We start from the raw sequence: 185,544 nt of genomic DNA on the forward strand, positions 1-185,544 counted from the left end.
GAACATAATTGTGCTGCTAAAGTTTTATTGTGAGCCAATACTAAAGTTGGTTTCTTTACTTTTTCTATTATATTGGCCATAGTAAAAGTTTTTCCTGACCCAGTTACTCCCAAAAGGGTTTGAAACTTATTACCCTTTTGTATTCCTTTAACTAAACTTTCTATAGCTTGTGGTTGGTCTCCAGTAGGCTTAAATTTAGAGTGTATTTTAAACTCTCCCATAACTAATCCTCACCATCTTTATTTTTATTTTTAATTTTATCTAATACTTGTGAAAAAGTATTCTCTGTGTACTTAACTATATATTTGTTCTTAGGTATATACTTTGGTACAAATACTATTCCAAGCCTATTCTTTCTGTGAACGCCTCCATATACAACTTCTTTAATTATTCCATTTGCTCTTTTTATTTTCAGAATAATATCTCCCGAAGTTTTAGTTATCATATCTATTATATCTTCTTCTGTATCTATTTCCTTATCATTTATTCCAATTAATGAATCCCCACTTTTAATATTCATAGAAGCTGCTGGAGAATTAGGTGCTACATATAAAACCTTTATGCCATCTGTGCTTACATATTTAGGCTTTCCTTGAGCTTCTCTATATTTTTGCAAATAAATCATAAATTCATGTGCTAATGGTGCAAATATTATAACTATAATCTTGTAGGTAGTATTTATATGTGCTAACTGCGCCAAACCAAATAATGCTAAACCATATAAAATTACAAAAAATCCTGAATTTAAAGCTTTGTCTTTCTTACTTTTAGTAAATGTTATACTATCATACCCCAACACCCCATAAAATGGCAAAAGTATAAATATAGATTTCTTTAAAATTTCCATAGGTATAGTACTATTTATAATTGGCCACCAATTAGGCATTGGAGTTGTAGAGGTTATGTCCACTAAAGATTTATCTTTAAGAATTATAAATAAAGCTACAGGTAATATCCACTGCCTTTTCATTACAAATCCACCTATTATACTATTTTGTCGTTTTGTAAAAACTGGCACACTTCCTCGACTACCATCTACCATTATAAGTAAACCTTCTACAAAATGCAGAATAGCTATCATAGTCATTAGTGAAGCTATATCAAATTTAAATATTTCTAGTTCTTTTGTCCCGTATGAAGCTGCAATCATAGTATTAAGAACACTCAATATTCCTAATATTGCTCCTGAATATGAAAAACATATAAACCTTCTATTAAAAATCATTAAAAATATAGAAATTAAAAAGAGAATTTCTATTGCAGAATTTTGATAAAAAGCTACTCCTAAATAAGACATAAGTATACTTGCTAAAATTCCTCCAAAAATTCCTATTACTATTTGAGATATTGTTAATTCAAAAGGGGAGTTTATTTGCTCCCCGATAATCATTTTTTGCATACTTGATGTTTTTTTATTTTGTCTATATAAAACTATACTTAAGACTATTAAAAAAAGCGCTGAATAAGAATCTATCAATGCAAAAGATAGAGCCTTAAGTGTATAAATTAATATATCCATAGTTTATTAATTTCCTCTCTTTATTTTTTCTGTAGTATCTCTAAGGCCTTATTAAATTGAGGGTCTGTTTCTCTTTTATAAGGCTTCTTTAGCAATTCTTCTGGATATTTAACTTCCACATCAGGTTTTATTCCGATTTTATGTATGTTTTCTCCATTAGGAGTATAGTATTTGGATATTGTAACCTTTAATGCTGTTCCTTCCCCTGTATCTATTAAAGTCTGAACTACTCCTTTACCAAAAGTTTTTTCTCCGACTAAAGTACCTGCTTTATAATCCCTTATAGCTCCAGAAAAAATCTCAGAAGCACTAGCGGAACCTTCATTAGTCAATACTACCAATGGTAATCCTATATAATTTCCACCTTTAGACTTATATTTTTTTTCTGATTTATACTTATCTATTGTTGAAACTATAACCTTTCCTTTTGGTATAAAATTTGAAACCATATCTACACATTCATCTAGAAGACCTCCAGGATTTCCTCTTAAATCAATAATCAAGGACTGCATTCCTTTACCTTTAAGTCTTTCCAATTCCTTTTTTAAATTTTTACCTCCATTTTCATCAAACATAGCAATTTGAATTAATCCTATGTTATTATTTAACATTTCACCTTTAATTGTTACAAGATTTATCTTAGATCTTTTTAACGTCACATCAAAATTTCCTTTTCCTTCTCTGTATAATGTTAAAGTTACATTTGTGCCTTCTGGACCTTTCATCATGGCTACTGCTTTATCTAATTCTTTCCCACTAACTGCTTTTCCATCTACCTTTTCTATTTCATCTTTAGGTAATATTCCAGCCTTTTTAGCTGGCGAATCTTCAAATATATCTACTATTAATATTTTCTTTTCTTTTGCCTGTACTTGTAATCCTACTCCACTATAATTTCCTTCTGTTTGAGCATTAAATTCCTGAAATTCCTGTTTATCCATAAAAGTTGTATAAGGATCATTTAGAGCTGCTGTCATACCTTTTATAGCTCCTTCTTCTAAGGCAGCATTGTCTATTTTACCATCATACTTAGCTTCAAGTATTTCCTTTATACCAAATAATTTAGAAAACTCCAAAACTCTATTATAATCATCCCTGCTAATAATAACTTTTCCATTAGGTATAGATAAGGATATAAAACTGCTTCCTACAAAAGTTATAATGTTTGTTATCAACACTACAGCTATCGTCCACCCTATCCACTTTTTCTTATTCATTTTATTTCACTCCTTTGTATCACAGCCACTTTAAGTTAAATATTTTTATAATGTATCTATTTAAGCCTCTCTATATATATTTATATAAATCATAAATAATTATAACATTAAAAAAAATAAATTTGCAAAATATTTATATCATAGGTATTTACTTATAAACTTAACTTTATAAAACACCCTGCTTATATAAGCAGGGTGTCATTTCCAGTATAACTTTTATGTGTGTATTTAAACTGCAAGAAATTTTCTTATAGACAATATACTTCCTATTGAACCTATTAACATTCCCATTAATAAAAACTGCCATGATATAGTTGTAAGAACATAACTAGGGTGTATAAACTTAACTAAGAATAAAGTTGCTGAAGCCTTTGTATAAACAATGCTATATCCATAATATAATAATATACATCCCACAATTGATCCTACAAGACCTATTATCATTCCTTCAATTATAAAAGGCCATCTAATAAACCAATCTGTTGCTCCTATATACTTCATTATTCCTATTTCTTTTCTTCTTGAATAAACTGTTATTTTTATAGTATTTCCTATAAGAAATAAAGAAACCCCTATAAGTATTGCAAACAATGCCATTCCTATCCACTTTATGGTCTTTGTTATAGTTATAATCTTATCTACAATTTTTCTTCCTTCTTGTATTGCATATATGCCTTTCATTCCTTTTACAGAATCAACAACCTTTGAAACCATTTCTGGATCTTTAACCTTCACTATGTATGCATTTGGAAGAGGATTTTCCTTCTCTAATCCTTCAACTAACGCCTTATTATTCTCACCTATGTCTTCTTTAAACTTTTCCATAGCTTCTTTTTTACTTTCATATCTTAAATCACTTATTTCACTCATTCCACTTAGTTTAGATTTTAGAGCCTTTTCATCTCCTATTGTTATATCATTATTTAAAAATATCTTTACCTCTACCTTTGATTCCACATCTTTTATTACTTGTTTAACATCTAGAGCTGCAAGTAGAAAAACTCCTAGTATAAATAATGTAGCTGCAACAGTAGCAGCAGATGCTAAACTTATAGTTCTATTTCTTTTTATACTCTTTAAAGAATCTATCACAAAATATTTAAATGTACTAATCCTCATATCCGTATGCACCTCTCTGTTCATCTCTTACCACAACACCTTTTTCTAGTGCTATAACTCTTTTTCTCATACTATCAACTATATCTTTTGCGTGAGTCGCCATAAGAATTGTAGTTCCTCCATGATTAATATCATTAAGTATGTCCATTATTTCCATAGCAGTATCAGGATCAAGATTTCCTGTAGGCTCGTCCGCAATAAGTAATGCTGGATTGTTAACTATAGCTCTTGCTAATGATACTCTTTGTTGCTCTCCACCTGATAGTTCGTGTGGAAAAGCTTTATATTTTGTTGATAATCCAACCATAGAAAGAACCATAGGAACTTTTTTTCTTATTTCTCTCATAGGCGCTTCTATAGCTCTCATAGCAAATGCTACATTTTCATATACATTTAGATTTGCAATAAGTCTAAAATCTTGAAAAACAACTCCTATCTTTCTTCTGTAATATGGTATATCTTTTCTTTTTAATTCAGTTATGTTTACACCATTTACTATTATACTTCCATTAGTTGGATCAACCTCTTTTAATAAGGATTTTATAAATGTGGATTTTCCTGCTCCACTTGGTCCTACTAAAAAAACAAATTCTCCTTTTTCAATAGTCAAGTTTATATTTGATAGGGCGAATATATTATGATTATATATCTTACTTACATTTTTAAACTCAATCATGAAAATCTCTCCTCTTATTTTTACAAATTTAAAAGTTACTATTGCTATTATAACATAATAAATAATTTTTTTTACAATTAAATTATATTAAATTATTATTAACTTAGTTATTAATTGTAACTTACTATAATAAAATGTAGAAAAGCAAAAAACTGTCGAATAATTAATTCCGACAGTAACAACATACTATTCTTCTCCAACCATATCCTTAAAGCCTTCTCCTAAAACTTCATGTACATCTCCTACGGTAATAAAAGCTTTATTATCTATTTCTTTTATATATTCTTTTAGTTTTATAAATTCCCTTCTACTTAAAACCGTATACAGAACATAAGTATTCTTTCCCGTATATCCTCCTATGCCTTTGAGTATAGTACATCCTCTCTCTAATTCTTCAATTATAAATTTACTTATAACATCATTTTTTTCACTTATTACCATTATTTGTTTACATATATTTAATCCTTCTATGACCATATCTATTACAAATCCATTAAGTAAAACACTTAATAATGAATACATTCCTATTTCAATACCGAAGGAAATAGCTGAAAAAAGAGTAATTATAAAATCTACAGCTAAAAGTGATTTTCCTATTGGTACATCAATAAATTTACTTCCTATTTTAGCAAGTATATCTGTTCCTCCTGTAGATGCATTTTGATTAAAAACTATTCCCATTCCTATTCCAGATATAATAATTCCAAATATTGAGGCCAAAAAAAGATCATAGGTCAATGGAGCATTTAAAGTAACTGCTCTGTCTAAAAACCATATCATTATAGATAAACTCATACTAGCATATATGGTTTTCCCTCCAAATTTACTTCCTATGAAAATAAAAGCTATAATGAATAATACTATATTCATTATCAAGGATAAAAAACCTATACTTAAGAATGGCAAAAAATTATTAAGTATTATAGCTATTCCTATTACTCCTCCTGCTGCTATCTTATTTGGCGCTAAAAAAAATTTTGTAGCTAAAGCCACCATAAGTGCTCCTAATGTAATGAAAAAATATTCTTTAAATTTTTTCATAAAAACACCTTACTCTCATATAAAATTATCTAGTAAAAAACCATATTATATCTTGACATACTATTGAAAAAATTAAAATAAATAAAGAGATAAAAAATATAGCAAAAGTTAGGTTTAACTTTTGAAAATAACTTTTCCAATTTTCTTCATAATTTAAAGGTCTCATAGAATTCTCATTCATAAAGGATATAGCTGCTATAAATAATCCAAAAAAAGATATATACTGAGCTATTCTGCTTCCCCACGTCATTATATATATTATGTTAGCTCCTTTAACTATTAATCCTATTAGTCCTCCTATTAAAAAAGCTCCTAAAAAAATATAAATAGAGAACTTTATACAATATAGTATATCCTTTAAATACTTTTTCATAGCATTCCTCACTTTATTAATATAATAAATTGCCTTAGAAGTAAAATAACCTCTAAAGCAATTTTTTTAAAATTATTTTAAATTTAATCCTTTTCTAACAGCTTTAACTATGTCTTCTGCTGTTAAACCATAAGCTTTCAATAATTCTTCTGGTTTTCCGCTTTCTCCAAATGTATCTTTTATTCCAACTCTCACTACTGGTACTGGATGATTCTCACTAACTACTTCACACACAGCAGATCCAAGTCCTCCAATAATGCTATGCTCTTCTGCAGTAATAATAACACCTGTTTCTCTAGCAGCTTTTACTATTGCCTCTTCATCTATAGGTTTAATTGTATGTATATTTAATACTCTAACTTTTATTCCTTCTTCTGCAAGTATATTATAAGCTTCAAGAGCTGCATCTACCATTATGCCTGTAGCAATTATAGTAGCATCTTTTCCATCTCTATATTTTACCGCTTTTCCTATTTTAAAGTCATAGTCTCCAAAATCATTTATTACTGGAACTCCTGATCTTCCTAGTCTTACATAACATGGTCCATTATATTCAGCTACAGCTTTTATAGCCTTCTCTGTTTCTATAGAATCAGAAGGAGATATAACCACCATATTTGGAACACTTCTCATCAATGATATATCTTCTACAGATTGATGTGATGCCCCATCTTCTCCTACTGTTATACCTGCATGAGTAGCACATATTTTTACATTTAAATTAGGGTAACAAATAGAATTTCTAATTTGCTCATAAGCTCTTCCAGTAGCAAATATAGCGAAAGTACTGACAAAAGGAATTTTATCACAGGTTGATATTCCTGCCGCTACTGTCATCATATTCCCTTCTGCTATTCCCATATTAATGAATCTTTCAGGGCATACCTTCTTAAAATCTGCTGTTTTTGTTGACTTAGATAAATCTGCATCTAAAACTACTATTTTAGAATTATTTGTTCCTAATTCAGCTAATGTTTTTCCATAAGCTTCTCTTGTAGCTATTTTATTTGACATTATTCTTCCCCTCCTATTTCTTTTAATGCCTGTTCACATTGTTCTATATTAGGAGCAGTACCATGCCATCCTGCCTGATTCTCCATAAATGATACACCTTTTCCCTTTACAGTTTTACAAACAATAACTGTTGGTTTATCTTCAACTTTTTTAGCTTCTTCTATAGCATTTATAATTTCTTCAAAATTATGTCCATCTATTAATAAAACCTTCCATCCAAAAGCTTTAAACTTATCAGTTACTGGTTCTGGAGACATAACTTCTGTACATGGACCATCTATTTGTAATCCATTATTATCTACAAAAGCAGTTAAATTTCCTAGTTTATAATGAGCCGCTGCCATAGCTGCTTCCCATACCTGTCCTTCCTCCAACTCTCCATCTCCAAGTAAAGAATATACTCTATAATCCTTTTTATCAATTTTCCCAGCTATAGCCATACCTACAGCTGCTGAAATACCTTGACCTAAAGAACCTGTTGACATATCTACTCCTGGTACTTCATTCATATTAGGATGTCCTTGTAATATAGAGCCAAACTTTCTAAGATTTTTTAATTCATCTATATTAAAAAATCCTTTTCTAGCTAAAACGCTATATAATACTGGTGCTGCATGACCTTTAGAAAGAACAAATCTATCTCTATTTAAATCCTTATGGTTGCTAGAATTTAAATTCATTTCATGAAAATATAAACTCACTAATATTTCCACTGATGATAATGATCCACCTGGATGTCCAGAATGTGATTCTGTAAGCATAGTTACTATGTCTTTTCTGACTTGTTTCGCTATGCCTTTAAGTTCTTCTATAGTTTTGTTCATGTTTTTAACCTCCCGTTAAATTTAAAAATTTATATTTTATTAATTCAATATCATAATACACAAAAGTAAGGGCTTAAACGCCCTTACTGTCTTAATCCTATGCTTATTAAAAGTGATTCATCTACTTTCTTCATATCTGAGTTTGTCATATGACCTATTTTTTCTTTTAGTCTTCTTTTATCTAAAGTTCTTATTTGTTCAAGCAAAACCACAGAATCCTTATTTAATCCATACTCTTCAGAAGAAATTTCTACATGAGTAGGTAGTTTCGCTTTATTTATCTGAGACGTAATTGCTGCTACAATAACAGTTGGACTATATTTATTGCCTACATCATTTTGTATTATTATAACAGGCCTTATCCCTCCCTGCTCTGAACCAACTACAGGGCTTAAATCAGCATAGAATATATCTCCTCTTTTCACTATTGTTGTCATCGGACCAATCACTCTCCGGAAGCTTCGCTTCATATTCTTTTAATTCTCTAATGTCACTTGCAAAGCCCATCTCTGCAAACTCTAAATTTATTTTAGCCATTTCTAGATACCCTTTTTTCATTTGTTCCATTTCTTTTAATTTTTTTTTCTCCTCAATATATAGTATTATAACTTCACGAATAAATTCACTTCTTTTTTTAGAATCTTCTTTAAGTGCTTTATTAAATTCATTATTTAGTGTTTCTGAGAGGTTTACTACTAATCTCTTTGAACCTGACATTGAAATTTAATACCTCCTATTAACCTATGCAAAAGATATGTACAGAACAATTATAATCCTATTTTTACAACAATGTCAAAGGAATTTTAGTATTTTATTTATTTTAACACCTAGTAATTTTATACATAATTTCTTATCTTAATTACTTCTCCGTTTTTTATATAAACTCTAGGTACTCTTTTGCTTATCATACAAGTTATTTCATAATTAATAGTTCCCAATAGCTCTGCAATTTCATCAGCAGTTAATTTTAAATCATTATATTCTCCCATTAAAATAACTTCATCTCCAACTTCAACTTTTCCTATATCCGTTACATCTATCATACATTGATCCATACATATTTTACCTACTACTGGTGCAAACTTACCATTAACTATTACCTTAGCTTTATTAAATAAGGATCTTGTATATCCATCTGCATAGCCCACAGGTAAAGTTCCAATAATACTATTCCTTTCTGTTTCAAAAGCCCTTCCATAACTTACATATTGATTCTTACTCATTTCTTTTAAATGGACTATATTTGTTTTTAATGTCATAACAGGCTTCAATTGAATTTTACCCTTTAAAACCTTATTAGATGGATAATATCCATAAAGAATTATCCCTGGCCTAACCCCTTCTAAATGAGTTTCTGGTAAATCAATAATCGCTGCACTATTAGCAATATGTCTAATATTAATATTTATCTCTTTTTCCTTTAACTTTTCATAAAACCAATTAAATTTATTAAATTGGGTATTAGTATAGCTTTTATCCTCATCATCCGCAGTAGAAAAATGGGAAAATAAGCCCTCAATCATTATATTTGGCAATTTACTTATTTTATATACCTCATTTACACTTTTTTCATCTGGTAAAAATCCTATTCTCCCCATGCCTGTATCTAAAGCTATATGTATCTTAGCAACCTTCCCCTTTTGTAATGCCATATTAGATATTTTTTCTGCTAATTCATAATTATAAACAGTCTGTTCTATATCATTCTTTAAAATACTATCTACCAAAGAGTCAGGAGTAAACCCTAAGACCATAATAGGACAAGTTATTCCTCCTCTTCTAAGTTCAACTGCTTCACTTACTACCGCTACTGCTAATCGTGTAGCTCCGTTCTCTAATAAAGTAGGAGCTATATCTAAAGCCCCATGTCCATATGCATCTGCTTTTACAACTCCTATTATTTCTCTACTTTTAGACGACTTTTTTATTTGCTGCATGTTATACGCTAAACTATCTAAATCTATTTCCGCCCAAACTGGTCTTAAATGTCTAAACAAGATTTATTCCACCCTTCTAATTTTCATTAAAAAATTCAGTATTTATTTCCGCATTAGGATTAAATTCTTTATATACAACTCTTACTTTTTCTTTATTATTCCTATCAAATATTTGAAGTTTCTCTGGCAAGTTATCCTTACTATTAATATACATTTTTCCTTTATGCAAATTTCTATTTAATCCTGGTATTATAAGTTCTACTACAGTATATTCTATTCCATCTACATTCTTTGTAGAAATTTTCATCTCTTCATTAGTATACATCAAACGAATATATTCTCCTACCATACTAATTTTAAATATAGCATCAAAATCTTCATCTAAAGTATATTTAGCACCGGATTTTAAATCACCTACATATATTTTGTCATTTTTATATATCAGTCTTCTATTCTCGTCTATGTCCACTCTTCCCCCTATTTTTCTATCATAATATTGCTTGCAATTATACTCTAAACTTTGTCTATCATTTTCTAAAGTTACAATGCAATTACAACTGTAGCTTTTAAGATTTTTTATAAACTCTATATTTTTTTCACTTTTGTCTTCTTTAAATTTACATGAAACTAAGATAATAGAAAAAACAAAAAAAATAACAGGAAATATTAATAATTTTTTTCTCATATAGTCCCCCTATAAGAAATGAATTGTTTATATTATTAATACTATTCCTATTATTAATTTAATATTCTGATATAGTTCACTATAAAATTATAAATTTTGAATTTCCTTTATTGCTATAGGTAATTTATCTAAAATATGAGTTGCATTAACACAAAACATATTATTTGATAATTTTTCTCCACAATATCCATGTATAAAAGCTCCAATAGCTGCAGCCATCATAGGTTCATAACCCTGAGCTATAAAAGAAGTTATTATTCCTGTTAAACAGTCTCCCATTCCCCCAGAAGCCATAGCACTATTTCCTGTTGGGTTAATTATTAGTTTATCTCCATTAGTTATTATTGTATTATACCCCTTTAAAAGCACTATAACTTTATATTTTTTAGCAAATTCTTTTGCAACTTTTATCCTATTCTTTTTTATGTATTCAATAGACATATTTGTTAATCTTGCCATCTCTCCCAAATGAGGAGTTAATACTACTTCACTTTTTTTATTATTTAAAATATCAGTTTTATTTTTTAATACATTAATAGCATCTGCATCCATTACTATAGGACAATTAGAATTTTCTATAGTTTTCTTAACAATATTAAAAGTTACTTCATTATCTCCTAATCCTGGGCCTATAGCAATAGAATTACTTTTATAAAGAAGCTGTTTAAATTTATCCTTATCATCAAAAGAAATACTCATAGCCTCTACAAGTTTATAGCTTAAAGTATCATAAACATCTTTATTAGTACATAGTGTAACAAGTCCTGCTCCTGTTCTTACTGCTGCTTCTGTGGCTATATATGCTGCTCCTGTATAACCTTTAGATCCAGCTATGATTAATGCTCTACCATAATCCCCTTTATGAGAATATTTTTCTCTAGTAAATGTATACTTTTTAATCATATTCTTATCCATAATAAATTCATTTTCATGAAATTTATTAATAACTTCTTCTGGTATTCCTATATCTTCTACTATTATATCTCCTGTCACCTTATCAGTTCCATAGCTCAAAAATCCTTTTTTATATAATGCAAGACATACTGTTTTATTTGCCCTAATACAATTACCCAATATTTCTCCATTATTACTATTTAGCCCTGAAGGAATATCTATTGCTAAAGTGTATCTACTATTTTCATTAATAACTGATATTACAGAATCATATATACCTTCAATTTTTCTACTTAATCCAGTACCAAATATTGCATCTATTGTAATATCACTTTTTTGTATAACTTCTCTTAATTCATTTATATCTTCTACATTGTTTATAAAATTTATATTTACTCCAATATTTTTCAATATAGAATAGTTCGTATTACAATCTTGGCTCATGCCCTGTTCTCCGCCTACTAAAAATATCTCTATATCTTTTTTCATAGCTATCAAATGTCTAGCAACAGCAAATCCATCTCCTCCATTATTTCCCTTGCCACAAACTATTGTAAAAGAATTAACCCTGTCTAAATCTAAATTCTTTAAAATTTTAATAGCAGCATTCTCCATCAAAATAATTCCTGGAATTTTAAGGTAATTTATGCAAAAGTTATCTACACTTTTAACTATTTCAGCAGTAGCAATTTTCATATTATTACACCTCCATCAATGCATAAGCAATAGCATTTTCCCTATTATGAGATATACTTATGTGAATTTTATAATTACAATAATTCTTTAATAACTCTCTCGCCTTACCATTTACATATACTACAGGCTTCCCCAAATCATCTCTTAATACTTCTATGTCCTTAATACTAAAATTTCTAAAACCTGTTCCAAAAGCTTTAACTATAGCCTCTTTTGCTGCAAATCCTCCTGCTATAGTTTCTCCTTTAAAATTTTTACTTTTAAAATACTCTAGCTCTTTATCAGTAAATATTCTATTTAAAAAATTAGGATTCCTCCTTATAACATTATTAATTCTTTCTATTTCTACTATATCTGTGCCTACTCCAAAAATCAAAGATACACCTCCTTGTATAATGCAAAAATAGAGGTTTTCACCTCTATTTTAGTATAAAATAATTTTTAATTTGTTGCTATATTCATTAGTTCTTTATCAAAATCTATAATATATTCGTCTATATATTCTCCTAGTACATCTATTAAATGAATTGGTGATACAGCATTTTCATGTAAAAGTTTTAACAACTTATGTACTTTATGTCTTTGTGGACTTATACATTTTACATAATCTCTCTCAATATTTATTATATTCTCGTCAATAATATCTTGTCTTTCAATCTCTATACCGTAGGATTGGACTTCAGTTGATTCTCCATTATAATCTAAAACTACTTTATCTTTAAGAATCCTATAATAATAATTATACTCAACTTCTCCTTCTTTACTGCATCTAATTAAATTTTCTACAACTACCATATTCTTAATCCCCCCACACACTTATCTTTAATATTATATTAACACCTATTTTAAAAAAAAGCTGTCAATTCATGATAAAGGGATTTAAAACTTATCTCTCTAATATGACATTAACTTCATTAAATATTAATATTCATTATACATATATTACTGTTATGGGAATATATGTTATCAAAATAGCAGCTAACTGTCGAATGTTTGACCAATTTGACTATATTTTATATACTATACTTAAAAAATGTTGGAAATATTATACATAATATAGTTATTAAAAATGCTGATATTATTGCACCTATTGTTGTGCATAACAAAGATTTCTTAAAATCTAACCCTAAAAAAGCTGCAACAGCACTTCCTGTCCATAGTCCTGTAGTTGGTAATGGTATTGCTACAAATGTAATCAATCCTATTTCTTTATACTTTTCAATTTTTCCAGTATTTTTTCTTATTTTATTTTCTATTAAATTATTAATAGAATCAAATATTTTATACTTTTTCATCCATTTAAATATAGAGTTAAAAAGCAACAATATAAATGGAACTGGTAGCAAACTTCCTAAAAAACTTACAAGAAAAATCAAAGCTGGATTCATATTATAATACAGTATTCCTAAAGGTATTGCTCCTCTTTGTTCAAGAACTGGTACTGCTGACATAATAAAAACCTTAAATAAATTCATAGTATTTCTCCTTTTAAAATCATAATATTATATATTTACATTAAATACATTATAATGAGTATTTATATTCTTTTTCAATATATAATTCATTTTTCTTTATAATAAAGTAATAAAGCTGGAGTTTTTAAAATTAACTCCAGCTTTATTTATATACTTAAAATATATTATGCTCCCTTTGCAAAATTTTCTTTTGAAACTGATTTAACTTTAGGTATTCCCAACATTATAGCTATTATAGCGCATAATCCCATTAAATAAGGGTAATATAGATATTTCATAATTAAAAATGGAGATATCTTAGTAAGCCCTGAAGCTGCTAATAGTTGAGCTCCATAAGGTATTATTCCTTGACAAAAACATGAAAAAGTATCTAATAAACTAGCTGTTTTCTGTGGTTCTATACCATATTCTTCTGATATATCTTTAGCTATAGGTCCTGTCATAACAATAGCAATAGTATTATTAGCTGTACATATATCAACTAAAGATACTAATAAAGCTATTCCAAACTCTGCTCCTCTTCTTCCTTTTACTCTATTAGTAATAAAGCTTAATAAAAAATCTATTCCTCCATTAAACTTTATCAATTCTACTGTACCTCCAATAATTAATGATATAATAACTAATTCAGACATGCCATTAATGCCCTTAGCTATTGATTGTAAAAATCCTATAAAACTGAAGGCTCCACTAGTAATCCCTATTATCCCTGAAAATACTGTTCCTCCTACTAACACCAATAAAACATTTACTCCTAAAAGTGCAGCGATAAGTACAGATAAATAAGGAAGAACTTTTAAAAAGCTATAAGTATATTGTGCTGATAAGTTAATATGATTACCTGAAGTAATTATGGCAAATATAATAGCTGTTACAATTGCTGCTGGTAATACTATAAAAAAGTTTGTTTTAAATTTATCTTTCAAATCACATCCTTGAGTTCTAGTAGCAGCAATAGTAGTATCTGATATCATAGAAAGATTGTCTCCAAACATAGCTCCTCCAACTGCTGCACCTATAACTAAAGCTAATGTGATACCGGTTTTTTCTGAAATACCAATAGCCATTGGTGCTAATGCTACTATAGTTCCCATAGATGTTCCAATAGAAATAGAAATAAAGCACGCTATAATAAATATTCCTGATATTAATATATTACTTGGTAAAATAGATAATCCTAAATTCACAGTGGATTCAACTGCTCCCATGTCTTTTGCTACTTGTGCAAAAGCTCCTGCTAATATAAATATTATACACATCAATATAATATTTGGCTCTCCTGCTCCTTTGCAAAATATATCTAATTTTCTTGATATTTTTTCTTTTCTATTCATTAACAATGCAAAAATAGCGGCAATAAGAAAAGGTACACTAACAGGCATAGCATAAAAATCTTTTGAAATAAGTGCTATTAATACATATAATGTTATAAAAACTAATAAAGGTAATAATGCTACTGCCCTTCCTTTTGACTTCGTATCTTTCATTAATTTTCCTCCTAATAATATAAATCATTACAAATAAAAAAACCTCTTGTAGATAGATACAAGAAGTATAACTTCTCCTCTTATCTATCAGGTTTGTTCACCTGCTGGATTTAGCACCATAAAAGCTATTTAGCTCTTGGGTTGCCGGGTTTCTTTGGGCCAGTCCCTCCACCACTCTGGATAAGAAGCTTTTTATTTAATTTTAAAGTAATTTTATCATAGGGTACATACTAAGTCAATATTTTAGTATAATCCTTTAATGCTTAATTTTTTACATTTCAAGTTGATTTTACAAGTTTCATAATATATAATATATTAATAATTACTATTTTTTAATAATAAACTGCGGGGTGTTAATATGAGTAAAAAATGGAAATGCCTAATTTGTGGTGTATCTTTTGATGGAGACAACCCTCCTGGAATTTGCCCTGTGTGTGGCGCTCCAGCTGATCAATTTGTTGAAGTATTAGAAGATACAATTACACAAAAAGATACTGTTGACCATAACTTCTTAATAATAGGTAATGGTGCTGCGGGCTTCTATGCAGCAGATGCTATAAGAATGAGAAATAAAGATTGTAATATTAAAATTATTTCTTCTGAAAGCTATACAAGTTATTATAGACCTTCTTTATCAGATTATTTAAGCAATGATAATTTAGATGATAATTTCTACCTTGCAAAAAAAGAATGGTATGAGGATAACAATATAGACCTTTTATTAAACACTACAGTAAAAGACATAGACCCATCAAATAAAAGTATAACTCTAAGTAATAATTCTACTCTAGTATACGATAAACTCATAATAGCAAATGGTAGTCATAACTTTATTCCCCTTATACCCGGAAATAATAAAAAAGGAATTTTTTCTTTAAAAGATTTAAAAGATGCTAACAACATTAAAGGATATATAAAAAAATGTAAAAATGCAGTAGTCATTGGTGGAGGCCTTTTAGGCTTAGAAGCAGCTGGTGAACTAAAAAAATTAGGTTTAAATGTAACTGTCGTTGAATTTTTTAAAAGACTTCTTCCACGTCAGTTAGATGAAAAAGGTGCTAAAATACTTAAAGAGTGTGTAGATAACTCAGGAGTAAATGCAATTCTTGATGATTCTTTAAGTGAAATAATTGGTGATAGCCATATAAAAAGCATAAAGTTAAAAAGTGGTAATATTATAGATACAGATATCCTACTATTTTCTGTAGGAATACGTGCAAATAAAGAATTAGCAGATCAATGTGGAATTAAAACAGATAAAGCTATAGTTGTAAATGAAAAAATGGAAACTAACATAAAGGATATTTACGCTTGTGGAGATGTAGCAGAGTTTAATGGTAGAAATTATGGCAACTGGTCTGCTGCCGTCAAAATGGGAAAAATAGCCGGTGCTAATGCTGTTGGAGAAAATGAAGTATTTAAAGATTTTACATCTGCTATTATCTTTAATTCTATGGGAGCTAAGATGTTTTCTTGTGGTGATTATGGCAATTCTGATGAGCAACTATGTTATGAAAACTCCGAAAAAGGCTTCTATAAAAAACTATTTTTTAAAAATAACATGCTAATTGGAGCTATGATGTTAGGTTCTATATCTACATCAGGAAAAACAATTGAAGCTATAAAAAATAATTATACTAAGGATCAAGTCCTTAGAGAAAATTTAATCTACTAAATTGATACAAAGGGATACTAGCTAGCTATTATCCCTTTTGTTTTTTATTATCTATATTTTTATCAAAAGCTATAACAGCATTTATTTCTCCACCAGTTATTATTATAATAGAAGTTAAATATAACCAAGTTAAGAGTACAATTACTGCCCCAATACTTCCATATACTCTTGAATAATTACCAAAATTATTAACATAAAAAGCAAATCCAAAAGATGTTATAAGCCATCCAAATGTTGCAAATATGGCCCCTGGCATTACTTCTCTCCATCTTAGTTTTCTACTAGGTACTAAATTATAAATTAAAGCAAAAATAAATATCATAGAAAAAATAATTATTATATACCTTACCAAATCCCATATAATATTAAACATATTACTAAAACCAAGATTCTTAGCTAAAATGGAACCAATTATTTGTCCAAAAACAAGTAATAGTATAGTTATAATTATTAAAAATCCTAATCCTAAAGTACTAAGTATTGAAATAAATACTACTTCAATAAATGATCTTTTTTCTTTTTCATCATACGCCTTATTTATGCCCTTTATTACACCTCTAAATCCACTAGATGCAGTCCATAAAGTAAATATAATACCAAAAGATAATAAATTAGTATTTCTTGTCTCTAGCACTTCTATTACAGTATTATATACTAACTGATAAGCACTTTTAGGTAATATATTGCTCATCTCCATTAACACAAAATCCGTGTCTATTGAGCTGAATCCTATTAAAGTCATTACAAATATAAGAAATGGGAAAAATGATAAAAGTAAGCTATAGGATAACTGTGAGGCTAAAGCGGGTATTTCATCATCTATTATCCTCTTTATTAAATATCTTATATTTATTATTTTTTTCAAAGTTTTCACTCCTAGTATAAACTAAAAATTCTAGTTTATTAAGTTAGATTCTTTATCTTATCATAGCTAATATTATTAAAACTATCTATTATAAAAGTGGCCTGGGAAAGATCTTGATTGCCTGAATTCATATTTCTATATCCAACAGATTTCATTCCTGCCCTTTTCGCTGCCATAATTCCATTATATGAGTCTTCTACTACTAAACATTCATCCGGTACAATTTTAATCTTTTCAGCTGCATATAAAAATATATCCGGATCAGGCTTACTATTAGCAACATAATCTCCTGTAACAATATAGGAAAAATATTCTCTTATATTAAATCTCTTTACTACCAGCTCTATTATATCTATAGGGGATGAAGATGCTACAGCTAACTTAACTCCATTTTTATATAAATCTTTTATTAAATCTACAATACCTTCTATTGGCTCTATATCTACATTGTCAGACAAAAATTGTAAGTATTTTCTTCTATCTCTTTTTACTAACTCTTCCACACCATCATATAAATTATGATTTTTCTTTATTTTTTCCCACATATAAAAGGACGTTGTCCCTACATACGTATTGTGTTCATGTGAACTTATTTCTATGCCTAGCTCTTTAAATAACTCTTGCTCTAATTTAAAATGAATTGGTTCACTATCTATCATTACTCCATCCATATCAAAAATAACTCCCTTTATCATACTTCCTCCTAATTGCCTATATTTTGATTATTCAGTTAATACTTTCAATATAAGTCTATCATAGCATTGTTTACCTGTAAACTTAACTTTGTAATGAAAAATAATCATACCAAATTTATTATTAATAAATTTGGTATGATTATAAATAGCTTACTTATATATGGTTGTTGTTTCACTGCTACTAGAAAAACTATTTACTATTATCTTTGGTACTGTAATGCCTATCATAACTATGAGAATCAAAATAAGTACAAAATTATAGAATTTTTTTAAAATCATAAAACCACCCTCTGCTATATCCAATCATAATAAATCTCTTTATTGAATATTATACATAATAAAGTTTGATTTTGCTTTAAAAATATCTTAATAAATTCTTAACTTTCTATAATTATTAAATTACAATATATATATATATATATATATATTAACATATTATATAAAACTATTAAATATGGAGGAAGATATGAATATTGCAATAATAGATGGTCAAGGTGCGGGCATAGGACAAACAGTAATAAAAAAAATTCGAAAAATACTAGGAACACATATTAACATTATAGCTCTTGGTACCAATATAGCGGCTACTAATAATATGATTAAAGCTGGTGCAGACTGTGGCATTACAGGAAAAGAAGATATTTGTTTTTTCCTAAAAACAAATAAAGTACATTGCCTTATAGGTCCTATAGGTATAATTTGTAACGGTGGAATAAATGGAGAAATAGATTTTAATATATCCAAAATTATATTTGAAATGCACTGTACAAAATACCTAATTCCCTTACAAAAACACGGTATATACATACCAGGAACTCGTAATCTTCAAATAAAAGAATTTATTGAAGAAATTATATATGATATAAAAAATGAGGTGTTAGGCTAAATGCCCAGCACCTTCATACTTTCACACCTGATATATAGTACATATTTTCGTTATCTATCATTTTTTCTATTGTAACGTATTTCTCCATTATTCTAGCCGTTACTTCTACTGATGGCAATTTATCTTCCTTAACTATTTCATTTCTACTATGAACTTTATTTATTTTTTCTTTACTATCAGAATGGGCAATTATTATTTTCCCACCTTTATTCAATAGCTTCCTTAAATGCCTTAAAGTAGCTTCTTTATCTTTAAAATGTGGATAAACTGAATATAAAAATATATAATCGAAATTTTTATCATTGTACCTATTAATATCCTTTATTATAAATTCCACTTTTTCTCCTTTATATTTGCTCTTTGCAACTTCTATCATGTTTTCTGAAATATCCACTGCAGTAATTTTCATAGGACTTGTTTTTAATAAATATTTTATCAGCACTCCAGTGCCTGTACCTACATCTAGTATATTTGAATTCTCTTTTACTTCAGATAAATTTAATATTTTTTCTAACTTTTCTTCATCATGTTTACACATATTATCCCACTGAAAAGCTAGTTTATTAAAAAAATCTCTATTGTCCATTTATACTTACCACCTTATTATTTCTTTCCAATATTTTTACTATTATTGGTATTATTACGAGCTGGATTAAAATTCCCCATATAGGCTTAACAAAAGCATTTATCATAAATATTTTTAGTATAAACATCTTTCCTCCAAAGGTTAAAAACATATAATTAGCAAATCCAGATATAAATCTTCCTATAATCATTGATAATACTAAAGAAGTATAGATATTATAATTTTTCTTTCTAAATGTATACCCTGCTATCCATCCATATGCAGCTAACTCGAAGGCCATAGAAATTGCCGTTGGATATATAGGTGGCATACCTGTGAGAACTGAATTCATTATTGGAGTAATAAATCCTATTATTAATCCACACCTTTCTCCTGAAATAAATCCACATAATAAAACTGGAATATGCATTGGTAAAAGAATATTACCTGCTATACCTGTAAGATGAAAAATATAAGGTATAATTAGACCCAATGCTAAAAATAGACTAGCTTTTACTAAATCTTTTGTATTAACTGCCATAAGAACCCCTCCTTAAAATTTAATAAAAAAATATAAAAAGGTAGAGTATAATACTCTACCTTCGTGGCATCAAATATATTAACTTAAAATTGTATATTTTAAAATTGAGTTTTCGTAACTCATAATATTATTATACCACATTTGTAATAAATTTCAAATAACATTTCTCTTTATTGATAGATGTTATCCATTATGGTAATATTAAAATAAAAATCTAAAAGGGGGCATATTATATGGAGATATTAAAGAAAAAAGGGAATATTGAAAAATTCAACGAGGATAAGTTAAAAACTAGTATTTTAAATGCAGCTAGAGATTCAGATAACCCATTGAATGAATCCGATATTAATTCTATTTCAAAAGACATAGTAGATACACTTAAAAAACTTAATAAAAATTATACTTCAAGTTATGAAATATTTGGAATAACAGTAAACTCTTTAAAAAAAAATGGTTTTAAAAATATTGCTAAACAATATGCCAATCACTCTATTGATGTTTAACATAATGACCCTTCCATCTTCTATAAATTAGAAGGTGGAAGGGTTAAATTAATACCAATATTTATTTTATTTTTCAATTAAATCTTCAATTTTAACTTCTTTCTGCTGTAATCCATTTTTCATCATAAAATCTTGTGTCTTTTTAAGTTCTTCTATATCCTTCTCATTTATAGTACTATCAAAATCATACCAAGAATACATCTGTTTTGTCTCTTCCGGTGTTAATCCAACTTCTTTAGCTGTTATATCCATAGCTTGGTCAAAATTATTTTTTATATAATCAATTGTTTCATTATGAACCTTTTTAAACCTTTTAACTATTTCTAGATTATCCTTTAAAAATTTTTCACTTACAGCAGTTACTATAGTTCCTTCTACTATGCCTTCCCCATTAGCTACAATTTTTGCTCCTGATTTTACGGCTTTTAATGCTGCTGGCCCTGCTAAAAGGGCTGCATCTACACTTTTGTTATTAAGTGCTGCTAATGCTTCTGGTATGCCCATATTTACAAACTCTATGTTTTCCTGTTTTAGTCCATTTTTTTCTAAGGCTCCTACTAAAAGTTGATGAAGCACTGTTCCTTTAGGTCCTGCTATTTTTTTACCCTTAAGGTCTTTAGGATTCTTTATATTATCATTTTTTGTTATTATCATAAAAGCTTTAGGTGCTCTACTATATACATTAATTATCTTCAAATCTACACCATTAGATGCCGCTAAAATAGCAGAAGTTCCTCCAAGAGCATGTAAAAACTGTAGTTCTCCCGCAGCAAGAGCTTGAGTCTGCTGCGGCCCTGCAGTTATTTCATGCCATTTTATATCCATATTGTCTTTCTCAAATTCTTTGTCAAAATTTTTATTGTTTTTTTCAATTATAGACGGTACATTTAAAGGAGCCTTTACATAAGTTACATTTATAGTTTTATTACTTTTCTCCTCAGCTTTATTTTCTTTGCTACTACACCCTGTTAACATACTTCCTGCTATAACTCCAGTTAATACTAAAGCTAATAATTTTTTTACTTTTATCATTTCAATCCCTCCAGTTTATAAAATAATGTATATAATTTAATTAATATTCATGTTCACAAAGAGCCTTTAAAATATCCTCCTTTATTTTCATTAACTTATGTAAAGTTAAATCTCTTGGATAATTTTCCTCTATATTACAATCTCTTATTACCTTCCCTTTATCTAAAATTATAATTCTGTGTCCTAGTAAAATTGCTTCATCTATATTATGAGTTACAAAGACTATTCCTTTTTTAGTCTCTTCATATAAATTTATAATCTCTTTTTGCAAATTATATCTTGTAAAATAATCTAGCGCTGCAAAAGGCTCGTCCATTAACATTATGTCTGGCTCATATGCAAGCGCACGAGCTATTGAAACTCTATGAGCCATACCACCTGAAAGCTGATTTGGATAAGCTTCTGAGAAATTTTCCAATTTCATAAGTTTCAAAAACTTATCTTCTATTTCTTTGTGTCTTTTACTTAAATAAAATGTTATATTCTCTCTTACCGTAAGCCAAGGCATAAGTCTACTTTCTTGAAATACCATTCCTATTTTAGGTTTAAATTCAGTTTCATCTTTATAAAATAATATGCTTCCTGAAGTGGTTTTTTCTAGTCCTCCTAATAATCTTAAAAGAGTTGTTTTCCCACATCCACTTTTTCCAAGAATTATAGTTATTCTATCACTTTCTATATTTAGGTTGATATTTTTTAGCACTCTATGTTTTTTGCTATTTACTGTGTAATCTTTATTTAAATTACTTATACTATAGCCCTTCATTATCATCTACCTCTAGCTTCCAAACATTAATTTTCCTCACTAAAAATGAGAATATATAATCCATTAAACTTCCTAATATTCCTATAGATAGAATACCTACAATTACTACATCTGACCTTGAAAGTTGTTGTCCATCTAAAATAAGATATCCTAGCCCCGAAGATGCTGCTACCATTTCTGCTCCTATTATAGCCCTCCAGCTATATCCTATACCAAGCCTCATTCCAACTAATATATTAGGAATGGATGATGGTATTATTATTTTAAAAAATATATCTCTTTTAGATAAATTAAAAATCTTTCCTACTTCTATTAATTTCTTGTCACAACTCTCAACACCCTTTATGGTATTTAAAAATACAGGGAAAAATGAAGCTAATACTATTATTATTATTTTCGATTTTTCCCCTATGCCGAACCATAAAATAAGCATAGGAACTAATGCTAAAGGTGGAGTATGCCTTATAAACTCTAGTAAAGGCTTAAAATAGGCATATATACTTTTATTTACTCCAAATAAAATTCCAAGAGGAATTGCTAAAATAAAAGTTATAAAAAAACCTGATAAAATCCTTATTAAGCTTTGCTCTATATGCTTAAATAGAATTCCTGAAGTCATAAGCGTAAGGGTACTTTGAAAAACAGATTTTGGCGAAGGAAGTATATAACTACTCCAACAATTATTTATACTACCAATACACCATATAGCAAATATTATTATTATAATAATATATCCCTTTAGTTTATACCCCATCTCCTGCATTGCATCCCCCTTCACACAATAGCATTTCTACAAGATCAATGTTTTCATTATTTTTTATTGTATTTTCAAATGCTCCCAATACCTGTTCTTTTCCACTTACTTCTAAAACCTTTAAATTTAAGTCTCTAAAAAATCCAAGAGGAATAGGAGATTTATCACATTTTTCTTCCTTTTTTATGTTTAATTCATCACATATATCATTCCATGTTTTAAATAAAACTTCTACTTTTCCCTCACTTTTGAATATAAAATTTCCCATATCCTTTAATGAACTACAAGGTGTAGTTATTAAAAGTCTATTATTCTTATCATTTTTTATGTATAAGTCATATAAAACCCTAGCACTATGAATTAATATTGGTTCTATTTCAGGTATATAGAAATTAATATTTTTTATTCTTTCTTCTATATATTCAATAGCCGCTGGACACCTTGTATCCATTACTATTTTATCTTCCTTTATACATACATTTTTAAATTTGCTTCTTACAATCTCAACTTGGCTAGGAGGCTCTACAACTATATAACCTTTATTTCCTAACTCTTCTATTAAATTCTCAATTGTATAAAAATACATAGCGTTAACTACAGGATTTATCCAAATATAATTCATTATTATTCCAACTTTCTAATGTTTTTAATGTTAACCATATAAAAAATATTAAAGTAATTTAATACATAGCTTTATCTAATACATTATAAGATGCTCCCTTAATAATTCTACTACTTTAATATTCTGTTACCTAATCTTTCGAAAAATTCTCTCATTAAATTTCAAATATTATTTTATTAGCATACAATTAATAGTTCCTTGTGATAATGAATATCATTTTCAATATATGAATTATATTATAACAATTATATTATCTTAAGTCAAAAGCTTAATTGTTTAAATGAAACTTATTTAAAAGAAAATAATCCACTATACACTTAGTGGATTATTAACCATAGATATTAGAGTACTTAAATTCAACTGTATATTTATCATTTTCAAAAGTTAAAATTGCCATGCTAATGGGTAGACTAAATCTTCTAGGTCCTGCCCCACCTGGATTTATATATAATATATTACCTTTTTCTATTTCATAAGCTTTATGTGAATGTCCAAATATAACTATATCTATTCCCGCAGCCTCTGGATCAATGTCCATTGTATTAATATCATGTATAACATATATATATTTACCTTCAAACTCTATAATATCTGAAAAAGGTAACTTCTCTTTTAACTTTCCTTTATCACAGTTTCCTCTTACAATAACTAGCTTGGAACACAATTTATTTAATTCTTCTATTATCTTTTCATTATCAACGTCCCCTGCATGAATTATCATATCAACCTTTTTTAACTCTTCAATAAATTCATCTCTTAAAAAACCATGTGTATCTGAAATAACACCTATCTTCTTTATCATTATATTTTCACCTTTAGTATATATTTTCATATTATATATATTAAATAAAATAATTCATATTGTCTATAACATTTTATAAAGATTTAAACTTAAAGTTAACAAATTGTTCACAATTTTATTTGCAATTTTTCATTTCATATATTTTGCGAAATGACACAATTCCTTACATTTTCTAATAATATACTTTTCCTTATGTATAATTATGTACACTTATGAATAAATAAATTTCTTATTAATAAACCTTTACATTAAAGAATTGTCTTTTAAAATTCTTTATGTAAAGGTTATCATTTTTTTAACTATTTCTACAATAGAATAATAATATTCAAAATATGTTTGTCTCGAATAACCTCCTTTTGTGACATTAGATATGGTTTTGCTTGTTTTTGATAATATTTAAATTTAAGTAATATAATGGTTAAAAACCTGCATTGACACAGTAATTTACCATTGATATAATTGACAAAAATTAAGCTAAAAAGTTATCAAATTTAGAAAATACCGGTATTAATTAAATATTCTATAATTTGATCTCACAAATACATAAACTTTTTAATCTTAATTAGAAGATCATAATATAAAAAACATAAATGAAAGGGGCTTATTATTATGAATTATAGTGTAATTGGGGCTTTCACTATTATTTTAATTGTATTGACATCTGGCGAAATTATTTCAATGAAAACTAAGGCATTTGTTCCTTCAGTTTTTGTGTCTGCAGTATTATTTTTAATTGGATTTTGGACTTTTATGCCAAAAGATATTATTGCTAAGGGTTCATTTGCAACTCCTATAGTATATGTATCAATGTATCTATTGTTAGTACACATGGGTACATTGATGAGTCTAAAAGAGTTACTATCTCAATGGCGAACAGTTCTAATGGCTCTTGCTGGAATTCTTGGTATATGCATAATGACTTTAACCATAGGTAAGATATTATTTGGATGGCAGACTGTTGTGGCTGCTACTCCTCCTCTTACTGGTGGAGTTGTAGCATCAATATTAATGTCTAAAGCTGCTGCAGATAAAGGGTTAACATCTATTGCTGTACTTGCTACCTGTATGTATATAATGCAAGGCTTCATTGGATACCCAATTTCAGCCTTCTGCTTAAAAAAAGAAGCAAAACGTGTATTAGGAATTTATAAGAATAGTGGTAAAGAAGCTAATTTAACTAAATCTGAAATTGCATGTGAACTTGCTGAACCAAAAAAGAAGTTTCTTCCTCCACTGCCACAAGAGTATCAAACTCCTTATGTAATCTTATTAAAATTGGGATTTGTTGGTTGGATAGCCTCTAAAATTAGTCCAATTGTACATATTAATGATTTTGTACTTTGCTTAATTTTAGGTGTTATTTCCTGTGAAATTGGATTCTTAGAAGAAAAAGCATTAAATAAAGCTAATTCCTTTGGATTTCTTATGACTGTACTTATGGCATTTATATTTGCTAACCTTTCTCAAGCTACACCATCTATGTTAAAACAAATAGCTCTTCCACTATTCGGAATTATTATTTTGGGTGTGACTGGCATGTATATTATTTGCTTAATATTGGGAAATACACTAGGATTTTCAAAGGAAATGGCATTCGCTTGTACACTTACTGCATTATATGGATTCCCGGCAGACTATATTTTAACTCATGAAGCGATTAAATCTGTATGTGAAACAAAAGAAGAAAGAGAGTATGTACTTGATGACATGCTTCCCAAGATGCTTGTAGCTGGTTTTACCACTGTTACAATAGCATCAGTTATTATAGCCGGTTTCTTCGTAAAATTATTATAGCTTATATATTAAATTAAATCACATAGATAAAAATATTTTAGGGGGCAAAACATATGACAATAAGAGAAATATCTAAAAAGTATAAACAAAATGTTATTGATTTAAGGAGAACTTTTCATAAATATCCTGAGGCTAGTTTAAATGAATATAATACAAGCGAACTTATAAAAAAAGAATTACATAAACTTGGTATTCAATATAAAACCGCTGCTAATACAGGGATTATTGCTGAAATTAAAGGTAAAAATTCTGAACAAACCGTAGCTTTAAGAGCTGACATAGACGCATTATCTGTTACTGAATTGAATGAATGTGACTTCAAGTCTCAAAATGAAGGCCTTATGCATGCTTGTGGACATGACTGTCATATATCAATGTTATTAGGTGCTGCTATGATTTTAAATGATATAAAAGATACACTTAATGGTACAGTAAGATTAATATTCCAACCTGCTGAAGAAGTTGCTAAAGGTGCAAAAATGATGATAGAAGCTGGAGCTCTTGAAGGAGTAGATGGAATATTTGGTATGCATGTATGGAGCGATATAGAATGTGGCTCAGTATGTGTGCAAGAAGGGCCATTAATGGCGTCTGCTGACTTATTTAGCATTAAAGTAAAGGGAAAAGGTGGACATGGTTCTGCACCTCATCAAGGTATAGATGCAGTTTTAGCTTCTTCCGCAATAGTTATGAATCTACAAACTATAGTCAGTAGAGAATTAAATCCTCTACAGCCTACAGTTGTAAGTGTTGGTTCTCTTAACGCTGGCTCAAGATTTAATGTTATTGCAAGTGAAGGTACCCTAACCGGTACTACAAGATGCTTTAGCCCTGAAATAAGAGATAAATTTCCTAAAATTCTTGAAAGAGTAGCCAAAGATACAGCTGCTACATTTAGAGCAGAAGCAGAACTTCAATATTCATATGGAACTCCTACAGTAATTAATAATAAAGAATGCTCTAAATTAGCAGAAAAATCTTTAGAGAAAATTGGTTCAAAACCTGTAATTATCGAAAAAATTATGGGGGCAGAAGATTTTGCAGAGTACTTAAATAAAGTTCCAGGTGTACTAGCTTTAGTTGGCGTAAGAAATGAAGCTAAAAATGCATGTTATCCACAGCATCATCCTCATTATACTATAGATGAAGAAGCTCTAGAAATTGGTTCTGCTCTTTATGCACAATATGCACAAGATTTTTTAAATAAATAAGTTTAAAAATTTAATACTTCAATTATTACTCATATATGTTACTTAATAAAGTTTAAAAAATATCCTGTAAGATAACATACAGTCTCTTTTTCTGTGTCTATCTTACAGGATATAGTTTAAAAGTAATTTTTAGAATAAACCAGCTCTTTTTCTTGCATAATTTATTTATATTAACAAACAAATGAATATATAAAAATTATATTAAAAATCCAAATTTCATCCAAGGTTCAATATAGTCTAATAAAAATATCTCCTCATCTACTATTTTTCCTACTACATTAGTTTTTCCTGTATTCTTCATATCTTTAAGTGCAATTTGCAATTCTCCTGCATATCTTTTATAAAGTGATGATTCAATTAATATGTCTCCTTTTTTTATATCTACAATGTTAAATGGCTCAAACTTATGTTCTTTATACTTTACTCTGCTTTCAGTTGACCTTATAACATAGTCAGATACATCTCCTCTATTTAAATGTGATTCATCAAGGACTATTTTTCTTTCAAGCTCAGGAATATTTTTTTCAAGCTGTACTTTAAATTCTAGCTTATTTTTATTAAGCTTGCTTAAAGTTTTTAATTCTTCTTCTGATGCAAACTGATTTGCAATAATAACATCATCTATCAATCCTGTAGCAAATAAATGTTTTGCTTGTACATCTATAGATAAATCTCTATGCATTTCTAAAGTGCAAAGTCCTTCTTCTACAGGCCAAGGTCCAAACTTAGCTTCTTTAGAATTTACAAAGGCTGCTGTTCTTATTCCTAAACTTTTAAACTTCTTACTACATTTTATAAAGTGGTCATAACTTAGTCCTGTATATATATGAGGATAAAAATTATGACATGCCAATATATTTTCTGTATTAGGCTTATAAGATAAAATATTATCTATATATTTTGTTCCACTGCTCATATTTAATTCTATTTTTATATTATACTTATTAAATGACATTATAGATTCTTCAAGTCCACTAAATCCTAAATCTAGTCTTAATCCATAGAGTCCCATTTCTTTAAAAATAGATAAATTATTATAAGATATGTTCATTCTTTTAAATACTAATGGATCTACATCTGCTATTACATACATACCCTTTTCATTAGCAAAACTAACTATATCTTTAAAATTATTCACTATATCTTGCAAGTCTTCCCCTTCTGAAGATATTAAGCAGGTAAATATTCTCTTAAATCCATATTTAGATGCAGTTGATATATATTTTTTAATGTCTTCTTTATTAGAATTTGATGGATATATAGATATTCCTAAGTTTTTCATGAAATCACCTCTCTATAAATCTGAAGCCAAGAAATCTGTTTATAATCTTGTATAAACTTCTATTAGTTCGTTAGCTATATCCTTTAATGTCATAGTTGTCATTAAATGATCCTGAGCATGTATTAATAGCAATGACACTTCTTTCTTTTCACCTCTTGCTTCTTCTTGTATCAATGTTGTCTGTTGTTTATGAGCGAATCCTAACTGTTTATTTGCATCTTCAATAAGCTCTCTAGCTTTATCAAAATCACCATTTTTTGCACATTGTATTGCTTCCATTGCAGAACTTCTTGCTTCACCACTATAAGTTATAATATTGAGTATAATTTCTTCCATAATAAAATCGCTCCCCTTTTCCTACTAAATTTAAGTTAATATATAATTACTCTAGTTTTGTGAAATATTTTGATTTGCTCCAACCTCATATTGTTTTTCTATTTTCTCACTAGCTATAATGAAAGGAATGTACATTGCTATTCCTACTATCAAGTTAAATATACATAAAAGTGCTCCTCTTATTGAACCTGTGGCTACAAATCCACCCATTATTGGAGGCGTTGTCCAAGGTAACAAAGCTATTGTTCTAGGAACTAATCCTGTATAAATTGCAAAATAACTTATCACTGTTAACACTAAAGGTATCAATATAAATGGAATCAGTAGCATAGGATTTAAAACTATAGGTAATCCAAATAAAACTGGTTCATTTATATTAAACCAAGATGGAACTATTCCCAAATTAGCAATTGTTCTCATTTGCTTTCTTTTTGATACTATATATATAGCAGTAAGTAAACATAAACATGTTCCTGCTCCTCCTTGATATACAAAAGCATCAAAGAAAGATTTTGTTACTATATGTGGTATTTGCTCACCTACTTTACCTGCTTGAAATGCTTCTATATTCTCTTTTATAAGAGGAACATAAATTGACTGCATTATCGGTTCCATAATATTTGTACCATGTAATCCGAAAAACCATAATAAATGTACTAAAAATACTACAATTATAGCTGAACCAAAACTATCTGCTAATCCCATAAGTGGTTTTTGTATTACATCAAATATAAGCTGATGTAGATCTGTAACTCCTATGGTCACAAGTAAACATCTAAACAGTGAAAATATAACTAAAACAATCATTCCTGGTAGTAACGCTGCAAAAGATTTAGAAACTGCTGGTGGAACTCCATCAGGCATCTTTATAACAAGTTTTGGATTAGCTGCAAGCCTTACAAATATTTCAGTAGATACAATGGCTACAAATATAGCTACGAATAATCCACTAGTTCCCAAAAACGCAAATGGAAGGTTTCCATCTTTTGATGGTGCAAAGAGCATTCCTAAACAAGCAAAGGCTACTAATCCTGACTGCAATGCATCTGAATCGTAACTTTTAGCTAAATTATATGCTATTGAAAATACTATTAATAATGACATTAGGGCAAAAGTTCCATTCCATATATTTCCGCCTAGACTCTTCCAACTTTCTCCGCCAAAAATTCCTGCCATAAGTTTCTGATACCCTTTAGCTGGGAAGGCATTAATTAAAACCGCTAATGAACCTGCAATAACTAATGGCATTATTGAACAAAAGCCATCACGTACTGCTACTAAATGTCTTTGTGATCCTATTCTACCTGCCACAGGTACAAAATGCTTTTCCAAAAACTCGATTATTTTTTTCATAATATCCTCCTTCTTTAATTATTATCTTTCATTAAATTTAAAGCATATTTTAAAACATTTTCTCCATTCATAGTCCCATAATCCATACTATTTATTACTTCTACTTTTATTCCTTTCGGTTCTGCCTGAGATTTTATTTTATTAAGTAAATACCTAACCTGTGGTCCCAACAATATAACCTCTGCATCTTCCATGTTGTTCTTTAACTCTACTTCTGGAACAGCCTTTATTTTTACATTTGTTTGCATCTTTATAGCCGCTGCATTCATTTTTGTAACTAATAGACTTGTAGACATTCCAGCAGAACATACTAATAAAATGTTTTTCATAAAAATTCCCCCTTAACCCTATTTTTAAATTATATTAATTAAAACTGCATACATAATTTATATTGAGCAATTTACATGCCAATATTATCCACGTGAAATGCAGTTAAATAATAAAAAAGTGTGTAATTTCCTTTACACACTTTTACACTGTTTAATATAATTACACACTTACACTGTTTTCCATAAACATCTTAAGTATATATACCTCTTCATCTTTACATATGGATATATTATAATTTTTTTCTAATTGTCTAAGAGTTTGCTTTATAATAATAAATTCATTATTATACTTATTAATATAATTATCTGCATTATGAAAAACAATTTGTTTACCGCCATTTTTAACCCTATCTATCATAAAGCTTATGTGAAGTAATATTCCTATTTTTACGTCATTTTGAAGTCTTATGTTCAATTTATTTTCTACATCTTCAATTAATATTCTGATCATATCTATCAAATCTTCAATACTATCTATATTTATATGGGCTTTAAGTGACTTCTTTATTTTATTATATTGCTCTTCTTCTTTTATTAGGTTTTTTAACTTATCTACTCCAGTTCCACCTAAAATTTCAGATGCAGATATAAACGGTACATTTTTAATAAATATATTAATTGTACCTACAACAGCAATTATATTATATTTTCTATTTAAATTTTCAACATGTGATAAAAAATCATTTTTATCTAATATATTAAGAGATATTAGATCTACTTTTGAATTTTCTTCTAAAGAATCTCTTATTATATCCTTTAATTTTTCTGAAGCACCCTCTCCCGTAAAACATGCAGTTATTATTAAAAACTTTTTATAATGGCTATCACTTATATTAACTTGGATTGCATATCTATCTAAGTTCTTACATGAACTATAAATAGATTGCAAATCACTTCCTATTATGGATTTTCTACATGCTTCTATTACTATAGGAGTACTAGTCATATCTATAGTTCTTACATCAATTCCTGTTTCTTCATATATCATATTCTCAAAATTGGTAAGTGAACCCATGTCCACTAACATTAAAACACCCTTGTTTCTGTTCATATCTATAACTTTTTTCTTTGCTATTTCATACATATCTTCTACTTTCATATTCAAGGGCATATCCAATGCTTGGGCACATTCTTCTCCTAATAACTGATTTGCTACTTGTACCATACTGCTAGCAGTAGATTTACCATGCATTATCACTAATATCCCTACCACTTCTTTAAACTTCATATCATCTTCATATTGATTAGGTATTAAAAACATAGTTAAATATCCAATTTCGTCCAAAGGCGTTTCTATATTAAAATGATTATCTATAATTCTTGCTATCTCAATAGCTACCATGAATTCATCAGCATATTGAGCTCTAATAAAATTTAATTTAGGATGATATATGTTATTTCCTTGCTGTATTCTCTCAATACTTTTCTGTAAATGAAGAGCTAATCCTAAATATATTTTTTCATTAAACTGTCTATTAAGTTTTTTCCCTGCCATAGATAATATTTTTTCTACTACGTCTACTACTTCCAAATCTACCACTTTACTTATTTCTTCTCTATAAAAACTTTCAGATAAATCATTCATATATTTCTTAAAATGTCTTTCTATATCTATATTTAATATATCATTGATTTCCTTTTCCCCCATACCTTCATTTTTTAATGCAATCAATTTCTTTTCAATTGAATCATAAAAATAGTTCTCTTCACTATATTCCTCTGTTTCATCTAAAACTTCACTGTTTATTGCATTTTCATTGTTAGAAAATACTAAAATATCGCCTTTATTCTTCAGTAAAGTATTTATTTCATCCCTATAACTTTGTATTTTCATAAAACCCTTCTTTGTATTTTTAGGTAAATCATTTTGTTCAATAAAAATACAATCTAAATTTTTAGTTTTAAAATCAAGAAAAGCCTTTGCACATGACAATTGAATATCACTTTTAAGTTGTCCTATATTATTGGGACAATCATATAATAAAAAAGATGCTAATGCATTTTTATCCATATATATATTTTTAGATAGTCTTTTAGATTCTATGGTAATGAATTCCCCTAAAAGATAATATTTTTCTTTTAAGGTTCTTTCTTTTAGAGGAGGTAGTTTTATTATCATAGGTATTCTACGAGTAAATGTTCTTAACAGATAAGATTGAGGATCTTCTGTAGTAGCTGCTATAATTTGCACTTGTGCTTTTGTAACTCTATCAGTATCTCCTAATACCCTAAAAAAGCCTTTGTCTATATAGGTAAATAACATTTCTTGCCCTTGCGGAGATAGTCTATGAATCTCATCTAAAAACAACATTCCTCCATGAGCCTTCTTTAATAATCCCTCCCTATCTGAATCTGCACCAGTATACGCTCCCTTTTTTACTCCAAAAATTTGTGCTACAACAAGTTGAGGGTTATCTGCATAATCCGCACAATTAAATCTTATAAATGGAGCATCTTTAGAAATTACACTAGACTCCTTAGCAAATTGATACATAAGCTCTGCAAACATAGACTTCCCTACGCCTGTCTCTCCTAGGATAAGAGCATGTAATCCTCTTGGCGGATATAGAATAGCTGCTTTAGCTTGTTGTATAGGTATCCTTAAGCTTAATTGTGCTCCTATCATTTTATCTAAACTATTATATTCATCTATATTATGTTTATCTGCATTTTTTTCACATATATTTTTAAATTCCATAGAATAGTATAACACTGGCCTTCCATTACTTTTTTCTATTTTTCCATTCTTATGAAGTTTATTTAAATACCTGCTTACATTAGATCTATCTATTTTTAAATAATTGCTTAAATCTGTAGCTGATATATATCTTCCATTATCTTTTTCTAGTTTTATTAATGCTTCATATACCTCATCAATTTTTCTCATTTAAATCCCTCTTTATTATAATTATGTTTCTACCTATATTTTAACATACAATACTTTATTTTACTTTTAAATATAAAAAGTCTAAAATATTCTTAATCATATAAGGAATATTTTAGACTTTTATAATTACCATTTAATTATTTTTGTTAATGTCCCTTTTGTTTTTCTTTTTTCTTTTGCTTTTTTAATTGAAATTTTTTTATCTTTTCTTCTTCCTTCATTTTTTTAGACTTCTTTTTTCTCTCTATTTTATTTTCTTCTTGCTGAAGTTTTATAGCAATTTGAGCTTTTGTCCCTATGCCATTATTTTTCACTTCATTTTTAATTTTTCTTTGAAGTCTTTTAGGACTTATCTTCTTTTTAACGTTACTTTCTGATAAAATTAAGTTACTAAATACTATCTTTCTAAAATTTTTAATTATAAAATCATATATTTCATAATCTTTTGGCTCAGATCCAAAAACTACTCTTGAGACTTCATATCTGTCTTCATAGACTCTTTCAAATATCCCTATCCAAAAAGGGTCCTCAAATAGAACTGTAAGCTTAATACTTGTACTCATATAATAATTCCTCCTGATTAAAAAACTACTTATGTAAAAAGGACAACCCCAGGAGGGCAGGTTACTGCTAACTATTTTTTATAGTTAGGTTCGGACTACCAACCGAACTGTGTTTTTATTCACATATAATTAATTAAATAACTCTATTCTTCATCATAAGCTTCTAAAGCAATCGGAAGTGATGAAGTAACTATGTTTCCTGCTGCGGGAAGCCCCACAAGTATAGCACTTATTATTTCATTTCTAGTTGCTCCTTTTGCTTTTGCTTGTTTTACATGGAAGGCAATACCACCTTCTAATCTTATGGCTGCAAGTACAGCAATATATGCAAGTTCCTCTGTCTTTTTATCTAGGGCACTTGCCTTATCTAGCTTCTGAACTGTTTCCATCCATGCTTTTGCATGTTCTGGTGCTTCATTTATAAAAGTTTCAAAGGCATTACTAACTGATGGCTTATTCATATTTATACATCTCCTTTATTTGTATTTTTAAAATTTTCTTCAATAAGTTCTTCTACCCATAATATTTCAGTATTAATCAATTCTATTGGTCTTTGAAAAAGTGCCCTTATATAAGGTCTTTTATAAGCTGTAGGATGTTGATTATATCTTTTAATCACATGTTCTCGTCTTTTTATTAGGTTTCCTTTATGTTCTACCAATGCTTTTAAAAGCTCTTCTTCGGATAATATATAAGAAAAAGCCATGCCTACATCAAATTGACTAGAATCAAAACTTACTTCACTTAACATTTTCATAATATTCTTCTTAAGCAATTCCTTTGTTTCATTTTTTATAGAATATACTTTTCTTCTTGGTGATCCATATTCTTTTTCATATCTTGAATTTACTAAATCTTTTTTTTCTAACTTATTAAGAGAATTATATATAGAAGAAAAACCTATATTTGTCCATTCTCTCATATGCCTTTGCTCTATTATAAGCTCCATTTCATACCCATAATAATCCTTATCATAAAGTAAAGATAGAATGATAACTTCAATTTGTGTCATGTTTTTCCTCCTCGCTATTCTATATATAGAATAGCATTATATATAGTATTTGTAAATACATTAAATACCCTGTTATGATTTTTCATAATTTTTAACAAGATTACATGCTTAAAAGTTGCTTTCCTGAATCTAAATCTACTTTGTCTATAAATCTTTTATTTAATAATTATCTTTGTATATTCCTCCTTTAAAATCCCCATATGCACAGTATCATGCCAACTTCCTTTCCTAAATAAACTTTCACGAGATTTTCCCTCACATTGAAATCCCATTTTTTCATACAATTTAATGGCTTTTTTATTAAAAGAAAATACTTTAAGATATATCCTATGTAAGTTCATTTCAAGGAATCCATAATCCAGTAATAATCTCATAGCTTCAGTAGCGTATCCTTTTCCCCAGTAATCTTTTTCTCCAATATCGATTATGCATTCACCATTACGATTTTTATAATCAATATTTATTAGTGAAATAATTCCTATTGGTCTTTCTGTTTTATATTCAAGGATTATATAACTTTTAGAAGAGTTAGAACCTAATATAACTTGATTTACGAATTCTTCTGTTTCCTCCATATTATATAAATCTAAGAATGGATTAGTAGATGTCATAACTTCAGTATCATTTCTCCATTTATTATAAAGTATTGAGTCATCTGAAGTTATTTTTCTAAGCTTAATTTTTGAAGATTTAAATAACATAGTATTCACCTCTTTACACAATTATTTATTTTCTATAGGACAAAGCATTTCTTTCAATGAAAAAATTAAAGTTATCAATTGGTCATGAACACTTGTTACTTCTGCACCTAATTGGAACGTATCCAGCATTAAACCATTCAAAGAAGATATAAAATAACGTGCTATAGACTCTGGAAGTATGCTAGGATGAAATTCTCCTTTATCTATTCCTTTTTGAATAAAAGTATTTATAAATTTTACAGTTATTTGATAACGTTCTTTTATATAGGGAAAATTATTTTTATCTTTTGTGTAATTTGATGAAAGATAAAATTGCGCTCTTGCAAGCAATAAGGAATCATTAATTGTCTCTATACTTTTTTGTTGACTTTTTATCCATTTAGTCAATTGAATCCATATTGACAATTGATCATCTAGTTTAAAGAAATGTAATATTTCCTGATCATCAAATTTTAATACTTCTATAAAAGCGTGCTCAATATTATTAAAATAGTCATAAAGTGCACCTCTTGATACTCCAGCTTCGTCCATAATATCCTGCATTGTAGCATGCATGTATCCCTTCTTAATAAACACTTTTCTTGCTGCTTGCAATAATTGAACTTTTTTCTCCTCTTTATACTCTTTACTTACCTTTGGTGACATAACAACATCCCTCTTCTTTTTATATACTTTTGCTAAACATAAAATCTTAAAATACATTCAGCTAAAATTTTTTATTAACATTATATATTATTATAACGACATAAATGTCGTTTTTCAATATTAAAAAATAAAGAGGCTATCTCAAAATAAATTATTATACAAAAATATTTTAAAATAGCCCCATATATTATAAATAATTAAGTTTTTAAATAAAATTTAGCTATAAGACAGAGATGGGATTTCTCATATTGCATTTTTATGCATTGTAAGACGCTCCTTTATAGGTTATTCTACTGCGAAGTTCTTCTGTACATTTTTCCCTAGTTTTTCACCAGAACTAGATTCTAGATCTCCACCTATTAAAATAGTATATGATTCTCCTTTAATAAATCCATGTTCAGTACTAATTGTTATCTTTTTACTTAACGCATCATACTTAATAACAGTGTCTAAGATATTTCCTTTAGAATCCAATATAGTAATATTTTTAAGATTATTTTCATCATCTTTTACACCCTTAGTTAATTTTATTTCCCAATCTTTTTTAGTCTCATTTATCTTTTTTTCTTCAAGTTTCTTATTAGTATATTTATTCTTTATTTCTGAAACTTGATTCTGTTGCAATTCCTTCACCCTATTAATAGATACTGTAACATCATTAACTAATTTAGAATATCTTTCATTAATATTTGCTGATTCACTACTATCTTTATCAAGTTTTTCCATTTGTTTTCTTACAGTATCTAATTTATTTAGTAATGAATTTAATTTGCCATAAAAACTATTATATCTTCCATTATCTTCCCTTTTGTATTCATCATTAAATTCTTTATCTAAATTTTCATCCAATTCTTCATCTTCTGCTTCTTCTATATCTTGTGCCTGTTGTTCATTTTCTACTTCATCTTGCTCTGTTTTTTCATCTTCTATCGCTTGCTCATCTTCTGTTACTTGTTCACCTTCTGTTGCCTGCTCACCTTCTACTATTTGTTGTCCTTCTACTGGCTGCTCATTTTCTATTACTTGTTCACTTTCTACTTCATGTCCATCTTCTGTTATTTGTACATTTTCATTAATAGAAGTAAGACCTTCATTTGGTTTGCTTTTCTCACTAACATCATCTTTCTGTTCCAAATTTACAGCAGTGTCAGTAGTAGAGCTATCAACTCCTACGTTACTATCATTATTTTCACTAGTATCTTGCTGAACTTCTATATTAAAATATTTGTCTATTTCCTTATTAACTTTGTTTAAAGAATTTTCAATATCATTCAATCTCTTATTTAGTGTTTCAATATGCTTTAAATTATTTTTCTGCTTCTCATTTTTTTTGCTCTTATTATCCTTTTTAATCTTGTCATTGTCTCTGTTTTTAATCTTATTGCTATCCTTCTTTTCTTTGCTTTTAATAACGGTTTCCGATTTATTATACTTTTCTAATGGCTTTGCTGCTAACACCTGTGAAGAAGAAAAAATTAGTGAAAAAACAGCAATAGTTGTCATTAATCTTGTTCTTTTTTTCATTTTAACACCTCTTTTATTTTATTTTTTTGTAAAATTAAATATTTAATAAAATAATCGCATTTTTCTACTAAATATTTATACCTTTACATGATAATTTTTCTATGAATTATTCATAAAATTGGATATAAAAAATCCACATTGTTTTTATTTATTATAAACAATGTGGATAAATTCTACTTTAATATATAATTTTCTCTTTATATTAAACAAAATCTATTCTTCTACAACTGTATTAATATATTCTTTTAAACTATCTGGTTTATTAATTATAATATTTTTATTTTCATAACTTATAATTCCCTCATCTTGAAACTTATTTAAACATCTAGTAACTGTTATTCTAGAACATCCAATATTATTAGCTAGCTCCTGATGAGTATATATCATATTTACACTTGTTCTTCCTTTTGAATCGGGCTCTGCACAAGCTGACAATCTAAGTAAGGCATCTGCAATTTTTCCTGTTGAGTCATTAAATATATTGTTTGTAAGCTGAAGCATTACTATTCTAAATTTTCTTGTTATACTGTGAATAAAGTGTCTATAAACCTTTGGATTCTTACTTAATTCTATTTCTAAAATCTCTCTATTGATTATAGATACCTGTGAATTTTCTTTAGCTATTGTAACTATATAATCTGTTCCTCCAGAAAAATATGTCATTTCCCCTAAAATTTCGCCGGGTCTTATTAAGTACAGTAGTTTTTCATTACCCTTTAAGCTAATTATACTCTGGCTTATTACTCCTTCTACAACTATTCCAACATTGTTTTCTATGTCCATATCTATTATTTCATTTTTATTATATTTTTGAATTTTACCTATTTTGCTAAGTTCATTTAAGAAGTAATTTCTCATAACTGATTGTCTGTTGTTATCAAAAAAACTCTCGTACATAATATCCCCTCACTAATAATTCTAAATAATAATTTATTAATAACAATATTACCAAATAAAATTATTTAATTCTAGTTTATACGAAAAAACTGAACCTAAAATACTTTAGGTTCAGCCTAAATTACTTATCTTCCTCTTCTTTATATGCTCTCCAGCTTCCATCAGAAAGATACAATTCATTTTTTAATTCCTGTTCTTCTTTACAATTATACATATATGTGAAAGCAATTTCCTTAGAATTATTCTCTAAAATTTCTACTTCAATTGTTACTCTGTTATACTCATTACTAGGATTTCCTTCTCCATAGTAATTTTCTAAGTCATCTAAATCTTTAACGTTATTTTCCCAATCTGCAACTTCAATTAATTCCCCATATACAAAATCGCTTCCTTTTATCATAGCTGGATAACCTTTATTAACTAAATGATAAAGTTTACCCTTTACCCTTGCAGGTTGTCTTTTTAACACCTTCCCTACAAGATATTTATCATAGTTAAAAAAATTCTCCATTAAGCTTCCATAAACAAAAACTTTTTTTGTCATATAATCACCACCTAGCATATTCTGCCCAATGTAATGTTTAGATCTTCTTTGTTCTCTACCGCTGCTTTTATTGCAAAAGTTAATCCTTTCGCAACTTTATCAAGATCCATAAATGGTGTATTAGGTTTTGTTATAACTTGTTCTGCAATATAAGGAACATGAATAAATCCACCTTTTATATTTGGATGTTTTTTATTTATTAAATAAAGTAATCCATACATTATGTGATTACAAACAAAAGTTCCTGCTGTATTAGACAAAGATGCTGGAATGTTGTTATTCTTCAGTTCTGATACCATTGCCTTTACAGGCAGATTTGAAAAATAAGCACTTTCTCCATCTTCAAAAATTTTTGTATCAACAGGTTGGTTTCCTTCATTATCTGCAATACGAGCATCATCAACATTTATAGCAACTCTTTCAACTGTTATATCAAATCTCCCACCTGCTTGCCCAACACAAATAACTATATCAGGTTTATGAATAGTAATTAATTTTTCAACTTCTTCAATTGATTTTCTAAATACTGTTGGTATTTGCACTTTTATAATTTCGGCACCTGATATTTTATCATCAACCTTTTTAACCGCTTCAAAGGATGGATTTACTTTTTCTCCTCCAAAGGGATCAAATCCTGTTATTAATACTCTCATTTAATTCACCTCCAAAAATACAACTAAAAAAAATTAAATTCCTTTAGTTTTAAAAAGCCCAAAAATACATTAAGACAATATGAATAATAAGTAATACTATTGCCACTGGAGCTTGATACTTAATAAGTCCATTCTTTCTATCTTCTATTTCAAGTATAGCTGTTGGAACTATATTGAAATTTGCAGCCATAGGAGTTAACAGCGTTCCACAAAATCCTGCAGTAAGTGCAAGAGCTGAAGCTATAGCTGGATTTGCACCTTGAGCAAATACAAATGGTACTCCAATACCTGCAGTGATAACTGCAAATGCTGCAAATCCATTACCCATAATCATAGTAAATACTGCCATTCCTACACAATATGCAATAACTCCAAGAAGTATATTTCCCTGTGGAATAACTGTCTTTATTCCATTAGCGATTACATCTCCAACTCCAGCTACTGCAAAAACAGACCCAAGTGCTGCAAGAAGCTGTGGAAGAATACTTACAGGACCTACGATTTCAAGAAGTCTTCTACCATCTTCAGCCATTTCACTACTTTTTCCTTTAGTAATTACAAGAGCAAGTATTAAGGCTACTACAACTGAAATTCCTAAAGCTACTAGTGAACCAATCTGCTTTGTCCAAAATTGTGCTACAATAAAAGCAACTATTGCAAGTGCTAATGCAGGTATAAATATGCTATTTCCTATTGAACTAGCCATTTTTTCTTTAAATTCCTTAGATGATTCACTAAAAGTATTGTACTTTACAAGCTTAAGTGCTGAAAATATAGCCATTATTAAAACAAGGTATCCTATTACTGTATCATCTATAAATATATTTTTATTACCCCATATAAGTCCAATCCTACTAAATGTAAAGGTAAATCCTAAAATACCCCAAAACAGTGCAGTAGGAAGCTTTGAAGGGTGGTTCTTATCCTTTATAGTTATATATACTGAAAAAAAGCAAACCATACCAATTAAAACATACATTATTTCTGTTAATGAATCTTTTAACATAACTTCACCCTCCTAACCTATTGTTTATCATCTTGAGATTTTAATTGTGATTTATATTTTTTATCAAATTTCTTATCATAGTATAAGAATTGTATAGATCCTATAACCATTATAATTAATGCAATAGGCAATGAAGCTTTAGCAATATCAACTGCTTCAACTATATAGCCTTGTTCCTTCATAACACCAACGATTAAAAGAACTCCACCAGATGCAACAAAGAAATTCTGACCAAAGAAATTACCATAATTCTCAACAGCTCCTTCAAGTCCTTTTACTGTTTCAACATCTTCTTTGTCCATTTTTCCATATCTATTTTTTCCGGCACCCATGGCCATTGGTAATATAAGTGGTCTTATAAACTGAACATGTCCTCCTATTCTTATACCAAACATTGCTGCAACTGTTCTTATTACTAAATATAATGATGTCAATCTTCCTACCGTTGCAGACTTAAGCTTACTAATCAAATAAGCAGCTCTTTCACGAAGACCATATCTCTCTAGAAGTCCTATAACAGGTAGAGAAATAATAAATATTGACATATATCTATTTTCTACAAATGCTTTTCCAAGTGTTGTCATAACATCATTAAATGACATTCCAGATACAAGCCCCGTTGCAATTCCCGCCAAAACAACAACTGCAATAGTATCTAGCTTAATAATAAACCCTATTAAAATAATTAAAATACCAATTAACTTTATCACTTTACCACGCCTCCCTTTATATTTTTTTATAATATGATACCAAAATACAAGAATTTTTTTTGTGTTCTACGCTACAAAAACAGATGTTTTTTTTCAATATTATAAATATTTTTTGTTTTGCATGTTAAATAAACTCTATTTTTAAAAAAATTAACAATATTATTTTTTCAATTCGTTTCTCCTTTAATTCTTCTATCTTAAATACTAAGTTTTCATATTGAAGATCTTGTTCTTCGGCACTTCTTTGTATACGCCAAGAAGGTTTATTATAAATCCACCTATTGTATCATAGTCATCACTTTCAATATTTACATGAAAATGTTCATTGAAAGCATACCATATATATATATTTTTTTTACTATTATGCTTAAAACAACAAATACAGGAATTCCAACAAAAGCACCTAGAATACCAAATAGTATTACCCTTATAATTACTATTAAAATTACCGCTACCCCGCCAAAAACTATAAATGTAACTAAAATTGAAATGAATATTAGCATAGTTAAAATTATTATTACGCTTTTATTTATTTTTGTATTATTGAATTTTCTTATTATCGGTCTTAGAACATAGTATAAGAATAATGATATAATCACGAATATAAGGTTGTGCATTTATTAGTATTCAGACGAATTGTCGTTGCATATTTTCATTTATTCCTCCTTATTTTTCTCTTTTTTGAATGACTTTTCTTGTATTTGAACAAGTTTTTGGTGGAAACCAACTATGAGGATTGGGAATCAACTTTATTATTTTGGAATTGTATAATACAAATAAACTCCACCTAAAACCTCCACTACTCTCAAACCCTTTTCCCATCAGTATTTCAGCCCTTTTTTTATCCATTTTTCAATTTCAAAATTACAATAAAGTTCACCGAAAAACAGGCTCTTTCTTGAGCCTTTTTCGTTGAATGTTGGCTCTAAATATTACAATAAAGTTGACCGAAAAGATAGCGTTAAGGATCAAGAATTAAGGGTTAAGATTGGGGCTTTTTCTGTTCTGCATTTCAATAAAATCAATCAATAAAGGAAATCAATACATGGCTCAACTCCTTTGTTTCCAATGGTTTTATCAATACTCTTTTCAATATTTTCTTCTCAATATTTTTTCATTTTCTTTGCTGCACAATAAAAAAATCATGGATGATTCAGCGTGAAAAACTGATATCTATCCATGATTTTTAGGTCTACTTTTTTTGTTCTAGGTGGACTTTATTGTCATTAGGTTAACTTTTTTTGGAGTGTACATAGATAGTTCTAAGCAATAAGTAATAAGAAAAAAGAGTTATTTATATTTAATGCTTTTAATTATTTATTGATGATAGCATAATAATTCTTGCTATATATATTTTTGCTTCATATAGTTAAAATCAACTTATCTAGTTCATTAATATAATTACAAAATTCTGCATAAATACCATTGATTTCAGATATATGGAATCTAATTTCTTTTTCTTCTTTCTCACCCTTTTCTTTGCCTTTTCCACCGTTTCTATTGCTTCGTTTAAGATTATGATACATAACCTTATCATTTTCGATTTCTAAATCTCCCATCCCATAGTGGGTTTCTTCAGTTCTTATATCATGCACTAATTGATACCAATATCTCGATTTTAAAATATAACTTCTTAAAATCTTATTTTTGTACATTGGGCGTTTTTTTTCATCAGGATTTTCTTCATATTTATCGACATCCTTTAAAATATCATTAAAACCATCTGGAAGTTCAACCCCTCTATATATATCCTTGTACACCTGTCTTAGTACCTGTGAAAGATAATCCATGCAAGAATAAATATTTTCACAACAATCTTGCAAACTACATATTAGCCTATTTTCATCATCTGGCTCTATGGTTGGTAAAGATTCAATTATTTTTTTATACATTTCATTAATAATTGTTATATGTCCTGTAATATTATTAACTTTTCTAATAATACTTCTATAACTTCTATATGCATAAGGATTAAGAATATCTTTTTCAAGTAGTGAACCGTTTATTACTCCTATTTGACTACTCATATTTAAAAAGTTCCTCAACGATACTATTTAAGGTATTATTAAGAGTGGATAGCATAATTTTACTATCCGATATAAAGTTAGGCTTATAGTTTTTATCTCTTTTCCAAACTTTGTTATATTCTTGAATAGCTCCCTTATGCCCTGCTAATTTATTCCTTGAATTATAAATGATTTTTAATATTTCATCTAATTTTTCTGCTTGACTAACATTTAATTCAGTAAGAAATACTTTTAGTTGCATTCTACTTTTAAGAAGGTTATTATCTTCATCAAGTAATTTATCTCGAGGAATAATTTGCTGAATTAATCTTGTATTTATACTCTCTACTGTAATCTTGCATAAATGCATTAAATAAGTTTGATACATTGTAGTTGAGTTATTTGTAGGTATTGAAAATGCACTTTTAATTTGCAAATCTGCTTCGCTTAATTCATTAAAGATTTTATCGTTATATTTATTAATGAATACCTCATTTAATTCATTTATTAGTTCAAATAACTTTTTTTCAGGAGTTATACTATCTGTAAATTCCGCCATCATCTGTCTCTGAAAGAATTTCTTTTCTACTCCACCTTGAGGTTTCACATTATAAAGTCTCCAGTGCTTCTGTTCATTGTATGGTATTCTCCCTAAATCACCTAGCCAAGCGACTACTTTATTATCCTTATTAATAGTAAACGGAATCGACCATTCATCCAAAAAAACTAAAATTCCATCACCAATTTTATAGTTAGACGGGTCATTAGTATACTTATCTAAAACTTTCCTTTCAAAGTAAATAGGAGTAAGAAAATGAGGTGCATGTGGATTTGCTCCAAAATAATTTGCTAATTTATCTTCCTCACATGTATATTCTAATTCATCTCCAGTTTCATCATCAATTTCAATAATATAATCTTGATACTTTTTGATTTGAGTGAAATCTAAATAATCTCTATGCTTAGGTTTGTTATATCCTTTTATAATTACTTTACCTAAAATTGAACTCATTCCATTGTATTGATGATAATCATACTTGTTTCTTACAATAATAAAGTTAGCATTATCCTGTACAATAGATTTTGTTTCATGTTTTAATTGTGAATCTGTTTCAAAAAACCTCCTATGATCAAAACAAACAATGCAACATTGATTATAGGCACTTAAAAAATCCTTCAAATATGTTTGTAAAACTAATATTTTATTGTTTTGAACTTTGATTTTTATATCATCTGTAATCGGATCTACATAATTTTCTCCATCTCTAACCAGATTATAATACCAAATCAATTTAGGATTAATTTCAACTACTTTCCTATACTTATTATTAAATGTTCTGTATGCTACTAAATATTCAATTTTTTCTTTTTTGTCACCTTGAACAAAATAAATATTCTCTTCATTATTGCTATATACTTTTTCAAAATATGATTTACCAAAAGTGTTAGGGCTAAAACCCCATTCGTAATCCCCTAAATACTTTTTGATATACTCTTCATCATTATCAATTAAAGCACTAAAACCAAAAATATCACTTTCTAGTTCATTCTTAGCACCCTCTTCTTCATAGATAGGTATCCAGTCATCATTTTGTATATTTAAATATTTTGACTCATAATCTTCAAACATCTCTAAATCTGCCATAAATAAATCCCTTCTTATTTTTAAATTTGTAAATTAAATCTATTACTCTTTAGTCAATATAAAAGATCTAAATCCATAATACTATACTAAAGGAATAAATCCATACCTTCCCACTGAAGGGTTCTTACTGAAATGATGATGTGTTATTTTTTTTGCTACATCATCTGAAGGTACTACATTATCCAAAATGATTATCTGTAATCCCTGATTGAAACTACTTAAATAATCATAGAATGAATACTTAACTTTTTCAATAATGGCGTCATCCTCTTGGCTATCTGAATCCTTTTCTTTATATGTAGTTAAAGGTGAGTCTAACACTACTAATCTAGGATGAGGTAGTCCTGTTGTTATACAATACTCCATTACGGCTAGAACAAATGCTGAATTAAGTATTGCACAATATCCTTTACCAAAACTTGATTTAGGCTTGTCATTTAAAACTATATCCATGCTATCCTTATCAAACTCTATATTTATACTTTCTTCAAATTTCCACTCACATAAAATATTTTCAATTAAATCTACAAACTTCTCATATATACTATCGCTTATATTGCCAACAACTGGATTATTTGTTATTGTCTCATTTAGACTTTCTATTAACTGCTGCTTCGTTTTCTCTAACTCATTAAGTCTCTCAATACTATATTCTTTTTTCTGTTGTTGGTCTCTTGATTCTAATAACTGATCTAAGTTTGATATATTTATTGAAATAATTGGGTTAAGTTCATTTTGCATGGTATTATCAACTAGAGTAATCTTTTGTTCTATGTCATTTATCTCTTTTTCAAGGCTAGGGATTTTTACTGTTATATCATCAATAGTTGATAATAAATCTTGTAATTGAATTACTACTTTCCCCTTTTCTACCTCTAATGCAGTTTTGAGTTCATCATTATTGATTTCTGGATCTATTATTTCATTATCCCATTTTGAATTACATATTGGGCATCTTATATCAATTAACTGATTCAAGTAGTATTCTGCTTCGTCAATAAAATCTAACCTCTGTAAATCAGACTCATAGTTTTTCCTTAACAATTCAAATCTTTTTTTCAATTGTACTGATAAAATCCTGTCGTTTTTGTTCTTCTGTAAACTCTCCCATAAATCTTTTCTTTGAATTTCTAGTTGCTCAAGTTGACTACTTTTTTCTTTAATTTCTTCCTGTAGGTTAATAATACTATCCTGTATATCTCCATTACTTATCTTTGTATCTTCTAACTCTTGAATTTGACTTCTTATATTTATGATAAGTCCATCAATCAAATCTATCTTTGCTTCAACTTTGACTTTATTGCTATCATTATCTTTATTGTCCTCACATACTGAATCATCTAATCCAGTCATCACAGTCTTGAACACGGATTCATCCCTTGTCTTTTTAACTCTTTTCCCATCTGTATAAATTGGAGATAATGAAGAAATAATATGTTTTTCACTTAACATAGTCAAATGAACAAAGTCCCTAAATGTAAAACTTTCAGTATACCCTTTGGTTTTATTTTTAATTACATTTCTATAATCAGCACCACACATCTCTAATAAAATTGAAGAAATATTCTCCGCATCATCTTTGTCATGCTTCTGTTTAATAGATTCAGGTTCGATTTCATTCACTCTATCAATGCCACAATCATACAAGTACATCTTTTTATCAATTAAACTTCGTTTTAATGTTACTTCTTTACCTTGATAACTTTGTATTTCTAATAAAACATCTGAATATCCTTTTGCCTCATCTATTGCTTTAGGCTTGTCTCTTGACCCAAAGATATAGTTAATACACTCAAATATATATGTTTTCCCTGTATTTGATGCACCAGAAATAACATTTAACCCCTGATTAAGTATTATCTTAGCATCATCCTTATTTTTTCCCTTTAATACTAATGCAGTTATATAAAAGCCATAGTTATAACTCAAAGATATCCCCCCTAAACAGGGCTTCTTTTTCAAACTGATCTTCCCATTGCCCCACATTATTATTTATATATCTTTTAAGTTCTTCATCAGAGTAACTATTAAATTCTTCAATAACCAATCTTGAATATTCACTTAACCTTGTAAAATATTCACTCTCAAAATAGGATAAACAATTAGTCCCCAGTGAAGTTATATTATATTGAATACCTTTATTTGAAAGTTTAACTTCAACTAAACCCTTTTGTACTATTAGTTTCAAAGCATCCTGAACAAGTTTTCTTCTTACAAATAATTCCGTTGCATGGTATGGATTATCTGGATGTAAACTCTCATATGCAGCATTTACATCATTATAGTGAATCATAAGATAGTCATAGAATATAATTCTTTGCAAATCTAATTCTTTCGTACTTTGTCCTAATAATATTAAAATTCTAATTCCTATCTCGTAGGCAGTATTATAGATTTTAATATTCTTCATTTAAATTCACCCATTTCAATTTTTCTTCATTAACTAATTCATGACACATACCACACTTATCACTGGGAAGAACCTGTCCCAGTTCAACTATATCTAAAGGTATTTTTCTTGCTTCACTCAAGGTATCATTTAATCTCACAAATCCATTATCATATCTTTGTAATGAAGTATCTATTACTCCACGATATACTTCATCCTTTGCATCTTCATATGGCTCATCAACGAATTCATCTCTGGAAAATCGTTTTAGTGATTGTGCTGAATAATAGTCCTCTCTTTGTCTTGCGAAATGATTATAAAGCATTGATGCACTTTTTAAATTCTCTAAATTATCTATTTTACCATTAGTATATTCAGAGTATGCCTTCAATAACTCTTTAATGTATAATAATTTCCTTTCATCTTCCTCAATCGTTTCTGGTGGCTTTTTTGCTTTTGGTCGCTTCTTTAATCCTCCCCCAAATCTATACTTATACCATTTAGTTTCACTATATTGGTCAATTAGTACAATTGGATCTATATATCTAACAATAGAAAAATCGAAGTTTTTGATGTATGTAATGAATGGTTCGTCTAAAGAAATCTCTTTCGTATCAGTAATATTGGTTTTGCAATATTTATCCCAATTCTCTACTAAATCAATATTTATACTCTTAGGGTTATCTATATATCCCTTCAATTTCTGTCCTACGCCCTGACTTGCAACAATATAATAATTCTGTGGTATCACATAATCTTTAATATAGGTATAATAGCATAGTTTCCCAAATTCAATCCAATATTGACTTGGGGCTAATGGGCTATCATAGTGTTTGCACTGATAAATATCTATTTTCATTCCCTGTTCATCCAAAAACCCAACAACATCTCTACCTTTATCTCCTGCTCCACCATGTCTATATACTGATACATATTTATGCTGCAAATAATCATATGCCCATTCAGTAACCATTTCTTCAAATTCTTCATCTGAAAATGTTTTTAATCTCTTAATAGGTGGAATAGACACCCCAAAGACTATATCCGAATTCTCTGGTTTTTTGGGCTTATCTAATGAAACTAATTTCATAATTTTTATCCCCCAATTTACAAATCTCACATTTGCTATCTAAGGTAGAAATTCGACTTTATTTCTTATATTCCTTTATGATTACTAATGTACAAGCAACATACTTCTTAGTAAAGATTTAATAAAACCCTTGCTAAATAGAAATAAGTAGGAAAAAGAGATTTCTGCCCCTTCTCCTACTTACTATACCAAATAATTCTAATTATTTGTATAATTTTTCTTGACTTTTTCTTATAAATAATCATTTTCAGCATTATTTACTAATATATCCATGACTTCTTTTAATTCTTCATAATGCTCTATTCTAATACCTGCCATTCTGTAAATCTTCCAAGGTTTCAATTCTTTCCCTTGTAATTTAAGTTCTTTAATAGCCCATTCAATCCTTCTAATTTGAAAATCTTTTGTACTCTCAATGTTTTCCTCTAAACATTTTTTTGTTCTTGATAGTTTACTAAGATGCTTTTCTATTAAAGATCTTATCCCTAATTTACTCCCGATTAGGCTTATTGTAATTCGTTCTGGCTTTTCTTCAGAATTCATAATTTCTTCAACTACTTCCGTTACTCTTAATAGAATTTCATTGTCTCTTTCTTGCCAATTAATCCTTGAAGTAACACTTGATGGTTCTTGTTTTATTGGTGAATTCTTTTCCATCCATTCCTTGCAGTTTCTGTATAGCCATGAATATAGTGCGGGATTTAATTTTCTTAATTCAGTTCTACTTTTACTAGGATATTTCTTTTTAAGGCTTAGCCATTCATTCTGTTTTAACTGCAAATTATTTTCTTCTATCATTGTGATATCTCTCACCTTATCATCTTTTATGTTCTCAACAGTCCTATTCTCCCAGTAAGTTCTAATATCTAGTTTATCAACATATTTCTTTATGGTTGCAGGATCTGCATTTAATTGCCGAGCAGTCTCTCTCAAACTTAGTCTCTTTTCTGCTAGTTCTTTTAATTTTTCTTCCCATATGGGTCCATAAACCTTTATTTTGCTAATCTTATATCTATCATCATTTTCTATATCAGGACCAGTTCTCGAATAGATAAAGCCACAAGAACATCTAAAAGTACCAAGTGGTTTTTTAGAATCAGCATTATGTTTTATATTTACATCAACAATAGCATCTTTTAAATAATGGGTGGATGCTACATTTAAACAAGGCCATGGTCCATCTCCAAAGGGCTTATACTCTATTTTTTTATTGAATAAATCATCTATTGTAATACCTAAAAATCTGATAAATAGTAAATGTCTTATGGGATGACTTGTTTTATTCTTTCGTCTTACTAAATCTGATAACCAATTCTGATCACTGTGTATATCTATATAAGATTGCAATAGTATCAATAGTTTATCCCCATAATAGTTCACAAAACTTGTTAATAACTCCTTCTGCTTTATCTTTCTGTTTATATTTGCTAACCCTTTCTCCATAAGAATATTTGCATATTGATCTATAAACCATTCTATTTCTTTATTCTCATGTTCAGTATTAAGTAGAGCCTCTATATCTTGTGCAATCAGATTTAATTTTTGGTGCATATCATCAGTTATATTTGTTATCCCCCTGCTGTTGTTACAATTATTTACTGTGGCTGCCACATACTCATGTTTATTAAATCCCCTTACTGGTATTTTACTATCTTGTAATAACACCTTATGCTTAGGACATACAAATACACCAGAAATCTGATGTATTCGGTGCCAATATAACTCCCCAAATCTTTCTTGATCTTCTTTTACACATTCAGGACAGAATTTAAAGTATTCATTTAATCTAATTGAACTTGCCATTAGACCAATTTTGTTATATATGCTTCCACCTTTATCCTCCTTCATATAATCTTTGATTTCATTTGCTCTTTTAGGTGGAATAAAAGCAGCATAGAAAGGATATAGTGTATACTTTTGTATTAATTCATTTGCATCATACTGGTTGCCTAGTGGCATATTTGCAATAATTCTATTTATGTTAGAAGGTAAGTCCATTACAGCAGTAACATTTCTATGACCATATATATCATCTAAAGTAGACTTTAAACTTACATTTCCACTATAAACACGATATCTAGCCAGTATACTATACAGGAGTTCATCTTCATGGGGGATAGGGAAAAATGCCATCATACTGCATCACCCAACTTTAAAAAATCTGACTCATAGTCCTTAATTATTCCCTTTTCTTTTAATGATTCATAGGCTGCAAGGTTATTCTTTCTTCCATCTGATACAATAATACGGATGTCCTTCTCATTGATCTTTTCTGTATTTCTAGGCTTCCTTTTTTTATTCTCAATATTAGATATCTGTTGAACCGCTTTTACAATGACTTCATTAACCTTTAGGTTGTCACCTTCTTCTTTTAATATTTTATCAACAGCCTTTAGTGCCTTATCTGGATTAATGTTTAAGTCGAGTAATTTTAAAAGTGCTTCTTCTTTCTTACTCATTTTTACTTCTTGCTCTTTTTTCCTTTGTGTTCTTTTTAATGCCTCTACTTTCATTTCTAAATCTATGCTACTTCTTTCTCTCTCTAAAAATCCCAAGAAATCCGTGTCAACAGTAGAAATATCTTCGTATTTAGCAATCTTTTTTATATCTCCTGTTCTCAATGCATCCAGCATAGGCTTGACCAACTTAAAGTTCTCACTTGCTACTTGTTTAATCAAGTTAGTGGTCATTTCTTCTTTTTCAGAGATAATTGCACGGATTTGACTCATTGCATATAGTTTAACGGCAATATCTGTAATCCCCTGACTTTCTTCATATAAAACATCACTTATTTCTTTATTTAATGGAGTTATTTTCCTTGTCCACTGATAATCCCATATGGCATTTAATAACAAATCCCAACTCTGATCCTTTTTTAATCTATCCCACACTAGATCTCCTTGACCCGAACCACGCCTTGCCTGTCTGAACTGTGATTGTAATACAGATAAAGCCGCTGGGGTTCCGATAAGTACGGTAGGTATACCCATATTAATTAACTTAACAAAGAAGTTTAACATTTTATCTGCTCCACCACTTTTTGCCCCACTTAGGTTTTGAACCTCGTCTATCAAAAGCATTCCGAGTCCCGAATTCTTAGCAACCTGTGCCATCACTGGAACCATAGTATTGACTGATAATCTACTCTGTCCAAACTTTTTATAATAATCTGTTCCTAATAAAGCATCTATTTTAAGAAAGAAATCTACACATAAACCTTTTAAAGAGCCATCATGAGGGCAATCAATTTTTAACCAAGTTAATTGATACATACTAAATTTTACATCCTTATATCGAGAATGAACAATAATTTGTGGATACATAGTTATGATTCTATTAATTGCTGTTGTTTTTCCGATACCACTTATGCCAACAATAGTTAATCCTGCTCCGGTGCTTCTGAAAAACTCATTGTTATTTAGATCATAGTTCATATTTTGGATCGCATCATATCCTTCTTGAAATGTACTAATATACTTTGGATCAAATGGATTACGGGCTAAGTATCCTTGTCTTATAATCCTAGAAATCCTGCTTTCTAAATCTAAATGAATCATTAGTGGCTGAAAACACTGAAATAATCTCTGGACAATATGTACTCTATATTGTTTATCCAATTGTCGTTCCTTTTCATTATAGGGAGGATAAATAGCAATTTCCTCAACTACTTCATCAGATGAAAAAATTGGAGGCAATGCCTCTATAAAAGGATTTCCTCCATATTCCAATATAACCTGTTCCTTATAGTCAGCCTTTACGACCTCTCCTCCGTTTGCAAGTATTATCTTATTCATAAATCTTTTTTAGAGCCTCCTTTTGTTTTCTTCTTAAAAGATCTAATTCATTATTATCTTCCTTCTTCTCTTGAATATCTGCATTTAAATGTATGAGTTCAGATTCTGCGATTTCTTCATCTTTATCCAACTCAAAAGCCTCATGTTCTCGATTCATTAACTTTTCAATTTTTCTATTCATTTTAATTCTTTTCATTCTCTTATTATTACTGTCTATAGATGATTTTTCTTTATTTGCCTCTTTCTTAGCCTCTTTGACGATATGTTCTATTTCTGCTATTAATTCAACCTTGCTCTGTAATTCTAACTCCTCATTCTTCTTCTCTTGTAATTTCTCGTATTCTAGTAAATACTCAATCTCCTCAAAACTTTTACCTTTATATTTACTCTGATGATCTAAGAGATAACACTTTTCAAATCCCCTGCCATCTGGTTCTTTAATATAGATATAATCCATGTTCCTCATGTCAAAGCATACTGGAACTGACCACGAGCCATAATTTCTAGCCTTCTCGAACCACCTTTCTTTTAAGACTTGCTTCGACCCATAATACATGCTTTTAAATTTAATTCCTTGTGCTGTGACCGTTGCACTTCCTGTGGGCATTAAGTTAAGTTTTACTATATCCTCTGGTACAGACCTTAATTTCCCCGACCTATTTTGTATTCCCCAATTCCATAGTTTAATTGGAATAGGCTCTATATCATCCTCTATCATCATTTCTTCTCTGGAATAATGGGTAAGATAGTGGTGATTATTGTGATACAAAATACATTTCAAAATAACCTGCGTGAACTCATGCAAATTTAAACATGAATCTAATTTTTTGTCCCTATCACCCCTCATTTTTGCGTCCTGATCCACCATTGCAGGGAGAAGTGGTCGTACTCTGGCCTGTGTAGTGTGAAAACTAGATTCTATAATTGCTTTCATCTCGCTTCTATAGGGTGCAGTATTGGAAATTCTTATATGCAATCCATTTACAAGGCTCTCAACTGAAAAATTCTCTAATTCGCCTCTATCTGCCAATATACTATCTGGTAGATAGTGGCATGGAAATTCTTCTTCTGATATTTCAATGCCATATTCCTTATAAAATTCCACCTTATTCATTGCAGCATTGGCTAATGCCATCATTGCCCCATTCCAACTAGGTCCTTCAAGACCAATGTAGACTCCCACTATCATTCTGGAAAACACATCCATAATTTGATAAATTACTGGCCTTCCAATAATCCAATTCCTATTAAACCTAGATACAAGATAAATATCTCCTATTGTTGCATCTATCTGAAAAATACTCCCTGTCCCTAGTGCCTCTGTAGTTGAACTTCCTATAATTGCTCTGTGGCTTTGCTCATATTTCTTTAAACTTCTTCTACTTTTAATCTCTTTTTTTATATCTCTTTCCTTTTGGAACCAGTATCTAAACTGTCTTAGTGATGGAATTTCGTTCAACGGCTTTAAAATTGGCATTTCAACACCATTTTTAATCTTGGTATCTATACTAAAAAACTCCTTTAGCATCAGTTCATAGACAGCCTTTAGAGAGTTCTTAGCCGTTGTATAGTAAAATTTGTTGATTGCTATTCTAAATATCTTCTTTATATCTTCATCAACATTTACACCATTACCCATAACTTCAGCACTTTTCCTTGGTCTCCCTCGTTTTATACCACTAATCCCTTTTTCACTGCCTTTTCCACCACATAGATAATAATCTGGCAAAAGAGCATTTTTTACTTTTCCTCTTATCCAATACTTCTTTAAATAGTTAGAGGCAGTGCTTTCATCAACCCTATATAACTCGCAAATATTTAAAACTAATTTCCTTCTCTCTTTACTAATAAATACTTGTGGCTCTAAATCTATGATATTGTGAATTATCTTCCATGCCTTATCTCGTATTTCCCTATGCTTGTCTGGGATATCACTCTCATCTATCACTCTACAAAATGCATCTGATTCAAGTAAAGTTATAAATCCTTCCTTTATTCCACTTTCAATCTCTTGAAGGCTTCTCTGAAAAGGAAATCTATTTACATTAATATTAATCACAAAAACAATATCCGCTGATTTATCTATCCATAATATCCTTTCTGTTAAATCTTCAGAGTCTATATTTTGCCATTTGATTAATGAATTAACTAATAGCAACTATGCCTCCCCCCTCTTTAGAAGTTCCTTTCTCCTTATATGAAATGACTAGATTATTAATATTAATCTCCTTTGTCATATCAACTTCAATCCGTTTTGTGGCAACCAAATACTTAAATACATATAAACCTGTACCGGCTCCATAATTATATACTCTATCAAAGTCCGAAATAATTTCTCTTACTGTTGTGGTTTTTCTAACTATCATATCTATTAAGGTATTACTCATAAACTGAATATCTTTATCCGAAAATCCTCTCTCTTTATAGTCAAAAAGTGAAGAATGAACCCATTCGATATTCCTTGCCATTACAATGGGTATATCTTTTTGTGTAACTATTCCCCAATCTATCCCCTTTGCTTCCCAGTACCGTCTTTCTATCTCCATTTTCTGTAACGATTTATTTCTCTCTAATTCGGATTGAGCCTTAATACTCCGAGCAAAATACCTTACTCCATTGCTATCAGTTATTGTAATTAAAAAAGTAGTAGATATTACATAGGGTGTTTTACTCTCTCTATCCGTAAAAAGTGTAAAATCCAAATCATCTTTTTCCTTAATAACTTCATCCATATCTAATAGAGGAAAATGTTCCCGAATATCCAGAACAGAATCTTCCCATTCTAAAAGATAGAAATATCTAGTTTGAATATCTGTAAATAAATGATGTATCCTTTTAGTTTTCCATCCAAAAATCCTCGACACTCTACCCATACTCGGGAAGTCTTGGATATTTAGCCATGGCTTGTAATTGGCCCCTATTCCGTTGCCCCTTCCTTCACTGATAAACTCCTGACGCTTATCTTCGTTCCATTTCAACTTCCTCTTTGCCATACTTACTCACCTCGCATTTCTATGGGTATATCCCGTATAAATTATATAAACACCATATAATAGTGAAATAGTCCAATTTAAAAATGGTAATAAAAGCACCAGCGTAACTACAATTATTAACCATGTACTCTGCCGTGAATTCGATAGATCCACTTCTATATTAATCATTGGCTTTTTATTATCATCTTCCTCAAACAGTTCTGGAAACTTATTTTGTACAACTACACAAAGTATAAATAATGTAATGCCAAAAATCGTTGTATTTACATATAACTCCTCACTCATTTACTTCCTCCTATTCCCCCTTAACTAAAAAACAAAATTTCCCCTATAGTTATAGTTTTTAACTGTAGGGGAAATTGTTCTTAAATACATTAGATTATAAAAGGTATGTAGTATCTAAATTACTGTTTGCTGTACTTTTCTTAGTTCTTTGTAATCCTCTTGTACCAAGTATCCTACTAGGATTGCTAGTGGAATCATAAAATATTGCTGTACCAATGGAATCTCTATTGAAACTCCAAACTTATACATTAAGTAAAAAATAGCCAATGCTACTGTATTAGAAAGTGAAATTGCAAATATAGTTTGTTTTAATGTTCTTCTCATATTTTTCCCTCCAGTGTTCTTTTGCTTATATTTTAATGAATTAATTTCTTATGCTATATATACATTATACCATTGATAACACTGGTTTTGTTGGAATATGTAAAAATTTAACAAACACATAAGATAACCTATTCACCTAACTTATATTTCTTATCTTAAAATTTGATAATTCCATGCAGGTTCCATATAATGCTTTAAACTTTTTTAAATGGGGTGATTTTTATGAATAACTTTAATATCATACGCTTAGAAATTAATTATTTTTTATCCTCTATAAATTCTACATTAGGTACTAAAGACAAATCTTTAGCCGAAGAAGCCATTAGTGAACTTATTAATAATTTCTTCTTTCCTACAACTACTACTCTATGCACACAACATATAGATTTACTAGAAGGGTATATTAAAATAATATCTGCTATGAATATTATAGAATATAGAAATATAAAAAAGAATGTTCCCACAATAATACAATTAATCAGTATTATTAAGCAGGAACAATTTTGTCATAAATAGCCCCCATGGGCTATTTTATTATTCTTAAAATATTATCTTTATTACAATATTCATATCTTCCATTTCTACATATATAAATATGTTTCGATACCTTGTGGGGATCTGGGTCAACATCTATAAGTGTTTTGAGTAACTGTATATGTGTTGGATTATTTCTTGCCACAAGTAACGAAGTCGAACTAGGCAATGCTAATAAATGGTTTGTTCCTACTTTTTTCTCAATTTGTTTCTTCATTCGATCTAGCAAAATAAAGGAAGAAGAATAATCAGTTAAAAAAGAAATAGAATATATATCAAAATCTTTATCCAACCTTGTTAACCCGACAAATACAGAATCCAAATTATTCATTGCATTCTGCTTCAGTTTGCTCATATTGTATTCATCTTCTTCAAGTACAAATCTAAAAGTTTCCCCTGAATCCACTGCGAATAAAATATCTAGGTTTAGAAATAGATGTTCTCTAACAAATTCTGTTGCTTCTCCTTTCCCAAAATCTTTAGATTTTATTAAGGGATATACTTTGTTGTAATCGACTTTGAATTTGTATTTAGTAAATTCTTCTTGTATGGCTTTCTTAAATATATCGCATATAAACTTAAAATTCTTTGCAAGAGTGTATTCCTCAAAAGCAATACCTAGTGAAATAGTCGCTTCCAAGTTGAGTCTTATTACTTTTAAATCCTCATTTTCCAGATAACTATCTGGGTATTCCTTAATAAATTCATTTACCATTTTAACCTTGAACTTTTCATAATCTAGTACCATTATAAATTCCTCCTTAAGTTACTAAATACCATATTGACTTCAGTAACTTATATAGGAAGAATGTAATCTGTTTCAACTTTTTTACTTGAAATCTATACGGATAAATCTGTATAAGATAAGAAATGAAAACTATGGAGGGATTTGATGATAGAAGCGTACTTAGAAGGGATCTTTATTTTGCTAATTACTTATATTACTATTTTTAATGTTTTAACTGGACATCTACAGCATAAATGGTCTAAGGAGTTTAGAGAAAACTTTAAAAAAATTTATTTTAAGTCATGGATAATACCATATATTATTTATCTTTATTGTGTTTGGATGACGCCTAATACTCGACCATATATGTTGCAACACATTTTTTTCGGTATTTTATTTCATGCTGTTTTTGCCATTTTTGGATACCGTGCAACTATAGCATGAGTTAAAGTATGCTAAGAATACTTATATTTATTTTCTCAACAAAAAAATGGACAACAATGTCCATTTTTCTTGCTTATTATATATTGAATCAATGTAATTGATTCAATAATAAACTCCATTGATTGATCTTATATCTAAATAAATGAATTAATCCAATTGTTTAAATGGTTCTTAATTTGATTGTTAGATATTTTTCTTACAATATCTTCATCAACATCTCCAGTCTTTATATCATTAATTGCTACTTCCAACAGTATGTATGCTGAATACCTTAAAAATTCTGCATTCTGCTTAATCTGATACCTGTTTATTTCTCCTTTATGAACAATTTGATTTCTAAATCTATAAATTCTGGAAAAAACAAAAATTAACTTCGTTCTCAAGTCATTAATGGCATTTCTTCTAAATCTTTCATCACTATATATTCTTTTATATTTTATCATTAATGATTTTATATATGGGCTTTCGCAATATCTATAGAAGATTGAGAAATTATTTCTAAAAGCATTTAAATTTGTACTAACCAAAAAATTCTCAAGTCCTTCTATTGATGTAATATCTTGTGGGATATTTTTGTACTTTCTATTAATACTAGAAAATACATTCCTAAAATATCTACATATGTAAATTAGTTCATTATAATAAGCACTCATTATAATTATATCTGGAACAATATTCAATAGTTTATCCTTAATGGTATGATATTCTGTTGAGGCTGTAAGTAATGTCTCAATACTAATGAAACAACTAAGGTATCTTATATGAATGTCTTTATTATTGATAGAATTATTATACCAATATATTGCCTTTGTTAATAACTCTTTATTATTGAGAGATAAAATTTTATTTAATGAACTATTTAAATCCGAAACACTTTCTTTTAAATCCTCATCAACTCCCCTTACATAATAAGACGGACATACTTCTTTATCTTGGATCCAAAGGGGAGAGATGCATTCTTTTTGTTCTTCATCAAACGCAGCATAACTCTCTTGAATTTCAATATTTTTCAAATTTGATTTGTTACTATAGCAAATTATATTCAGCATATCTTCAATCTCTTGTTTTGCTCTATCTAATCCTTCTCTTACATTAGAGGCCATTATTGAGATTCTAGCATGACAATTTGTCCAAAGTATGTATTCATTATACTTATCATCTGGATATCCACATCCACCTTCTCTTATATTATATTTATCAAAAATTTCTTGCTTTTCCCTTGTCAATAAATAATAATCTTCTTCGTACCATTTTTCTTTTGCCATATATTCTAACAGATCCTTACGCATAGGGTTATATATAAGTACATTGCCTACTCTTATTGGTTGTTGCTTATATAAATTTTTGATTGAGAAAATATAAGTAATTTTTTTCTTATCTTTGTCTAATGGTAACAACAAAAAGTTCTTAATATTGCATAGAGCAATTCGGTTATAATCTAATACTTCAAATAATTTATTTAGATAGTCGGAGGACTTCCCTTCTTCATAACCTGCAGACATTAACTCTGATAAGTATACTTTTAAGGTTTCTATTTCTGATTTTAATTTACAGTTATTTAAACATATAAACTGTACTTCTTTAAGTATCATATTAAAGTAATTGTTATCGTTTTCAATCCTTGAGATGCACCATTCTATATTATTAATAATTTTATTCATGGATTTTATATATTGATTTATTTTCTTTACTTCTATACTGTCAAAACCCTTATTTAATTCAATCTCTGTCTTAATGATTGATAATTTACTAGATAAACTACTTTTTGTGAAATAAGTGCATTTGTAAAAAAGGATAAACTCCTCACAGATATACGGCAAATCTCCATAGTTCAGTCTACCTGATCTTGGCTTATAGTACCTTACTCGTTTTATTGTATCATTTAGATCTACTAATATTGATTTCAAATCAACAATATAAGCGTTATCAAAAAAATCTACTTTTCCATAATGAAGTTGATTCCAATAATCTCTTACGAATAGTATTTTCTCATTAATTCTCTTTACTCTACTCATATTTCCTCCATTAGATTTTATTTTTATCTTAATGATTAGTTTAAGGTATATCAATTTATCTACTCTAAAATCACAGTTCCACTTATTAGTGAAATATAAGATTTTTAAAAAGTTTCTTGTTTTCAATAAATTTACTCTAACAACTGTCTAAAATATATTAATTATCCTAATGATATCAATCTTTAACTCTAAATTAAAGATTATTATAATGTAATAATTTTAAAAAGCAGTTTCTCTAATCTTGGCGCCTAACTACAAATAGGCTGCGAGTTATCAACATTATTAATAAGTTTTATATAAAAAAGTATCAATTATCTCATAAAAAATTCTCAACATAACTTTATCTACTTCATTTTTAAGAAATTCTATATATGATATTTAAAACTTGAAAGTATTCTTAAAGATTCTCTATATTGCATTTACTAAAAATAAAAAGGAGATGTTAAGGATGCCGAAAAGGGATTTATATATGGAAAAGTATTACTTGAATGAGTTTAAAGAGTATTTGATTGAGAACGATAAATCTATAAGAACTATCAATAATTACATTGATAATGTAATATTGTTTATCGAATACTTTGAGCAAATGGAAACGGATAAGTTTGATCCAAAAATTATTACAACAATAGATATACAAGATTATCGCAGTTACTGCCAAAATAATTTGCGTTTAGGTGTTGCATCTATAAATATTCGTATAGCAAGTTTGAAGGCTTATTTCTCTTATCTTTATCTTGCAAAGGTTATTGAGAAAGATCCATCCGCTAAGATTAAGAAGATAAGTGATGGAAGAATACGGGAGCCTAAAGCATTTGACGAAAAGACTTTTAGGGCTTTGCGTAGATTATATTATAGGCATGGTAATCCACTCCATATCCTAATTATGGAATTATTAAGCAAGTGTGGGGTTAGAGTCAGTGAACTCGTTGCATTAACTTTGGAAGATATTTCCATGAATATGAGTGAAAATATTGACACTCCACGCACAGGTGAGATTTTAATAAGAGGCGGCAAAGGCAATAAGGCACGAAGTATTCCTTTGCATAAGGATGTAAGAATTGCTATTATAAATTGGATGGAGATTCGGAACCGAAAAAAAATTGATAGCCCATATCTATTGATTTCAGAGAGAAAAGATAAATTTACCTCAAACGGAATCTACCGCATTGTGATGGGATATCATCAGAAATTGCAATTAGACACTCATTATACAGTACACTCATACAGACATTATTTCTGTAAGCAACTGTTACAAGTAACAGATATAAGTACCGTTGCTAGTTTAGCAGGTCACTCTAGTATTACCACTACACAACTATATACTACTGCGGACAAAAAATCTCGTGAAGATGCCATTTCCAAAATTTAGGGGTTCATTAGTTGAATCCCCTTTTTTAATATCAAAACAAAAGAGAGGACTTATCCTCTCCTGATATCTAGCACCTGTAAAAAAACTCTATAATAAGATTGCTCTAGTTTCAGATAATGGTTTAAATTAAAAGTAAAACTTGCATTAAACAAATTACCTGCAACTTGAATTAAATATGAACTTTCTTCCTCAAATTTTTCAACATTAAATAATTCTATAAAGTCTATCCTCCCATTTGTTATGTACTTTTGGGCCTTTTCATATATCTGCGGCAATGCTAAAACATAGTAAGCAGATTCATAATTAGGTTCTCCCTTCTTTCCATATTGATCAAATAGGAAATTAAAATTCTTTTTGTGTTCTGTAGAAATAAAATACATGTACTTTTCCTCCAACTTAAAAAATCTATCATTCTTTACTTTGAAAATGTTATACAATATACCTTGTGTAAATTGATCTCCAAACTATGGTCAATAAAGCAAAAATACATATTCATAAATATATGATTATTAATACTTCATCTGTACCGCAGTGCAGATGAAGGGTAAAACTTACTCTTTTTATTTAACTTCAAGTACCTCCGTTGCACTGCGGTACTTAAAGTATTAATAGTATAACCTTATAAAACAGTATGTCAAATTATCATCTCATATTTTTTATAAATATTTTTTATAAATTTCTAGTCTTTCTTTTATCTTTTCATCTTCCGGGTCTAATCTCAAAGCAAAATTATAATAACCTCTGGCCTTACCATAAGTTTTGATTTGATCATATGCATGACCTAACTTTTTCACTACTGCAAGTATTCCGGGGGTTTCTTTATTGATATTTTCTAGTATTTCAATTGCCTTATCCTCATGATAATTGAGAGCATAAACACAAGCCAACTTGTATCTATAATCAATATTTTCTGGATTTTTGTTTACCAATTGATCATATAAATGAATAGACTTGTCATACTCTTTTAATTCAAGATATATTCGTGCCTTTAAATAATTTACCGTGTCTTCAAAAGCATCTTGTCTAATATTTTCAATGTCACTTACATTAACTAATTTAATATGTTTCAATGCGTCATAATACCTACCTTGCTTCACATAAACATAGGCTAGATGATAATAAACATCTGGGATTTTTACATTATTTTCAATTTTATTCTTCAATAATAACTCTGCTGACTCATAGTCATCTTTGTTATAATAACTAATCAAGATATCAAGCCAGTCCCTATCTTTTACTTTATCTGTTAAATCTTTGGACCTTTCATACAGTACAAGAGTTTTGTTCTTTTCAGTAATTACTTTCCTAATATCATCTTCTAAATCTTGTACTGTTAAATATCTCTCTTCTGGATTTCTATCTAATGCCCTTATTATAACCTGTTCTAGTTCAACAGAAATATTATCATTAATTTCTCTAGGCTTCGGATATGGCAAATTTTCTAAAAGTTGTATCGCTGTCCTATGAGGGGTTCTTCCAGTAAGTAGTTGATAAAGTAAAACTCCAAGAGAGTATATATCGGAATTCAAATGTCTTTTCTTAGAACCAGCAACCTCTGGAGCCATATATGACCAAGTACCTCCACCATCTACTGTATTAATAAAAATATTCTCAATAAACTTACTAGTCCCAAAATCGGTTACTTTAACAGAATCCCCATCAATCATTATATTTTGTGGTTTTATATCCCCATGACTTATTTTTAATGTATGCAAATATTTTATAGCATTCAATACTTTAAAGTACAATTCAAATACCTGCTCAAATGTCTTAGGATTATTGAATTTATTCAAATTCATATCATCTGACAATTTCCTGCCATTGAAATACTCCATCTCGATTACGAATATTCCTGTATTTTCAACTCTTCCCATCCAATGCAGTTGAATTATGTTTGGATGTTTATAATTCAAAAGTCTTTTACCTTCAGAAAGAGTTTCGTCCCCTCGTTCTTGATTCTTGGGTATTTTCAATGCGATTACTTGACTTGTTTCTAAATTTATCGCCTTCCAGACTGTGCCAAATGTACCTGAATCAATATACTCTTGAATAATATATTTGTTGCCTATTTTTGTATTTTCTTTTGGTCTAAAGTTCACTGCTTTTTTTCCCATAAAAATCACCTTATTGAAACCCATTGATTTATTGTAAGATTTTCTTTATTTCCTTTTGCAATAGCATGATACACTAAATATTTAGTTCTTCTACTATTAATACCTGCAACATTTTTGCCATCTGATGTTTTAAATCCATCATCTAATATAGAAATGTATTCCGAGATGCCTTCTGCTGCAATACCTGAATAACTCCAATATACAAATAGAATATAGGGTACATTAGAGCCTAACTGGTGATATGCTACTAATAAGTTTTGAATTTTTTCTTTAAGCATCTTGTCTTTTCTTCTGTTGTTTTCATACCTTTCAAACTCACATATTAATACTGGAGTATTCTCAAATTTATCAAACCAAACAGAGTCCGGTCTCACTTGACTAATTATATTTGCTTTCGATACTCCATACACTTCGTTATTTTCTGCTATTTTGAATTCATTATAACCCTTAATAGCAACATGAGGATATACCGGATATTCCGAAAGAGAAACTACTTCATTAAATTCCCTACCAATTGCTGTAATATAATTTAATCCTAAAGAATGAACAGTTTCAGAATAATCTCTCACTCCAAACTTAGTCATCATAGGAAATAGTTTTTCCCTTACAATACCCGTTTTAAATTCTTCTCTAATGAAACTCTCAATGTCTTTATTAACCATTGAAACTACCCCATTCAACAATTACTTCCGGCGACTCTCCTCCATGTAGTAATGCCTTAGTTCCTATCTTAACTAATAAAGGAGCAGGAATAGACCTACCGCAAATTAAGGCTTCCCCAGTAGATAAAGATGGTAATTCCTCAATATCAGACTTTGAGAACATGTCTGATGTTTTTGCAATAAATCGTTGATCATCAGGATTTTTTAGTCTCATAGTTATAATAGTGTTGCATTGTGAAGTAACATCAGGGTCTAACTTTGATGGTCTTTGTGATATAATTGAAAATCCGACTCCAAACTTTCTACCCTCGGCTGCTATTTTCTTAATAATTTTCTTAGAAATACACGGCATACCCGCAGGTGCAAAGTTATGTCCTTCTTCATATACTAGAAACGCTGGTCTGGTCTGTCTTTCTTTATCCGCTGCTGCTCTCATTATTTCACTTGATATTAAAGCCGTAATAATTTGTTTAGCATCATCAGATAATCCCTGAAGATCTACTATTACTAAACGCCCTACTCTATTTCCTTTTTCACCTATCATTTTATAAATATCAGTCGGTTCTCCTTTGGCTCTTGTGTAAAAACTTCTTGCTTCATTAATCATTCTGCTTAACTTCATTGATACTACTGCTGCACTTCTGTTATTTAAAGCATTAGCCTCACCCTCCGTTAGTTTGTCCCAATGCTTTAATTCTTCCAATCCACTATCTGTTAATAAATAAATTAGATCCTGAATATCTCTATAACCTTTATCATATTTAGTCTTCCAGTATCTTATTGCCACATCAATGACCCTCTGCTGTGGTTCAGTTAATCCCGGTAATACAGATGATAAATCATCCATATCAAATCTATCAAACTGGAGTGATAGATGGATGTTTTTACTGGAATACTTATAATCAAAAGAATCCATTTGAGGTGTATATACTTTTATTCCTCCACCTGCTTGTAGCAGTTTTTGTAAAGTTTCTTGTATTTTCTTTATACTATTAAGTTCTTCAGGGTCTTCAATATCTTTTAAATTATCATTGAAATGAATGTTTCCCTTATTAAAGGCTTTCCCATATTCTCCATGTACATCAAAAACAACTACTGTACCATTCATCTCGGCAACTAATTTTTCGATTACTCTTCCTACTGTATAGGATTTTCCTGAACCAGTCATAGCAAGTACAGCAAGGTGTTCTGTTACAAGTTTATTTACATCAAGATATACTGGGACTATATTTTCTCCCTTTTCATAACCAATTAGATTTCCAATGTTTATACTCGTATTTTCATCAAACTTATAAAACTTAGCCAAAAACTCATAATCAACTCCAAACACCTTTTCCCCCGGATTTAGTGGTCTCCTTGGTATTTTAATTCTTCCTAAACTATCTCTATAACCTACAAGTTGTATCGTTCCATATAGAGTTTCACCTGTAATTGATGCTCCGGGTAAAATCTCTAACTCTGTTAAACCATCACCCATGTTTGAATTATAAAGTATATTACTTCTGGAAACTGCCACGATTCTTCCTAATACATAAATCTCGCCTTCTTCTTCAGTTTCTGTATGCTTTATTTTTACAAATTCACCTCGTTTAGCAGAAAAACTATTCTCTAAGGCTATCTTAATATTACTAGGGTCTCCAGTATTTCCTATTAATTTCCCTATATATTTATCCATGTTAAACATCCCTCCATCCTCTATAGGCGATACATTCCAGATTCAATCCAGTTATATGTATAAGGTATATCTCCAATTAGTGCATCTTCAAAACTTATTATTTCTAGTCCCCTAAGTGATATAGGAAGATCACTCTCGAGTTCTTCTAGTTGTTCTTCCCACTCGTTCTCAAGAACTCTTTTCTCTTCTTCAAATTTATAAGTTTCCTCTCTATCACTGGCTTGGTCAATCTTACTTTGTATTACCTGTATTCCATTACTAAAGTCTTTGTTTATTTGTTTTACCTTATCTTCATGTTTAAGATACTTCTCACAGTAGTGGTATCCTGCCATAAATTTCAGTATACAAAATGATTCCTTAAAATATTTTTCAATTTTATCAACTATGTAATCTCTTCTAACCTCAATTTCAGAATTTATGACTTCATAAGAAGGAGATTCTGAATTAAATGAAGATAATTGTTCCTCAACATATTCCTCATAGTCTTCATTGTTATCGAAATCACTTGGCTCATATTCTAAACTTTCAAATGTCAAATCATCATTGTGTATCTTATCATACAGATATCTGTACACATACCTTTCCCAATAATCTATACGATATAAAAACTCATCAATTCTTTCATCTGTTACACTTTCATGATCAATATGAACCTTATAATCGAAATATAAATCATACATGGCAGTTAGCCATATTAATATATCACCTACATCCTCATCTACAAGTCTTGATGTTGCTACTACCGAACTATCCACTGGCGAATTAAACATTAAAATATTCCACATATCTTCTGCCCAAGACAATTCATAATCATAGTTCCAGAATATTTCTCTAGCATATTCTCTTACATCAACCCAATTATATCTTCTAATTTGCTGTTCCTTCATAATCTCCCCCCCTTTTTTTAAATCTACTATTCTTCAAAAGCGTCAAAGTCTTCTTTCCAAACCTTTTCTAAATCTTGGCTCTGAAGCATATGTCTTACCTGACCTTTATATACTTTAAGTAATGCGTTCTGCCCATTATCCTGTGCCTCTAACGGTTTTAATGCATACTTTGCATACCATAAAGATATTGGTAATGCTTTTTTTTGATCAAAAGTTGTTAGCGAAATGATCTCTGCTGCTAACTGATCGAGTTTTTGGGTATCCCAATCTTTTACCCCTCCCATAACCTCCACTAATAACGGTGGAGTGTGACTTCCTGCCTTTATATGCATTCCTGTAAGCCCCATGCTTCTTAATGTTTCAGGCTCTAATCTATTGTCCTTATTTATTCCATCAAACTGGAATGCAGCGGTTCTGGTTCTTTTGACCAATATGCCCTTTAGTAATCTCTTAATGCCTACATCTTTTAATTTATTCATATGAATATTTATTTTACCAACAACTTCATCATTGATTTTATCATTAACATATTGGATATTTTCATCTGATAGTGCAAAGACAATTGCCCCAAATCTTTTGTTACCGACAGAGGCTATCTTAACACCATATTCACTAAAAGGATATATCTTATCTTTATTTTGCTGCCAAAAGTTCTCAATTGTTTTCTTACATCTTTCATAAAGATTGATGACATCAATCCTATCAGAAAGTGGTGAATCTGCTCTCTCTAGCATCAAAGGTGTATCAACAATTACTAGATCTGGTCTATCATCATTGCTAAAGATATCTTCTAGTAATTTATAGGCATTTATAATATCTATAAACTTTAACTTCTTCGTTGCATCTAAGTCATCTATTTCATCTACATCAACTATACTATCTTGCTTTGTTTCATAAATAGAATTTCTATCAATTAAAATATCTTGTCTTACTGCACCTGCTACATATAACATGCCACCAAATGCTTCTGTTGTTTTATTTACCGTGGCTATACCTGATGCCTTAATTGTAAGTGGATCAATTAGGTCAATGTCTCTTATTACTCCGCCCTCTTTTAATATAGGTGCTATCTTATCAATAAATCGCATTTTTGATGATAATTTAGAAACAGTAGCAGGTAGCCCTAATTGAATGTTGGCTACTATACTTTGGGATATGGGCGTACTTTTATTCCCACTCATTTTCTTTGTCCCTTCTTTCTTTAATAACTCTGATAAAAGACTTCAACTTCTTATTTTCAATGTAATCAAATGCCCTTTGAGTTAATTTATCATTCTCTATATAATGATTCTGAACAAGTTCATCTGCATATTTAATTAATTCGTCTTTTGAAATATCATAGTTAAAATATTTATTTACCTGTTCTATACAGTTTTCTAGTTGAATCCCTGCTGCTTTAAGAATAATTAAGTATGTATGGTTATTATTTAACTGAAAAGGCTCTTTTTCTTTAGGTTTCTCATATATTGGTTTTGAGGCTGTAGGAATAAGTAGTTTAAGAAATAGTTCCTGCATTATATCTACTTTTTCAGTTAATCTATAATCTAATAAAGGCAAAGTAATTATTGTTATTACTCCCGTACCAGTATTCTTTCTTATATTTATTCCTAGTACATCTCCATCCATAAGGTAAATTACATCCTTAGAATGACCTTCTATTTTGTATTCTACTGGTAAACCTTTATATTCTCTTTGTTCTACTTTAGTGATACTTACCCCTACACTTAATTGAAATATTTTGTCCAATTTAATTTCAATCCAAGACGGTAACAGAATAAGTTGATTATTACGATTTTCCAACCAACTCTCTATCCTAAGAATATCTTGTTTACACATTTTATTTAGAACATAGCCGGGTAAGACTAGGCACCCTTGGCCTAGTTCACCCAATAATAATTCAGTTGTAGATATGAAGTTACTTAGAATTTTATATTCTGTTCTTTTTTTAAACTCTTCTAAAATATAAATCATATTACAACACCTTCACAGTAGACTTAACTAATTTTAGTCCTTCCAACTCTTTCTGTTCTTCTGTATGTTGGGACCAATCTATATCCCCTTCTTTTATAACAACAGTTTTAAAGAAATCAAATGTTGTTTTTTTAGCAATCGGAGACTCTATAAAGAACTTTTCTCCTTCATCTCTAAACTCCTTTAATTGATTTTGAACATTTTTTAATGTTTCAGAGTATTTATCTTCAGTTGGATACAATTGTCTATCAATGCTAATTGAAACTACTTTTTTCCCTACACTTTTTCTAATCTTATCCATAACTTTTATAAGGTTATCATCAAACATCATACTTCTTTCATATTTGGCTTTCTCCATTACATTCTTTTTGTGTGATGAGATTAAATCTGCATAACCAGCCATGTCTTTAATAGCCTCTTCAAGATATTTTAAGAATTCTTTAGGCTTTTTCATAAGTTCTTGTTCTTTTTCATCTACTCCTTGCTCAAGCCCAGCATCAACAAAAATCTCTAACCTGTCTGCGTAGGTCTTTAAGTTATTAATGTCAGGAAATGCTTTAACTGATGCTGGAGAGTCATTAAAATAATTTACCCAATGTTTCGCTTTTTCTAGTTCATTTTCATAAGTATCTATTATCTCTTTGTATTTTTCATAAATAGTTTTGTATGTTCCTATAACCCCTTTATCACTCCACTTTAGATTCTCTTCATCACTTGCATCAATACCTACCTCATTCAAAATATCTTCTATTCTTTCTATTGCACCAATATAGTTACCCATAGAGAGTCTATACGCCAAACTATCAGATATATTTACCATAGTAGGTAATGTAGACTTCTCCAACTCCTTATAATCAGTTGCATATTCTAACTCCCTAGCACATCTATCTAGTATGTTTGTAATTGGAGAGAGAGGCAAAGTGTGTCCTTCATATGTGCTGTGATTCTTTAGTTCCTTTATTTTTTCTCTAGTCATTTTTGATGCAACATTTTTCAACTTTCCTACAAATTCAAGGAATAACTTTATGTGCCTTACTCTATACCATAAAGGCGTATTTGTATCTGATATATTAAGCCCTTTAACAACTGTTTGATTATATGATGTAATAGATTCATATTTTTCCTTATCATATACTTGATTACATAATTCATAAAGTTTATCAATTTTGCCTAATGTATCAGACCAGTTAGCAACTGTGTCTTCATTCATATTTAGTAATAGATTCAAGTCAATTTCTTCAATTAAATTCTTAGAAACATCAATATACTTCTCTTTGTATTCTAGTAATTGTCCATTAAGGATAGTTAGATAACCACCGTCAATTAATTTCTTCATGTTTTCGATTTCTTTTATACAATCATCTGATAGCCATGCTTCTGCTTCGTTAAGTTTTGTCTCTAATTTATATTTTGTAATCTTTCTATACATCCCGTCTTCTAAGTATATTAATTTAAGAGATATTAAGAATTTAATCCACTGGTCTAACATCTTTTTGTAGTTCACTTTCTGGTCACAACTAAAGAAGAAACTCTTAATAAAGTCATACTCTGATTTTTTTGTTTCACCCATGAATTTTAATATATTGATCATACAGGTAGGTACCCCTATCTCATAGGTGTCATGATCCTTAATGAATAGGTTCAAATCCTTATATCCTTTATTCTCAAGTGCTTTTCCAATAGCGGTATTCCTTAGATAACTGGATAAATCAGAGAATTCCCCTTCTTTTAACTTTATCTCGTCTTTTTCTCCTAATTCCTCATAGGTTGCATTATTTATAAGCATTGTTGCGTATGACCTTGCCATTAATTCTATTTGTGAGTCTTCATGCTTCTTTTGCATTATCGGTCTTATTATCCAGCCCTCACTATCAATTCTTTCAAACCATGATTGTGCTGCTAAATTAAAATTCTCACGAATCTTATATATCTTTTCTCGGAAGATTGTAGTTGTCTTATTGGAAACCGGTCTAAAATCAATAATCTCTTTATCCAAAGACATTATTTCTAATATTTCTTTATGCATTCTAGTAATATTACTAAATATTATGCACTTGTATATTTCTGGTATAGTTCTCTTGATTTTATTTTTAAACTCATCTGTTAATATAGTGTCAGAAACTACGAAAATAGGATGAACCCCATCTTTCAACAACTTACTATCACCAAGAACATTTAAAACTTTATCCTCTTCTTTTCCCCAAATAATATCTACAATATTATTTGGATGAATATCAAGAAATGGTCCTTCATTTACCTTTGTTCTTATGATATCTACACCGTCAATATTTGAATAAGACTCTTCCAACGGATAAGTTATTTCCAATACCCTTGCTGCTCCTGTCAGAATTCGTCTTACTTCCTTTAATTTATCTTTTCGTACTTCTTCAATTTTTTCTTCTGCTTTTTTATTAGCATCAGCATCTAAAAGATATCCAAAATCTCCTTTGTCAACTCTATATCTCTTATTTAACCTGTATAAATAAGCAAAGTTTGGTCCTACATATTCTGCTACTTGTCTATTTTCTCTATTGATTTCATTCTCAATATATTCAAAGATATATTTCGCAGCATCTTCTGCGTCATCCTTTGGATATAAAGTTCTTATCTGATCTAAAAAAGTCTCTTTATCCGCCCCTACAATATACTCATTATCTTTAACATTGAGAGAATAAGTTTTAAGGCTTTTTAGTAGGATATTCAGGTCAAACTTATTGCCCAAATCATTTATAAACACACTTTCTGTATCCCTCTTATATCCTACTGAAACTAAGAATGATGCTAAGTCATCTTTTCTTAGTTTTACAATAAAGAATTCCTTAAATAACTTCTCTCCATCTTCTGCCCTACTGTCTAATAACGCCTTTAATTCTGTATCAGCATATTGGAATTTCACAACTGGTAATTGCCTTAGCAGTGCATTTTTTATGATATGGCGGTATTGATCATCACATTTTATATATTCAAAAGAATCTTTATCAATAAGTTTTTTCTGAAATCTACTGCTCGATTTTATTAGACTTTCAAATATTTCTCCAACATCACTACTTGAATTATTTTTCAGGTACTCATCAACACTTGCCATAATTACATTAAACCATCCAAAGTTGCCTCCAGCAATTGTATATGCGGCCTCTATAAGTCCATCTGGGTATTTAGGAGCAACTCCTTCAGATTGTAAGTATGCTATATAATCAGATATATCAGCAAAAGAATTTTGTGTCATTTCATATAGTTCAGTTCTTCTATCCAATGCTCCAATGTCTTGTATTGAGTCACCTATCACTGGAGAACACAATAATAGAAATGATACATCAGGATATTTCTTTCTTGGGTCTTCATGTTTTATAGCCTTTGTTAATATATTAATAGCCTTGCCATCTACTTTTCTTCGGATTTCTTCATCTTTTTCGATTCCGTATTTACTGATTTCACCTTCTGTTTCTAATTCATCACATACAATTAGCACATGCTCCATTTGAAATTTCTTGATATAATCCAATGCTGCTCTTACTGTTTTATCCAATAAAGATATATCACTTACCAAGTCATCTATATCAATACCATCTGCATTTAAAATATTTTTCAACTTATCCTTATCAAATCCCATAGGCTCTAAATTGTTCTGTAATTCTTTGATAATCTTTCCTTGGATACTGTCATCAGGCTCATTTGATAAGTAATTTAATGCGGTATAAATACCAAACGCAACCCATGTATCCCCAATCAAATAATCATGTGCCATTTGCGAATATCTAATATAAATAGGTAAGACTTTATCAGCAAAATTAGGCTCAAATATTCTTACATTTTTTTGTTCTCCATCCTCTGTTATAATCCAACCTTTATCTAGTCCCATAGGCTCTGCTACTACTTCAAATCCATTTCTGGACTTACCAACACCCCAAACTGCAATCAGGGGGAATATTGTTGCTTTACCTGCTGTTTTCATTGACTTTGTGAAAGACTTAAATATATTATAAAATTCATTCTGTCCAACCAATGGCTGCATAAGTGGAAATTCACTGGTTCCATCATATGACCAAATAGGCATAAACTTCTCCTCCTCATAACATATATATATTTATAAGAAACTTTACTTTAAGATTTGTAATTTAATAAGTTGATGATCCCGTTTATCTAAGAGACCTCTACCGTGTCTTGGTTGACCACTTTCATTATCAATAATTTTGAACTTGCCTTCCTTAATACCTACCATAAAATACTGATCAATCCACTTATCAACCGACAGTATATTTTCTGGGTCAATTTTTTCTTTTAATTCTTTACCTATTATAGATACTGGGAAGAATTCTCTAAAGTCTTTGTGTTCATTAATAATTTCTTGTAATACCTCTAATTCATCATAGTGGTCAAAGTTTAAGAAACTTTCCCATACATCACTACTAATTTCTTGCTTAATCTTTGATTTATCTAGTTTAAAAATCCCTATTTCGGTTTCCTTAAACCACTGTAAGTATTCCATCAGTATAAAGGGTATCTTTATATGGCTTGAAATAGAATTTAATGATGGCTCCTCATTGCTAATTCCTTCAATTTTAATTTCTTCAGTACAAGATATGTTGTATTCTTTTAACCAAAACTCTCCTACAGAATGTCTAGGATGTTTAGTCATCAAGTTATTTAAATTCGCCTTATCATTCTTATCATAAAAAATATAGTATGTTTCCCCATCATACTCTAAATAGGACTTTGACATGTTATTTAAAAAGCCCTTTTCAAAATGTACCTTTGCTCCATTAATCAGTGCATAAAATATACTTCTAACTCTAGGAGAATATTTTAATAGTTGCTCCATCAAAACAATCTCCCAGCCATTACTATCTTTATAAGTTAATTTAAGTTGAATGGCTTCTTCACTTAACTTATATCCGTTTGAATCTTTAACAATAAAATGGCATCCTGTGATTTTTAAAACATCATCTTTAAAATCTCCATCAAACAATCCATAAACTTCGTATGAACCATTTAATCTTCCTTTTCCATCTCTTTTCATGTTAAAGTATGTTTCAGCAATTGTATTTTTATCTTTAACTGGAATTTCGTTAGGCAGATTTTTTATCATTTCTGGCCATCTTTCAATTCCATATTGATTATTCCAAAATTTCTCTTTAGAAACTTTTACTATCATGACATTCTCCTTATTTCTTCTATGTTCTCCTTCAATAAGTTTTTAAACTTATCTGCATGTTTAATCATAAACACATTACTTGCATATATGATGTCATCCATCTCGGCACTTAACACATACGAATCATCCTTAAACTCAAATATACCTTCATCTATTAACTGAAATAAAAGTTTATCCATTACTGGAACTTTGTCAGGAAATAAGTTAAATCCATTGGTTACACATAGATTATAAACAAAAGTATTTAAGTCACTTATCCGAATTTCTACACCCTTTGTTGTCCATGTATGTACCATAACTTCTTGTTGAATATATGGATTATCTGGATTTATTGGCTTGAATGACAATCCTTCAAATTGTTCTTTCTTATATTCTTCAATAATCATTCCTAGTACAACTAATATAGTTTTTAATGGGTAAGATAAAATTTTGTTAATTTTAGGCGTAGATAATTTATGCTTAAATTCAAATGGTGTGAGAGTGTACTTATTCTTTTGTTTTAATGGTTTCAAATCTATGTTTGATGCTACTGTTACACCTTTTATCCATATGCTATTAGGGACTTCTCCTAACGGTTGAATATTACTTTCTTTTTCTTCTTCTACCAATTGCATAACTCTTAATAAATTCATAATTTGAAGATATTGGGGATATCCCTTGAAAACTTCAAAAAAGACTTCTCTGATCTCACTTGATCCTTCCTCATTTTGATTTTTCAGATTAAGTGTCCTTTGAGCAAATTTAGGTATCAAGTTTATATATTCAAATAGTGCTTTACTATCTCCTGAAGCAGCAATTTTTTTTGCTTCTTTATAAGTATTTTGAAGAAGTGCATCCAATACCTTAGGATGATAGCAAAGTAGAGAAGATATGAAATCTTCTCTTTCTACCTTTCCACTAAATTGAATCCATCTTTTATTAACAACAACTGACTCTCCGTGCTTTATAAGAAAATCTTTCTCAATTAAATATTTTAGACTACTTGAATATGTTGTTTCACCATAATCATACAAAACATTTAACTTTCTAATGCTCTCTTTTAAATTATTCATTGCTTCATTTTACCTCCCTTGAGGTTATACATTTAATCTACTATAGTCAAAGATTCCCTCAATAAGATCTTCAATATTTTGTTTGGCCTCTTCGACAAGTTTTTTAGCATTATAAATATTGCTAAGGTATTTAGAAACAAGTTCTCCTATCTCCTGTTGCTTATCTTTTTCAATAATTGGAACTTTAAGATTTTGTATAGCAGGTTTCGTTGTATTAGGCCTTACGGAAGAATATGAAGCAGTTTGCCATATTTGTTCTTGCATGATTGGCAACTCAAGTAGTAAGGCCAAATATCTTGAATCTATAACATCGCTGTTAACTCTTATCCTTAGACAAAACGAAGGAAATATATATCTTTGAGTATCTTCACAGATATATGCTACTTTTCCCGTGGTATTTCCACATTGAACTAATAGTATATCATCTTTACTAACCATCTTTTGTTCAGGTACATCTATTGTATTGCTTATATATTTCATATCACTATAATCCAGCAAGAGATTGCCTATCATATTTGTAACTCTTATCATAGGATTACCTGTGGTTTTATCAGTATAATCTTCCATTGGCATATATCCGTAATCTACAGTTCCTATATTCTTTAATTTAGTATGTTTCCGTTGTTGAATATTTTTGTTAGTAACCATGTATTGTCTCTTATAATAATGTGCATCAATACTATCATTTAAATCTTCATGTTCTACATAATTATATTTTATTTTCTTTGATTCACTAATCTCATCTTCAAATCCACTCATATCCAGTGCATCATAAATTAACTGTTCAGCAATTCTTCTTGATTCTTTTCCTTCTTTCTTTAAAATCTCCGCTTTCCGTATTTTGTCCCCAATATATTGTTGTATTTCTTGAGAGGGTACAGGAATTTTAATTTGTCTTACATTATTAATTAAAGTTCTAGGCCTAGAAGCACCACTTTGAAATCTATTTAGAAGTTTATAGTTGATATCTGAATTTAGATAGATTGTTAGATAATATGGATCAATATTGCTAGATTCTTTCAATGATACTTTTACAACATCCTGACAAGAGTTGTACTCTGTAGTCGCATCAGTGATGATTGCTGCTGTTCCTACTCTACCTGTAATAGTTAAAGCAATATCATTTTGTTTAAATTGCGACTTCTTAAACTTTTCGTGTACATGTTGAGGGATGTAGTACATATCATTGAAATTCAAAAAACATTCTTCTACATTTTTTACTCTTAGATATGGAATACCATTCTCAACAATCTCCAAATACTTTTCTACCTCAAATCCTGTTACCCTGTTGATATTTGCTATGTTCTCAAAAGTATGTATCTTGAAGTTACCGTTACTAAACTTTTGTTCTATTTCCAAATATATTTTTTTATAATATTCAGCAGAAATCCAATCTAAATCTATATTACCTTCTGAAACCCATGTACTATTAGGTGTCATTAAAGTAATTTCCTCCATTGTCTCACCCCATTCATTGTATTATTGTTCATCTGATTTACCGCTTTTATATGCATCTATAATCTTTAATAAATCGTTATGATCATCACCTAATTGAATTTCCACATTTTTCTTTACAGTAAAACCGATTTCGTCTGCAACAGCCATAAATACCTCTCCTTGTTTTTCCCCCGGATGCTTCTTCTTTTGAATATATAATAATGATGTTTTTGCCCCTGCCCCAGACAACCCAAAGGTCTCTTGTGGAAGACTAACAACAGCCTTTAATATGGCTTTGCCACCAACAAATTCATTATTTAAATTTTTGTTCCCTATCAAATATTCACGAACATATTTATAACCTGAATTGGATAAAATTCCATCTGGTACAACTATCATTAGAAGTCCACCTGGCTTTAAAAGTTGTAAATATTTATCTATAAAAAGTATTGTTGGATCTATTGAGTTTACCTCTCTCCAAATTCCTCTACTATCCGGTTTTGATCCAAGAGACAATCCAATAGATGACATTCTATTTTTACCACTTTCATCAATATCTTCAGAGAACTTAGTAATCACTTCTACTCCATCAGGACTTTCTATTGTTTTCTTTCCAGACTTAACTTGTTTTGATACTCCACTTTTTGAAAATGGGGGGTTGGTAACTACTACATCTAAACTTTCAGGTCTAATATGTTCGATTCTTAGAGAGTCTTTTGTCTGGAAAATTGGTGCTTTACTTGCTCCATGTAATGCCATATTTATTCGAGCCTTTAAAATCATCCCCGGTGAATTATCTGCTCCAATAAAAGAATGCTTTTTCATCTTTTCAAACAATTCCTTATAATACTCTTTGTCACCAGTTAGTTTATTAAATAGCAGGTTTTTCATTTCTAATAGGCATTTAATTATAAATCCTGCTGAACCACAGCATAAATCAGCAAATCTTATAGTTGGTATTCCTGTTTCAGGGTCTACCTCAAAGATTCTTTCAGTACCATCCTTTATCAAATCATTAAATACCATTTCAACGGCTGCCTCGGTTACTTGTCTAGGAGTAAGGTAAATCCCTAAACCTCCCTTACTATCAAACTTACCTCTAAGCAGAACATCAAAAACTCTTCCCAAAATATCTCCAGATAAATCCATAAGATTTGCAGGTCTTTCTGTTCCATCTTCATTAAGAATATCACCTAGATTTTGAAGTGCCTCTAACACTTCTTTATAAATATTAGGATTTTCTAATTTTAAATAGTCGTCTTGAGAAAATATAGGCACTCTTGTGCCATCATCTAATATAGCATCATAGTCTGGATGGTTCTTAATCTGTTTAAATGCTTCTCTAATATTTTCTACTAACACAATTTTGGCTTCTTTTGTTTCAGCCTTCTCAAATAAAGAGTAATTCAAAATATCCTTCAAATATTTACCTATTAATTTGCCTTCCCTAAACTGAAAATCAGCGTTATTCAACTTAAATACTTCCATAAATATTAATTTACAGAGTTCATCTATGGCATCATTTTTACTATCTACATGATCCTTAGAACTATAAATCAACTCATGAATTGCATCAAATACTTCTTGTAATTCATGATATTTTCTTAATGACCATTTATCCTTTTCTGATAAATACTTTTTACCAAAACTTTTTATTTCTTCATCACTAATTACCTTAGGAATTTCTGAAAGACTTTTCTCCTCTGCAACTAAAACATAGGCATTACTATCTCCATTTGTAATCCAAACAAATTCTGGCATAGGGTCATATTCCATAGCCTCATATGTAATACTATTCACCAATTCAGGTTTAAGTTCAGCATCTTCAACTTGCTTTACATAAACAGATACCTGATTGTTACTACCGATAAAAGTATTTTTGCTAATATCTTTGATGCTGTCGTATCCTAGTTCGATTATCTTATTTTTTAATTGTTTCATAAATACTCCTCCTCTTAATTTATAACCTCTTCAGTGTCTTACCGTTTGGTGAAACATATTCTCCACTATCAATTGCAACTTTAAGTATTCTACTTTCATCATAGCCATTGATGTTAATGCTTTCTATAATACGCCTTATTGGTATTATTGGTCTATCTCTTAGCAACTCCTTAATTATCCGCAATATCAAATACTTTTCATCTTGATTTTCAATGCACCATAGCCCTTTATCTACCTTGACATTCTTATCTATATCCAAAAAAAGTTTAACTTGATATTCATTCCAGTTAATTCCCATTTCCAGTAACCTGCTCTGAATTTCTTCAACATCTTTTGGAGTCTGTAGTATATCATATAGTTTCTCTATCATTATTTCACCGCCTTATCATCTAATAAAGATGCTTTGTTTAGGTCAATAAACTCTTTCATACCCGATGATATTTCATTTTCTATACTTTCAGTTAATCTAGGTATCATAATAGTCTCAAATTCTTTATTCTGTATCAACTTGATATAAGTTCCTGCTGACTTCATTTCAATTTGTTTTAAAACAACAGATTGCTTTAGCAAAAACAAAAGATAAAATGGATCTATTAATTTGGGCTTTAAACATAGCAGTGCATCTGTAGTAAACATATTTTCAAACTCTTTAGTCACAATTGCCGTAGTGTGATTTGCTGTACCAGTTGCACTTCCGGCTTTAGATGTTAATATATCTCCTTCTTCTACCTGAACTCGAACACGATTACTTAATTCTCCAAACTTGTCTTCACGATATTTCAAGATTACGGAAGTTACTGAATTTATATCCTTTATAAAAAAATATTTAACAATTTGATCTGGAAGTATTTCAGGTAAATTTGCTTTTCTAATTTCCACTATATCTTTTAAACGCTGCCATTTAATTTGATTATCTGTTTTATAAATTAAATTATATATTTTAGACTCAAAGAATTTATAATACTCAACATCCCATCTTTGATTTTCTAATGTCTTTTCACTAATATAGGATTTAATTTGTTGGCCCTCTTGACCTGATTCATATTGGATAACTTCATCAAACCTAGAAACTAAATAATCATATAATTTTTTAGCCTCTCTCTCCTTCTCACTATCGTTAAAATTAACAGTAGTTTCACTTGTGTTTATTTTTGGTATCTCAAGATCCTTCAAATCGCTAATTGATATTCTGTTTAAAACTCCCATTTTAATGGCGTCTAATTGCAATTGGCCCATAGGACTAATTAAATGACTAAAAACTTGTACCTGAACGCTTTCATCTTGAGTCTTTATTTTTATTAGATCTGAAGAATAAACACATCCATCCAACGCTTCTGGTACAAGTACAACTCTTCCTGATTTACCTATACTGGTAAGAAGAATATCCCCTTTTTCTACGAAATCTTTTTCTTTCAAATCCTGTCCTGATATCTTCTTCAGATTATGTATATTGATATAATTCTCAATGATATCCGAGGGGCCTATGAACCTGCATCCTCCAGTTTTGATAAACTCTCTTTTAGTTCTTGTTCCATCTGTTACTTCCACAGCAATATCTTTTAAACGAACGACTTCCTTACCTTTAAATAAGTTTCTAATATATTGCTGTTTAATCCAATAATCTGGATCTAGCCTATCACAATCAAAAAACTCATTTGTCACAAAGGAATATTTCATAGCATCACCTTTTGTTCTATAACATAATTTCTCTTTTTACAATACTATCATAATACACTTACCGGTTTTTGTAAATAGTTATGTTGAAAATTTTCAGAATTTAATATTGTACCTATAAAAAAAGAGCATAGTTCATGCTCAAATACTTCTCCATATCATAGAATATTTATCTTTATGTGTTATGTTGAAAGTTGTAAGGCCTTATAGAATAGTATGTATCAAGAATGTAGTGATTTTTATACCAAGAACTTATTTATATTTACCGCAGTACAGGTAAGGGGTAAAAATGCTTTCTTTATTTAAACTTTAAGCACCTCCGTTTGCACTGCGGTACTTAAAGTAATAACAGTATAACCATATAAAACAGCATGTCAAATTTTCAGTAGATATTTTTTATAAAATCTTTAAAAATTTTTCTTGAATTTATTTAGGTGAAAATTTGATAAGTCCATCTAAATAAATATAATCATTTTAAAACAACAAGAAAGGATGATCTATATGAATAATTGTAAACCCATAATATGCAAAGACCTAAATGAACTTATAGAAAGAAAACTAAATCATGATGTTAACTACTTAATTGGTATATATTTTGATAATGATAAAGAGAATGAAATAAAAAGAGCAATCAATTCAAAAGATTTAATTGAGTATTATAGTTTAAGAAGTACATCACATGAAAATCGCTGTATTTGTCCTTTTCATCCAAATGCAGATAATCCAACTTCCTTTGAATTCGATAATGCAAAGGGAGCCTTTAGATGTCATGCCTGTGGAGAACATGGAACTTATATTAAACTTATCGTCATGATGGAGAATTTTGTAGATCAACCCTACACAGAAGCAAAAATCTTTGCAGCCAATAAATTTGCCAATATACCTCTTGGGTTTAACTCAATTTGCGACTTCAAGAATCAATTAAGACAATTGGTAATTGAAAGGTATAATAAAACAAAAAGTTTACTTCTAAATGACTATTTTGATATATCTTTAATTGGTCCTATGCCTACTATGAGCATAAAACATTTAAGGTCAGAACCCGCTAAAGTAACTCCAAGCACACAAACTAAAAATACTCCTCCTTCTGTAGCAGAGAAGAAGTCCAAAGAGTTTAAATTAAGAACACTGGATTTAGAAAAAGTAATAAGAGACATAAATGCAGATGATGTTATCAATTATGGAGATTTTAAGTATAGAATCGACTTAGGTATTGCTAAAAAGAGTAAACTTATAAAAGGATTCGAGAACAATCCTACTTTAAATTCTAAGGAAACTCTTTATGAATTTATGCATAAAAAGTATGATATTTCACCCCAAGTAGCAGATAAATATGGAATAATCGCTTTTAAAAGAGGGAATCAGTCACTTTTAGAGTATCCAGATTTCTTTATGATTAATGATCGGGTTCTTTTTCCTTTTACCGATCATAACACTGGTATAACGGTAGGCTACCAAGCAAGGATAATGGATTTAGATAGAAAAAATACGGCAAAGTACCTGAATATATCTGATTTCGGAGATATAGTTACAAAAAAAGTTCGCCCATATAGGGATCTTAACCGATTTGGTATAGGTAATTTCTTATTTAACCTTTACCAATTAAGAGATAAGAATATCAATAGGCTTTTTATAACAGAGGGCGTTGCAGATGCGATAAAGTTGCTGTCTTTAGACTATGATTGTATTTCTCCGGGCCAACCAAACTTAACAGATCATCAGATCTACTTAATCAACAAATATTTCGGTAAAGAAATCGAATTAATCATATTTTATGATAATGACACTAACAATATAGGGCAAAATAAGAGTTTGACAAATGCATACCGCCTTTTCCAATTTGGATTTAAAAATATTCGTATCATCAGAACTTTTGGTGAGTTAGGAACAGATATAACAGATGTTGCCATAAAAATCAGAAACGATAGCACCCTAAAAACCTTAGTAGACTTATGGATTAATAATGCATATAAATTTGAACCAGCGAATGATAAAGTTCTTAATAACATATATCAAAGTGGTTTCTTTTCAGAGTCACAGTTAAAACAACTCGATCCTCGAAATGTTGAGAGAATCAATAATAATATAGATATTTATATGAGGTTAATGACCAAATTAGATATAAAGAATCGAGAGGCAGATATGTTAAAAATATTACTTAATGGCAATAGCAATATGCTAGAAATACTAGAAGCAAAGATTGATACCTTAACAGCATTAGATGTTTCAAGAACATCTAAATCAGATGGATTAAAAGTTACTGCTAAGTTAGTAAAAAATGTTCCCCCTACAGATACTATCCTACAAGATTCAAATACACAAAATAATAAGGATAGTGTCTCACACCCTACTGAAGATGTACTCCAAGAAAATTGGGATGTAATTACCAATATGACTTCAGCACAATTATTCCGATTAAAGAGAAAATTTGACTACCAAACTATACTAAGAGTTAATGACTTATGCACTAAAAGGCAAATACAAACTATAGTTGGATACATCATAAAGGATATTCCATTTGATATTAATGATTTTGTCCACATGAAAAATTCTGAAAAGATATCCAAAAATACATTAATCTTTGACTCTGACTTTACACCTGCTGAAGAAGATCCTGATCTAATGCCTTTTTAGTATATACACTTATCTATAAATAGATTCCGCAGGCTAATATTTATACTATTTGGACTAAAAACATTGATTGCTTTACCTTTCAATGTTAATATATTAATATAACAAAAGACATAAAAAGACAGAGATAATATTCCTTGTCTTTCTATGTCTTTTTTTCTAACTACAGGCAAGGTGATTTTATTAATTGTCTGGAGGATTTTAAATGAATTATACTTTAAAAATTATTTTTGATGATGAACTTCATGAATTGTTTAAAGATGAGGGAATTACAGTTCCCATGTTACAGGAAGAAATTCATCATTTTGTTGACGCAAAATGTAAAGATACGCTTAATAATGAGATTTGTAATTTTGTCTTTCCATTTGTTACACCTGATGGTAAGCGATATAGCCTCTATGGCAACTACCACCTTAAAGGGGAAATTTTACAATTCGAAATAGAATTACTAGGTGTTAGTTTAAAACAATAATAAAATAAGCCCTGCAAGATTATGCAGGGCTATATCAAAATTTTAAGCATCAATTGTTTATTAATTAACTTCATCAAATATTAATTTGTGTTTTTTATCAGTATAGTTAATTTTTAGGTCGCATCTTTCTATCCATTCTTTTATTTCTGTTATAGATGCTAATTTGTCTATGCTAACTAATAATTTATAATTATCCTTCAACCTATCTTCTACTTCTTTTGCATCTTTACAACTACCTTTAACTATTTCAACAACTTCCTTTGTGTAGTAATCATATATCACATAGTATTCTTTGTCTAATCCATAATCAAAATCTTCCCACTTAGACATTGTACGCCCTCTATCTTGTAAAAGTCCGGTGGATAGAAAACATTCAATAAATGTACAATAAGTTCCCTTTAAGTAATTATCACCAAATATTCTATCTATGCTTCTCTGGGCATACCTTTCCCCACCTATTACAATAAACTTTTTTCCTTTCTTGAAATGAAAGTCAATGTGGGGCATACATATTTCAGACAAATCACCACTAATGTCCTGTTTAAGTGTAATTATACCATAAGCCTGTATCCCTTTGCTATTAATCCATTCGGCTCTTTCTTTTCTTATTAATTCAACTAAATCCTCAAATTTATTCCTGTCATTTATATATACTAAACTTTCTTGATATCCCATATTTACTCCTCCTTGGTTTTAATTTTTTATTGTTAATATCCATTTATCCTTTTTTCCAAATTCATTTTGTCCTGATTGTCATTTATGCTTTATTCATTCGCATGAATTTTGTATTCAGGCAAAGCAAAATGCTCTGCCTGACAAAATTCCAATTCTTGATTGAGCCATTAGACTTCTTCAATAAGGTCTTTAAAATACTTTTCAATTGATTCACTTTTACCATTTTCCTCTAACCACTCATAGGCTTCTTCGTCTGTTAATGGTATTATCGTACTGATACCCCAACTTGAATTCCCGGCTGATTCCGAATATTTAGTCATAGGACCACCCTCGCCATAAAGGAAATATTGTCCTTTCTTAGTTCTGTAAAGTTCCTCAAACAAGTACCTGAAATCAGAACTTCCTAATCCATTACCACACTTTGCGATTAACTCCGCAGTCTCTGTGTTATAAACTTTCTTATTAATTACTTTTTTCATATGAATTCCACCTTTCTCTTATTTAATCAATTATTTTTTTGTCATCTATCTATGGCCACAGATATAAAAACCGGTTTTTCTCTGTTACACTTGTAACATAACATACAAATTTCATTTTTAAAGGCTGATATGAAATTTTTTTATTCTCCATATCTATTCACTTTCTAATAATACAAAAGAGCCTCAATTAATGAGACTCTCTACTGATAGCCATATACTCACTAAGCCCTACTTATTAAAATCACACTAATATATTTCATGTTTCTGTTTTAATTCTAAGAATAACATCATAGTATCACTCAACAAATAACTTGTAATTACACCCAAATTCTATAAAGGGAGTATAGAACGAGATTGCATCATTATTTATCTCAAATACACACCTTTCTTCAGGCGTAATATAAAGACTTTTAATAACCTCCATAGCCTCTTTCATACTTACGGATCTTTGCTGTTTATCCGCTCCCTCGTCTGTATTAATTATTCCTTCTAAAGTCAACTTGCCTTTTAGTTCTAATTGTTTAATAATTTCCTTAACTTCTACTTGCGACAAATATTTTTTATATTGAGTCCTAATTTCTACAATATTTCCATTACTAGTTATAATTCGTATCCCTTCTTTTTCCCTTTTATATTCTCTTATCTCACTTTTGCATAAAAACAGTTTAATCCATAATAACTTTGGTTGCTCAATTACTTCCATACAATCAACTGACTTAGTCAACTTGCCATCTATCCAAATATCAATAAATCTTCCTAATTTTTCTATTTCAGTTTGAAATTCATAATCTGTTATTATCATTTTACTCATAATATCTACCTCCCAGTTATTTTTTTCCATATATTTCAATTCTAAAATCCAAACGGAATTTTAGAATTGCGTTCTCTACTATCCTTTCTATATAAGAGTTTGGTTTCTAAAATCGAGCATGTTTTATCTTTTTGTAAAATTTCATTGCTTTCTAGTTTTTTTACTTGACTTCTTTGTCTATCATTCAATAAAATTCTTTCACAATAATGAAAGAGGTGATGTATATGATTACTATAAATATTGGTAATTTCAAAAAAATATCTTTTACAGAGTGTATTAACCATAATATTGAATCTGAACTAGACGCATACATCAAGCGTGTAGTATCCGAAATAATTTCAACGGGTAAGAAGTCACATAATTTTAATAAGATGGAGCAAGATGCTCAAATAGAATATTTCCTGAAATATTCCTTGTTACGAATAGTACCTTCTAAGCAATGGGTAGATTATTCAAACGAACAAGAAAATGTCTCTGACATCCTGTATACCGCACTTAAGCGTCACTACTTCCTGACAACAGGAAATTTCCCAGAGTAATTCCCCCATATTATGTAGAGCCTTAATGGCTCTATTTTTTTATGCTGCGATAGTTCTAAATAGTTCCACTATCATTTCCTTAGGTTCTATATAGAACTCAATATATAACTGATCAAAATAAAATAAGGATAGCAATTATATCGCTATCCTCAAAACTGATTTCTAAATGTTTGAAATAATGTCTAATATATCGTCAGGAATTTCACCCTCATTAAGTGTTTTAATTTCCTTATCTTTACTTACAGGAATGTTTATTTCGCTTAATGCTTCCTTCAGAACCTCTTTCAAAGTTTCCCTATTCCACCCCGGATTCTTATCCTCTAAACTATCTAATATAACTTCTACTACATATGCCGTCTTATTTCTTTTTCCCTGTAGTAAATTATATACTTTAGTATCTTCCCGCCTATTCATGTCAAAACACAAGTTAATTCTTTTAAAAGAATCTGCCATATTACTCACCCTTTGCAAGTGCTTTTTTAGCCAGTAAATAATATCCTCTGCAATTAGAATATTGGTCAAGAAACTCTATATACCCTACTTTATTGGATTGCTCAATATACTTCTTTAAGATCATAGAGCCTCCTCCAATCCAAATCATTGGGTTTCTGGTCTCGTATCCCATCTCCCTTAATTCGTCAATCAAATCCTCTGTGTATGTTTTTGCTTTCTTTTCTATTAGATTTATCACTGATGCATTAAGCATAATTGAATGATTTCCTTTTAAAGTTTCTTCTATCTGTTCTTCTGTAATTCTTATATCTTGCCTTAATAATTCTTGCTGAATATCCTTAAAGAGTCTAATAACACCCTTATTAATTGAAGTTGCAGACCCAACATCTAATTTGCCACCTTTGTTTATATTAAATATATCGGCAGTATAGCCCCCGATATCACAGGCTACAACTTGTGTATCCTTGAATGCATTAAAGACAGTTAGATAAGCAGCGTAGCCTTGAGGAAACACAATTGCTTTGATATTCACTTCAAAATCATTACCTGCCCATTTAAAACGGACATTATTTCTTTTAAAGTATTCCTTAAACTGCTGTTTAAGTGTGCCATAACTGACGATAGGCAATCCTACTCCTAATATTATGTCATTAGTCCTATTTGCATATTGTTCTCCTAGATAATTTCCTATGGCTGCTAAGGTTAATATAAGGCACCTTTCATCCTCTGCTTTATTAAAGATTGTACTAAATCGGCTCGTCCCAATAGTATAATACTTTCCATTATACACTAGCAGGTTTTCTTTGCTAATTGGCTCTACATCCGATTCAATGTATCCACTCGAAAAACAGATGTTACTACTCTCATCCCTTCCTAATGCCTTAGTACATTTGTTTCCATTATCAACACAAATTATATTGTTCATGATAACTCCTCCTTTATTAATTGATTTGTTATTTTTCCTACTTTGTAATTCCGTTAAAGCCCCTCATATTGCAGGAGCATTTTAGTTAATGTCTTATTTGTATTTCAAGTGTTTTTTGTTGCTACTAAAACTTATTTCTTATACTTTCTTATATAGGACTTTGTTACGACCCATTTATAATATGTATTATAGTAAATCTAATGAATTGCTTGAAAATCCTAGACTGATGTTACTTTTTAGGCGACAAAAACATCTGTGTATAACCTAAAAAAAGAGTCTATACATATACGCATAAACTCTTTCTTATAACTTCTATGAGATTAATTCATTCAATTCTTCTTGGCTTATAGACTTTATTTTTTCTCCATTATTATCTACTATCAAAATTCCATTCTTGGTATACCTGAAATTGATCCCATTTGGAGAACGCATTATACGCCCGTCTATTGCGTATCCTTCATCCCATTCCCCATCATATTCTAATCTTGAATCACTATAATATGCTGTACCGTAGCCATGCGGAATATTGTCTTTATAGTTTCCTTTATACTCAATCTGTCCATTTTCGTAATAAGTAGTAACTTCACCGTTTAAAACACCATCTATTCTATATCCTACTTCTGAAATTCCTCCTGAAACAAAATATGATACCCCATATCCTGTCACTTTTCCCTCTTTAAATTCTCCTTCATAAAGCAGTTTACCATTTTTCCAATATAGAGTTCCTTTACCATGCGGTAATTTATTTTCCATATTACCTGCATAATACACTTTTGCTTCTGCTTTATTATTGCCGTCTTTATTGCTATAGAGTTCAAACGAATCGAAATCCCCACTATTACCTCTCCTTATAAAACATAGTAATTCTCCTGCGTACCTTATAGCACCACTCTTTTCAAAAGTAACAATATCTAAATCTTTAAAAAGACTTCTTATTGCATCAACTTCAAAATTAATCTTGTATTCATGTTCAAATGTACCATAAACAAAATCTATAATTGCCGTAATGGTTTCATTTTCTTCATCTACCTGAAATGATAGATTTCTAATAAATCTATTTAAACTATTTTCATCAAAATACATTTTTAGTCTTTTCTCAATATATTTGTCATCCCATATAGCGAAGTTAAAATCTCTTTCTTTATAATAATTATTAACTATTTTATTTACTCGAACGCAGATTGCAAAACCAATATCTTCTGGATCTATTTTTTCCCTTTTACCTGTTACTTTTTGTAATGTCCTATTTATTAAGTTAATCATAATTGAATTCCTCCCTATTTTTATTCATCTATTTAAATTATCTATCTTATCAGAATTGGTTTCATCTAAGATCTGCATAAATGCCATCTCTCTTTACACCTGCGATCGCTACAAATCTACTTTATTCAGTTGCCAAAGAACTTTTTTCTAGGCAACAAAAAAACTGATGCACTAGAAATAATTAGAATCTGTATATAGACGCACCTATAGCGGGTCTATTTTTCTAATCATTTCTAAAACATCAGTTTCAGAGAACACAGTTATTTAATTTGTATTAGTAGTATATCTCAAAGTTCTATTTCGTGCAATACCTTTTTCAAAAAATATAAATATGACTTGAAATCGAATCTATAGATTCAGTATCATTGCTACTACTAACTAATAAGGAGGCATTCAATTTATGAATAATTTTGAGGTTATAATTGATAATACGGTATTCTTTATCCAAACAACTGCCAATAAGGAAGTTGCTATGAAAATTCTTACTAGGTACTATTTATTAAATAAGTTTAAGGCTACAGATCAAGAACTCAAGGATTTTTTTATCTCTTGCGGTTACAATGTCATTACTATACCTTATAATTGCAACAATTTTGATCGGATGATTAAAAGTAAAAACTATCAGGTGATTGATTTATCTAGCATTGATACTGATATTAAAAATACCCTTTTGTCTAATTAGTCCCCCTGTTTGTGATACTTCCCTATTTATCATACTAAAGTCAACTGCTGGAATTCCAGCAGTTGCTTTTGTATGAGCATCTCTGAACACTTAGGCCTATCTCTTTTCATGTTCTCTAGGTCATATACCTTATTCCTTCTTTAACTATTCCTTAATATATATGTTTATAGTAAATTGCTTCTCTGTCCTTAATTTTAAAGGGTTAAACAAACTTTTGATGCGACAAAAATACTTTGATCCTTGTTAAGTCATTAATATATTTATAATTATTCCGCAAATTATATATATTTTTTTATTGGTATAAGCCGGTTTACTCTCTAGCGTGTGTTATTTTAAAGGTATCAAGGGATAAGAACCTTGTTACTTAACATATGACCACGAAAGGATGATGAAATATGAACCATAATATGTCAATCAATGTAAAGAACTTTAGAGATTTGATCGCATGGCAAAAGGCAAAATCTTTGCAACGAAAAGTCTACAATGTACTTCCTAAATTCCCAAAGTTTGAAGAATATAATCTTAAATCACAACTTCTACGCTGTTCCTCCTCCATTGCTGCCAACATATCAGAAGGATGTGGCCAATTGTATAAAAAGAAAGAGATTAATCACTATAATATAGCCCTTGGCTCTACCTCCGAGGTTCGTGATGGCTTAAAGGATGCTTTAGATTACAACTATATTACGCTTGAAGAATATAGTGAAATGGACAGCGAGGCTGAAGAAATCATTAAGATGCTGTATGGTCTTATTAGAAAACTTAAAAATGAGTTGAAAAATTTAAAAGAAGATTCGGATGAAGAATAGTGGGGCGTCAATACCCCCATTATTCCCAATTACATATCAATTACATTAAAACGAGGAGAGATATATATGAATAACTTACAAGACCATGTTAATAAACTAGCACTGGTTAATTGGAATAGAGAATTTAATTTACCTGTAGAAGTTGTGGCTGATTTAGATGCACATGGCAAGTTTGGTGGTGAATTCTCACCGCTAGGTTTCAGAATACCAATCGGAATGAGATTATCTAAGGATTTAATTGACCATTATCCAGATTATATAATTGATGGAGTAATACTACACGAGTTATGTCACTGGTTTTTATTTATTACTGGTAAGCCTTGTGGAGATACTGACATAGAATTTGTCGAAGAAATGTTTAGAGTAGGTGGTCTATTCCCAAATCAAATACCTAAAATTGGATACTATCCAGTAGCAATATGCAAAAAGTGCAGAAAAATTATTGGAACAGAAGAATCGGAAAGTAAGTGTAAGAGTAGATTAAAAAATTCTAACAGTTTGTGCTGCAACTCACCATTAATGTACGGTGGAATAAGATATATAAATGAATTAGAGAATTGTAGTTAATACTACGCTTCATGTCCTAATTCAAATCAGCAAGAGTCCAAGACAGTTGCATCTTGGACTCTCAAATAATTAATTCCATTTACCCCTTGCAATACTTACCAAAGGATATCCCCACTTTTTTAGGGCCTGTAGCATAGTCTATTCCAATTACCTTAATCTCCATAACCTATCTCCTCTAAATATTGCCTTTAATTGCTTCCATATTTATAAAACACCTTTTGGAACTTCTCTGCTGTATCTTTAAGCCATTCAAAGTGATTTTCCCATTTTGAATGACTACTTATATCAGCAGCAGTAGAAGCCTTTATTCTACTGGCTTTCTTATTAGGCAATTCCATCCATTCTAACTCAATACCTAGTTCTTCTTCAATTTGTTCTTTATACTGCTCGAAGGCATAATAAAGTTCCTTAGAATCAGATATATAAATTTCACATCCCAAAAGTTTTTGCTGTGTGTTTATAGTGAGAGTAATATGCGATCCAGCGACACCATAACTCATATCATACCAGTGCTGTGGCTGTGCTTTTCTTAACTTTAGTGTAGTCGCTTTGCTAGAGGCAAATCCCTTGAATTCATTCCAAAATTCTAATTGTAAAACTTTTGTATCCGTTAGATTAGCAGTAGTTGTTGTCTGTCTAATACTTTTAGCCCAATCATTTGGCCTAGAAATGACTTGGAACTTTACCGCACAGGGTGAATCACCAATTTTCCACAATTCTACCTTCGCCACAAAGAAGTTTAACTTCTCGTCAGTATGCTCATTAAGCCAATCAATAGCCTGCCTATGTTCCTCACGAATATCCTTTACTACCCAAATTATTATTTCAGCATCATATCCAGATGCATATGTAATTACTTTTCCAAGATGATCGTGATCCGTTGCCTCAAGTTGATTTTCAATAATAATCTTTCTACCTGTATTTTCTTCTTCTGCTAAGATATCTACATTAAAACTTCCAACGGAGGCTTCTGTTTCAAGTAAATTTATTTCAATCCCTATTTCATCCCCTAAAAGAGATAGGTTTTCACTTTTAGATAACCATTTAGTAAAATCATGTGCTTCATGTTTCCAAATGGTTCTTAGATCTTCTACTTTTACTAACTTTCCGAGCATATAATCCCTCCTGTGCTTATCATTTTTAAAATTTGTTCAATGTATCAAATTCTCCAAATATATTTTTGGATACATTGCTTGAATCTATTTGTAGTAGATCAGTTTTGGTATAAATCACCCTTTTTACATCCCAGTATCTACTTTTTAAATCTGGTGTCGGTTCAGATATATAATATCCTTCTTTTTCATCAATAGGACTTTCATTAAAGCCGTTGCCTTCACAATCAATAGGATCTGTAAAGCCCCAATATTCTGATGGGGATACCCCTTTTCCCCATGATGAAATATCTTCATATTCAAATTTTGATAGATATACAGTAGGCATATCCTCAAAATTAATTTCCATTACAAATACTGGTCCATCCTTCCAACTATTCTCCAGAGTATTATCATGTTTAGATTGGTATAGTTTTATAAAACTATTAATAAACCATCCTTCATAATTAGAATCCGATTTATATCTCAAAAATTTATCTGTTACTACTTCATATCCATAATCTTCAGCAATTAAGTCACAGTATCTAAGCAGTTTATCTACATTCTCATAGGTTTTTAGAACGACTTCAAATGCACTCTTAATATTCTCACCTAAACTCATAGTATCCCTCCCAATCAACCACCATATTGCAATCAAACCTAATATCAGTATTTGCCTTATGATCAAACCGAAACCATAATTCACTATCTATATCCTTACATTCAAAGTTGAACCTTTTAAATCTCTTTAATCCTTTTCTTTTCAATAGTGCTATAAGATCATCTACTATCAATTTTTCATATGGATTCAGTTGTTCTTTCAATACTATCTGTTCCATACCTTCTAGTATTTCTTCCCAAGATAAATAGCCTAATTCTACTCCATCTGCAATCAGATTTCGCTCATTTACATCTTTACAAATTGGATAGCATTTATCTTCTGGAGCAATAAAAAGTAATAGTGCTGGTTTTGTACTATTTATAATCTTTTCCTTTAATATTCGTGATTCCCTTGCCAACTGATTAACGCTTTGAACTTCCATACTCTGTGTATCTTGATCTATATCGTCATCTGACGATAGTCCACTATATAGTTTTACTTCGATCCCTATAATTATTTGGTCAAAATCTAATACTACATCAAATTCTCCCATTGAATTATATGGCCAAAAACTGATGTTATTAGCCCAATACCCTATATCTATTTCTGATATAATATTGCACACATCTAATTCTCCGCAGTGCAGTATCCTAGTTCTTTTTAGAATCCCTCTCATAACCTTGCTAAAAGGGGTATATCGCAAAGCACCAAAAAAGTCACCTGTTAATTTATCTTCTAACCGGTCGCTTAAATTTGACCCACTTGAATTTATCTTTCCTTTTAATTCTGCAATCAAAACAATCACCTACAAGTATTTTTTGAAAAGTCTATAAACTCATTTATAGTTTCATTGTATATCATATATCAATTATTTTCCATTATTCTATTTACAACTAGTAGCATCTAGTAACATTCTTCATTCTCTTTTAATTCATTTTGATATAGTTTTTCTCTATTAATTTAAACAGAAAGGAAAAACACCTTGGGGCTGACCGCAAAGCCCCAAGGCGTAAAGATAAAAACTAACATTCCTTTTATAAAAAACACTCCATAAGTCAAGGTATTAGCAGTACCTCTACTCTTGTTTATATTATACTAAATTTTTTGAAAAACAAATCTATTACAGGCAACTTTTATTTTCTAATCAAATGCCTTTCATTATTATTACAGATCCATAATAATCATCTGTAGCAATTCCTATCTTGTTTACTTGCCACTCCAGCATATCTTCTATATCAGATTCTTTATTTACTAAATTTATTGCTTCTTCCTTTGAAGCAGAAATAACTAAATATCTGCATGGTGGCTCTGAAACCTTTTCAGTTACCTCATATATGTATAGTTTTGGATTTGCATATTTTTTAGTACCAATTATGCTCTCTATCTTTTTTTCAAAATCTGTTAGCCTATTGTCTATTAAAATATCACCATAATAATGGTCAATTTCTTTAGAATCCCCATCAGAATATTTTACTGTGGTAATACAAGAAGGCTGATCTGTAACAAACCCATTTAGTGGTTTATAAATGTAAGATTTAAACCCAAAGTTTTCAATTAAATCCCTTAACTGTTTTACTTTTTTATTTGAAATTTTCCACTGATACTCCCCACTTTTGTATACAAACATCTCGCCTTCATATTTAACATTACCCTCTTTATCCACTATCACATTATAAACAGGGCAATTCCCATAACACATTGTTCTTTCTAGTCTTATATAATCAAACATTATTTACCCTCCATTTGTTTTTTATAATAAAAATAGTGCATTTATACTAATGACTATAATCTTTTTTTATCTCATCTATATTTCACCAAGTACATGTATAAAACATTCTCTTTCAAAGTCTATTTTTCCTTTGTACTAGTACAAAGGAATTTAAAATTTCCTACTTCAAATGCTAATTTTATTAAATTATGGCAAAAGCCCTTCGATCGAAGGGCTTTTAACCTACATCTTGTGATTAGAGTGTTATATATTTTAGTTTCTTTCTTATGCACTAAAATCAGAACACAAATATTCTTATTCTCGATAAATTAACTATATTGTCATTTTCGGCAAACTTTATTTGTCCTTCTATTATTTATATCTTACTCCTTAATCCTTAAATCTTATCTCTATAACTATGTATAATACAAATAAACTCCACCTAAAACCTCCACTACTCTCAAACCCTTTTCCCATCAGTATTTCAGCCCTTTTTTTATCCATTTTTCAATTTCAAAATTACAATAAAGTTCACCGAAAAACAGGCTCTTTCTTGAGCCTTTTTCGTTGAATGTTGGCTCTAAATATTACAATAAAGTTGACCGAAAAGATAGCGTTAAGGATCAAGAATTAAGGGTTAAGATTGGGGCTTTTTCTGTTCTGCATTTCAATAAAATCAATCAATAAAGGAAATCAATACATGGCTCAACTCCTTTGTTTCCAATGGTTTTATCAATACTCTTTTCAATATTTTCTTCTCAATATTTTTTCATTTTCTTTGCTGCACAATAAAAAAATCATGGATGATTCAGCGTGAAAAACTGATATCTATCCATGATTTTTAGGTCTACTTTTTTTGTTCTAGGTGGACTTTATTGTCATTAGGTTAACTTTTTTTGGAGTGTACAACTACGCAATCTCTAAATAAATGAGAATGCATAGTCTTTATACTTTTATATTCTTTTATTATTTATACACTATACTTTTCTAGGTATAGTATATCTCTAATTATTATTTTGATTTAACTTTTTTCCAAACGGTTTGACTTCTTTTCAAATAGTTTAACTTTTTTTCAAACCAACAAATTTTTTAAATTAATATAGACAACTATTCAACTGTAACTGATTTTGCAAGATTTCTTGGCTTATCAACGTCGCAACCTTTTTGTACTGCTACATAATATGAGAATAACTGTAATGGAATCACTGAAAGTAATGGTGCAAATAGTGGATTAATTCTTGGTAAATATATTACTGAATCCACTGTTTTTTCTATGCTTTCATTTCCTTCAAAGGCTAATCCTAAAACATGTGCTCCTCTAGTTGTAACTTCTTTTACGTTACTCACCATCTTTTCAAATAAGTCATCTTGAGTTGCAAGAGCTACTACTACAGTTCCTTTTTCTATTAAAGCTATTGGCCCATGCTTTAATTCTCCACCAGCATAAGCTTCTGAATGGATATAGGATATCTCTTTAAGTTTTAGTGATCCTTCCATAGCTACTGCATAATCAAGACCTCTCCCTAAGAAGAACATATCCTTATGCATGTAATTCTTAGATGCAAATTTTTGTACTACTTCTTTATTATTTAAGCACTCCTGTGCCTTCTCAGGTATGCTTAACATTTCTTTCTTTAATCCTTCCAATTCTGACTCACTTAAAGTTTTCTTATTTTGAGCAAAGAATAATGCTATTATATACATTGCCACAAGCTGAGTTTCATAAGCTTTTGTAGATGCTACTGCAATTTCTGGTCCAGCCCAAGTGTATAGCACATCGTCTGCTTCTCTTGAAACAGAACTTCCCACAACATTTGTTACAGCAATAACTCTAGCTCCATGGTTCTTTGCTTCTCTTAAAGCAGCTAAAGTATCCGCTGTTTCACCTGATTGACTTATTACTATCATTAATGTTTTTTCGTCTATTATTGGATTTCTATATCTGAATTCTGATGCTATATCTACTTCTACTGGTATTCTTGCTAATTTTTCTATTACATACTTACCAACTATTCCAGCATGATAAGCAGTACCACAAGCTACTATATATATTTTATTTATATTTTCTATTTGTTCTTTTGTTATTTTTATATCATCAAGAGTTATTGGTTTATCAAGCATTACTCTTGAAGTCATAGTATCTTTAATAACCTTTGGTTGTTCGTGTATCTCTTTCAACATGAAATCTTCATATCCGCCTTTTTCAGCTGCATCTGCATTCCATGTGACATGATATATATCTCTTTGTATTTCTTCTCTTTCTTCGTTATATAATTTTACTCCATTCTTTGTTAATACAACAAATTCTTTATCATTAAGAAGATATATATCTCTTGTATGATTTAACACTGCTGGTATATCTGAAGCTATAAAATACTCACCTTCCCCAAGACCTACTATCATTGGACTATCTTTTCTTACTGCTACAATTTTGTCTGGTTCATCATTGCATATTACACCTATAGCATAGCTACCTTCCATTTTAGCTACAGCTTTCATAACAGCATCTAATAAATCTCCATTATAGAAGAAGTCTACTAAATGAGGTATAACTTCTGTATCGGTTTCTGATTTAAAGTTATAATCCTTTGAAGTTAACCATTCTCTTAAATGAATATAGTTTTCTATTATACCATTATGAACAACACTTATTGTTCCTTTTTCATTACTATGTGGATGTGAGTTTAAATCTGATGGCTCTCCATGAGTAGCCCATCTTGTGTGTCCAATACCTATTGTTCCTTGTAATGGAGTCTCACTTAACTTATTCTCTAAATTTGCTAATCTGCCTTTACATTTCATTACATCTATACTTTCATTATCTATAATAGCTACTCCAGCTGAGTCATATCCTCTATACTCAAGCTTTGAAAGTCCTTCCACTAATATAGATGAAGCTTGTCTTTTTCCAATGTATCCTACTATTCCGCACATAATTAATCTTCCTTTCAATCTTTTATTTATACTTCTCTAATTTTTTATGCTATTAAAGAGAAGCAGGTCATTACATTTTCGCTTTGACCATAGCTTAAGGTTTTAACACCAGATTGATATTGTGCTGAAAATCACTTTCCAGTTTTATCAATCGTTAACGGTAGTGCGATACCGTGGGGCACCCGCCGAAGATTCGATACTCCCCATCCTCGTCAACTTAAGTGACACTCCAAATCTTCGATTTGATTAGTGGAACTTACTCAACCGTCAGGTTGAGTTTCCTTCATTACTCCAAATCTTCGATTTGGTTAGTGGAACTTACTCAACTGTCAGGTTGAGTTTTTTCTATCACTTAAGTCCTGGCGCTTTTATTTATATCTTAATCACTCTTTTTCTATAGCATCACCCCTTTCAAATTTTAAAAACATCATTAACTATTATATTTTTAATAATATGTTTGGTCAACTATTATATAACTTATCCAAATCCTATCAACATAGAAATGGAATAAATCAACTAGCTATTCCATCATAAAGGGAATAGCTAAATTGAAATTTCAAACTAAATTTAGTTTGCTTTTTTCTCTATTAGTTTAGCTAAAGAATGAGCTATATCATCAATTTCTTTTTGTTCTTCACCTTCAAGCATAACTCTCACCAAAGGCTCTGTACCTGATGGTCTTATTAATACTCTTCCTCTTCCATCCATCTTCTCTTCTATTTTTCTTATTTCTTCAGCTATTTCAGTATCTGTAATATATATATCTTTTTTATCATTTGGTACTGTTGCATTCACTAAAACCTGTGGTAATTCTTTCATAATAGAAGTCAATTCTGATAAACTCTTACCACTTTCCTTAACAATTCCTGATAATTGAAGTGCAGTTACAAGTCCATCTCCTGTAGTATTATAATCTAAAAATATTATGTGTCCTGACTGCTCTCCACCTATTTTATAACCTTCTTTTAACATTTCTTCAAGCACATATCTATCTCCAACTTTTGTCTTTACAAGATTTATGTCTTCGTTATCCATAGCAATAAAAAGTCCCATATTACTCATTACTGTAACTACTACTGTGTTCTTATCTAATTTGCCACTGTTTTTCATATGCTTTCCACAAATGGCCATTATAAAATCACCGTTTATTAAATTTCCTTTATTATCAACTGCTAAACATCTATCTGCATCTCCATCAAAAGCTAGTCCTAAATGGCAGCCTTTTTTAACTACATATTCCATTAATTGTTCAGGATGAGTTGAACCACAATTTTTATTTATATTTATACCATCAGGATCATTATTTATTACTGAAACCTCTGCCTTAAGTTGTCTAAAAGTCTGAACTGCCGCTTCAAAAGCTGCTCCATTAGCACAATCAAGTGCTACTTTAAGTCCTTTTAAATCTGTTTTTATAGTTGATTTGGCAAACTCTATATAATCTTCCAAGGCTCCATCTTCTATGATCTTTCTTCCTACATCTTCCCCAATAGGTGATGGAACTCCTTCAAAATTGCTTTCTATTACTCTCTGTATTTTATCTTCTAATTCATCAGATAGCTTATATCCCTGACCATTAAAAAATTTTATACCGTTATATTCTACTGGATTATGAGATGCTGATATAACTACACCTGCATCTGCTCCATATTTTCTTGTTAAATATGCTACTGCTGGAGTAGGTATAACCCCTACACAAACAGCTTCAGCTCCTACAGAAAGTATCCCTGCAACTAAAGCACTTTCAAGCATATGTCCTGATATTCTTGTGTCCATTCCAACTAATATTTTAGGCTTATGTGTTCCTTCTGTTAAAATATAAGCACCTGCTCTTCCAAGACTATAAGCTAAATCTGGAGTTAGTTCTTCATTAGCGATTCCTCTTACTCCATCTGTTCCAAACATTCTACCCATAGTAATACCTCTCTTTTACTTTATCTAATTCTTAAGGTTAACTCTCTTCTATTAAAATTTAATAACTATACTTTTATATTACGCATTAAATGCTATAAAGTCACAAAATAATTATAATATAAATTCTCTATAGTAACAATAAAAATACCTTAATGTAAATATTACAGTTTTATTACGATTTTATTAATTTTAGTACAATTAGTTCAAATTTAAAGAAATGACCAGTGATTTTCACCACTGGTCACCACTATATAAATATTAAATTACTTATATTCTTTTGCCTTTTCTTCTCCATTTAGCACTCTTAATCCACCTTGAGCTAATGCTAACATTTCATCTTCTCCTGGATAAATAACAAGTGGTGCTATGAAACCAATTTTCTTTTCAATTTCTGCAGTTATATATTTACTGTAAGCTATTCCACCAGTTAATATAATTGCATCAACTTTTCCTTCTAATACAGCTGCACATTTTCCTATTTCTTTAGCCATTTGATAAATGAATGCATCTAATATTAATTTGAATTTTTCGTCTCCTTCTGCAGCCTTAGTTTCAACGTCTCTAAAATCATTTGTTCCAAGGTAAGCAACAGCTCCACCTTTTCCGTTTATTTTCTTTATCATTTCTTCTAAAGTAAATTTACCTGAGTAACAAAGTCTTACTAAATCTCCAATTGGAACTCCGCCTGTTCTTTCAGGTGAAAATGGACCTTCTCCATCTAATGCATTGTTAACATCTATTATTCTTCCGCCTTTGTGTGCACCGACAGATGCTCCACCACCCATGTGTCCTACTATAACATTTACATCTAAATAAGATTTTCCATTTTCTTTTGCATATCTTCTAGCTACTGCTTTTTGATTTAATGCATGGAATATACTCTTTCTTTCTACTTCAGGCATACCTGAAATTCTTGCTACATCCTGAAGCTCATCAACAACAACAGGATCTACAATAAATGCTGGTATTCCTAATGATTTTCCTATTTCATTAGCTATAATTCCACCAAGGTTTGAAGCATGCTGTCCTCTTACGCTTACTCTTAAATCTTCAAGCATAGTTTCATTTACAGCATATGTACCACCTTCTACAGGTTTTAAAAGTCCACCTCTACCTACTATTGCACTTAAAGTCTTTATGTCAAATCCTTTTTCTTTTAATACATTAAGTATTACATCTTGTCTAAAATGAAACTGATCATAAATAGTAGCATATTTTCCTATTTCTTCAGCTGAATGTCTTAAAGTTTCTTCTAAAACTAAGTTCTCATCATCAAATACAGCAATTTTTGTTGATGTGGAACCTGGGTTAATTATTAATAATTTATGTGACATTTTATTCCCTCCATTTATTTTAAAATATTATTTGTTTTTCTTCATATTTCCAGCAACTAATGCTGCTAAAGCTATTGAATACATTTTTGTTTCATGGCTATCATTTCTTGAAGTTAGAACCACTGGAGCTGCTGTACCTACTAATAGGCAACCATTTTTAGAATCAGTTGTATATGTTAATGTTTTATACATTATATTTCCGGCTTGAATATTGGGAAGTAATAATATATCAGCCTTTCCTGCTACTTCTCCTGTTACTTTCTTATGATGTGCAGCTTCTTCTGATAAAGCATTGTCTATTGCAAAAGGTCCATCAACTACACAGCCTTTTATCTGTCCTCTATCACTCATTTTAGCAAGTATTGAAGCTTCTAAAGTTTCTGGCATATTAGGATTTACAACTTCAACTGCGCATACTGCTGCTACTTTTGGACATTCTATTCCTATAGCATGAGCTACTGTTGCTGCATTGTTTATCATATCAACCTTATCCTTAAGTTCTGGATACATGTTAAATGCAACATCTGTTAAGAAAAGTAATCTATCAAATTTTTCTGTTTCAAAAACAGCAACATGAGACATTAATTTACCTGTTCTTAATCCTACTTCTTTGTTTAGCACTGCTCTTAGGAAATTTGCTGTATCAACTAATCCCTTCATAACCATATCAGCTTTACCAGTTGATACAAGTTCTACTGCTTTTAATGAAGCTTTTTTCATATCTGCTTCATGTACTATTTCAAATTGGCTTACATCCATTTCTATTTCTTTTGCAATTGCTTCTATCTCTTCCTTATTACCAACAAGTATTGCATCAGCTATACCATTTTTCTTCGCATCTCTAACTGCTTCTAATACTGGTTTATCCTGCGCTACTGCTACTGCTACTTTTTTAGTTTCCTGACTCTTAACTTTCACTAAGATTTCATCAAAACTTTTAATCATTAGAACACACCTCTTCTTAAATATTATTTTATATTTTGTCAAAGTTTTAACTAATAAAAACGAATATATGTCATCTATTCTATTTTAACAAAGATTTGTCGTAAATTACAAGTTTTCAGAATATTAAGTTACCCTTATTAAAATGGTGCCCAATTTTTCATAATAGCTTCTGCTACTTTTAATCCATCAACAGCAGCAGACATTATTCCTCCAGCATATCCTGCTCCTTCTCCAGCTGGATATAAACCCTCTAATGATATACTCTGTAATTTTTCATTTCTAACTATTCTAATAGGAGCTGAAGTTCTAGTTTCTATTCCTGTAAGAACTGCATTGTCATCTCCAAACCCTTTTATTTTTTTATCAAAATTTATTAAACCTTCCTTTAACGAATCCGTTACATAATCGGGAAGGCAATCTCTTAAATCTCTAAAAACATATCCCGGCTTATAGGTTGGTTCTATATTGCCTATTCTTTTACTTATTCTATCTTTCAAAAAGTCTCCTAGTAATTGTACTGGAGTAGAATAATTCCCTCCCCCTAGTTTATAGGCTAAGCTTTCATAATGTCTTTGAAATTCCATACCAGCTAAAGGAGAGTTACTTCCAAAATCTTTTGGAGTTACAGATACAACTATAGCTGAATTAGAGTTCTTCCCTTCTCTTTTATGGTAGCTCATTCCATTGATTACTAACCTTTCTTCTTCTGAAGCTGCCGCTACTACATAACCACCTGGACACATACAAAAACTATATACCCCTCTATTACCTTTAGAATTATATGTTAATCTATAATCTGCTGCTCTAAGTCTTGCATGTCCTGCATATTTACCATATTGATTTTCATCTATCATGCTTTGTAAATGTTCAATTCTAACTCCAATAGCAAAGGGCTTTGCCTCGATAAATATATTTTTATCAAATATCATTTCATAAGTATCTCTAGCACTATGCCCTATAGCTAAAACCAATGCTTCACATGGAATTTCCTTTTCATTTACAACTATAGATTTTATTTTATTATCCTTTAATACAATATCCTGAAGCTTACTATTAAAATGTACCTCTCCACCTAGCTCTATTATTTTATTTCTAATATTTTTTACTACTTCTTTTAATATATCCGTACCTATATGAGGCTTTCCCATATATAAAATTTCTTCTGGGGCTCCAGCTTTAACAAATTCCCCTAATACAAAATCACACCTAGAATCTTTTATTCTCGTGGTTAACTTTCCATCTGAAAACGTGCCTGCTCCACCTTCTCCAAATTGTACATTTGATTCTTTATTAAAATTTTCATTATTCCAAAAGTCATCTACACTCTTACTTCTCTCTTCTACTTTTTCACCACGTTCTATTATTATAGGATTATATCCTTTCTGCGCCATTAAAAGACCGGCAAACATTCCCGCCGGTCCCATTCCAACTATTACTGGTCTACTATTTAACTTTTTATTTCCAAAATTAAATTCTTCGTTATAATTAACTTCTTCTATTTTTACATCCTTATCCCTAGCTCTTGATACTACTTTAGATTCATTATCACAAGTTACCTCTACAGCATAATTAAACTTTATAGAATCTTTTTTTCTAGCATCAACAGATTCTTTTAATATCTTAAAACTTTTTATTGAATTTGTAGATACTTTTAATTTTTTAGCAACCTTTTCTTTTAAAGTTTTCATATCCTCTTCTATATCTAATATTACATTATTTATCCTTATTGGCATTTTCATCCTCCACTATTATCTTCTTTTTTATATTAACCGTAATGTTCTCAGGAGATATAGATATTATTTTAATGCTCTCTGGTAATGATATTTTTACTTGCAGACTGTGTTGACCTTCTTTTAAGTCTTTTAAATCTATATAACATTCTATATCCTCTGGCTTTAGATTATTTATTTCCTCTTGTAATGCTGATACAGTTAAAGTAACCTGTTCTTTATCTAAACTTATACTATAATTTTTATCTTCATTTATTGTTTTTACTGTTAAAGGAATTTCCTTATTTATTATATAATTAGAAGCTATTTTAATCTTTACATATCCATTATTATTAACTAAGGTTACTCCTTTAGGCACTATGAGTTTTGATGTAATCTCTTCTCCTTTTACATTTTCTAAGTTTATAACTTCCGTATCTAAAGAATTTATATTATTTATTATATTTTCTTCCCCTGTTATATCTACTTTTTCGGGTAATGCAGTAATTTTATCCAAAACTCTATTATCATTTAATTTTCCCGTAGTTTTCACATTTATACTAACAGTTTTAGCTTTTTTTATAGGAACTCTTACTTCAGTAGATATAGGATGAACCTTTACATCCTTTATTATATTTCCATTAACATCTACTGCCTGTACAGGTAATGTTATGTTTAAGTCTCTATACATATTACTTATATCGCACTTTACTTGTGCCTTGTGTATCTGATTTATAAATCTTCCTGCTCCTTTTACTGTTACATCAGTTATATTTGCGCTAGGTTTGGTAGAATAATATCCCTCTTTAGGATTACCTACAGTATATACATTTAATGGTACAGTCTTTTCAATTAAATCGTCCAATGTTATATTTACAAATAAATTATCACTATTCACTATTGTTATATTTTCTGGACTTTTTTGTATTTGAACTGGTACATTATTTTCTCCCTTTTTCATTTTCAGTACATATGCATCTAAATCTGCTACAATCTTAAATTGCTCTTCCTTTATAGAGTAGATATCATTCAATGTACATTTTAATGTTAGAGTAACATAAGGTTTCTGATCTGGAACTAATGTTAATTTGGATTGTTCAATTCCTTCTGAATTTACTATGGTAACAGGGATATTTTTCTTATATGTTCCAATAGGCTTTAATACACTAGTTATATACAACCACAAACCAAAGGATGCAATAACACAACATATTTTTACTATTATTTGTTGCCTCTTGTACTTCTTATCCACGTTACCACCTTCTCCCTAAAATTAAGTTTTTTGTCTTTACTTATCTTTATAATTCTAATAAGTATATCTCTTAAACTGTCCTTATCATAATTTCTAGTAATACTTCCATTTACGGCTAAAGATATAATTCCAGTTTCTTCAGATACTACTATTATAATGGCATCTGAATTTTCTGATAATCCTATAGCAGCTCTGTGTCTTGTTCCAAGTGATTTATTTAAATCATTATTTGCGGTTAAAGGTAAAAAACATCCTGAAGATATTATTCTATCATTTCTTATTATAGTGGCTCCATCATGTAATGGAGTATTTACCACAAAGATATTCTCAAGTAAAGAAGCTGATACTATAGCATCTAATTTAGTTCCAGTATTTACAGTTTCTCCAAGTCCAGTAAGTCGTTCAATAACTATAAGTGCTCCGGTCTTGGATTTGGATAAATTTTCAACTGCATTTACAATCTCATTTATAACTCTCTCCATAGTTTCTTCATCTTCTAATATATGTTTATCATTAAAAGCACTTCTTCCTATGTGTTCTAGTGCCCTACGAATTTCAGGTTGAAATATGATTATAAATGAAAGTAATCCTATAGTAATTGTATTACTCAATATCCAATATACCATTTCCAAATGGAAAAGTTTGCTTATGGGAATAAATATAATTATAAATATGATTCCTTTTAATAATTGTTCTGCTCTAGTTTCTTTTATCAACATATAACTTTTATAAAAAATATAAGATACTACTAATATATCCAATATAGCTGATGGACTAATATTTTGTACTGAATCTATAATAACATTAACAAATTCCATAGATTCACCCCCTTTAATGAATTATATACATTATATATTAACAATTATACACTATCTTTATATATTTATATAATGCAATTAATTAATTTTATAAAATATTAATAAAAGATTTATTAAAGGAATTTTATGGATATAAAAAGAATATTATAGCTACAAGGGGGATTGCATTATGAAAGATAAAAAAAACACGAAAATCGCTTATATTTCTTTGGTTTCTGTTTTAATTATAGGTCTGATATTTATATCTAGTTACTATTTATTTATTAATACTACAGATAGAGAATATATAAAAAGTATAAAATCCAGCATAAAAAATATTAATGGAATAAATAACAGCACAATTAATTATATTAAAGGTCAGAGCATAGATGTAGAAAAGTGTAAAAAAGAACTTCCCAATAAAATTAATTCTTTAGTAAAATATAAAAATAAACTTACTTCCTTAACACCGCCAGAAAAGTACATGAAATCTCATGGATACTTAATAAATGGACTAAATAACAATATACATATATATGAACAAATGCTGTCTATTCTTAATAATCCTATAAGCAAAGATATAAATAAATCTTCTGAGTCTTTAAAAAAGTATAAAAACGAATGTATGCACTATTATTCATTGTTTACTATAAATAATAATAAGATTACTTTAAGTGAAAATTCTCTAAAATATATAAATAATTGTAACTATTACATAGATGAACTAGTTACTTTAACAAAAGATATGGAAATCAAAAATAGTCAATATATAGATTATATAAATGATATAGATGACATAATAAGTTGTTTTATAGAAATAAAAATTGATTTTTCTTCTTATAGGGATAAAATCAAAAATAAATCCATATCCTATGAAAGTACTCTTAAAAATATTGATAATATCAAAAATGAATTTGAAGAAATAAAAAATAAATTTTCAAAAGTATCAGTACCTCCAAAAGGAATTACATCCTATAAATTATTATCTAAAACCTTTGACAGTTATAATTCCTATATAAAAAATTTTAGATATGCATTAAGCACTGAAGCTGCTCAAATGTTTAATAATAATAATAAAGTAGATTCTCTTTATGTGGAACCAGATTTAAATTATAAAATTATGAACTCAAATTATAATGAATTTATAAAAGAATATTCTTCCTTCAAACAATCTAATAATAAATAATATATGTATTTTTTTAAAAGTTCCGGGAATAATATCATTAAACCTAAGTTTTAATAAAGCGCGGGGGAACCAATATATTGGGGTGAATCGTTTATGTTCGTAGGCTAACCTTTGCCGAACCCGTCAGCTAACCCCGTCGGTAAAAGGAGAGGATATTTCAAATGAAAAAAAATCTTTTTGCAGCACTATTTGCTACAACAATATTATTATGTCCATATAATTATGCAAAAGCAGGTGCAGCTTATGATACAGATTCTGATCTGTTCAATAATAAAGGAACAGATACAGTTCAAGTATTAAGTCATGCAAAAGGCAAAGTGTATATAACACCAAAAGATGTAGAATTGATGGCTAAAGTTGTTTACGCTGAAAGCTGTGGTGAGCCTTACGAAGGTAAAGTAGCTGTTGCTTCTGTAATATTAAATAGAGCTAAAGATCCTTCATTTCCAAAATCCATTGAAGGAGTTATAAAGCAACCTAGAGCTTTTTCTTGTGTAAGAAATGGAGAAATAAGAGTAAAACCAGATGAAAGTAGCTATAATGCAGTAGTTGAAGCTTTAAAAGGAAAAGATCCTACTAATAGTGCTCTATTTTTTTATAATCCACAAATCGCTACTTCTAAATGGATGAAAAATATTGGAAAGAAAAACTTAAAACCTATAGGTAATCATGTATTTTTTATAGCTAATTAAAATGTTATTGTTTAAATATATGGGCCTTCTATAGTTATTATAGGAGGCCCTTTTAATATTTATTATTTTTTAGAATCTAAATAAGATACTGCATTTAAAGCAGCTACTTGCCCTTCTCCTGCTGACTTTATATATTGATAAGGTTTTCCTATACAATCTCCCGCAGCAAAGCATCCTTCTATATTTGTTTTCATATTTCTATCCACTTTTATATGCCCATTCTCCATCTCCAATCCTGGAACAAGTTGAGCTGGAGAAACACTATCTTTTAAAACAAAAACTCCATCTGTACTTATTACTTTATCCTTTAATAGTAATTTACTTACTAAATTTTCTCCTTGTATTTCTACCGGTTTATCTTCAACTATTTCAATATTTTCTTTTAAACCATAACTATTCCTATACATTGGAATATAATATACTTTTGAAGCTAGTTCACTTACAAAGTTTGCTTCTTCTTCCGCTTCCTTATTATATCCTATTATAGTGACAACCTTTCCCTTATATAAAGGAGCATCACAGGTAGCACAATATCCTACTCCTCTTCCTAGAAATTCTTCTTCTCCTTTAATTGGTTTATTATATTCCATACCTGTTGCTATAATTACTGATTTAGTATCATATGATTTTTCATTTACCATTAATGAAAAATAATCTCCCATTGCATAAACAGCATTTATTTTTTCCTGAACTATATTGATTCCCATAGCTTCTATATGTTTTTCAAACTGATTTTTCAATTCCTGTCCAGATACATCATAAAATCCCAAATAGTTATTGATCTTGGGAGCTTTAATTAATTTATAACTTAATTCCTTATTACCAAAAACTATTATATTTTTATTTCTTATCTTTGCATTTATAGCAGCAGATAATCCAGCAGGTCCACTTCCTATTATAGCTATATCATATATCATACTCATTTTTTACACCTCTTTTAAGCTTATATAAAATAAGTTAACACTATAGAGTGTTAACTTATTACTTCATATTAATTAAATATGTTTTTCTATAGCAGATTTTAAAGCCTGTTTTGGTCTAAAGCCCACTAAAGTTTCAACAACTTTTCCACCTTTAAATACCATTACTGTAGGTATACTTGCTACTCTATATTGACTTGATGCCATTGGGTTTTCATCTACATTTACTTTAACAAATTCCGCTTTATCTTTAAGTTCTTGAGCTATCTCATCTATAACTGGTCCAAGCATCTTACAAGGTCCGCACCATGAAGCCCAAAAATCAACTATTGTTGTTTTACTAGAATCTAATACTTCCTGTTTGAAAACAGAATCATTTATTTCTTTTACCATATCAATATCCCTCCATATTTTATACCCTACCCAGGTATATTTGTTAATATAATTTTATAATATAAATTATATTAAGTCAATAGTTTTTAATAATAATTATTATTTGTATAGTATTTCTTGTATCTTTGAATTGTTATAAATAGATTGAGGAAACTTAGATGATAGTTTTTTTCCATAAGTCTTTCCTTTGTTTATATCTATATTTTTATACAAAAGGCATAAATTATACAAAACAATTTCTTCATAATCTCCATTTTCAAAATTACTATCATAAATAGTATAATATTTTATGGCCTTATCTATGTCTCCTATTTTTTCATATATGGTAGATAAAAGATATATAGCATGAGGATAATACCATGTTCCTTTACCATAATTATATGCTCTTTCTAAATATGTCTTTGCAGCATTATGGTTTTCTTTCTCCAAAAGTTCATATCCTTTATTATAAAAATATTCTCCTCCTTCTAGATCTAAAAGTTCTTTTCCTTTTCCCAGTAAAGATTTGTCGTTTATATTTAATTCCTTACTATTCCATTTTATTAAATAATCATATAATTTGTTAAAGTCTTTTTGGTCTAAACTTTTTTTAATTTCATTGTAAGGAAATTTTTCTTCTTCAATTTTTTGCTCTTGTTCTTTTATAACTTTCTTATTTTCTTCAGAATTTTTTTTATTAGTATTATTACTATTTAAAGTTGCATCTTTCTTATTAATTGTAGCTTTATATTTACTAGTTAAAGCATTTATATTTATTTTATTATACTTTATTAGAAGACTTATATTAATTATTAAGAAAATAAGAACTACTCCTATAGTCATATAAGGATTAAAATTCATTTCTTTTTTTGATATACCATACTTTTTTAAATTCTTTTTATTTTCTAATGCAACTTTATTTTTATTATCTACTTTCAATACTTTATTTATATGTTCTTGGCTTTTTTTATAGTCACCTTTTTTTACGTAACATATAGCTAAATAATTATTTACATTTATATAATTAAAGTGACTTTTTTCACATTCATTCAATAAGGTCAATGCTTCATTTATTTTTAGTTCCTTTATTAAGGGTATTGCCATACTGTATAACTTTAATAATCTTTTATCCTCTTTAGTATCTTTCAAATATTTTTCCGAAACTTGATCTTTATTTAAATGACAATTCATTTTCCATAGCTTTCTGCAACCATCTAAATCCCCTTTAATATAATATAATAAACCTTTTAAATTTATGGCAGCAGCATTATTTATATTTATAGATATACTTCTTTCACATAACTCTATACCTTTATCTATAAATCCATTATTATATTGTTCTAGTGCTTTATTATAAAATTTTAAAGACTTGTCCATACTAATCTCCCTTATATTTCTTTTGTTATAACATAAATTATACCTCCTTCATGTAAATTTGGCTATTTACTTTTACTATATTTATATTAAATTACGAAAAATTAAAATAAGGGCTTTTGCCCTTATTTATCAAATATAACTTTAAAATTATCTATTTTTACTGTTTCTTCATGAGATTTAATTAAATTTTCATCTTCATACACATTTATAAATAATTTTAATGTTACATTTTTGTCTTTATTAATTTTTTCTAATTTCATTATTTCTTTTTTCGTATCTTTAGTATCATATACCATATAATTTTTAATGGCATCTAAATCTAATAGATATAAGTTTCCACCTTTAGTAACAGTTCCATATGCTCTTCCAATTATAATTAAAATATTTTCATTATCCAACCATTCTACATATTTAGGTGTAAACTGCTTTTTCATATTTGTAAGACTAAATTGCCATAGCTCATTTTTATCTTTATCTTTCAGTATTATGGTTCCCATACCCTCCTCTACTGCATTTTCACCTTTTCCTTCTATACATACACTATATTTATTATTAGGAGAATACTTCCATGAAGTATTGAATGAAGGTTCTACTTCTATTTTTGTTTTTGTGAACTGATAATTTTTATCCAAGAACACTGTAGGTTCTTCAACTTTCATTTCTTTTTTATCAATTTTCTCATTCTCTTTTGATTCATAATTATTTTTCTTTTTTAAAGCTACATCTACATTTTTATTTTTAGATATATTTGTAGTATGAATTCTATTCATTAATAAAGGAGTATATACTAATAATAAAGTTGCCAAAGCTGTACAAAATACATATGTGATTTTATATTTTCTTAAATGATAATAAAACTTTTTTATAGGACTTTTACTATATCTATTTCTATCTATACTCTTCATTATTTCAGATCTTGAACTTTTAAAATCAACATTATCAATTTTTAATGCTTCTCTAAGCATTTCATCAATGCTTTTCTCTTCATCATAAATTTTTCTACATGCTTCGCAATTATCCATATGTTCTTGCATTGCCTTTTTTAAGTCATTGGATATACTGCCTTCTATAAAATCATTTAATTTTTTTATAAATGTATTGCAGTTCATATCCTACACCTCTCTTTATTCTTTGAACTATATTCTTTAAACTTTTCCCTTGTTTTATAATATCTTCTCTTAACAGATGACTCATTCATATTTAATATTTCAGCTATATCATGGAAAGTCAATTTTTCTTTAGAATATCTTAATGCTATAATCTGTTTATCTATACAATCTAAACTGTTTATAAATTTTTCTATGTTTTTTTTAGTTTCCTTAAATTCTATAGATTGTTCTGGACTTACCTCATTTGAAATTAAATCTTTTATATCTTCTATATTTGCTTCATATACTCTCTTATATTTCCTCATATAATCAATACATTTATTTTTAGCTATTTGAAAAATCCAATTGGAAAATTTATATTCTTTTTTATATAAATATAATTTGTTATATAAAGTTATAAATACTTCTTGAGTTATATCTTCAGATGTTTCTTTATTTTTTATGATATTATATACGAATTTCAATATGGGAAGTTCATATTTATTAACAATTATGTTAAAGCTATCTATACTTCCATTTAAAACTTCTTGTACAAGTTTCAAGTCATCATCATACACTACCTAATCCCCCTTGTATTAAATATTTATATATTTGATTAAAATTATTTCATATATTAATACGAAACTTAAATTTATAAGTTCACAAATTAAAACAGAGTATATAGTTGTATTTATTTCCTATATACCCTGTTTTAATTTATTCTATTTTTTCATGTATTCTTCCACTAAACTAAAAAATACGGTTAAAGCCAATAAATCTGCACTTCCACCAGGACTTATTCTTCTTTTACTAAAATCTTCATCTAGCTTTTCTACTTCTTTTTTACCTTCTTTAGTTCTCATTCCACCCAATTTTAAAATGTACCTTGCTTTTTCTTGCATCTCTTTTAGCGTTTCTAGTGAATGTCTATGTAATATATTAGAATCTTCTGAGTACTGCATTATTCCTAACAAAGTTTGTATTAGTCTATCGTTTTTGTTTAAATCACTATTTTCTTTATAGAAATTTAAAGTAAAATCAAATATTATAGGTAACCCTTTTCCAACTTCTCCTCTTATTCCTTCAACATTATACAACAAAAATAATTTTTCTCCATAAGACAAATTTTTATATTTGCACATTTCTTCTACAGATCCATAATCTTTTATATAATTTCTTAATGAGTGAAGCTCTCTTTCTACTATGTCATTACACATATCCTTTATTATATTCTGTATATCTTTAAATTCTTTATTATCATGTATAGCCTTACCCACTGCAACACAGGAAATTCCCATTAAAAATAACATACCTTTATGTGTATTTACTCCCTGTGTTTTACTAAACATACTTTTCTCACCTGCTATACCTATAGAACGTACTTCTTTTAATATTTCCTTTGGAAAATTATTTGAGAACCCTGCTTGAACACATAAAATTAAATACTTAATTAACGCACAACTGCTATCTATGAAAGTATAATGATCCATGTCTTTATGTGCACCTGTAGATACAACTGAAACTAGTCCTGGAGATGGAAAACAAGACACTTCATAAAGCATACCTTGCAGAGCAAAACTACTTATATCAAAAGATATATCATTTATATTGTAATTTTTTATCATATAATCTCTCCAAACTATATATTATTCTTTATTATATACTCATTATATTTATTTTCCACAAATTTTACTACATCTTCAATATGATGCTTTTTTGCTCTCACACAATTTTGTGCTTTATCTTCACATAAAAAACATTTTCTACTAGAAAGACCTAAAGAAGTTCTACTTATACCATTTCCTAATTCATCATACACATCTATGTCAACACATCTGCCTAACATGTGATTTTCTTCTACATCTACAGTTTTTCTTTTTATTTCCTCGGCAATATTTTTTATAACTAGAGTAAATACAGGCCCTTCTGCAGTATATTTATAGTTTTCATATACAATATACTCTTTAAATTTATTCTTTAATTCATTTTTTATTACTTCAGCTACTTTTCTTGTCAAATCATTATCTTTATTGATTCCTGGATAATTCACCCTCATAGAAATTAAAGGTAATTTATACTTATTCACTATTTCCTGCTGATAATTTACTCTCTCTTCTTTTGCTAATAATAAATCTTCTATTGTGTATCTATTCATATTAGTGTGGAGAATTACTTATTTTAATTTTCTCCATAATCTCCTTTCCTTTTTCTGTGTTTAAAAAATCCCATGTAACTTTAGGAACTACATTCTTTACTTGTTCTAAATCATCTGCCTTAATTAGTTCTCTAACTTTAGATGCACTTATGAAACTTTCATTATATTCTTTTCTCTTTATTTGGATTAACTCCAGTCCATGCTGAGGTAATACTTCTGTTAAAGTTTCATTATACGCGTTAGTTACCTTACAATAAGGTTCTTCTCCTACAAATCTCTTTTTTATATTAAACTTATTTCCAAAGTATTTTCCAAATATACCTGCATCAATTTCTGCATAAGCTTTTAATCTTACATCTTCCTGTCTTATAAAATATGTTGGAAAAGTTGCAGAAGAAATTATATACTCTCCCCCTGGTACAACCTTTACATTAGCTAAATCCTTTGTTCCTTCTTTTACTAATTTATATCTTTCTTCAAATGGAAATAATGATTTATCTTCTTGAACTATAAAAACTATTATCTCTTTACACTGCTTTGATGCCTGTTCTATAAGATATCTATGTCCTTGTGTAAAGGGATTACAATTCATAACCAATGCACCCTTTTCAGTATTTGAATTTATTTCATATTCTTTGCCCATTTTGTCTAAGGCTTTATTTATATCATAAATTCCATATTCTAAAAAAACAGCATCTTTTGCTTCATAGATAGGTTTAAAATTTAAAGAAGTAAATACTTTAATTTTATCTGGTTTAGTAAATATAAAACTATGATACATTCCCTCTTCAAATAATTTATCTACTAATGCAGATATTAATGTGGAAGTAACATTTTCTCCTCTTAAGTCATCTGATACTGCAAAACATTTAAATATATTTTTTGCTTTAGAACAAGTTGCCTTTATATTTTCATCGACTTCTATAACTAAAGTATAATCCACATCATCATCTAACTTTAATTTAAAACTTTCTAAAAATTCATGTACTTTTAGTCTTTCTTCTTCATTTTTTAAATTAACTGTTTTTAATTGTAAACCGTACATACATTTAACACCCACTTTTTTATTATTATCTACAATTTATATGATTAAATATTATTATACCCTATAATATTTAATTAAAAAAGCATACTAGATATTAGTTTATTTACTACTTCGTATAAAAATATGGACTGTATATTCTATACAGTCCATATTTTATATATCTTATTCTATTGCTTTTTTAACTACGTCAATTACAGTACCGTCTCTGTATTCAATTACAGCAACTACTTCATCTGTAGTCTTTATTGGTTCAGGTTTTCCAGTCATTTTTTCAGCAACTGCTTTTAACTCTTCTATAGTCATTACTGGAAGATTTGTTTCTTTTAATTTTTCAATTAAATCTGTTCTTCTTGGGTTTACAGCTATACCTCTTTCAGTTACTAAAACATCTATGCTTTCTCCTGGAGTAGTAACTGTAGTAACTGCATCCTTTATGATTGGAAGTCTTGCTTTTACAAGGTTAGTTACTATTATAGCAAGTTTTGATCCTGCTGCAGTATCACTGTGTCCACCAGAACCACCCATGATAACTCCATCTGATCCAGTTGTAACATTAACATTAAAGTTAGTGTCTATTTCTGTTGCACCAAGAATCATAACATCAAGATTATTTACAACTGATCCTTTATTATGTGGGTTACCATACATTGATGATGACATTGCCATATGAGCTGGATTTTTCTTGTAAGATTCTATTGCTTTTAAGTCGAAGCACTGTACATCAAATATAGCTTTAAATAATCCTTCTTCAAACATATCTACAATATAGCCAGTTACTCCACCTGCTGCAAAGCTTCCAACTACTTCTTTGCTCTTCATTATTTCTTTTAATTCAGCTGCAACAGCAAGTGATGTTCCACCTGCTCCTGTCTGGAATGATATACCGTCTTTTACTAAACCTGAAGCTTCGATAACTTGAGCAGCCATTTTAGCTATTTTTAATCCTACAGGGTCCTTTGTTATCTTAGTTGTACCTGAAACAATACCTGCTGGATTTCCGATAGAATCAACCTTTACAACATAATCAACAAAAGTCTGGTTAATATCTATTGGTGATGCTGGATATGGTACTAAATTGTCAGTTATAGCAACAACTTTATCACCATATTCTGCATCTGAAACAGCATATCCTATAGTACCACAAGCTGATGGTCCTTCAACTCCGTTTAAGTTACCATATGTATCTGCTGTTGGTGCTGCAACAAATGCTACATCTATGTGTAAATCTCCACTTTCAATTGCTCTTGGTCTTCCACCGTGAGTCATCATTACTGCTGGCTTCTTTAAGTATCCTTTTGAAATAGCTTCTGCTACAGGACCTGACATATAGTTTGCATATATTCCTGTAACTACTCCATTTTTCATGTATTCTACAAGTGGTTCATGAATTGGGAATATTGAGCTTGCAGCTATTGTTATATCTTTAATTCCTCTTTGAGCTATAGCATACATAACCATGTTAAGTACGAAATCACCATTTCTTAAATGATGGTGAAAAGATATTGTCATTCCATCTTTTATTCCTACTTTATCTAAAGCTTCTTCAATGCTTGCTAAAACTTTATTTTCACCTGGTACTACACTCTGTACTTTAACTGCTTTCTTTTCTACAACTCCACAATTTGCAAAAGCACCTTCAAATGGCTTTACTTTACCGTAACCTTCTATAACTTCTGGTAGCTCTCTGCCAAGTACGTTTTTCATGTTAATCCCTCGCTTTATTATTTATATTACAAATTTAGTTTATTGAGATTATTTTAACAGTCCTAATCTCTTAGCTAATTCTACTGTTGTAATTGCTCTGTTAATTACAGGAGCATCTATCATTTTTCCGTCTAAAGAGAATACCCCAAGTCCTTTAGCAAAAGCTTCATCTCTTGCTTCAAGTACTCTTACAGCATGCTTAATTTCAGCTTCAGTTGGATTATAAACTGAGTGAATTGTATCTATCTGTCTTGGATTTATAGAAGCCTTTCCTGTGAATCCAAGAGATTTAGCTTTTTCTGTATCAAGTCTTAATCCTTCATAATCGTTTGTATCAGTAAATGGAGTGTCTATTGCATCAATTCTTGCTGCTCTACAAGCTGCTGCAAATCTGTTTCTTGCATAGAATATTTCATTACTTTCTTTTGTTCTTTTTATACCAAAATCAGAAGTTAAATCTTCTGCTCCAAGAAGTAATCCAACTAATCTCTTAGTTGCTGTAGCTGCTTCATAAACTGTTTCTAATCCATAAGCAGTTTCAATAAGTCCGAATAAGTTAATGCTTCCTTTTTCGAATCCTTCTTCTTCTTCTACTTTAGTTATTATTGCATCTGATTCTTGTAATTGTTCTCTTGTTGCTTTTGGCAATAATATAGTATCTGGTTTTACTCTTGCTATTGTTTCTAAATCCTTATGACCAAATTCTGTATCTAGTGGATTTACTCTTACTACTAATTCAACACCTGAATAATCTAATGTTTTTATAGCACCGCTAACTAATGCTCTAGCAGCGTCTTTCTCTGTTAAGCTAACAGCATCTTCTAAATCAAGTATTACAGCATCTGCTCCCAATATTGGTGCATTTTGAAGCATTCCTGGGTTATTACCAGGCATAAATAACATAGTTCTTCTTAATGTTTTCATGAATTAATCACCTCAATTTTACATTTTAGATCAAATTATCTATTGTCTTACTATTGTGCTCTATTTACAGCAGTTTCTAATCTTGCTTTTATTGTATAATCAAGAGCTCCCTTATCTTGAGCCTGGATTTTTACACCATCAAGTTCTAATTCTTTAGCTTTTTCAACTAATACCTTTTTAATTTGTTCGCCAAATTGTTTCATAACAATGCTTTCAAGCTCAATTTCAACACCTGGCTTATCATTTGGCATAACCATGATAAGAATATCATTTGATTCTAATGTTCCAGCTTTAGCTACTTTGTTTATTTTCATTTTCTAAACCTTCCTTTCTCAAATCAACAATTGAAAACTGAAGACTTTATAAATCTTCAGTTTCAATTATGGATTTAAATTACTTTAAGCTATCTAAATATGCTTTCTGTCCTATTTCATATAAGTTATTACCTTCGCTATCTATAACAACAACTACTGGCAAATCTTCTACTTCTAATCTTCTTAAAGCTTCTGCTCCTAAATCTTCATAACAGACAATTTCAGCTTTTTTAACGGATCTTCCCATTAATGCAGCAGCTCCTCCAATTGCAGCAAAATAAACACCAGTATTTCTTTTTATAGCTTCTATAACTTCTTTTGATCTTAATCCCTTTCCAATCATTCCTTTTAATCCGATATCAAGAAGTCTTGGAGCATATGGATCCATTCTGTAACTAGTAGTTGGGCCTGCAGAACCTATTGGATGTCCTGGCTTTGCTGGTGTTGGTCCAACATAATATATAATCTGATCTTTTAAATCTACTGGAAGTTCTTCTCCCTTATCTAATAAATCAACTAGTCTCTTATGACCAGCATCTCTTGATGTATATATAACTCCTGATATTAATACTGAATCCCCTGCTTTTAAATCTTTAACTTTTTCAGCAGTTAATGGAGTAGTTATTCTCTTTTCCATATTAGCACCCCCTAAAATTCTACGCTCTTATGTCTTGTTACGTGACAGTTTATATTTACTGCCACAGGAAGTCCTGCTATGTGAGTAGCATAAGTCTCAATGTTAACAGCTATTGCTGTAGTAAGTCCTCCAAATCCTTGAGGTCCTATTCCTAATGAATTTATCATTTCTAATAATTCATTTTCAAGCTCTGCATAGAAAGGATTTGAATTTCTTTCATCTAATGGTCTCATTAAAGCTTTTTTAGCTAAGTTAGCAGATTTATCAAAAGTTCCTCCTATACCAATACCTACAACTATTGGAGGACATGGGTTTGGACCTGCATCTTTTACAACTTTTATTACAAAATCTTTAACACCTTGAAGACCATCAGCAGGCTTTAACATTTTTTGCTGGCTCATATTTTCAGAACCAAATCCTTTTGGAGCAACAGTTATCTTTAACTTATCTCCAGGTACTATATCATAATAAATAACAGCTGGAGTGTTATCTTTTGTATTTATTCTTTCAATTGGATCATTAACAACTGATTTTCTTAAATATCCTTCAGTATATCCCTGTCTTACTCCTTCGTTGATTGCATCTTCAAGACTTCCACCTACAAGGTGCACATCCTGTCCCATTTCAACGAATACACAAGCCATACCAGTGTCCTGGCAAGCTGGTCTATCTTCTTTATCTGATATATCAATATTTACTAATATTTTTTCTATTATACCTTTAGCCATTGGCCATTTTTCTTTATTGTTATACTCTTCAAGCTTTGCTTTAACATCAGCAGGAAGTCTATAGTTAGCTTCTATACATAATTCTTTTATAGCCTTTGTTATCTCTGCAACATTTACTTCTTTCATATATGCATATTTACCAAGCAAGTGTAGGTTTAATTCACTTGCTAGATAAATGCCTCCTTTCAAAATATGATTAATTAGCCATTTATAGTTGAAAAGGCAGTTTAAAAGTAAACCGCCTCTTCAAAAACCTAAGTTGTATAACCCTATATAATTATTTTCTTCTTCCTACAAGAGCTAAAACTCTGTTCATTTCGTTCTTAACGATCATCATTCCTTCGTCAACACCCATACCTGGTTTAGCAAGAACCTGTCTAGCTCCACAAGCCATACCTATGTTAGTTGTAACTTCAGCGGATCTGTTAGTTTCGTTACAAGTTCCTCCACAATAAGCTCCCATTCCGTTAGCTTTACAGTACATAATAGCATCTGCTATATTGTTAACTCCACCAAGGTCTGGAGTTTTGATCTGAACCATGTGTCCAGCTTTGTTATCAGTGAAGAATTTAACATCTTCAACTGTATTACACCATTCATCAGCAACTAATTCTGCGTCTACTCCTCTTCCGTCTAATTCAGCTCTTAAGTCTCTCATAGCTTCCATTTGTTTTTGTCTATCTTCAACGTCCATTGGTCCTTCAATTCTTAAGTGGAATGGCTTAGCAGCTTCAGCTAAAGTCTGAATGTAATCAGCCATAGCCTTGATGTCAACATCAAATGCAGCACCGATTGTTCCATATACGTCGATGTGGAATATTGGAGCATAGTCTTCTCTTACTCTTAATTTGATTATTCTATCTCTTAACCATTTAACGTACTCAAGAAGTTTTTCTCCTTTAAGTCCTAATTTTTCTTCAACATTGTTGATTAAAGCATGTGGTAAAACATCAGCTTCTTTAATTATCATCTTATCAACGTTATCGTATCTATCATCACCTGACTGAGCAAATACAGGAACTGCATTGATTTCTGCTCCTGGATTGTATTCATCTCTGATTACTTCAGCCATAGTTACTTTTCTAGTTTTAGCTACTGCATCAAGTATAGCCTGAGTTATACCATATCTGATAGCAGTATGTAATCTATTACCATTTACAGTCATTTTGTCGAATTCTTCTGCCATTGGTTTAAAGTTAGTTATTTCTCTTCCAATCAATTTTGGAGCTATTTCTTTTTCTATAACAGGTATAAAATCTTTAGCTAAGAATAATGGATCTCTTCCGCCTGCTCCTGAGTACTGAACTGCAGCACAATCTCCGTGAGCAACCTGACCATCTTCAAGAACTAATAATACAGATATTGATTCACCTTTTTGTCTTACTTGAGTAAATCCTTCTGTTACAGTAGAGCCAGTATATGTAAATCCATCATGTCCTGCTCCCTTTTTGATTGCTCTTTGGTCATCAAAATAGAATCCAGTTAATCCTGGTGTACAAAGTACGTCAACAATTTTCATAATTATTCACCTGTCCTTTTTTTTTAATAAAATTTAACAACTAATTGTTATTATATATTTTTATCCACATCCATGCTGACAGTTTCCTGCCAGCATTAAATGTGGTAATAAACAAGGTCTTATAAATTATTTATTTTCTGGTCTTCCGATAAGTCTTCCTTTACCTACTGCAAATATATCATCAATAACCATCTGGAAGCTAACTTCTCTTCCTTCGAATTTAGCTCTTTCAGCTAATCTTTCTCTGTTATAATTCTTTAATTCTTCAGTAAATGGAACGTTACCGAATTCTAGGTATCTTACGCATCCTAAGTTGTCTCTAACTGGCATCATTTTTCCTGCATTGTATTTGCTTGGTCCAAATGGTATATCCATAACACCAGTTTCGAATGCTTTAACAGTACCTACTGCTAAATCACCTTTTCCTAATTCAAACATCTTATCAAGTATGCATTTAGTTTCAGCTTTTATAATTGCCATTTCAGTTTCTAATTCTTTTGACATTGGCATTCTCTGTCCTTCTAACATATTTAATGCCATCTTTGTAGCTTTGATACCTGAAGCATTAGCTTCTTTTGTTGGTATACCAATAGCTTCATGTGGAGTCTTAACTATAACTTTAGTTGCTCCTGCTAATGATGCTATAGTTGTAGCTGTTACTATAACGCCAAATGCTTTGGATTCATCTTGAGGGAATCCACCCATCCACTGATGGAATACTGTTGTTACAAATACATCATTGTATCCATAAGCTTTTAGGTATTCATTTGTCTGTTCTTCTAAACATCTTAATGCAGCTATATCCTGAAGCATGTTTCCACACTCACCATATCCAACAGTGATGTTTTTAACTCCTTGTTCTGCTGCAAGTAAAGCTTCTGTAATTCCTACTGCATTTGACATTGATGGTGGTACAAGTGTTCCTGTTAATGGTCCGAATGGTTCTCTGTTTATATGAACTCCTTGTTCTTCATAGAAACCAACAAGTCTATCGCAATACTGCCAATCTTTTAAACATTTATCAATTGGAACTGATTTAGCGTATGGAATGTTGTAGGAGATACCGCCTCCTTCATTTGAAGTCCATCCACCAGCGTGAATTATTTCAGCAAGTAATCTTGAATCTGGTGTACCATGTCTAGCTTGTAGTGGTAAGTTTACTGATTCTAAAACCTTTCTACAACCTTTAACACCATGGTTAACTCCTGGGAAACCATTTAATAATGATCTTCCAGCTTTTTCACTTTCTTTTATACCAATTTCACATTCTTCATATCTATTCTGTCTTGTATATGCATCAATTGTTGAAGGTAATAAATCTGCGCCACCTTCATCTTGTAAATATCTTAATAAATTAATATGTTCATCAAGTAATGCAACACCTGCTCTTGGCTGAGCTAAAGTTATTCCTGCTTCTTTTGCTCTAACTAATTTATCAGCAAAGTTCTTTTCTGTTGGTACCTTCTTTAAGTAATCTACAGCTTCCTGTAAATCTACTTCCTTACCTGTTGGCCACTGCTTTAATACTTCTTCTCTTTGTTTAAAAAATTCTTCATCTGTCCATTTTTTATTCTTAAGTTCCACTGAAATTCCCTCCTATCAAACTTTAACCAAATACTTTTTCATTATTCTAACTGCTTTATCTGGAAGATCTTCTGCTAGAAGCCCCATTGCAGATAATATATATGTTTTATCTATATAATATTCTGGATGCTGTGGTTTCAAATGAGTAGCATCGGCCATATCAAATGACCCTGCTTTTAGTATTTCACCTGGATTCTTACTATGAACTAGTACTCCTCCAGTTCCTATTACACACTTTACGTTTAACAAGTCTTTACCTATCTGACTATATATGACTCCCATAGGAGTATACATACTTTCTATAACTCCTACATGTCTTTCCATAGCCATATCAGTTGCAACCTTAGCCATAGCTTCATCAAACTTAATTTCTTCTTCTGTCTCGGGTACCATTTTTATATGTTCAGCTCTATATTTACAACAAGCTTCTACATCTACAGTATTATCACATAGATATTTTTGAAGTTTTCTTGTTCCTGATGCCTCCCATAAGGAAATGGCAGAATATCTCATTCCTAGGTCGCCTTCAACAGTTCTTTTTGCAAAAGGTTCTTCAAGCCCTCTTAATGTAACTCCTGGCTTAGATGGCTCGCCATCTGCAAGTGAGTGTACATCTGTAGTAGCACCACCAATATCTACTACTATTAAATCGCCAATACCATCTTCTTTATCGGTTCCTTCTGCTAATACTCTAGCTGCCTTTAAAACTGCTGCTGGAGTAGGCATAAGTATTCCATTAATAAAGCTTTCAGCATTTGACATTCCTTTTGCTTCTACAATTTTTTTCATAAATATTTGTCTTATTTCTTCTCTTGCAGGTTCTACATTTAATGTATTTAACTTGGGCATTACATTTTCAGTAACTCTATAAAATATACCTGCTTTATCAAATATTTCTGATACTTCATCACTAACTACTTTATTTCCTGCTACAACTATTGGAAGTTTAACTCCATGCTCAGCTAGCATTTTTGCATTATGAATCATACATTCTTTATTTCCACCATCTGTACCACCTGCTAAAAGTATTATGTCCAAGTTAGAATTTTTTATTTCTTCAACTTCTTTATTAGTCAAATCGTAACTATATACATTTAGTACCCTAGCTCCTGCTCCAAGAGCAGCTCTCTTTGCAGCTTCTGCTGTAAGTTCTGGTACAAGACCGATGGCTATCATCTTTAGTCCACCTGCTGCAGATGAACATGCTAACTTTTTAACAAAATTCACTTCTTTTCCTTCTAACTGTTCAGTAAGCTTTTCGTAGGCTTTGTTAAACCCTACCATTATATCGCTTTCTATAGTTGTTATATCTTTTGCTGTAGCTAATATCCCTTCATTTTCTATATCTACTGCAGTAAGTTTTGTATAGGTGCTACCAAAATCTAAAAGTAAATAAGCATCCACCTTAATCAACTCCTAATTTAGGCAATACAGTAGCCTTTAGTTAAATTATTCTACTCCTAAAACTTCTTTCATATCAGCTATTGTTGTTTCTGGAGATGTTCCTGGTGGATATACTCTATCAAATCCCATTGCTTTAAATCTCTGTTCAACATCTGGCCAGTTTTGTTTACCAACAACAATGTTTCCGCCAACAAATAATTTTATTCCTTTAAGTCCTGCTTCATCACACTTTTCTCTTAATCCTTTACAGTCAATTTCTCCCTGTCCATATAATGAAGAAACACATATAAGGTCTGCTTTAGTTTCTATAGCTGCATTTATAAAATCTTCCTGTGATGATAAAACTCCTATGTTAACAACATTGAAGCCTGCATTTGTAAATGAGTGGTCTAATATTTTGTTACCAACTGCATGACAGTCTGAACCAATAACTCCAAGAACAATAGTCTTTTTCTCCATTTATAAAACCTCCTAGATAATTTATATATATATAATTTATATATTTATCATAAATTTATTTTGAATATTTAATCTCCAACAATTTAGACTTTAGAGCTTTTACAGAACCATCATCTAAACTGTAAAGAAAATTTATAATTTGTCTTCTACCATTATTAATCTCATAAAGTTCTTTATATCTTCCTGGTGATGTTATGATTACATCAGAATTTTCTATTACTTCCATTAACTCTTCTCTATCTGAAGAATTGGTATAGGTAATAATTATATTTCCTAATCCAGCACTCTCTAATGCATCCCTTACTTTAAATTTAAATTCTTCTGATATACAGATGAAAGAAAATCTAGTTTCCATGGGAAATCTAGCAATTTTTACTATGGTCTCTAAATCCGGTGTAATTGCAACACCTAATACTTTTTTATTATAACTTCTTGTTAACCTTCTTACTTCATTTACATGATTAAAGGTTGTTATTATTATTTGAGACCTTTGAACTGCTTCCCTTATATCCATACTCATAGATTTTAAATCGTTTACCGTCATAGGTATAAAATCTATATTAGTTCTTTCCCTTAGCTGAGCTGCAAAAATCTTAGATTGTTCTATATTACATTCTATATAGACACCACTTATTTCATTAATTAATTTTCTTTTTTCTTCAATTCTTTCTGTAACAATTTCTAAAAATTCATCTGCATCTATACCTGTTTCTATAGCTTCTTCAAAAGCCAAGTCTACAAATTTCTTAATTTTATCCTTTATATCTTCATCTTTCCACAACTTAACTTCTTCAGCTACAAAAGTACCTCTCCCTTGATAAGATTTAAGCACTCCCTCTTGTTCAAGTTCCCGATAAGCCATACTCACTGTATTTCTGCTTACCTGAAGCTTTTCTGATAATTCTCTTTCTGTCAGCATTTTAAATCCTACTTTGAGAGATCCATCTTTGATTAGGTCCATTATTTGTTTTTTCACCTGTAAATATAAAGGTACTTTATTTCCCTTATCTATTACGATATGAATATGAATCACTCCCAAAGCTAAAAAGCTAAATTGACTAATGGACTAATCCATTAACCAAATTAATAATATCATAACCTATTTATAACATCAATATCTTTTTTAAAAAAATAAAATTTTTTTAAGTTTTTGTCATTTTATATATAAAATCATCATCATATTAGGGTTTTTGGCCTATAATTATTAAATTTATAACATGTCTTTTATTTATTGTCAAAATATTGATTAATGGATGTAGCTATAATGTTTGCTATATCCTCTTGATATTTACTATCTTTTAATTTCCTCTCTTCATTTGGATTTGACAAAAAACCACATTCTACTATAACAGAAGGTATATCATCTTCACTTCTTAATATCTTATAATCATTTTTTGCAGGTTTTTCCGCTCTTTTATTAGTTTCATCTAAATTTAATTTAAAATTAGATTGAATTAATGAAGCTAATTTCTTACTATTATCATTACTTGAATACCAAACCTGCGCACCATAATACTTACTTTCTGGAAACATATTTAAATGTATACTTATAAAAGCATCACAATTGCTATTTTGTTTCATTTTACATCTATTATTTAAATCTTCTCTTTTTTTATCCCTTATCCTACCCTTATCACTATATAGTCCCTTATCTTCTTCTCTAGTCATAATAACCTTATATTCATTCTTCTCTAATTCATCTCTTAATTTTAAGCTTATACTCAAGTTTATATCTTTTTCCACAGTTCCATTTTTAGATACCGCTCCTCCATCAATTCCTCCATGTCCTGGATCTATCAATATAATTTTTTTATCTATATTACTATTTTTTTTTGAATACACTAACTTATATCCATTTGTAAATAACAGTACTCCTAAAATTATAAACATCAATATACTTAAAATTCTTTTCTTATTCATCATCAATTTTTATATCTCCTCCTTTCAGAATATATTCTTCTCAATAAAAAGTATTTTTATGTTTAAAAATTTCAATAAAAAAAGAGAGGTAATTCCTCTCTTTTCCATTATCTCTTTGAGAACTGTGGAGCTCTTCTTGCCTTTTTAAGACCATATTTCTTTCTTTCTTTCATTCTTGGATCTCTAGTTAAGAATCCAGCTTTCTTCAATTCAGGTCTTAAGCTTTCATCAGCTTTAAGTAACGCTCTTGATATTCCATGTCTTATAGCTCCTGCCTGACCTGTAAATCCACCACCATGAACATTTACTAGAACATCAAATTTTTCTTTTGTTCCTGTTAATACTAATGGCTGATTTACAATAACTCTTAAAGTCTCTAATCCAAAATAGTTTTCTATATCTCTTTTATTTACTAATACTTTTCCTTCACCTGGTACAAGTCTTACTCTTGCAATAGCCTTTTTTCTTCTACCAGTTCCAAAATATTGAACTTTTGCCATTTTTATTCCTCCTTCTCCCTGCTCTATCTACTAGAATCTTAATTCTAATACTTCAGGCTTTTGAGCTTCATGATTATGTTCTGAACCTCTATATACTTTTAACTTTTTAAGCATCTGTCTTCCAAGTACTCCTTTTGGAAGCATTCTTCTTACAGCTTCTTCGAAAACAAATTCTGGCTTCTTAGCTAAAGCTTCTCTGTAAGGAGTTTCCTTTAATCCACCTGGATATAATGAATGGTGTCTTAACATTTTTTGATCTAATTTCTTACCAGTTAAAGCTACTTTTTCAGCATTTATAACTATAACATAGTCTCCTGTATCTACATGTGGTGTAAATACTGGCTTATTTTTTCCTCTTAATATTGATGCAACCTGACTTGCTACTCTTCCTAATGACTTTCCATTAGCGTCAACTACATACCATTTTCTCTCTACTTCTTGTGGTTTTGCAATGTATGATTTCATCTTTTTCCCTCCTTGAACTATTACATAAAAACTTTCGTTCTATATAAAGATCCGGGGCTAGTGGATCTTTTATACCTTAAAATACAAACATTTATATTATAATACAAGCAGCCTGGCGTGTCAATGAATTTTATGCTTAATAAAATACTTTATCTAAGTATAAGCCCATAGGTGGAACACAAGGTCCTGCTTTTTTTCTATCTTTAGATTCTAATATGGCAACAATATCATCTGACTCTCGTTTCCCAATTCCTACTTCTATTAAAGTTCCAACAATTATTCTAACCATATTATATAAAAATCCATCTCCTGAAACTGCAAATATTAATAAATCATCTTTTCTATATATTTCTGTATCTATTATAGTTCTTATTGAAGACTGTACATTGCTGCCAGAACTTTTAAATGCAGAAAAGTCATGTCTTCCAATAAAATACTTTGAAGCCTTATACATCCTATCTATATCTAAACTCTTCTTAATATGATAAGAATAATTTCTTAATATAGGAGATGCATTCTCTCTATTTAAAATTTTATATATGTATCTCTTTCCTATACAACTATATCTAGAATGAAAGTCTAGATCTACTTCTTTTGAATCCAAAATTACTATATCTTCTGGTAATAAATTATTGATTGCATATTTGAACTTTTCACTAGGTATTCTGCTGTTAGTTTTAAAATTAGCTACAAATCCTTTAGCATGAACTCCAGCATCAGTTCTACTACAACCTATTATCTCAGTATTTTCTTCTATAATATTGCTTATAGAATTTTCAATAGTTCCCTGTATAGTTTTTATATTTTCCATCTTCTGTTTTTGCCATCCAGAATAGTTTGTTCCATCATATTCTATTAATAGTTTAATATTTTTCATTATATATATCTACTCCATACAGATAAACCTACTACTAATACTATAATTAATGAAGCAATAAAATCTTTACTGGTAAGCTTAAGCTGCTTCATTCTTGTTCTACCTTCTCCTCCTCTATAGCATCTTGCTTCCATAGCCATAGACAATTCATCCGCTCTTCTAAATGAACTTATGAACAAAGGAACAAGTAATGGTATTAAGCTCTTTGCTCTTTGTAAAATGTTACCAGATTCAAAATCAGCTCCTCTTGCCATTTGTGCTTTCATGATTTTGTCCGTTTCATCCATTAATGTAGGGATAAATCTTAAAGCTATTGTCATCATCATAGCTAATTCATGAGCTGGCACTCCTATTTTTTTTAATGGATTCAATAATTTTTCTATACCATCTGTAAGTTCTATAGGTGAAGTAGTTAAAGTAAGAAGTGAAGTACCGATAATTAAAAATATCAATCTTATAACCATAAATAAAGCTAATTTTAATCCTTCTTCATATATGGTAATAAATCTCCATGTATATACTATCTCCCCTCCACTAGTCATAAATATATTTAATATAGCTGTAATTATTATTAATATAAATATTGGTTTAAGGCCTCTATAAATGAATTTAAATGGAACTTTTGATACTATTATAGCAACTAATGTAAATATTATTATAAATATATATCCTATAAAGTTATTAATTATAAATAAATCTATAATATATATTAAAGATATTAATATTTTTATTCTTGGGTCAAGTTTATGTACAAAAGAATCACCAGGTATATATTGTCCTAAAGTAATATCTTTGATCATTTATATGCTCTCCTAACAATATTCTTTCAACTTTTACATAGGCTGCTTCCTTAATATTCTCAGTAACTCTTGCTTAGCTTGTTCTATAGTAAATATATCTTCAGATATATTAAAACCTTTCTCTCTTAATTTTTTCACTAAATATGTTACTTGCGGTACAGCTAACCCAACATTCTCAAGAGTATCTATCTCTTTAAATATTTTTGATGGCTTACCATCTAATATACATTTTCCCTTATGCATTACAAGTATTCTAGAAGCTAACTTAGCTACATCTTCCATGCTATGAGAAACAAGTATAATAGTCATATTATATTCTTTATGAAGATCTGCTATATTTCCTAATATATCATCTCTACCTCTTGGATCTAATCCTGCAGTAGGTTCATCCAATATTAATACTTTTGGTTCCATGGCTACTACACCAGCAATAGCTACTCTTCTTTTTTGTCCACCACTTAATTCAAATGGTGATTTATCCTTATATGTATCATAATCCAATCCAACAATTTTCATAGCTCTTTTGATTTTAGATGATATTTCTTCTTCACTCAATCCTAAGTTTCTAGGACCAAAAGCAATATCTTTTTCAATAGTTTCCTCAAATAGTTGGTATTCTGGATATTGAAAAACCAAACCTACTTTCTTTCTTATAGTAGTTAATTTTACATTTTTGCTAGTTATATCAACATCATCAACTATAATTTTTCCTGAGTCTGGCTTGAGAAGTCCATTTACATGCTGTATAAGAGTAGACTTTCCTGAACCTGTATGACCTATTAATGCAACAAATTCTCCATCTTTTATTTCTAAAGTAACATTATCTATGGCTTTTTTTTCGAAAGGTGTTCCTTTCATATAAATATGAGTTAAATTTTCTATTTTAATTGACATAATCCATTCACCATCTCATCAATAGTTAATATATCTGAAGTTATATCCAATCCCTCTTTTTGTAATTCATAAGCTAATTCAGTTACCTGTGGTACATCAAGGCCTATTTTTTTCATAGTTCCTACGTTACTAAATATTTCTCTTGGTGATCCTTCAATAATAAGCTTTCCTGAATCCATTACTACAATTCTATCTGCTTCAACTGCTTCTTCCATATAATGTGTAATTAGTACTATAGTAATACCATACTTTTTATTTAATTCTTTTATTGTTTTTATTACTTCTTTTCTTCCTGATGGATCCAACATAGCTGTAGGCTCATCAAAAACAATACATTCTGGTCTCATAGCTAGAACTCCAGCTATAGCCACTCTTTGTTTTTGCCCACCAGATAATAAATGAGGTGCGTGTTTTCTATATTCATACATATTTACTCTTTTTAAAGAGTCATCAACTCTTCTTCTTATTTCAGTTGGTTCTATTCCAAGATTTTCTGGTCCAAAAGCAACATCTTCTTCAACTATAGTTGCCACAATTTGGTTATCTGGGTTCTGAAAAACCATTCCTGATTTATTTCTAATATCCCATAAATGTTCTTCAAGTGAAGTATCCATTCCGTCTACAAAAACTTTTCCATCTGTAGGAACTAAAAGTGCATTCATATGCTTTGCTAAAGTTGATTTACCTGAACCATTTCTTCCTAAAACTACAACAAATTCACCTTTATTTATACTTATTGTCATATTATCTATAGCTATTCTGAAGTTGCTTTCGCTGTTATCTTCATATTTATACACTACATTCCTACATTCAATCATTTTCTCATTCATTTAAACACCTCTTAATGATTGACAGTATATTAAAATGGGGACTAAGCTATGTCTCTACTTAATCCCCTAAGCTACTAAACTAATTCTAATATAACCATTTCTGCTCCATCGCCTCTTCTTGGACCAACTTTATACATTCTAGTGTATCCACCATTTCTTTCAGCGTATTTAGGAGCTATGTTTTCGAATAAATTCTTAACTACTTCTTCTTCTGTTACAAATGCAAGTACCTGTCTTCTTGCATGTAAGTCTCCTCTTTTTCCAAGAGTTATCATTTTTTCAGCTAAGTTTTTAGTTTCTTTTGCTCTTGTTACAGTAGTTTCTATTTTACCATTCTTTAAGAAACTAGTAACTAGACTTCTAAGCATTGCTCTTCTTTGGTCTGTTGGACGACCTAACTTACGATATCCTGCCATGTCTATATACCTCCTTACATTCCATCTAGTGTTTTATCCTATAAACTACTCTTCACTCTGCTTTAAGCCCAATGATAAAGCTGCAAGCTTTTGTTCAACTTCTTCAAGAGATTTTTTCCCTAGATTTCTTACTTTCATCATATCATCCATAGTTCTTTCAGTTAATTCTTGTACTGTATTTATACCAGCCCTCTTTAAGCAGTTATAACTTCTAACTGAAAGGTCAAGTTCTTCAATAGTCATTTCTAGAACTTTTTCTTTCTTATCTTCCTCTTTTTCAACCATGATTTCTACATTATTTGCATGATCTGTTAAAGTCATAAATAACTTGAAGTGTTCTATCAATATTTTTGCTGATAAACTTACTGCTTCATCAGGCATTATTGTTCCATTGGTCCATACTTCAAGAGTTAATTTATCATAGTCTGTAATCTGTCCCACTCTTGTATTTTCTACAGTAAAGTTAACCCTTTTTACAGGAGTATAAATAGAATCTACAGGGATAGTTCCTATTGGCATACCTTCTACTTTATTTCTATTCTGTGATACATAGCCTCTACCTCTATTTACCACCATTTCTATATAAAGTTTTCCATCATCATCTAAGGTTGCTATATGTAAGTCTTTATTTATAACTTCTACATCGCCATCAGTTTTTATATCACCTGCTGTTACTTCACCAGGTCCTTTAGCATCTATATATATAGTTTTTGGACCTTCTCCGCTCATCTTTAAAGCTAATAACTTAATATTTAATATTAATTCAGTAACATCTTCTTTTACTGCTTTAACAGTAGAAAACTCATGTAGTACATTTTCAATTTTTATAGAATTAACAGCAACTCCAGGTAATGAAGAAAGGAGTATTCTCCTTAATGCATTCCCTAGAGTAGTCCCATATCCTCTTTCCAAAGGTTCTACAACGAACTTGCCATAAGAACCGTCTTCAGCCATCTCTACACATTCTATTTTTGGCTTTTCAATTTCTAACATTAGGAACCCTCCTTTTTAATAATCTATTAGTTTACATTGAGGGCAACTGATTCTTATTTAATTACTATTTGCTGTATAACTCAACTATTAATGTTTCATTTACAGGAACATCTATATCAGCTCTAGCTGGTTCACTAACAACTTTTCCTTCAAAATTTTCTGGATTAGCTGTTAACCAGTTTGGTAATGTCTTTGGATTTTCAGCAAATGTCTTAAACTTTTCTGTAGCTCTACTCTTTTCAGATATAGTTATAACATCATTTACAGAAAGTATATATGAAGGAATATCTACTTTTTTGCCATTTACTAAAAAATGTCCATGAGTTACTAACTGTCTAGCTTCTTTTCTAGAATCTCCGTATCCTAATCTATAAGCTACGTTATCAAGTCTTAATTCTAAAAGCTTAAGTAAGTTTTCACCTGTTATTCCTCTCATTTTGTCAGCTTTTTCATAGTAAGTTCTAAACTGACCTTCTAATACTCCATATATTCTTCTAGCTTTCTGCTTTTCTCTTAATTGTAATCCATAGTTCGAAAGCTTCTTTCTGCTCTGTCCATGTTGTCCTGGTGCATATCCTCTTCTTGCGAACGCACACTTATCTGTATGACATCTATCTCCTTTAAGAAATAGCTTTAATCCTTCTCTTCTACATAATCTACAAACTGCTCCAGTGTATCTTGCCATTTAAATTACACCTCCTATTACTTAAAATTAGACTCTTCTTCTCTTTGGTGGTCTGCAACCATTGTGTGGTATTGGAGTAACGTCTTTAATTAGAGTTACTTCTAATCCAGCAGCCTGTAGTGATCTTATTGCAGCTTCTCTACCTGCTCCTGGTCCCTTTACATATACTTCAACGCTCTTTAAGCCATGCTCCATAGCTGCCTTTGCTGCAGTTTCAGCTGCCATTTGAGCTGCAAATGGAGTGCTCTTTCTTGAACCTCTAAATCCTAATCCGCCGGCACTTGCCCATGATAATGTGTTACCAGCAGTATCAGTTAACGTAACAATGGAATTGTTAAAAGTTGACTTTATATGTGCACTGCCGTGTTCAATATTTTTTCTTTCTTTTCTTCTTCTTGTCTTTTTAACTTTTGACCCAGCTGCCATCTTTTTCCCTCCTTAAATCAGTTTATCAATGCTATTTCTTTTTCTTAGAACCAACTAATTTCTTTGGACCTTTTCTTGTTCTAGCATTAGTCTTAGTTTTCTGACCTCTTACTGGAAGTCCTCTTCTATGTCTTATTCCTCTATAACAACCTATTTCAACCAATCTCTTTATATCAAGAGCTATATTTCTTCTTAAATCACCTTCAACAGTAAAATTTTTATTTATATAATCTCTTAATGCATTAACTTCTTCTTCACTTAAATCCTTAACTCTTGCATTTGGATTAACTCCTGTTTCTTTAAGGATTTTGTGTGAACTTGGTAATCCTATACCGAAAATGTAGGTTAGACCTATTTCTACTCTTTTTTCCTTTGGTAGGTCAACTCCTGCTATTCTTGCCATTAATATTACACCTCCTGAATATCTTTATTATAGATAAAGGATTAATTAATTTAAATTTATATATAAAGTTTTAGGCCATTAGGATCTTTAAAATCCTAATGTCAGCCGCCCCAAAACATTATTAACCTTGTTTTTGTTTGTGTTTAGGATTTTCACAAATAACCATTAATCTTCCTTTTCTTTTTATGACTTTGCATTTTTCACATATAGGCTTAACTGATGGTCTTACTTTCATAGCTAACCCTCCTTATTACTTTGCTCTCCAAGTTATTCTTCCACGAGTTAAATCATATGGAGAAAGCTCCACAGTAACTTTATCTCCCGGCAGTATTCTTATAAAATTCATTCTTAATTTTCCAGAAATATGAGCTAATATTTTATGCCCACTTTCTAATTCTACTTCAAACATAGCATTAGGTAAAGCTTCTAAAACAGTACCCTGCATTTCTATAACATCCTCTTTTGACATAAGGTCTCAAACCTCCTTATTCATGTCGTGAGACTGCAAAAATTTCCTAATCATCAAATTACTAACTTCATTATTCTCTAATAACGTTTTTTTAATTTCATCAGCTATTACATTAGTAAAAACTAAATGCTTAATTTTCTTTTTCTTAGGTTTTTCAACAAACCTTAAACTGCCATCGGAAATATAAACATATTCTTCATTCAAAACTGCTGTAACTATGAAGAATCTACCCTTATCTCTTCCTGCCTTAGAACAGACTACTTTACCTATCTGGTCATTATCATTCAAGATTTTCACCTCTATTAAATCAATGTTAGTATTTCTGGGCCGTTATCTAAAATAGCAACTGTGTTTTCATAATGAGCTGATAAACTATTATCTTTGGTCACAACTGTCCATCCATTTGGTTCAACTTTTACATGATAATCTCCTATGTTAACCATAGGTTCTATAGCTATAACCATGCCCTTTATTAATTTAGGGCCTCTACCAGGCCTACCAAAATTAGGAACCTCAGGATCTTCATGCATTTCTTTACCAATACCGTGACCAACATAGTCTCTAACAACAGAATAGGCAAAACTCTCAACATATTGCTGAACTGCAGAAGAGATATCAGTTAATCTATTCCCTATTGTAGCTTTTTCTACTCCCTTAAAAAAACTTTCCTTAGTCACTTCAATAAGTTTCTTAGCTTCTTCAGAAATTTTTCCTATAGGGAAAGTTCTTGCTGCATCTCCATGATATCCATTAATAATTGCTCCACAATCTATACTTATAATATCGCCTTCTTGTAGAACCCTATCTTTAGATGGAATACCATGAACTACTTCATTATTTACTGATGCACATATTGAAGCGGGAAATCCATAATAACCCTTAAAAGATGGCTTAGCACCTCTCTGAGTTATAAACTCTTCTGCTATTCTATCCAATTCTCCAGTAGTTATTCCAGGTTTTACTGCCTCTTCAAGTTTTGCAAGGGTATCTCCTACAACTTTACCTGCCTGTCTCATATACTCAATTTCTATATCATTTTTAATAATTATCATCTATATATCGCTCCCTAGGATATTACAAACGCTTTGAAAAACTTCACTAATTTCACGAGTTCCATCAATTGCATAAAGTGAATCATTGCTTTTATAATACTGAACTAACGGTGCTGTTTGATTTGAATACACTTCTAATCTCTCTTTTACTGTTTCTTCAGTATCATCTTTCCTCTGAACAAGCTCTCCACCACACAAATCACATTTACCTTCAGTCTTTGAAGGATTAAATTTCACATGGTAGCTAGCTCCACAATTCTTACACACTCTTCTTCCTGTCATTCTCTCTAGAATGAAATCTTGAGGTACTTCTATTAATAAAGCATTATCAATTTTTGTTCCTTCATTATTTAGGAATTTATCAAGTGCTTCTGCTTGTTTTACTGTTCTAGGAAATCCATCTAATAAAAATCCTTTTTTGCAATCATCATTCTTTAATCTATCATTAACTATTTCTATAGTTAACTCATCTGGTACTAATTGACCTTTATCCATGTAACTCTTCGCTTTAATTCCAAGGGGCGTCTTTTCTGATATATTTTTTCTAAATATATCACCTGTTGATATATGTGGTATGGAATATTTTTCACTAATTAACTTTGCCTGTGTCCCTTTTCCAGCTCCTGGAGGACCTAGTAAAATTATCTTCAACTAAACCATCTCCAAATATTTATTACTTTAAAAATCCTTGATAATGTCTCATTACTAATTGAGATTCTATTTGTCTTATAGATTCAAGAGCAACTCCTACGATAATTAGCAATCCAGTACCTCCAAAATAAATTCCTTTGAAAGGAGTATTTGATGATACTATTATAGGTATAATTGCTATCATTCCAGCAAAAACACCCCCAAGTACTGCTATTCTTGTTAGCACTTTTTCAATATAATTTGCTGTAGGCTCTCCTGGTCTTATTCCTGGAATAAAGCCAGCTGACTTATGCATATTTTCAGCCATTTCATCAGGTTTAAATGTAACTTGTGTATAAAACCAAGTAAAGAATATTATTAGTAGGAAATACATTAAACTGTATTGCCAACTACCCTCTCTAAAAGGACTATACTTACTTCCTGTTATAATCATGTTAAACTTTGAATTAGGCCAAAATTGACTTATTGTTGCAGGAAAAAGCATAAGTGACATAGCAAATATTATACCTATAACTCCTGAGGAATTCACATTTATAGGAATATGTGTTGACTGTCCTTTATACATTTTTCCTCCTACAGTTTTCCCTGCATACTGAATAGGTATTCTTCTTTCTGCAAGACTCATCACAACTGCTGACAAGAATAATGCTGCTACTACTACTACAAACGTTATAACTTGAACGAAGTTAACTTCTTCAGCTTTTTGAAGTGATGATATGCTATATATAGTACTCGGAACTCTTGAAACAATATTTACAAATATTATAAGTGATATACCATTTCCAATGCCCTTTTCAGTAATCTTATCTCCGAACCACATTAGAAATGTTGATGCTGTGGTTAAAGTAAGGATTATTAAAAACATACTAAGCTTAGAACCATCTTGTAATGCTCCAGCTCTTGATATAATGGCATATGTACTGAAACCTTGAATGATACTAAAAACTATAGCACCATATCTAGTATATTGCTGAATTTTTTTTCTACCTTCTTCTCCTTCTTTAGATAATTGTTCTAAAGAAGGTATAGCGATAGTCAAAAGCTGAAATATAATGGATGAGTTAATATACGGAACTACACCCATAGCAAATATACTAAATTTGCTGAATGCACCACCAGATATCAAATCATATAAGCTAAATAAGTTTCCATTACCTGCTTCTGTAAGTGCCTTTAATCTTGATTGGTCAATCCCTGGAACGAGAATAAAATTTCCCATTCTAAAAAGGATTAACATAAAAAATGTAAAGAGTATCCTCTTCCTCAAATCGGGAACTTTCCAGGCATTACGTAGGGTTGATAGCACCTTATATCACCTCAACTTTTCCTCCAGCTGCTTCAATCTTTTCAGCTGCTGCTTTAGAAAATTTAGCTGCCTTAACTGTTAAGCTTTTTTCTAACTCACCATTAGCTAAAATTTTAACTCCATCATAAACTTTACCTATTATTCCTTTTTCGATTAGTAATTCTGGAGTTACAACTGTTCCGTTTTCAAATATATTTAATCTATCAACGTTGATAGCTGCAAATCTTTTAGCAAATATATTTGTAAATCCTCTCTTAGGTAGTCTTCTATATAATGGCATCTGTCCGCCTTCAAATCCTGGTCTTACTCCACCGCCGGATCTAGCTTTTTGTCCTTTTTCACCTTTTCCCGCATTTCTACCAAGTCCTGAACCAGTACCTCTACCTACTCTCTTTGGAGCTTTTTTTGAACCTTCTGCTGGTCTTAATTCATGAAGTTTCATACCTTACACCTCCTCTTTTACTGTATTTCTTCTACTTCTAAAAGATAACTTACTTTATTTATCATACCTCTGATTTGAGGAGTATCATTTTGTTCAACTGTTTTTCCTATTTTCTTTAATCCAAGAGCATTAACTGTAGATATATGGCTTTCTTTTCTACCAATTAAACTCTTCTTTAAAGTTATTTTAAGTTTAGCCAAGGCTATCCCTCCTAACCTAAAATCTCTTCAACGGTTTTTCCTCTTAACTTAGCTATCTGTTCAGCTGTTCTTAGTCTTGATAAACCGTTAATTGTAGCATTAACCATGTTTCTTGGATTATTAGAACCTAAAGATTTAGCTCTAACATCTTTTAAACCAGCTAATTCAAGTACTGCTCTTACTGGACCACCAGCTATAACTCCTGTACCTTCATTTGCAGTCATTAAAAGAACTCTTCCTGTTCCAAATTCTCCTTGAATATCATGTGGTATTGTAGTTTCAACTATTGGAACTTCTACTAAATTTTTCTTTGCATCTTCTATACCTTTTCTTATAGCTTCAGGTATTTCTATAGATTTCCCCATACCAACGCCTACGTGGCCATTTTCATCTCCAACAACTACGAGGGCGCTAAATCTGAAGTTTCTACCACCTTTTACAACCTTAGCAACTCTATTTATAAATACAACTTTTTCTTTCAAATCCAAAGTGCTAGGATCTATTCTCATTTATTTCCCTCCTTTTTTAGAACTGTAAACCTGCTTCTCTCGCACCATCTGCAAGTTCTTTTACTCTTCCGTGATAAACGTATCCGCCTCTATCAAAAACAACTTCTTTAATTCCTTTTTCTATTGCTCTTTTAGCTACTAGTTCTCCAACTAGTTTAGCTCCTTCTTTATTACTTCCAAGTCCATTAAAATCTTTATCTAAACTTGAAGCAGCAGCTAAAGTTATACCATTTATATCATCTATAATCTGTGCATATATATTTTTTTCACTTCTATATACTGAAAGTCTTGGTATTTCAGTAGTTCCAGAAATTTTCTTACGAACTCTTAAATGACGTTTAACTCTTGACTTCTTTCTGTCATCCTTCTTAAACATAGAGACTCACTCCTTTCCTAATCTTTATTTCTTACCAGTTTTACCTTCCTTACGTCTGATAACTTCGTTATCATACTTAATTCCTTTTCCCTTGTAAGGTTCAGGTTTTCTCCATTCTCTTATATCAGCTGCCACATCTCCAACTAGTTCTTTATCGATACCTTTAACGATAATCTTATTAGCTCCTTCTAATTGGAAATCTACGCCTTCAACTGGATCTATTTCAACTGGATGTGAGAATCCAAGATTTAATACTAATTTTTTACCTTGTAACTGAGCTCTATAACCTACTCCAACTAATTCTAATGTCTTTTGATATCCTTCAGTTACTCCTACAACCATGTTATTTATTAACGCTCTTGTTAATCCATGAAGAGATCTGCTCTCTTTTTGATCATTATTTCTTGTAACTACTACAGAATTGTCCTCAACAGCTATGTTAATAGCAGGATGCATGTTTTTTACAAGCTGACCTTTTGGCCCCTTTACAGTAACAACGTTATCTGGTGTTACTGTAACAGTTACACTATTTGGTATAGCTATTGGAAGTCTTCCTATTCTTGACATTATTACACCTCCTGTTCATTCATTACCAAATATAACAAAGTACTTCGCCACCAACTGCAAACTTTCTTGCGTCTCTATCTGTTACGATTCCTTTTGAAGTTGATACAATAGCAACTCCTAAACCATTTAATACTTTAGGAATTTCCTCTTTTCTGCAATATACTCTTAAACCTGGTTTTGATATTCTCTTTAAGCCTGTTATAACTCTTTCTTTATTCTGACCATACTTCATTGTTATTTTTAACATTGGAACTGAACCATCATTGTATTCCTCAATGTCTTTTACATATCCTTCTTGAAGCATTATATTTGCAATAGCCTTCTTAATATTTGAAGAAGGTACTTCTACTGTTTCATGTCTAACTATATTAGCATTTCTAATACGTGTTAGTAAATCTGCGATTGGGTCAGTCATTACCATATTTAATGTGCCTCCTTTCCTATAACAAATTACCAACTTGCTTTCTTACATCCAGGTATTTGACCTTTGTATGCAAGTTCTCTAAAACAAATACGGCATATACCAAATTTCTTTAAAACAGAATGTGGTCTTCCACAAATTCTACATCTTGTGTAAGCTCTTGTTGAGTACTTAGGTTCTTTTTTCCACTTTTCTATTAAAGCCTTACGTGCCACAATTTTCCCTCCTTATTATTGAGCAAAAGGCATTCCAAGGAATCTTAATAATTCTCTTGCTTCCTCGTCAGTCTTTGCAGTTGTAACAAATATAATATCCATACCTCTTACTTTATCAATCTTATCATATTCAATTTCAGGGAATATAAGCTGTTCTTTAACTCCTAATGAATAATTTCCTCTACCGTCAAAAGACTTATCTGAAATACCTCTAAAATCTCTTACTCTTGGTAGTGCTATATTCATTAATTTATCCGCAAACTCATACATTTTTTGCTTTCTTAAAGTAACCTTACATCCTATTGGCATGTTTTCTCTTATTTTAAAATTTGCTATTGACTTTTTTGCTCTTGTTAACACAGGCTTTTGTCCTGTAATGATTGTTAAATCACTAACTGCTGATTCTAATATTTTTTGATTTTCTTTAGCTTCTCCAACACCCATGTTTATAACTATTTTTTCAAGCTTTGGAACTTCCATTATATTCTGATATCCGAACTTTTCCATTAAAGCTGTAACTACTTCTTTTTCGTATTTTTCCTGTAATCTTGGAATCATTAGTTAAACCTCCTTTCAAGATTAGAATGTTTCTCCGCACTTTTTACAAACTCTTACTTTAGTTCCGTCATCTAATATCTTATGACTTATTCTTGTTACTGATTTGCATTTTGTACAGTATAACATAACTTTTGAACTATATATAGGCGCTTCTTTATGAACAATTCCACCTTGCATATTTTCTCTGCTTGGTTTCTGGTGTTTTGTAACTACATTAACACCTTTAACTAATACTTTATTATGCTTAGGGAATACGCTTAAAACTTCACCTATTTTTCCCTTATCTTTTCCAGATATAACCATAACTGTGTCTTTTTTTCTAACATGTATCTTATTCTGCATTTAAGCCACCTCCCTATCCTATAGAACTTCAGGTGCTAATGATAATATTTTTGTAAATTCTTTATCTCTTAGCTCCCTTGCAACAGGTCCAAAGATACGAGTTCCTTTTGGTTGTTTATCATCCTTTATTATAACAGCGGCATTTTCATCGAATCTTATATATGAACCATCTGCTCTTCTTAAACCTTTTACAGATCTTACGATTACTGCCTTAACAACATCGCCTTTTTTAACAACACCGCCTGGTGTTGCACTTTTAACGCTAGCAACTATTACATCTCCGATGTTACCCCATTTTCTCTTGGAACCACCTAGTACTCTTATACACATAATCTCTTTAGCACCAGAGTTATCTGCAACTCTTAATATGGTTTGCTGCTGAATCATTAAAAATACCCTCCTTTCAGCTTTTTAAGACTATTTAGCTTTTTCAACTATTTCTACAACTCTCCATCTTTTTTCTTTTGATAATGGTCTAGTTTCCATTATTAAAACTCTATCATTAATTTTAGCCTCATTATTTTCATCATGTGCTTTAAATTTAGTTGTTCTGTTCACAGTTTTCCCATATAATGGGTGACGAACTTTAGTTTCTACTGCTACAACAACAGTTTTATCCATTTTATCAGAAACAACTCTACCTATTCTTGACTTTCTATTTGTTCTTTCCACAGGATAAACCTCCTTTCAATTTTACTGCTCAAACTTCCTTAGTTCTTCTTCTCTAAGGATGGTCTTAATCTGGGCTATAGATTTTTTTACTTCTCTTATTCTCATTGGGTTTTCTAACTGACCAGTAGCTAACTGAAATCTAAGGTTAAACAATTCGCCCTTAAGATCATTTAACTTTACTGCTAAATCTTCAGGACTGCCTTTTCTTAATTCTTGTAATTCTCTAGCCTTCATTGATTTCACCACCCATTTCTTCAAAATCTGATCTCATAACAAATTTAGTGGATACTGGTAATTTATGTGAAGCAAGTCTCATAGCTTCTCTTGCTACCTTTTCACTAACACCTGTTAGTTCAAATAATACTCTACCTGGTTTTACTACTGCTACCCAGTATTCAGGTGAACCTTTACCGGAACCCATACGTGTTTCAGCTGGTTTTTCAGTAACTGGTTTATCTGGGAAAATCTTTATCCAAAGTTTTCCTCCTCTTTTTATATATCTATTTATAGCTATTCTGGCAGCTTCAATTTGATTGCTTGTGATCCAGCCACATTCAGTAGCTTGAATACCAAAATCACCGTATGCTATAAAGTTACCTCTAGTAGCCTTACCTTTCATTCTGCCACGCTGTACCTTACGATGTTTAACTCTTTTAGGCATTAACATGTCATATTCCTCCTTCCCTATGCATTAACTTCTTCCTTTATTTCTTTTTTTGCTGGAAGAACTTCACCTCTATATACCCATACTTTTACACCAATTTTCCCATATGTAGTATCTGCTTCAGCAAATCCGTAATCTATATCAGCTCTTAAAGTCTGTAGAGGAATTGTTCCTTCATGATATTGCTCTGTTCTAGCTATATCAGCTCCGCCAAGTCTTCCTGAACAAGCAGTCTTAACACCTTTAGCTCCTGATCTCATAGCTCTTTGAATTGTTTGTTTCATAGCTCTTCTAAAAGATATTCTTTTTTCAAGCTGTTGTGCTATATTTTCAGCCATTAACTGAGCATCAGTTTCTGCTGCTTTAACTTCTACTATATTTATTAAAATATTTTTATCACTATTGATTAACTTTTGTAATTCAGCTTTTAAAGCATCAATTCCTTGACCGCCTTTTCCAATTATCATACCTGGTTTAGCAGTGTGTATATTTAACTTAACTCTTTTCGCCGCTCTTTCTATTTCAATTTTTGAAATACCAGCTGAGTAAGATTTATTTTTAACAAATTCTCTTATAAGATTATCTTCAACTAAATTATCTGAGAAATTTTTACCATCAGCATACCATTTAGCATCCCAATCTTTTATAACTCCAACTCTTAAACCGTGTGGATGTACTTTCTGTCCCATCTATTTCCCTCCTTCTTTTAATCTCTTTCCTTTACAACTAACGTAATATGGCTAGTTCTTTTATTTATTCTAAACGCTCTACCCTGAGCATGTGGCTGAAATCTCTTCAATATAGGTCCTTCACAAGCATAAGCTTCAGCAACATATAATCTGCTTACATCTAAATTTAAATTATTTTCAGCATTAGCTACAGCTGACTTTAAAACTTTATTCACTACTACAGCTGCATCTTTTGGAGTGTACTGTAATATAGCAAAGGCCTCATTTACATTTTTATTTCTTATTAAGTCAAGAACTATTCCTATTTTCATTGAGGACATTCTTACATATTTAGCTATTGCTTTAGCTTCCATTAAATATTACCTCCTTCCTGTACTATCTTGAGCCAGATGACTTTTCAGTCTTATCTACATGGCCCTTAAATGTTCTAGTCAATACGAATTCTCCTAATTTATGTCCAACCATATCTTCTAAGATATATACAGGAACATGTTTTCTTCCGTCATGTACTGCTATAGTATGACCTATCATTTGTGGAAAAATAGTTGAACTTCTTGACCATGTCTTTATTACTTTCTTTTCACCATTTTTATTCATTTCGTTTATTTTCTTTAAAAGTCCTTCATGCACAAAAGGTCCTTTCTTAATGGATCTACTCAACTTAATTGGCCTCCCTTCACATAACCTTATTAACAACTTTTGAAGAGAATATAATTATTCTCTTCAAAATTAATCATTTTTTCTCTTAATAATAAATCTATCAGAGTATTTTTTATGCTTTCTTGTCTTATATCCAAGAGCTGGCTTACCCCATGGAGTAAGTGGACTTGGGTGTCCTATTGGTGATCTACCTTCACCACCACCATGTGGATGGTCATTAGGGTTCATTACAGAACCTCTAACTGTAGGTCTGAATCCCATATGTCTCTTTCTACCAGCTTTACCTATATTAACAATTTCATTTGTTAAATTAGAAACTGTTCCTATTGTTGCTCTACATTCTACTCTTACATATCTCATTTCACCACTTGGAAGTCTCAATGTTGCATAATCGCCTTCTTTAGCCATTAACTGTGCTGAACTTCCTGCAGATCTAACAAGCTGGGCACCTTTTCCTTTTGATAATTCAATGTTATGAACAAAAGTACCAACTGGAATATTCTTAAGTGGAAGGCAATTTCCAACTTTTATATCTGATTCTGGTCCTGAATAAACTGTGTCTCCAACTTTTAATCCATCAGGAGCTATAATATATCTCTTTTCTCCATCAGCATAAACAACAAGTGCTATAAATGCAGTTCTATTTGGATCATATTCTATTGTAGCAACTTTTGCTGGAATTCCATCCTTATTTCTTTTAAAATCTATTAATCTATATTTTCTTTTAGCTCCGCCACCACGATGACGAACAGTTATTTTACCGTTATTATTTCTACCACCAGTTCTGTTTAATGAAACTAGAAGAGACTTCTCTGGTGAATCAGTTGTTATTTCATTATATGTACACACAGTCATTTGTCTTCTAGCAGGTGTGGTAGGTTTAAATCCTTTAACAGCCATCTTGTGCTACCTCCTTATCTTGAGCTTATCTGGCTTATCGCCAATAACGCCTTATTTTAACTAACTAAAAATTACATTCCTTCAAAGAACTCAATTGTTTTACTGTTCTCTGATAATTTAACAACAGCTTTTTTATAATCAGGTCTTTTTCCGAAATGAACTCCTACTCTCTTATTTTTTCCTAAGTAGTTAGCTGTCTTTATTTCAGCAACTTCTACTCCAAAAATATCCTCTATTGCTCTTTTAATCTGAGATTTATTTACATGTTTATCAACTATAAAGGTGTATTTCTTATCGCTCATAGAAGCCATACTTTTTTCAGTTATAACTGGTCTTCTGATTATATCATAATTTGTTAGCTTCATTATGCATACACCTCCTCAATTTTTGATACAGCATCCTTAGTTACTATAAAGTTGTCATACTTTAGAATATCATAAACATTTAAATTGTTAACTGGAAGTACTGTTACTCCCTTTATATTTCTTGCTGATTTGTATATATTTTGATCTGATTCAGCAGTAACTATTAATGTCTTAGTAACATTTAAAGCATTTAATATTTTTACAACTTCTTTAGTCTTTGGAGCTTCTAATTCAAGACTTTCTAAAACTATTAATTGATTATCTTGAACCTTTGATGAAAGAGCTGATTTCAAAGCAACCCTTCTCATTGATTTTGGAATTGAAACTCTATAATCTCTTGGCTTTGGTGCAAATACTATACCACCGTGAATCCATTGTGGAGCTCTTATAGAACCTTGTCTTGCTCTACCAGTTCCCTTTTGTCTCCATGGTTTTATTCCACCACCAGCAACTTCAGCTCTTGTTTTTGCTGATTGAGTTCCTTGTCTTTTATTAGCTAATTGAGCTACAACTACTTGATGTAACGCATCTTTGTTAACTTCAACACCAAATACGTTATCTGCAAGCTGGAAATCTCCAACTTTCTTACCTTCTTTATTAAATAATCCTACTGTAGGCATCCTGTATCCTCCTTTCTACAGAAAATTAAGCTTTTACTGTATTTCTTATTACCACAAAACCTTTATTTGGTCCTGGTACTCCGCCTTTAATTAAAATTAAGTTCTTCTCTGGCATTACTTTTACAACTTCTAAATTTAGTACAGTTGTATTTACATTACCCATATGTCCTGGCATTTTTTTGTTTTTGAAAGTTCTTGATGGATCTGAAGATCCTCCCATAGAACCTACTGCTCTGTGGAATTTAGAACCGTGAGTCATTGGTCCTCTATGTCCATTCCATCTCTTTATAGTACCTTGGAATCCCTTACCTTTTGAAACTCCTGATACATCAACTTTTTCTCCTGCTTGGAATAAGTCAGCTTTTATTTCCTGACCTACTTGATATTCATTAGAATTCTCTAATTTAAATTCATTAATAACTCTCTTAAATCCAACACCTGCTTTTGCAAAATGTCCCTTTAATGGCTTATTAACTAATTTTTCCTTTATATCTCCAAATCCAACCTGTATTGCATCATATCCATCTTTCTCAATTGTTTTTTTCTGAACAACTACACATGGACCTGCTTCAATTACAGTAACAGGAACTACTTTATTATTTTCATCAAATATTTGTGTCATACCAAGCTTTTTACCTATTATAGCTTTTTTCATTGTTCTACACCTCCTCAACATATTAGCGGATCACTTAGTGATCATAATAGTTAGCAATACATATATATCTATTACTATTATAGTTTTATTTCGATATCAACACCTGCTGGTAGATCTAATCTCATTAATGAATCTACAGTTTTTGGTGAAGGACTGATTATGTCAATTAATCTCTTATGTGTTCTGATTTCAAACTGCTCTCTTGCATCTTTATATTTATGTGGAGCTCTTAAGATCGTTATTACATCTTTTTCTGTTGGTAATGGAACTGGTCCTGCTACCTTTGCTCCTGATGTTTTTGCAGTTTCTACAATTTTTTCAGCTGACTGATCTAAAATTGTATGGTCAAAAGCCTTCAATCTTATTCTTATTTTTTGTTTTGCCATTTTAATTTCCCTCCTTTTTCCTGCACGCTTTACTTCATACGTACAACAGCGGATGTATTCTGTAAACTGCTCCGGGTGTTGCATAAGCATAGCCATAACAACACACTACAGAATAACCGTCGCCTGGTTCGAGACCATAGCTTACTCAGTCAAGAATTACCCGGAAGCCCGGCAACCTCTTGCCTCATCGCTGTCATCACATTACAACTTCTATAGTATACAATATTTTTTTTAATTTGACAAGTGCTTTTTTATTTTCATTTTATTTATTATGCTATTTGTAGTAAATTTCTCTCTCATTGTACATATAGAATTTATATTCTATAAAAAAGAAGAGTGAGCTCACTCTTCTTTTCTTATAACTTATCCGGATAATAATTTCTCTTTAAATTTTACTATTCAACTATAGTAGTAACAACACCTGAACCTACTGTTCTTCCGCCTTCTCTTATAGCGAATCTTAATCCTTCATCCATTGCTATTGATGTGATTAATTCTACGTTCATATCAATGTGATCTCCTGGCATTACCATTTCTGTTCCTTCTGGTAATTTGATTGATCCTGTAACGTCTGTTGTTCTGAAGTAGAACTGTGGTCTATATCCATTAAAGAATGGTGTATGTCTTCCACCTTCTTCTTTCTTTAATACGTATACCTGACCTACAAATTTCTTGTGTGGATGTACTGATCCTGGTGCTGCTAACACCTGTCCTCTTTCGATATCGTCTCTCTGTACTCCTCTTAATAATGCTCCTATGTTATCTCCAGCCATTGCACTGTCTAATAACTTTCTGAACATTTCTACTCCTGTTACTACTGTCTTCTTCTTTTCTTCGCTTAATCCTACTATTTCTACTTCGTCTCCTACGTTTAGGATACCTCTTTCTACTCTTCCTGTTGCAACTGTTCCTCTTCCTGTAATTGTGAAGATATCTTCTACTGGCATTAAGAATGGCTTATCAGTTGCTCTTTCTGGAGTTGGTATATAACTATCTACTGCTGCCATTAATTCATCTATGCATTTTATTGCTTCTGCATCTGTTGGGTTTTCTAATGCTTTTAATGCTGATCCTACTACGATTGGAGCGTCATCTCCTGGGAATCCATATTCGTTTAATAATTCTCTTACTTCCATTTCAACTAATTCGATTAGTTCTGGATCATCTACCATATCTGCTTTGTTTAAGAATACTACTATGTATTCAACTCCTACTCTGGATGCTAGTAGTATATGCTCTCTTGTCTGTGGCATTGGACCATCTGCTGCACTTACAACTAAGATTGCTCCGTCCATCTGTGCTGCTCCTGTTATCATGTTCTTTACATAGTCAGCATGTCCTGGACAGTCTACGTGTGCATAGTGTCTGTTTTCTGTTTCATATTCTACGTGTGATGTATTGATTGTGATTCCTCTTTCTTTTTCTTCTGGTGCCTTATCTATTTCGTCATATTTGAATGCATCTGCAAATCCTTTGCTTGCTAATACTGTTGTGATTGCTGCTGTCAATGTTGTCTTACCATGGTCTACGTGACCTATTGTTCCTATATTTACGTGTGGCTTACTTCTTTCAAATTTTTCTTTTGACATTGTTTATTTCCTCCTTTATTTTTCAATAATATTATTTATTATTTCCTATAACTTGCTCTTGGATGCTCTTTGGAACTTCTTCATAGTGATCAAATTCCATTGAGTAAACACCTCTACCCTGTGTTCTTGATCTTAATACAGTAGCGTAACCAAACATCTCTGAAAGTGGTACAAAAGATCTAATAATCTGAGCTCCTGATTGAGCTTCCATACCTTCAATTCTTCCTCTTCTTGAGTTAATGTCACCCATAACGTCTCCCATGTACTCTTCTGGTACAGTTACTTCAACTTTCATCATTGGTTCAAGTAATACTGGGTCTGCTTTAGCCATTGCATTTTTAAACGCCATGGATCCTGCAATTTTAAATGCCATTTCAGATGAGTCAACATCATGGTATGATCCATCAAATAATTTAACTTTAAAATTAATAACTGGATATCCTGCTACTACACCACTATCTGATGCTTCTCTTATACCATTATCAATTGGAGCAATATATTCTCTTGGAATAGCTCCTCCAACAATAGCATTTTCAAATTCATATTCTCCTTCATGTGGTGCCATCTCAATCCAACAATGTCCGTATTGTCCACGTCCACCTGACTGTCTTACAAACTTACCTTCAGCTTTAACAGCTTTTCTAATAGTTTCCTTGTAAGCAACTTGTGGAGCACCTACGTTACATTCTACTTTGAATTCTCTTTGAAGTCTATCAACTATTATTTCAAGGTGTAATTCTCCCATACCTGCTATAATAGTCTGACCTGTTTCTTGGTTCGTATAAGTTCTAAATGTTGGATCTTCTTCTGCAAGTTTAGCTAACGCAATACCCATTTTTTCTTGACCAGCTTTTGTTTTAGGTTCAATTGCTACGTGAATAACTGGTTCTGGGAATTCCATTTTTTCAAGAATTACTGGTTGTTTTTCATCACAAAGTGTATCTCCAGTAGTTGTATCTTTTAATCCAACTACAGCACCTAAATCTCCAGCGTATAGTTCTTCAACATCCTGTCTATGATTTGCATGCATCTTAACTAATCTTCCGATTCTTTCTTTTTTACCCTTTAATGAGTTATACACATATGTACCATTCTTTAATATTCCTGAATAAACTCTTACGAAAGCTAATTTTCCAATAAATGGGTCAGTAGCTATTTTGAATGCTAAAGTTGCCATTGGTTCATCATCAGAAGTGTGTCTTACAACTTCTTCTCCTGTTTCAGGATGAGTAGCTTTAACTGGTGGAATGTCTAATGGTGATGGCATATATTTAACTATAGCATCTATCATAGGCTGAACACCTTTATTCTTATATGAAGAACCACAAATAACTGGAACTATTTTGTTAGCTATAACACCTTTTCTTAATGCTACTTCTAACTCTTCTACAGTTATTTCTTCACCTTCTAGATATTTCATCATTAATTCTTCGTCTAATTCAACAATTGCTTCAATCATAGCAGCTCTATACTCTTCAACTTGGTCTTTCATATCTTCTGGAATTTCTGCTGCTCCCATAGTTTTTCCTAAGTCATCTGTATATATAACTGCTTCATTTTTTATTAAGTCTACAAATCCCTTGAATGTATCTTCTTTACCTATTGGTAATTGAATTGGAACTGCATTAGCATGAAGTCTTTCTCTCATCATGTTAACAACTCTAAAGAAATCTGCTCCCATGATATCCATTTTATTTACATAAGCCATTCTTGGAACTTTGTATTTATCCGCCTGTCTCCATACTGTTTCAGTTTGTGGCTCAACACCACCTTTTGCTGTTAAAACTGTAACAGCACCATCAAGTACTCTTAATGATCTTTCAACCTCTACTGTAAAGTCTACGTGTCCTGGTGTGTCTATAATATTTATTACATGGTCTTTCCACATACAAGTTGTTGCTGCTGAAGTAATTGTAATACCTCTTTCTTGTTCTTGAACCATCCAGTCCATAGTAGCAGCACCTTCATGAACTTCTCCTATTTTATGAGTTTTTCCAGTATAGAATAGGATACGTTCTGTTGTTGTTGTTTTTCCTGCGTCTATATGTGCCATTATTCCTATATTACGAAACTTATCTAATGGATATTCTCTTGCCACTTTTATTTCCTCCTCTCAAACTATCAATATATTTTAAAAGTAGATTTAAAATTCGTAAAAACTGTTTTGGCGAGATGCCAAAACAGTTTTAATATTAATATCTGTAATGTGCAAAAGCTTTATTTGCTTCAGCCATCTTATGAGTATCTTCTCTTTTCTTAACAGCTGCACCTGTATTATTAGCTGCATCCATAAGCTCACCAGCAAGTCTTTCTCTCATGTACTTTTCTCCTCTTTTTCTTGCTGCGTCAAGAATCCATCTAATACCTAATGTCTGTCTTCTTTCTGGTCTAACTTCTATTGGAACCTGGTATGTAGCACCACCAATTCTTCTAGCTTTAACCTCAAGTAATGGCATAACATTGTTCATTGCTGTCTCAAATACTTCAATTGATTCTTTTCCTGTTTTATTAGCCATTATTTCAAAAGCATCGTAACAAATCTGCTGAGCTACACCTTTCTTACCATCTTCCATTATGTTGTTTATTAATTTAGTTACAACTTTGCTGTTGTATATTGGATCTGGTAATACATCTCTTTTTGCTATATGTCCTTTTCTTGGCACTTTTCTTCCCTCCTTAACATAATTGATTTAAGTTCATCGGTACTCGGTTTAAATCTTAAACCGCAAAGTGCTTTGTACTTCTGCAAATTATTTATAAATAAATAAACTATATATATAAATGCCGAAGACACAGCACCATTTTCAATTAATTAAAAACTATTTTTGCTTTGGTTTTTTAGCACCGTATTTTGATCTGCTTTGCATTCTGTTAGCCACTCCAGCTGAGTCTAATGCACCTCTAACAATGTGATATCTAACACCTGGAAGGTCTTTTACTCTTCCACCTCTTATAAGAACAACACTATGTTCCTGTAAGTTGTGTCCTACACCTGGAATGTACGCACTTACTTCGTAACCATTTGTAAGTCTAACTCTGGCAATCTTTCTTAACGCTGAGTTTGGCTTCTTAGGTGTAGTAGTCTTAACTACAGTGCATACTCCTCTTTTTTGAGGACACTGTTTTAAAGCTGGTGCTGTTGACTGTGCTTTCATTGTCTTTCTACCTTTTCTTACTAACTGGCTTATTGTTGGCATGTTTACACCTCCTCAATAAATTTAAATCTATAAAAATTAATTATAGTTGTAAGCTTAATCATTTAATATTACAGCAGTAGCTGCTCCAACATCTATTCCACAAAGTTTTCCTAATTCTTTCATGGTTTCTATATAAACTATCTCAAGGGAGTTTTCTTCTGCAGCACTCTTCAGTTGATCAAATATCTTTTTATCAGCATCCTTAGCTATATAAACAGTACTTCCACTTCCATTTTTTATAACTTTCAAAGATTGCTTAAAACCGACAACCTTCTTTCCATTAAGTCTGTCGATCATACCTTCCCCCCCTAAAAAATAATGCTATAGAGACAAAGCTCAGTAAGCTATGTCTCTTTTTAAAAACACACAGGAGTATTTTATCACCTTAAATCTTTCCTGTCAATAAATTTAAGCTTCTATTTCATCTGTTAATTCTTTATTTTCTTCTGGAATATTTTCCAACTGTTCATCTTTTTCTGTACTTATCTTTATAGATCTGTATCTTGTCATTCCTGTTCCAGCAGGAATTAACTTACCTATAATGACATTTTCTTTTAATCCTAATAGTGGATCAACTTTTCCTTTAATAGCTGCATCTGTTAAAACTCTGGTTGTTTCTTGGAAAGATGCTGCTGATAAGAATGATTCTGTAGCTAAAGCAGCCTTCGTAATACCTAGCAATGCAATTCTGCCTTTAGCTGGTTCTCCGCCAATAGCTTCTACTCTTTCATTCTCTTCATCAAAATCAAATATATCAATCATAGTTCCTGGTAATAACTCAGTATCACCTGAATCCTCAATTTTTACTTTTCTGGTCATCTGTCTTATTACTACTTCTAGATGTTTATCATTTATATCAACACCCTGTAATCTATAAACCTTTTGTACTTCTGATAAAAGATAATTTTTAACGCCATTTACACCTTTGATTCTTATGATATCATGAGGATTTACTGACCCTTCTGTGATTTCATCACCTGCACTAATTACACTTCCATTTGACACTTTAAGTCTTGAACCAAATGGTATATCATAGCTCACTTCTTCTCCAGAATCACCTGTTACTACTACAGTTCTTTTCTTCTTAGTTTCTTCTATTCTAGCAGTACCTGCTATTTCTGAAACTATAGCCAATCCTTTTGGTTTTCTAGCTTCAAATAACTCCTCAACTCTTGGAAGACCTTGAGTTATATCGGCTCCTGCAACACCACCAGTGTGGAAAGTTCTCATTGTAAGCTGTGTACCTGGCTCTCCTATACTCTGCGCTGCTGTAATTCCAACTGATTCACCAATATTAATTTTTCCTGCTGTAGCCATATTCATTCCATAACATTTTGAACAAACACCATGTTTAGATTTACATGTAAACACTGATCTAATTTTTAACTTCTTTATACCTACTTCTTCAATATATTCAGCTGTCTTATGATCTATATATTGATCTTTAGCAATTATAAGCTCTCCAGTGTTTGGATTTATTATATCTTCTCCTGAATATCTACCATGAAGTCTTTCAGATAAAGGTTCAATTATTTCATTTCCTTCTCTTATTTCGGAAACTTCAAATCCATCTTTAGTTCCACAATCCTCTTGTCTTACTATTACATCCTGACTTACATCAACAAGTCTTCTGGTTAAATATCCTGAATCCGCAGTTTTTAAAGCTGTATCAGCATTACCTTTTCTAGCACCATGCGTAGATATAAAATATTCTAAAACGTCAAGTCCTTCCCTAAATGATGCTCTTATCGGTAATTCTAATATCTTACCAGAAGGACTTGCCATAAGTCCTCTCATACCTGCAAGCTGCTTAATCTGACTCTTGGAACCTCTGGCTCCTGAATCAGCCATCATAAATATTGGATTAAATTTATCCAAATTGGCCATTAAGGCATCTGCTATTTCATCAGTAGTCTTAGTCCATTTCTCTATTACTCTTTCATATCTTTCATCTTCAGAGATAAATCCTCTTCTATACATTTTCTCAATCTTGCTAACTGCTGCGTCGGCCTCAGCTAGTAATCTCTTTTTAGCTTCAGGCACCACCATATCTGAAGTTGATACAGTAATAGCTCCTATACTAGAATAATGATATCCTTTAGCTTTTATTTTATCCAACATTATAGATGTTTTCGTTGGTCCATGTTTCATATAACATTTATTTATAATTTTTCCTAAAGCTGATTTATTCACTAAGAAATCTACTTCTAGTTTAAATTCATTTTCTGGATTACTTCTATCTATAAAACCTAAATCCTGAGGAATTGATTCATTAAATATTAATTTACCTGGACTTGTTTCTATTATTCCAGATATAATTTCACCATCTTTTTCCTTAAATAACTTTACTCTGATTTTAGCATGTATATCTATATCTCCCAATTGATATGCCATTATTGCTTCATCAGGTGATGAGAAGGCTCTTCCTTCACCTTTTACATCTGTCTTATCAATAGTTAAATAATATGATCCAAGTACCATATCCTGAGTAGGTACAACTACTGGCTTACCATCGGAAGGTTTTAATATGTTATGAGCTGCAAGCATTAAAAATCTAGCTTCAGCTTGAGCCTCAACAGACAATGGTACGTGAACTGCCATCTGGTCTCCATCAAAGTCAGCGTTATATGCAGTACAAGCTAATGGATGTAATTTTATAGCTCTACCTTCTACTAATACAGGTTGGAAAGCCTGTATTCCTAACCTATGTAAAGTCGGAGCACGATTTAGCAACACTGGATGATCTGATATAACTTCTTCTAATACATCCCACACTTGTGGCTGAACTCTTTCAACCATTCGTTTTGCACTCTTAATGTTATGAGCCAAGCCACCTTCTACTAATTTTTTCATTACAAAAGGCTTAAATAGCTCTAGAGCCATTTCCTTAGGTAAACCACATTGATACATTTTAAGTTCAGGTCCAACAACTATAACTGAACGTCCTGAATAGTCAACACGCTTTCCAAGTAAGTTCTGTCTAAATCTTCCCTGCTTACCTTTTAACATATCAGATAATGATTTTAAAGGTCTGTTTCCAGGACCAGTAACTGGTCTTCCTCTTCTTCCATTATCTATTAATGCATCAACTGCTTCTTGTAACATTCTCTTTTCATTTCTAACTATAATATCTGGAGCACCTAAATCCAGTAATTTCTTTAATCTATTATTTCTGTTTATAACTCTTCTGTATAGATCATTCAAATCAGATGTAGCAAATCTTCCACCATCAAGTTGAACCATAGGTCTTAAATCTGGTGGTATAACAGGAATAACATCTATAATCATCCAATCTGGTCTGTTTCCTGATTTTCTAAAAGATTCAACCACTTCTAATCTTCTTATAATTCTTACTTTCTTCTGACCTGTACTAGTCTTTAGGCCTTCCTTAAGTTCTTTAGATAGTCTTTCAAGATCTATTTCTTCTAATAATCTCTGTACAGATTCAGCTCCCATTCCTGCTAAAAAACTATCTTCTCCATATTTATCTATAGCTTCTCTATATTCCTTTTCATTCAATAATTGTTTCTTTAGCAATGGTGTTTCCTTAGGGTCAAGTACTATATAAGAAGCAAAATATAGCACCTTCTCTAATGATCTTGGAGACATATCTAATATAAGTCCCATACGTGATGGAATACCTTTAAAGTACCAAATGTGTGATACAGGGGCAGCCAATTCAATATGCCCCATTCTCTCACGTCTTACTTTGGACTTCGTTACTTCAACTCCACATCTATCACAAACTATACCCTTATATCTTACTCTTTTATATTTACCACAATGACATTCCCAATCTTTTGTAGGTCCAAATATTCTTTCACAGAATAAACCGTCTCTTTCTGGTTTCAATGTTCTATAGTTTATAGTCTCAGGTTTTTTAACTTCACCTCTTGACCATTCTCTAATTTGTTCTGGTGAAGCTAAGCCTATTTGTAACGCATCAAAATTATTTAATTCAAACAAGGGTACATCCTCCCTTCAAATTAGTGTTCATCATTAAAATCATCGAGTTCTAGCTCATTTTTAAACTCATCTAATGGTAAATCGTCATAATCTAAGTCCGGTTCTTCATCAGCTACTTCATTTTTTTCTTCATCTTCAACATAGTCATCAGATGGAGTAGGTGGAACATAATCTTCTGTTCCTTCAATATTTACATCTAGATCTTCTAATTCATCATCTACAGATTCTTTAAGTTTTATTTCTTGCTTATCGTCATTTAGCACTTTTACATCTAGACAAAGAGCCTGTAATTCCTTTATCAATACTTTAAATGACTCTGGAACACCTGGTTCCGGTATGTTTTCACCTTTAACAATAGCTTCATAAGTTTTAACTCTACCAACTACGTCATCGGATTTTACAGTAAGTATTTCCTGTAAAGTATGTGCTGCTCCATAAGCTTCTAACGCCCAAACTTCCATTTCTCCAAATCTCTGTCCGCCAAACTGAGCTTTACCACCCAATGGCTGCTGAGTAACTAATGAGTAAGGACCTGTAGATCTTGCATGAATCTTATCGTCAACTAAATGGGCAAGTTTTAATATATACATATATCCTACAGTTACTCTACTATCAAATGGCTCACCTGTTCTACCATCATATAACACAGTTTTACCATCTTCTGAATATCCTGCTTTCTTTAGACATTCATCTATTTCAGGCTCAGTTGCTCCATCAAATACAGGAGTAGCAATATGCCATCCTAGTTTTGATGCTGCTAAACCTAGATGTACCTCAAGAACCTGCCCTATATTCATACGTGATGGAACGCCTAGTGGATTTAAGCATATCTGAAGAGGTCTTCCATCTGGTAAAAATGGCATATCTTCTTCTGGTAATACTCTAGAAATAACACCTTTATTACCATGTCTTCCAGCCATCTTATCTCCTACAGATATCTTTCTCTTTTGAGCTATATAGCATCTTACTAGCTTATTAACTCCTGGTGGCAATTCATCACCATTTTCTCTTGTAAATATCTTAACATCAACTATGATTCCTGCCTCACCATGAGGAACTCTAAGAGATGTATCTCTAACTTCTCTTGCTTTTTCTCCAAATATAGCTCTCAATAATCTCTCTTCTGCAGTAAGTTCAGTTTCCCCTTTTGGAGTAACTTTACCAACTAAAATATCACCTGATCTTACTTCAGCTCCTATTCTGATTATTCCTCTTTCATCTATATCTTTTAATGCATCTTCACCTACATTTGGTATATCTCTTGTTATTTCTTCTGGTCCTAACTTTGTATCCCTAGCTTCTGCTTCATATTCTTCTATATGAATAGAAGTAAATACATCTTCTCTTACAAGTTCTTCGGATATAAGCATAGCATCCTCATAGTTATATCCTTCCCAAGTTATAAATCCTATTCTTATATTCTTACCTAATGCTATTTCTCCTAAATCTGTTGAAGGACCATCTGATAATACTGTTCCTTTCTCAACCCTTTCACCTTTAGAAACAATAGGTCTTTGATTAATACATGTACCTTGGTTAGATCTCTTAAATTTAAGAAGTCTGTAAGTGTCTATGCCACCATCTGAATCTCTCTTAACTCTAACCTCATTAGCACTAACATATGCAACTGTTCCTGCGTTCTTTGCCTTAGGGAGAACCCCTGAATCAACTGCCGCTTTATACTCTATACCAGTGCCCACAATTGGTGCCTGAGGTTTTAAAAGAGGAACTGCCTGACGTTGCATATTTGAACCCATAAGCGCACGGCTGGCATCATCATTTTCAAGAAACGGTATCATGGCTGTTGCAACAGATACTATTTGCCTTGGAGATACGTCCATAAAGTCAACTTCTGATTTTGGAATAACAAGAACTTCTTCTTTATCTCTTACAGTAATTTTTTCATCTATAAAATATCCATCATCGTCAAGTGGCTCATTAGCCTGGGCTATAAGATACTGATCCTCTTCATCAGCAGTCATATAAATAATTTCTTTTGTAACTCTACCTTCTTTTTTATCAATCTTTCTGTAAGGCGCTTCTATAAATCCATATTCGTTAACTCTTGCATAAGTAGCAAGTGAATTAATAAGTCCTATATTAGGTCCTTCTGGAGTTTCTATAGGACACATTCTTCCATAATGTGAGTGATGAACGTCTCTTACTTCAAAACCAGCTCTTTCTCTTGAAAGTCCACCTGGTCCTAATGCGGATAATCTTCTTTTATGTGTTAATTCAGATAATGGGTTAGTCTGATCCATAAACTGTGATAACTGAGAACTTCCAAAAAATTCCTTGATTGATGCTGCTACTGGTCTTATATTTATCAAAGCCTGTGGTGTTATTGATTCCTGATCCTGAATAGTCATTCTTTCTTTAACTACTCTTTCCATTCTTGAAAGACCTATTCTAAACTGGTTTTGTAATAATTCTCCCACAGATCTTAATCTTCTATTTCCTAAATGATCAATGTCATCTGTATATCCTATTCCATAAGGTAATCCTAATTCATAGCTTACAGTTGCATATATATCATCTCTTATTATATGTTTAGGTATTAAATCATGAAGTCTTTTTCTTATTTGTTCTTTAATACTTTCCTCATCACTATAATTATCCAATATGTCTTTTAGTACTGGATAATGAACAAACTCTTTTATATTCAAATCTTCTATATTAAATTGAATAAAGCTATGTATATCAACAAAATTATTTCCTATAACTCTAACTATTCTATCATCTACTTGAATGTCAACTACATTTATACCACTATTTTGTATTTCTACAGCTTTATCTCTATCAATCTTTTCTCCAGTTTGAACTAGAATTTCTCCAGTTTGTGGATTCACTATATCCTGAGCTGCAATTTGGTTTGCTATTCTTAAATTTAGGGCTAATTTTTTATTAAACTTATATCTTCCTACCCTAGATAAATCATATCTTTTAGCATCAAAAAATAAAGATTCGATAAGAGAAATTGCACTGTCTACAGTCGGTGGTTCACCTGGTCTTAATCTCTTATATATTTCCAATAAAGCTTCTTCTTTAGTCTTTGTATTATCTTTTTCTATTGAGGCTTTTAATCTTTCATCTTCTCCAAAAAAGTCTATAACTTCTGCGTCTGTTCCATATCCTAATGCTCTTACAAGAATAGAAATCGGTAACTTTCTTGTCTTATCTATCCTTACATATATAATATCATTAGAATCTGTTTCATATTCAAGCCAAGCTCCTCTGTTAGGTATAACAGTTGAAGAGAACAACGGCTTTCCAGTTTTATCAAGAGCTACATCATAATAAACTCCTGGTGATCTAACAAGCTGACTTACAATTACTCTTTCAGCACCGTTTATAATGAAAGTTCCCTGTTCTGTCATAAGAGGGAAATCTCCCATGAACACTTCCTGTTCTTTTACTTCTCCTGTTTCTTTGTTAATTAATCTTACACTTACTTTTAAAGGTGCTGCATAAGTAGCATCTCTCTCTTTGCATTCTTCAACAGAATACTTGATATTATCCATATCTAACTTGTAACCTACAAATTCTAAATTAAGGTTTCCTGTATAATCTTGTATTGGATTAATATCGTCGAAAACTTCTTGCAGACCTTCTTTTAAGAACCATTGATAGGAATCTAATTGAACTTCAATTAAGTTAGGCATATCGCCTACTTCTTTAAGCTTTGAAAAGCTCATTCTAGTTCTTTTACCAACCTGGACAGGATGTACCATTAACTTTCACCCCTTGCATAAACTAAAAATAACCACAAACACCATTTAGGTGTTTCTGGATTAGATACATTGCATCATATTAGTATAACCATATTTATCTAATAAATTCACAATTTAAATAAATAAATATCTTTTTTTATTTATTCACATTGTAATTATTATGTCCTTTTATGTATAATCAATGCAATTTACTATATTACCATAATGTTTTCATATTGTCAAGCTTTTTATATATTTATTTAAAAAAGAGGCACTTATCAAAAGTACCTCTTTTTATGTGATTTATATTAAAACTATTTTAATTCTACAGTTGCGCCAACTTCAGCTAACTTAGCTTTCATAGCTTCAGCTTCTTCTTTAGCTACGCCTTCTTTTAATGTCTTAGGAGCTCCGTCAACTATTTCTTTAGCTTCCTTTAATCCTAATCCAGTTATTTCTCTAACAGCTTTTATAACTTTAATTTTTTCTGAACCAGCACTTGCTAACACAACGTCGAATTCAGTTTTTTCTTCTCCAGCCGCAGCTCCTGCAGCTCCTGCAGCTCCTGCAACTGCTACTGGTGCAGCAGCACTTACTCCAAATTCTTCTTCACATGCTTTTACTAATTCATTTAATTCTAAAACGCTCATTTCTTTTATAGCTTGAATGATTTCTTCTCTAGTCATTATTAAGCACCTCCAAATTTTCCTAATTTAATTAAACTTCTTCAGATTCTTTTTTTTCTTTAATTGCATTTAATAAATATGCAAGATTTGATAATGGAGCCTTGAAGCTTCCAAGTAATTTTGCAATAAGTACATCTTTTGGTGGTATTGCAGCAAGCTGTTTTGTCTTATCTGCATCATAAACTTCACCCTGAACTATTGCACCTTTTAACTCAAGTTTCTTATGATTTTTTGCAAAATCATTAAGTACTCTTGCTGGAGCAGTTGGATCATCATATCCAAAAGCTAATGATATAGGACCTTCAAGTAAAGTTGTTATTCCATCATATCCTAATTCTTTAGCTGCTAAAATACTTAAAGTGTTCTTATACACTTTGTATTCTACACCTGCTTCTCTTAATTTCCTTCTTAATTCAGTATCTTCTTCTACTGTTAAGCCTTGGTAATGTGCTAATACAACACCTTCGGCTTTTTCCATTTTTTCCTTAATTTCAGCTACTTTAGCTTCTTTTAACTGTCTATTCTTGTTCACTGTGTGTCCACCTCCTCACAGTTTAAACTGCATATACTGTATATAAAAATTAAAGGTTTCTCCGTAGACACAGAGAAACCAATTATACCTCATCATATATTGGAACCCTCGGTAGGTTGGTTGCCCGTTACGCTTACGCACCTACTGTCTACGGTATATTTACTTATTCAACCCTTAAAATAATATCAAAAATCTATATTTATGTCAATACTATTCTAATACTTTTGTCGGATTAATTTTTACTCCAGGTCCCATTGTACTTGAAACAGCAACTGACTTAATATATTGTCCTTTAGCTGCTGCTGGCTTAGCTTTTACTACAGCTTCCATTAATGCATGGAAGTTATCAGCTAATTTTTCAGCTCCAAAAGATCTCTTTCCAATTGGAACGTGAACTATAGAAGTTTTGTCAACTCTATATTCAACTTTACCAGCTTTTATATCTGCTAAAGCTTTAGCCACATCAAAAGTAACTGTACCTGATTTTGGGTTTGGCATTAATCCCTTAGGTCCTAATACTCTACCTAATCTACCAACTAATCCCATCATATCTGGTGTAGCAACTACTACATCAAAATCAAACCAGTTTTCTTTTTGAATTTTTTCAACAAATTCTTCTGCTCCAACAAAATCTGCTCCAGCAGCTTCTGCCTCTTTAGCTTTTTCGCCTTTTGCAAAAACTAAAACTCTAACTGTTTTACCAGTTCCATGAGGAAGTATTACTGCTCCTCTTACTTGTTGGTCTGCATGTCTTGGATCAACTCCAAGTCTTACTGCAAGCTCAACTGTTTCATCAAATTTTGCTTTAGAAGTCTTAATCACTAAATCCATTGCTTCCGCTGGAGTATATAAAGCATTTTTATCAACTAATTTAGCACTTTCAATATAATTCTTTCCCATACTAATCCTCCTTTGTGGTTTTAACGGTTTATACCTCCCACTTATTTAAACAGTAACTATTCTTCTACAGTTACACCCATACTTCTTGCTGTACCAGCTACCATGCTCATAGCAGCTTCTAATGATGCAGCGTTTAAGTCTGGCATTTTAGTTTCAGCAATCTGCTTCAACTGTTCTTTAGTTATCTTAGCAACTTTAGTCTTGTTTGGAACGCCAGAACCACTTTCAATTCCAACTGCTTTCTTTATAAGAACTGCTGCTGGAGGAGTCTTTAGTATAAAACTAAAAGATCTATCCTGATATACTGTGATTACAACTGGTATTATTAATCCAGCTTGATTAGCTGTTTTGGCATTAAACTCCTTACAAAACGCCATAATATTTACACCATGTTGACCAAGCGCTGGTCCTACTGGTGGCGCTGGAGTTGCTTTTCCTGCAGGAAGTTGAAGTTTTATCATTCCTGTAACTTTTTTAGCCATAATTTACACCTCCTAATAAATGTGGTAATACGGATTTTAAATCCTCCCACTTGGTTAAGGCTTTCGCCTTTTAAATTAGTCTAATTTATCTATCTGAGTAAAATCAAGTTCAACAGGTGTTTCCCTGCCAAACATGTTAACAAGAACTTTAACTTTATGTTTTTCAATATTAATTTCTTGTATAACTGCTGGGAAGTTTTCTAATGGTCCCGAAACCACTTTTACACTTTCACCAACTTCTATGTCTAAATCTACCTGTCTTTCTATAATACCCATAGACGCAACTTCGTCATCTGTTAATGGCACAGGCTTAGACCCTGGGCCAACAAATCCTGTAACACCTCTGGTATTTCTAACTACATACCAAGAATCATCTGTCATTACCATTTTCACTAGTACGTATCCTGGAAATACCTTTTTCAATGTTACTTTCTTTTTTCCATCTTTTATTTCAACTTGTTCCTCCATAGGAACCTGTACATCACATATCCAATCATGAAGGTTTCTATTTTCTATGGTCTTTTCAAGATTTGCCTTAACCTTATTTTCATAACCAGAATATGTGTGAACCACATACCATCTAGCTCTCTCTGCCATATTCCAAGGGACGGGAATCTTATCTCGACCCCTACCTCCTTTTTACTATTTATTTGTAGATGATTTTAGATAAATTATTAAATCCTGAATCTATCACACCTACAGCCACCATATATACAAAACAAAATACTAACACTATAAGGGTAGCCTTTTTCACATCTTCTTTAGAGGCCCAGGTAATTCTTTTAAATTCACCTTTTAAATCTTTAAAAAACCTAATAACTCCACCCTTTTTTGGGGCAGTCACCTTAACTTCTTTTTTTTCTTTTAGATCAGCACTCATTTTTTCACATCCCTGAATATAATAATGCCTCTATGTACTATTTTGTCTCTTTATGAATTGTGTGCTTACGGCAAAATCTACAATACTTTCTCATTTCTAATCTATCTGGATCATTTTTCTTGTTTTTCATTGTGTCATAATTTCTTTGTTTACATTCAGTACAAGCTAATGTAACTTTCACTCTCATCTTTTTACACCTCCTGGTACTTATCCTGGTATTTATATAAAACGCAGGGAGATACTCTAATTAATTTTAAGCATTACCTTAATAATTTAACACAATTCAATTTATATGTCAATGTAATTTATTAAAAGAAATGCTGTACTTACTTAACTCTTAAAAGGACTAGGTCTAGAAACCCAGTCCTATTTAATATCACTATTCAACTATAGTAGTAACAACACCTGAACCTACTGTTCTTCCGCCTTCTCTTATAGCGAATCTTAATCCTTCATCCATTGCTATTGATGTGATTAATTCTACGTTCATATCAATGTGATCTCCTGGCATTACCATTTCTGTTCCTTCTGGTAATTTGATTGATCCTGTAACGTCTGTTGTTCTGAAGTAGAACTGTGGTCTATATCCATTAAAGAATGGTGTATGTCTTCCACCTTCTTCTTTCTTTAATACGTATACCTGACCTACAAATTTCTTGTGTGGATGTACTGATCCTGGTGCTGCTAACACCTGTCCTCTTTCGATATCGTCTCTCTGTACTCCTCTTAATAATGCTCCTATGTTATCTCCAGCCATTGCACTGTCTAATAACTTTCTGAACATTTCTACTCCTGTTACTACTGTCTTCTTCTTTTCTTCGCTTAATCCTACTATTTCTACTTCGTCTCCTACGTTTAGGATACCTCTTTCTACTCTTCCTGTTGCAACTGTTCCTCTTCCTGTAATTGTGAAGATATCTTCTACTGGCATTAAGAATGGCTTATCAGTTGCTCTTTCTGGAGTTGGTATATAACTATCTACTGCTGCCATTAATTCATCTATGCATTTTATTGCTTCTGCATCTGTTGGGTTTTCTAATGCTTTTAATGCTGATCCTACTACGATTGGAGCGTCATCTCCTGGGAATCCATATTCGTTTAATAATTCTCTTACTTCCATTTCAACTAATTCGATTAGTTCTGGATCATCTACCATATCTGCTTTGTTTAAGAATACTACTATGTATTCAACTCCTACTCTGGATGCTAGTAGTATATGCTCTCTTGTCTGTGGCATTGGACCATCTGCTGCACTTACAACTAAGATTGCTCCGTCCATCTGTGCTGCTCCTGTTATCATGTTCTTTACATAGTCAGCATGTCCTGGACAGTCTACGTGTGCATAGTGTCTGTTTTCTGTTTCATATTCTACGTGTGATGTATTGATTGTGATTCCTCTTTCTTTTTCTTCTGGTGCCTTATCTATTTCGTCATATTTGAATGCATCTGCAAATCCTTTGCTTGCTAATACTGTTGTGATTGCTGCTGTCAATGTTGTCTTACCATGGTCTACGTGACCTATTGTTCCTATATTTACGTGTGGCTTACTTCTTTCAAATTTTTCTTTTGACATTGTTTATTTCCTCCTTTATTTTTCAATAAATTTCGTAAGTAAACTTACCCTGGTGTGTTGCACTTTATATATTTTCTTGGAGCCCATGACCGGGATTGAACCGGTGACCTCCACCTTACCAAGGTGACGCTCTGCCGACTGAGCTACATGGGCAATTTTCCTAACTTTGTTGGAGCGGGAAACGGGGATCGAACCCGCGGCAACTAGCTTGGGAAGCTAGTGTTCTACCACTGAACTACTCCCGCCTACATAATCGAAATATTATATACCGATTATTAATTTTAATATAAGTGTACTATTTTGTCAATACAAAACTTATTTTATATTTAAACATTTCTCAAGTTTTCTTTTTACTCTTTGAAGTGCATTATCAATTGATTTTGCATGTCTATCTAAATCACAAGCAATCTCTTGATATGATTTACCATCTATGTACGACATAAGTACTTCCATTTCCAAATTGGAAAGCACCTCTCCTATTTCATTTTGAATATATCCCATTTCTTCTCTACTTATTATCAATTCTTCTGGGTCTGCAATTTTAGCTTCAGACAATATATCCATTAACGTTCTATCTGATTCCTCATCATAGATAGGTTTATTTAGGGAAATATAGGTATTCAAAGGAATATGTTTTTGTCTTGTAGCTGTTTTTATAGCTGTTATTATTTGTCTTGTCACACATAGTTCAGCAAAAGCCTTGAAGGATGATAATTTATCTGGCTTAAAATCCCTTATAGCTTTATACAATCCTATCATTCCCTCTTGATATATATCTTCCTTATCAGCTCCTATTAGAAAATAAGATTTTGCTTTTGACTTTACAAAATTCTCATATTTATTTATCAAGTACTCCTGAGCTCTAATATTTCCTTTTTTAGCTTCTCCTACAATTTCCTCATCTAGCATATTTTTAAAGAAAATTATATCTTTTACCTCATTAACCCCTTTTCCCACAATATCCCCCCTAGAAATTATACTACAAGTTAAATTATACCTTAGAAAGCTTTTTATAGTCAAGGGATTTCAATTACTTTTGCGAATTTTTTGAAGTTTTTCCAAAATATCACCTTTTATTCTATCCTCTATAGTACTTTTTTCAGATGAAATCTTTTTTTCAATTCTTGTATTTATAATTTTCTCTATGGATATTACTTCATGATAAAATTCTAAAGAGGACATACGTGTAGCGCCTCTTTGAAATGTAACTTGTTGTTCCATAAGATCCGAAGTCACTACACAAACGTCCGCTTTTCTTCCTATATTATTCACTTTTTTTTCTATAAAACTGTCAGCCGTTTCTCCTTCTTTTGTAAATACAACTATTAAAAAATTATCATACTTATCTTTTTTTTCAATGCTCTTTGCAACCATATGGGCATCAAAAACTAAAATAATTTTATATCCCTTATAAGAAGCATAATTTTGCAACATTTCAATAAGCTTTTGTCTTGCTGCTTCCAAACTATATGACTTTATCTTCTTTAATTCAGGCCAACTATTTATTACATTGTATCCATCTACAAATACATTTCTCACTTTTTTATTTTTACAATCCTTTGTTTCAATATTTCATACATAAGTATCCCTCCGGCTACAGATGCATTTAAAGATGTTATTTTCCCCATCATAGGTATCTTTATTATTACGTCACATTTTTCTCTTGTGAGTTTTGATATTCCTTTACCCTCGCTACCTATTACTAGCGCTATTGGTCCAGTAAGTTCTGTCTCATAGCAAAAACTATCAGTGCACATATCTGCACCATATACCCATATTCCTTCTTTTTTAAGTTCTTCAATGGCACTGTTTATATTAGGCACTTTAGCTACTTTCATATATTCAGCTGCACCAGCTGAAGTTTTATGCACAACAGGAGTTACTCCCACATTTCTTCTTTTAGAAATAATTATTCCATGTACTCCACATACCTCTGCCGTTCTCATTATTGCTCCAAAATTATGTGGATCCTCTATTTCATCTAGTACTACTATAAATGGATCTTCTTCTTTTTCCTTTGCATATTGTAAAATATCCTTTACAGTATAATATTTGTATGGCGTTATATAAGCTATAACACCTTGATGATTGCCAGTTTCAGATAGCTGCTCTATTTTTCTTCTATCTACCTCTTTCATAACTATACCTTTTTCCTTAGCCAAAGAAAAAATTACATTTATAGATCCTTTAGTATCACCTTTGGCAACCAGTATTTGTTCTATTGTATTATTAGAACGAAGAGCCTCTATTACTGCATTTCTTCCTTCAATTAAATCTTCTCTCATATATATTACCTCTTTGATTTACAGATATTTTGCCCTTACTTCTTCCATTTTACCACAGCTCATTTTCCCTTCTGGGCAATTTCCACATACACATGAAGGTCCGCTGTATTTAAATATTATTGGAGCTACTTCTTTCACTTCATTAAGCATAGCATTAGCTAATTCTCTAATTTCCCATTGAGCTCTATTACAACATCTATGCCTAAAAAAATTCATTAAACTTCTAGCATTCATTGTAAATATTATCTTAGTTTCACAAGCATTAGGGAAAACATATCGTGAGTCCTCAATAGCTTTTTTCTCAGCATCACTTGCCTTCATTCCCTCACTTATATACTTTTCTTCTAATAAATCAACTATTGCATTATAAGACTTTTGACTATTTTCCATAGCCTCTATAAAAATATTTTTAGCTTCCTTATTATTTTCTATTTCAGGAGGTATTATATACTCAAATTGATTTAATTTTACATATCTTTGACTTTGCTGAGAATAAGATGCTATTCTATGTCTTACTAGCTGATGAGTTAAACTTCTAGACACTCCCTCTGCTGCAAAAGTAAATGATATATGCTCTATAGGTGATTCATGTCCATATGATATTAACACATTTAAAAATTTATTTATCTTTTCATCATTTAAATTATCCTGTATTTCCTCAATTCCTACTGGACTATAACATAACTTTGCAGCTGAAGCTACAACTTTTTCTGGATTAGGTGTGTATTCTAATAATTTAACTTTTACCCCCATCTTGTACCTCCTATTATTTCCACTTATTTTTTCCATACATTATTCTAAATATTGATTATAGTATTTAAAATTTCATTTAATCTGTCCTTTTGATTAGTCAAATATAAAAATCCTATTACTGATTCAAATCCAGTAGCCATTCTATAATCCTGTACACTAGCATTTTTAGGAATAGTACCAGATTTAGCATTTCTTCCTCTTTTAAATATTACAATTTCATCTTCATTTAAAGTTTCTTGTATATTTCTTATGAATTCACTTTGAGCATGAGCTTTAACAAAACCAACTGACTTCTTATGCAATTTATGAACACACATATCTCTATTTTTATCTATAAGATAACTTCTTATAAAAACTTCATACACCGCATCACCTATAAAGGCTAAAACTAGTGGATTTAATGCTCTTGCTTCCTGTAACGTGAACTTGCTTGTAAACAAATTGATTTCCATTAGTATTTCTCCAATCCGACTCATAACCCTAAAGAACTAGTTTATTCTCTTCCACCTTACTCCTTGTGGAGTATCCTCAAGTACAATTCCTCTTTCTTTAAGCTCATCTCTAATTTTATCCGCTAAAGCCCAATCTTTTGTTTTTCTAGCTTGTTGTCTTTGCTCTATAAGCTTTTCTATTTCTTCATCTATGTTACCCTTTATTGATTTTTGTAATATTCCTAAAGGTTTTCCTAACTCTCTTATCATATTTAATGAATATTTAACTAATTCCATTGATGAATTAGCTCCTACATTAGTATTTACATCCCTTACCATATCATATATAACAGATATAGCATCCGCTGTATTAAAATCATCATCCATTTTTTCTATATATCTATTTTTGTATTCCTCTAAATGCCTTAGATAATCCTTTTCATTTTCTTGAATGCTCTCTTGTGTTACTTCATTTAAAAGATTTTCAAGATTTCCTATAGCATTATATAATCTATCCAATCCTGATTTTGCAGATTCTAATAATTCTTCACTAAAATTTAATTGAGCTCTATAGTGTCCGGATAACATAAATAACCTTACTACATCAGGCTCATATCTTTCTAATATTTCTCTTGCAGTAAAAAAGTTATTCAATGACTTTGACATTTTTTGATTGTTTACATTTAAGAATGCTGAATGCATCCAATACTTTGCGAAAGATTTTCCTGTTCTGCACTCACTTTGGGCAATTTCATTTTCATGATGTGGAAATATTAAATCATAACCACCTGCATGTATATCAATTGTTTCTCCTAAAAGTTTATGTGCCATACAAGAACATTCTATATGCCATCCTGGTCTACCTAATCCCCATGGACTTTCCCAGGCTGGCTCACCTGGTTTTTGCTTTTTCCATACAGCAAAATCCATAGGATCTTTCTTTCTCTCATCTACATCTATTCTAGCTCCTAGTTGAAGATCTTCTAAATTCTGTCCTGATAACTTTCCATATTCATTAAATTTTTTAGTTTCAAAATATACATCTCCATCTATTTCGTATGCGTAGCCCTTATCAATTAAGTCTTCTACAAAATTTATTATTTCATCCATAAATTCCGTAGCACGAGGATTTACTGTAGCTCTTTCAATGTTTAAAGCATCAGCATCTTTATAATATTCTTTTATAAATCTATCTCCCAGTTCTTTAACTGTAGTTCCTTCTTCATTAGCCCTTTTTATCATTTTATCATCTATATCTGTAAAGTTTTGAATAAAATTAACCTTATATCCTTTATATTCAAGATATCTTCTTACTGTATCAAAAACTATAAAAGTTCTTCCATTACCGATATGAAAGTAATTGTATACTGTAGGTCCACATACATACATACTCACTTCACCTGGTTTTATAGGAATAAATTCTTCTTTCTTTCTCGTCAATGTATTAAAGACTTTCATATATTAAACCTCCTTTTTATACTTAATCTATTACTTCTAAATTATATCCTTTTTTCCTTAAAGTATCTATTACTTTCTGAGCATGCTCTCTTGTTTCTATTTCTATTTCAAATACTACATTAGCATAATCAAGCCCTTTTTCATTCCAGTTATTATCTTGCCTTACTTTTACAACATTAGCTCCCATAGATACCACATTAGTTACTAACTGTCCTAATTGCCCTACTTTATCTTGTAGTTCAACCACAAATCTTATTCTTCTTTTTAGTATAATAAGTTCTCTATCAATTATTTTAGATACTGAAGCTATATCTATATTTCCACCACTTATTAATGAAACAACATTTTTACCTTTTAAATCAACTTTATCACTTAAAATTGACGCAATAGCTGCTGCTCCTGCTCCTTCTGCTATTAACTTAGAACGTTCTATTAAACAAAATATACCATAAGCTATTTCATCTTCAGATACTGTTACTATATCGTCTACATATTTTTGCATATATTTAAAAGTTATATCACCAGGAGTTTTAACCGATATTCCATCCGCTAAAGATTTAACTCCTGGTAAAGTTACTATCTTTCCCTCATCCAAAGAAGCTTTAGATGAAGCTATTATTGAAGGTTGAACTCCTATGATTTTTATATCTGGCTTAATTGATTTAGCTGCTAGTGCAATACCAGATATCAAACCTCCTCCTCCAATGGGAACAACAATAGCATCTGCTTCTGGAAGGTCTTCCAATATTTCAATTCCTATAGTTCCCTGTCCCGCTATAACCTGTTCATCATTAAATGGGTGGATAAAAGTTGCACCAGTTTCCTTTTGTACTTCTAAAGCTTTTGAATAACATTCATCGTACACTTCCCCATATTGTATTACTTCAGCTCCATATCCTTTTGTAGCCTTAACCTTTGCTTGTGGAGCAGTTATTGGCATTACAATAGTTGATTTAATACCAAAAGCTGCTGCTGCATATGCAACTCCCTGAGCATGATTACCCGCAGACGAAGCTATAACTCCTTTTCTTTTTTCCTCTTCAGTAAGACTAACAATTTTGTTATACGCTCCTCTTATCTTAAAAGCTCCTGTTTTCTGTTTATTTTCACATTTTAGATAAATATTAAGGCCACTTTCTTTTGTAAAAGTAGATGAATAAAACAACGGTGTTTTTCTTACTATACTTTTTATATTTTCTCGTGCCATTTGAATTTTCCCTAAATCTAAACTCATATTATATTCCCCCTGATTTAATAATTATTCGTTAAAAGTCTATACTATAATTTTAGATTATTTTTCTCAAATTCCTTCTTTACTTTGTTATAAACTTCTTCTATGTTAATAATTTCTAAATCATCAGAACTTCTCAACTTAAATTCTACATTGCCGTCTTTAATCTTCTTACCTACTGTTATTCTCATTGGTATACCTATTAAATCAGCATCTTTAAACTTAACTCCAGCTCTCTCATCTCTATCATCTAATAATACTTCTACACCCATATCTCTTAATTTATTATATATTTCTTCAGCTATTCTTACCTGTTCCTCATCCTTAGTTATCGCTGGTACTACTATAACTTGATATGGAGCTATAGATAGTGGCCATATTATTCCATTGTCATCATTATTTTGTTCTATTACTGTTGCCATAGTTCTATTTACACCTATGCCGTAACATCCCATTATAAGAGGCTTAGTGTCACCATTTTCATCTATAAAGTTTGCTCCCATATTTTCTGAATATTTAGTACCCAACTTAAATATATGTCCAACCTCTACTCCTCTTGCTATAGTCATTGCTTCTCCACATTTAGGACATTTATCTCCCTCTACTACTTTTCTAAAATCTCCCGTAGTACCTTTAAAATCTCTTCCATAATTCACATTTTCATAATGATATCCTGTTTCATTAGCTCCTATAATAAAATTATTCATATGTGATACTTCTTCATCTATTAATAATAAATCTACTTTAATTCCTATTGGTCCTACAAACCCAACTTCTGCTGAAGTAACTTGTTTTACTGTATTACTATCAGCCATATCAAAATCTATAGCTCCCCCAATAGCATTTATTACTTTTACTTCGTTAACTTCTCTATCTCCCCTAACCATAACTGCTACAACTTTATCATCTGCTTTATATATTAAAGTTTTAGCAAATTTTTTAGCATCAGTACTAAAAAAATTGATCAATTCTTCTATAGTTTTAATATTAGGAGTTGCTACTTTATTTAATTCCTTAAATTCTTCTTTTTCCGGAATATCAGGAGTAGATGGTGCTTTCTCTATGTTAGCTGCATATTCACAACATGTACAGAATGCTATTTCATCTTCCCCTATTTCTGATTTAACCATAAACTCAGCAGATCCTGATCCACCCATAGCTCCTGAATCTGCTTCTACACACTTACAACTTAATCCGCATCTTTTAAATATATTATGATATGCTTCATACATTTTGTTATAAGATATATCCAAGCCTTCATAATCTTTGTCAAAGCTATAAGCATCCTTCATTACAAACTCTCTTGACCTCATCACTCCAAATCTTGGTCTTCTCTCATCTCTATATTTAGTTTGAATTTGATATAAATTTAATGGCAATTGCTTATAAGATTTAATCTCATTTCTTGCTATATCAGTAAAAACTTCTTCATGAGTTGGTCCTAAGCAGAATTCCCTTTCATTTCTGTCCTTTAATTTAAACATTTCAGGTCCAAAAACTTCCCATCTTCCGGATTCTTTCCATAACTCTGATGGAAGTAATGCAGATGCCAAAAATTCTTGAGCTCCAGTCTTATCCATCTCATCTCTAACGATGTCTTCAATCTTTTTTATAACTCTTAGTCCTAAAGGCATATAATTATAAATACCTGATGCCATTTTTCTCATCATTCCAGCTCTTAACATTAATTGATGACTTAATATTTCTGCTTCTGCTGGAGTTTCTCTTAGTGTACTTATTAGCATTTTTGATAATCTCATAATTGTAGTTCCTCCTTAAACCATTATATAAAATAAACTTAAAATTATTAAAAATACAAAAAACAAAAAGCCGCCCCTTATTTAGGGCGACATATATCGCGGTACCACCTAATTTTTAACTTAATTCTAATAACGGATTTCTCCGGTAGGTTTTTCCTACAGCTCCAAAGTGGGTTCAAAACAGTTGAAAATCTCTCAGCTAATAATTTTCTCTCTGTAAATTTGTTCCTACTATTCTTTTTCACAGCTTACTATTTAATTATATAACTATTTATATACTATATTAATAAATAAAAAACTGTCAAGAGTATACTCAAAAAATTAATATAGCTTTTCTAAAATAGCTTCAGCAAATACCATATCTTCTGGTGTAGTAATCTTAATATTACTATAGTCTCCATCATAAATATAAACCTTATGTCCAAAAAACTCAACTATAGATGTATCATCAGTAAAATCATTTTCTTTATCTACAACATCTTCATGGCATTTTAATATTAATTCATATTTAAAACATTGCGGAGTTTGTATATTTATCAAAGTGTTTCTATCAATACTTTTTATTAAAAACCCTTTAATATCTTTTACTTTTACAGTATCTTTAGGCTTAACTCCACAGGAACATGCTCCATACATTTCAGCATATTCTATACCTTTTGATATTATATTATTCTTTACAAATGGTCTAGCGCCATCATGTATAAGTACTATATTGGCATCCCTAATTTCTTTTAATCCATTAAACACAGACTCTTGTCTATTTTTGCCTCCTGATACAATTGACTTAACTTTATTTATATTATACTTTTCTACAATGTTACTTTTACAGTATTGAACTTCTTCTTTAGCAGCCACTAAAATTATTCTATCTATTTTAGGGTGATTATTAAAAACTTCCAAAGTATATACTAAAATAGGCTTATCTTTTATTTTTAGAAATTGTTTATTTATACCCTTTCCCATTCTAGTCCCCTTGCCTGCTGCCACAACTATTGCACAGTTTTCCCTCATAGCTTACATCTTCTCCCTATAAAATTTATCAAGTCAAAAATAATATATATTACCATACTTAATTTTATATTATACTATATTTTAACGCCACTAATAAACCATATAAAATATAATTTATTAGTGGCGTTAGTTTTTATTTATGTTTGTATAAACTTTATCTTACTCAAAAGAATCCTTCTGTCTTGCAAATATCATTCTTCCTGCTGCAGTTTGAAGAACAGATGTAACAACTACATCAACAATTTCTCCTATATGTTTTCTTCCACCTTCTACTACAATCATAGTACCATCATCAAGATATGCTACTCCCTGATTAGATTCCTTACCATCTTTTATTATTTGTATCTTCATTTCTTCTCCTGGAAGTACCACCGGCTTTACTGCATTTGCTAATTCATTTATATTAAGCACTGGTACACCTTGAAATTCCGCTACTTTATTTAAATTGTAATCATTAGTTATTACTTTTCCATTCATTACTTGTGCTAATTTCAAAAGTTTACTATCTACTTCAGCTATATCAGGAAAATCTTTCTCATATATTTGTACATCAATATTAAGTTCTTTTTGTATTTTATTTAATATATCTAGTCCTCTTCTTCCTCTATTTCTCTTCAATCCATCAGAAGAGTCAGCTATATGCCTTAATTCTTCTAATACAAAGTTTGGTATTATAAGTGATCCTTCTATAAATCCTGTTTGACATATATCAAATATCCTTCCATCTATTATTACAGAAGTATCTAATACTTTTGGATCTGCTCTAAAACCTTTTCCTTTCTTTTCTTTAGTAATAGTTCCACTTTTCTTTATATTAGAGAATAAAGATAATATATCTTCTCTTTTTCTTAGCGCTATATTTGCGCCAAGAGCTGCCATTACTACTGCCATTACTACTGCTACCGCTACTCCCACAACAGGTATTCTAGCTAATAGACTGACAAATAGTGCTGAAATAACCAATCCAATAATAGCTCCTATTGTACCTATTATCACTTCATTGGTTGGTAATTTTTGAATACTTCTTTCTACATAATCCATAACTTTTATAATTCCAATAATAATCCAAGGGGATATTAAAAATAATATAAATCCAAATAATATAGTTGACATTAATATAAATAATGCTGTTTTTATAGGCCCTTGAACATACTGAAATTGTGATAAAAGCTCCGAACTTATAGCTTTTTCACCTATTATATATCCAATGGTTAGTCCTATAATTGTGAATAATCCTCTTAATATTTTTTTTAACATCCTAAATTCACCTCCTAATTAAATTATTTACACTTTATCTAACTTTCAATCCTATTAATATTTAATATATATTAATAAATTTTAATTTTCAATAAGCAGCCCTAGTATTTAATCAATTATTCATTAAAAGTTTTTAATGAATTAATATTTTAACTATCCCCCTATGATTGATTATAATTTTAATTTATTATATATATATAATAAATTTTACACCATCCTTCAGTTGACAAAATTGTCTGAAAAAAATTATAATTATCTGGAGAAATAACATATCAATATAAGGAGCTGAACTTTATGAAAGATTTAATATTTGATAATTTTCAAAATGCTGTTGAGGAATCATTATTAAGACATAAAAGTATTTTAGATATAATGACAAAATTACAAGAATCTGAAGGTCGAATAAATAGAGCTATAGTAAAATCTATTACAAACTGTGGTTGTATTAATGTTAATGCCCAAAAACAAGAATTACCAGATGAGGATGCTGATATAGAGGACTTATCTAAAATCTTAAAAAGCCATATAAAAGGTGATTTATGTGATAATTGCCGTGAGATCATTGAACGGGAAATAGGAAATAATTTATTCTATTTAACTTCTTTATGTAACACTTTAGATTTAAATCTTTATGACATATTTATTAAAGAATACGATAGAATAAATACTTTAGGCAAATATACATTAAGATAAAATACTTTTATAAATAGAGTAAGTAAATTAATTATTTACTTATTCTATTTATATCCTTGATGTTTATCTATCATTATTTGTTCTCTTAATCTTCTTAACCCATTTTTGATTGCCTTTGCTCTTGCCTCTCCAATTCCTTCAACCTTATCTAGTTGTTCATAAGTAGCTTCCATTACTGCCTTTAATTCTTTAAAGTTTTTAACAAGATTTTCAATTACATTTCCAGGTATTCTTGGTATTCTATTAAGCATTCTATATCCTCTAGGGGATATAAGTGTATCCACTAATGGAACTCCAACATATCCTAAACTTTTAGATATTGCATCTAAATTAAGTAATTCTTCTGAAGATAATCCTTGAATTTGTTTATATATGTCATTATAGTCCATATAAGTTTCACAGTAATCTCTAATTAAAAGTATTCCATCCTGTTCAACTGACTTTATCAATTCATTTAATTGCATAGAAATAAGTCTTCCTTCATTTCCTAGTTCACATATATATCTTTCCATTTCACTTACAATTCTCATAACCATTTCTGTTCTTTGTATTGCAGTCATAACGTCAAATAACGTTACTAAATCTTCAAACTCTAATACATTTAGATTATTTACAACTCTATCTAATACAGCAACATATTTTTCCAATGTTTGTAAAGCTTGATTTGCCCTTCCTAATATAACACTGCTATCTCTTAACACATATTTTATTGTACCTTTATAAACAGTTATAATATTTCGTCTTTGTGATATTGCTATAACAATCGTCTCTGTTTGTTTTGCTATTCTATCAGCTGTTCTATGTCTTGTTCCTGTTTCAAAAGTAGGTATACTCGAATCAGGCATTAACTGTGCATTAGCACGTATGATTCTTTTTAAATCACTACTTATTACTATAGCTCCATCCATTTTAGCTAGTTCATAAACATAAGATGGACTATATTCAGCATCTATAACAAATCCTCCATCTACTAAATTTATTATTTGTTCATTATCTCCTAATACTATTAGTCCTCCAGTTTTTGCTCTTAATATATTTTCTAATCCATCTCTTAAAGATGTTCCTGGAGCCATTATCTTAAGAATATTCATTAGTTCCTTATCTTTTTCCATTCTCATCTTAAATCACCTTACACTCAAAATACTTTTTGTATCACTTCTTTTAAAGATGATACCCCTATAACATTTATGCCAGTTAACTGTATTTTGTCCTTATTTCTTGAAGGTATAATAAAATTCTTAAATCCCATTTTTTTACCTTCATTTACTATTCTATCACAAAATGCTACAGGTCTTACTTCTCCAGTCAACCCAACTTCTCCTACTACTAATAACTTTTCTAACTTTGATTCATATCCTTTAATACTAGATATTAATGCTAATGAGATTCCCAAATCTCCAAAAGTGCCTTCTATATTAAGGCCTCCTACTACATTTACATAGATATCACAATTATAAAATGGTACCTTAAGTTTTTTTTCTAATACAGCCAATATAAGATTTATTCTGGAATTGTCTACTCCTACAGAAGTTCTTCTAGGCATAACAGCCTTTGTCTCACTTGCCAAAGCTTGAACTTCCACTAAAATAGGCCTACTTCCTTCCATAATTCCTATTACTATAGAACCTTCTTTATTAAATTCTGTATCTTCTAAAAACACTTCTGAAGGATTAGATATTTCTACAAGTCCACTTTCCCTCATTTCAAAAACCCCTATTTCACTAGTAGTTCCAAAACGATTTTTCATAGTTCTAAGTATTCTAAATTCTTCTGTTCTTTCTCCTTCAAAGGATAAAACCGTATCTACCATATGTTCTAATACTTTTGGCCCTGCTAAAGCTCCCTGCTTAGTTACATGAGCTACTATAAAAAATGGTATATTTCTATTCTTTCCTATTCTCATTATCTGATTTGAGCTTTCTCTAACTTGGGACACACTGCCTGGTGCTGATGTAACTGATGGACTATATAGGGTTTGTATAGAATCAATTATAACAAATATTGGTTTTGTATTATCTATATGTTGTTCAATGTCTTCTATATTTGTCTCGGATACAATAAAAAGTTCTTTAGATAAAGTTCCAAGTCTATCTCCTCTTATTTTTATCTGTTCTTCTGATTCTTCTCCTGATATATATAATACTCTTCCATATTTATTTGAAATGTTATTTGCCGCTTGTAATAACAAAGTAGATTTTCCTATACCTGGATCTCCTGATATTAATGTAAGAGATCCTTTAACTATTCCTCCACCTAATACTCTATTTAATTCATTAATTTCAGTATCAAGTCTTTCATAAGATATAGATTTAATATCTACTATACTTTGTGGTACACTATTATTTTTAATATTAGACAAAGTATTCCCAATAGAACTTTTTGAACTTTTCAACTCTTCTACCATGCTATTCCACACGCCACAATTAGGACATTTACCAATCCATTTTGGTGATTCATATCCACATTCTTGACATACAAAACAGCTCTTGACTTTCCCCATTAAATCAACTCCTAATATTCTGTACAAATTACTATTATACAATATTATTGCAAAGTTTTGTGAAGAATAAACAAGGAAGTTTTAAAAAATTTAAAACTTCCTTTAAAATTAAAAAATTACATTTAATAAATTGCTAATAATATTATTGTAAATTGGAGGCAACATAAAATTGTTTCCCTTAACTTTTTAAACTTTGTTAAATATTAATTCGCTATCATTAGCAGTAATCTGGACTTTATCTCCTTTTCCAATATTACCCTTCAATATTTCTTCTGATAATCTATCCTCTACAGTCTTTGTAATGGCCCTTCTAAGCGGTCTAGCTCCATATACTAAATCAAATCCTTTTTTAGCTAATAGATTTTCTGCTTCATTATCAAAACTTATATTAATATTTTGTTCTCCCAATCTCTCTGCTACTGATTTTAACATTAATCCAACTATCTGTTTTAGGTCGTTTTCTTCTAGCTGATGGAATACAATTATATCATCAATTCTATTTAGAAATTCTGGTCTAAATGAACGCTTTAATTCTTCCATTACATTTTCTTTCATCTTCTCATACTGATTTTCGCTCTCATTAGAATCAATAGTAAATCCTAAAGATTTCTGCTTCTTAATGGTGGATGCTCCTACATTAGATGTCATTATAATAATTGTATTTTTAAAATTTACTGTTTTTCCCTTACCATCAGTTAATATACCATCTTCTAATATTTGTAGTAATATGTTAAATACATCAGGATGAGCTTTTTCAATTTCATCAAATAGAACTACAGAATAAGGATTTCTCCTCACTTTTTCTGTTAACTGTCCTCCTTCATCGTATCCTACATATCCTGGAGGTGACCCTACTAATCTTGAAACCGTATGCTTTTCCATATACTCTGACATATCTATTCTTATCATACTACTTTCATCACCAAACATAGCCTCGGCTAATGCTTTGGATAGTTCTGTTTTTCCTACTCCTGTTGGCCCTAAGAATATAAATGATCCTATTGGCCTTTTTGGATCTTTCAAGCCAACTCTAGCTCTTCTTACTGCCCTTGCAACAGATTTTACTGCTTCATTTTGACCTATTACTCTATTGTGTAAAATTTGTTCTAATTTTAATAACCTTTCAGATTCTTTTTCTGTAAGTTTTTCTACTGGAATATTAGTCCATTTTGACACAACAGAAGCTATTTGTGTTTCTCCAACAATTAGTGTAGACACTTGTTTTTGAGTTTTCCAATCTGATTTTATATTATCCAATCTATCTTTTAATTCTTTTTCATTATCTCTTAACTGTGCTGCCTTTTCAAAATCCTGTACCCTTATTGCATCTTCCTTTTCCTTTGTTATCTTTTCTAACTCTTCTTCTAATTGCTTCATATCTGGGGGCGCTATCATATTTTCAATTCTTACCTTAGAAGCAGCTTCATCTATCAAATCTATAGCTTTATCAGGTAAATATCTATCAGTAATATATCTATCGGATAAATTAACTGCTGCATCTATAGCATCATCTGTTATCTTAACTCTATGATGTGCTTCATATTTATCTCTTAATCCATTTAAAATAAGTATAGCTTCTTCTTTACTTGGCTCTCCTACCATAATAGGCTGAAATCTTCTTTCCAATGCTGCATCTTTTTCTATATACTTTCTATATTCATCTATGGTAGTTGCTCCTATACATTGTATTTCTCCTCTTGCTAATGCTGGCTTTAAAATATTTGAGGCATCAATAGCTCCTTCTGCAGCTCCAGCTCCTACAATAGTATGAATTTCATCTATAAATAAAATCACGTTACCGGATTTTCTTATTTCTTCCATAACCTTTTTTAACCTATCTTCAAATTCACCTCTATATTTAGAGCCTGCAATCATTGATGATAAATCTAGTGTAACTACTCTTTTATCCTTTAAAATCTCTGGTATATTTCCCTCAACTATCTTTTGTGCTAATCCTTCGGCAATTGCTGTTTTACCTACTCCTGGATCACCAATTAGACAAGGATTATTCTTATTTCTTCTGCACAATATTTCTAATACTCTTTGAGTTTCTTTATCTCTTCCTATAACAGGATCAAGCTTTCCCTCTCTAGCCATTTCAGTTAGTTCTCTTCCAAACTGGTTTAATGTTGGAGTCCCTTCATTTGTTCTCTTATTTGTATTTACATTATTAATAGGCTGCTCTCCAACTAAATTCTCTAGTAACTCTTTTCTAAGTTTATCAAAATCGGCTCCTAAATTACTTAATATAGTAAATGCTACACCTTCAGACTCCTTTATTAATGCAAGTAAAATATGCTCAGGACTAATAAAATTATGATTTAAATTCCTTGCCTCCAAAAGACTCAATTCTAAAAGTCTCTTAGTTCTAGGTGTAAGCGGGATTTCATTTCTATATACATCTATTTCCCCTTTACCCTCGTACTCTTCAATTAAAGTTTTTACATCTTCTATTGATATATTCATATTGCTTAATATATTTTTAGCTACTCCATCTTCTTTTAAAATTCCTAATAATATATGTTCAGTTCCTACATATCCATGTTGTAAACTTTGAGCCTCTTGCTGAGCATACATCAAAACTTTTTGAGCTCTTTCTGTAAATCTTCCAAACATCATTTTAATTCACCACCTCACAAATTTCTTTTCTCAATCATTAATTATTTGTTTTAGCAAGTCTTTCTCTTACAAGCTTTGCTCTATTTAAATTTCTTAAGTTATCAGTAAATTTATCATTATATGATTTTTGTAGCATAGCTGGTTGAACATCTACAATTAATGAATTTAATATTTCTTTATTTACTTCATTAATTATACCCATTTCAATCCCAAATCTTACATCTGATAAGAAGTTTAAGCATTCTCCTGTTTCTAAAAGAACTGCTGACTTAAGAATTCCTAATGACCTATATATTTTATCTTCTAATTCGTATTTATAGTTACTTATTAACTTTTGTCTACATAAATTTTCCTGATTGATAATCTCACCAACTACTGCTTTTAAATTATCTATTATCTCTTTCTCACTTAATCCCAATGTTATCTGATTAGAGATTTGATATATATTCCCTCTAGAAATTGAACCTTCTCCATATAATCCTCTTATAGTCATTCCTACTTGGGTCAAAACCTTCAATACTCCATTCATCTCATTATTCATTGATAAAGCAGGTAGATGTATCATAACCGAAGCCCTTAAGCCTGTTCCAATATTGGTAGGGCAAGCTGTTAGATATCCTAATTTTTCATCATATGCATAGTCTAATTTTTCTTCAAGAAAATTATCTATTTTATCTGCTGAATCATAAGCCTCTTCTAAATTCATTCCTGAAGTTATACATTGTAATCTTAGATGATCTTCTTCATTTATCATTATGCTTACGGTTTCATCCTTATTTAAAATAAAAGCTGATTTTTTATTATTTGTAATTAACTTATTACTTATCAAATGTTTTTCTAAATAAGCTCTATTATTAATATCGTCCATTTGCCATAAATAAAGAGTTTTATAGTCTTCTTCTGTGTGAATGGAAGTATAAAAAGCTTCTTCTACTTTGTTAACAACATCTCTGCCCTCATCTTCTTTTAATTTATGAGGAAAAGATATATCTTTAATATTTCTTGCTAATCTTATCCTACTACTTAATACTATATCTTTATTCCCCCCTGAGAAATTTAACCAGTTTTCCACTTTTATACCTCCCCTCCATTTTCTTTCTGAAACGCTCTTATTTTATCCCTTATTTCCGCTGCCTTTTCATATTCTTCTGTTAATATAGCCTTTTCCAGTTCTTCCTTTAAAGACGCTATTTTTTTCTTATCTATAATATCCTTTCCTGCTTTTCTTGGAATCTTTCCAACATGCTCAATACTTCCTTGTACTCTTTTGATTACAGGCATCAATGTACAACTCAGATTTTTATAACATTCACTACATCCCATAAGTCCTTTTTCCTTAAATTCTGTATAAGACGTACTACAATTTTTACAGGTTGGTATAAAATCATTATTTTTCTGTAATGGCTGGTTCATATAGTCCATAATGCCACTCAATATATTTTGAAAAGTAAATGGTGATGGGAAGTTTATATCTGTAGCTGAACTAAATGTTCCCATTTCCTTTGCACATCTCTCACATAAATTTAGCTCTTGTTTTACTCCATTTATAACCTTGGCTATATGAACATTTGCATCGTTTTTTTTACATCTTTCACATAACATAATATTTCCTCCCAATACAATTAGCAATTATTCTAATTTATAACAATTATATCATAATTGGTAAAATCTACAATAATAGTACAGTCAACATATTCTTTAATATCTCTGCTCTAACTTTATTTCTATTATATCCAGCTAAATTAAGTGTTCTATCATTGATAGCTACTTTAATAAGATTAGCTTCTATTTCATTTATGGTATTAGATTCTAATAAATTATCTATTATTTGTATAGCTCTATGAAAGGTAATATTGTCTCCTATATTATTATTTAGAACATCTATCAAATACTTATTATGATGAAAATCTACATGCTTAATTATTATGCATCCGCCTCCACCACGTTTGCTTTCTACATAATATCCTTTTTCTGTAGTGAAGCGAGTAGTTAATACATAATTTATTTGAGAAGGAGCGCAACTAAAATAGTTGGCTAATTCATTTCTTTGTATTTGAAGCTGTCTTTCCTCTGTGTTCTGTAGCATTTCTTTTATAAATTCTTCAATAATATCAGATAATCTTGCCATAAAGCCCACCTTCCTGACTTTGTCTTTCTTTGACTTTTGTTTTATGATAATATTTTTTATATAAATATTCAATTATTAAATTATTTCATAATACAATAAAAATACCTATTAATTAATATTATATCCATCTTTCTAAATAAAACTAACTTTTACTCTAACTATTTCTATTATAGCATAATTCTCTACAATCAAAGTAATTATAAATTGTAGTAGCTAATGCTACTACAATTACTTTTAATATATTGTGAATTAATTCTTGTCTATATTATATTTTTTAAACCATACACACTTTAAACCGCTTTTATTTCTTCTAAATTATCTAAATGTGAAGCATCTGCATGCATTATAACTTTTCTAACGTTATCCTTAATCTCTACCTTAGTTAAACTAGTTGGATGTATATAAGGGGGTGACCATAACCTTTCTAATGAAATATCATTAATATAGGACATTATTGATTTTAATGCTACTGTATGAGTAACAATAAGAACAACTTTTCCCTTATTCTCTTTTACTATTTGTTCAATAAAGTTTTGAGTCCTTTGTTTGACTTGCATAAAGCTTTCTCCACCTAAAGGCTTATATAAATGTGGAGCATTCCAAAAATTAAATAGCTGTTCTTTATATAAATTATCTATTTCTTCTTGAGACATACCTTCCCATATACCCATATTTATCTCTCTAATTCTATCATCTTTTATCATTTTAATGTCTCTACATCCTCTAACTATCTCTGCAGTTTTAAATGCTCTTCCTATAGGACTTGTATATATATAATCAATATTTGTATTTGCCATTCTTTTACTCAGCGACTTGGCTTGTTTAATGCCCAACTCAGTAAGTGGCGAATCCTTCCATCCTTGCATTCTTTTTTGAGTATTCCATAATGTTTGTCCATGTCTTGTTATAAATAAAGTTGTTTTCATAATGCTATGCCCTCCTCTGTTAACACTAATATTATTAATCCAACCACACCAGTATGTACTCCTACTGCCTCTTTAAACATTTCATAAGCAGTAATATTTTTATATTTAGTATTAGTATATATAGTACATTGACTAACTATATTTCCTTTTAAATCTGAAAGCACAGAATTTATCTTAGTTCCTCCCAAATCAATTCCTGTAACATAATTCTTATCCATTTAAACTCCCCCAATGCATATAAACAAATAAAAACATGGTTTATACATATTATATCATAATTACTAATACATTTTATTTTTTCTACTAGCTACTATATAATATTTGCAATCCTTCAATTCTTCACTTCTTATAATATCAAATCCTTTATCTTTTAGCATACTACATATAATCTTAAAATTATCTTTATCATTATAGTTTATATTAATAATCAATTTATCAGATTCACCAACTACATCTATATAATCATTTATACTACTATAATCAGAAAGATTAATAACTCCATTTATATCTAAATTATATTCTGACATTTATAATTCCCCTTTCATACTCCATATTATTTTTTGTAAATAAAAATAAAATATTCACACAATAAAAAAATACTAACTACTGTTTACAAATCATTGGTATTTATTCATAATAATGATATAATATAAATATATTCAATTACTCACAATAAAATAATAAATAGGAGGTAATAATATGAAATCATTGAAAGGAACTAAAACTGCTGAAAATTTAATGAAAGCTTTTGCTGGAGAATCTCAGGCTAGAAACAGATATACATACTATGCCTCACAAGCTAAAAAGGAAGGCTTTGTTCAAATATCAAATTTGTTTTTAGAAACTGCTGATAATGAAAAAGAACATGCAAAAAGATTTTTTAAACTTCTAAATGAATCTTTACAGGGTGAAAGTATTGAAATCAATGAAGCTAGTTATCCTGTAGGTCTTTCCGATACTAAAACCAATCTAGAATATGCTGCAAATGGTGAACATGAAGAATGGTCCATGCTATATCCAGAGTTTGCCAAAGTTGCTGACGAAGAAGGCTTCCCTTCAATAGCTACTGTATTTAGAAAAATAGCTGAAGTAGAAGTAAGACATGAAAACAGATATAGAAAATTGTTGGAAAATTTAATCAATAATAAAGTATTTAAAAAGGACGAGCCTGTTTTATGGAAATGTAATAATTGTGGATACATTTATGAAGGAGTAGAGGCTCCTGAAGTCTGTCCTGCTTGTGCTCATCCTCAAGCTCATTTTGAAGTATTTATAGAAAATTATTAATTATAAGCATTATAAAAACCCCTATGCCATAGGGGTTTTTATAATACTTATAATGTTTCCTTCTCTCTTTTTCTTTCTTCAATTATTTTACTTGCTTCTGTTGCTGGTACTTCCTCATATCTTTCAAATTTCATACTGAAACTTCCTTTTGCTTGAGTTAATGATCTTAAATCTGTTGCATACTTAAACATTTCAACTTGTGGAACTTCTGCTATAACTTTTTGCAATTTACCTGATTGTTCCATACCTAATACTCTTCCTCTTTTCTTGTTTATATCCCCTATTATATCTCCCATATATTCATCTGGTACTATAACTTCTACATGCATTATTGGCTCCAATAAAATAGGTTCTGCATCCTGCATGCCCTTTTTATAAGCTATTGATGCAGCCATCTTAAATGCCATTTCTGATGAATCCACAGGATGATATGAACCATCATGTAATGTTGCCTTTAATCTTATAACTGGATATCCCGCTAAAACTCCATGTTGTATACATTCCTTTAACCCCTTCTCTACAGCTGGAATATACTGTTTTGGAACAACTCCTCCTACTATTTTATCTACAAATTCTAAATCGTCTCCTTCGAATCTTGGTTCAAATTTTATTTTTACATCTCCATATTGTCCATGTCCTCCAGATTGCTTTTTATGTTTTCCTTGAACATCTGATGTCTTTTTTATAGTTTCTCTATAAGGAACTTTAGGTAATTGTAATTCTACTTCCGCTCCAAATTTATTTTTTAATTTACAAGCAATTACTTCCAAATGCGTCTCTCCAGTACCAGATATTATTGTCTCTGCATTCTCAATATCTCTAGTTATTTTAAATGTAGGGTCTTCTTCCAATAACCTAGAAAGCCCAGAATAAATCTTATCTTCATCATTTTTAGATTTGGGAACTGCTGCCATAGACATTGATGGCTCAGGGAAATTTGTCTCTTCATAAATTATTGTATAATTGATATCACATAATGTATCTCCAGTATTGGTATATTGCAGTTTATTTACTGCTCCTATATCTCCAGCAATTATTTCATTAGTTGCAACTTGTTGCTTGCCCTTCATAAAATATAAAGCACCTAGTTTCTCCTGTTTATCTTTATTTGAATTATATACAATTATATCTTGTTTTGCTTTACCTGTAATAACTCTAAACATAGATAATTTACCTATAAATGGATCTGCTATAGTTTTAAAAACAAATGCTGAAAACGGAGAATCTTCTGATATTTTTACATCTATTTCTTTGTTATCTTTTAAGGTTTTAGCTTTTAAAGTAGACACCTCTTCTGGAGACGGAAAGCATTCTATAATATCATCTAATAATGTTTTAATTCCTTTCCCTGTTAAAGCTGATCCACACATAACTGGAGCAATTTCCCCCATAGCACAGCCATTAATTAACCCTCTATATATTTCCTCTTCACTTAATGTCCCTTCACTAAAATACTTATCTAATAATTGCTCATTTGTTTCAGCTACAGCTTCCATTATCATATTCTTGCACTCTTCAACTTTATCTTTTAAATCACTTGGTATTTCTGCATCTTCTATATCATCAGTTTTTGGATTATATATTCTAGCTTTATTTGAAATTACATTTATGACCCCTTGAAATCCAAGTTCTTCGCCAATTGGGTATTGAATAGGAACTACAGATATTCCAAATTTCTCTTTTAATTCAGATAAGCTTTTTTGAAAATTACTATTTTCCCTATCTAATTTATTTATATAAAAGGCTCTTGGTAGCTTATGCTCATTAACATATTCCCAAGCCTTTTCTGTTCCAACTTGAACTCCAGATGTACCTGATAAAACTATAAGTGCAACATCTATAGCTCTTAATCCTTGAATTACTTCTCCTACAAAATCAAAATATCCTGGCATATCTAATAAATTTATTTTTACATTATTCCATTCACATTGTGCCACTGAAGTAGATATAGAAATCTTTCTTCTTTTTTCTTCTGAATCATAATCCATTGTGCTTGTTTCTTCATCCACTTTTCCAAATCTATCTGTTGATTTAGTTCGATAAAGTATTGCGTCTGCTAAAGTTGTCTTGCCTGATCCACTATGACCTATAATTCCTAGGTTCCTCAAGTTTTTTGTTTTATATTCTTTCATAAGCAATTCCCCCTAACATACTTTTGTCCCTAATTAAATATATTCTATTAAAAATTAAAAAATCCTTTTAAATAAAATATAATTTTCTAAATTATTTGACATTATAGATTTTAATATATCTTTCATTTTTTCTACAATTCATGACAAAATAAATAACAGTTGTCTAATTTATTATTAAACAACTGTTATTTATCTGTTTTATTATATAATCCTTAATAAAATTTATACAAAAAATAAAAAATGGCTCCGTGGAGAGGATTCGAACCTCCAGCCCTTCGGTTAACAGCCGAATGCTCCACCATTGAGCTACCACGGAACATTAACATTTAACCTGGCAACGACTTACTCTCCCACAGGGCCTCCCCTGCAGTACCATCAGCGCTTTGAAGCTTAACCATCGTGTTCGGTATGGGAACGGGTGTTACCTTCAAGCCATAATCACCAGATGCTGATTTATAGAAATCTTCGATTTCATTTTAAATCAGTACTTCTCAGCTTTAGCTGTGAAGCTTCCTTGAGAGAAGTTCTCTCAAAATTGCACAGAGTTTAAATTTTAGATCAAGCCCTCGACCTATTAGTACTAGTCAGCTGAATGTATTACTACACTTACACCTCTAGCCTATCAACCTTGTGTTCTTCAA

199 protein-coding genes, 3 tRNA genes, 2 rRNA genes, 2 riboswitches and 2 other annotated features (1 of these 208 cut by a window edge) are annotated in these 185,544 nt (G+C 30.5%); of the genes, 18 read left to right on the forward strand and 186 right to left on the reverse strand.

Annotated features, from left to right (window positions below; translation table 11 throughout):
- The 18 genes from uvrB to J2Z24_RS06225 form a co-directional block, all read right to left on the reverse strand.
- A protein-coding gene (uvrB, locus tag J2Z24_RS06140) for an excinuclease ABC subunit UvrB (RefSeq protein WP_035145363.1) crosses the window boundary here: on the reverse strand, positions 1–221 show its start. Its footprint begins 1,768 nt before the window's first position; the window shows 221 of its 1,989 coding nt (coding positions 1–221); its start codon is at positions 219–221; its stop codon lies beyond the left edge, outside the window.
- Positions 222–223: 2 nt separating this feature from the next.
- Entirely contained in the window at positions 224–1,519 is a 1,296-nt protein-coding gene (locus J2Z24_RS06145) for a PDZ domain-containing protein (RefSeq protein ID WP_035145364.1), read from the reverse strand.
- A gap of 20 nt (positions 1,520–1,539) precedes the next feature.
- Positions 1,540–2,736: a S41 family peptidase gene (locus tag J2Z24_RS06150; protein WP_035145366.1), complete on the reverse strand. Its 1,197-nt coding sequence runs from the start codon at positions 2,734–2,736 to the stop codon at positions 1,540–1,542.
- Between the two features lie 228 nt (positions 2,737–2,964).
- Positions 2,965–3,855 (reverse strand): permease-like cell division protein FtsX, encoded by an 891-nt coding sequence (gene ftsX, locus J2Z24_RS06155; protein WP_035145367.1) that lies wholly within the window; start codon positions 3,853–3,855, stop codon positions 2,965–2,967.
- Complete coding sequence (ftsE, locus tag J2Z24_RS06160) at positions 3,845–4,531, reverse strand: cell division ATP-binding protein FtsE (protein WP_035145368.1); 687 nt, start codon at positions 4,529–4,531, stop codon at positions 3,845–3,847. The genes ftsX and ftsE overlap by 11 nt, the downstream gene beginning before the upstream one ends.
- 186 nt (positions 4,532–4,717) lie before the next feature.
- Positions 4,718–5,572, reverse strand: coding sequence for a YitT family protein (locus tag J2Z24_RS06165; RefSeq protein WP_035145369.1), 855 nt, complete (start codon positions 5,570–5,572; stop codon positions 4,718–4,720).
- 25 nt (positions 5,573–5,597) lie between these two features.
- Positions 5,598–5,945 (reverse strand): hypothetical protein, encoded by a 348-nt coding sequence (locus tag J2Z24_RS21310; RefSeq protein ID WP_035145371.1) that lies wholly within the window; start codon positions 5,943–5,945, stop codon positions 5,598–5,600.
- 72 nt (positions 5,946–6,017) lie between these two features.
- On the reverse strand, positions 6,018–6,959 hold the full coding sequence (locus J2Z24_RS06175) for a transketolase family protein (RefSeq protein WP_035145372.1): 942 nt from the start codon (positions 6,957–6,959) through the stop codon (positions 6,018–6,020).
- Complete coding sequence (locus J2Z24_RS06180; RefSeq protein WP_035145374.1) at positions 6,959–7,783, reverse strand: transketolase; 825 nt, start codon at positions 7,781–7,783, stop codon at positions 6,959–6,961. Before J2Z24_RS06180 ends, J2Z24_RS06175 begins: the two co-directional genes overlap by 1 nt.
- Positions 7,784–7,866: 83 nt before the next feature.
- The gene (locus tag J2Z24_RS06185; protein ID WP_035145376.1) at positions 7,867–8,220 is read right to left on the reverse strand and encodes a type II toxin-antitoxin system PemK/MazF family toxin; all 354 of its coding nucleotides are present in this window, start codon (positions 8,218–8,220) and stop codon (positions 7,867–7,869) included.
- Entirely contained in the window at positions 8,180–8,500 is a 321-nt protein-coding gene (locus tag J2Z24_RS06190; protein WP_035145377.1) for a hypothetical protein, read from the reverse strand. The genes J2Z24_RS06185 and J2Z24_RS06190 overlap by 41 nt, the downstream gene beginning before the upstream one ends.
- Positions 8,501–8,619: 119 nt before the next feature.
- Positions 8,620–9,780 carry an alanine racemase gene (alr, locus tag J2Z24_RS06195; protein ID WP_035145378.1) on the reverse strand — a complete coding sequence of 387 codons (1,161 nt, stop codon included), beginning with the start codon at positions 9,778–9,780 and terminating at the stop codon, positions 8,620–8,622.
- A 16-nt stretch (positions 9,781–9,796) separates the two neighbouring features.
- Positions 9,797–10,405: a germination lipoprotein GerS-related protein gene (locus tag J2Z24_RS06200; protein ID WP_035145380.1), complete on the reverse strand. Its 609-nt coding sequence runs from the start codon at positions 10,403–10,405 to the stop codon at positions 9,797–9,799.
- 87 nt (positions 10,406–10,492) lie between these two features.
- Entirely contained in the window at positions 10,493–11,995 is a 1,503-nt protein-coding gene (locus J2Z24_RS06205; protein ID WP_035145382.1) for a bifunctional ADP-dependent NAD(P)H-hydrate dehydratase/NAD(P)H-hydrate epimerase, read from the reverse strand.
- A 4-nt stretch (positions 11,996–11,999) separates the two neighbouring features.
- Complete coding sequence (gene acpS / locus J2Z24_RS06210; protein WP_035145384.1) at positions 12,000–12,371, reverse strand: holo-ACP synthase; 372 nt, start codon at positions 12,369–12,371, stop codon at positions 12,000–12,002.
- A 65-nt stretch (positions 12,372–12,436) separates the two neighbouring features.
- The gene (locus J2Z24_RS06215) at positions 12,437–12,790 is read right to left on the reverse strand and encodes a DUF6514 family protein (RefSeq protein WP_035145385.1); all 354 of its coding nucleotides are present in this window, start codon (positions 12,788–12,790) and stop codon (positions 12,437–12,439) included.
- Between the two features lie 218 nt (positions 12,791–13,008).
- Positions 13,009–13,470, reverse strand: coding sequence for a COG2426 family protein (locus J2Z24_RS06220; RefSeq protein ID WP_035145387.1), 462 nt, complete (start codon positions 13,468–13,470; stop codon positions 13,009–13,011).
- A gap of 164 nt (positions 13,471–13,634) precedes the next feature.
- Positions 13,635–14,957 (reverse strand): Na+/H+ antiporter NhaC family protein, encoded by a 1,323-nt coding sequence (locus J2Z24_RS06225; RefSeq protein WP_035145388.1) that lies wholly within the window; start codon positions 14,955–14,957, stop codon positions 13,635–13,637.
- 77 nt (positions 14,958–15,034) lie between these two features.
- Positions 15,035–15,144, reverse strand: a riboswitch (SAM riboswitch).
- 171 nt (positions 15,145–15,315) lie between these two features.
- Between J2Z24_RS06225 and J2Z24_RS06230 the strand changes: the two genes are divergently transcribed.
- Complete coding sequence (locus J2Z24_RS06230) at positions 15,316–16,632, forward strand: FAD-dependent oxidoreductase (RefSeq protein WP_035145389.1); 1,317 nt, start codon at positions 15,316–15,318, stop codon at positions 16,630–16,632.
- Positions 16,633–16,660: 28 nt separating this feature from the next.
- On the opposite strand, the gene J2Z24_RS06235 is transcribed toward J2Z24_RS06230, so the two are convergent.
- The 3 genes from J2Z24_RS06235 to J2Z24_RS21600 form a co-directional block, all read right to left on the reverse strand.
- Entirely contained in the window at positions 16,661–17,506 is an 846-nt protein-coding gene (locus J2Z24_RS06235; RefSeq protein WP_372440072.1) for a YihY/virulence factor BrkB family protein, read from the reverse strand.
- Between the two features lie 29 nt (positions 17,507–17,535).
- The gene (locus J2Z24_RS06240) at positions 17,536–18,192 is read right to left on the reverse strand and encodes an HAD family hydrolase (protein ID WP_035145392.1); all 657 of its coding nucleotides are present in this window, start codon (positions 18,190–18,192) and stop codon (positions 17,536–17,538) included.
- 150 nt (positions 18,193–18,342) lie between these two features.
- Positions 18,343–18,471, reverse strand: coding sequence for a hypothetical protein (locus J2Z24_RS21600; RefSeq protein WP_276512166.1), 129 nt, complete (start codon positions 18,469–18,471; stop codon positions 18,343–18,345).
- Between the two features lie 187 nt (positions 18,472–18,658).
- Here J2Z24_RS21600 and J2Z24_RS06245 point away from each other — a divergent pair, with 187 nt between their 5' ends.
- Positions 18,659–19,078, forward strand: coding sequence for a DUF3842 family protein (locus J2Z24_RS06245; RefSeq protein ID WP_035148891.1), 420 nt, complete (start codon positions 18,659–18,661; stop codon positions 19,076–19,078).
- Between the two features lie 13 nt (positions 19,079–19,091).
- Here the strand turns inward: J2Z24_RS06245 and J2Z24_RS06250 are convergent, their stop codons facing one another.
- Both J2Z24_RS06250 and J2Z24_RS06255 read right to left on the reverse strand, forming a co-directional pair.
- Positions 19,092–19,664, reverse strand: a complete 573-nt coding sequence (locus tag J2Z24_RS06250) for a class I SAM-dependent methyltransferase (protein ID WP_111947636.1) — start codon at positions 19,662–19,664, stop codon at positions 19,092–19,094.
- Positions 19,654–20,184, reverse strand: a complete 531-nt coding sequence (locus tag J2Z24_RS06255) for an ECF transporter S component (RefSeq protein WP_035148846.1) — start codon at positions 20,182–20,184, stop codon at positions 19,654–19,656. The genes J2Z24_RS06250 and J2Z24_RS06255 overlap by 11 nt, the downstream gene beginning before the upstream one ends.
- Before the next feature lie 233 nt (positions 20,185–20,417).
- On the opposite strand from J2Z24_RS06255, the gene J2Z24_RS06260 reads away from it, so the two are divergent.
- Positions 20,418–20,687, forward strand: coding sequence for an ATP cone domain-containing protein (locus J2Z24_RS06260; protein ID WP_035148847.1), 270 nt, complete (start codon positions 20,418–20,420; stop codon positions 20,685–20,687).
- 66 nt (positions 20,688–20,753) lie between these two features.
- Here J2Z24_RS06260 and J2Z24_RS06265 read toward each other — a convergent pair whose 3' ends face one another.
- The 5 genes from J2Z24_RS06265 to J2Z24_RS06285 all read right to left on the reverse strand — a co-directional run bounded on the left by J2Z24_RS06265 (position 20,754) and on the right by J2Z24_RS06285 (position 24,663).
- The gene (locus J2Z24_RS06265; protein ID WP_035148848.1) at positions 20,754–21,719 is read right to left on the reverse strand and encodes an ABC transporter substrate-binding protein; all 966 of its coding nucleotides are present in this window, start codon (positions 21,717–21,719) and stop codon (positions 20,754–20,756) included.
- Between the two features lie 40 nt (positions 21,720–21,759).
- On the reverse strand, positions 21,760–22,485 hold the full coding sequence (locus J2Z24_RS06270) for an ABC transporter ATP-binding protein (RefSeq protein ID WP_111947635.1): 726 nt from the start codon (positions 22,483–22,485) through the stop codon (positions 21,760–21,762).
- Positions 22,472–23,248, reverse strand: coding sequence for an ABC transporter permease (locus tag J2Z24_RS06275; protein WP_035148850.1), 777 nt, complete (start codon positions 23,246–23,248; stop codon positions 22,472–22,474). The genes J2Z24_RS06270 and J2Z24_RS06275 overlap by 14 nt, the downstream gene beginning before the upstream one ends.
- Positions 23,229–23,861, reverse strand: a complete 633-nt coding sequence (locus J2Z24_RS06280; protein WP_035148851.1) for a hypothetical protein — start codon at positions 23,859–23,861, stop codon at positions 23,229–23,231. Before J2Z24_RS06280 ends, J2Z24_RS06275 begins: the two co-directional genes overlap by 20 nt.
- Positions 23,862–24,189: 328 nt before the next feature.
- Positions 24,190–24,663, reverse strand: coding sequence for a metallophosphoesterase family protein (locus J2Z24_RS06285; RefSeq protein ID WP_035148852.1), 474 nt, complete (start codon positions 24,661–24,663; stop codon positions 24,190–24,192).
- A gap of 609 nt (positions 24,664–25,272) precedes the next feature.
- Here J2Z24_RS06285 and J2Z24_RS06290 point away from each other — a divergent pair.
- Positions 25,273–26,457, forward strand: coding sequence for a hypothetical protein (locus J2Z24_RS06290; protein WP_035148854.1), 1,185 nt, complete (start codon positions 25,273–25,275; stop codon positions 26,455–26,457).
- Positions 26,458–26,510: 53 nt separating this feature from the next.
- Positions 26,511–27,668: a M20 family metallopeptidase gene (locus J2Z24_RS06295; RefSeq protein WP_035148856.1), complete on the forward strand. Its 1,158-nt coding sequence runs from the start codon at positions 26,511–26,513 to the stop codon at positions 27,666–27,668.
- Positions 27,669–27,864: 196 nt separating this feature from the next.
- On the opposite strand, the gene J2Z24_RS06300 is transcribed toward J2Z24_RS06295, so the two are convergent.
- The 28 genes from J2Z24_RS06300 to J2Z24_RS06435 form a co-directional block, all read right to left on the reverse strand.
- Complete coding sequence (locus tag J2Z24_RS06300; protein WP_035148858.1) at positions 27,865–28,950, reverse strand: DUF871 domain-containing protein; 1,086 nt, start codon at positions 28,948–28,950, stop codon at positions 27,865–27,867.
- A 39-nt stretch (positions 28,951–28,989) separates the two neighbouring features.
- On the reverse strand, positions 28,990–29,286 hold the full coding sequence (locus J2Z24_RS06305) for a PTS sugar transporter subunit IIA (protein ID WP_035148860.1): 297 nt from the start codon (positions 29,284–29,286) through the stop codon (positions 28,990–28,992).
- Between the two features lie 51 nt (positions 29,287–29,337).
- Complete coding sequence (locus tag J2Z24_RS06310) at positions 29,338–30,639, reverse strand: PTS sugar transporter subunit IIC (RefSeq protein WP_035148862.1); 1,302 nt, start codon at positions 30,637–30,639, stop codon at positions 29,338–29,340.
- Between the two features lie 14 nt (positions 30,640–30,653).
- Positions 30,654–30,968, reverse strand: coding sequence for a PTS sugar transporter subunit IIB (locus tag J2Z24_RS06315; protein WP_035148863.1), 315 nt, complete (start codon positions 30,966–30,968; stop codon positions 30,654–30,656).
- A gap of 160 nt (positions 30,969–31,128) precedes the next feature.
- Positions 31,129–33,855: a sigma-54-dependent transcriptional regulator gene (locus tag J2Z24_RS06320; RefSeq protein ID WP_035148866.1), complete on the reverse strand. Its 2,727-nt coding sequence runs from the start codon at positions 33,853–33,855 to the stop codon at positions 31,129–31,131.
- Between the two features lie 146 nt (positions 33,856–34,001).
- Positions 34,002–34,418 carry a YjdF family protein gene (locus tag J2Z24_RS06325; protein WP_035148868.1) on the reverse strand — a complete coding sequence of 139 codons (417 nt, stop codon included), beginning with the start codon at positions 34,416–34,418 and terminating at the stop codon, positions 34,002–34,004.
- A 143-nt stretch (positions 34,419–34,561) separates the two neighbouring features.
- Positions 34,562–34,879, reverse strand: coding sequence for a carboxymuconolactone decarboxylase family protein (locus J2Z24_RS06330; protein WP_035148870.1), 318 nt, complete (start codon positions 34,877–34,879; stop codon positions 34,562–34,564).
- A gap of 2 nt (positions 34,880–34,881) precedes the next feature.
- Positions 34,882–35,430, reverse strand: coding sequence for a PadR family transcriptional regulator (locus tag J2Z24_RS06335; RefSeq protein ID WP_035148872.1), 549 nt, complete (start codon positions 35,428–35,430; stop codon positions 34,882–34,884).
- Positions 35,431–35,585: 155 nt separating this feature from the next.
- Positions 35,586–36,131 carry a GNAT family N-acetyltransferase gene (locus J2Z24_RS06340; protein WP_035148874.1) on the reverse strand — a complete coding sequence of 182 codons (546 nt, stop codon included), beginning with the start codon at positions 36,129–36,131 and terminating at the stop codon, positions 35,586–35,588.
- 21 nt (positions 36,132–36,152) lie between these two features.
- Positions 36,153–36,776 carry a TetR/AcrR family transcriptional regulator gene (locus J2Z24_RS06345; RefSeq protein WP_035148876.1) on the reverse strand — a complete coding sequence of 208 codons (624 nt, stop codon included), beginning with the start codon at positions 36,774–36,776 and terminating at the stop codon, positions 36,153–36,155.
- A 285-nt stretch (positions 36,777–37,061) separates the two neighbouring features.
- Positions 37,062–38,300, reverse strand: coding sequence for a transcription initiation factor TFIID subunit 7 family protein (locus J2Z24_RS06350; RefSeq protein WP_035148878.1), 1,239 nt, complete (start codon positions 38,298–38,300; stop codon positions 37,062–37,064).
- A gap of 213 nt (positions 38,301–38,513) precedes the next feature.
- On the reverse strand, positions 38,514–39,197 hold the full coding sequence (locus J2Z24_RS06355; RefSeq protein WP_035148880.1) for a Crp/Fnr family transcriptional regulator: 684 nt from the start codon (positions 39,195–39,197) through the stop codon (positions 38,514–38,516).
- 121 nt (positions 39,198–39,318) lie between these two features.
- Complete coding sequence (locus tag J2Z24_RS06360) at positions 39,319–39,741, reverse strand: gamma-glutamylcyclotransferase family protein (RefSeq protein WP_035148882.1); 423 nt, start codon at positions 39,739–39,741, stop codon at positions 39,319–39,321.
- Positions 39,742–39,752: 11 nt separating this feature from the next.
- Positions 39,753–40,394 (reverse strand): pyroglutamyl-peptidase I, encoded by a 642-nt coding sequence (gene pcp / locus J2Z24_RS06365; RefSeq protein ID WP_035148884.1) that lies wholly within the window; start codon positions 40,392–40,394, stop codon positions 39,753–39,755.
- A gap of 49 nt (positions 40,395–40,443) precedes the next feature.
- The gene (locus tag J2Z24_RS06370) at positions 40,444–41,400 is read right to left on the reverse strand and encodes a DUF979 domain-containing protein (RefSeq protein ID WP_035148886.1); all 957 of its coding nucleotides are present in this window, start codon (positions 41,398–41,400) and stop codon (positions 40,444–40,446) included.
- Between the two features lie 17 nt (positions 41,401–41,417).
- Positions 41,418–42,110: a DUF969 domain-containing protein gene (locus J2Z24_RS06375; RefSeq protein ID WP_035148887.1), complete on the reverse strand. Its 693-nt coding sequence runs from the start codon at positions 42,108–42,110 to the stop codon at positions 41,418–41,420.
- Positions 42,111–42,314: 204 nt separating this feature from the next.
- The gene (locus J2Z24_RS21915) at positions 42,315–42,605 is read right to left on the reverse strand and encodes a transporter associated domain-containing protein (RefSeq protein WP_085059092.1); all 291 of its coding nucleotides are present in this window, start codon (positions 42,603–42,605) and stop codon (positions 42,315–42,317) included.
- 866 nt (positions 42,606–43,471) lie between these two features.
- A complete protein-coding gene (locus J2Z24_RS06385; protein WP_035149043.1) occupies positions 43,472–44,137 on the reverse strand; it encodes a hypothetical protein in 666 nt (221 codons plus the stop codon).
- Positions 44,130–45,761, reverse strand: a complete 1,632-nt coding sequence (locus J2Z24_RS06390; RefSeq protein ID WP_035149041.1) for a hypothetical protein — start codon at positions 45,759–45,761, stop codon at positions 44,130–44,132. The genes J2Z24_RS06385 and J2Z24_RS06390 overlap by 8 nt, the downstream gene beginning before the upstream one ends.
- 81 nt (positions 45,762–45,842) lie before the next feature.
- Positions 45,843–47,690, reverse strand: a complete 1,848-nt coding sequence (locus tag J2Z24_RS06395) for an SMC family protein (RefSeq protein WP_035149039.1) — start codon at positions 47,688–47,690, stop codon at positions 45,843–45,845.
- On the reverse strand, positions 47,680–48,171 hold the full coding sequence (locus J2Z24_RS06400) for an ABC-three component system middle component 2 (RefSeq protein ID WP_051593321.1): 492 nt from the start codon (positions 48,169–48,171) through the stop codon (positions 47,680–47,682). The genes J2Z24_RS06395 and J2Z24_RS06400 overlap by 11 nt, the downstream gene beginning before the upstream one ends.
- A complete protein-coding gene (locus J2Z24_RS06405; RefSeq protein WP_035149037.1) occupies positions 48,158–49,240 on the reverse strand; it encodes an ABC-three component system protein in 1,083 nt (360 codons plus the stop codon). Before J2Z24_RS06405 ends, J2Z24_RS06400 begins: the two co-directional genes overlap by 14 nt.
- 231 nt (positions 49,241–49,471) lie before the next feature.
- On the reverse strand, positions 49,472–51,376 hold the full coding sequence (locus J2Z24_RS06410) for a TnsD family Tn7-like transposition protein (RefSeq protein WP_035149035.1): 1,905 nt from the start codon (positions 51,374–51,376) through the stop codon (positions 49,472–49,474).
- On the reverse strand, positions 51,373–52,968 hold the full coding sequence (locus tag J2Z24_RS06415; RefSeq protein WP_244983371.1) for an ATP-binding protein: 1,596 nt from the start codon (positions 52,966–52,968) through the stop codon (positions 51,373–51,375). Before J2Z24_RS06415 ends, J2Z24_RS06410 begins: the two co-directional genes overlap by 4 nt.
- Before the next feature lie 58 nt (positions 52,969–53,026).
- Entirely contained in the window at positions 53,027–55,192 is a 2,166-nt protein-coding gene (locus tag J2Z24_RS06420) for a TnsB C-terminal domain-containing protein (RefSeq protein WP_035149031.1), read from the reverse strand.
- On the reverse strand, positions 55,179–56,027 hold the full coding sequence (locus J2Z24_RS06425; RefSeq protein ID WP_035149029.1) for a heteromeric transposase endonuclease subunit TnsA: 849 nt from the start codon (positions 56,025–56,027) through the stop codon (positions 55,179–55,181). The genes J2Z24_RS06420 and J2Z24_RS06425 overlap by 14 nt, the downstream gene beginning before the upstream one ends.
- A gap of 6 nt (positions 56,028–56,033) precedes the next feature.
- Positions 56,034–56,312 (reverse strand): hypothetical protein, encoded by a 279-nt coding sequence (locus J2Z24_RS06430; RefSeq protein WP_035149027.1) that lies wholly within the window; start codon positions 56,310–56,312, stop codon positions 56,034–56,036.
- Between the two features lie 114 nt (positions 56,313–56,426).
- Positions 56,427–56,636, reverse strand: a complete 210-nt coding sequence (locus J2Z24_RS06435; protein ID WP_035149025.1) for a hypothetical protein — start codon at positions 56,634–56,636, stop codon at positions 56,427–56,429.
- A gap of 222 nt (positions 56,637–56,858) precedes the next feature.
- Between J2Z24_RS06435 and J2Z24_RS06440 the strand changes: the two genes are divergently transcribed.
- Positions 56,859–57,152, forward strand: a complete 294-nt coding sequence (locus J2Z24_RS06440) for a hypothetical protein (protein ID WP_035149022.1) — start codon at positions 56,859–56,861, stop codon at positions 57,150–57,152.
- Positions 57,153–57,162: 10 nt separating this feature from the next.
- On the opposite strand, the gene J2Z24_RS06445 is transcribed toward J2Z24_RS06440, so the two are convergent.
- Entirely contained in the window at positions 57,163–57,918 is a 756-nt protein-coding gene (locus tag J2Z24_RS06445) for a DUF1444 family protein (protein ID WP_035149020.1), read from the reverse strand.
- 144 nt (positions 57,919–58,062) lie between these two features.
- On the opposite strand from J2Z24_RS06445, the gene J2Z24_RS06450 reads away from it, so the two are divergent.
- A complete protein-coding gene (locus J2Z24_RS06450) occupies positions 58,063–58,341 on the forward strand; it encodes a hypothetical protein (RefSeq protein ID WP_035149018.1) in 279 nt (92 codons plus the stop codon).
- A gap of 134 nt (positions 58,342–58,475) precedes the next feature.
- Here the strand turns inward: J2Z24_RS06450 and J2Z24_RS06455 are convergent, their stop codons facing one another.
- Positions 58,476–60,356: a hypothetical protein gene (locus tag J2Z24_RS06455; protein ID WP_035149015.1), complete on the reverse strand. Its 1,881-nt coding sequence runs from the start codon at positions 60,354–60,356 to the stop codon at positions 58,476–58,478.
- 448 nt (positions 60,357–60,804) lie between these two features.
- Between J2Z24_RS06455 and J2Z24_RS06460 the strand changes: the two genes are divergently transcribed.
- A complete protein-coding gene (locus J2Z24_RS06460; RefSeq protein WP_035149013.1) occupies positions 60,805–61,725 on the forward strand; it encodes a tyrosine-type recombinase/integrase in 921 nt (306 codons plus the stop codon).
- A gap of 50 nt (positions 61,726–61,775) precedes the next feature.
- Here J2Z24_RS06460 and J2Z24_RS06465 read toward each other — a convergent pair whose 3' ends face one another.
- The 14 genes from J2Z24_RS06465 to J2Z24_RS06530 all read right to left on the reverse strand — a co-directional run bounded on the left by J2Z24_RS06465 (position 61,776) and on the right by J2Z24_RS06530 (position 80,293).
- Positions 61,776–62,105: a DUF2538 family protein gene (locus J2Z24_RS06465; protein WP_035149012.1), complete on the reverse strand. Its 330-nt coding sequence runs from the start codon at positions 62,103–62,105 to the stop codon at positions 61,776–61,778.
- Positions 62,106–62,381: 276 nt separating this feature from the next.
- Positions 62,382–63,839 carry a serine/threonine-protein kinase gene (locus J2Z24_RS06470; RefSeq protein WP_035149010.1) on the reverse strand — a complete coding sequence of 486 codons (1,458 nt, stop codon included), beginning with the start codon at positions 63,837–63,839 and terminating at the stop codon, positions 62,382–62,384.
- 5 nt (positions 63,840–63,844) lie between these two features.
- Positions 63,845–64,501, reverse strand: coding sequence for a hypothetical protein (locus J2Z24_RS06475; protein WP_035149007.1), 657 nt, complete (start codon positions 64,499–64,501; stop codon positions 63,845–63,847).
- Positions 64,494–66,176: a helicase HerA domain-containing protein gene (locus J2Z24_RS06480; protein WP_035149006.1), complete on the reverse strand. Its 1,683-nt coding sequence runs from the start codon at positions 66,174–66,176 to the stop codon at positions 64,494–64,496. The genes J2Z24_RS06475 and J2Z24_RS06480 overlap by 8 nt, the downstream gene beginning before the upstream one ends.
- A 20-nt stretch (positions 66,177–66,196) precedes the next feature.
- A complete protein-coding gene (locus tag J2Z24_RS06485; RefSeq protein WP_035149004.1) occupies positions 66,197–67,063 on the reverse strand; it encodes a hypothetical protein in 867 nt (288 codons plus the stop codon).
- Positions 67,064–67,089: 26 nt separating this feature from the next.
- The gene (locus tag J2Z24_RS06490) at positions 67,090–68,244 is read right to left on the reverse strand and encodes a hypothetical protein (protein WP_035149002.1); all 1,155 of its coding nucleotides are present in this window, start codon (positions 68,242–68,244) and stop codon (positions 67,090–67,092) included.
- A complete protein-coding gene (locus J2Z24_RS06495) occupies positions 68,231–69,034 on the reverse strand; it encodes a hypothetical protein (protein ID WP_035149000.1) in 804 nt (267 codons plus the stop codon). The genes J2Z24_RS06490 and J2Z24_RS06495 overlap by 14 nt, the downstream gene beginning before the upstream one ends.
- Position 69,035: 1 nt before the next feature.
- A complete protein-coding gene (locus J2Z24_RS06500; protein WP_035148997.1) occupies positions 69,036–73,088 on the reverse strand; it encodes a hypothetical protein in 4,053 nt (1,350 codons plus the stop codon).
- 42 nt (positions 73,089–73,130) lie between these two features.
- On the reverse strand, positions 73,131–74,186 hold the full coding sequence (locus tag J2Z24_RS06505; RefSeq protein WP_035148995.1) for a hypothetical protein: 1,056 nt from the start codon (positions 74,184–74,186) through the stop codon (positions 73,131–73,133).
- Positions 74,183–75,238: a hypothetical protein gene (locus tag J2Z24_RS06510; protein WP_035148993.1), complete on the reverse strand. Its 1,056-nt coding sequence runs from the start codon at positions 75,236–75,238 to the stop codon at positions 74,183–74,185. The genes J2Z24_RS06505 and J2Z24_RS06510 overlap by 4 nt, the downstream gene beginning before the upstream one ends.
- A 24-nt stretch (positions 75,239–75,262) precedes the next feature.
- Complete coding sequence (locus J2Z24_RS06515; protein ID WP_035148991.1) at positions 75,263–76,696, reverse strand: restriction endonuclease subunit S; 1,434 nt, start codon at positions 76,694–76,696, stop codon at positions 75,263–75,265.
- 21 nt (positions 76,697–76,717) lie between these two features.
- Complete coding sequence (locus tag J2Z24_RS06520) at positions 76,718–78,616, reverse strand: HsdM family class I SAM-dependent methyltransferase (RefSeq protein WP_035148989.1); 1,899 nt, start codon at positions 78,614–78,616, stop codon at positions 76,718–76,720.
- 19 nt (positions 78,617–78,635) lie between these two features.
- Positions 78,636–78,986 (reverse strand): hypothetical protein, encoded by a 351-nt coding sequence (locus J2Z24_RS06525; protein WP_035148988.1) that lies wholly within the window; start codon positions 78,984–78,986, stop codon positions 78,636–78,638.
- Entirely contained in the window at positions 78,986–80,293 is a 1,308-nt protein-coding gene (locus J2Z24_RS06530; protein ID WP_035148986.1) for a restriction endonuclease subunit S domain-containing protein, read from the reverse strand. The genes J2Z24_RS06525 and J2Z24_RS06530 overlap by 1 nt, the downstream gene beginning before the upstream one ends.
- A 498-nt stretch (positions 80,294–80,791) precedes the next feature.
- Between J2Z24_RS06530 and J2Z24_RS06535 the strand changes: the two genes are divergently transcribed.
- On the forward strand, positions 80,792–82,924 hold the full coding sequence (locus tag J2Z24_RS06535; RefSeq protein WP_035148984.1) for a CHC2 zinc finger domain-containing protein: 2,133 nt from the start codon (positions 80,792–80,794) through the stop codon (positions 82,922–82,924).
- 202 nt (positions 82,925–83,126) lie between these two features.
- Complete coding sequence (locus tag J2Z24_RS06540; protein WP_035148981.1) at positions 83,127–83,393, forward strand: hypothetical protein; 267 nt, start codon at positions 83,127–83,129, stop codon at positions 83,391–83,393.
- A gap of 60 nt (positions 83,394–83,453) precedes the next feature.
- Here J2Z24_RS06540 and J2Z24_RS06545 read toward each other — a convergent pair whose 3' ends face one another.
- From J2Z24_RS06545 to J2Z24_RS06555, 3 genes are all read right to left on the reverse strand, one after another.
- Complete coding sequence (locus tag J2Z24_RS06545) at positions 83,454–84,068, reverse strand: hypothetical protein (RefSeq protein ID WP_035148979.1); 615 nt, start codon at positions 84,066–84,068, stop codon at positions 83,454–83,456.
- 167 nt (positions 84,069–84,235) lie between these two features.
- A complete protein-coding gene (locus J2Z24_RS06550; RefSeq protein WP_035148977.1) occupies positions 84,236–84,547 on the reverse strand; it encodes a hypothetical protein in 312 nt (103 codons plus the stop codon).
- 295 nt (positions 84,548–84,842) lie between these two features.
- Positions 84,843–85,358 (reverse strand): hypothetical protein, encoded by a 516-nt coding sequence (locus tag J2Z24_RS06555; protein WP_035148975.1) that lies wholly within the window; start codon positions 85,356–85,358, stop codon positions 84,843–84,845.
- 224 nt (positions 85,359–85,582) lie between these two features.
- Here J2Z24_RS06555 and J2Z24_RS06560 point away from each other — a divergent pair, with 224 nt between their 5' ends.
- Positions 85,583–85,897 carry a hypothetical protein gene (locus J2Z24_RS06560; protein WP_035148973.1) on the forward strand — a complete coding sequence of 105 codons (315 nt, stop codon included), beginning with the start codon at positions 85,583–85,585 and terminating at the stop codon, positions 85,895–85,897.
- Between the two features lie 162 nt (positions 85,898–86,059).
- Here J2Z24_RS06560 and J2Z24_RS06565 read toward each other — a convergent pair whose 3' ends face one another.
- The 3 genes from J2Z24_RS06565 to J2Z24_RS06575 form a co-directional block, all read right to left on the reverse strand.
- Positions 86,060–86,350 (reverse strand): hypothetical protein, encoded by a 291-nt coding sequence (locus tag J2Z24_RS06565; protein WP_035148972.1) that lies wholly within the window; start codon positions 86,348–86,350, stop codon positions 86,060–86,062.
- Between the two features lies 1 nt (position 86,351).
- On the reverse strand, positions 86,352–87,275 hold the full coding sequence (locus J2Z24_RS06570; protein WP_035148970.1) for a ParM/StbA family protein: 924 nt from the start codon (positions 87,273–87,275) through the stop codon (positions 86,352–86,354).
- A gap of 312 nt (positions 87,276–87,587) precedes the next feature.
- Positions 87,588–88,538 (reverse strand): MORN repeat-containing protein, encoded by a 951-nt coding sequence (locus tag J2Z24_RS06575; protein WP_035148969.1) that lies wholly within the window; start codon positions 88,536–88,538, stop codon positions 87,588–87,590.
- 400 nt (positions 88,539–88,938) lie between these two features.
- Between J2Z24_RS06575 and J2Z24_RS06580 the strand changes: the two genes are divergently transcribed.
- The 3 genes from J2Z24_RS06580 (at position 88,939) to J2Z24_RS06590 (ending at position 90,596) form a co-directional block, all read left to right on the forward strand.
- Complete coding sequence (locus J2Z24_RS06580; protein WP_035148966.1) at positions 88,939–89,220, forward strand: hypothetical protein; 282 nt, start codon at positions 88,939–88,941, stop codon at positions 89,218–89,220.
- A 407-nt stretch (positions 89,221–89,627) separates the two neighbouring features.
- Complete coding sequence (locus tag J2Z24_RS06585) at positions 89,628–90,029, forward strand: four helix bundle protein (RefSeq protein WP_276513816.1); 402 nt, start codon at positions 89,628–89,630, stop codon at positions 90,027–90,029.
- 66 nt (positions 90,030–90,095) lie between these two features.
- The gene (locus J2Z24_RS06590; RefSeq protein ID WP_035148962.1) at positions 90,096–90,596 is read left to right on the forward strand and encodes a SprT family zinc-dependent metalloprotease; all 501 of its coding nucleotides are present in this window, start codon (positions 90,096–90,098) and stop codon (positions 90,594–90,596) included.
- Between the two features lie 188 nt (positions 90,597–90,784).
- Here the strand turns inward: J2Z24_RS06590 and J2Z24_RS06595 are convergent, their stop codons facing one another.
- The 11 genes from J2Z24_RS06595 to cdaA all read right to left on the reverse strand — a co-directional run bounded on the left by J2Z24_RS06595 (position 90,785) and on the right by cdaA (position 104,902).
- Complete coding sequence (locus J2Z24_RS06595) at positions 90,785–91,711, reverse strand: DUF4268 domain-containing protein (RefSeq protein WP_035148960.1); 927 nt, start codon at positions 91,709–91,711, stop codon at positions 90,785–90,787.
- 25 nt (positions 91,712–91,736) lie between these two features.
- Positions 91,737–92,309: a hypothetical protein gene (locus J2Z24_RS06600; RefSeq protein WP_035148958.1), complete on the reverse strand. Its 573-nt coding sequence runs from the start codon at positions 92,307–92,309 to the stop codon at positions 91,737–91,739.
- Positions 92,296–93,084 carry a hypothetical protein gene (locus J2Z24_RS06605; RefSeq protein ID WP_051593320.1) on the reverse strand — a complete coding sequence of 263 codons (789 nt, stop codon included), beginning with the start codon at positions 93,082–93,084 and terminating at the stop codon, positions 92,296–92,298. The genes J2Z24_RS06600 and J2Z24_RS06605 overlap by 14 nt, the downstream gene beginning before the upstream one ends.
- A 348-nt stretch (positions 93,085–93,432) precedes the next feature.
- A complete protein-coding gene (locus J2Z24_RS06610; RefSeq protein ID WP_035148956.1) occupies positions 93,433–94,017 on the reverse strand; it encodes a DUF6438 domain-containing protein in 585 nt (194 codons plus the stop codon).
- A 1,086-nt stretch (positions 94,018–95,103) separates the two neighbouring features.
- Positions 95,104–96,930 carry a glutamine--fructose-6-phosphate transaminase (isomerizing) gene (gene glmS / locus J2Z24_RS06615; RefSeq protein WP_035147572.1) on the reverse strand — a complete coding sequence of 609 codons (1,827 nt, stop codon included), beginning with the start codon at positions 96,928–96,930 and terminating at the stop codon, positions 95,104–95,106.
- Between the two features lie 567 nt (positions 96,931–97,497).
- Positions 97,498–98,844 (reverse strand): phosphoglucosamine mutase, encoded by a 1,347-nt coding sequence (gene glmM, locus J2Z24_RS06620; protein WP_035147570.1) that lies wholly within the window; start codon positions 98,842–98,844, stop codon positions 97,498–97,500.
- A gap of 263 nt (positions 98,845–99,107) precedes the next feature.
- Positions 99,108–100,178 (reverse strand): butyrate kinase, encoded by a 1,071-nt coding sequence (gene buk, locus J2Z24_RS06625; RefSeq protein WP_035147567.1) that lies wholly within the window; start codon positions 100,176–100,178, stop codon positions 99,108–99,110.
- A 27-nt stretch (positions 100,179–100,205) separates the two neighbouring features.
- Positions 100,206–101,123, reverse strand: a complete 918-nt coding sequence (gene ptb / locus J2Z24_RS06630; protein WP_035147564.1) for a phosphate butyryltransferase — start codon at positions 101,121–101,123, stop codon at positions 100,206–100,208.
- 137 nt (positions 101,124–101,260) lie between these two features.
- Complete coding sequence (locus tag J2Z24_RS06635; protein ID WP_035147563.1) at positions 101,261–102,856, reverse strand: NAD(P)/FAD-dependent oxidoreductase; 1,596 nt, start codon at positions 102,854–102,856, stop codon at positions 101,261–101,263.
- Positions 102,837–104,084 (reverse strand): CdaR family protein, encoded by a 1,248-nt coding sequence (locus J2Z24_RS06640; RefSeq protein WP_035147561.1) that lies wholly within the window; start codon positions 104,082–104,084, stop codon positions 102,837–102,839. The genes J2Z24_RS06635 and J2Z24_RS06640 overlap by 20 nt, the downstream gene beginning before the upstream one ends.
- Positions 104,054–104,902, reverse strand: coding sequence for a diadenylate cyclase CdaA (cdaA, locus tag J2Z24_RS06645; RefSeq protein ID WP_035147559.1), 849 nt, complete (start codon positions 104,900–104,902; stop codon positions 104,054–104,056). The genes J2Z24_RS06640 and cdaA overlap by 31 nt, the downstream gene beginning before the upstream one ends.
- Positions 104,903–105,071: 169 nt before the next feature.
- Here cdaA and J2Z24_RS06650 point away from each other — a divergent pair, with 169 nt between their 5' ends.
- Both J2Z24_RS06650 and J2Z24_RS06655 read left to right on the forward strand, forming a co-directional pair.
- Positions 105,072–106,067, forward strand: coding sequence for a hypothetical protein (locus J2Z24_RS06650; RefSeq protein ID WP_035147557.1), 996 nt, complete (start codon positions 105,072–105,074; stop codon positions 106,065–106,067).
- A gap of 30 nt (positions 106,068–106,097) precedes the next feature.
- Positions 106,098–106,223, forward strand: a riboswitch (cyclic di-AMP (ydaO/yuaA leader).
- A gap of 5 nt (positions 106,224–106,228) precedes the next feature.
- Positions 106,229–106,759: a cell wall hydrolase gene (locus J2Z24_RS06655; protein WP_035147555.1), complete on the forward strand. Its 531-nt coding sequence runs from the start codon at positions 106,229–106,231 to the stop codon at positions 106,757–106,759.
- A gap of 62 nt (positions 106,760–106,821) precedes the next feature.
- On the opposite strand, the gene J2Z24_RS06660 is transcribed toward J2Z24_RS06655, so the two are convergent.
- The 84 genes from J2Z24_RS06660 to J2Z24_RS07075 form a co-directional block, all read right to left on the reverse strand.
- A complete protein-coding gene (locus J2Z24_RS06660) occupies positions 106,822–107,682 on the reverse strand; it encodes an NAD(P)/FAD-dependent oxidoreductase (protein WP_035147553.1) in 861 nt (286 codons plus the stop codon).
- A gap of 72 nt (positions 107,683–107,754) precedes the next feature.
- Positions 107,755–108,072: a thioredoxin gene (gene trxA / locus J2Z24_RS06665; protein WP_035147551.1), complete on the reverse strand. Its 318-nt coding sequence runs from the start codon at positions 108,070–108,072 to the stop codon at positions 107,755–107,757.
- A gap of 99 nt (positions 108,073–108,171) precedes the next feature.
- On the reverse strand, positions 108,172–109,428 hold the full coding sequence (locus tag J2Z24_RS06670) for a hypothetical protein (RefSeq protein ID WP_035147550.1): 1,257 nt from the start codon (positions 109,426–109,428) through the stop codon (positions 108,172–108,174).
- A gap of 122 nt (positions 109,429–109,550) precedes the next feature.
- A complete protein-coding gene (locus J2Z24_RS06675; RefSeq protein ID WP_051593221.1) occupies positions 109,551–110,537 on the reverse strand; it encodes a DUF4652 domain-containing protein in 987 nt (328 codons plus the stop codon).
- Complete coding sequence (locus J2Z24_RS06680; RefSeq protein ID WP_035147548.1) at positions 110,534–111,094, reverse strand: RNA polymerase sigma factor; 561 nt, start codon at positions 111,092–111,094, stop codon at positions 110,534–110,536. Before J2Z24_RS06680 ends, J2Z24_RS06675 begins: the two co-directional genes overlap by 4 nt.
- 144 nt (positions 111,095–111,238) lie before the next feature.
- On the reverse strand, positions 111,239–112,141 hold the full coding sequence (citG, locus tag J2Z24_RS06685; protein ID WP_035147546.1) for a triphosphoribosyl-dephospho-CoA synthase CitG: 903 nt from the start codon (positions 112,139–112,141) through the stop codon (positions 111,239–111,241).
- A 14-nt stretch (positions 112,142–112,155) separates the two neighbouring features.
- The gene (gene citX / locus J2Z24_RS06690; protein ID WP_035147544.1) at positions 112,156–112,671 is read right to left on the reverse strand and encodes a citrate lyase holo-[acyl-carrier protein] synthase; all 516 of its coding nucleotides are present in this window, start codon (positions 112,669–112,671) and stop codon (positions 112,156–112,158) included.
- 1 nt (position 112,672) lies between these two features.
- Entirely contained in the window at positions 112,673–113,716 is a 1,044-nt protein-coding gene (gene citC, locus J2Z24_RS06695) for a [citrate (pro-3S)-lyase] ligase (RefSeq protein WP_035147542.1), read from the reverse strand.
- 162 nt (positions 113,717–113,878) lie between these two features.
- Positions 113,879–115,420, reverse strand: a complete 1,542-nt coding sequence (gene citF, locus J2Z24_RS06700; RefSeq protein WP_035147539.1) for a citrate lyase subunit alpha — start codon at positions 115,418–115,420, stop codon at positions 113,879–113,881.
- A 48-nt stretch (positions 115,421–115,468) separates the two neighbouring features.
- Entirely contained in the window at positions 115,469–116,344 is an 876-nt protein-coding gene (locus J2Z24_RS06705) for an HpcH/HpaI aldolase/citrate lyase family protein (RefSeq protein ID WP_035147536.1), read from the reverse strand.
- 50 nt (positions 116,345–116,394) lie between these two features.
- Positions 116,395–116,658 carry a citrate lyase acyl carrier protein gene (gene citD / locus J2Z24_RS06710; protein ID WP_035147534.1) on the reverse strand — a complete coding sequence of 88 codons (264 nt, stop codon included), beginning with the start codon at positions 116,656–116,658 and terminating at the stop codon, positions 116,395–116,397.
- A 79-nt stretch (positions 116,659–116,737) separates the two neighbouring features.
- Positions 116,738–117,295 carry a Fe-S-containing hydro-lyase gene (locus tag J2Z24_RS06715; RefSeq protein WP_035147531.1) on the reverse strand — a complete coding sequence of 186 codons (558 nt, stop codon included), beginning with the start codon at positions 117,293–117,295 and terminating at the stop codon, positions 116,738–116,740.
- An 11-nt stretch (positions 117,296–117,306) separates the two neighbouring features.
- Positions 117,307–118,149: a fumarate hydratase gene (locus J2Z24_RS06720; protein ID WP_035147576.1), complete on the reverse strand. Its 843-nt coding sequence runs from the start codon at positions 118,147–118,149 to the stop codon at positions 117,307–117,309.
- A 151-nt stretch (positions 118,150–118,300) separates the two neighbouring features.
- Positions 118,301–119,542 (reverse strand): methylaspartate ammonia-lyase, encoded by a 1,242-nt coding sequence (locus J2Z24_RS06725; RefSeq protein ID WP_035147529.1) that lies wholly within the window; start codon positions 119,540–119,542, stop codon positions 118,301–118,303.
- 126 nt (positions 119,543–119,668) lie between these two features.
- A complete protein-coding gene (locus J2Z24_RS06730; RefSeq protein ID WP_035147521.1) occupies positions 119,669–121,126 on the reverse strand; it encodes a methylaspartate mutase subunit E in 1,458 nt (485 codons plus the stop codon).
- Positions 121,127–121,141: 15 nt separating this feature from the next.
- Positions 121,142–122,530 carry a methylaspartate mutase accessory protein GlmL gene (gene glmL, locus J2Z24_RS06735; protein WP_035147519.1) on the reverse strand — a complete coding sequence of 463 codons (1,389 nt, stop codon included), beginning with the start codon at positions 122,528–122,530 and terminating at the stop codon, positions 121,142–121,144.
- A 45-nt stretch (positions 122,531–122,575) separates the two neighbouring features.
- Positions 122,576–122,989 (reverse strand): methylaspartate mutase subunit S, encoded by a 414-nt coding sequence (gene mamA / locus J2Z24_RS06740; RefSeq protein WP_035147515.1) that lies wholly within the window; start codon positions 122,987–122,989, stop codon positions 122,576–122,578.
- Between the two features lie 55 nt (positions 122,990–123,044).
- On the reverse strand, positions 123,045–124,022 hold the full coding sequence (locus J2Z24_RS06745) for a GntR family transcriptional regulator (RefSeq protein ID WP_111947641.1): 978 nt from the start codon (positions 124,020–124,022) through the stop codon (positions 123,045–123,047).
- 191 nt (positions 124,023–124,213) lie between these two features.
- A complete protein-coding gene (gene cwlD / locus J2Z24_RS06750; RefSeq protein WP_035147494.1) occupies positions 124,214–124,912 on the reverse strand; it encodes an N-acetylmuramoyl-L-alanine amidase CwlD in 699 nt (232 codons plus the stop codon).
- A 104-nt stretch (positions 124,913–125,016) separates the two neighbouring features.
- Positions 125,017–125,409, reverse strand: coding sequence for a 30S ribosomal protein S9 (gene rpsI, locus J2Z24_RS06755; protein ID WP_035147492.1), 393 nt, complete (start codon positions 125,407–125,409; stop codon positions 125,017–125,019).
- A gap of 30 nt (positions 125,410–125,439) precedes the next feature.
- Positions 125,440–125,874: a 50S ribosomal protein L13 gene (gene rplM, locus J2Z24_RS06760; RefSeq protein WP_035147489.1), complete on the reverse strand. Its 435-nt coding sequence runs from the start codon at positions 125,872–125,874 to the stop codon at positions 125,440–125,442.
- A gap of 136 nt (positions 125,875–126,010) precedes the next feature.
- Positions 126,011–126,751 (reverse strand): tRNA pseudouridine(38-40) synthase TruA, encoded by a 741-nt coding sequence (truA, locus tag J2Z24_RS06765; RefSeq protein ID WP_035147487.1) that lies wholly within the window; start codon positions 126,749–126,751, stop codon positions 126,011–126,013.
- Positions 126,751–127,551 (reverse strand): energy-coupling factor transporter transmembrane component T family protein, encoded by an 801-nt coding sequence (locus J2Z24_RS06770; RefSeq protein WP_035147484.1) that lies wholly within the window; start codon positions 127,549–127,551, stop codon positions 126,751–126,753. The genes truA and J2Z24_RS06770 overlap by 1 nt, the downstream gene beginning before the upstream one ends.
- Positions 127,552–127,584: 33 nt before the next feature.
- Positions 127,585–128,445, reverse strand: a complete 861-nt coding sequence (locus J2Z24_RS06775) for an energy-coupling factor transporter ATPase (RefSeq protein WP_035147482.1) — start codon at positions 128,443–128,445, stop codon at positions 127,585–127,587.
- Positions 128,430–129,275, reverse strand: coding sequence for an energy-coupling factor transporter ATPase (locus tag J2Z24_RS06780; RefSeq protein ID WP_035147479.1), 846 nt, complete (start codon positions 129,273–129,275; stop codon positions 128,430–128,432). The genes J2Z24_RS06775 and J2Z24_RS06780 overlap by 16 nt, the downstream gene beginning before the upstream one ends.
- A 74-nt stretch (positions 129,276–129,349) precedes the next feature.
- Positions 129,350–129,691, reverse strand: a complete 342-nt coding sequence (gene rplQ, locus J2Z24_RS06785) for a 50S ribosomal protein L17 (protein WP_035147477.1) — start codon at positions 129,689–129,691, stop codon at positions 129,350–129,352.
- A 45-nt stretch (positions 129,692–129,736) separates the two neighbouring features.
- Positions 129,737–130,684 (reverse strand): DNA-directed RNA polymerase subunit alpha, encoded by a 948-nt coding sequence (locus J2Z24_RS06790; protein WP_035147475.1) that lies wholly within the window; start codon positions 130,682–130,684, stop codon positions 129,737–129,739.
- Positions 130,685–130,748: 64 nt separating this feature from the next.
- Positions 130,749–131,369 carry a 30S ribosomal protein S4 gene (gene rpsD / locus J2Z24_RS06795; RefSeq protein ID WP_035147473.1) on the reverse strand — a complete coding sequence of 207 codons (621 nt, stop codon included), beginning with the start codon at positions 131,367–131,369 and terminating at the stop codon, positions 130,749–130,751.
- 27 nt (positions 131,370–131,396) lie between these two features.
- Positions 131,397–131,795: a 30S ribosomal protein S11 gene (rpsK, locus tag J2Z24_RS06800; protein ID WP_035147472.1), complete on the reverse strand. Its 399-nt coding sequence runs from the start codon at positions 131,793–131,795 to the stop codon at positions 131,397–131,399.
- A gap of 31 nt (positions 131,796–131,826) precedes the next feature.
- Entirely contained in the window at positions 131,827–132,198 is a 372-nt protein-coding gene (rpsM, locus tag J2Z24_RS06805; protein WP_035147469.1) for a 30S ribosomal protein S13, read from the reverse strand.
- Between the two features lie 121 nt (positions 132,199–132,319).
- Positions 132,320–132,433 carry a 50S ribosomal protein L36 gene (gene rpmJ, locus J2Z24_RS06810; protein ID WP_035147466.1) on the reverse strand — a complete coding sequence of 38 codons (114 nt, stop codon included), beginning with the start codon at positions 132,431–132,433 and terminating at the stop codon, positions 132,320–132,322.
- A 15-nt stretch (positions 132,434–132,448) separates the two neighbouring features.
- Positions 132,449–132,667: a translation initiation factor IF-1 gene (gene infA / locus J2Z24_RS06815; protein ID WP_027625101.1), complete on the reverse strand. Its 219-nt coding sequence runs from the start codon at positions 132,665–132,667 to the stop codon at positions 132,449–132,451.
- A gap of 6 nt (positions 132,668–132,673) precedes the next feature.
- The gene (locus J2Z24_RS06820) at positions 132,674–132,955 is read right to left on the reverse strand and encodes a KOW domain-containing RNA-binding protein (protein ID WP_035147462.1); all 282 of its coding nucleotides are present in this window, start codon (positions 132,953–132,955) and stop codon (positions 132,674–132,676) included.
- Between the two features lie 14 nt (positions 132,956–132,969).
- Complete coding sequence (gene map / locus J2Z24_RS06825; RefSeq protein ID WP_035147460.1) at positions 132,970–133,719, reverse strand: type I methionyl aminopeptidase; 750 nt, start codon at positions 133,717–133,719, stop codon at positions 132,970–132,972.
- A complete protein-coding gene (locus J2Z24_RS06830) occupies positions 133,720–134,370 on the reverse strand; it encodes an adenylate kinase (RefSeq protein ID WP_035147457.1) in 651 nt (216 codons plus the stop codon). It abuts the gene before it with no gap.
- 22 nt (positions 134,371–134,392) lie between these two features.
- Positions 134,393–135,676: a preprotein translocase subunit SecY gene (gene secY / locus J2Z24_RS06835; protein ID WP_035147453.1), complete on the reverse strand. Its 1,284-nt coding sequence runs from the start codon at positions 135,674–135,676 to the stop codon at positions 134,393–134,395.
- A gap of 1 nt (position 135,677) precedes the next feature.
- Entirely contained in the window at positions 135,678–136,118 is a 441-nt protein-coding gene (gene rplO / locus J2Z24_RS06840) for a 50S ribosomal protein L15 (protein WP_035147450.1), read from the reverse strand.
- 17 nt (positions 136,119–136,135) lie between these two features.
- Positions 136,136–136,318: a 50S ribosomal protein L30 gene (rpmD, locus tag J2Z24_RS06845; protein WP_035147449.1), complete on the reverse strand. Its 183-nt coding sequence runs from the start codon at positions 136,316–136,318 to the stop codon at positions 136,136–136,138.
- A gap of 11 nt (positions 136,319–136,329) precedes the next feature.
- Positions 136,330–136,827, reverse strand: a complete 498-nt coding sequence (gene rpsE, locus J2Z24_RS06850; protein ID WP_035147447.1) for a 30S ribosomal protein S5 — start codon at positions 136,825–136,827, stop codon at positions 136,330–136,332.
- Positions 136,828–136,843: 16 nt separating this feature from the next.
- On the reverse strand, positions 136,844–137,203 hold the full coding sequence (rplR, locus tag J2Z24_RS06855; RefSeq protein WP_035147446.1) for a 50S ribosomal protein L18: 360 nt from the start codon (positions 137,201–137,203) through the stop codon (positions 136,844–136,846).
- A gap of 24 nt (positions 137,204–137,227) precedes the next feature.
- Positions 137,228–137,770 carry a 50S ribosomal protein L6 gene (gene rplF / locus J2Z24_RS06860; protein ID WP_035147445.1) on the reverse strand — a complete coding sequence of 181 codons (543 nt, stop codon included), beginning with the start codon at positions 137,768–137,770 and terminating at the stop codon, positions 137,228–137,230.
- Positions 137,771–137,792: 22 nt separating this feature from the next.
- The gene (rpsH, locus tag J2Z24_RS06865; RefSeq protein ID WP_035147444.1) at positions 137,793–138,191 is read right to left on the reverse strand and encodes a 30S ribosomal protein S8; all 399 of its coding nucleotides are present in this window, start codon (positions 138,189–138,191) and stop codon (positions 137,793–137,795) included.
- A 29-nt stretch (positions 138,192–138,220) separates the two neighbouring features.
- A complete protein-coding gene (locus J2Z24_RS06870; protein WP_035147442.1) occupies positions 138,221–138,406 on the reverse strand; it encodes a type Z 30S ribosomal protein S14 in 186 nt (61 codons plus the stop codon).
- A gap of 15 nt (positions 138,407–138,421) precedes the next feature.
- Positions 138,422–138,964, reverse strand: a complete 543-nt coding sequence (rplE, locus tag J2Z24_RS06875) for a 50S ribosomal protein L5 (protein WP_035147439.1) — start codon at positions 138,962–138,964, stop codon at positions 138,422–138,424.
- Positions 138,965–138,985: 21 nt separating this feature from the next.
- Positions 138,986–139,306, reverse strand: a complete 321-nt coding sequence (rplX, locus tag J2Z24_RS06880) for a 50S ribosomal protein L24 (RefSeq protein ID WP_035147437.1) — start codon at positions 139,304–139,306, stop codon at positions 138,986–138,988.
- 18 nt (positions 139,307–139,324) lie between these two features.
- A complete protein-coding gene (rplN, locus tag J2Z24_RS06885; RefSeq protein ID WP_035147435.1) occupies positions 139,325–139,693 on the reverse strand; it encodes a 50S ribosomal protein L14 in 369 nt (122 codons plus the stop codon).
- A 30-nt stretch (positions 139,694–139,723) separates the two neighbouring features.
- On the reverse strand, positions 139,724–139,978 hold the full coding sequence (rpsQ, locus tag J2Z24_RS06890; protein ID WP_035147433.1) for a 30S ribosomal protein S17: 255 nt from the start codon (positions 139,976–139,978) through the stop codon (positions 139,724–139,726).
- Positions 139,979–139,999: 21 nt separating this feature from the next.
- Positions 140,000–140,212 carry a 50S ribosomal protein L29 gene (gene rpmC, locus J2Z24_RS06895; protein WP_035147431.1) on the reverse strand — a complete coding sequence of 71 codons (213 nt, stop codon included), beginning with the start codon at positions 140,210–140,212 and terminating at the stop codon, positions 140,000–140,002.
- On the reverse strand, positions 140,202–140,645 hold the full coding sequence (gene rplP, locus J2Z24_RS06900) for a 50S ribosomal protein L16 (RefSeq protein ID WP_035147429.1): 444 nt from the start codon (positions 140,643–140,645) through the stop codon (positions 140,202–140,204). Before rplP ends, rpmC begins: the two co-directional genes overlap by 11 nt.
- 17 nt (positions 140,646–140,662) lie before the next feature.
- Positions 140,663–141,331 carry a 30S ribosomal protein S3 gene (rpsC, locus tag J2Z24_RS06905; protein WP_035147427.1) on the reverse strand — a complete coding sequence of 223 codons (669 nt, stop codon included), beginning with the start codon at positions 141,329–141,331 and terminating at the stop codon, positions 140,663–140,665.
- Positions 141,332–141,348: 17 nt separating this feature from the next.
- Positions 141,349–141,684 (reverse strand): 50S ribosomal protein L22, encoded by a 336-nt coding sequence (gene rplV / locus J2Z24_RS06910; protein ID WP_035147424.1) that lies wholly within the window; start codon positions 141,682–141,684, stop codon positions 141,349–141,351.
- Positions 141,685–141,706: 22 nt separating this feature from the next.
- Positions 141,707–141,991 (reverse strand): 30S ribosomal protein S19, encoded by a 285-nt coding sequence (gene rpsS, locus J2Z24_RS06915; RefSeq protein ID WP_035147421.1) that lies wholly within the window; start codon positions 141,989–141,991, stop codon positions 141,707–141,709.
- A 69-nt stretch (positions 141,992–142,060) separates the two neighbouring features.
- Positions 142,061–142,891, reverse strand: a complete 831-nt coding sequence (gene rplB, locus J2Z24_RS06920; protein WP_035147418.1) for a 50S ribosomal protein L2 — start codon at positions 142,889–142,891, stop codon at positions 142,061–142,063.
- 71 nt (positions 142,892–142,962) lie between these two features.
- Positions 142,963–143,256, reverse strand: a complete 294-nt coding sequence (gene rplW, locus J2Z24_RS06925) for a 50S ribosomal protein L23 (RefSeq protein ID WP_035147415.1) — start codon at positions 143,254–143,256, stop codon at positions 142,963–142,965.
- The gene (rplD, locus tag J2Z24_RS06930; RefSeq protein ID WP_035147413.1) at positions 143,256–143,876 is read right to left on the reverse strand and encodes a 50S ribosomal protein L4; all 621 of its coding nucleotides are present in this window, start codon (positions 143,874–143,876) and stop codon (positions 143,256–143,258) included. The genes rplW and rplD overlap by 1 nt, the downstream gene beginning before the upstream one ends.
- Positions 143,877–143,901: 25 nt before the next feature.
- Complete coding sequence (gene rplC, locus J2Z24_RS06935; protein ID WP_035147411.1) at positions 143,902–144,531, reverse strand: 50S ribosomal protein L3; 630 nt, start codon at positions 144,529–144,531, stop codon at positions 143,902–143,904.
- Positions 144,532–144,608: 77 nt separating this feature from the next.
- A complete protein-coding gene (gene rpsJ, locus J2Z24_RS06940; RefSeq protein WP_035147409.1) occupies positions 144,609–144,917 on the reverse strand; it encodes a 30S ribosomal protein S10 in 309 nt (102 codons plus the stop codon).
- 395 nt (positions 144,918–145,312) lie between these two features.
- Positions 145,313–146,506, reverse strand: coding sequence for an elongation factor Tu (gene tuf, locus J2Z24_RS06945; protein ID WP_035147406.1), 1,194 nt, complete (start codon positions 146,504–146,506; stop codon positions 145,313–145,315).
- 31 nt (positions 146,507–146,537) lie between these two features.
- Complete coding sequence (gene fusA, locus J2Z24_RS06950; RefSeq protein ID WP_035152272.1) at positions 146,538–148,604, reverse strand: elongation factor G; 2,067 nt, start codon at positions 148,602–148,604, stop codon at positions 146,538–146,540.
- A gap of 94 nt (positions 148,605–148,698) precedes the next feature.
- A complete protein-coding gene (rpsG, locus tag J2Z24_RS06955) occupies positions 148,699–149,169 on the reverse strand; it encodes a 30S ribosomal protein S7 (protein ID WP_035152275.1) in 471 nt (156 codons plus the stop codon).
- Positions 149,170–149,325: 156 nt separating this feature from the next.
- Positions 149,326–149,703 (reverse strand): 30S ribosomal protein S12, encoded by a 378-nt coding sequence (gene rpsL / locus J2Z24_RS06960; protein WP_035152277.1) that lies wholly within the window; start codon positions 149,701–149,703, stop codon positions 149,326–149,328.
- A gap of 54 nt (positions 149,704–149,757) precedes the next feature.
- On the reverse strand, positions 149,758–150,000 hold the full coding sequence (locus J2Z24_RS06965) for a ribosomal L7Ae/L30e/S12e/Gadd45 family protein (RefSeq protein ID WP_035152281.1): 243 nt from the start codon (positions 149,998–150,000) through the stop codon (positions 149,758–149,760).
- 111 nt (positions 150,001–150,111) lie between these two features.
- Complete coding sequence (rpoC, locus tag J2Z24_RS06970; RefSeq protein WP_035152283.1) at positions 150,112–153,669, reverse strand: DNA-directed RNA polymerase subunit beta'; 3,558 nt, start codon at positions 153,667–153,669, stop codon at positions 150,112–150,114.
- Positions 153,670–153,689: 20 nt separating this feature from the next.
- On the reverse strand, positions 153,690–157,400 hold the full coding sequence (rpoB, locus tag J2Z24_RS06975; protein WP_035152286.1) for a DNA-directed RNA polymerase subunit beta: 3,711 nt from the start codon (positions 157,398–157,400) through the stop codon (positions 153,690–153,692).
- Between the two features lie 293 nt (positions 157,401–157,693).
- A complete protein-coding gene (rplL, locus tag J2Z24_RS06980) occupies positions 157,694–158,065 on the reverse strand; it encodes a 50S ribosomal protein L7/L12 (RefSeq protein ID WP_035152289.1) in 372 nt (123 codons plus the stop codon).
- Positions 158,066–158,096: 31 nt separating this feature from the next.
- On the reverse strand, positions 158,097–158,597 hold the full coding sequence (gene rplJ / locus J2Z24_RS06985) for a 50S ribosomal protein L10 (RefSeq protein WP_035152292.1): 501 nt from the start codon (positions 158,595–158,597) through the stop codon (positions 158,097–158,099).
- A 39-nt stretch (positions 158,598–158,636) separates the two neighbouring features.
- Positions 158,637–158,769 (reverse strand) — a sequence feature (ribosomal protein L10 leader region).
- 38 nt (positions 158,770–158,807) lie between these two features.
- Positions 158,808–159,497: a 50S ribosomal protein L1 gene (gene rplA, locus J2Z24_RS06990; protein WP_035152295.1), complete on the reverse strand. Its 690-nt coding sequence runs from the start codon at positions 159,495–159,497 to the stop codon at positions 158,808–158,810.
- 56 nt (positions 159,498–159,553) lie between these two features.
- Positions 159,554–159,979, reverse strand: a complete 426-nt coding sequence (gene rplK / locus J2Z24_RS06995; protein ID WP_035152297.1) for a 50S ribosomal protein L11 — start codon at positions 159,977–159,979, stop codon at positions 159,554–159,556.
- Between the two features lie 75 nt (positions 159,980–160,054).
- Positions 160,055–160,576: a transcription termination/antitermination protein NusG gene (gene nusG / locus J2Z24_RS07000; RefSeq protein ID WP_035152299.1), complete on the reverse strand. Its 522-nt coding sequence runs from the start codon at positions 160,574–160,576 to the stop codon at positions 160,055–160,057.
- A gap of 49 nt (positions 160,577–160,625) precedes the next feature.
- The gene (secE, locus tag J2Z24_RS07005; RefSeq protein WP_111947624.1) at positions 160,626–160,859 is read right to left on the reverse strand and encodes a preprotein translocase subunit SecE; all 234 of its coding nucleotides are present in this window, start codon (positions 160,857–160,859) and stop codon (positions 160,626–160,628) included.
- A gap of 37 nt (positions 160,860–160,896) precedes the next feature.
- Positions 160,897–161,046: a 50S ribosomal protein L33 gene (gene rpmG / locus J2Z24_RS07010; protein WP_035152304.1), complete on the reverse strand. Its 150-nt coding sequence runs from the start codon at positions 161,044–161,046 to the stop codon at positions 160,897–160,899.
- Between the two features lie 192 nt (positions 161,047–161,238).
- Positions 161,239–162,432 carry an elongation factor Tu gene (tuf, locus tag J2Z24_RS07015; RefSeq protein ID WP_035147406.1) on the reverse strand — a complete coding sequence of 398 codons (1,194 nt, stop codon included), beginning with the start codon at positions 162,430–162,432 and terminating at the stop codon, positions 161,239–161,241.
- A 77-nt stretch (positions 162,433–162,509) separates the two neighbouring features.
- Positions 162,510–162,585: transfer RNA gene (locus J2Z24_RS07020), tRNA-Thr, on the reverse strand.
- Positions 162,586–162,602: 17 nt separating this feature from the next.
- Positions 162,603–162,677: transfer RNA gene (locus tag J2Z24_RS07025), tRNA-Gly, on the reverse strand.
- Between the two features lie 70 nt (positions 162,678–162,747).
- A complete protein-coding gene (sigH, locus tag J2Z24_RS07030) occupies positions 162,748–163,389 on the reverse strand; it encodes an RNA polymerase sporulation sigma factor SigH (protein WP_278320962.1) in 642 nt (213 codons plus the stop codon).
- Positions 163,390–163,458: 69 nt separating this feature from the next.
- Positions 163,459–163,971, reverse strand: coding sequence for an NYN domain-containing protein (locus J2Z24_RS07035; RefSeq protein WP_035147403.1), 513 nt, complete (start codon positions 163,969–163,971; stop codon positions 163,459–163,461).
- Positions 163,968–164,717 (reverse strand): 23S rRNA (guanosine(2251)-2'-O)-methyltransferase RlmB, encoded by a 750-nt coding sequence (gene rlmB / locus J2Z24_RS07040; RefSeq protein ID WP_035147401.1) that lies wholly within the window; start codon positions 164,715–164,717, stop codon positions 163,968–163,970. Before rlmB ends, J2Z24_RS07035 begins: the two co-directional genes overlap by 4 nt.
- 18 nt (positions 164,718–164,735) lie before the next feature.
- Positions 164,736–165,470 carry an FAD-dependent thymidylate synthase gene (gene thyX / locus J2Z24_RS07045; protein ID WP_035147398.1) on the reverse strand — a complete coding sequence of 245 codons (735 nt, stop codon included), beginning with the start codon at positions 165,468–165,470 and terminating at the stop codon, positions 164,736–164,738.
- A gap of 44 nt (positions 165,471–165,514) precedes the next feature.
- Positions 165,515–165,922 carry a Mini-ribonuclease 3 gene (locus tag J2Z24_RS07050; RefSeq protein ID WP_035147395.1) on the reverse strand — a complete coding sequence of 136 codons (408 nt, stop codon included), beginning with the start codon at positions 165,920–165,922 and terminating at the stop codon, positions 165,515–165,517.
- A 36-nt stretch (positions 165,923–165,958) separates the two neighbouring features.
- Positions 165,959–167,359: a cysteine--tRNA ligase gene (gene cysS / locus J2Z24_RS07055; RefSeq protein ID WP_111947623.1), complete on the reverse strand. Its 1,401-nt coding sequence runs from the start codon at positions 167,357–167,359 to the stop codon at positions 165,959–165,961.
- 22 nt (positions 167,360–167,381) lie between these two features.
- Entirely contained in the window at positions 167,382–168,593 is a 1,212-nt protein-coding gene (gene ilvA / locus J2Z24_RS07060; RefSeq protein ID WP_035147391.1) for a threonine ammonia-lyase, read from the reverse strand.
- A 44-nt stretch (positions 168,594–168,637) separates the two neighbouring features.
- A complete protein-coding gene (locus J2Z24_RS07065; RefSeq protein ID WP_035147386.1) occupies positions 168,638–170,350 on the reverse strand; it encodes a proline--tRNA ligase in 1,713 nt (570 codons plus the stop codon).
- A gap of 79 nt (positions 170,351–170,429) precedes the next feature.
- Positions 170,430–170,604, reverse strand: a binding site (T-box leader).
- Positions 170,605–170,671: 67 nt separating this feature from the next.
- Positions 170,672–171,361, reverse strand: coding sequence for a 2-C-methyl-D-erythritol 4-phosphate cytidylyltransferase (gene ispD, locus J2Z24_RS07070; RefSeq protein WP_035147383.1), 690 nt, complete (start codon positions 171,359–171,361; stop codon positions 170,672–170,674).
- 159 nt (positions 171,362–171,520) lie between these two features.
- Positions 171,521–172,618: a PIN/TRAM domain-containing protein gene (locus J2Z24_RS07075; RefSeq protein ID WP_035147380.1), complete on the reverse strand. Its 1,098-nt coding sequence runs from the start codon at positions 172,616–172,618 to the stop codon at positions 171,521–171,523.
- 294 nt (positions 172,619–172,912) lie between these two features.
- Between J2Z24_RS07075 and J2Z24_RS07080 the strand changes: the two genes are divergently transcribed.
- Complete coding sequence (locus tag J2Z24_RS07080; RefSeq protein ID WP_035147377.1) at positions 172,913–173,311, forward strand: nucleoside triphosphate pyrophosphohydrolase family protein; 399 nt, start codon at positions 172,913–172,915, stop codon at positions 173,309–173,311.
- A 44-nt stretch (positions 173,312–173,355) separates the two neighbouring features.
- Here the strand turns inward: J2Z24_RS07080 and disA are convergent, their stop codons facing one another.
- The 9 genes from disA to J2Z24_RS07125 form a co-directional block, all read right to left on the reverse strand.
- Positions 173,356–174,429: a DNA integrity scanning diadenylate cyclase DisA gene (gene disA / locus J2Z24_RS07085; RefSeq protein WP_035147375.1), complete on the reverse strand. Its 1,074-nt coding sequence runs from the start codon at positions 174,427–174,429 to the stop codon at positions 173,356–173,358.
- 17 nt (positions 174,430–174,446) lie between these two features.
- Positions 174,447–175,811 (reverse strand): DNA repair protein RadA, encoded by a 1,365-nt coding sequence (radA, locus tag J2Z24_RS07090; protein WP_035147373.1) that lies wholly within the window; start codon positions 175,809–175,811, stop codon positions 174,447–174,449.
- A gap of 186 nt (positions 175,812–175,997) precedes the next feature.
- Positions 175,998–178,430 carry an ATP-dependent Clp protease ATP-binding subunit gene (locus J2Z24_RS07095; RefSeq protein ID WP_035147370.1) on the reverse strand — a complete coding sequence of 811 codons (2,433 nt, stop codon included), beginning with the start codon at positions 178,428–178,430 and terminating at the stop codon, positions 175,998–176,000.
- A 37-nt stretch (positions 178,431–178,467) separates the two neighbouring features.
- A complete protein-coding gene (locus J2Z24_RS07100) occupies positions 178,468–179,502 on the reverse strand; it encodes a protein arginine kinase (RefSeq protein ID WP_035147367.1) in 1,035 nt (344 codons plus the stop codon).
- A 2-nt stretch (positions 179,503–179,504) separates the two neighbouring features.
- On the reverse strand, positions 179,505–180,032 hold the full coding sequence (locus J2Z24_RS07105; RefSeq protein WP_035147364.1) for a UvrB/UvrC motif-containing protein: 528 nt from the start codon (positions 180,030–180,032) through the stop codon (positions 179,505–179,507).
- A gap of 67 nt (positions 180,033–180,099) precedes the next feature.
- On the reverse strand, positions 180,100–180,558 hold the full coding sequence (locus J2Z24_RS07110; protein ID WP_035147361.1) for a CtsR family transcriptional regulator: 459 nt from the start codon (positions 180,556–180,558) through the stop codon (positions 180,100–180,102).
- A gap of 290 nt (positions 180,559–180,848) precedes the next feature.
- Entirely contained in the window at positions 180,849–181,484 is a 636-nt protein-coding gene (locus J2Z24_RS07115; RefSeq protein ID WP_035147359.1) for a histidine phosphatase family protein, read from the reverse strand.
- Positions 181,481–181,702, reverse strand: coding sequence for an ROK family protein (locus J2Z24_RS07120; RefSeq protein ID WP_035147357.1), 222 nt, complete (start codon positions 181,700–181,702; stop codon positions 181,481–181,483). The genes J2Z24_RS07115 and J2Z24_RS07120 overlap by 4 nt, the downstream gene beginning before the upstream one ends.
- A 63-nt stretch (positions 181,703–181,765) precedes the next feature.
- On the reverse strand, positions 181,766–182,011 hold the full coding sequence (locus tag J2Z24_RS07125) for a hypothetical protein (RefSeq protein ID WP_035147355.1): 246 nt from the start codon (positions 182,009–182,011) through the stop codon (positions 181,766–181,768).
- A gap of 172 nt (positions 182,012–182,183) precedes the next feature.
- Between J2Z24_RS07125 and rbr the strand changes: the two genes are divergently transcribed.
- Entirely contained in the window at positions 182,184–182,771 is a 588-nt protein-coding gene (gene rbr, locus J2Z24_RS07130) for a rubrerythrin (protein ID WP_035147352.1), read from the forward strand.
- A gap of 47 nt (positions 182,772–182,818) precedes the next feature.
- On the opposite strand, the gene fusA (J2Z24_RS07135) is transcribed toward rbr, so the two are convergent.
- From fusA (J2Z24_RS07135) to J2Z24_RS07150, 4 genes are all read right to left on the reverse strand, one after another.
- Positions 182,819–184,903: an elongation factor G gene (gene fusA, locus J2Z24_RS07135; RefSeq protein WP_035147350.1), complete on the reverse strand. Its 2,085-nt coding sequence runs from the start codon at positions 184,901–184,903 to the stop codon at positions 182,819–182,821.
- A gap of 241 nt (positions 184,904–185,144) precedes the next feature.
- Positions 185,145–185,219: transfer RNA gene (locus J2Z24_RS07140), tRNA-Asn, on the reverse strand.
- A 13-nt stretch (positions 185,220–185,232) separates the two neighbouring features.
- Positions 185,233–185,349, reverse strand: a 5S ribosomal RNA gene (gene rrf, locus J2Z24_RS07145).
- Positions 185,350–185,457: 108 nt separating this feature from the next.
- Positions 185,458–185,544: ribosomal RNA gene (locus J2Z24_RS07150) — 23S ribosomal RNA — on the reverse strand; the annotation flags it as partial.

Origin of the sequence: Clostridium tetanomorphum, assembly GCF_017873215.1 — a bacterium.
GTDB classification, from domain to species: Bacteria; Bacillota; Clostridia; order Clostridiales; family Clostridiaceae; genus Clostridium_AO; species Clostridium_AO tetanomorphum.

Coding starts and splice junctions, on each gene's coding strand:
- J2Z24_RS07095 (WP_035147370.1), bottom strand. CDS start 178,430: ATGATGTTTGGAAGATTTACAGAAAGAGCTCAAAAAGTTTTGATGTAT.
- rplX (WP_035147437.1), bottom strand. CDS start 139,306: ATGCAGAATAAGATACATGTTAGAAAAAAAGACACAGTTATGGTTATA.
- J2Z24_RS06575 (WP_035148969.1), bottom strand. CDS start 88,538: ATGATTAACTTAATAAATAGGACATTACAAAAAGTAACAGGTAAAAGG.
- rpsI (WP_035147492.1), bottom strand. CDS start 125,409: ATGGCAAAAGTTCAATATTTTGGAACTGGTAGAAGAAAAAAGGCTATT.
- J2Z24_RS06145 (WP_035145364.1), bottom strand. CDS start 1,519: ATGGATATATTAATTTATACACTTAAGGCTCTATCTTTTGCATTGATA.
- J2Z24_RS06385 (WP_035149043.1), bottom strand. CDS start 44,137: ATGAGTAGTCAAATAGGAGTAATAAACGGTTCACTACTTGAAAAAGAT.
- J2Z24_RS06540 (WP_035148981.1), top strand. CDS start 83,127: ATGAATTATACTTTAAAAATTATTTTTGATGATGAACTTCATGAATTG.
- rplV (WP_035147424.1), bottom strand. CDS start 141,684: ATGGAAGCTAAAGCAATAGCTAAATATGTAAGAATGTCCTCAATGAAA.
- J2Z24_RS06225 (WP_035145388.1), bottom strand. CDS start 14,957: ATGAAAGATACGAAGTCAAAAGGAAGGGCAGTAGCATTATTACCTTTA.
- J2Z24_RS06240 (WP_035145392.1), bottom strand. CDS start 18,192: ATGATAAAGGGAGTTATTTTTGATATGGATGGAGTAATGATAGATAGT.
- rpmC (WP_035147431.1), bottom strand. CDS start 140,212: ATGAAGGCTAGAGAATTACAAGAATTAAGAAAAGGCAGTCCTGAAGAT.
- citC (WP_035147542.1), bottom strand. CDS start 113,716: ATGTACGGTTTACAATTAAAAACAGTTAATTTAAAAAATGAAGAAGAA.
- J2Z24_RS06580 (WP_035148966.1), top strand. CDS start 88,939: ATGAATAATTTTGAGGTTATAATTGATAATACGGTATTCTTTATCCAA.
- J2Z24_RS06435 (WP_035149025.1), bottom strand. CDS start 56,636: ATGAGAAGAACATTAAAACAAACTATATTTGCAATTTCACTTTCTAAT.
- map (WP_035147460.1), bottom strand. CDS start 133,719: ATGATAATTATTAAAAATGATATAGAAATTGAGTATATGAGACAGGCA.
- pcp (WP_035148884.1), bottom strand. CDS start 40,394: ATGAGAGTATTAATAACAGGATTTGATCCCTTTGGAGGAGAAAAAGTA.
- J2Z24_RS06265 (WP_035148848.1), bottom strand. CDS start 21,719: ATGATAAAAGTAAAAAAATTATTAGCTTTAGTATTAACTGGAGTTATA.
- rpsM (WP_035147469.1), bottom strand. CDS start 132,198: ATGGCAAGAATAGCAGGAGTTGACCTACCAAAGGAAAAAAGAGTAGAA.
- J2Z24_RS06190 (WP_035145377.1), bottom strand. CDS start 8,500: ATGTCAGGTTCAAAGAGATTAGTAGTAAACCTCTCAGAAACACTAAAT.
- J2Z24_RS06480 (WP_035149006.1), bottom strand. CDS start 66,176: ATGGATAAATATATAGGGAAATTAATAGGAAATACTGGAGACCCTAGT.
- J2Z24_RS06325 (WP_035148868.1), bottom strand. CDS start 34,418: ATGAGTACAAGTATTAAGCTTACAGTTCTATTTGAGGACCCTTTTTGG.
- J2Z24_RS06450 (WP_035149018.1), top strand. CDS start 58,063: ATGATAGAAGCGTACTTAGAAGGGATCTTTATTTTGCTAATTACTTAT.
- J2Z24_RS06535 (WP_035148984.1), top strand. CDS start 80,792: ATGAATAATTGTAAACCCATAATATGCAAAGACCTAAATGAACTTATA.
- ptb (WP_035147564.1), bottom strand. CDS start 101,123: ATGATTAAAAGTTTTGATGAAATCTTAGTGAAAGTTAAGAGTCAGGAA.
- J2Z24_RS06445 (WP_035149020.1), bottom strand. CDS start 57,918: ATGGTACTAGATTATGAAAAGTTCAAGGTTAAAATGGTAAATGAATTT.
- rplA (WP_035152295.1), bottom strand. CDS start 159,497: ATGGGAAAGAATTATATTGAAAGTGCTAAATTAGTTGATAAAAATGCT.
- J2Z24_RS06585 (WP_276513816.1), top strand. CDS start 89,628: ATGTCAATCAATGTAAAGAACTTTAGAGATTTGATCGCATGGCAAAAG.
- J2Z24_RS06675 (WP_051593221.1), bottom strand. CDS start 110,537: ATGAACTGCAATACATTTATAAAAAAATTAAATGATTTTATAGAAGGC.
- citF (WP_035147539.1), bottom strand. CDS start 115,420: ATGAAAAACGTACTTGGCAGAGAGCTACCAGAAGTTATAGAAGGTTAC.
- rpoB (WP_035152286.1), bottom strand. CDS start 157,400: ATGGTACATCCTGTCCAGGTTGGTAAAAGAACTAGAATGAGCTTTTCA.
- J2Z24_RS06515 (WP_035148991.1), bottom strand. CDS start 76,696: ATGGAGGAAATTACTTTAATGACACCTAATAGTACATGGGTTTCAGAA.
- infA (WP_027625101.1), bottom strand. CDS start 132,667: ATGTCAAAAGAGGATGTTATAGAAATGCAGGGTACTGTTTTAGAAGCT.
- rpsD (WP_035147473.1), bottom strand. CDS start 131,369: ATGGCAAGATACACTGGAGCAGTTTGTAGATTATGTAGAAGAGAAGGA.
- rpsJ (WP_035147409.1), bottom strand. CDS start 144,917: ATGGCAAAACAAAAAATAAGAATAAGATTGAAGGCTTTTGACCATACA.
- rpsC (WP_035147427.1), bottom strand. CDS start 141,331: ATGGGACAGAAAGTACATCCACACGGTTTAAGAGTTGGAGTTATAAAA.
- J2Z24_RS06305 (WP_035148860.1), bottom strand. CDS start 29,286: ATGGAAGAAATTATACTCAATATTATAACTTATAGTGGTGAAGCAAGA.
- rplD (WP_035147413.1), bottom strand. CDS start 143,876: ATGCCTACAGTAGGATTATTTAATAAAGAAGGTAAGAAAGTTGGAGAT.
- disA (WP_035147375.1), bottom strand. CDS start 174,429: ATGAGAATGGAAAAAGATAAGGAACTAATGAATATTCTTAAGATAATG.
- rpsE (WP_035147447.1), bottom strand. CDS start 136,827: ATGAGAATAGATCCTAGCACTTTGGATTTGAAAGAAAAAGTTGTATTT.
- J2Z24_RS06590 (WP_035148962.1), top strand. CDS start 90,096: ATGAATAACTTACAAGACCATGTTAATAAACTAGCACTGGTTAATTGG.
- J2Z24_RS07075 (WP_035147380.1), bottom strand. CDS start 172,618: ATGTTAAAAAAAATATTAAGAGGATTATTCACAATTATAGGACTAACC.
- J2Z24_RS06790 (WP_035147475.1), bottom strand. CDS start 130,684: ATGTTAGAAATTGAAAAGCCAAAAATAGAATGTGTAGAGATGGCTGAA.
- J2Z24_RS06505 (WP_035148995.1), bottom strand. CDS start 74,186: ATGATAGTAAAAGTTTCTAAAGAGAAATTTTGGAATAATCAATATGGA.
- rpmJ (WP_035147466.1), bottom strand. CDS start 132,433: ATGAAAGTAAGACCATCAGTTAAGCCTATATGTGAAAAATGCAAAGTC.
- J2Z24_RS06455 (WP_035149015.1), bottom strand. CDS start 60,356: ATGAGTAGAGTAAAGAGAATTAATGAGAAAATACTATTCGTAAGAGAT.
- J2Z24_RS06635 (WP_035147563.1), bottom strand. CDS start 102,856: ATGCCAATAAGGATAAATAATGTAATATTAGATATAGAAGAGGATATG.
- J2Z24_RS06560 (WP_035148973.1), top strand. CDS start 85,583: ATGATTACTATAAATATTGGTAATTTCAAAAAAATATCTTTTACAGAG.
- glmS (WP_035147572.1), bottom strand. CDS start 96,930: ATGTGCGGAATAGTAGGATACATTGGAAAAAGACAAGCTTCATCTATA.
- J2Z24_RS06370 (WP_035148886.1), bottom strand. CDS start 41,400: ATGTTAAAAGATTCATTAACAGAAATAATGTATGTTTTAATTGGTATG.
- J2Z24_RS06715 (WP_035147531.1), bottom strand. CDS start 117,295: ATGGAAAAGAGAATAACTACTCCATTAACTGCTGAAAAAGTTAAAGAT.
- citD (WP_035147534.1), bottom strand. CDS start 116,658: ATGAAAATAAACAAAGTAGCTAAAGCTGGAACATTAGAATCAAATGAT.
- thyX (WP_035147398.1), bottom strand. CDS start 165,470: ATGGGGGTAAAAGTTAAATTATTAGAATACACACCTAATCCAGAAAAA.
- cysS (WP_111947623.1), bottom strand. CDS start 167,359: ATGAAAGTCTTTAATACATTGACGAGAAAGAAAGAAGAATTTATTCCT.
- J2Z24_RS06185 (WP_035145376.1), bottom strand. CDS start 8,220: ATGACAACAATAGTGAAAAGAGGAGATATATTCTATGCTGATTTAAGC.
- ilvA (WP_035147391.1), bottom strand. CDS start 168,593: ATGAGTTTAGATTTAGGGAAAATTCAAATGGCACGAGAAAATATAAAA.
- rplO (WP_035147450.1), bottom strand. CDS start 136,118: ATGAAACTTCATGAATTAAGACCAGCAGAAGGTTCAAAAAAAGCTCCA.
- trxA (WP_035147551.1), bottom strand. CDS start 108,072: ATGGTAAAAGAAATAAATGATTCTGTTTTCAAACAGGAAGTATTAGAT.
- J2Z24_RS06570 (WP_035148970.1), bottom strand. CDS start 87,275: ATGAACAATATAATTTGTGTTGATAATGGAAACAAATGTACTAAGGCA.
- J2Z24_RS07065 (WP_035147386.1), bottom strand. CDS start 170,350: ATGAGATTATCAAAAATGCTAATAAGTACACTAAGAGAAACTCCAGCA.
- rplW (WP_035147415.1), bottom strand. CDS start 143,256: ATGAAGCTAACAAATTATGATATAATCAGAAGACCAGTTATAACTGAA.
- rplR (WP_035147446.1), bottom strand. CDS start 137,203: ATGTTTAAGAAGGATGACAGAAAGAAGTCAAGAGTTAAACGTCATTTA.
- J2Z24_RS06490 (WP_035149002.1), bottom strand. CDS start 68,244: ATGAGTGGGAATAAAAGTACGCCCATATCCCAAAGTATAGTAGCCAAC.
- rplL (WP_035152289.1), bottom strand. CDS start 158,065: ATGACTAGAGAAGAAATCATTCAAGCTATAAAAGAAATGAGCGTTTTA.
- cwlD (WP_035147494.1), bottom strand. CDS start 124,912: ATGATGAATAAGAAAAGAATTTTAAGTATATTGATGTTTATAATTTTA.
- J2Z24_RS06355 (WP_035148880.1), bottom strand. CDS start 39,197: ATGTACGAGAGTTTTTTTGATAACAACAGACAATCAGTTATGAGAAAT.
- cdaA (WP_035147559.1), bottom strand. CDS start 104,902: ATGGAATTTGTTAATGTTATTATAGATTCAGTACAAAATATTAGTCCA.
- rplQ (WP_035147477.1), bottom strand. CDS start 129,691: ATGGCAGGATATCGTAAGTTAGGTCGTCCAACAGACCAAAGAAGAGCA.
- rlmB (WP_035147401.1), bottom strand. CDS start 164,717: ATGAGAGAAGATTTAATTGAAGGAAGAAATGCAGTAATAGAGGCTCTT.
- J2Z24_RS06400 (WP_051593321.1), bottom strand. CDS start 48,171: ATGAAGAATATTAAAATCTATAATACTGCCTACGAGATAGGAATTAGA.
- citG (WP_035147546.1), bottom strand. CDS start 112,141: ATGATAAAAAATTACAATATAAATGATATATCTTTTGATATAAGTAGT.
- J2Z24_RS06595 (WP_035148960.1), bottom strand. CDS start 91,711: ATGCTCGGAAAGTTAGTAAAAGTAGAAGATCTAAGAACCATTTGGAAA.
- rplB (WP_035147418.1), bottom strand. CDS start 142,891: ATGGCTGTTAAAGGATTTAAACCTACCACACCTGCTAGAAGACAAATG.
- J2Z24_RS07120 (WP_035147357.1), bottom strand. CDS start 181,702: ATGGATAAGAATTATGTTACAGGAATTGATTTGGGAGGAACTAAGATA.
- J2Z24_RS06555 (WP_035148975.1), bottom strand. CDS start 85,358: ATGAGTAAAATGATAATAACAGATTATGAATTTCAAACTGAAATAGAA.
- J2Z24_RS06565 (WP_035148972.1), bottom strand. CDS start 86,350: ATGGCAGATTCTTTTAAAAGAATTAACTTGTGTTTTGACATGAATAGG.
- rbr (WP_035147352.1), top strand. CDS start 182,184: ATGAAATCATTGAAAGGAACTAAAACTGCTGAAAATTTAATGAAAGCT.
- J2Z24_RS06280 (WP_035148851.1), bottom strand. CDS start 23,861: ATGAATTATATTTGGATAAATCCTGTAGTTAACGCTATGTATTTTTAT.
- J2Z24_RS06300 (WP_035148858.1), bottom strand. CDS start 28,950: ATGAAAAACTTAGGAATATCTATATATCCATCAAATTCTAATAAAGAA.
- tuf (WP_035147406.1), bottom strand. CDS start 146,506: ATGTCAAAAGAAAAATTTGAAAGAAGTAAGCCACACGTAAATATAGGA.
- rplM (WP_035147489.1), bottom strand. CDS start 125,874: ATGAAATCATACATTGCAAAACCACAAGAAGTAGAGAGAAAATGGTAT.
- buk (WP_035147567.1), bottom strand. CDS start 100,178: ATGTCACATAAATTATTAATAATTAACCCAGGTTCCACATCAACAAAA.
- rpsH (WP_035147444.1), bottom strand. CDS start 138,191: ATGGTAATGACTGACCCAATCGCAGATTTACTAACACGTATTAGAAAT.
- ftsE (WP_035145368.1), bottom strand. CDS start 4,531: ATGATTGAGTTTAAAAATGTAAGTAAGATATATAATCATAATATATTC.
- J2Z24_RS06215 (WP_035145385.1), bottom strand. CDS start 12,790: ATGGTAGTTGTAGAAAATTTAATTAGATGCAGTAAAGAAGGAGAAGTT.
- J2Z24_RS06470 (WP_035149010.1), bottom strand. CDS start 63,839: ATGGGAAAAAAAGCAGTGAACTTTAGACCAAAAGAAAATACAAAAATA.
- J2Z24_RS06775 (WP_035147482.1), bottom strand. CDS start 128,445: ATGTCAATTAAAATAGAAAATTTAACTCATATTTATATGAAAGGAACA.
- citX (WP_035147544.1), bottom strand. CDS start 112,671: ATGAATAGATACACAATAGAAGATTTATTATTAGCAAAAGAAGAGAGA.
- J2Z24_RS07105 (WP_035147364.1), bottom strand. CDS start 180,032: ATGTTATGTGAAAGATGTAAAAAAAACGATGCAAATGTTCATATAGCC.
- J2Z24_RS06485 (WP_035149004.1), bottom strand. CDS start 67,063: ATGAAGGAACAGCAAATTAGAAGATATAATTGGGTTGATGTAAGAGAA.
- J2Z24_RS06275 (WP_035148850.1), bottom strand. CDS start 23,248: ATGCAGGAGATGGGGTATAAACTAAAGGGATATATTATTATAATAATA.
- J2Z24_RS06250 (WP_111947636.1), bottom strand. CDS start 19,664: ATGGACAATAGAGATTTTTTTAATAAACTAGCTTTTCAGTGGGATAAT.
- J2Z24_RS07110 (WP_035147361.1), bottom strand. CDS start 180,558: ATGGCAAGATTATCTGATATTATTGAAGAATTTATAAAAGAAATGCTA.
- rplP (WP_035147429.1), bottom strand. CDS start 140,645: ATGTTAATGCCTAAAAGAGTTAAACATCGTAAGGTACAGCGTGGCAGA.
- J2Z24_RS06315 (WP_035148863.1), bottom strand. CDS start 30,968: ATGAAAAACATTTTATTAGTATGTTCTGCTGGAATGTCTACAAGTCTA.
- J2Z24_RS06425 (WP_035149029.1), bottom strand. CDS start 56,027: ATGGCAAAGAGGAAGTTGAAATGGAACGAAGATAAGCGTCAGGAGTTT.
- J2Z24_RS06405 (WP_035149037.1), bottom strand. CDS start 49,240: ATGAAATTAGTTTCATTAGATAAGCCCAAAAAACCAGAGAATTCGGAT.
- J2Z24_RS06500 (WP_035148997.1), bottom strand. CDS start 73,088: ATGCCTATTTGGTCATATGATGGAACCAGTGAATTTCCACTTATGCAG.
- J2Z24_RS06550 (WP_035148977.1), bottom strand. CDS start 84,547: ATGAAAAAAGTAATTAATAAGAAAGTTTATAACACAGAGACTGCGGAG.
- J2Z24_RS06520 (WP_035148989.1), bottom strand. CDS start 78,616: ATGAAACAATTAAAAAATAAGATAATCGAACTAGGATACGACAGCATC.
- rplE (WP_035147439.1), bottom strand. CDS start 138,964: ATGATTCCAAGATTACAGGAAAAATACGAAAAAGAAGTAGTTACAGCT.
- J2Z24_RS06295 (WP_035148856.1), top strand. CDS start 26,511: ATGACAATAAGAGAAATATCTAAAAAGTATAAACAAAATGTTATTGAT.
- J2Z24_RS06260 (WP_035148847.1), top strand. CDS start 20,418: ATGGAGATATTAAAGAAAAAAGGGAATATTGAAAAATTCAACGAGGAT.
- glmM (WP_035147570.1), bottom strand. CDS start 98,844: ATGGGTAGAATGTTTGGAACAGATGGAGTAAGAGGAATCGCTAATGAA.
- rpsL (WP_035152277.1), bottom strand. CDS start 149,703: ATGCCAACAATAAGCCAGTTAGTAAGAAAAGGTAGAAAGACAATGAAA.
- secE (WP_111947624.1), bottom strand. CDS start 160,859: ATGAGTGCTGATCTAAAAGAAAAAAAAGAAGTTAAGGTGACTGCCCCA.
- J2Z24_RS21310 (WP_035145371.1), bottom strand. CDS start 5,945: ATGAAAAAGTATTTAAAGGATATACTATATTGTATAAAGTTCTCTATT.
- J2Z24_RS06320 (WP_035148866.1), bottom strand. CDS start 33,855: ATGAGAAAAATTGATGAGGTATATGAAGCATTAATAAAACTAGAAAAA.
- J2Z24_RS06705 (WP_035147536.1), bottom strand. CDS start 116,344: ATGAAAACATTAAGAAGAACTATGTTATTTATGCCTGGTAATAACCCA.
- J2Z24_RS07080 (WP_035147377.1), top strand. CDS start 172,913: ATGAAAGATTTAATATTTGATAATTTTCAAAATGCTGTTGAGGAATCA.
- truA (WP_035147487.1), bottom strand. CDS start 126,751: ATGAAAAATATTAAACTATTAATAGAATATGATGGAACAAACTATTCT.
- tuf (WP_035147406.1), bottom strand. CDS start 162,432: ATGTCAAAAGAAAAATTTGAAAGAAGTAAGCCACACGTAAATATAGGA.
- rplK (WP_035152297.1), bottom strand. CDS start 159,979: ATGGCTAAAAAAGTTACAGGAATGATAAAACTTCAACTTCCTGCAGGA.
- J2Z24_RS06660 (WP_035147553.1), bottom strand. CDS start 107,682: ATGAGTATGATATATGATATAGCTATAATAGGAAGTGGACCTGCTGGA.
- J2Z24_RS06495 (WP_035149000.1), bottom strand. CDS start 69,034: ATGATTTATATTTTAGAAGAGTTTAAAAAAAGAACAGAATATAAAATT.
- radA (WP_035147373.1), bottom strand. CDS start 175,811: ATGGGGAAAGTCAAGAGCTGTTTTGTATGTCAAGAATGTGGATATGAA.
- J2Z24_RS06205 (WP_035145382.1), bottom strand. CDS start 11,995: ATGAAAATTGCTACTGCTGAAATAGTTAAAAGTGTAGATAACTTTTGC.
- J2Z24_RS07050 (WP_035147395.1), bottom strand. CDS start 165,922: ATGGAAATCAATTTGTTTACAAGCAAGTTCACGTTACAGGAAGCAAGA.
- J2Z24_RS06220 (WP_035145387.1), bottom strand. CDS start 13,470: ATGAATTTATTTAAGGTTTTTATTATGTCAGCAGTACCAGTTCTTGAA.
- J2Z24_RS06410 (WP_035149035.1), bottom strand. CDS start 51,376: ATGATGGCATTTTTCCCTATCCCCCATGAAGATGAACTCCTGTATAGT.
- J2Z24_RS06200 (WP_035145380.1), bottom strand. CDS start 10,405: ATGAGAAAAAAATTATTAATATTTCCTGTTATTTTTTTTGTTTTTTCT.
- J2Z24_RS06255 (WP_035148846.1), bottom strand. CDS start 20,184: ATGGCAGTTAATACAAAAGATTTAGTAAAAGCTAGTCTATTTTTAGCA.
- J2Z24_RS07115 (WP_035147359.1), bottom strand. CDS start 181,484: ATGAAAACAACTTTATTTATAACAAGACATGGACAAACATTATGGAAT.
- J2Z24_RS06530 (WP_035148986.1), bottom strand. CDS start 80,293: ATGAAATATTCCTTTGTGACAAATGAGTTTTTTGATTGTGATAGGCTA.
- J2Z24_RS06245 (WP_035148891.1), top strand. CDS start 18,659: ATGAATATTGCAATAATAGATGGTCAAGGTGCGGGCATAGGACAAACA.
- J2Z24_RS06230 (WP_035145389.1), top strand. CDS start 15,316: ATGAGTAAAAAATGGAAATGCCTAATTTGTGGTGTATCTTTTGATGGA.
- J2Z24_RS06310 (WP_035148862.1), bottom strand. CDS start 30,639: ATGAAAAAAATAATCGAGTTTTTGGAAAAGCATTTTGTACCTGTGGCA.
- J2Z24_RS06360 (WP_035148882.1), bottom strand. CDS start 39,741: ATGACAAAAAAAGTTTTTGTTTATGGAAGCTTAATGGAGAATTTTTTT.
- J2Z24_RS06525 (WP_035148988.1), bottom strand. CDS start 78,986: ATGATAGAGAAACTATATGATATACTACAGACTCCAAAAGATGTTGAA.
- J2Z24_RS06180 (WP_035145374.1), bottom strand. CDS start 7,783: ATGAACAAAACTATAGAAGAACTTAAAGGCATAGCGAAACAAGTCAGA.
- ispD (WP_035147383.1), bottom strand. CDS start 171,361: ATGAGGGAAAACTGTGCAATAGTTGTGGCAGCAGGCAAGGGGACTAGA.
- J2Z24_RS06545 (WP_035148979.1), bottom strand. CDS start 84,068: ATGGGATATCAAGAAAGTTTAGTATATATAAATGACAGGAATAAATTT.
- J2Z24_RS06165 (WP_035145369.1), bottom strand. CDS start 5,572: ATGAAAAAATTTAAAGAATATTTTTTCATTACATTAGGAGCACTTATG.
- J2Z24_RS06350 (WP_035148878.1), bottom strand. CDS start 38,300: ATGAAAAAAAGAACAAGATTAATGACAACTATTGCTGTTTTTTCACTA.
- J2Z24_RS06720 (WP_035147576.1), bottom strand. CDS start 118,149: ATGAAAGAAGTAAATGTTGCAGAGATAACAAAGGCTATAAAAGAATTA.
- J2Z24_RS06670 (WP_035147550.1), bottom strand. CDS start 109,428: ATGGACAAGTCTTTAAAATTTTATAATAAAGCACTAGAACAATATAAT.
- J2Z24_RS06725 (WP_035147529.1), bottom strand. CDS start 119,542: ATGAAAATTGTTGACGTACTTTGTACACCAGGATTAACTGGATTCTAT.
- J2Z24_RS06430 (WP_035149027.1), bottom strand. CDS start 56,312: ATGAGTGAGGAGTTATATGTAAATACAACGATTTTTGGCATTACATTA.
- rplC (WP_035147411.1), bottom strand. CDS start 144,531: ATGAAAAAAGCTATAATAGGTAAAAAGCTTGGTATGACACAAATATTT.
- nusG (WP_035152299.1), bottom strand. CDS start 160,576: ATGGCAGAGAGAGCTAGATGGTATGTGGTTCACACATATTCTGGTTAT.
- J2Z24_RS06390 (WP_035149041.1), bottom strand. CDS start 45,761: ATGGCAGATTTAGAGATGTTTGAAGATTATGAGTCAAAATATTTAAAT.
- rplF (WP_035147445.1), bottom strand. CDS start 137,770: ATGTCAAGAATAGGAAGACTTCCAATAGCTATACCAAATAGTGTAACT.
- mamA (WP_035147515.1), bottom strand. CDS start 122,989: ATGGAGAAAAAGACTATTGTTCTTGGAGTTATTGGTTCAGACTGTCAT.
- J2Z24_RS06175 (WP_035145372.1), bottom strand. CDS start 6,959: ATGTCAAATAAAATAGCTACAAGAGAAGCTTATGGAAAAACATTAGCT.
- J2Z24_RS06600 (WP_035148958.1), bottom strand. CDS start 92,309: ATGAGTTTAGGTGAGAATATTAAGAGTGCATTTGAAGTCGTTCTAAAA.
- rpmG (WP_035152304.1), bottom strand. CDS start 161,046: ATGAGAGTGAAAGTTACATTAGCTTGTACTGAATGTAAACAAAGAAAT.
- J2Z24_RS06335 (WP_035148872.1), bottom strand. CDS start 35,430: ATGACACAAATTGAAGTTATCATTCTATCTTTACTTTATGATAAGGAT.
- J2Z24_RS06650 (WP_035147557.1), top strand. CDS start 105,072: ATGAAAGATAAAAAAAACACGAAAATCGCTTATATTTCTTTGGTTTCT.
- fusA (WP_035147350.1), bottom strand. CDS start 184,903: ATGAAAGAATATAAAACAAAAAACTTGAGGAACCTAGGAATTATAGGT.
- J2Z24_RS06290 (WP_035148854.1), top strand. CDS start 25,273: ATGAATTATAGTGTAATTGGGGCTTTCACTATTATTTTAATTGTATTG.
- J2Z24_RS07125 (WP_035147355.1), bottom strand. CDS start 182,011: ATGTCAGAATATAATTTAGATATAAATGGAGTTATTAATCTTTCTGAT.
- J2Z24_RS06340 (WP_035148874.1), bottom strand. CDS start 36,131: ATGTTATTTAAATCTTCAAAAATTAAGCTTAGAAAAATAACTTCAGAT.
- J2Z24_RS06270 (WP_111947635.1), bottom strand. CDS start 22,485: ATGAAGGGCTATAGTATAAGTAATTTAAATAAAGATTACACAGTAAAT.
- J2Z24_RS06150 (WP_035145366.1), bottom strand. CDS start 2,736: ATGAATAAGAAAAAGTGGATAGGGTGGACGATAGCTGTAGTGTTGATA.
- J2Z24_RS06465 (WP_035149012.1), bottom strand. CDS start 62,105: ATGTATTTTATTTCTACAGAACACAAAAAGAATTTTAATTTCCTATTT.
- J2Z24_RS06330 (WP_035148870.1), bottom strand. CDS start 34,879: ATGAATAAGCCATCAGTTAGTAATGCCTTTGAAACTTTTATAAATGAA.
- J2Z24_RS06510 (WP_035148993.1), bottom strand. CDS start 75,238: ATGAATAATTTAAAAGAGAGCATTAGAAAGTTAAATGTTTTGTATGAT.
- J2Z24_RS06610 (WP_035148956.1), bottom strand. CDS start 94,017: ATGTTTGATTATATAAGACTAGAAAGAACAATGTGTTATGGGAATTGC.
- J2Z24_RS06345 (WP_035148876.1), bottom strand. CDS start 36,776: ATGTCACCAAAGGTAAGTAAAGAGTATAAAGAGGAGAAAAAAGTTCAA.
- J2Z24_RS06285 (WP_035148852.1), bottom strand. CDS start 24,663: ATGATAAAGAAGATAGGTGTTATTTCAGATACACATGGTTTTTTAAGA.
- J2Z24_RS06460 (WP_035149013.1), top strand. CDS start 60,805: ATGCCGAAAAGGGATTTATATATGGAAAAGTATTACTTGAATGAGTTT.
- J2Z24_RS06770 (WP_035147484.1), bottom strand. CDS start 127,551: ATGATCAAAGATATTACTTTAGGACAATATATACCTGGTGATTCTTTT.
- J2Z24_RS06965 (WP_035152281.1), bottom strand. CDS start 150,000: ATGATCGACAGACTTAATGGAAAGAAGGTTGTCGGTTTTAAGCAATCT.
- J2Z24_RS06780 (WP_035147479.1), bottom strand. CDS start 129,275: ATGAATGAGAAAATGATTGAATGTAGGAATGTAGTGTATAAATATGAA.
- rpsK (WP_035147472.1), bottom strand. CDS start 131,795: ATGGCAGCTGGGTCAAAAGTTAAAAAGACAAGAAGAAGAAAAGAAAGA.
- J2Z24_RS06655 (WP_035147555.1), top strand. CDS start 106,229: ATGAAAAAAAATCTTTTTGCAGCACTATTTGCTACAACAATATTATTA.
- J2Z24_RS06440 (WP_035149022.1), top strand. CDS start 56,859: ATGAATAACTTTAATATCATACGCTTAGAAATTAATTATTTTTTATCC.
- J2Z24_RS21600 (WP_276512166.1), bottom strand. CDS start 18,471: ATGATTTTAAAAAAATTCTATAATTTTGTACTTATTTTGATTCTCATA.
- ftsX (WP_035145367.1), bottom strand. CDS start 3,855: ATGAGGATTAGTACATTTAAATATTTTGTGATAGATTCTTTAAAGAGT.
- rplN (WP_035147435.1), bottom strand. CDS start 139,693: ATGATTCAGCAGCAAACCATATTAAGAGTTGCAGATAACTCTGGTGCT.
- J2Z24_RS06475 (WP_035149007.1), bottom strand. CDS start 64,501: ATGGTTAATAAAGACATTGAGAGTTTCATTAGAGAAGAATTTAAAACG.